Origin of the sequence: Plantibacter sp. MPB07 (assembly GCF_046619465.1) — a bacterium.
Taxonomy (GTDB): domain Bacteria; phylum Actinomycetota; class Actinomycetes; order Actinomycetales; family Microbacteriaceae; genus Plantibacter; species Plantibacter auratus.
On record NZ_CP177043.1, the window covers coordinates 1,478,649 to 1,706,753 of the forward strand.

Annotated in this window: 205 protein-coding genes, 1 tRNA gene and 2 pseudogenes (2 of these 208 running past the window's edge); 62 read left to right on the plus strand and 146 right to left on the minus strand. The window is 69.9% G+C overall.

The window, feature by feature from the left end; translation table 11 throughout:
- The 14 genes and pseudogenes from ACLIME_RS06955 to ACLIME_RS07020 all read right to left on the minus strand — a co-directional run.
- Positions 1–137, minus strand: partial view of a histidine phosphatase family protein gene (locus ACLIME_RS06955; protein ID WP_071262315.1) — the start only. It extends 466 nt beyond the left edge of the window; the window shows 137 of its 603 coding nt (coding positions 1–137); it begins with the start codon at positions 135–137; its stop codon lies beyond the left edge, outside the window.
- On the minus strand, positions 138–1,505 hold the full coding sequence (locus ACLIME_RS06960) for a M16 family metallopeptidase (RefSeq protein ID WP_124769523.1): 1,368 nt from the start codon (positions 1,503–1,505) through the stop codon (positions 138–140).
- Positions 1,506–1,575: 70 nt separating this feature from the next.
- Positions 1,576–2,655: an aldo/keto reductase gene (locus ACLIME_RS06965; RefSeq protein ID WP_079002693.1), complete on the minus strand. Its 1,080-nt coding sequence runs from the start codon at positions 2,653–2,655 to the stop codon at positions 1,576–1,578.
- Between the two features lie 194 nt (positions 2,656–2,849).
- On the minus strand, positions 2,850–3,890 hold the full coding sequence (locus tag ACLIME_RS06970) for a hypothetical protein (protein WP_124769524.1): 1,041 nt from the start codon (positions 3,888–3,890) through the stop codon (positions 2,850–2,852).
- 35 nt (positions 3,891–3,925) lie between these two features.
- Entirely contained in the window at positions 3,926–4,528 is a 603-nt protein-coding gene (locus ACLIME_RS06975) for an ATP-binding cassette domain-containing protein (RefSeq protein WP_079707104.1), read from the minus strand.
- Positions 4,519–5,067 carry a hypothetical protein gene (locus tag ACLIME_RS06980; RefSeq protein ID WP_411558503.1) on the minus strand — a complete coding sequence of 183 codons (549 nt, stop codon included), beginning with the start codon at positions 5,065–5,067 and terminating at the stop codon, positions 4,519–4,521. The genes ACLIME_RS06975 and ACLIME_RS06980 overlap by 10 nt, the downstream gene beginning before the upstream one ends.
- Before the next feature lie 57 nt (positions 5,068–5,124).
- Positions 5,125–5,343 (minus strand): annotated as a pseudogene (locus tag ACLIME_RS06985) (peptidoglycan-binding domain-containing protein); the annotation flags it as partial.
- Between the two features lie 225 nt (positions 5,344–5,568).
- Positions 5,569–6,159 (minus strand): hypothetical protein, encoded by a 591-nt coding sequence (locus ACLIME_RS06990; protein WP_411558504.1) that lies wholly within the window; start codon positions 6,157–6,159, stop codon positions 5,569–5,571.
- Positions 6,152–6,490, minus strand: a complete 339-nt coding sequence (locus ACLIME_RS06995; protein WP_411558505.1) for a hypothetical protein — start codon at positions 6,488–6,490, stop codon at positions 6,152–6,154. The genes ACLIME_RS06990 and ACLIME_RS06995 overlap by 8 nt, the downstream gene beginning before the upstream one ends.
- Positions 6,491–6,541: 51 nt before the next feature.
- Positions 6,542–7,384 carry an HpcH/HpaI aldolase/citrate lyase family protein gene (locus ACLIME_RS07000; RefSeq protein WP_411558506.1) on the minus strand — a complete coding sequence of 281 codons (843 nt, stop codon included), beginning with the start codon at positions 7,382–7,384 and terminating at the stop codon, positions 6,542–6,544.
- Positions 7,381–7,878: a MaoC family dehydratase gene (locus tag ACLIME_RS07005; protein ID WP_079707383.1), complete on the minus strand. Its 498-nt coding sequence runs from the start codon at positions 7,876–7,878 to the stop codon at positions 7,381–7,383. Before ACLIME_RS07005 ends, ACLIME_RS07000 begins: the two co-directional genes overlap by 4 nt.
- Positions 7,879–7,885: 7 nt before the next feature.
- Entirely contained in the window at positions 7,886–9,052 is a 1,167-nt protein-coding gene (locus ACLIME_RS07010; RefSeq protein WP_159879087.1) for an acyl-CoA dehydrogenase family protein, read from the minus strand.
- Positions 9,049–11,160, minus strand: a complete 2,112-nt coding sequence (locus ACLIME_RS07015) for an acetyl/propionyl/methylcrotonyl-CoA carboxylase subunit alpha (RefSeq protein WP_411558507.1) — start codon at positions 11,158–11,160, stop codon at positions 9,049–9,051. The genes ACLIME_RS07010 and ACLIME_RS07015 overlap by 4 nt, the downstream gene beginning before the upstream one ends.
- A 4-nt stretch (positions 11,161–11,164) precedes the next feature.
- Entirely contained in the window at positions 11,165–12,772 is a 1,608-nt protein-coding gene (locus ACLIME_RS07020; protein ID WP_411558508.1) for a carboxyl transferase domain-containing protein, read from the minus strand.
- A 105-nt stretch (positions 12,773–12,877) separates the two neighbouring features.
- On the opposite strand from ACLIME_RS07020, the gene ACLIME_RS07025 reads away from it, so the two are divergent.
- A complete protein-coding gene (locus tag ACLIME_RS07025) occupies positions 12,878–13,510 on the plus strand; it encodes a TetR/AcrR family transcriptional regulator (RefSeq protein WP_124769531.1) in 633 nt (210 codons plus the stop codon).
- A gap of 15 nt (positions 13,511–13,525) precedes the next feature.
- Here ACLIME_RS07025 and ACLIME_RS07030 read toward each other — a convergent pair whose 3' ends face one another.
- The 6 genes from ACLIME_RS07030 to ACLIME_RS07055 form a co-directional block, all read right to left on the minus strand.
- Positions 13,526–13,903, minus strand: coding sequence for a VOC family protein (locus ACLIME_RS07030; RefSeq protein ID WP_411558509.1), 378 nt, complete (start codon positions 13,901–13,903; stop codon positions 13,526–13,528).
- A 118-nt stretch (positions 13,904–14,021) separates the two neighbouring features.
- Entirely contained in the window at positions 14,022–15,365 is a 1,344-nt protein-coding gene (locus ACLIME_RS07035) for a dihydrolipoamide acetyltransferase family protein (RefSeq protein ID WP_411558510.1), read from the minus strand.
- Positions 15,362–16,408: an alpha-ketoacid dehydrogenase subunit beta gene (locus ACLIME_RS07040; RefSeq protein WP_124769533.1), complete on the minus strand. Its 1,047-nt coding sequence runs from the start codon at positions 16,406–16,408 to the stop codon at positions 15,362–15,364. Before ACLIME_RS07040 ends, ACLIME_RS07035 begins: the two co-directional genes overlap by 4 nt.
- Positions 16,405–17,553 carry a pyruvate dehydrogenase (acetyl-transferring) E1 component subunit alpha gene (gene pdhA / locus ACLIME_RS07045; RefSeq protein ID WP_411558511.1) on the minus strand — a complete coding sequence of 383 codons (1,149 nt, stop codon included), beginning with the start codon at positions 17,551–17,553 and terminating at the stop codon, positions 16,405–16,407. The genes ACLIME_RS07040 and pdhA overlap by 4 nt, the downstream gene beginning before the upstream one ends.
- A 194-nt stretch (positions 17,554–17,747) precedes the next feature.
- A complete protein-coding gene (locus ACLIME_RS07050; RefSeq protein ID WP_079707114.1) occupies positions 17,748–20,039 on the minus strand; it encodes a polyribonucleotide nucleotidyltransferase in 2,292 nt (763 codons plus the stop codon).
- A gap of 301 nt (positions 20,040–20,340) precedes the next feature.
- Positions 20,341–21,423, minus strand: a complete 1,083-nt coding sequence (locus ACLIME_RS07055) for an FUSC family protein (RefSeq protein WP_411558512.1) — start codon at positions 21,421–21,423, stop codon at positions 20,341–20,343.
- 117 nt (positions 21,424–21,540) lie between these two features.
- Between ACLIME_RS07055 and ACLIME_RS07060 the strand changes: the two genes are divergently transcribed.
- Positions 21,541–22,653: an acyltransferase family protein gene (locus ACLIME_RS07060; RefSeq protein WP_411558513.1), complete on the plus strand. Its 1,113-nt coding sequence runs from the start codon at positions 21,541–21,543 to the stop codon at positions 22,651–22,653.
- Here ACLIME_RS07060 and ACLIME_RS07065 read toward each other — a convergent pair.
- Positions 22,643–23,563, minus strand: a complete 921-nt coding sequence (locus ACLIME_RS07065; RefSeq protein WP_411558514.1) for an NADP-dependent oxidoreductase — start codon at positions 23,561–23,563, stop codon at positions 22,643–22,645. The genes ACLIME_RS07060 and ACLIME_RS07065 overlap by 11 nt on opposite strands.
- Positions 23,564–23,680: 117 nt before the next feature.
- Between ACLIME_RS07065 and ACLIME_RS07070 the strand changes: the two are divergent.
- Positions 23,681–24,118 (plus strand): annotated as a pseudogene (locus tag ACLIME_RS07070) (DedA family protein); the annotation flags it as partial.
- Positions 24,119–24,310: 192 nt separating this feature from the next.
- Here the strand turns inward: ACLIME_RS07070 and ACLIME_RS07075 are convergent.
- The 5 genes from ACLIME_RS07075 to ACLIME_RS07095 all read right to left on the minus strand — a co-directional run bounded on the left by ACLIME_RS07075 (position 24,311) and on the right by ACLIME_RS07095 (position 29,145).
- Positions 24,311–25,798: an amino acid permease gene (locus ACLIME_RS07075; RefSeq protein WP_071262327.1), complete on the minus strand. Its 1,488-nt coding sequence runs from the start codon at positions 25,796–25,798 to the stop codon at positions 24,311–24,313.
- A 248-nt stretch (positions 25,799–26,046) separates the two neighbouring features.
- Positions 26,047–26,316, minus strand: coding sequence for a 30S ribosomal protein S15 (rpsO, locus tag ACLIME_RS07080; protein WP_056012204.1), 270 nt, complete (start codon positions 26,314–26,316; stop codon positions 26,047–26,049).
- Positions 26,317–26,418: 102 nt separating this feature from the next.
- Positions 26,419–27,207 (minus strand): hypothetical protein, encoded by a 789-nt coding sequence (locus ACLIME_RS07085; RefSeq protein ID WP_411558515.1) that lies wholly within the window; start codon positions 27,205–27,207, stop codon positions 26,419–26,421.
- 148 nt (positions 27,208–27,355) lie between these two features.
- The gene (locus ACLIME_RS07090; protein WP_411558516.1) at positions 27,356–27,985 is read right to left on the minus strand and encodes an FMN reductase; all 630 of its coding nucleotides are present in this window, start codon (positions 27,983–27,985) and stop codon (positions 27,356–27,358) included.
- Positions 27,982–29,145: an LLM class flavin-dependent oxidoreductase gene (locus tag ACLIME_RS07095; RefSeq protein WP_079707385.1), complete on the minus strand. Its 1,164-nt coding sequence runs from the start codon at positions 29,143–29,145 to the stop codon at positions 27,982–27,984. Before ACLIME_RS07095 ends, ACLIME_RS07090 begins: the two co-directional genes overlap by 4 nt.
- 151 nt (positions 29,146–29,296) lie before the next feature.
- Here ACLIME_RS07095 and ACLIME_RS07100 point away from each other — a divergent pair, with 151 nt between their 5' ends.
- Together ACLIME_RS07100 and ACLIME_RS07105 are read left to right on the plus strand one after the other, a co-directional pair.
- Positions 29,297–30,406 (plus strand): M4 family metallopeptidase, encoded by a 1,110-nt coding sequence (locus ACLIME_RS07100; RefSeq protein WP_411558517.1) that lies wholly within the window; start codon positions 29,297–29,299, stop codon positions 30,404–30,406.
- Positions 30,407–30,447: 41 nt separating this feature from the next.
- Positions 30,448–30,720: a protealysin inhibitor emfourin gene (locus ACLIME_RS07105; protein ID WP_064294474.1), complete on the plus strand. Its 273-nt coding sequence runs from the start codon at positions 30,448–30,450 to the stop codon at positions 30,718–30,720.
- A 33-nt stretch (positions 30,721–30,753) separates the two neighbouring features.
- Here the strand turns inward: ACLIME_RS07105 and ACLIME_RS07110 are convergent, their stop codons facing one another.
- Positions 30,754–31,794, minus strand: a complete 1,041-nt coding sequence (locus tag ACLIME_RS07110) for an LLM class flavin-dependent oxidoreductase (RefSeq protein ID WP_411558518.1) — start codon at positions 31,792–31,794, stop codon at positions 30,754–30,756.
- A 168-nt stretch (positions 31,795–31,962) separates the two neighbouring features.
- Here ACLIME_RS07110 and ACLIME_RS07115 point away from each other — a divergent pair, with 168 nt between their 5' ends.
- Positions 31,963–32,595, plus strand: coding sequence for a hypothetical protein (locus ACLIME_RS07115; protein WP_411558519.1), 633 nt, complete (start codon positions 31,963–31,965; stop codon positions 32,593–32,595).
- 37 nt (positions 32,596–32,632) lie between these two features.
- Here the strand turns inward: ACLIME_RS07115 and ACLIME_RS07120 are convergent, their stop codons facing one another.
- Entirely contained in the window at positions 32,633–32,914 is a 282-nt protein-coding gene (locus tag ACLIME_RS07120) for a YdeI/OmpD-associated family protein (RefSeq protein WP_079707121.1), read from the minus strand.
- An 84-nt stretch (positions 32,915–32,998) separates the two neighbouring features.
- Complete coding sequence (locus tag ACLIME_RS07125) at positions 32,999–33,430, minus strand: pyrimidine dimer DNA glycosylase/endonuclease V (RefSeq protein ID WP_079707123.1); 432 nt, start codon at positions 33,428–33,430, stop codon at positions 32,999–33,001.
- Positions 33,431–33,562: 132 nt separating this feature from the next.
- Between ACLIME_RS07125 and ACLIME_RS07130 the strand changes: the two genes are divergently transcribed.
- A complete protein-coding gene (locus tag ACLIME_RS07130) occupies positions 33,563–34,879 on the plus strand; it encodes an MFS transporter (protein WP_411558520.1) in 1,317 nt (438 codons plus the stop codon).
- Between the two features lie 3 nt (positions 34,880–34,882).
- Here the strand turns inward: ACLIME_RS07130 and ACLIME_RS07135 are convergent, their stop codons facing one another.
- Positions 34,883–35,413 carry an adenine phosphoribosyltransferase gene (locus ACLIME_RS07135; RefSeq protein WP_124769542.1) on the minus strand — a complete coding sequence of 177 codons (531 nt, stop codon included), beginning with the start codon at positions 35,411–35,413 and terminating at the stop codon, positions 34,883–34,885.
- Positions 35,414–35,501: 88 nt separating this feature from the next.
- Positions 35,502–35,876, minus strand: a complete 375-nt coding sequence (locus ACLIME_RS07140; protein ID WP_064294480.1) for an FKBP-type peptidyl-prolyl cis-trans isomerase — start codon at positions 35,874–35,876, stop codon at positions 35,502–35,504.
- Between the two features lie 329 nt (positions 35,877–36,205).
- On the opposite strand from ACLIME_RS07140, the gene ACLIME_RS07145 reads away from it, so the two are divergent.
- Positions 36,206–37,108 (plus strand): fumarylacetoacetate hydrolase family protein, encoded by a 903-nt coding sequence (locus tag ACLIME_RS07145; protein WP_411558521.1) that lies wholly within the window; start codon positions 36,206–36,208, stop codon positions 37,106–37,108.
- A 74-nt stretch (positions 37,109–37,182) separates the two neighbouring features.
- Here ACLIME_RS07145 and ACLIME_RS07150 read toward each other — a convergent pair whose 3' ends face one another.
- The 3 genes from ACLIME_RS07150 to ACLIME_RS07160 all read right to left on the minus strand — a co-directional run bounded on the left by ACLIME_RS07150 (position 37,183) and on the right by ACLIME_RS07160 (position 41,294).
- Positions 37,183–38,661 carry an aspartate ammonia-lyase gene (locus ACLIME_RS07150; protein ID WP_159880323.1) on the minus strand — a complete coding sequence of 493 codons (1,479 nt, stop codon included), beginning with the start codon at positions 38,659–38,661 and terminating at the stop codon, positions 37,183–37,185.
- Between the two features lie 205 nt (positions 38,662–38,866).
- Entirely contained in the window at positions 38,867–39,769 is a 903-nt protein-coding gene (locus tag ACLIME_RS07155; protein WP_411558523.1) for a phosphodiesterase, read from the minus strand.
- 73 nt (positions 39,770–39,842) lie between these two features.
- Complete coding sequence (locus ACLIME_RS07160; RefSeq protein WP_137243259.1) at positions 39,843–41,294, minus strand: NCS2 family permease; 1,452 nt, start codon at positions 41,292–41,294, stop codon at positions 39,843–39,845.
- Positions 41,295–41,429: 135 nt separating this feature from the next.
- Here ACLIME_RS07160 and ACLIME_RS07165 point away from each other — a divergent pair, with 135 nt between their 5' ends.
- Positions 41,430–42,707, plus strand: coding sequence for a uracil-xanthine permease family protein (locus ACLIME_RS07165; protein ID WP_079707128.1), 1,278 nt, complete (start codon positions 41,430–41,432; stop codon positions 42,705–42,707).
- Positions 42,708–42,926: 219 nt separating this feature from the next.
- On the opposite strand, the gene ACLIME_RS07170 is transcribed toward ACLIME_RS07165, so the two are convergent.
- From ACLIME_RS07170 to ACLIME_RS07185, 4 genes are all read right to left on the minus strand, one after another.
- Positions 42,927–43,262: a peptidase gene (locus ACLIME_RS07170; RefSeq protein WP_079707129.1), complete on the minus strand. Its 336-nt coding sequence runs from the start codon at positions 43,260–43,262 to the stop codon at positions 42,927–42,929.
- Positions 43,259–44,437, minus strand: coding sequence for an inorganic phosphate transporter (locus ACLIME_RS07175; RefSeq protein WP_079707130.1), 1,179 nt, complete (start codon positions 44,435–44,437; stop codon positions 43,259–43,261). Before ACLIME_RS07175 ends, ACLIME_RS07170 begins: the two co-directional genes overlap by 4 nt.
- Positions 44,438–44,581: 144 nt before the next feature.
- Positions 44,582–46,426 (minus strand): DUF2207 domain-containing protein, encoded by a 1,845-nt coding sequence (locus tag ACLIME_RS07180; RefSeq protein WP_411558524.1) that lies wholly within the window; start codon positions 46,424–46,426, stop codon positions 44,582–44,584.
- 53 nt (positions 46,427–46,479) lie between these two features.
- The gene (locus tag ACLIME_RS07185; RefSeq protein WP_079707132.1) at positions 46,480–47,319 is read right to left on the minus strand and encodes an aldo/keto reductase; all 840 of its coding nucleotides are present in this window, start codon (positions 47,317–47,319) and stop codon (positions 46,480–46,482) included.
- 77 nt (positions 47,320–47,396) lie between these two features.
- Here ACLIME_RS07185 and ACLIME_RS07190 point away from each other — a divergent pair, with 77 nt between their 5' ends.
- Positions 47,397–49,499, plus strand: coding sequence for a S9 family peptidase (locus ACLIME_RS07190; RefSeq protein WP_411558525.1), 2,103 nt, complete (start codon positions 47,397–47,399; stop codon positions 49,497–49,499).
- Positions 49,500–49,559: 60 nt separating this feature from the next.
- On the opposite strand, the gene ACLIME_RS07195 is transcribed toward ACLIME_RS07190, so the two are convergent.
- Complete coding sequence (locus ACLIME_RS07195; RefSeq protein WP_064294489.1) at positions 49,560–50,588, minus strand: 6-phosphofructokinase; 1,029 nt, start codon at positions 50,586–50,588, stop codon at positions 49,560–49,562.
- A gap of 146 nt (positions 50,589–50,734) precedes the next feature.
- Between ACLIME_RS07195 and ACLIME_RS07200 the strand changes: the two genes are divergently transcribed.
- Positions 50,735–51,001 carry a mycoredoxin gene (locus ACLIME_RS07200; protein ID WP_064294490.1) on the plus strand — a complete coding sequence of 89 codons (267 nt, stop codon included), beginning with the start codon at positions 50,735–50,737 and terminating at the stop codon, positions 50,999–51,001.
- 57 nt (positions 51,002–51,058) lie between these two features.
- Here ACLIME_RS07200 and ACLIME_RS07205 read toward each other — a convergent pair whose 3' ends face one another.
- The 19 genes from ACLIME_RS07205 to ACLIME_RS07295 form a co-directional block, all read right to left on the minus strand.
- Positions 51,059–53,242, minus strand: a complete 2,184-nt coding sequence (locus ACLIME_RS07205; protein WP_079707134.1) for a DEAD/DEAH box helicase — start codon at positions 53,240–53,242, stop codon at positions 51,059–51,061.
- Positions 53,243–53,407: 165 nt separating this feature from the next.
- A complete protein-coding gene (locus ACLIME_RS07210; protein WP_079707135.1) occupies positions 53,408–53,800 on the minus strand; it encodes a DUF779 domain-containing protein in 393 nt (130 codons plus the stop codon).
- Between the two features lie 120 nt (positions 53,801–53,920).
- On the minus strand, positions 53,921–55,444 hold the full coding sequence (locus tag ACLIME_RS07215) for an aldehyde dehydrogenase family protein (protein ID WP_159879125.1): 1,524 nt from the start codon (positions 55,442–55,444) through the stop codon (positions 53,921–53,923).
- A 114-nt stretch (positions 55,445–55,558) separates the two neighbouring features.
- Positions 55,559–56,839 carry a GAF domain-containing protein gene (locus tag ACLIME_RS07220; RefSeq protein ID WP_411558526.1) on the minus strand — a complete coding sequence of 427 codons (1,281 nt, stop codon included), beginning with the start codon at positions 56,837–56,839 and terminating at the stop codon, positions 55,559–55,561.
- Between the two features lie 75 nt (positions 56,840–56,914).
- Positions 56,915–59,209, minus strand: a complete 2,295-nt coding sequence (locus tag ACLIME_RS07225; protein WP_411558527.1) for a heavy metal translocating P-type ATPase — start codon at positions 59,207–59,209, stop codon at positions 56,915–56,917.
- Complete coding sequence (locus ACLIME_RS07230) at positions 59,206–59,433, minus strand: heavy-metal-associated domain-containing protein (protein ID WP_411558528.1); 228 nt, start codon at positions 59,431–59,433, stop codon at positions 59,206–59,208. The genes ACLIME_RS07225 and ACLIME_RS07230 overlap by 4 nt, the downstream gene beginning before the upstream one ends.
- A gap of 153 nt (positions 59,434–59,586) precedes the next feature.
- A complete protein-coding gene (locus ACLIME_RS07235) occupies positions 59,587–60,180 on the minus strand; it encodes a DUF4232 domain-containing protein (RefSeq protein ID WP_411558529.1) in 594 nt (197 codons plus the stop codon).
- 79 nt (positions 60,181–60,259) lie between these two features.
- Positions 60,260–61,258 (minus strand): malate dehydrogenase, encoded by a 999-nt coding sequence (locus ACLIME_RS07240; protein WP_411558530.1) that lies wholly within the window; start codon positions 61,256–61,258, stop codon positions 60,260–60,262.
- A gap of 9 nt (positions 61,259–61,267) precedes the next feature.
- Entirely contained in the window at positions 61,268–62,866 is a 1,599-nt protein-coding gene (locus ACLIME_RS07245) for an SDR family oxidoreductase (RefSeq protein WP_079707143.1), read from the minus strand.
- Between the two features lie 90 nt (positions 62,867–62,956).
- Entirely contained in the window at positions 62,957–63,817 is an 861-nt protein-coding gene (locus ACLIME_RS07250; protein ID WP_411558531.1) for an aldehyde dehydrogenase family protein, read from the minus strand.
- Positions 63,814–65,310, minus strand: coding sequence for an aldehyde dehydrogenase family protein (locus ACLIME_RS07255; protein ID WP_411558532.1), 1,497 nt, complete (start codon positions 65,308–65,310; stop codon positions 63,814–63,816). Before ACLIME_RS07255 ends, ACLIME_RS07250 begins: the two co-directional genes overlap by 4 nt.
- A gap of 6 nt (positions 65,311–65,316) precedes the next feature.
- Entirely contained in the window at positions 65,317–66,339 is a 1,023-nt protein-coding gene (gene deoC, locus ACLIME_RS07260) for a deoxyribose-phosphate aldolase (protein ID WP_071262338.1), read from the minus strand.
- Positions 66,336–67,337: a sugar-binding transcriptional regulator gene (locus ACLIME_RS07265; protein WP_124769558.1), complete on the minus strand. Its 1,002-nt coding sequence runs from the start codon at positions 67,335–67,337 to the stop codon at positions 66,336–66,338. The genes deoC and ACLIME_RS07265 overlap by 4 nt, the downstream gene beginning before the upstream one ends.
- Positions 67,338–67,483: 146 nt before the next feature.
- The gene (locus ACLIME_RS07270) at positions 67,484–68,713 is read right to left on the minus strand and encodes an MFS transporter (RefSeq protein WP_411558533.1); all 1,230 of its coding nucleotides are present in this window, start codon (positions 68,711–68,713) and stop codon (positions 67,484–67,486) included.
- Complete coding sequence (locus tag ACLIME_RS07275) at positions 68,713–69,645, minus strand: bifunctional riboflavin kinase/FAD synthetase (protein ID WP_086473921.1); 933 nt, start codon at positions 69,643–69,645, stop codon at positions 68,713–68,715. Before ACLIME_RS07275 ends, ACLIME_RS07270 begins: the two co-directional genes overlap by 1 nt.
- Positions 69,642–70,061 carry a hypothetical protein gene (locus tag ACLIME_RS07280; protein WP_064294503.1) on the minus strand — a complete coding sequence of 140 codons (420 nt, stop codon included), beginning with the start codon at positions 70,059–70,061 and terminating at the stop codon, positions 69,642–69,644. The genes ACLIME_RS07275 and ACLIME_RS07280 overlap by 4 nt, the downstream gene beginning before the upstream one ends.
- A 91-nt stretch (positions 70,062–70,152) precedes the next feature.
- Positions 70,153–70,521: a hypothetical protein gene (locus tag ACLIME_RS07285; protein WP_064294504.1), complete on the minus strand. Its 369-nt coding sequence runs from the start codon at positions 70,519–70,521 to the stop codon at positions 70,153–70,155.
- Positions 70,518–71,453: a tRNA pseudouridine(55) synthase TruB gene (gene truB, locus ACLIME_RS07290; RefSeq protein ID WP_411558534.1), complete on the minus strand. Its 936-nt coding sequence runs from the start codon at positions 71,451–71,453 to the stop codon at positions 70,518–70,520. Before truB ends, ACLIME_RS07285 begins: the two co-directional genes overlap by 4 nt.
- A 65-nt stretch (positions 71,454–71,518) precedes the next feature.
- The gene (locus tag ACLIME_RS07295) at positions 71,519–72,193 is read right to left on the minus strand and encodes a uridine kinase (RefSeq protein ID WP_071262341.1); all 675 of its coding nucleotides are present in this window, start codon (positions 72,191–72,193) and stop codon (positions 71,519–71,521) included.
- Between the two features lie 38 nt (positions 72,194–72,231).
- Here ACLIME_RS07295 and ACLIME_RS07300 point away from each other — a divergent pair, with 38 nt between their 5' ends.
- A complete protein-coding gene (locus ACLIME_RS07300) occupies positions 72,232–73,116 on the plus strand; it encodes an A/G-specific adenine glycosylase (protein ID WP_307783492.1) in 885 nt (294 codons plus the stop codon).
- Between the two features lie 153 nt (positions 73,117–73,269).
- Here the strand turns inward: ACLIME_RS07300 and rbfA are convergent, their stop codons facing one another.
- The 4 genes from rbfA to nusA form a co-directional block, all read right to left on the minus strand.
- A complete protein-coding gene (gene rbfA, locus ACLIME_RS07305; RefSeq protein WP_079707157.1) occupies positions 73,270–73,707 on the minus strand; it encodes a 30S ribosome-binding factor RbfA in 438 nt (145 codons plus the stop codon).
- A 118-nt stretch (positions 73,708–73,825) separates the two neighbouring features.
- Positions 73,826–76,531 (minus strand): translation initiation factor IF-2, encoded by a 2,706-nt coding sequence (infB, locus tag ACLIME_RS07310; protein WP_240773690.1) that lies wholly within the window; start codon positions 76,529–76,531, stop codon positions 73,826–73,828.
- 350 nt (positions 76,532–76,881) lie between these two features.
- Entirely contained in the window at positions 76,882–77,151 is a 270-nt protein-coding gene (locus ACLIME_RS07315; protein WP_159879155.1) for a YlxR family protein, read from the minus strand.
- Between the two features lie 5 nt (positions 77,152–77,156).
- On the minus strand, positions 77,157–78,158 hold the full coding sequence (gene nusA, locus ACLIME_RS07320) for a transcription termination factor NusA (protein WP_411558535.1): 1,002 nt from the start codon (positions 78,156–78,158) through the stop codon (positions 77,157–77,159).
- A 249-nt stretch (positions 78,159–78,407) separates the two neighbouring features.
- Here nusA and ACLIME_RS07325 point away from each other — a divergent pair, with 249 nt between their 5' ends.
- The 3 genes from ACLIME_RS07325 to ACLIME_RS07335 all read left to right on the plus strand — a co-directional run bounded on the left by ACLIME_RS07325 (position 78,408) and on the right by ACLIME_RS07335 (position 81,778).
- Positions 78,408–80,075 (plus strand): ATP-binding protein, encoded by a 1,668-nt coding sequence (locus ACLIME_RS07325; protein WP_411558536.1) that lies wholly within the window; start codon positions 78,408–78,410, stop codon positions 80,073–80,075.
- Positions 80,072–80,752, plus strand: a complete 681-nt coding sequence (locus ACLIME_RS07330) for a response regulator transcription factor (protein ID WP_064295346.1) — start codon at positions 80,072–80,074, stop codon at positions 80,750–80,752. Before ACLIME_RS07325 ends, ACLIME_RS07330 begins: the two co-directional genes overlap by 4 nt.
- A 99-nt stretch (positions 80,753–80,851) precedes the next feature.
- Positions 80,852–81,778 carry a hypothetical protein gene (locus ACLIME_RS07335; protein WP_411558537.1) on the plus strand — a complete coding sequence of 309 codons (927 nt, stop codon included), beginning with the start codon at positions 80,852–80,854 and terminating at the stop codon, positions 81,776–81,778.
- Positions 81,779–81,825: 47 nt separating this feature from the next.
- On the opposite strand, the gene ACLIME_RS07340 is transcribed toward ACLIME_RS07335, so the two are convergent.
- Genes ACLIME_RS07340 through ACLIME_RS07370 form a run of 7 tightly spaced genes read right to left on the minus strand, consistent with a single transcriptional unit; the run spans position 81,826 to position 89,101 of the window.
- On the minus strand, positions 81,826–83,583 hold the full coding sequence (locus ACLIME_RS07340; protein ID WP_079707162.1) for a proline--tRNA ligase: 1,758 nt from the start codon (positions 83,581–83,583) through the stop codon (positions 81,826–81,828).
- A gap of 41 nt (positions 83,584–83,624) precedes the next feature.
- A complete protein-coding gene (locus tag ACLIME_RS07345) occupies positions 83,625–84,728 on the minus strand; it encodes a hypothetical protein (protein WP_411558539.1) in 1,104 nt (367 codons plus the stop codon).
- On the minus strand, positions 84,725–85,765 hold the full coding sequence (locus ACLIME_RS07350) for a VWA domain-containing protein (protein ID WP_411558540.1): 1,041 nt from the start codon (positions 85,763–85,765) through the stop codon (positions 84,725–84,727). Before ACLIME_RS07350 ends, ACLIME_RS07345 begins: the two co-directional genes overlap by 4 nt.
- Positions 85,762–86,760, minus strand: coding sequence for a vWA domain-containing protein (locus tag ACLIME_RS07355; RefSeq protein WP_137243278.1), 999 nt, complete (start codon positions 86,758–86,760; stop codon positions 85,762–85,764). The genes ACLIME_RS07350 and ACLIME_RS07355 overlap by 4 nt, the downstream gene beginning before the upstream one ends.
- Entirely contained in the window at positions 86,751–87,218 is a 468-nt protein-coding gene (locus ACLIME_RS07360) for a hypothetical protein (protein WP_079002737.1), read from the minus strand. Before ACLIME_RS07360 ends, ACLIME_RS07355 begins: the two co-directional genes overlap by 10 nt.
- The gene (locus ACLIME_RS07365; RefSeq protein ID WP_236555491.1) at positions 87,205–88,095 is read right to left on the minus strand and encodes a DUF58 domain-containing protein; all 891 of its coding nucleotides are present in this window, start codon (positions 88,093–88,095) and stop codon (positions 87,205–87,207) included. Before ACLIME_RS07365 ends, ACLIME_RS07360 begins: the two co-directional genes overlap by 14 nt.
- 4 nt (positions 88,096–88,099) lie before the next feature.
- Complete coding sequence (locus tag ACLIME_RS07370; protein WP_064295340.1) at positions 88,100–89,101, minus strand: AAA family ATPase; 1,002 nt, start codon at positions 89,099–89,101, stop codon at positions 88,100–88,102.
- 198 nt (positions 89,102–89,299) lie between these two features.
- On the opposite strand from ACLIME_RS07370, the gene ACLIME_RS07375 reads away from it, so the two are divergent.
- From ACLIME_RS07375 to ACLIME_RS07385, 3 genes are read left to right on the plus strand one after another with little or no spacing between them, the layout of a single operon-like run.
- Positions 89,300–90,568 (plus strand): acylneuraminate cytidylyltransferase, encoded by a 1,269-nt coding sequence (locus ACLIME_RS07375; protein WP_137243279.1) that lies wholly within the window; start codon positions 89,300–89,302, stop codon positions 90,566–90,568.
- A complete protein-coding gene (locus ACLIME_RS07380) occupies positions 90,565–91,494 on the plus strand; it encodes an N-acetylneuraminate synthase family protein (protein WP_124769572.1) in 930 nt (309 codons plus the stop codon). The genes ACLIME_RS07375 and ACLIME_RS07380 overlap by 4 nt, the downstream gene beginning before the upstream one ends.
- Before the next feature lie 28 nt (positions 91,495–91,522).
- Positions 91,523–92,833 carry a DUF6716 putative glycosyltransferase gene (locus ACLIME_RS07385; protein WP_411558541.1) on the plus strand — a complete coding sequence of 437 codons (1,311 nt, stop codon included), beginning with the start codon at positions 91,523–91,525 and terminating at the stop codon, positions 92,831–92,833.
- Between the two features lie 45 nt (positions 92,834–92,878).
- Here ACLIME_RS07385 and ispG read toward each other — a convergent pair whose 3' ends face one another.
- The 7 genes from ispG to ACLIME_RS07420 form a co-directional block, all read right to left on the minus strand.
- A complete protein-coding gene (gene ispG, locus ACLIME_RS07390) occupies positions 92,879–94,039 on the minus strand; it encodes a flavodoxin-dependent (E)-4-hydroxy-3-methylbut-2-enyl-diphosphate synthase (RefSeq protein ID WP_064295337.1) in 1,161 nt (386 codons plus the stop codon).
- Between the two features lie 76 nt (positions 94,040–94,115).
- Positions 94,116–94,454, minus strand: a complete 339-nt coding sequence (locus ACLIME_RS07395; protein WP_411558542.1) for an SHOCT domain-containing protein — start codon at positions 94,452–94,454, stop codon at positions 94,116–94,118.
- Between the two features lie 134 nt (positions 94,455–94,588).
- Positions 94,589–95,248, minus strand: a complete 660-nt coding sequence (locus ACLIME_RS07400; RefSeq protein WP_411558543.1) for a response regulator — start codon at positions 95,246–95,248, stop codon at positions 94,589–94,591.
- Positions 95,245–96,453 (minus strand): sensor histidine kinase, encoded by a 1,209-nt coding sequence (locus ACLIME_RS07405; protein ID WP_411558544.1) that lies wholly within the window; start codon positions 96,451–96,453, stop codon positions 95,245–95,247. The genes ACLIME_RS07400 and ACLIME_RS07405 overlap by 4 nt, the downstream gene beginning before the upstream one ends.
- Positions 96,454–96,573: 120 nt before the next feature.
- Positions 96,574–97,908 carry a M50 family metallopeptidase gene (locus ACLIME_RS07410; protein WP_079707172.1) on the minus strand — a complete coding sequence of 445 codons (1,335 nt, stop codon included), beginning with the start codon at positions 97,906–97,908 and terminating at the stop codon, positions 96,574–96,576.
- Positions 97,909–97,993: 85 nt separating this feature from the next.
- Complete coding sequence (locus ACLIME_RS07415) at positions 97,994–99,073, minus strand: 1-deoxy-D-xylulose-5-phosphate reductoisomerase (protein ID WP_411558545.1); 1,080 nt, start codon at positions 99,071–99,073, stop codon at positions 97,994–97,996.
- Between the two features lie 35 nt (positions 99,074–99,108).
- On the minus strand, positions 99,109–100,107 hold the full coding sequence (locus ACLIME_RS07420) for an FKBP-type peptidyl-prolyl cis-trans isomerase (RefSeq protein WP_079707174.1): 999 nt from the start codon (positions 100,105–100,107) through the stop codon (positions 99,109–99,111).
- A 146-nt stretch (positions 100,108–100,253) separates the two neighbouring features.
- Between ACLIME_RS07420 and ACLIME_RS07425 the strand changes: the two genes are divergently transcribed.
- Entirely contained in the window at positions 100,254–101,066 is an 813-nt protein-coding gene (locus ACLIME_RS07425) for a lysophospholipid acyltransferase family protein (RefSeq protein WP_159879177.1), read from the plus strand.
- Between the two features lie 21 nt (positions 101,067–101,087).
- On the opposite strand, the gene ACLIME_RS07430 is transcribed toward ACLIME_RS07425, so the two are convergent.
- The gene (locus ACLIME_RS07430) at positions 101,088–101,570 is read right to left on the minus strand and encodes an OsmC family protein (RefSeq protein ID WP_086473942.1); all 483 of its coding nucleotides are present in this window, start codon (positions 101,568–101,570) and stop codon (positions 101,088–101,090) included.
- An 82-nt stretch (positions 101,571–101,652) separates the two neighbouring features.
- Here ACLIME_RS07430 and gabT point away from each other — a divergent pair, with 82 nt between their 5' ends.
- Together gabT and ACLIME_RS07440 are read left to right on the plus strand one after the other, a co-directional pair.
- Positions 101,653–103,026 (plus strand): 4-aminobutyrate--2-oxoglutarate transaminase, encoded by a 1,374-nt coding sequence (gene gabT / locus ACLIME_RS07435; RefSeq protein WP_411558546.1) that lies wholly within the window; start codon positions 101,653–101,655, stop codon positions 103,024–103,026.
- The gene (locus tag ACLIME_RS07440; RefSeq protein ID WP_411558547.1) at positions 103,023–104,027 is read left to right on the plus strand and encodes an asparaginase; all 1,005 of its coding nucleotides are present in this window, start codon (positions 103,023–103,025) and stop codon (positions 104,025–104,027) included. The genes gabT and ACLIME_RS07440 overlap by 4 nt, the downstream gene beginning before the upstream one ends.
- Positions 104,028–104,058: 31 nt before the next feature.
- Here the strand turns inward: ACLIME_RS07440 and ACLIME_RS07445 are convergent, their stop codons facing one another.
- Together ACLIME_RS07445 and ACLIME_RS07450 are read right to left on the minus strand one after the other, a co-directional pair.
- Complete coding sequence (locus tag ACLIME_RS07445; RefSeq protein ID WP_411558548.1) at positions 104,059–107,109, minus strand: FtsK/SpoIIIE domain-containing protein; 3,051 nt, start codon at positions 107,107–107,109, stop codon at positions 104,059–104,061.
- A 91-nt stretch (positions 107,110–107,200) separates the two neighbouring features.
- A complete protein-coding gene (locus ACLIME_RS07450; protein ID WP_229939081.1) occupies positions 107,201–107,995 on the minus strand; it encodes a PP2C family protein-serine/threonine phosphatase in 795 nt (264 codons plus the stop codon).
- A 193-nt stretch (positions 107,996–108,188) separates the two neighbouring features.
- Between ACLIME_RS07450 and ACLIME_RS07455 the strand changes: the two genes are divergently transcribed.
- The 3 genes from ACLIME_RS07455 (at position 108,189) to ACLIME_RS07465 (ending at position 111,651) form a co-directional block, all read left to right on the plus strand.
- Positions 108,189–108,671, plus strand: coding sequence for an Lrp/AsnC family transcriptional regulator (locus ACLIME_RS07455; protein WP_064295326.1), 483 nt, complete (start codon positions 108,189–108,191; stop codon positions 108,669–108,671).
- Between the two features lie 74 nt (positions 108,672–108,745).
- Positions 108,746–110,482, plus strand: coding sequence for a sensor histidine kinase (locus tag ACLIME_RS07460; protein ID WP_159879183.1), 1,737 nt, complete (start codon positions 108,746–108,748; stop codon positions 110,480–110,482).
- Positions 110,479–111,651: a diguanylate cyclase domain-containing protein gene (locus ACLIME_RS07465; protein WP_079707181.1), complete on the plus strand. Its 1,173-nt coding sequence runs from the start codon at positions 110,479–110,481 to the stop codon at positions 111,649–111,651. The genes ACLIME_RS07460 and ACLIME_RS07465 overlap by 4 nt, the downstream gene beginning before the upstream one ends.
- 19 nt (positions 111,652–111,670) lie before the next feature.
- Here ACLIME_RS07465 and ACLIME_RS07470 read toward each other — a convergent pair whose 3' ends face one another.
- Entirely contained in the window at positions 111,671–112,309 is a 639-nt protein-coding gene (locus ACLIME_RS07470; protein ID WP_236555493.1) for a hypothetical protein, read from the minus strand.
- 199 nt (positions 112,310–112,508) lie between these two features.
- On the opposite strand from ACLIME_RS07470, the gene ACLIME_RS07475 reads away from it, so the two are divergent.
- A complete protein-coding gene (locus tag ACLIME_RS07475; protein WP_411558549.1) occupies positions 112,509–114,005 on the plus strand; it encodes a glycosyltransferase in 1,497 nt (498 codons plus the stop codon).
- Positions 114,002–114,379, plus strand: coding sequence for an Hpt domain-containing protein (locus tag ACLIME_RS07480; RefSeq protein WP_079707183.1), 378 nt, complete (start codon positions 114,002–114,004; stop codon positions 114,377–114,379). The genes ACLIME_RS07475 and ACLIME_RS07480 overlap by 4 nt, the downstream gene beginning before the upstream one ends.
- A 64-nt stretch (positions 114,380–114,443) precedes the next feature.
- Here the strand turns inward: ACLIME_RS07480 and ACLIME_RS07485 are convergent, their stop codons facing one another.
- A complete protein-coding gene (locus ACLIME_RS07485) occupies positions 114,444–115,382 on the minus strand; it encodes a response regulator transcription factor (RefSeq protein WP_411558550.1) in 939 nt (312 codons plus the stop codon).
- A 55-nt stretch (positions 115,383–115,437) separates the two neighbouring features.
- Positions 115,438–116,499, minus strand: a complete 1,062-nt coding sequence (locus tag ACLIME_RS07490) for a glycoside hydrolase family 6 protein (protein WP_161578601.1) — start codon at positions 116,497–116,499, stop codon at positions 115,438–115,440.
- A 215-nt stretch (positions 116,500–116,714) separates the two neighbouring features.
- Between ACLIME_RS07490 and ACLIME_RS07495 the strand changes: the two genes are divergently transcribed.
- Complete coding sequence (locus ACLIME_RS07495; protein ID WP_411558551.1) at positions 116,715–118,529, plus strand: BCCT family transporter; 1,815 nt, start codon at positions 116,715–116,717, stop codon at positions 118,527–118,529.
- Positions 118,530–118,538: 9 nt separating this feature from the next.
- On the opposite strand, the gene ACLIME_RS07500 is transcribed toward ACLIME_RS07495, so the two are convergent.
- Entirely contained in the window at positions 118,539–119,507 is a 969-nt protein-coding gene (locus ACLIME_RS07500) for an aldo/keto reductase (RefSeq protein ID WP_411558552.1), read from the minus strand.
- A gap of 108 nt (positions 119,508–119,615) precedes the next feature.
- Between ACLIME_RS07500 and ACLIME_RS07505 the strand changes: the two genes are divergently transcribed.
- Both ACLIME_RS07505 and ACLIME_RS07510 read left to right on the plus strand, forming a co-directional pair.
- Positions 119,616–120,164: a methylated-DNA--[protein]-cysteine S-methyltransferase gene (locus ACLIME_RS07505; RefSeq protein ID WP_411558553.1), complete on the plus strand. Its 549-nt coding sequence runs from the start codon at positions 119,616–119,618 to the stop codon at positions 120,162–120,164.
- Positions 120,161–120,748 carry a DNA-3-methyladenine glycosylase I gene (locus tag ACLIME_RS07510; protein ID WP_411558554.1) on the plus strand — a complete coding sequence of 196 codons (588 nt, stop codon included), beginning with the start codon at positions 120,161–120,163 and terminating at the stop codon, positions 120,746–120,748. Before ACLIME_RS07505 ends, ACLIME_RS07510 begins: the two co-directional genes overlap by 4 nt.
- A gap of 9 nt (positions 120,749–120,757) precedes the next feature.
- Here ACLIME_RS07510 and ACLIME_RS07515 read toward each other — a convergent pair whose 3' ends face one another.
- From ACLIME_RS07515 to ACLIME_RS07590, 16 genes are all read right to left on the minus strand, one after another.
- On the minus strand, positions 120,758–121,519 hold the full coding sequence (locus tag ACLIME_RS07515) for a YaaA family protein (protein ID WP_411558555.1): 762 nt from the start codon (positions 121,517–121,519) through the stop codon (positions 120,758–120,760).
- 4 nt (positions 121,520–121,523) lie between these two features.
- On the minus strand, positions 121,524–121,799 hold the full coding sequence (locus tag ACLIME_RS07520; RefSeq protein ID WP_064295316.1) for a F0F1 ATP synthase subunit epsilon: 276 nt from the start codon (positions 121,797–121,799) through the stop codon (positions 121,524–121,526).
- A gap of 2 nt (positions 121,800–121,801) precedes the next feature.
- The gene (gene atpD, locus ACLIME_RS07525) at positions 121,802–123,268 is read right to left on the minus strand and encodes a F0F1 ATP synthase subunit beta (protein WP_411558556.1); all 1,467 of its coding nucleotides are present in this window, start codon (positions 123,266–123,268) and stop codon (positions 121,802–121,804) included.
- 47 nt (positions 123,269–123,315) lie between these two features.
- Positions 123,316–124,209, minus strand: coding sequence for a F0F1 ATP synthase subunit gamma (locus ACLIME_RS07530; RefSeq protein ID WP_064295314.1), 894 nt, complete (start codon positions 124,207–124,209; stop codon positions 123,316–123,318).
- 3 nt (positions 124,210–124,212) lie between these two features.
- Positions 124,213–125,841, minus strand: a complete 1,629-nt coding sequence (gene atpA, locus ACLIME_RS07535; RefSeq protein WP_071262368.1) for a F0F1 ATP synthase subunit alpha — start codon at positions 125,839–125,841, stop codon at positions 124,213–124,215.
- A 109-nt stretch (positions 125,842–125,950) separates the two neighbouring features.
- Positions 125,951–126,748, minus strand: coding sequence for a F0F1 ATP synthase subunit delta (locus ACLIME_RS07540; RefSeq protein WP_071262369.1), 798 nt, complete (start codon positions 126,746–126,748; stop codon positions 125,951–125,953).
- Positions 126,748–127,296 (minus strand): F0F1 ATP synthase subunit B, encoded by a 549-nt coding sequence (locus ACLIME_RS07545; protein ID WP_411558557.1) that lies wholly within the window; start codon positions 127,294–127,296, stop codon positions 126,748–126,750. Before ACLIME_RS07545 ends, ACLIME_RS07540 begins: the two co-directional genes overlap by 1 nt.
- 30 nt (positions 127,297–127,326) lie before the next feature.
- The gene (gene atpE, locus ACLIME_RS07550) at positions 127,327–127,560 is read right to left on the minus strand and encodes an ATP synthase F0 subunit C (RefSeq protein ID WP_056012441.1); all 234 of its coding nucleotides are present in this window, start codon (positions 127,558–127,560) and stop codon (positions 127,327–127,329) included.
- 46 nt (positions 127,561–127,606) lie between these two features.
- Complete coding sequence (gene atpB, locus ACLIME_RS07555) at positions 127,607–128,386, minus strand: F0F1 ATP synthase subunit A (protein ID WP_194645808.1); 780 nt, start codon at positions 128,384–128,386, stop codon at positions 127,607–127,609.
- A 275-nt stretch (positions 128,387–128,661) separates the two neighbouring features.
- Positions 128,662–129,147 carry a hypothetical protein gene (locus ACLIME_RS07560; protein WP_411558558.1) on the minus strand — a complete coding sequence of 162 codons (486 nt, stop codon included), beginning with the start codon at positions 129,145–129,147 and terminating at the stop codon, positions 128,662–128,664.
- Positions 129,144–130,409: an MraY family glycosyltransferase gene (locus tag ACLIME_RS07565; RefSeq protein WP_079707192.1), complete on the minus strand. Its 1,266-nt coding sequence runs from the start codon at positions 130,407–130,409 to the stop codon at positions 129,144–129,146. Before ACLIME_RS07565 ends, ACLIME_RS07560 begins: the two co-directional genes overlap by 4 nt.
- Positions 130,406–131,074: an L-threonylcarbamoyladenylate synthase gene (locus tag ACLIME_RS07570; protein ID WP_079707193.1), complete on the minus strand. Its 669-nt coding sequence runs from the start codon at positions 131,072–131,074 to the stop codon at positions 130,406–130,408. Before ACLIME_RS07570 ends, ACLIME_RS07565 begins: the two co-directional genes overlap by 4 nt.
- Before the next feature lie 73 nt (positions 131,075–131,147).
- Positions 131,148–132,134 carry an MraY family glycosyltransferase gene (locus ACLIME_RS07575; protein WP_411558559.1) on the minus strand — a complete coding sequence of 329 codons (987 nt, stop codon included), beginning with the start codon at positions 132,132–132,134 and terminating at the stop codon, positions 131,148–131,150.
- On the minus strand, positions 132,131–133,951 hold the full coding sequence (locus tag ACLIME_RS07580) for a polysaccharide biosynthesis protein (protein ID WP_124769589.1): 1,821 nt from the start codon (positions 133,949–133,951) through the stop codon (positions 132,131–132,133). The genes ACLIME_RS07575 and ACLIME_RS07580 overlap by 4 nt, the downstream gene beginning before the upstream one ends.
- Before the next feature lie 12 nt (positions 133,952–133,963).
- A complete protein-coding gene (locus ACLIME_RS07585; protein ID WP_411558560.1) occupies positions 133,964–134,935 on the minus strand; it encodes an NAD-dependent epimerase/dehydratase family protein in 972 nt (323 codons plus the stop codon).
- On the minus strand, positions 134,932–135,729 hold the full coding sequence (locus tag ACLIME_RS07590) for a glycosyltransferase family 2 protein (protein WP_139382577.1): 798 nt from the start codon (positions 135,727–135,729) through the stop codon (positions 134,932–134,934). The genes ACLIME_RS07585 and ACLIME_RS07590 overlap by 4 nt, the downstream gene beginning before the upstream one ends.
- 125 nt (positions 135,730–135,854) lie before the next feature.
- Between ACLIME_RS07590 and ACLIME_RS07595 the strand changes: the two genes are divergently transcribed.
- A complete protein-coding gene (locus ACLIME_RS07595) occupies positions 135,855–136,493 on the plus strand; it encodes an HAD-IA family hydrolase (RefSeq protein ID WP_342450896.1) in 639 nt (212 codons plus the stop codon).
- A 169-nt stretch (positions 136,494–136,662) separates the two neighbouring features.
- Here the strand turns inward: ACLIME_RS07595 and prmC are convergent, their stop codons facing one another.
- Positions 136,663–137,571, minus strand: a complete 909-nt coding sequence (gene prmC / locus ACLIME_RS07600) for a peptide chain release factor N(5)-glutamine methyltransferase (RefSeq protein ID WP_241160911.1) — start codon at positions 137,569–137,571, stop codon at positions 136,663–136,665.
- A gap of 163 nt (positions 137,572–137,734) precedes the next feature.
- Between prmC and cysK the strand changes: the two genes are divergently transcribed.
- The 3 genes from cysK to ACLIME_RS07615 all read left to right on the plus strand — a co-directional run bounded on the left by cysK (position 137,735) and on the right by ACLIME_RS07615 (position 140,898).
- Entirely contained in the window at positions 137,735–138,673 is a 939-nt protein-coding gene (gene cysK, locus ACLIME_RS07605; protein WP_079707199.1) for a cysteine synthase A, read from the plus strand.
- A 9-nt stretch (positions 138,674–138,682) separates the two neighbouring features.
- Positions 138,683–139,249, plus strand: coding sequence for a serine O-acetyltransferase EpsC (epsC, locus tag ACLIME_RS07610; RefSeq protein WP_137243300.1), 567 nt, complete (start codon positions 138,683–138,685; stop codon positions 139,247–139,249).
- Between the two features lie 92 nt (positions 139,250–139,341).
- Positions 139,342–140,898: an ABC-F family ATP-binding cassette domain-containing protein gene (locus tag ACLIME_RS07615; RefSeq protein ID WP_411558561.1), complete on the plus strand. Its 1,557-nt coding sequence runs from the start codon at positions 139,342–139,344 to the stop codon at positions 140,896–140,898.
- Positions 140,899–140,963: 65 nt separating this feature from the next.
- On the opposite strand, the gene prfA is transcribed toward ACLIME_RS07615, so the two are convergent.
- The 8 genes from prfA to ACLIME_RS07655 form a co-directional block, all read right to left on the minus strand.
- The gene (gene prfA / locus ACLIME_RS07620) at positions 140,964–142,043 is read right to left on the minus strand and encodes a peptide chain release factor 1 (RefSeq protein ID WP_071262434.1); all 1,080 of its coding nucleotides are present in this window, start codon (positions 142,041–142,043) and stop codon (positions 140,964–140,966) included.
- 109 nt (positions 142,044–142,152) lie between these two features.
- Entirely contained in the window at positions 142,153–144,372 is a 2,220-nt protein-coding gene (gene rho, locus ACLIME_RS07625; protein WP_411558562.1) for a transcription termination factor Rho, read from the minus strand.
- A gap of 232 nt (positions 144,373–144,604) precedes the next feature.
- A complete protein-coding gene (thrB, locus tag ACLIME_RS07630) occupies positions 144,605–145,561 on the minus strand; it encodes a homoserine kinase (RefSeq protein WP_071262436.1) in 957 nt (318 codons plus the stop codon).
- A gap of 65 nt (positions 145,562–145,626) precedes the next feature.
- Positions 145,627–146,946 carry a homoserine dehydrogenase gene (locus ACLIME_RS07635; RefSeq protein ID WP_079002763.1) on the minus strand — a complete coding sequence of 440 codons (1,320 nt, stop codon included), beginning with the start codon at positions 146,944–146,946 and terminating at the stop codon, positions 145,627–145,629.
- Complete coding sequence (gene lysA, locus ACLIME_RS07640) at positions 146,943–148,349, minus strand: diaminopimelate decarboxylase (RefSeq protein ID WP_124769595.1); 1,407 nt, start codon at positions 148,347–148,349, stop codon at positions 146,943–146,945. The genes ACLIME_RS07635 and lysA overlap by 4 nt, the downstream gene beginning before the upstream one ends.
- A gap of 323 nt (positions 148,350–148,672) precedes the next feature.
- Positions 148,673–149,440 (minus strand): DUF2993 domain-containing protein, encoded by a 768-nt coding sequence (locus ACLIME_RS07645; protein WP_411558563.1) that lies wholly within the window; start codon positions 149,438–149,440, stop codon positions 148,673–148,675.
- 103 nt (positions 149,441–149,543) lie between these two features.
- Positions 149,544–151,214 carry an arginine--tRNA ligase gene (locus tag ACLIME_RS07650; protein ID WP_064295369.1) on the minus strand — a complete coding sequence of 557 codons (1,671 nt, stop codon included), beginning with the start codon at positions 151,212–151,214 and terminating at the stop codon, positions 149,544–149,546.
- Positions 151,215–151,272: 58 nt separating this feature from the next.
- Positions 151,273–152,106, minus strand: coding sequence for a transglutaminase-like domain-containing protein (locus ACLIME_RS07655; RefSeq protein WP_411558564.1), 834 nt, complete (start codon positions 152,104–152,106; stop codon positions 151,273–151,275).
- Positions 152,107–152,196: 90 nt separating this feature from the next.
- Between ACLIME_RS07655 and ACLIME_RS07660 the strand changes: the two genes are divergently transcribed.
- Positions 152,197–152,271: transfer RNA gene (locus tag ACLIME_RS07660), tRNA-Arg, on the plus strand.
- A gap of 55 nt (positions 152,272–152,326) precedes the next feature.
- On the plus strand, positions 152,327–152,995 hold the full coding sequence (locus ACLIME_RS07665) for a 4'-phosphopantetheinyl transferase family protein (protein ID WP_411558565.1): 669 nt from the start codon (positions 152,327–152,329) through the stop codon (positions 152,993–152,995).
- A gap of 6 nt (positions 152,996–153,001) precedes the next feature.
- Here the strand turns inward: ACLIME_RS07665 and ACLIME_RS07670 are convergent, their stop codons facing one another.
- On the minus strand, positions 153,002–154,336 hold the full coding sequence (locus ACLIME_RS07670; protein ID WP_411558566.1) for a M1 family metallopeptidase: 1,335 nt from the start codon (positions 154,334–154,336) through the stop codon (positions 153,002–153,004).
- On the minus strand, positions 154,336–158,340 hold the full coding sequence (locus ACLIME_RS07675; RefSeq protein WP_192006679.1) for a Pls/PosA family non-ribosomal peptide synthetase: 4,005 nt from the start codon (positions 158,338–158,340) through the stop codon (positions 154,336–154,338). The genes ACLIME_RS07670 and ACLIME_RS07675 overlap by 1 nt, the downstream gene beginning before the upstream one ends.
- A gap of 159 nt (positions 158,341–158,499) precedes the next feature.
- On the opposite strand from ACLIME_RS07675, the gene ACLIME_RS07680 reads away from it, so the two are divergent.
- Positions 158,500–159,834 (plus strand): aminotransferase class III-fold pyridoxal phosphate-dependent enzyme, encoded by a 1,335-nt coding sequence (locus tag ACLIME_RS07680; RefSeq protein WP_411558567.1) that lies wholly within the window; start codon positions 158,500–158,502, stop codon positions 159,832–159,834.
- A 22-nt stretch (positions 159,835–159,856) separates the two neighbouring features.
- On the opposite strand, the gene ACLIME_RS07685 is transcribed toward ACLIME_RS07680, so the two are convergent.
- Together ACLIME_RS07685 and ACLIME_RS07690 are read right to left on the minus strand one after the other, a co-directional pair.
- Complete coding sequence (locus ACLIME_RS07685) at positions 159,857–160,687, minus strand: DUF3097 domain-containing protein (RefSeq protein WP_071262446.1); 831 nt, start codon at positions 160,685–160,687, stop codon at positions 159,857–159,859.
- Positions 160,688–160,872: 185 nt separating this feature from the next.
- Positions 160,873–161,619, minus strand: a complete 747-nt coding sequence (locus tag ACLIME_RS07690; protein WP_411558568.1) for a gamma-glutamyl-gamma-aminobutyrate hydrolase family protein — start codon at positions 161,617–161,619, stop codon at positions 160,873–160,875.
- A gap of 316 nt (positions 161,620–161,935) precedes the next feature.
- Here ACLIME_RS07690 and ACLIME_RS07695 point away from each other — a divergent pair, with 316 nt between their 5' ends.
- The 5 genes from ACLIME_RS07695 (at position 161,936) to ACLIME_RS07715 (ending at position 167,576) form a co-directional block, all read left to right on the plus strand.
- Positions 161,936–163,969, plus strand: coding sequence for a TPM domain-containing protein (locus tag ACLIME_RS07695; RefSeq protein WP_411558569.1), 2,034 nt, complete (start codon positions 161,936–161,938; stop codon positions 163,967–163,969).
- Positions 163,970–164,043: 74 nt separating this feature from the next.
- On the plus strand, positions 164,044–164,817 hold the full coding sequence (locus ACLIME_RS07700; RefSeq protein WP_411558570.1) for a PspA/IM30 family protein: 774 nt from the start codon (positions 164,044–164,046) through the stop codon (positions 164,815–164,817).
- Between the two features lie 79 nt (positions 164,818–164,896).
- Positions 164,897–165,757 carry an arginase family protein gene (locus ACLIME_RS07705; RefSeq protein ID WP_064295283.1) on the plus strand — a complete coding sequence of 287 codons (861 nt, stop codon included), beginning with the start codon at positions 164,897–164,899 and terminating at the stop codon, positions 165,755–165,757.
- Positions 165,754–167,169, plus strand: coding sequence for a dihydrolipoyl dehydrogenase family protein (locus tag ACLIME_RS07710; RefSeq protein ID WP_411558571.1), 1,416 nt, complete (start codon positions 165,754–165,756; stop codon positions 167,167–167,169). Before ACLIME_RS07705 ends, ACLIME_RS07710 begins: the two co-directional genes overlap by 4 nt.
- Positions 167,166–167,576 (plus strand): Fe-S oxidoreductase, encoded by a 411-nt coding sequence (locus ACLIME_RS07715; RefSeq protein WP_411558572.1) that lies wholly within the window; start codon positions 167,166–167,168, stop codon positions 167,574–167,576. The genes ACLIME_RS07710 and ACLIME_RS07715 overlap by 4 nt, the downstream gene beginning before the upstream one ends.
- 39 nt (positions 167,577–167,615) lie before the next feature.
- On the opposite strand, the gene ACLIME_RS07720 is transcribed toward ACLIME_RS07715, so the two are convergent.
- A complete protein-coding gene (locus tag ACLIME_RS07720) occupies positions 167,616–168,071 on the minus strand; it encodes an SIP domain-containing protein (RefSeq protein WP_159453431.1) in 456 nt (151 codons plus the stop codon).
- 273 nt (positions 168,072–168,344) lie between these two features.
- On the opposite strand from ACLIME_RS07720, the gene ACLIME_RS07725 reads away from it, so the two are divergent.
- The 6 genes from ACLIME_RS07725 (at position 168,345) to ACLIME_RS07750 (ending at position 175,390) form a co-directional block, all read left to right on the plus strand.
- Positions 168,345–169,853 carry an ABC transporter substrate-binding protein gene (locus tag ACLIME_RS07725; RefSeq protein WP_411558573.1) on the plus strand — a complete coding sequence of 503 codons (1,509 nt, stop codon included), beginning with the start codon at positions 168,345–168,347 and terminating at the stop codon, positions 169,851–169,853.
- Positions 169,850–170,809, plus strand: coding sequence for an ABC transporter permease (locus ACLIME_RS07730; RefSeq protein WP_079707217.1), 960 nt, complete (start codon positions 169,850–169,852; stop codon positions 170,807–170,809). Before ACLIME_RS07725 ends, ACLIME_RS07730 begins: the two co-directional genes overlap by 4 nt.
- Positions 170,806–171,705, plus strand: coding sequence for an ABC transporter permease (locus tag ACLIME_RS07735; RefSeq protein ID WP_411558574.1), 900 nt, complete (start codon positions 170,806–170,808; stop codon positions 171,703–171,705). The genes ACLIME_RS07730 and ACLIME_RS07735 overlap by 4 nt, the downstream gene beginning before the upstream one ends.
- Positions 171,702–172,490, plus strand: a complete 789-nt coding sequence (locus ACLIME_RS07740; protein ID WP_274500799.1) for an ABC transporter ATP-binding protein — start codon at positions 171,702–171,704, stop codon at positions 172,488–172,490. Before ACLIME_RS07735 ends, ACLIME_RS07740 begins: the two co-directional genes overlap by 4 nt.
- On the plus strand, positions 172,483–173,268 hold the full coding sequence (locus ACLIME_RS07745; RefSeq protein ID WP_411558575.1) for an ABC transporter ATP-binding protein: 786 nt from the start codon (positions 172,483–172,485) through the stop codon (positions 173,266–173,268). The genes ACLIME_RS07740 and ACLIME_RS07745 overlap by 8 nt, the downstream gene beginning before the upstream one ends.
- Positions 173,269–173,431: 163 nt before the next feature.
- Complete coding sequence (locus ACLIME_RS07750; protein ID WP_411558576.1) at positions 173,432–175,390, plus strand: invasin domain 3-containing protein; 1,959 nt, start codon at positions 173,432–173,434, stop codon at positions 175,388–175,390.
- A 5-nt stretch (positions 175,391–175,395) separates the two neighbouring features.
- Here the strand turns inward: ACLIME_RS07750 and ACLIME_RS07755 are convergent, their stop codons facing one another.
- The 12 genes from ACLIME_RS07755 to ACLIME_RS07810 form a co-directional block, all read right to left on the minus strand.
- On the minus strand, positions 175,396–176,352 hold the full coding sequence (locus ACLIME_RS07755; protein WP_236555500.1) for an oxygenase MpaB family protein: 957 nt from the start codon (positions 176,350–176,352) through the stop codon (positions 175,396–175,398).
- Positions 176,353–176,476: 124 nt separating this feature from the next.
- Positions 176,477–177,241, minus strand: a complete 765-nt coding sequence (locus ACLIME_RS07760) for an SAM-dependent methyltransferase (protein WP_274500793.1) — start codon at positions 177,239–177,241, stop codon at positions 176,477–176,479.
- Between the two features lie 35 nt (positions 177,242–177,276).
- A complete protein-coding gene (locus ACLIME_RS07765; protein ID WP_411558577.1) occupies positions 177,277–178,995 on the minus strand; it encodes a dipeptide ABC transporter ATP-binding protein in 1,719 nt (572 codons plus the stop codon).
- Positions 178,992–179,864, minus strand: a complete 873-nt coding sequence (locus ACLIME_RS07770; protein WP_124769613.1) for an ABC transporter permease — start codon at positions 179,862–179,864, stop codon at positions 178,992–178,994. The genes ACLIME_RS07765 and ACLIME_RS07770 overlap by 4 nt, the downstream gene beginning before the upstream one ends.
- Positions 179,861–180,952 (minus strand): ABC transporter permease, encoded by a 1,092-nt coding sequence (locus ACLIME_RS07775; RefSeq protein WP_197977659.1) that lies wholly within the window; start codon positions 180,950–180,952, stop codon positions 179,861–179,863. The genes ACLIME_RS07770 and ACLIME_RS07775 overlap by 4 nt, the downstream gene beginning before the upstream one ends.
- 71 nt (positions 180,953–181,023) lie before the next feature.
- On the minus strand, positions 181,024–182,646 hold the full coding sequence (locus tag ACLIME_RS07780) for an ABC transporter substrate-binding protein (RefSeq protein WP_411558578.1): 1,623 nt from the start codon (positions 182,644–182,646) through the stop codon (positions 181,024–181,026).
- 90 nt (positions 182,647–182,736) lie between these two features.
- Positions 182,737–184,257 carry an NtaA/DmoA family FMN-dependent monooxygenase gene (locus tag ACLIME_RS07785; protein WP_411558579.1) on the minus strand — a complete coding sequence of 507 codons (1,521 nt, stop codon included), beginning with the start codon at positions 184,255–184,257 and terminating at the stop codon, positions 182,737–182,739.
- Between the two features lie 83 nt (positions 184,258–184,340).
- Positions 184,341–185,771 carry an amidase gene (locus tag ACLIME_RS07790; protein WP_191941428.1) on the minus strand — a complete coding sequence of 477 codons (1,431 nt, stop codon included), beginning with the start codon at positions 185,769–185,771 and terminating at the stop codon, positions 184,341–184,343.
- A gap of 109 nt (positions 185,772–185,880) precedes the next feature.
- A complete protein-coding gene (locus tag ACLIME_RS07795; RefSeq protein WP_079707223.1) occupies positions 185,881–186,462 on the minus strand; it encodes a GNAT family N-acetyltransferase in 582 nt (193 codons plus the stop codon).
- A gap of 65 nt (positions 186,463–186,527) precedes the next feature.
- Entirely contained in the window at positions 186,528–187,247 is a 720-nt protein-coding gene (locus tag ACLIME_RS07800) for a uracil-DNA glycosylase (protein ID WP_411558580.1), read from the minus strand.
- Positions 187,248–187,250: 3 nt separating this feature from the next.
- Entirely contained in the window at positions 187,251–187,988 is a 738-nt protein-coding gene (locus ACLIME_RS07805) for a Type 1 glutamine amidotransferase-like domain-containing protein (RefSeq protein WP_064295268.1), read from the minus strand.
- Between the two features lie 40 nt (positions 187,989–188,028).
- The gene (locus ACLIME_RS07810) at positions 188,029–188,526 is read right to left on the minus strand and encodes a phosphoribosyltransferase (RefSeq protein ID WP_071262460.1); all 498 of its coding nucleotides are present in this window, start codon (positions 188,524–188,526) and stop codon (positions 188,029–188,031) included.
- A gap of 45 nt (positions 188,527–188,571) precedes the next feature.
- Between ACLIME_RS07810 and ACLIME_RS07815 the strand changes: the two genes are divergently transcribed.
- The gene (locus tag ACLIME_RS07815; protein WP_411558581.1) at positions 188,572–190,110 is read left to right on the plus strand and encodes an MFS transporter; all 1,539 of its coding nucleotides are present in this window, start codon (positions 188,572–188,574) and stop codon (positions 190,108–190,110) included.
- A gap of 88 nt (positions 190,111–190,198) precedes the next feature.
- Here ACLIME_RS07815 and ACLIME_RS07820 read toward each other — a convergent pair whose 3' ends face one another.
- On the minus strand, positions 190,199–190,975 hold the full coding sequence (locus ACLIME_RS07820) for an SDR family oxidoreductase (protein ID WP_191941430.1): 777 nt from the start codon (positions 190,973–190,975) through the stop codon (positions 190,199–190,201).
- A gap of 204 nt (positions 190,976–191,179) precedes the next feature.
- Between ACLIME_RS07820 and ACLIME_RS07825 the strand changes: the two genes are divergently transcribed.
- From ACLIME_RS07825 to ACLIME_RS07845, 5 genes are all read left to right on the plus strand, one after another.
- Positions 191,180–192,505, plus strand: coding sequence for a bifunctional o-acetylhomoserine/o-acetylserine sulfhydrylase (locus ACLIME_RS07825; RefSeq protein ID WP_079707226.1), 1,326 nt, complete (start codon positions 191,180–191,182; stop codon positions 192,503–192,505).
- Between the two features lie 284 nt (positions 192,506–192,789).
- Positions 192,790–193,995, plus strand: a complete 1,206-nt coding sequence (metX, locus tag ACLIME_RS07830; protein ID WP_137243323.1) for a homoserine O-acetyltransferase MetX — start codon at positions 192,790–192,792, stop codon at positions 193,993–193,995.
- A gap of 80 nt (positions 193,996–194,075) precedes the next feature.
- Positions 194,076–195,242 (plus strand): sensor histidine kinase, encoded by a 1,167-nt coding sequence (locus tag ACLIME_RS07835; RefSeq protein ID WP_137243324.1) that lies wholly within the window; start codon positions 194,076–194,078, stop codon positions 195,240–195,242.
- On the plus strand, positions 195,239–196,471 hold the full coding sequence (locus ACLIME_RS07840) for a hypothetical protein (RefSeq protein WP_411558582.1): 1,233 nt from the start codon (positions 195,239–195,241) through the stop codon (positions 196,469–196,471). The genes ACLIME_RS07835 and ACLIME_RS07840 overlap by 4 nt, the downstream gene beginning before the upstream one ends.
- Positions 196,468–197,118: a response regulator transcription factor gene (locus ACLIME_RS07845; RefSeq protein ID WP_056012577.1), complete on the plus strand. Its 651-nt coding sequence runs from the start codon at positions 196,468–196,470 to the stop codon at positions 197,116–197,118. Before ACLIME_RS07840 ends, ACLIME_RS07845 begins: the two co-directional genes overlap by 4 nt.
- A 203-nt stretch (positions 197,119–197,321) precedes the next feature.
- Here the strand turns inward: ACLIME_RS07845 and ACLIME_RS07850 are convergent, their stop codons facing one another.
- From ACLIME_RS07850 to ACLIME_RS07880, 7 genes are all read right to left on the minus strand, one after another.
- Positions 197,322–198,623: an MFS transporter gene (locus tag ACLIME_RS07850; protein ID WP_411558583.1), complete on the minus strand. Its 1,302-nt coding sequence runs from the start codon at positions 198,621–198,623 to the stop codon at positions 197,322–197,324.
- 76 nt (positions 198,624–198,699) lie between these two features.
- Positions 198,700–199,008, minus strand: a complete 309-nt coding sequence (locus tag ACLIME_RS07855) for an MTH1187 family thiamine-binding protein (RefSeq protein ID WP_079707231.1) — start codon at positions 199,006–199,008, stop codon at positions 198,700–198,702.
- 2 nt (positions 199,009–199,010) lie between these two features.
- Positions 199,011–200,240 carry a glycosyltransferase 87 family protein gene (locus ACLIME_RS07860; protein WP_411558584.1) on the minus strand — a complete coding sequence of 410 codons (1,230 nt, stop codon included), beginning with the start codon at positions 200,238–200,240 and terminating at the stop codon, positions 199,011–199,013.
- Between the two features lie 89 nt (positions 200,241–200,329).
- The gene (locus tag ACLIME_RS07865) at positions 200,330–201,871 is read right to left on the minus strand and encodes an FAD-dependent oxidoreductase (RefSeq protein WP_411558585.1); all 1,542 of its coding nucleotides are present in this window, start codon (positions 201,869–201,871) and stop codon (positions 200,330–200,332) included.
- 58 nt (positions 201,872–201,929) lie between these two features.
- Positions 201,930–202,817 (minus strand): FAD:protein FMN transferase, encoded by an 888-nt coding sequence (locus tag ACLIME_RS07870; RefSeq protein ID WP_411558586.1) that lies wholly within the window; start codon positions 202,815–202,817, stop codon positions 201,930–201,932.
- A 20-nt stretch (positions 202,818–202,837) separates the two neighbouring features.
- Positions 202,838–203,362: an FMN-binding protein gene (locus ACLIME_RS07875; RefSeq protein WP_411558587.1), complete on the minus strand. Its 525-nt coding sequence runs from the start codon at positions 203,360–203,362 to the stop codon at positions 202,838–202,840.
- Between the two features lie 149 nt (positions 203,363–203,511).
- The gene (locus ACLIME_RS07880; RefSeq protein WP_124769625.1) at positions 203,512–204,375 is read right to left on the minus strand and encodes an NAD(P)H-hydrate dehydratase; all 864 of its coding nucleotides are present in this window, start codon (positions 204,373–204,375) and stop codon (positions 203,512–203,514) included.
- Between the two features lie 140 nt (positions 204,376–204,515).
- On the opposite strand from ACLIME_RS07880, the gene ACLIME_RS07885 reads away from it, so the two are divergent.
- Complete coding sequence (locus tag ACLIME_RS07885) at positions 204,516–205,592, plus strand: NADH:flavin oxidoreductase/NADH oxidase (protein WP_411558588.1); 1,077 nt, start codon at positions 204,516–204,518, stop codon at positions 205,590–205,592.
- A 75-nt stretch (positions 205,593–205,667) separates the two neighbouring features.
- Here ACLIME_RS07885 and ACLIME_RS07890 read toward each other — a convergent pair whose 3' ends face one another.
- From ACLIME_RS07890 to ACLIME_RS07900, 3 genes are all read right to left on the minus strand, one after another.
- On the minus strand, positions 205,668–206,717 hold the full coding sequence (locus tag ACLIME_RS07890; RefSeq protein ID WP_064295254.1) for a hemolysin family protein: 1,050 nt from the start codon (positions 206,715–206,717) through the stop codon (positions 205,668–205,670).
- A complete protein-coding gene (locus ACLIME_RS07895; RefSeq protein WP_411558589.1) occupies positions 206,714–208,033 on the minus strand; it encodes a hemolysin family protein in 1,320 nt (439 codons plus the stop codon). Before ACLIME_RS07895 ends, ACLIME_RS07890 begins: the two co-directional genes overlap by 4 nt.
- A 149-nt stretch (positions 208,034–208,182) precedes the next feature.
- Positions 208,183–209,496, minus strand: a complete 1,314-nt coding sequence (locus tag ACLIME_RS07900) for an MFS transporter (RefSeq protein ID WP_159880341.1) — start codon at positions 209,494–209,496, stop codon at positions 208,183–208,185.
- A 203-nt stretch (positions 209,497–209,699) separates the two neighbouring features.
- On the opposite strand from ACLIME_RS07900, the gene ACLIME_RS07905 reads away from it, so the two are divergent.
- Positions 209,700–210,545 (plus strand): LysR substrate-binding domain-containing protein, encoded by an 846-nt coding sequence (locus tag ACLIME_RS07905; protein ID WP_411558781.1) that lies wholly within the window; start codon positions 209,700–209,702, stop codon positions 210,543–210,545.
- A 15-nt stretch (positions 210,546–210,560) separates the two neighbouring features.
- On the opposite strand, the gene ACLIME_RS07910 is transcribed toward ACLIME_RS07905, so the two are convergent.
- Together ACLIME_RS07910 and ACLIME_RS07915 are read right to left on the minus strand one after the other, a co-directional pair.
- Entirely contained in the window at positions 210,561–210,860 is a 300-nt protein-coding gene (locus tag ACLIME_RS07910; RefSeq protein WP_411558590.1) for a hypothetical protein, read from the minus strand.
- Positions 210,861–210,908: 48 nt separating this feature from the next.
- Positions 210,909–212,348, minus strand: coding sequence for a GuaB1 family IMP dehydrogenase-related protein (locus ACLIME_RS07915; RefSeq protein ID WP_411558591.1), 1,440 nt, complete (start codon positions 212,346–212,348; stop codon positions 210,909–210,911).
- A 134-nt stretch (positions 212,349–212,482) separates the two neighbouring features.
- Here ACLIME_RS07915 and ACLIME_RS07920 point away from each other — a divergent pair, with 134 nt between their 5' ends.
- A complete protein-coding gene (locus ACLIME_RS07920) occupies positions 212,483–216,250 on the plus strand; it encodes a multifunctional oxoglutarate decarboxylase/oxoglutarate dehydrogenase thiamine pyrophosphate-binding subunit/dihydrolipoyllysine-residue succinyltransferase subunit (protein ID WP_411558592.1) in 3,768 nt (1,255 codons plus the stop codon).
- Between the two features lie 154 nt (positions 216,251–216,404).
- Complete coding sequence (locus ACLIME_RS07925) at positions 216,405–218,108, plus strand: cation:proton antiporter (protein WP_085513347.1); 1,704 nt, start codon at positions 216,405–216,407, stop codon at positions 218,106–218,108.
- A 16-nt stretch (positions 218,109–218,124) separates the two neighbouring features.
- On the opposite strand, the gene ACLIME_RS07930 is transcribed toward ACLIME_RS07925, so the two are convergent.
- Together ACLIME_RS07930 and ACLIME_RS07935 are read right to left on the minus strand one after the other, a co-directional pair.
- On the minus strand, positions 218,125–218,376 hold the full coding sequence (locus tag ACLIME_RS07930) for a zf-HC2 domain-containing protein (protein WP_079707242.1): 252 nt from the start codon (positions 218,374–218,376) through the stop codon (positions 218,125–218,127).
- A complete protein-coding gene (locus tag ACLIME_RS07935; protein ID WP_411558593.1) occupies positions 218,373–219,062 on the minus strand; it encodes a sigma-70 family RNA polymerase sigma factor in 690 nt (229 codons plus the stop codon). The genes ACLIME_RS07930 and ACLIME_RS07935 overlap by 4 nt, the downstream gene beginning before the upstream one ends.
- 43 nt (positions 219,063–219,105) lie before the next feature.
- Between ACLIME_RS07935 and aroA the strand changes: the two genes are divergently transcribed.
- The 3 genes from aroA to bcp are packed head-to-tail and all read left to right on the plus strand — an operon-like array spanning position 219,106 to position 222,014.
- A complete protein-coding gene (gene aroA / locus ACLIME_RS07940; protein ID WP_124769630.1) occupies positions 219,106–220,455 on the plus strand; it encodes a 3-phosphoshikimate 1-carboxyvinyltransferase in 1,350 nt (449 codons plus the stop codon).
- Between the two features lie 4 nt (positions 220,456–220,459).
- Positions 220,460–221,521, plus strand: a complete 1,062-nt coding sequence (gene rsgA / locus ACLIME_RS07945) for a ribosome small subunit-dependent GTPase A (RefSeq protein WP_124769631.1) — start codon at positions 220,460–220,462, stop codon at positions 221,519–221,521.
- 13 nt (positions 221,522–221,534) lie between these two features.
- Positions 221,535–222,014, plus strand: coding sequence for a thioredoxin-dependent thiol peroxidase (gene bcp, locus ACLIME_RS07950; RefSeq protein ID WP_411558594.1), 480 nt, complete (start codon positions 221,535–221,537; stop codon positions 222,012–222,014).
- A 38-nt stretch (positions 222,015–222,052) separates the two neighbouring features.
- On the opposite strand, the gene ACLIME_RS07955 is transcribed toward bcp, so the two are convergent.
- The gene (locus tag ACLIME_RS07955; RefSeq protein ID WP_124769633.1) at positions 222,053–222,478 is read right to left on the minus strand and encodes a hypothetical protein; all 426 of its coding nucleotides are present in this window, start codon (positions 222,476–222,478) and stop codon (positions 222,053–222,055) included.
- Between the two features lie 193 nt (positions 222,479–222,671).
- Here ACLIME_RS07955 and ACLIME_RS07960 point away from each other — a divergent pair, with 193 nt between their 5' ends.
- The gene (locus ACLIME_RS07960; RefSeq protein WP_056012627.1) at positions 222,672–222,920 is read left to right on the plus strand and encodes a WhiB family transcriptional regulator; all 249 of its coding nucleotides are present in this window, start codon (positions 222,672–222,674) and stop codon (positions 222,918–222,920) included.
- Between the two features lie 77 nt (positions 222,921–222,997).
- Here ACLIME_RS07960 and ACLIME_RS07965 read toward each other — a convergent pair whose 3' ends face one another.
- The 4 genes from ACLIME_RS07965 to ACLIME_RS07980 all read right to left on the minus strand — a co-directional run bounded on the left by ACLIME_RS07965 (position 222,998) and on the right by ACLIME_RS07980 (position 227,100).
- A complete protein-coding gene (locus ACLIME_RS07965) occupies positions 222,998–224,497 on the minus strand; it encodes a sensor histidine kinase (RefSeq protein WP_079002802.1) in 1,500 nt (499 codons plus the stop codon).
- Positions 224,498–224,633: 136 nt separating this feature from the next.
- Positions 224,634–224,969: a histone-like nucleoid-structuring protein Lsr2 gene (locus ACLIME_RS07970; protein ID WP_085513359.1), complete on the minus strand. Its 336-nt coding sequence runs from the start codon at positions 224,967–224,969 to the stop codon at positions 224,634–224,636.
- Positions 224,970–225,178: 209 nt separating this feature from the next.
- A complete protein-coding gene (locus ACLIME_RS07975; protein WP_411558595.1) occupies positions 225,179–226,444 on the minus strand; it encodes a CpaE family protein in 1,266 nt (421 codons plus the stop codon).
- Complete coding sequence (locus ACLIME_RS07980; protein WP_411558596.1) at positions 226,444–227,100, minus strand: hypothetical protein; 657 nt, start codon at positions 227,098–227,100, stop codon at positions 226,444–226,446. Before ACLIME_RS07980 ends, ACLIME_RS07975 begins: the two co-directional genes overlap by 1 nt.
- Positions 227,101–227,286: 186 nt before the next feature.
- Here ACLIME_RS07980 and ACLIME_RS07985 point away from each other — a divergent pair, with 186 nt between their 5' ends.
- The gene (locus ACLIME_RS07985; protein ID WP_079707250.1) at positions 227,287–227,583 is read left to right on the plus strand and encodes a helix-turn-helix domain-containing protein; all 297 of its coding nucleotides are present in this window, start codon (positions 227,287–227,289) and stop codon (positions 227,581–227,583) included.
- Between the two features lie 33 nt (positions 227,584–227,616).
- Here ACLIME_RS07985 and ACLIME_RS07990 read toward each other — a convergent pair whose 3' ends face one another.
- Positions 227,617–228,105: the 3' portion of a hypothetical protein gene (locus tag ACLIME_RS07990; RefSeq protein ID WP_411558597.1), read on the minus strand. 102 nt of this gene lie beyond the right edge of the window; 489 of the gene's 591 nt are visible here — the last part of the coding sequence; the start codon falls outside the window, past its right edge; it ends in the stop codon at positions 227,617–227,619.

The following is a 228,105-nucleotide window of genomic DNA, read 5'->3' on the forward strand; positions in this document are numbered from 1 at the left end:
GTCATCGGGACACCGCCGAGGCGCTCCGCGAGCAGCTGTGCCTGACGCCGACCGCGTGCCGACAGTGGTCCGTCGGGCAAGCCGTGCTCAGCGTGTTGCTGCTCGCCGTGTCTGACGAGATACAGGTAATGGGACATTCAACGCACCCCCGCGATGATCGGAGCGAAGGTGTCCTCGTCGACGGCTCCGACCGCCGACACCGTGATGGGCTGCGCGGCGAGGTGCTGCGCGAGCTGCTGGACGTCGTCCTGACCGACGGACTGCAGGCGACGGATGCTCTCGTCGAGGTCGATGAACTCGCCGAGGGTCAGCTCCGCTCGACCGAGGCGGCTCATCCGCGAGTCCGAATCCTCCAGCGCCAGCGCCGAGGCGCCGCTCAGCTGACCGAGCGCGCGCGACAACTCCTCGTCCGTCACACCGTGCTCGGCGAGCCGGTGGAGCTCGGCGAGCATGAGCTCGGCCACGGTCGCCGCCTTCGCCGTGGAGCAGGCGGCAGCGAGGCCGAAGACGCCGGCGTCCGAGTAGCTGCCGGCGAACGAGTACACGGAGTAGGCGAGCCCGCGCCGTTCTCGGATCTCCTGGAACAGGCGGCTGGACATGCCGCCGCCGAGGATGGAGTTGAGCATGCTCATGGCGAATCGTCGCTCGTCGCCCGCGATGAGGCCCGCTCCGCCGATCTGCAGGTGGACCTGCTCGGTGGGTCGGTGCACGACCGAGAGCGGCGATCCGCCGACGACGGCAGCAGGAGCGAGGGTCCGACGCGCGACCGGTGCGGCCACCGCGTCCGCCGGCCAGCCCGCTTGCACGAGCGCCCCCGACACCTGGGCGACGAGCGCGTCGTGGTCGACGGCGCCGGCCGCCGTCACGATGACGTCGTTCGCGCGGTAATTGGCTCGGTAGTGCGCCACGACGGCGTCCCGGCCGACCTCGATGATCGACTGCGGGTGACCGCCGATGGGACGCCCGAGCGGGTGCTCGCCGAGCACGCGCTCGAAGAACCGTTCGTTGGCGACGTCCCCTGGATCGTCGTCCATCATCGCGAGCTCTTCGAGGATGACGCCGCGTTCGTTCTCGAACTCCTCCGGGTCGAGTAGCGAGGAGGTGAGCATGTCGGTGATGACGTCCACCGCCATCGGCAGGTCGCGATCGCGCACCTTGGCGTAGTAGCAGGTGTGCTCCTTGGCCGTGAGCGCGTTGTGCTCGCCGCCAACGGCGTCGAAGGCGACCGCGATGTCGAGGGCGGAACGCGACGGCGTGCCCTTGAACAGGAGGTGCTCCAGGAAGTGCGTCGAGCCGAAGGTCGCCGGTCGATCGGCGGTCGCCGGTTGTTCGTCGCGGGAGCCGACGGCCACCCAGTAGCCGATCGTCGCGCTGCGGCTGCCCGGCATGTGTTCGCTCAGGATGCGCAGCCCGTTGGGCAGGACCGTCCGGCGGACGAGCGCGTCCCCGGATGCGGTGAACGCAAGCTCGGGACGAGTGAGCGGAAAGTCGACGGCGGCGTTCATCACCCCAACCATACGTCAGGTTCCCGGGCGTCGCGCGCGAGCGACCGTGCGCAGGCGACCGCCGGTCGACTCAGCGCAAGCGACCGGAGACGCGGTCGAGCTCGAGGATCTGCCCGCGGCTCAGCCGCACGTCGGCCGCCGCGATGAGCGAGTCGACGTGAGCCGGCTGGGACGCGCTCGCGATGGGCGCGACGACGCCGGGACGTGACATGGCCCAGGCGAGCGCCGCCGAGGCGACCGTGCAGCGGTTCTCCTCCGCGATCTCGTCGAGGACGTGCAGGACCCGCAGTCCACGGCGGTGGAGATGGGTCGCGGCGCGACTGCCGCGGGTGCTCGGGTCGAGGTCGGAGCGGGTGCGGTAGCGGCCCGTCAGGAAGCCGTTCGCGAGGGCGAAGTAGGGCAGGACACCGAGGTGCTGGGCCGTCGCGACGAGCGCGAGGGTACTCTCGTACGGCTCCCGGTGCATGAGGCTGTAGTGCGTCTCGAGCGCGACGAACTGGGTGAAGCCGCTCGCCGAGAGGATCCGTGCCTCCATCAGCCGTTCGGGGGTCGTGTTCGAGGTGCCGAGGTAGCGGACCTTGCCGGTCTCGATCAACCAGTCGACCGTCCCGAGGCTGTCGGCCAACGGGATGCTCGGGTCGTCGTCGTGGAAGGACAGCAGGTCGATGTGGTCGGTCTGCAACCGTTCGAGCGCCGCCTCGACCGCACGGATGATGCTCACCGAGCCGAGACCCGGGTAGTCGGGGTGCCGGCCGATCTTCGTCGCGACGACCATGTCGTCCCGGTTGCGGCGCTTCCGCATCCAATTGCCGATGAGGATCTCGCTGCGTCCGCCCGCGTAGCTGTCGGCGGTGTCCACCATGTTGCCGCCGGAGTCGTGGAACCGGTCGAGGATGTCCGACGTCGTGTCGGGGTCGACGGTCCACCCGAACACGCTGCCGCCGAGCACGACCGGGAAGACCGACAACTCGGAGTCGCCGATCGTGCGCCTCGGTGCCTCAGAAGGCTCGGGGTCCTGGACGGGCGTTGGGAAGGACGGGTGCGGGACGAGCTGCTCGGGACGCCGACTCGCGTCGTCGTCGACGCCGTCCGCTGCTCCGCCGACGAGAGAACTGCCACGGGTGCTCGACGAGCGCCAGAGGTGTGGCATCCCCTGCCCCTCTCTCGGTCCGCCGACCGGTGACGCGCTGCACCGTCGGGATCCGTGCGTGGAGCGACGGGCCGGTGCTTGCTCACCAGGCTAGAGGAGACCGGCGACTTCGGCTGGACGACATCACGACCGGGTGGCAACTGATTCGTAACGATTCCGCGTTCCACCCGGGGCGGCCTTTCGACGGGGCGACATCACCGTTCCTTGAAGTACCGGAAGAGCTGCTCCTCCTTCGTGAGCGCTACCCCGCCGATCACTCCACAAAGGACGGCGGGCACGGCGACCACGGCTGGTCGGATCGCGATCCCAGCGACCACTCCAAGGCCTTCCTGGGGCGCGATCTCCAGGAGCAGCAGGATGGCGGACACCGCCATCACTGCAGCGCCGACGGCCCAGCAGAGTGTTTCGCAGACGAGTTGCAGCACCTGCGACCCGACCGGCACCCCTGCATGACGCGCGGATGCCAATTCGATGCGGCGGGTTCGGGTCGCGACGAACCCGATTGCGGCGGCGATGACGATTCCGACGAGCGGCGCGAATCGAGAGAGACGCTCGGCGTACCGCGCGGCGCCGTCGAAGTGAGCGCCGAGCGTGCTGTTGAGCTGCGCGAGCCGTGGCGGCGATGCATCCGTTGCCCCAGCCCCTGGGAGGAGGACGGTGCGCAGCGCATCGGTCGACGATTGCGACTGCGGCCAGGTGTCGATCCAACATTCGTCGAACGGGCCGATCGCCGCTGTCGGAGCAATGAGCGCGTATCCGAGGCCAAGCCGGCGGCCGTCCTCCACGGAGGTAAAAACGGCTCCGACCTCGACCGTGCCGCTCATCAACGGGAGCTTGTCACTGGCATCGAGTTCGAGGGCATCTGCGAGCGCGGCCGAGACGAGCACGCCACGGTGGGGGCGCGGCGCATCGAGCGCAACGAAACCGGAGAAACCCGGACTGACCTCGAACGTCGGTACGGACGAACTCGGAAGCGCCAGCAGGCGTTCGTTCTCAGTCGACGGCCTCATGGCTCCCGCAGCGTCGATGCCTGGGATCGTCGTGAGCCGGTCGCAGGCTGGCCCGTCGATCTGTTGGGGGGCGATGTAGACCAGGGTCGCCCCACCCGCACGTCGGTAGACGTCGGCAGCAGTCAGGAGTTGGGACATCGTGCCGATCTCAGCCAAGCCCAGCACAAGGACGACGGCGAACAACACACAACCGAGCATCGTCGCCTTCGTCGTGCCGGACTGCACGTCGAGCGCTGCTTCTCGGAGGGTCGATGCCCACCTCATCGCGCTGCACCGAGTGCGATCTCGTCAGTGCATGCATCGCGCGTGCGCTCATCGTGCGTCGCGATGACGACGATGGTCCCGTCGGATGCGATCGACCCGATCGCCTCGTTCACTGAGACGGCCGTGCGCTGGTCCAGCTGAGCGGTCGGCTCGTCCACTAGCAACAGGTGGGGATGCGTCGCAAGTGCGCGGGCGAGCATCAGGCGCTGCGCTTCCCCGCCCGAGAGGTGTCGAAACTGACGCAGGCTGACTCCGGCGAGACCCACCGTCTCGAGGTCGGCGAACGCGCTCTGCCAAGCATGGTCGTGATCCGCGCCGCGCGCGAGGTAAGGGAGCGCGACGTGGTCGAGAGCAGTCCGTCTCGCAACTCCGTGCGGATTCTGGAACACCCAACTGGTCACCGCGACGTCCTCGCGCACGATCACACCCTTCGTCGGGTGCAGCCAGCCGGCGAGCAGACTGAGCAACGTGCTCTTGCCCGAACCGGATGGCCCGGTCACCGCGTACACGCGCCCCGGTACCAAGCGGAACGAGAGGTCTTCAAACAGCCAGTCGCCCTGTGGGAAGCGCAGGGACAGGCCCTCGGCCGTCAACCGCATGGTCGACCGGGAGGGAGCCGAACATCGACTACCACGACCTCGGCGTCTGCTGGCACAACGACGTAGCTCTGACCGAGACCTGATCCGACGACCTCGACGACGACGGTGTGACCGGCACTGGAGATACACCCCGTCGAACCGTCTAGTCCGAAGACCGCAGCGGGTGGCACGGTGGTCACCGTCACCGGCGATGCGAGCTCAAGGTCGACGATGAAGTCCGTGCCATCGTCCGCTGCAACCCAGGCTGCGAATTCAGACGACCGGCCGAGCTCGTGAAGTGCTGCAGGATCCGCGATGGCCCCCTGATCGTCCACCGCAACCCGGACTTCGCCGGCGACGATGACCCGTGGGCCAGGAGCGAGCGTGTCAGGTAGCGCGGCGACACGTGCACTGGCGATGACCGGCGGTGCAACGAACAGCGCGTCATCCGGCGCGACGGATGCACCGAGAACTGTCGGACAGCTCGTGATCGCCGTCGCAGGTGCGGGGATCCAGACGAACGCCGCCCGAGGTATGACGCTCCAGTCGCTGCTGTCCACGCCGTTGCGCTGCGCGAGGTCGCGAGCCGCGCGCAGGGTCAGAGGGCCGAACTCGCCGTCGGCATCCAGCGAGTAGCCCAGTCGATTCAGCTCGGTTTGGAGGCCTCTGACATCGCTTCCGACGGAGTCCGGTGCGAGGTCCCGCCACAGCGGCGCGCCCGACGCGAGGTAGACCAGCGACCGCCCGTTGATCGCTATGCCCGATTCACCGGACTGCGCCTCGCCGCCGACTGCGCAGCTCGTCCGCGTGATGAATCCGCCTACCGGCGTGACGATCTCACCTGCGACTGGGTCTCAAAAGCGAGCGTGACGCTGCGTACGTCGAGGTACTTCGTGCTGGTCACGGGTACCTCGCCTACCGGGACCGCCCCGCCGATCGCCGGCGGCGCAGCCTCGGGACGAGCGACCCCGACGACCGTCACCCCGAGGAGAGCTCCCAGCACGAGCAGCGAGGGGATCATGAGCCACACGGACGGCGGAAGCCGACGACGAGCGCGGTCGTCATTCAAGGAGACCCAATGGGTCGCGGATGCAGGACCCGAACACTGGGTCATCGTTGTCGAATGGGAGTGATTCCTGCTTCGCATCTGAGGCGAGGTCCTCGCCGGAGTACCCGGGTTCGACGAGCCCCGCATCGACCAGACATGCCGCGATAATGGCGTCTTCATCGCGCGCATCCGGATTGCGGGCAAGATCGCGGCGCAGACTGCTGACCGCGTAGAAGTCCGGCGTGCACGCGTCCAGCGCTGCGTCCGAAGCGGCGTCCGGCTTCGGCATGTCTGGGAGCGCGATCGCGCCGTACGCATCGTCGAGCGTCACCCTCACTCCCCTGTCCTGCATGCAGCCGATAAACGCGTCGCTGGTCTCCGCCCATTCGGCGTCGGAGATCGCACCATCCTCGAGGATCGCTCGGACAACGTCACTGCCAGCTCGATATGTGTCCGCGAACTCCGACGCCCACGGTCCCGTGAACTCCGGCACGCCTCCGGCACTCCCGGCAACGATGTCTGACGGTCCGAAGTCTGCGGCGCACCCGTTCGACGCAAACAACATGAGCGCTGCGAATACGGGGACGGTCCAGAGCCTACGCATTGCGGTAGGAGTAACCCGTCGCACCATCCCAACACAGCTGCTGTTTGGACCACTGCCCGGCGCGAGCGGGATTCCCGAGATGTGTACTCGACCCGAACGAAACGTGCACGATATTCAGGCACGTGGCGTTCTTCCCCTGCCACATGCTCAGATTGTCGACCCTGCAGGCAGCCTGCGCTGGAGCCGCGGCAGTCAGCGATACGCCCGTGACCAGAGCCGCCATCGCGACAAGACCGAACAGCTTCTTTTTCATCTCAACCGCCGTTGTTCCTGAAACGGCAGCCCATTGAGATAGGCCGCCGTCGGCCCGATTTCGAGCCAGGTCCAACATATCCAAAATCTAAGATATGAGCAGTCGGCATCTTGGGGGACGGGGCAAGGCTCAGCTCCCAGAAACCTCCCCGGCACGCGCGAGAAGTGCGCGTGCGTGCCTGAGGAGCGGCTCGTCGACCATGCGCCCGGCATGCCGGAAGGCGCCGATGCGGTCGGCGGCAGCCGCCAGTAGCTCCCTCGCCGCGCGCACTGCCTCGGGGTCCGGACGGTAAGCGGCCTGGATGATCGGGACCTGCGCGGGATGGATGCACGCCGTCGCAACGAAGCCGACCGCACTCGCATCCTCCGCCTCTACCGCAAGCGACGCTCGGTCATTGAGGTCGAGATGGACGGCATCGATCGCGGCGACACCGGCGGCCCCCGCTGCGAGCAGGACGTGCGATCGAGCGGCGCCCACGACGTCGCGGTAGCGTCCGTCAGAGCGCCTGCTGCTCGTGCCGCCGAGTGACGCCACCAGGTCCTCAGCGCCCCACATCACGGCGACGACCGAGTCGTGCGCGACGATCGATTCGGCGCGCACGACTCCGGCGGCCGTCTCGCATAGCGCGACGATCGCAACCCCCGGCAGGGCGCGGGCCAGGTCGTCGAGCTGCGCGACGCTCTCGGTCTTCGCGAGCATCACCGTTCGATAAGCCGTTGTCGCCACGGCGGCGACGTCGGCCGCGAAGTCCGGGCCATCCGCTGGATTCACCCGCACGATCGTCAGGAGCGGGTCCAACGGATGCTCCACCATCGCTCCGCGACCGATCGCCTTGCGCGCCGCATCGACGGCGTCCTCGAGATCGAGGATGACGGCATCCGCACGCTCGGCCGCTTTCGCGAAGCGATCCGGACGGTCTGCTGGGACGAAGAGGATCGCCGGCCCCAGGTCGAACGCCGCGGCGCCGGTCACGATGCACCCGAGCACTGGACGAGCGTGCTCCTGGTCGCGGTCGCGACGACGACGCCGTCCTGGTTCCGACCCGTGTGGAGCAGGGTGACGACACCCTCGCCCGGCCTCGACGACGACAACCGTTTGGCCGTCACGAGCGTCTCGGCGTACAGCGTGTCGCCGTGGTGCATCGGGTTCGGGAAGGCGATGTCGGTGAAGCCCAGGTTCGCGACGATCGTCTGCTCGGTGAGCTGTGCGACCGACAGCCCCACGAGCGTCGAGAGCGTCAGCATCGAGTTCACGAGCCGTTCCCCGAAGGGCCCGGTCGCAGACCACGCGGCATCCACGTGCAGCGACTGCCCGTTCATCGTGAGCGTCGAGAACAGGACGTTGTCAGCTTCCGTGAGGGTGCGCCCGGGGCGATGGCGGTAGGTCGCACCCACCACGAACTCCTCGAAGTACAGACCTCGCTGCTCGATCACGGGGCCGGACGACGTCTCGGACGAATCGGTCATCATGACCTCACGACGCGAAGCCGAGTTCGCGGGCGATGATCATGAGCTGCACCTCGGTGGTGCCCTCACCGATCTCGAGGATCTTCGAGTCCCGGTAGTGCCGCGCCACCGGGTTCTCGTTGAGGAACCCGTAGCCGCCGAAGATCTGGGTCGCGTCACGGGCGTTGTCCATCGCGGCCTCCCCGGCGACCATCTTCGCGATCGAGGCCTCCATCTTGTAGGGCGCTCCCCGGAGCATGCGCGACGCGGCGTCGTAGTAGGCCTGCCTGGCGGTGTGGACCCGCGCCTGCATCTTCGCGATCCGGAAGGCGATCCACTGGTTGTCACCGATCGCCCGACCGAACACGACCCGCTCCTTGGCGTAGCGGATCGCCTCCTCGAGGCACCCCTGGGCCGCTCCGACGGCGAGCGCGGCCACAGCGATCCGTCCACCGTCGAGCGCCGTGAGGAAGTTGGCGTACCCGCGCCCGCGCTCGCCGAGCAGGTTACCCTCCGGCACGCGGACGTCCTCGAACCGCAGCGGGTGGGTGTCGGAGGTGTGCCACCCGACCTTGTCGTAGGGCGGTAGCGCGGTGAAGCCCGGCGTCGGGACCGGCACGAGGATCGACGACAACTCCTTCGTCACCCGGCCGTCGGATCGGACCCGCTCCCCCGTGACGGCCGTGACCGTCACGAGACTGGTGATCTCGCTCCCGGAGTTGGTGATGAACTGCTTCGTGCCGTTGATCACCCACTCACCGTCGACGAGCTCGGCGGTGGTCTCCGTCGCGCCTGCATCACTGCCGGCACGCGCCTCGGTGAGGCCGAACGCGGCGAGCGCCTGCCCGCTCGCGAGCTGCGGGATCCATTCCTCGCGCTGGGCGTCGGTGCCGTACAGGTAGATCGGCATGGCTCCGAGGCCGACGCCGGCCTCGAGGGTGACGCCGATGCTCTGGTCGACGCGTCCGAGCTGCTCGACGGCGAGGCAGAGCGCGAAGTAGTCCATCCCCCCGCCGCCGAGTTCCTTCGGGAACGGCAGCCCGAAGAGTCCCAGCTCCCCCATCTGCGCGATGATGTCGTACGGCAGACGCCGTTCCGTGTCGTACTGATAGGCGGCGGGCGCGACGACCTCGTCGGCGAACGCCTTGACCGTGTCGACGATCCGCTGGTGCTCGGGGCTGAGCTCGGTGTTCATGCTGATGCTCCGTTCGTGGGTGCTGCATCGGTTGGGGCTGCGTTGAGGCGTGCTGCGACGGGGTCTGCGGCGATCGTCGCAACCGATTGACGGGTGGCGACCGTGCCACCCGTGGCGACGTGGAGGGTGACCGTGCCGTCGGTCGTGGCGGTGAGGAGGTGCTCCATCTTCATCGCTTCGACGGTGACCAGCGGCTGACCGGCGGTGACGGCGTCGCCGCTCGTGACGTGCACGGCCGTGACGGTGCCGGGCATCGGCGTCCGCACCTCCGGATCGACCGCACCGGCCGCAGTCGGATCCCCGCCGGCTGGGAGCGCCTCACGCGGGAGCACCTCGACCACACTGATGGCACCGTCGAGCGCGATCCATCGTTCGTTTCCCACGCGCACGGTCTCCAACGGGGTGCTGACACCGTCGTGCTCGAACCGCAGGGTGCCGTCCGACCGGCTGAGGACCGCGGCCCGGGTCGGTGCCGCGTCATCGACCGAGACGCTCGCGTCGTCGCTCGGCCCACGCACCTCGATGCGGACGATGCGTCCGTCCTCACGACGCAGGTGCTGTCGCGTCGGTGCTGCCGCGCCGAGGCGCCACCCACCCGGATCCGACCACGGCGTCCCGAGTCCGGCGGTCCGCGCTGCGGCCTCGAATCGTCGGTCGTCCGTTTCGGCGAGCGCCACTGCGGTCAGGACCCGCTCGGACGTCGCGGCGGACGGGATGTCGTCGAGCAGGTCGGCGATGAGACCGGTGTGCAGTCGTCCCGCGACGACGTCCTCGTCGGCGAGGAGCCGCCGGAGGAAGCCGAGGTTCGTGCGGACACCGAAGACCACCGTCGCCGCGAGCGCGGCGTCGAGTCGCCGGAGCACGGTCCCGCGATCCTCGGCCCAGCACACGATCTTCGCGAGCATGGGGTCGTACCACGGGCCGACGAACTGCCCGGCGGCGATGCCGCCGTCGACGCGGACGCCCGGCCCGTGCGGCAGACGCACCCGCTCGAGCACCCCGGTCTGGGGCAGGAAGCCGCTCGACGGGTCCTCCGCGTACAGCCGCGCCTCCACCGCGTGACCACGCAGGACGACGTCGTCCTGCGTCATCGCCAGCGGTTCACCGGCGGCGACGCGCACCTGCCACTCCACGAGGTCGAGCCCCGTGACGAGCTCGGTGACCGGATGCTCCACCTGCAACCGCGTGTTCATCTCGAGGAAGGCGAACTCGTCGGGTCGGTCGTCGGCGACGAGGAACTCGACGGTCCCCACCCCTCGGTAGCCGACGCTCCGGGCGACCGTGCAGGCCGCCTCGCCGAGTCGCGCCCGCTGCCGGTCGTCGATGAGCGGCGACGGGGACTCCTCCACCACCTTCTGGTGCCGACGCTGGAGCGAGCACTCACGCTCCCCGAGGTGCACGACCGCACCGTGGGCGTCCGCGAGCACCTGCACCTCGATGTGCCGGGGTCTCGTGACGAACCGCTCGAGGAGGAGCGTGGCGTCGCCGAAGGCCGCCTCGGCCACCCGGTGCGCGGAGGCGATGGCCGATGGGAGCTCCTCGGCGCACTCCACCACCTGCATCCCCTTGCCGCCGCCACCACCCGCCGGCTTGACGATGAGCGGGAAGCCGATGGCGACGCCGGCACGGACGAGTGCGTCGTCGTCGAGCGAGGCGTCGGCGACGCCCTCGATGATCGGGACGCCTCGAGCCGCGACGTGCTCCTTCGCCCGGATCTTGTCGCCCATGAGGACCAGGGCGCGCTCGTCCGGTCCGATGAAGACGATCCCGGCACCGGCGAGCGCCCTCGCGAGCGCGGGTTGTTCGGACAGGAAGCCGTAGCCCGGGTGCACCGCCTCGGCCCCGGTCGTGACGGCGGCCCGGACGACGGCGTCGACGTCGAGGTAGCTGTCCGCGGCGGGCGCGGGTCCCAGGCGGACGGCGCGGTCCGCGAGCCGGACGTGTGGGGCGTCGCGGTCAGCGTCGCTGAAGACCGCGATGCTCTCGATGTCCATCGCTGTGAGCGTGCGGATCACGCGACAGGCGATCTCGCCGCGGTTCGCGACGAGGACGGAGCGGAAGGGACGCGCGGATGCGTGGCCCGGCCGGTTCGGTGTCTGGATCGTCATGCCGTCACATCCTGAAGAGGCCGAAGCCGGGTTCTGGCAGGGGCGCGCGGGAGCACACCTCGAGCGCGAGTCCGAGGACCGTGCGGGTCCGGGCGGGGTCGATGATGCCGTCGTCCCAGAGCCGCGCGGTCGAGTAGTACGGGTTGCCCTGCTCCTCGAAGTCGGCGAGGATCGGCGCCCGGAAGTCCTCCTCCGCCTGGGCGGTCCACGCCTCACCGCGGGCCTCGAGTTGGTCGCGCTTGACGGTCGCGAGGACGCTCGCCGCCTGCTGTCCCCCCATGACGGAGATGCGCGCGCCCGGCCACATCCAGAGGAACCGGGGGTCGTAGGCCCGGCCGCACATGGAGTAGTTGCCGGCGCCGAACGAACCACCGATCACGACCGTCAGCTTCGGCACCCGGGTGGTCGCGACCGCGGTGACCATCTTCGCGCCGTGCTTGGCGATGCCTCCGGCCTCGGCGTCACTGCCGACCATGAAGCCCGAGATGTTCTGCAGGAACAGCAACGGGATGCCGCGCTGGTCGGCGAGCTCGATGAAATGGGCGCCCTTCAGGGCCGACTCGCTGAAGAGGACGCCGTTGTTCGCGATGATGCCGACGGGGTGCCCGTGCAGCCTCGCGAACCCGGTCACGAGGGTGTCGCCGTACTCACGCTTGAACTCCGAGAAGTCGCTGCCGTCGACGAGCCGCGCGATCACCTCACGGACGTCGTAGGCCGTCTGCAGCTCCGCCGGCACGACGCCGTACAGCTCTGCCTCCGGGACGACCGGCGGCACACTGGGACGCACCTCCCACGCGCGCGGGTGGGTCGCCGGCAGCGTCGCGACCGCATCCCGGAGGATGTCGAGCGCGTGCGCGTCGTCGTCGGCGAGGTGGTCCGTGACCCCCGACACCCGGGCGTGGAGGTCGCCGCCGCCGAGTTGCTCCGGCGTCACGACCTCGCCGATCGCGGCCTTCACGAGCGGTGGACCGCCTAGGAAGATCGTGCCCTGACCGCGGACGATCACGTTCTCGTCGCTCATGGCGGGGACGTACGCGCCTCCGGCGGTGCAGGACCCGAGTACGGCGGCGAGTTGCGGGATGCCGGCCGCCGACATCCTGGCCTGGTTGAAGAAGATCCGACCGAAGTGGTCCCGATCCGGGAAGACTTCGTCCTGCGTCGGGAGGTTCGCTCCCCCGGAGTCGACGAGGTACAGGCAGGGCAGCCGGTTCGCGGCCGCGATCTCCTGGGCCCGGAGGTGCTTCTTCACCGTCATCGGGAAGTACGAGCCTCCCTTCGCGGTCGCGTCGTTCGACACGACGAGCACGTGTCGTCCGTGGACGAGGCCGATCCCAGCGATGACCCCGGCGCCGGGAGTCGCGTCGTCGTACATGCCGTGCGCGGCCAAGGGCGCGATCTCGAGGAAGGGGCTCCCCTCGTCGAGCAGACGGTCGACCCGATCGCGCGGCAGCAGCTTCCCCCGGGCGACATGCCGCGCCCGCGACGCCTCCGGTCCGCCCAGGGCCGCGGTCGCCATCGTCTGCTCGAGCACCGTCACGAGCTCCCGCTGCGCCGCCTCCTGCTCGCGGAATCGGGCTGAGGTGGGATCAGCACCGCTCGTGAGGGTGGGCACTCGGGCTCCTGTCGTCGTCGACCGTGAGTGCATTCAGTTACTCACCACTCACTGAAAGAGAGGTTACAGTTCATTAACTGAAAAAGTCCACCCCGAGGAGATCCGATGACCGGTCGTGACACACCGTCCCCGAACCCGCCGCACCTCGGGCGCTCGGAGGCGAAAGCGGCACGTCGCTCCGCCCTCCTGCGGTCAGCGGCCGGGCTGTTCGCCGAGCGCGGCTTCGCCGGGGTGTCGATGGAGGACCTCGGAACGGCCGTCGGCATGAGCGGACCCGCCGTCTACCGCCACTTCCCGAGCAAGCAGGCCGTCCTCGCAGCACTCCTCGTCGGCGTCAGTCAGGATCTGCTGGACGGCGGGACCCGCGAGGTCGAGCAGGCTCCGGACAGCGATCGGGCACTGCGTTCGTTGGTCACCTTCCACGTGGCCTTCGCCCTCGACGACCCCGACGTGATCCGCATCCAGGACCACGACCTCGACAGCCTGGCACCGGACGACCGCCGAGCGGTCCGTACCCTCCAGCGGCGGTACGTCGAGCGGTGGGTGGACGTCCTCACGACGCTCCATCCCACGATCCCCGCGGCGGAACTGCGGGTCCGCGCGCTCGCGGGATTCGGACTGATCAACTCCACGTCCCACAGCACCTCCCTCGGCAGGAACGAGGCCGGGACACCCGACCGCGAGGCGGTGCGCTCGACGCTCGAGCGGATGGCACTGGCCGCCCTGCTCGCCGCGTGAGGACGCGGGACAGGTTCAGTCGACGAGCACGGACAGGACGTTCCCCGCTGGATCGGTGAACCAGGCGATGTCCGGGCCGTTCCCGCGCATGATCCCCTTCGCATCCGTCGGCAGGACGTCGTCGGGGTAGAGCTTCGTCACCACACCGCGGGCCTGCAGCTCGTCGACCGCCGTGTCGATGTCGTCGACCACGAGGTTCAGCACGGTGAACGAGGCTGGTGTGTGGTCAGGCTTCCCGTAGACGAGCACCGACCCGCCGGCGGGCAGCGCCACGTCCAGGAATCCCATGGCGTTGTCGGTGACCGTGAGACCGAGGACGTCCCGGTAGAACGCCCTCGCGGCGTCGATGTCGTCGACCGAGAACCCGCTGAAGACATCCGTGTACGAGACCATGAGCCGCTCCTTTGCTGATTCCCGATGCGTACACGATGCACGATGCCACGTCGCGGCCGTCGCGTCCAGGCCCGAACGGCCGCCGGGGCCGGCGAGCGCGAGGGCCTGGACTCGACGATCACACCATCGTCAGGACCATCGCCGGATCGGAGAGCATCGTCCCGAGGTCGACGAGGAAACGGGACCCCTGCGCTCCGTCGATGAGCCGATGGTCGAACGACAGCGACAGCGTCACGACGTGTCGCAGCGCGACCTGCCCCTCGAACTCCCACGGCTGGCGACGGACGGCACCGAGCGCGATGATCGCCGCCTCACCGGGGTTCAGGATGGGTGTCCCCGCGTCGACGCCGAAGACGCCGACGTTGGAGATCGTGATCGTCCCCCCTCGCAGTTCCGCCGGAGCGGTGCGTCCCTCGCGGGCGGTGCGGACGAGGTCCGACACGGCGTCCGCGAGCTCGAACAGGCTGAGCTCCTCGGCCCGAGCGATGTTCGGCACGAGGAGTCCTCGCGGCGTCGCTGCGGCGATCCCGAGTCCGACGTGGCCGTACTCGACGATCTCCCCGGCAGCCTCGTCCCAACTCGCGTTGACCGCGGGAGTGCGTCTCACGGCGATGCACACCGCTTTGGCGAGGACGGTCAGGATGTTGACCCGGTGGTCCCCGGTCCGAGGCGAGCGGGCGAGCGCGTCCAGCAGGGACATCGTCGGCGTCACGTCGACCGTCAGGAACTCCGTGACGTGGGGCGCCGTGAACGCACTGTTCACCATCGCCTCGGCGGTCCGGCGCCTGACCCCCGTGATCGGCCGACGCACCGACCCATCGGCCGCCGTGGCCGGCGCCTCTGGGGTCCCGGCCGGTGCCGCTCCCGCTCCGCGAGCACGCTCCGGCAGCTGCCCGCTCAGGCCGGTCGCAGCGCGCTCGACCTCCTCACGCGCGATCCGACCACCGACACCGGTGCCGACGAGCGTTCCGAGGTCGACGCCCAGATCGCGCGCGAGTCGCCGGACCGGCGGTGTCGCGCGGGGCCGGGAACGCTCCGGCACCGGGGCGGTGTGCGCCGGGGCAGGTGTGTCATCGCCGGCGGACCGGGCACGACGCCGTGGCCGTTCACCGCTCGCCGTGCGAGGGCCGTAGCCGACGAGGACCGGCTCGCGGTCCGCCGCCCCACTCGGACGGTCGACCTCCGCTCGGTCGGCCTCGGGGACCGACGGGGGCGGAGCGGTCTCACCATCGGGCGCGAAGTCGACGAGCGCTTCGCCGACGAGGACCGTCGTCCCCGGTTCGACGTGGAGCCTCGTGACCACGCCGGCGGTCGGCGCGGGCAGTTCGACGAGCGCCTTCGCGGTCTCGACCTCGGCGATCACCTGGTTGAGCTCGACGTGGTCGCCGACGGCGACGCGCCAGGACACGAGTTCGCTCTCGGTCAGACCTTCACCGAGATCGGGTAGGGAGAACCGCTTCATCGCCGTCCCTCCCCACCGGTCACAGGCCGGGCATCGGCCCTGCCCACAGCGGAGGCCGAGGACCGACGCCCCAGCGCGCGATCCACCCCGTCCAGGATCCGGTCGAGGTCCGGGAGGAAGTGGTCCTCGAGCGCCGACGCGGGGTAGGGGGTGTCGAACCCCGTCACCCGCACCGGGGCCTCTTCGAGGAGGTCGAAGCAGCGTTCGGTGATCGAGGCCGCCAGTTCGGCTCCGACCCCTCCCGAGCGTTGCGCCTCGTGCGTGATGACGAGTCGCCCGGTCTTCTCGACCGAGGCGGCGACCGCGTCGACGTCCAGGGGCGCGAGGGATCGGAGGTCGATCACCTCCAGGTCGACACCCTCGTCGGCCGCGGCCTCCGCAGCCTCGAGCGCCGTCTGGACGAGCGGACCGTAGGCGACCAGCGTCGCGTCCGTGCCGGCGCGAACGGTCCGCGCACGGGTGAACGCGAGCGGATCGGCGGGGAGGTCGTCGAGGACCTCACCCTTCGTCCAGTACCGCCGCTTCGGTTCGAAGAACAGCACCGGGTCGTCGCACGCGATCGCCTGACGGATCATGGTGTGCGCGTCCTGGGGGTCCGAGCACGTCACCACGCGCAGTCCCGCCGTGTGCGCGAAGTACGCCTCCGGGGACTCGGAATGGTGCTCGACGGCGCCGATTCCTCCGCCGTACGGCACCCGGATGGTGACCGGCATCCGCACGGCGCCCTTCGTCCGGTAGTGCAGCTTCGCCAACTGCGCGACGATCTGGTCGAAGCCCGGATAGATGAACCCGTCGAACTGGATCTCGCACACCGGGCGGAAGCCTCGGAACGCCAGACCGATCGCTGCTCCGATGATCGCGGACTCCGCCAGCGGCATGTCGACGACGCGATCGGCGCCGAACTCAGCCTGGAGGCCGTCGGTCACCCGGAACACCCCGCCGAGTCGGCCGATGTCCTCGCCGAGCAACAGGACCCGGTCGTCATCGGCGAGGGCGTGGTGCAGTCCGGTGTTGATCGCCTTGCTGAGGGTGAGCGTGGTCATCGGGCACCACCGTCGAACATCGCGAGGTAGGAGCGGTACTCCTCGCGTTGCCGTTCGAGCCCGGGGTGGGCGGTGGCGTAGACCTCGTCGAAGAGCGAGAGCGGGTGAGGGGCAGGCAAGGCGAGGCACCCCGCACGGACCCGGGCGGCCGCGGCGTCGGCGACGGACGCGACGTGGGCTCGGGCCGTCTCGTCGAGGACCCCTTCGGACTCCAGCAGACGCTCGAGACGGGTGATCGGATCCTTCGCACGCCACGACGCGACCTCGCTCTCGTCCCGGTACCGCGTCGGATCGTCCGAGGTGGTGTGCGGCCCCATGCGGTAGGTGACGGCCTCGATGAAGGTCGGCCCACCACCGGAACGTGCGCGGTCGACGGCGATCCGCATCGCCGCCGTCACGGCGAGCACGTCGTTGCCGTCGACCCGCATGCTCGGCACCCCGAAGCCCGGTGCCCGGTCCGCGATGGGGCGCTGGGCCTGCAGCCCGACGGGCTCGGAGATCGCGTACTGGTTGTTCTGGCAGAAGAAGACCACGGGTGCCTGGAAGCTCGCGGCCAGCACCAGCGCCTCGTTCACGTCGCCCTGGCTCGTCGCCCCGTCGCCGAAGTAGGCCACGGCCACCGCGTCGGACCCGTCGCGCTGACAGCCCATCGCGTAGCCCGTCGCATGGAGCGTCTGGGCCCCGATGATGACCGCCGGCGTCGCCATGCCGACCGCGAACGGGTCCCAGCCCGACAGCGCGGTCCCCCGCCACATCGCCATCAGTTGGTCGAGTTCGACGCCACGGCAGTAGGCGACGGCCTGTTCGCGGTAGCTCGTGAAGACGAAGTCCCCGCGCCGCAGGACCCGCGCCGACCCCACCTGGGCGGCCTCCTGCCCGAGCGACGGTGGCCACAGACCGATCTCGCCCTGCCGTTGCAGAGCCGTCGCCTCCGTGTCGATGCGACGCGTGACGACCATGTCCTCGTAGAGCGCGAGCAGCTCGGCGTGACCGAGGTCGGCGACGAAGAGGTCGTAGAGGGCGTCCTCCTGCCGGACGCCGTCCGGATCGAGGAGCTGGACGCACCCGTGGTCGCCCGGGACCGGTTCGCGTGCATCACCGCCCCGCTCGTCGGAATCCTGCGGGAATTGGGTGTGAGTCTCCATCGACACGATGCACGCCGCCTTGAGTTCGGTGACCTCACGGCGGTGCCTCGTGAGCGATGCCGTGCCCTCGCGTCATCGCGAGGTGGTCCGAGGCTACGCCGGATCCCCCTGGCGCTCAACCGTCGACACTCCGCGCAACGGCGAACGCCCGCCCCGCAGAGGCGGGACGGGCGTTCGGGTGCAGCTGGTGAGACCTAGCCTTCGGCCGGGGCCTCAGGACCCTCGCTGGCAGCGTCGCTGCCGTGCGTGTCGGCCTCATCGGCGACGACCGGAGCGAGCGAGAGCTTGCCGCGGTCGTCGATCTTCGTGATCTCGACGAGGATCTTCTGGCCGACGCCGAGCACGTCTTCGACGTTCTCCACACGCTTGCCACCGGCGAGCTTGCGGACCTCGGAGATGTGCAGCAGGCCGTCCTTGCCCGGGAGCAGCGAGACGAACGCGCCGAACGCGGCGATCTTGACGACGGTTCCGAGGAACTGCTCGCCGACCTCCGGGTTGGTGGGGTTCGCGATCGCGTTGACCTGGGCACGAGCGGCCTCGGCCGACGGACCGTCGACGGCGCCGATGTAGACGGTGCCGTCCTCCTCGATGGAGATGTCGGCGCCGGTCTCGTCCTGGATCGAGTTGATCGTCTTGCCCTTCGGGCCGATCAGCTCGCCGATCTTGTCGACGGGGATCTGGACGCTGATGACGCGAGGCGCGGTCGGCGCCATCTCGTCGGGAGCGTCGATCGCCGCGTTCAGCACGGAGAGGATCGTCGTGCGGGCGTCCTTGGCCTGCTGGAGCGCACCGGTCAGGACCGAGGTCGGGATGCCGTCGAGCTTCGTGTCGAGCTGGATGGCCGTGACGAACTCGGAGGTACCGGCGACCTTGAAGTCCATGTCGCCCAGGGCGTCTTCGGCGCCGAGGATGTCGGTGAGCGCCGCGTAGCGGGTCTCACCGTCGACGACGTCGGAGATGAGGCCCATGGCGATACCGGCGACGGGTGCGCGGAGGGGCACACCGGCGTTCAGCAGCGACAGGGTCGAGGCGCAGACGGAACCCATCGAGGTCGAACCGTTGGACCCGAGGGCCTCGGAGACCTGACGGATCGCGTAGGGGAACTCCTCGCGGCTCGGCAGCACCGGCACGAGTGCGCGCTCGGCGAGGAAGCCGTGCCCGATCTCGCGACGCTTCGGCGAACCGACCCGGCCGGTCTCACCGGTCGAGTAGGGCGGGAAGTTGTAGTGGTGCAGGTAACGCTTCTTCGTGACGGGCGACAGCGAGTCGATCTGCTGCTCCATCTTGAGCATGTTCAGCGTGGTGACACCCAGGATCTGGGTCTCGCCGCGCTGGAAGATCGCGGAACCGTGGACGCGCGGGATGACCTGCACCTCGGCGTCGAGCGGACGGATGTCGGTCAGGCCACGGCCGTCGATGCGGATGCCCTCGCGGAGGACACGGCCGCGCATGACGACCTTCGAGACGGACTTGTAGGCCGCCGAGAACTGGGTGAGCACCTCGGCGTCGAGCGAACCGGCCTCGACGCGCTCGGTGATCTCAGCCTTGACGCGGTCCTTGAGGGCGTCGTCGGCGTTCTGGCGCTCGATCTTGTCGGCGATCTGGTAGACGTTCACCAGTTCGTCGTGTGCGAGACCGGCGACCGCGTCGTAGCTCTCCTGCGTGTACGGGAGGAACACGGGGTAGGCCGCGATCTCCTTGGCCGCCTGAGCGGCGAGTTCGCTCTGCGCCTTGACGAGCTGCTTGAGGAACGGCTTGGAGGCCTCGAGGCCGGCAGCGACGACCGCCTCGTCGGGCTTCGTGGCGCCGCCCTTGATGAGGTTCCAGCTGTTCTCGGTGGCTTCCGCCTCGACCATCATGATCGCGACGTCTTCGTTGCCGTTGGCGTCGGTCACGATGCGACCGGCGACGATGATGTCGAAGACGGCCTCCTCGAGCTGGTCGACCTTCGGGAAGGCGACCCACTGGTCGGCCTCGCCGGCCTGGCCGGGGATCAGCGCGAGACGGACGGCGCCGATCGGACCGGAGAACGGCAGACCCGAGATCTGGGTGGACATCGACGCCGCGTTGATCGCGAGGGCGTCGTAGAACTCACCCGGAGCGATCGAGAGGACGGTGATGACGATCTGGACCTCGTTGCGGAGGCCGGTGACGAACGACGGGCGCAGCGGCCGGTCGATGAGGCGGCAGACGAGGATCGCCTCGGTCGAGGGGCGGCCCTCACGACGGAAGAACGAACCGGGGATCTTGCCGGCGGCGTAGGAGCGCTCCTCGACGTCCACCGTGAGGGGGAAGAAGTCGAAGTTGTCCTTGGGGTGCTTTCCGGCCGAGGTGGCCGAGAGGAGCATGGTCTCCTCGTCGAGGTACGCGGCGATCGCGCCCTGTGCCTGCTGCGCGAGGCGGCCGGCTTCGAACCGGACCGTGCGCTTGCCGAACTTGCCGTTGTCGAGAACGGCCTCGGCGAACTTGATTTCTGGACCTTCCACAGGTCTCTCCTTCGTACGTGTGCGCTCCCGTCGAGTGACGGGCCGCGCGTCCCGAATGGACGCGCCGTCGAGCGCGGTCGTGCATGATGCAGCGCGCAACACAGCCGCAGTACTTGCTCAAGCCGCCCGGTCTTCCGGGACTTGGCTGGCCACCAGTAGAACACCACCCGCGGATCGCGAGGGATACACCACCGAGGACCAGCTTCCTGTCGGCTGGCTGTGCGCGGAGCGGACCATCACGGTCCGCCGTCGGTCAGCCTAGCAGAGGGGGGTTCGGCGATCCCCGGAACGACACGGATCCTCAGGTGATGGGCGGGGTGCCAGGAGCGTCGGGAGACGCCGCGCGCCGACGGTCACGTCCCCACGACACGAGCAGGAGGACCATCGCGACGGCCGCTCCGAGGAGGGTGTCGAGCACGCGCTCTCCCACGATCGCGAGCACCGGTTGCGTCGACGAGGACGTGCTGATGATGAGCACGAGCGGCGTGATGAAGACGAGCGCCAACGCGTAGTGCCGGATGACGACGAGCTCGATCGTGAACTGCAGGGCGGCGAGCACGAGCGCGAGGATGTAGCCGTGCGGCTGGAGCGAGGCCACGGCGAGGAAGATCCCGGCGCCGACGACCGTCCCGAGCACGCGGTGCACGCCGCGTGTCGCGCTCAGGGTGCGCGAGTGCCCGACGCTGAGGATCGCGACGGCGGACCCCGCGATCCAGTACCCGTGACCGAGGCCGAGGACCGCTCCGAGGGTCGCACTGATCGCGAGCGCGACCGTGAGGCGGGTCGCGATCCGGCGGTCGGTCGCGCTCAGCCGGTACTCGGGGAACAGCACGCGCATCGGCGTCGGCTTCCCCGCGCCGCGGCGGACCGCCGGCACGAGCAACGGCGCGACGACCACCAGCGAGGCGAAGGCGGAACCGGCCGCCACGAGCAGGATGACCAGTCCGCCGTCGAGCCCGGCGCCGCCGATCGGGACGGGCGCGGTCAGGTGGCCGGCGATGCCGAACACGAGGATGAAGAACAGCGCGCCCGGAGGGCCGAGGACGATGCCCTGCACCAGCCAGATCACCACCGACCCGACGACGATGAGGCCGATCGCGGTCAGCGGCCGAGAACCCGACATCGCGACACCCAGCGCCGCGGCCGTGACGAGTCCTGCTCCGATGAGCGGCAGCACCCGCAGACGGTCCCGGCGGCTGAGGGGCGCGCAGTAGAGCGCGGTGAACGCCCCGAGGCCGGTGAGCAGGCCGAGCGGCGTGAGTCCGAAGAACGTCGCGACCGCGACCGGCACGGCCATCGCTATCGCGGCCGTGAGGGCGGCCGGCCAGCGCTTGGGCGATGGCGCGAAGCTGATCAGCGAGGTCTTCAGACCGCGTTCAGCCATCCGGTCCTCCGCTCTCGTGCAACCATCCAACGCTACGCCATCCTGAGCCCGGCGCCCGGGCCCCGTCGTCGCGCGGGTCGCCCCGGGCTACGCTGGTGCGGACCCCAGGAGGTGACGTTGACGCATCCCGCGCCGGCAGCCGCTCGCCCGAAGCAGCGCGTCCCGTTCTGGGACAACGCCCGTTTCGCGTGCATCACGCTCGTGGTCATGGGCCACGCGATCCAACGCCTGACCTCCGAGTCCGACACCGCGCTCGTCGTGTACCTGTTCCTCTACGCCTTCCACATGCCGGCGTTCGCGATCATCAGCGGGTACTTCTCGAAGTCGGCCCCTCCCGGACGACGACAGATGCGTCGGGTGATCACGGACATCCTCCTGCCCTACCTGATCATGGAGGGGATCTGGTCCCTCGTGCAGTTCCTCGTCGAGGGCAAGCGCGCGTTCAACCCGACCCAACCGTCGTGGACCCTCTGGTTCCTCCTCGCGCTCGGCATCTTCCGCCTCGTCCTGCCCTATCTCGCGCTCCTGCGCTGGCCATTGTTCTGGAGCGTCGTGATCTCGATCGGCGTCGGTTACCTCGACAACGTCGACAGCACGTTCTCACTCTCGCGCGCACTCGGGATCCTCCCGTTCTTCGTGCTCGGGTGGCAGATCAACCGCTGGCGGCTCGTGGACCGCTGGCGTCTCGTCCGCACGAGGGCCTGGTGGATCCGGATCGCCGCCGCCGCCGTCCTCATCGTGTGGGCGGTCGTCCTCGTCGTCGGGATCGACCTGTGGCGGCGCATCGACCTGCGCTACTGGTTCTTCTACGACCGGGGGTACACCGCGCTCGGCAACGAGGACGGGACGGGCGGCCTGGTGCGACTCGCGGCGATCCTGCTGGCCGTCGTCCTCACCGCGGCGTTCTTCGTGCTCGTCCCCCGCGGCCAGTCGTGGATCACCCGGTACGGACAGTCGACGATGTACGTCTACCTGCTGCACTCCTTCGTGCTCTACCCCCTGCGTGAGTCGGGCGTACTCACCGACACGGGCAGCCCCGAGCTCGTCCTCCTCGGCCTGCTGGTGCTGTCGGTCCTGATCGTCATCGTGCTCTCCAGCGGACCGGTGCGCCGCATCACGAGACCGCTCATCGAACCCCGCGCGGCGTTCATCTTCAGTCGCAAGCGGGCCTTCGACCCGGAGCCCCCTCGGAGCGACCCGACCGGGTCCCGCCGCGACGTCACGAGGTGACGAGGACGACCTTCCCGCGGACGTGACCGTCGATGAGGTGGCGGTAGGCGTCGACGACCCGCTCGATGGGCCACACGCTGTCGATGGGGAGGACGATCTCACCACGCGCGATCGACTCGCCGAGCGCGGCCAGCTCGTCGAGTGTCGCGTCCTGTCCGCCGACGCCCCGGAACCCGTGCTCGGCGGCGAACGGTCGGTCCGCGATCGTGTTGACCCGCTCCGGCGCGACGCCGAGGTCGCGCGCCAGCTCGAGGGTCGGCCGGCCGTGGGTGTCGATGACGGCGGTGATCCCGCCGGGGGCCGCCTCGAGGACACGCTCGCGCAGCCCGTCGCCGTACTGGACGGGGATGATGCCGAGACCGCGGAGGAACTCCTGATTGGCCGCGCCGGCGGTGCCGAGCACGACCGCGCCCGTCCGCCTGGCGAGCTGTGCCGCGAGCACGCCGACCCCGCCGGCCGCAGCACTCACGAGCACCGTGTCCGGCTGCTGGACGCCGACGGCGGCGACCGATGCGATCGCCGCGCGTCCCGCGATGTCGAGGGCGCCGGCCTGCTCGATGGTGAGCCCGTCCGGCACATGATGGAGGATGCCGGCCGGAGCGATGAGGAAGTCCGCCTGCGCGTGGAACCGGTGTCCGCCGTAGACGTGGTCGCCGGTCGCGAATCCCTGGACGCCGCTCCCCACGCCGTCCACCACCCCGGCGAAGTCGTTGCCGTTCCCGCTCGGGACGTCCCGGCCGAAGGAGGCGAGCGATTCGGGTGATGCCGCGAGCTTGTGGTCCACGGGGTTCAGGCCCGCGGCGAGGACGCGGACACGGACCTCGTTGTGTCCGGGCACCGGGATGTCGCCCTCGACGAGGTGGAACACCTCGGGGCCACCGAACCGGTCGAACCGCACGAACCTCGCCATGATGTCTCCTCCGTCGGCCGTCGCCGACCTCCATGCTCACACGCTTCCCGGACGAGGACCACCCGGGAGAGTGAGTACGTCACATGCCGTTCACCCGGCCGGGCGAGAATCGCGGGCATGGGATGGGTCGATGAGCTGCAGGCGGCGATCACGGCGTGGTTGCTCGCCATCGCGACGTCCGGCTGGGTGTTCGCGGCCCTGTACCTGCTGACGGTCGCCGACGCCTTCCTGGTCGTCCTGCCGAGCGAGACCGCGGTGACGGCGCTCGGCGCGATCTCGGCGTCGAGCGGCTCGCCGGACCTCGCTCTCCTCATCGGTGTGGCGTGGGCGGGTGCCGTGACCGGCGACGTGTCCTGCTACGTCCTCGGCCGCCGCATCGGGACCACGCGGTTCGCCTGGATGCGGCGACCCCGGGTCGCGCGGGCCATCGACCGCGCCGGCGCGGCGCTCGACCGACGTGCTGCGGCCGCCATCCTCACCGCCCGGTACATCCCGTTCGCGCGCATCGCGGTCAACCTCGTCGCAGGGGCGAGTGGGCTCCGCCCACGACGGTACCTCCCCATCACGCTCGTGGCAGGTCTCGCGTGGGCGCTCTGGAACGTCGGCGTCGGCGCCGTCGTCGGTCGTTTGCTCCCGGGCCAGCCGGTGCTCGCGACGGCGGTGTCCATCGTCGTCGCGGTCGGCGTCGGCGTGACCGTCGACCGGATCAGCGCGGCATTCGCCGCACGGCGACAGCGCTCTCGTGCCTCACTCGACGAGTTCGCCCCTGGCCTTCTTACCGACGATGGAGTGGCGGCGGCTGTAGGCGAAGTAGATGATGAAGCCGAGCGCCAGCCAGACGAGGAACCGCACCCAGGTGAGCGTCGTCAGGTTGAGCATGAGCCAGACGCAGAGCACCGCTGAGAGGATCGGGAGGAACGGCGACCACGGGACACGGAATGCGCGCGGCAGCTTTGGATACTTCTTCCGCAGCACGATCACGGCGATGCTGACGAGCACGAACGCGGAGAGCGTCCCGATGTTGATCATCTCCTCGAGGATGCCCACGTCGGTCAGGCCGGCGATCAGCGCGACGAGCGCGCCGACGATGAGCTGCACCCGCACGGGTGTCTTGCGCTTCTCGGAGGTGACGCTGAGCGAGCGCGGGAGCAGGCCGTCGCGGCTCATGGCGAAGACCACGCGGGCGAGGCCGAGCAGGAGCACCATGATGACGGTCGTCAGGCCGGCGAGGATGCCGATCGAGATCACCTGCGCCGCCCAGTCCGCGCCCACCGCGATGAACGCCGTCGCGAGTGAGGGGTCCTCAGCCTCGGCGAGCGTCGTGTACGGCACCATGCCGGTGAGGACGAGGCTCACCCCGACGTAGAGGACGGTCACGATGGCGAGGCCACCGAAGATGCCGCGCGGCAGGTTGCGCTGCGGGTTCTTGACCTCTTCCGCGCTCGTGGCGACGACGTCGAACCCGATGAAGGCGAAGAAGACGAGGGAGGCACCGGCGAGCAGACCGAAGACGCCGTACTGTGCGGGCGCTGCCCCCGTCATGAAGGAGAACAGCGACTGCGACCAGGCGTCGGACGCCCCGCCCTTCGTCGGGACCTCGTCGGGGATGAACGGCGTGTAGTTCGCGGCCTTGACGAAGAAGGCGCCGACGACGATGACGAAGATGACGATCGCGACCTTGATGATCGTGAAGACGCTCGCGACACGCGAGGACAGCTTCGTCCCGAGGACGAGCAGGGTGGTGAAGATCGCGACGATGACGAACGCGCCCCAGCTGACCTTGAGCCCGAAGACGTCGAGCTCGCTCGGCACGTCCCAGCCCCAGAGCAGGAAGACGTTGCTGAGGTAGATGCCCCAGTACTTGGCGATGACGGCGGCCGCCGTGAGCATCTCCAGGATGAGGTCCCATCCGATGATCCACGCGAGGAGCTCACCGAGGGTGGCGTAGGTGAAGGTGTAGGCGGAGCCGGCGACGGGCACCGTGGAGGCGAACTCCGCGTAGCACATGATGGCGAGGGCACAGGTGACGGCCGCGAGGATGAACGCGAGCGACACGGATGGGCCCGCGTAGTTGCCCGCGGCCTTGGCTCCGACGGAGAAGATGCCGGCGCCGACCGCGACCGCGACACCCATGATCATGAGGTCCCAGGTGCCGAGGGTGCGCTTCAGACTGCGCCCTTCGACGCTGGAATCCGCGAGGGAGTCCTCGATGCTCTTCGTCCGCCAGATGCTCATGGTGCTCCTTGCCGTGGTGCGGTACCTCGTGGCCTCGCTCGAAGCCGACTCTCGACCTTGCCAGATGAGCAGGCCGAGGTCGAGTCGCAGACGGGATGTTCTCCAGCTGCAGCGTTCCTGATCGAACACGAACGGGCCGCCATCCCGGAGGATGACGGCCCGTCACGAAGAAGCTCGCGGTGTCAGCGCCCTTCGACAGGCTCAGGGACCGTGGGTCTCGTGAGCTGGCGGAGGGTTCAGAGTGCTGCCTAGCGGCGGAGTCCGAGGCGCTCGATCAGCGAGCGGTAGCGCTCGATGTCGACGGCCTGGAGGTAGCCGAGGAGGCGGCGACGCTGTCCGACCAGGAGCAGCAGGCCACGACGCGAGTGGTGGTCGTGCTTGTGCTCCTTGAGGTGCTCGGTGAGGTCCTTGATGCGGCGGGTCATGACCGCCACCTGGACCTCGGGGGATCCGGTGTCACCTGGGTGGGTTGCGTACTCTTCGATGATCGCCTTCTTACGGTCTCCTTCAAGCGCCATAGTGGTGATCCCCTCTCTGTTCGTTGCGCGGTGCCCGTCGCCTGATGCGTGGGCTCTCTTGATCCGCGGCCGTTCGACGGCAACCTTGTGATTCTAGCAGGTTCAGAGCGTGGGAGGTTCGCGGTGCGTCGAGCGCCGCTTCGCGTTCGCCCGTTCCTCCGCTTCGCTGGCTGCAACCCGACGTCGGCGCCGCAGCACGAGGATGAGGGCGAGCGCGATGAGGTCCAGGATCAGGAAGGCGAGGAGCAGCCAGACCCAGAGCGGCGGTCCGGCACCGGCGTTCGGCGCGGGTTCAGCGGCCGCCTCCGCCGCCTCGGCGGTCGTCGTGGAGTCGTAGACGAGCCGGACCGGGTCGCCGAGCGTGGCCCCGCCGTCGGCGTTCGTCGACACGAGGGCGAGGGTGATGTCGTACTCCCCCGCGTCCGCGCCGCGCAGCCACTGGGTCATGTTGATCCTGGTGGACCATCGGCCGTCGCTCCCGATCTCGATCGGCTGCCCGTCGAAGCGGAACTCGGTCGCCCCCGTCCCGCCGGTGGACTGCAGGTCGCACGACGCATCATCGGCCGTAGAGCTGCTGAAGCAGGCCTTCGCCGAGTCGTACAGGTCGATCGAGCGCCAGTAGGACAGCACGACGTCGGCACCCGGGTCGGCGGTACCGGTGACGTCGAATCCGCTCACCTGCTCGCCGTCCAGGGTGTAGTCGACGCGGTAGACGGTGTCGCCGTCGGTCGGGCTCTCGATCGTGCCAGTGCCGGCGGCCGACGCGGGAGCTGACGCGGCGAGCGGCAGGACGACGGATCCGGCGCCGAGCGACACCGCCACCACGGCGAGCGCCGCGGCACGAGCGGCGCGCTGCAGCAGCGAACCGAGTCGACGCGCTCCGGGGATCACCTGGCCACCACTCCCTCCGGCGACGCCGGACGGCGACGCACGCCACCAGTATCCCAAAGACCGGGGCGCCGAGCCTGGGAACGACGGAGGCCGGGACCGCACCCGCCGATCCCCGCCCGCATCGGGGCGATCGGACGGAGACGTCCGATCAGGCCCCGAGACCGCCGAGCAGCTCGGAGAACGGGCGATCGAGCGCGAACGGGTCGTCCAGGCGCCCGGAACGGTCCGAGGCCGCCACGAGTGCGCTCAACTCGCCGGCCGCGCGGTCGATCCGCGCCGGCAGGGCGCCGACCTGCGCGTCGCCCGACCCCCAGTCCTCGGAGGCCGCGAACACGGCGGTCGGCACGGTCACCGCCCGCAGGTAGGCGAACAAGGGACGCACGGCGTATTCGAGGGCGAGCGAATGCCTGGCCGACCCACCCGTCGCACCGAGGGCGACGGGCACCCCGGTCAAGGCGGTCGGCTCCACCACGTCGAAGAACGACTTGAACAAACCGGAGTAGCTGGAGGAGAAGATCGGCGTCACCGCGATCACGCCGTCGGCGGCGGTCATGGCTTCGATCGCCTCGGACAACCGTGGACTGGGGAACCCGGTCAGCAGGTTGTTCGTGATGTCCTGCGCGAGGTCGCGCAGCTCGATCGACGTCGTCTCGACCTCGTACCCGTCCTGCTCGAGGCGCGCCACGGTGGCGTCGCGGAGGCGGTCGGCGAGGAGGCGTGTGGACGACGGTTGACTGAGGCCGGCCGACACGACGGCGAGCGTGCGCTTCGCGGTCATCGGGTCGCCCCGACCGCCGCCGCGCCGAACGCCGAACCGGATGCGACCCGGCTCGTCTCGACCGCACCGGAGCGCGAAGCGAGTTCCGCCTCAGCGGCCGCGACCATCGACGCGTGCGTCGGCGCCTCCGGCACGTCGGCCGGACGGTCCTTCGCGAACTCCTTGCGCAGCACCGGCACGACCTCGCCGCCGAGGATCTCGAGCTGGTCGAGCACCGTCGCGAGCGGGAGCCCGGCGTGATCCATGAGGAACAGCTGACGCTGGTAGTCGCCGAAGGTCTCGCGCATCCCGGCGTACCGGTCGATGACCTGCTGCGGGCTGCCGACGGTGAGCGGCGTCTGCTCGGTGAAGTCCTCGAGCGTCGGCCCGTGACCGTACACCGGGGCGTTGTCGAAGTACGGCCGGAACTGGGCGACGGCGTCCTGCGAGTTCTTCGCCATGAACGCCTGACCGCCGAGTCCGACGATCGCCTGCGCGGCCGTGCCGTGTCCGTAGTGCTCGAACCGCTGACGGTACAGCTGGATGAGGCGCATGTAGTGCTCCTTCGGCCAGAAGATGTTGTTCGCGAAGAAGCCGTCGCCGTAGTAGGCCGCCTGCTCGGCGATCTCGGGGCTCCGGATGGAGCCGTGCCACACGAAGGGCGGCACGCCGTCGAGCGGTCGCGGCGTGGACTGGAAGCCCTGCAGCGGGGTGCGGAACTGGCCCTGCCAGTCGACGTAGTCCTCTCGCCAGAGGCGGTGGAGCAACGCGTAGTTCTCGATCGCGAGGTTGATGCCCTCGCGGATGTCCTTGCCGAACCAGGGGTAGACGGGCCCCGTGTTGCCGCGGCCCATGATGAGGTCGACCCGGCCGCCGGCCAGGTGCTGCAGCATGGCGTAGTCCTCGGCGATCTTCACCGGGTCGTTCGTGGTGATGAGCGTCGTGCTCGTCGAGAGGATGAGGTCCGTGGTCTTCGCCGCGATGTAGCCGAGCATGGTCGTGGGGCTCGACGGGACGAAGGGCGGGTTGTGGTGCTCGCCGGTCGCGAAGACGTCGAGACCGACCTCCTCAGCCTTCACAGCGATCGCGACCATCGCCTCGATGCGCTCGTGCTCGGTGGGCGTGATCCCGGTGGTCGGGTCGGTGGTGACATCCCCCACCGTGAAGATTCCGAATTGCATCATGCGCTCCCACTCGTTCTTTCATGCGTTTGCATGGATATTCAGGACAACGGCGTTCACGCCCGCGCTATTCCCGGCCCGTTCGGCATCCTGTCCACAGCGCGCCGCGCGAGCCGTACGCCGTGTCGGCGGGCTATGGCAGGATCACCGCATGAACGGCTCACCGAACCCTTCGTCCAGCATGCCGACACCGGCCCCTCGGCACGTGTGCGGCATCGTCCCACCCTGGTTGCTCGAGCGCATCGCCGAACTCGACACTCCACAGCTGGCGCGTGCCGCCAGTGCCGCGCGGTACTCGCTGCTCGCCACGCGACCATACCGCTTCCCCGAGCCCGGGTCGGAGCGGACCACTGATCCCGTGCGCAGCGCCACGGCTGGCAAGCGTCCGGTCGGCACCCCGGAGCGCAGCATCCACGACGCCCGGCGGACCGAGACCCTCCCGGGCACGCTCGTCCGCTCGGAGGGTGAGCCCGCCACCAGCGACGCCGCGGTCTCCGCCGCCTACGACGGCCTCGGAGACACCCACGCCCTCTTCGCCGAGGCGTTCGCACGCGACTCCATCGACGGCCGCGGGCTGCCCTTGCTCGCCACGGTGCACTACGGCGACGACTACGACAACGCGTTCTGGAACGGCGAGCAGATGGTCTTCGGCGACGGCGACGGCGAGGTCTTCCGCAGCTTCACGAGCTCCTTGAGCGTCATCGGCCACGAGCTGGCCCACGGCGTGACGCAGTACACGGCGAACCTCGTCTACGAGGGGCAGCCCGGAGCGCTCAACGAACACGTGTCCGACGTCTTCGGCGCCCTCGTCGAACAGCACGCGCGCGGCGAGGACGCGGCATCGGCGTCCTGGCTCATCGGCGAAGGGCTCTTCACGGACGAGGTCGAGGGCAACGCACTGCGTTCCATGCTCGCCCCGGGTACGGCCTACGACGACGACGTCCTCGGCAAGGACCCGCAGCCGGCGCACTTCGACGACTACATCGAGACGACCGACGACAACGGAGGCGTCCACCTCAACTCCGGCATCCCCAACCGGGCGTTCGCGACGCTCGCCGTCGCCCTCGGCGGCAACGCCTGGGAGCGTGCGGGGCTCATCTGGTACGACACCCTCGTCGGCGGCCTGTCGGAGCGCGCCGACTTCGCGACCTTCGCCGCGGCGACGATCGCTGCGGCCGCCGCCAGGTTCGGTGTGGACTCGGAGGAGCACGCCGCGGTCGGGCAGGCGTGGGCGCTCGTCGGTATCGAGCCGTCCGCCTGAGCGTCGTGGCAGCGCCCGGGCTCGCGGAGTAGCATCGCGGCATGAAGGTCACGGTGACGAGGAGCGGCGGTGTGGCCGGTCTCACCCGACGCTGGGAGGTCGTCGTCGACGAGCAGCCCGACGTCGACCGGTGGATCGTCCTGCTCGACCGCCTCCCGTGGGACGACACCCCGCAAGGACCACCGGTCCCGGATCGGTACGTCTACCGCATCAGATGCGCGCCCAAGGAGGCCACCCTCGGCGAGCAGCAGCTCACCGGTCCCTGGCAGGAACTCGTCGAACGGGTGCGCGCCGTCCAGCCGCCACGCGACTGACGATTCCTCGCCAGTCGCGCGACGCCGACGGCGTCAGTGCTGCGGGAAGCGCTCCGCCAGCAGTTCGATCGTCCGCTCACGTGCGGGCGCCGAGTTCGACGGCGTGCCCTCCCGTGCCGACCCGACGGGCGACACCATGACCTCGTCGACACCGAAGCGGTCGGCGAGACCCTGCAGCTCCGCCGCAGCCTGGTCGGCGTCGCCGATGATCCAGGCAGCGCGCATCTGCTCGACGAAACCGAGCTCGAGATCGCTCTGCTCGGTCGCGGCGGCCTCTCCGACGGTCGCGATGGGTCCGAGCGGCTTGCCGGAACGCAGTCTCGCCATCTGCTGCAGGTTGGGGAGCGCCAACGCCTCCGCCTCGGCGGCCGTGTCGGCGACCACGGCGTTCGCGGTCAGGAAGGTGCGAGGCGCGTCGAGATGTGCGGACGGCTGGAAACTCGACCGGTAGAGCTCGAGGGCCCGAGCCGTCCCCTGGCCGGAGAAGTGATGCGCGAAGACGTAAGGCAGTCCGAGTGCTGCGGCGAGCGCCGCCGAGTAGTCGCTCGAACCGAGCAACCACACGTCCGGCACACTGCCGGCCTTCGGCGTTCCCCGCAGGGCGTACTCCTCGCCGGAGGTCATCCGCACGCTCGCGCCGTCGACGCCGAGGAGGGCGACGATGTCCTGCACGTTGTTCGGGAACCGGTCGACGTCGCTCGTGTTGCCGGACTGGCGGAGCACGGCGGAGATGACGGGGTCGCTGCCCGGTGCCCGGCCGAGGCCGAGGTCGATGCGACCGGGCGCGGAGGCCTCGAGGAGCGCGAACTGCTCGGCGACGACGAGCGGCGCGTGGTTCGGGAGCATCACGCCGCCGGAGCCGACCCGGATGCGCTGCGTGGCGGCGGCCAGGATGCCGATGACGACCGCGGGGTTCGTCGATGCGACGGACGGCATGTTGTGGTGCTCGGCCACCCAATACCGGTGGTACCCCAGCTCGTCGGCGCGCTTCGCCAGGGCGATCGTCGCTGCGAGGGCAGCCGCGGTGTCCTGGTCGGTGCGGACGGGGATGAGATCCAGTATCGAGAGTCGCATGGTCACCTTTCGTCGCGCTGCCGAACGGCGACAGACGCATCAGGGTGCAGCGCTCGGACGGCCTGACATATTCCGCCTCGGCGACCGCAGTGGATTCCCAGGGCGATCCAAGCCAGATGCCACACCTGACGCGTACGCTGGACGCCCGCGACCGTGAAGGAGCACAGCATGGGATTCCTCGATCGACTGCTCGGACGCCCCGAGTCCGATGGACCTGTCCAGGCGACGGCCGGCGGGAACCCGGCTCCGGCCCGCGCGCGGACGGAGGACGAGATCGCCGTGGAACGCTACCGCTACCTCCTGCGGACCGCGCCGCCGGAGACCATCGAACAGGTCCACGAAGAGGCCTTCACGAAGCTCACCCCCGAGCAGCGGGGCATCCTGTACCGACAGTTGTCGGAGGACGCCCCGACCGGTGAGGCACCGGCCGACGACTCCCCCAAGGCTCTCGCGCGTTCGGCCACCCGGGCCGAGGTGCGGCAGCCCGGGACCCTCGAGCGCAACCTCGGTCCGCAGGGCGGCGGGATGGGCTTCGGTGGCATGCTGGCCAGCTCCATGCTCGGCACCATCGCCGGTGTCGTGGTCGGTTCGGCCATCGCGCAGGCGTTCATCCCGGACACCGTCGGGACCGATGCCGGTGGCACCGATCAGAGCGGTGCCGAGGCAGGGGCGGGAGACGGCGCGGCGACAGACGCATCCGCAGCCGACAGCTCCGCCGACGGCGGTGGCTGGGGTGACGGTGGATTCGGCGACGTCGGTGGCGGCGGCGACTTCGGTGGCGGCGGCGACTTCGGGTTCTGAGCCCTACCGGCACCCTTGGAGCGCCGACGCGTGTCCGTCAGCGCCGCTGACCACCCGCGGTACGCGCAGGAGCGGCCGTCCGGAGTTCCACGGCCCGCTGGGCGAGCAACTCGATGACCGCTTCGATCCGTGCATCCCGGTGCGCGTCGTCGGACCGCTCCACCCACATCGCGAGTTCCCGCTGTGCACTGTTCGGCAGGCCGCGGAAGAACGACAATCGACCGGCGTCGTCGATCGCCTCCTCAAGGTCCGGCCGCAGCCGCACCACCGTGCCGGTCGCCGAGAGCGGCGCGGCTCCCACATCAGCGTGTCTGCCCATGCGGCAACGGTAGTGGGTCGGGCGGCAGCCGTCGAGCAGCTCGGTCCTGACCGACCTCGGCAGGGTCCTCGGGCCGTCAGGACCTCAGGCGAGTTCCCATGAGGCGACGCCACCACCGACGACGACGAACACCGGGTGCGGCTGCGGTCGCCAGACCTTCGCCCATCGGGACGCGACGTCCGGGCTGCGTCCGAGCAGATGTCGCCGCAGGTTGCCCCATTCGTAGTCGAGCTGGCCGTCGGTCACGACGAGGGGTTCCGGGAGGACGCCGGAGGCAACGACACGCGCACGGTCGAAGACGATGTCGCGCTCCTGCGCCTCGTCGGCGACACCGTTGAGGTAGGCCGCGATCGCCTCCAACGGTTCGTCGGCCTCGAGGAAGCGCTGGAGCTGCGGGTGTGCACGGAGGCTCGATCCGGGCTCCTGCAGGACCCGCTGGGCGATCAGCCCTTCACGCCAGGACGATGTCAGCGCCTGGGCGTCGAAGTACCGGGGATGGATCGACCAGAGACGCATGACTCCATCCTGCCCGAGGGCGCTGACAACCGACTCCGGGCAGCCCCTGCCCCTCGCCGCGGAGCCCTGCCGCGACGCGCGTAGGCTGAGGTGCATGTCTCCGCGCACCCCATCCCGTCACCCGATGCCCCGGTGAGCGCTGCACCCGCATCCGGGCGGCGCGGGCTCCTCGTCGATCTGAGTCCGCTCCGGGAGAGTCCCGCCTTCGCCCGGCTGTGGATCGGCGGCGCGATCACCGGGATCGGCGGTCAGATGACCATCGTCGCCGTCGGGCTCCAGGTCTACGACCTCACCGCGTCGACGTTCGCCGTCTCACTCGTGGGCGTCATCGCCCTCATCCCGATGATCGGCTTCGGGCTCTACGGGGGCATGCTCGCGGACGCGTTCGACCGACGCACGGTCGCCCTGACGGCCGCCGTGGTCACGTGGGTGTCGACGGCGATCATCGCGGTGCTCGCCTGGAGTGGCTCAGAGGTGGTCTGGCCCCTGTACCTCCTCACGACGATCAACGCCGTGTCGACGACCATCGTCGGGACGACGCGGCAGGCGATCCTCCCCCGGCTGCTGCCGGCCCGCCTCCTGCCGTCCGCCGCGGCGTTGTCCGGCATCGCCGCGGGGGTCATGGTGACGGTCGGTCCCGCACTCGCCGGCGTCCTCGTGGCCAGTGTCGGATTCCGCTGGACCTACACGATCGACGTCGTGCTGTTCGTCGCCGCCTTCCTCGGGATCGCGTCGCTGCCGAAGATCCTGCCCGAAGGCGGCGTCAGTCGACTTCCGGGCCTCGCGAGCCTGGTCGACGGCTGGACCTTCCTCCGGACGGCCCCCAACGTCCGGATGACGTTCATCGTCGACATCGTCGCGATGACGTTCGGCAACCCACGGGTGCTCTACCCCGCCGTCGGCACCCTGTTGCTCGGTGGCGGCGCGATCACCGTCGGGGTCTTGACCGCAGCCGGCGCGGTCGGCACCCTGCTGTCGAGCCTCGTCTCCGGACGACTCGGCCGGATCGACCGCCAGGGCCGCGCCATCGAGCGGGCCATCATCGTCTACGGGCTCGCCATCGCCTGCTTCGGCGCGGTCCTCGCGTGGGTCACGTTCTCCGGAACGGCGACCCCCGATGCGGCAGACGCGAACCTGCCCGCCATCGTGATCGCGGCGATCGCACTCGCCGTCGCCGGAGCGGCCGACAACATCAGTTCGATCTTCCGGATGACGATCCTCCAGGCGGCCGTGCCCGATGCCGTCCGAGGCCGGCTGCAGGGCGTCTTCACCGTCGTCGTGACCGGCGGACCCCGCGTCGGCGACCTCTACATCGGCCTCGCCGCGTCTGCCTTCGCGCTCTGGGTACCGGCGCTCGCCGGCGGACTCCTGGTCGTCGTGCTCGTCTGGACGCTCGTCCGCGTCCAGGGGGCCTTCCGACGCTACGACGCCAGGACGCCGACCCCGTAGCGCCTAGGCGGGGGCCGTGGCGATCGAGAAGACGTCGCGACCGCTGAGCGAGGCCCGGCCGGGCAGTCCCTCGAGCTCGAGCACCAGCCCGAGCCCTGCCACCTCGTATCCGGCGCGCTCGATGAGGTTGACCGCCGCGCCGCAGCTGCCGCCCGTCGCGAGCACGTCGTCGAGGATGAGCACACGCGTCCCGGCCGGCAACTGCTCGGTGCGCAACTCCAGGGCGGCGGCACCGTACTCGAGTCCGTAGTCCTCGCGGAGCACCTCACCCGGCAGCTTGCCCGCCTTGCGGATGGGGACCAGCCGCGTGTGCGTCGCGTACGCGACCGCCGCGGCGAGCAGGAACCCGCGGGCCTCGACACCGGCGACCGCGTCGAAGCGACCCTCGAAGCGCGCCGCCAGCTCGTCGATGATCGCGCGGAAGGCGTCGGCGTCGGCGAAGACCGGGGTCAGGTCGCGGAACAGGATGCCGGGCGTCGGGAAGTCCGGAATGGTCGCCGTCAGGCGGTCGACGTACTGGGTTGCGGTGGTCATGTGGTCCTCGTTCGGTCTGGGAGACATGCGACACCCCTCGCCTCAGCGACGCGTCGGTCGAGAGAGACGAGGGGTGACCTGCGGATGGTTACTTGACGCCCAGGAGGTCGATCACGAAGACGAGCGTCTGGCCGGAGAGCTGGTGGCCGCTGCCGGCCGGGCCGTAGGCGAGCTCCGGCGGGACCGTGAGCTTGCGACGGCCGCCGACCTTCATGCCGGGGATGCCGTGCTGCCAGCCCTGGATGAGGTTGCGCAGCGGGAAGTTGATGGACTGCCCGCGGCTCCAGGAGGAGTCGAACTCCTCGCCGGAGTCGTAGCCGACGCCGAGGTAGTGGACGTCGACGGTCGAGGAGGCCTGGGCCTCGTCGCCCTCGCCGAGGAAGATGTCCTCGATGACGAGTTCGGTGGGGGCCGGGCCCGTGGGGGCGTCGACCTCGGGCTTGGTGCGTGCTGAATCGGTCATGACTCCATCCAAGCAGTTCCGCCTGATCGGTTCACGCGGATTTCGCTGAGCGCGTGACGCCCCGGGCCGACGCCGGGTGGGGTGGTCGTGGCGCTGCGCCCGGTACTTGGGGGTTGCGGGCCGTGGCACCCGGGTGCATGCTGGAGGCACAGACCAACTCATCGCCCGGGCGACTCGCAGGCATTGCCGCAGCACCGGGCGATGAGTCTGTCCGGGGCCGTCGCCCGGGGATCCGCCTCGCATCCCGTTCCGTCGTGTCCGGGCATCCGCAGCTCGGACCGGTATGTCCACAACGCCCGCGCCCGACGCGCCTGCGATACCGTAGACGGGTGAAGTTCGCCCATTTCGTCGCCACAGACCACCAGCCGAGTACCCCCGCAGAGCCGCGGGTCCGACTCGCCGTCATCAGCGACACCGGGGCGGTGTTCCTCGACGAGATCCTCGAGGACGCCCCGCGCGACCTCCAGGAGCTCATCGAGCGCGGCCCCGCCGAGCTGGACCGCGTGCGGAGTTTCGTCGAGACGTCGCTCGCCCACGGTGTCAGCGGAGAACCCCTCGACGGGCTCGTCCACGCGTCCGCGGTCCTCCGTCCGCCGACGATCCTCGCGGTCGGGCTCAACTACTCGGCGCACTCGCAGGAGCTCAATCTCAAGACCGACAACGCCCCCACCATCTTCGGCCTGTGGGCGAACTCGCTCACCGGTCACGGAGGCACCACGAGCTGGCCGGCGGCGATCAGCGAGCAGGTGGACTACGAGGCGGAGCTCGGTGTCGTCATCGGCCGGGCCGCTCGCGACGTCGATGCGGCCGATGCGCTCGGGTACGTGTTCGGGTACACCGTCGTCAACGACATCACCGCCCGCAACATCCAGTACTCCGAGGCACAGTGGTCGCGCTGCAAGTCGTTCGACGGGTTCACCCCGACCGGCCCGGTCGTCGTGACCGCGGACGAGATCCCCGACCCGCAGGACCTCCACATCTCGACCGTCCTCGATGGCGTGACGCTCCAGGACTCCTCGACCAGTCACATGGTCCGCAGCGTCGCGACGCTCATCGAACACCTGTCGGGCTCCGCGACCCTCCTGCCCGGAACGCTCATCTCGACGGGCAGCCCGGGCGGCGCGGGATACTCGCGCGACCCGCAGGTCTTCCTGACCGACGGCGCGACGGTGACCGTGTCCGTCGAAGGCGTCGGATCGCTCACGACGCACTGCACGGTCACCGCCGGGTAGCGACTCCCCCACAGCACACGACGAAGCCGTCCGGACCCTGGTCCGGACGGCTTCGTCGTGTACAGCCGCGTCGGTCAGCGGCTCGGGTCGGAGTCCGCTCCCGGGATCGGCAGGTCGATGATCGGGATGGCCGAGGTGATGGCCTCGATCCCCGAGAGCCGCGCGGGCGAGAGCTGCTTCGTCACCTCGTCGCGCGTCATGAGGTTGGCCTCGACCACGAGGTCCGCGACGTTGCGGCCCGTGAGCAGCGCGGTCTTCGCGAGCGCCGCAGCCGACTGGTACCCGATGAACGGGGTCAGGGCGGTGATGACGCCGACGGACGCACCGACCATCACCTCGAGCCGTTCCTCGTTCGCCGTGATGCCGTCGATGCAGTTCACCCGCAGCGTCCTGCACGCCTGTGCCATCCAGACGATGCTCTGCAGCAGCGAGTGGGCGATGACCGGTTCGAAGGCGTTGAGCTGCAACTGCCCGGCCTCGGCCGCCATCGTGACCGTCATGTCGGCGCCGACGACGCTGAACGCCACCTGGTTCACGACCTCCGGGATGACCGGGTTGACCTTGCCCGGCATGATGCTCGATCCGGCCTGTCGGGGCGGCAGGTTGATCTCGCCGAGGCCGGCCTGCGGACCGCTCGACAGCAGACGCAGGTCGTTGCAGATCTTGGAGAGCTTGATGGCACTCCGCTTCAGGGTGCCGCTGAACGACATGAACCCGCCGGCGTCGCTCGTCGACTCGATGAGGTCGGGTGCCGTGGTGAGCGCGAGGCCCGTGATCTGGTTGAGGTGGCGGACGACGGCCTCCGCGTAGCGCGGGTCGGCGGTGATCCCCGTCCCGATCGCGGTGGCGCCGAGGTTGACCTCGGCGAGCAGCCAGAGGGTCTCGTGGAGGCGGTCGTAGTCCTCGTTCAGCGTCGTGGCGAAGCCGTGGAACTCCTGCCCGAGGGTCATCGGGACGGCGTCCTGGAGCTGCGTGCGCCCGACTTTGAGGACGTGGGAGAACTCGACGGACTTCGCGCTGCACGAGTCGCGCAGCAGGCCGAGCTCCGTCAGGAGGAACTGCAGCGAGAACGCGAGCGCGATCTTGATCGAGGTCGGGTAGACGTCGTTGGTGGACTGCGACCGGTTGGTGTCGTCGAGCGGGTGCAGGAACTGGTACTCACCCTTGGCATGACCGGCGAGCTCGAGGGCGATGTTCGTGATCACCTCGTTCGCGTTCATGTTCGTCGACGTACCCGCCCCGCCCTGGATCACGCCCACGATGAACTCCTCGTGGAAGTCACCGTCGATGATGATCTGGCACGCGCGGTCGATGAGGTTCGCCTTCGCCGGGTCGAGGACCCCGATCTCGGCGTTCGCGCGGGCGGCGGCCTGCTTGACGCTCGCGATGGCGACGACGAGGTCGGGGTAGACGGAGATCGGACGCTTCGTGATGGGGAAGTTCTCGAGCGCGCGTGCCGTGTGGATGCCCCAGTACGCGTCGGCCGGGATCTCCATCGAACCGAGTGAATCCGACTCCGTCCGAGTCTCGTCGCTGTTCGTCCTGTCCGCCATGTCGTCGTCTGCTCCAAGGGTGGTGGGGATGCTGCTGCTGGTGGTGCTGATCGTCACTCGTGGCTCCGTTGCCTGGTGGGTGGATGTCCCTTCCAGCGTAGCCGGGTGCGATCCGCGATGCCTCTGCGGTGTCTTGGACCCGAGACGGTTCCGTGCCTGCGGTTCCGTGCCTGCGGTTCCGTGCCTGCGGTTCAGCGCCCGTGGGTCACCGCTTGCGCGAGAACGCCTCCAGCCGCTCGGCAGGGCTCAGGGCGGCCATGCGGTCGATGAACGCCGCACTGAAGGTGTCGGCGGTGGTGTAGTCACCGAGCGGGACCGTGGAGTGGGTGATGCGGTCGTCGTAGACGTGCACGAGGTTGAAGGACTGACCACCGAACATCCCGTTCACCTCCACGGACGGGAGCGAGAGGTTCATCGAGTAACAGCTCGCGCTGGCGACCTGGACGGGGATGCCGGCGAAGGTGCTCGAGGTGGAGTAGTGCAGATGGCCGCCCAGGATGGCCCGGACGTCGCTCCCGCGCAGCACGGCCTCGAGCCGGTGCTGGTCGCGGAGCTCGAGGATGTCGAAGAACGGGATGCTCGACGGCACCGGCGGGTGGTGCATGGCGAGGATGCTGCCGAGCGGCGCCGGCGTGGCCAGCACCGACTCCAGCCACTGCAGCTGGCTGTCCTCGAGCTCGCCGTGGTGCCACCCCGGGACGGTCGAGTCGAGGCCGATGACGCGCAAGCCGCCGAAGTCCCAGACGGCGTCGAGCGGCTGCTCCCCTGCCGGGAGGTCGAGGAGCGCCGTCCGCATGACCGAGCGTTCGTCGTGGTTGCCCATGAGCCAGACGATGGTGGTGCCGAGTCGCTCGGCGACGGGCTCGACCCGCTCCCGGAGCCGACGGTACGCGTCGGCCTCCCCGAGATCCGCGAGGTCACCCGTGAACACCATCGCGTCGGGCCGGAGCTGCATCCGCTCGATCTGACGGAGGGCCTGTTCCAGGTTGGCCTGCACGTCGACCGCGTCGTAGAGGCGTCGGCCGTCGGCCAAGAGGTGCGGGTCGCTCAGATGGACGATGACCCTGTCGGGAGCCGGGTACTGACCGAAACGGACGTCGGAAGTCATGGTCCGAGTCTAGGAGCCACCACCGACGTGCTCCGCCGCGGTCGACCACCCGAGGGCGGCCGACCGCGGACGGTCAGGACGCGACGCCGAGGAGCTGCTCGATGGGTCCGCGGGCGAAGAAGACGAGGAACCCGGCTGCGACGACCCACAGCAGCGGGCTGATCTCGCGCGCCTTCCCGGACAGGGAGCGGAGCACGACCCAGGCGATGAAGCCGGCGCCGATGCCGTTGGCGATCGAATACGTCAGGGGCATGACGACGACCGTCAGGAACACCGGGAGCGCGACCGAGAACTCGGTCCAGACGATGTCCTTGATCTGCGACATCATCAGCGTCCCGACGATGACGAGCGCGGCGGCGGCGACCTCGGAGGGCACGATCTGCGTGAGCGGCGTGAAGAACATGGCGAGCAGGAACAGCGCACCGGTCACGAGGTTCGCGAGGCCGGTCCGTGCCCCTTCGCCGATGCCCGCACCGGATTCGATGAAGACGGTCGAGGAGGAGGACGAGGTCGCGCCACCGGCGACCGCACCGACACCCTCGACGATGAGCGCCGAGCGGAGTCGCGGGAAGTCGCCCTTGGCGTCCGCCACACCGGCCTCCTTCGAGAGCCCGGTCATCGTGCCCATGGCGTCGAAGAAGTTCGTGAACACGAGGGTGAAGACGAGCATGAGCGCGGCGAGGACGCCGATGCGCTCGAAGCCGCCGAAGCTCACCTGCCCGAGCAGGCTGAGGTCGGGGACCCCGACGACCTGGGTGGGCAGGGTCGGGACGCTGAGGTTCCAGCCACCGGGGTTCTCGCCGCCGTTGGAGGCGCCGACCTTGAAGACGGCCTCGGCGATGATGGCGATGATCGTGGAGGCGACGATGCCGATGAGCAGGGCACCCTTGATCTTGCGCGCGACGAGCACGCCCGTGAGCAGCAGGGAGATGACGAACACGGCGGTCGGCACGGTGGCGACCGAGCCCTCGATCCCGAGGCCGACGGGCGGCGAACCGGCGCCCGTCGAGCGGACGAAGCCGGCGTCGACGAAGCCGATGAAGGCGATGAAGAGGCCGATGCCGACCGTGATCGCGATCTTCAACTGGATGGGCACCGCGTTGAAGATCATGGCGCGGAGTCCGGTCGCCGCGAGGAGGACGATGATCAGCCCGTTGATGACGACGAGGCCCATCGCCTCGGCCCAGGTGACCTGACCGACGACGCTGACCGCGAGGAACGAGTTGATGCCGAGGCCGGCCGCGAAGGCGAACGGCAGCCGCGCCACGAGACCGAAGAGGATCGTCATGACGCCGGCGGTCAGGGCCGTCACGGCGGCGACCTGGGCGAAGCCGAGCTCGCCACCGGTGACGTCGGCCGAGCCGCTCAGGATGATCGGGTTGAGGATGACGATGTAGGCCATCGCGACGAAGGTCACGAGGCCGCCGCGCACCTCGCCTCCGACGGTCGAGCCGCGCTTGCTGATCTCGAAGAAACCGTCGAGACGCTCTCGGAACGAGCGCGGAGCGGTGGGCGTCGTGGTCACTGGACCTCCTGGGTCTGCATCGAAGCAACCAGCGTACCGGCACGGCGGACCGCCCCGCGACGACCGGGATGCGAGGGTGCCGCTACGATCGGCTGGACCCCTTTCCCAGCACCCTCCTCACGGAATCGAGCTCACATGGCGCTGCCCTGGACTCTGCACGGCGACGGCAAGCACGTCCCGACCCACGCGATCGTCGGCCCCGGAGAACGGCTCACCTGGCCGCGGACCATCGGCCTCGGCATGCAGCACGTCGTCGCGATGTTCGGCGCCACGTTCCTCGTCCCCGTGCTGACCGGGTTCCCGCCCACCACGACGCTGTTCTTCTCGGGTGTGGGCACCATCCTGTTCCTCGTCATCACCAAGAACCGCGTGCCGAGCTACCTCGGCTCGTCGTTCGCCTTCATCGCCCCCATCTCCGCCGCGGTCGCGAGCCAGGGCATGGGCAGCGCCCTCTTCGGCATCCTCGCGGTGGGCCTCCTCCTGGCGCTCGTCGGCGTCATCGTGCAGGTCACGGGCACCGGGTGGATCGATGCGCTCATGCCTCCGGTCGTCGCTGGTGCCATCGTCGCCCTCATCGGGTTCAACCTCGCCCCCGCCGCGAAGAACAACTTCGTGGCGGCTCCGATCACCGCCCTCGTGACGCTCGCGGCCGTCATCCTGTCGACCGTCGTCTTCCGCGGGATCCTCGGCCGACTGTCGATCGTCATCGGTGTCGTGGTCGGGTACATCGTCGCGGCGATCCGTCAGGAGATCGACTTCTCGAAGATCGCGGACGCCGCGTGGGTCGGCCTCCCCGAGTTCCACCTCGCGGACAACCCGATCTCGAACCCGGCGGTCTGGGCGGTCCTCCCGGCGTTCCTCCCCGTCGTGCTCGTCCTCATCGCCGAGAACGTCGGGCACATCCGGGGCGTCGCGCAGATGACCGACGCCTCGGTGAACAAGCAGACCGGTCGCGCGCTCCTGTCCGACGGTCTGGCGACGATGCTGGCCGGCTTCGGCGGCGGTTCGGGCACGACGACCTACGGCGAGAACATCGGCGTCATGGCGGCGACTCGGGTCTACTCCACGGCGGCCTACTGGGTCGCCGGTCTGTTCGCGGTCCTCCTCGGCCTCTCCCCCAAGGTCGGTGCGGTCATCAACACCATCCCGGCGGGCGTCCTCGGCGGCGTCACGACGGCCCTGTACGGACTCATCGGGATCATCGGCGTGAAGATCTGGCTCGACAACAAGGTCGACTTCTCGAAGCCCGTCAACCAGTTCACCGCGGCGACGGCGCTCATCATCGGCATCGCGGACTTCACCTGGGTGGCGGGTGGCGACGTCAGCTTCAACGGGATCGCGCTCGGCACGATCGCCGCGATCGTCATCTACCACGTGATGACGACCATCGGTCGCTGGCGGAAGACCGCCTGACCCGTCCGGTGCGGGTGCGTCAGCGCGGTGCGCTGGCGTCAGCGCGGGTCGCACGCGCGAGCGCGGGTCTCTGGAGCCCCGCGCCCACGCGTGTGACCCGCGCTCACGCCGGGTAGGTGCGGTTCGCGTCAGCGCACCGCGCTGGCGCCCCCACACGGATCGGTCCCGTACCGGAGGCCCGCGCTCGCTTCAGCGCACCGCGCTGGCGAACCCCAGGGGTCAGCCCTGGTGGAAGAACGGCACGATCAGGTAGATGCCGAAGAGGACCGCCGCCGCACACAGGGCGAAGCAGGCGTAGGCACCGGCGCGGGCCAGGTTCTGCTGCGCCGGAGTCAACGGGTTCTTCCGAGCGGCCTTCGCGGCCCGCTTCGCCGCCTTCGCGGCCTCCTCCGGCGTGATGACCGTGATCGCATCGGTGAACTCGGCCGGCGCCACCACGGGCACGCGCCCGGCGGTGGTCAGGAGCCGGAGCCCGAGGGAGTACAGACTGACGATCGCGGTCGCACCGATGAGCGACGTCGCGAAGACGATCAGGAATGCTGCCCAGTCGATCACTTCTTCACCTTCTTGGGCTTGGGGTTGCGCTTGATCTTGACCGCACGACCGGAGTCGGCGACCTCACTGACGACGTTGCTGTGGTCGACCTGGTTCCGGCGCGAGATGAGGAAGATGGTGAGGATGACACCGACCCCCACCACGGCGTCGATGATGATGCCGACGAGGCCGAGGTGGGCGACGGCGGCGGCGAGTGCCCCGACGATGCCGGCTGCGGGCAGGGTCATCAACCAGCCGAGGGCGATGCGCCCGGCGGTCCCCCAGCGCACCTTCGATCCGCGTCGCCCGAGGCCGGAGCCGATGACGGAGCCGGAGGCGACCTGCGTGGTGGAGAGGGCGAAGCCGAGGTGGCTCGACGCGAGGATCGTGGCGGCGGTGCTCGTCTCGGCCGCGAAGCCCTGCGCCGGCTTGACGTCGGTGAGCCCTGTGCCGATGGTCTTGATGATCCGCCAGCCGCCCATGTAGGTGCCGAGCGCGATGGCGAGGGCGCAGACGACGATGACCCAGAGCTCGGGACCGGTGCCGACCGCCTGCACCCCGACCGCGATGAAGGTGAGCGTGATGACACCCATGGTCTTCTGTGCGTCGTTCGTACCGTGCGCGAGGGCGACGAGGGACGAAGAGAAGATCTGCGCGTACCGGAACCCGTCGCGACCGTCGGGCTTGCCGTCATAGCGGCGCGTGATCCGATAGGCGAGCTTCGTCGCCGAGTAGGCGACCAGACCCGCCGTGACGGGGGCGATCAACGCCGGGAGGATGACCTTGGAGAGGACGACACCGAAGTCGATCGAGCCGAAGCCGGCGCCGACGATCGCCGCGCCGATGAGCCCGCCGAACAACGCGTGGCTGGAGGACGACGGCAGGCCGAGGAGCCAGGTCAGCATGTTCCAGACGATCGCGCCGATGAGTCCGGCGAAGATCAGCTCCGGTCCGATCCGGATGCCGCCCTCGCCCTCTCGGATGAGCCCGCCCGAGATGGTCTTCGCGACCTCCGTGGACAGGAACGCACCGACGAGATTGAGGATCGCGGCGAGCAGGACGGCGGTCTTCGGTTTGAGGGCGCCCGTGGCGATCGGGGTCGCCATGGCGTTCGCCGTGTCGTGGAACCCGTTCGTGAAGTCGAAGAACAGTGCCAGTGCGATGACCAGCACGACAGTCAGGGTAACGAGTTCCACTGGTGTCTTTCTCGAGGCGGAGCGAATACGGACACAGTGCTCCCCGACGAGATGTTTGGGGGGAATTCACGTGCTGGATACGGGCGGTTCACCCGCCGTACACGATCCTTACACCCTGCCCGGTCGAGGTCAACTCGACGCCGATCAGCGCCCGCCGCCGCCTCCGCCGCCTCCGCCGCCGCCCGCGAAGCCGCCACCCGTCGAGCCGCCGGACGAGCTCGCTCCCCCACTGGTCGACCAGGACGCCGACGTACTCGACGCCGATCCGGAGAAGCCGGAGAACGCGTTCGCGAACATCGCCGCCTGGAACGGGGTGTTCGAGGCGTACCACGACGGCGCACTCCCGGCCTGCTCGTAGCGGATACCGAGTTCCTTGGCCCACTCGCGCTCCACGCCCCAGAGTACGGCGAAGGGCAGGAGCCGTTCGGTGACCCGGACGAGCTGGCCGGGGTCGCCGAGGTCCACCCGTTCGGCACCGTCGGGGCTCTGTAACATGCGGAAGCGGTCCTGCTCCGCCAGCGCCAGGTAGTCGCGGAGGCCGAGCAACTCGTCCCGCGCATCGGCACCTGTGGCGGTGAGCGGTTTCGGTGCGATGGCCAACACGATCCCCGCGAGCAGCGCGATCCCGGTCACGAAGAGCGCGGCGACCGACCAGCCGTTGTCCGCTCGCTGGGAGTAGGCGACCCCGAAGAAGACGATCCCGGCGACGCCCAGGACGGCGAGCGCCCCCACGATGATCCACGCCCGCGCGGAGGAGACCGAGCGTCGGAGGCCGAGGTCGAGGGCGTTCCGCTTGGCGGCCGCGAGTTCCGCGGTGACCGCCTTGCCGAGCGCCGGGTCGACCTCCTTCATCTCCCGCGGTCGGTTCCGGTCGGGGAAGAGCGCGGCGAGCACGCGCCGTTCCTGCTCATCCGTCGCGCTGTCGTCGAGGTACTGCAGGGAGTAGTCCTTCTTGCCCGGTCCGTCCACGATCCGGAGCTTGCCGCGGACGGCGAGGCTGACGATCTCGGCGGCCATCGACGAGGCGGCGCGACCGGCGAGGTCGCCCGCCAGCAGGAGGTTCATCTGCTTCGGGGCGGAGTACTGCGGCACGATGACGCCACGACCGGGGTGGTCCCTCCAGAAGCGCAGTCGGATCCACAGGAGTGCTCCGAGCCCCGCGGCCGACAGCGCGCCGAGGACGATCGGGACGATGGAGAAGACCGGCGCCTCGCCGGGGCGGGCCGGTTGGACGAACGTGCCCGGTTCGAACCCGATCGCGACCGTCAGCGTCTGCCGGGCCTGCAGCGGGACGGAGGAGGTCGTGAAGACGTCTCCGTCGGCGTCCTCCGCCTGGGAGAGGTCGCACGGCGAGCTGTCGTCGGGATCCCCGCGGTAGCAGGCGCCGTCACCGGTGAGCGCGTCGGCGATGTCGGGCGCGACCCGCACCGTCATACTGGCGTCGGCGAACGGCTGGTCCCAGCCGGTCCCGGGCGCGTCCCAGTAGAACTCGTCGGAGCGTGTGTCGCGATAGGCACCGACGACGCCGCGCTGCGTGTAGGTGATGACGTAGCTCTGCGTGCCGCGCACGTAGTCGTCCGTCCCGAGCGACAACTCGAGGAAATCACCGTCGCGGTCGGTCTCCCACTCCACGGGCGCACCGTCGGCGTCGGTCACCGAGACGATCTCCGTGTGCAGTGGTGCCCGGTCGAACTCGTCGGGGATCGCTCGGACAATGCCCTTGTTCTGGTCGGAGTCGGGGAACTCCGCGACGAAGGTCTCGACCGCGCGCAGCTCGGCTTGACCGTCGCCGCCACGGCTCAGGGTGTAGTCGCCGTCGAAGGACGCGAAGGTGAAGTCGGACACGTCGGTCCGAGCGTCGGCCGCGGCGGGCGGCGCGCTCGCCAGGGTCGCGACGAGTGGTGCACCCACCGCCAGGGCCAGGGCGACGAGGAGCACCCGCGAGGAGCGGGCACGGACCGGGGACAGGCGACGACGTCTGGGCTTCACCCGGCCAAGTCTAGGAGGGGTGCCGGCGGGCGCGCGGACGCGCCCGCCGGGACTCACATCTCCTCGTGGGTGTTGGGGTCTCCGTCGAAGAGCCTGCCGTCGGTCCGCCCGAGTGCGGTGATCGCCTGCACCTCGGTGTCGCTGAGCTCGAAGCCGAACACGTCGATGTTCGTGCGCTGGCGTTCCGGGGACGCGGACTTCGGGATCGGGAGCACGCCGCGCTGGTGGTGCCAGCGGAGGACGACCTGCGCCGGTGAGACGTCGTGCGCCGCGGCGGCCGCTGCGACGGGTTCCTCGGCGAACGGCGCCTGTGCCTTGCCGAGCGGGCTCCACGCCTCGGTGACGATGCCGTGCTCGCGGTGGAAGGCGAGGAGCTCCTCCTGCGGGAAGTACGGGTGCAGCTCGACCTGGTTGACGGCCGGCAGCACACCCGTCTCGTCGGCGAGGCGGGTCAGGAACTCCTCGGTGAAGTTCGAGACGCCGATGCTGCGGACGAGGCCCTCGCGCTGCAGCTGGATCATGGCCTTCCACGACTCGACGAAGCGGCCGACGGAGGGGTTCGGCCAGTGGATGAGGTACAGGTCGATGTGGTCGAGGCCGAGCGAGGCCAGGGATCCGCGGCACGAGGTGATGGTCTCCTCGAAGCCGTGGTCGCGGCCGGGCAGCTTCGTCGCGACGACGAGTTCGTCACGGGGGACGTCGGTCTCGCGGACCGCGGCGCCGACGGCGTCCTCGTTGCGGTAGTTCACGGCGGTGTCGATCAGTCGGTAGCCTGCGTCGATGGCGGACAGCGTGGCGTCGGTGCCCTCGCGGCCTCGCAGGGGGTATGTGCCGAAACCGATCGCGGGGACGCTCGAACCGTCGTTGAGCGCGAATGTTGGGATGGTCGTCATCACCCCACGCTAGACCCGGCGGCCCTCGGATGGCTCCGAGCGGGCTGGGAGGGCGGCGCCTCGACTAGCGTTGGACCATGGCGAAGCTCTCTGCCCCCCGTGCCCAGACCCGACCGACCGAACGCACCCACCACGGCGACACCGTGGTGGACCCGTACGAGTGGCTCCGTGAGAAGGAGTCACCGGAGGTGATCGCGCACCTGGAGGCGGAGAACGCCTACACCGAGCAGGAGACGGCCCATCTGGCCGGACTGCGCGAGCGCATCTTCCAGGAGATCAAGAGTCGCACGCTCGAGACCGACCTCTCGGTCCCGACCCGTTCCGGTGCGTGGTGGTACTACGGCCGCAGTGTCGAAGGCCGCCAGTACGGCATCCAGTGCCGCATCCCGGTCGCCGATCCGGACGACTGGACGCCGCCGACCCTGCCCGAGGGCGGCGCGGCCCCCGGCGAGCAGATCATCCTCGACGCCAACGTCGAGGCGGAGGGCCACGACTTCTTCTCCCTCGGCAGCTTCGACGTGTCGGACGACGGCACGCGACTGCTCTACGGCGTCGACGTCGAAGGCGACGAGCGGTACACCGTCCGTGTCCGGGACCTCGCGAGTGGCGTCGACCTCGACGACGAGCTCCTCGGGACCGCGGGCGGGGCGGAGTTCTCCCCCGACGGCACCGCCATCGTCTACACGACGGTCGACGAGAGCTGGCGCCCCGACACCGTGCACCTGCACCGGGTGGGGACGCCCCAGGACGACGACACGGTCCTCTTCCACGAGCCCGACGAGCGGTTCTGGGTCGGCGCCGGATTCACTCGCAGCCGGGCGCTGCTCCTGATCGAAGCCGGCTCCTCGGTCACGAGCGAGACCCGACTCGTCCCCGCCGACGCACTGTCCGAGGAGGCGCGGATCGTCTGGCCGCGGACCGACGGCGTCGAGTACAGCGTCGAACACCGGGTGGCCGACGGCGCAGACCGGTTGCTCATCCTGCACAACCGGGACGCGCCGGACTTCGAGCTCGTCGAGGTGCCACTCTCGGATCCGCTCGGCACGGCGCGGGTCGTCGTCGCGCACAGCAGCGAGCGCCGACTCGAGGACGTCGAGGCGTTCGAGGCCGTGACCACCGTCTCCTACCGGCGCGACGGCCTCACGCGTATCGGCCTGCTCGACCCGACGAGTGGCGACATCGACGAGATCGCCTTCGACGAACCGCTGTCCACCGTGGGCTGGCACGGCAACAACGAGTGGGCTCAACCGATGCTCCGGTTCGGATACGGGTCCCTCGTGACGCCGTCCACGGTGCTCGAACTCGACGTCCGGTCCGGCGAACGCTTCGCGCGCAAGCAGCAGCCGGTCCTCGGCGACTACGACCCGGCGGACTACGAGCAGTTCCGGGAGTGGGCGACTGCCGTGGACGGGACCCGCGTGCCGATCTCCATCGTGCGCCGGGTCGGTGTCCAGGGGCCAGGGCCGCTCCACCTCTACGGGTACGGCTCGTACGAGGCCAGCATGGACCCGTCCTTCTCGATCGCGAGGCTGTCGATGCTCGACCGCGGCGTGACCTTCGCGATCGCCCATGTGCGCGGCGGCGGCGAACTCGGGCGTCACTGGTACGAGGACGGCAAGAAGCTCCACAAGCAGAACAGCTTCAGCGACTTCGTCGACGTGGCCGACCACCTCATCCGCGAGGGCTGGACGACGCCTGCCCGGCTCGTCGCCGAGGGCGGCAGCGCCGGCGGCCTCCTCATGGGCGCCGTGGCGAACCGTGCTCCCGACCGCTTCGCCGGCATCCTCGCCGGCGTCCCGTTCGTCGACGCGCTGACGAGCATCCTCGACCCGTCGCTCCCCCTGACGGTCATCGAATGGGACGAATGGGGCGATCCGCTCCACGACCCCGAGGTCTACGCGTACATGAAGGCGTACAGCCCCTACGAGAACGTCGACCCGGCGAAGCGCTACCCTCGCATCCTCGCGACGACGAGCCTCAACGACACCCGCGTGCTGTACGTGGAACCCGCGAAGTGGGTGGCCCGCCTGCGGGACGCCGGTGCACCGGCGCTGATGAAGATCGAGATGAGCGCCGGGCACGGCGGGGTGAGCGGCCGCTACAACGCGTGGCGTGAGCGCGCCGAGGAACTCGCCTGGCTGCTCGATGTGCTCGAACTCACGGACACCGATCCGGCCTGATCCGAAGCGACGACGCCCCTGCTCCGTCCGGAGCAGGGGCGTCGTCGGTGCGGCGGGTGTCTAGCCGAAGAGGATCGCCGCTTCGTCGTAGCGCTCCTGCGGCACGGTCTTCAGCTTGCCGAGCGCCTCTTCGAAGCGGCAGTTGACGAGTTCGGTGCCGCGGAGTGCGATCATCGTGCCCCAGTCGCCGGCCATGACGGAGTCGATGGCGGCCATACCGAGGCGGGTGGCGAGCACGCGGTCGTAGGCGCTCGGGACGCCACCGCGCTGCAGGTGGCCGAGCACGGTCGCGCGGGACTCGATGCCCGTGCGGCGCTCGATCTCGGGTGCGAGCACGTCGGCGATGCCGCCGAGACGGGGACGGTTGAACGCGTCGAGTCCCTTCTCGGAGTGCGCGGTCTCCATGGTGTCGAGCGTGAAGCCCTCGGACACGACGATGATCGGGGCGCGACCGCGCTGGTAGACGCTGTCCGCCCACTCGCAGATCTGCTCGATCGACTGCGGCTGTTCCGGGATGAGGATGGCGTGGGCACCCGCCGCCATACCGGCGTGCAGGGCGATCCAGCCGACGTGCCGGCCCATGACCTCGATGACCATGCACCGCTTGTGGGACTCGCCCGTCGTCCGGAGACGGTCGATGGCCTCGGTCGCGATCTCGACGGCGGTGTCGAAGCCGAAGGAGTAGTCGGTGGCGTCGAGATCGTTGTCGATCGTCTTCGGGACGCCGACGATCTTGAGGCCGGCGTCGGTCAGCCGCTTCGCCGCGGCGAGCGTGCCCTCTCCGCCGATGGCGATGAGCGCGTCGATGCCGAGCCGGTCCATGGTGTGCTGGACGTTCTCCGGGCCGCCGTGCGGTCCTTCGAACGGGTTGGTGCGGCTCGTGCCGAGGATGGTGCCACCCTGCTTGGCGAGACCACGCACGCTGTGGCGGTCGAGCGGCATCGTCAGGCCCTCGACGACTCCTCGCCAGCCGTCGCGGATGCCGATGAACTCCTGGTTGTGGATCTTCGTCCCTTTGAGGACCGCTCCTCGGATGACCGCGTTCAGGCCGGGGCAGTCGCCGCCGCTCGTGAGCACACCAATTCTCATATCAACAGTCCTCATGGGGATCGGGGCACCTCAGGTGCCGGGAGTCATCCCCGACAATACCGTCTCGCCGACGGTGCTTCATCCGGCGCGGACGGTCCTCCGGCCCAGAGGGTCGGTGCCTCGTCCACCGGGGTTAGGCTGCTGGGATGAGTGCCGACGACTACCTGCCCGCCGATGGCGGCATCACGATGTTCTCCACGACCTGGTGCGGGTACTGCGCCCGACTGAAGCATCAGCTGTCCGCAGCCGGCATCCCGTTCACCGAGGTCGACATCGAGCAGGTCCCGGGGACCGCCGACCTCGTCGCCTCGCTGAACGGCGGCAACCAGACGGTCCCGACGGTGATCTTCCCCGACCGCTCGACCGCGACGAACCCGTCGCTCGCTCAGGTGAAGGCGGCACTCGGCGTCTGACCAGCCGACGACGTCCGGCCGGGCGACCTGTGGTCACCCGGTCGGACGAACCGGACGTCAGGCGCCCAGTGCCTCGCGGAGCAGGTGGACGAGGGCGTTCAGCTGCACCGAGTCGACCGACGCGACGTCCTGGTCGCTTCCGTCGAGCGCGCGAGCGGCCAGGCCCTGCTTGCTGTCGATGAGTTCCGCGACCTTCGCGTCGATCGTGTGCGCGGCGATGATGCGCCAGGCGGTGACCGGCTCCTCCTGACCGATGCGGTGCACGCGGTCGATCGCCTGGGTCTGCTCGGCGGCTGTCCAGGACAACTCGGCGAGCACGACGTTGGACGCGGCCTGCAGGTTGACGCCGACGCCGGCGGCGGTGAGCGAACAGACCGCGACCGCGACCTCCGGATCGGTGTTGAACGCGTCGATCGCGGCCTGACGCGCCTGCGCGGTCTGGTCGCCGCGGAGCGACACCGTCTTCAAGCCGCGACCCGCGAACAACTGCTCGGCCGCGTTCATGACGTCGATGTGCTTCGCGAAGAACACGACCTTGCCCACGGACCTCGCGAGCTGCGCCGTGTAATCGGCGGCGAGGACGGCCTTGGCCTGACCGATCTTGCGGATCATGGTGAACACGTTCTCCGTGCCACCGGCGGCCTTGGACTCGTCGAGCTCGGCCTGGGCGACCATGCGCATGAGGTCGGTGTTCGGCTCGTGCAGCGCGTCGACGCGCTCACCACGCGACTCCAGGACCCGCACGTAGCGGGACTTGAGCCGTTGCCCGAGCTCGGCCTCCGCGTCGCGGATGGACCGGATCGCCTCGTCGTCGAGCTCGACCGGGAGGTCGGCGACGCGCTTGGCGGGCAGGTCCTTGGCGACGTCAAGCTTCTTGCGGCGCACGATGCCCATGTCGATGACGGCGGACCGCGCGGCGGCGTAGAAGGCGTGCTCGGCCGGGGTCAGGCCGGTGTCCTCGAGCCGCTCCATGAGTTCGGCGGTCGGCTTGCCGTCCTTGATCCAGCCGAGGAACTGCCAGATGGCATTGAAGTCCTCGACGTCGTTGATCAGCGGCGTACCCGTCAGCGCGAGCAGCAGCGGGTCCTGGCCGGGCGTCGCCTTCCGGATCCGGTTCGCGAGTGACAGCACGTGCTGCGAGCGCTGGGAGTGGAGGTTCTTGATGAAGTGCGCCTCGTCGACCACCATGCCGCGGAAGCCGAGCGTCCCGAGCCAGGCGAGGTGGCGGTCGAGGACCTCGTAGTTCACGATGATGACGTCGGCGAAGGCGTCGAGCGCCTGGCCGTCGCCGTGGATGACCGTGGCGCGTCGGTGCGGCGTCCAGCGCTCGACCTCGCGCGCCCAGTTCATCTTGACGACGTTCGGCACGATGACGAGGAGCGGGTACGCCTCGGCGACCGAGGCGGCGAGGACCGACTGCGCGGTCTTGCCGAGGCCCGGCTCGTCGGCGAGTAGGAAGGAACGGTGTCCTTCACGGACGCTCTCGACGAAGCGCGCCTGGTGCTTCATGACTTCGAGGCCGCGCGGCGAGAGCCGGTCGAGCTTCGGGGCGTCGGGCAGGTCCATCGAGGCCGCTCCCCCGCCGGAACCGAGCTCGAACGCCTTGTACAGGGGGCCCATGAGCTCCCAGCTGTCGAGTCGTCGACGCACGGTCGGCTGCGGTGCCGCCTGGCTGAAATCCGGGGCGAGGAACGGATTGGCCAACTGACGTGCCTTGACCGACTGCGGGATGACCTGCTTCTCGGCGAGCTCGGCCGGGACGACGGACTCCACGACGGGCTTCTCGACGGTGATGATGAGTTCGTCGGCGCTGAGTTCGGCGCCCGACTCGAGGAGCCAGTCGCGCCGGAGCCGCTGCGCGACGGGGCTCGTCGCGGCGTCGGCCTCGAGGAGCTGGATGAGCGAGGTGTCGCGCGCCGCCGTCTTGGCGAGGATGGTCGCCACACCGTCGAGGCGCTTCAGGAGCTCGGCCCGCGTGGCGTCGCTGTAGCTCGTGTCGGCCTTGACCCTGGCGCGTTCCTCGCGGACGAGGAAGGCGATGACCTGGTACTTGGTCCGGTTGGTTGGCCCGACCTTGCCCTTCTGCGCCTTCGCCTCGACCTCGCGCACCTTGCGGGCGAGGATGGGGATGATCGGCGCGTCGTCGTCGTGACGCGACGAGGACCCTCTGGGGTTCGAGCGGCCAGATGAACGGGTGCTGGAACGCCCCTGGGAACGGCGTTGCTGGCCGGTGTGCGGCATGCTCCTCCTGAGCAGTCGAAGAGCCTCATCGGCCGAGGGGCCGGAAGAGACGGGCGTCGGGCCCGACTGGTCGTCGTGGAGCAACAGAGCGTTGCACGAGACCGACACGGGCGCCCGACGGGCGTGTGCCCAGTCTACGCCATCGGCCGCATCGGTCGCGAGCGCTCAGTCCGGCGCGCTGTCGACGAGTCCGAACCGCTCCAGTTCGGCGTCGTCGAGCATGCGGGAACGGATGAGGAACCGCTGCCCCGTCGGGGCCTCGACGCTGAACCCGCTGCCGCGCCCCTGCACCACGTCGATCGTCAGGTGCGTATACTTCCAGTACTCGAACTGGGAACGCGACATGTAGACCTCGACGGGCGCGTCGAGCCCGGGCACGTCGAGCGTGTCGAGCAGGACGTCGACCGCGCCCGTGCGGAACATCCCGACGGGGTAGCACATGGGCGAACTCCCGTCGCAGCATCCGCCGGACTGATGGAACATGAGCGGTCCGTGCAGCGCGGTCATCTCCCGCACCAGTGCGGCCGCAGCGTCGGTGACGTCGACCCGTCCGGTCATGGTGTCCTCCTTCGTCGTGTCGTGCATCCGGCCCTGCCCCTCCGCCGGTCCCTGAGCCTGTCGAAGGGCGCCCTTCGACAAGCTCAGGGACCGGGTGGGGCTCAGGGACCGGGATGTGGATCAGAAGAAGCCCATCGGCCCCTCCGCGTAGCTCACGAGCAGGTTCTTCGTCTGCTGGTAGTGGTCGAGCATCATCTTGTGGTTCTCCCGGCCGATCCCCGACTGCTTGTACCCGCCGAACGCCGCGTGCGCCGGGTACTGGTGGTAGGTGTTCGACCAGACGCGTCCCGCCTCGATCGCCCGCCCGGCCCGGTACAGCGTCGTCGCTTCACGGCTCCACACACCGGCGCCGAGGCCGTAGAGGGTGTCGTTCGCGATGGAGATCGCCTCGTCGTAGTCAGCGAAGCTCGTGAGTGCGAGCACGGGCCCGAAGATCTCCTCCTGGAAGATCCGCATGTCGTTCGTCCCCTCGAAGACGGTCGGCTGGACGTAGAACCCGCCGCTCAACTCACCGCCGAGGTCGGCTCGCTCGCCGCCGATGAGCAGCTTCGCGCCGCCCTGCTTGCCGATGTCCATGTAGGAGAGGATCTTCTCGAGCTGGTCGTTCGACGCCTGGGCACCGATCATCGTGTCCGTGTCGAGCGGGTTGCCCTGCTTGATCGTGCCGATGCGGGTCAGCGCGTCGCCCACGAAGCCGTCGTAGATGGAACGCTGGACGAGCGCCCGACTCGGGCAGGTGCAGACCTCGCCCTGGTTCAGGGCGAACATGCTGAAGCCCTCCTGCGCCTTCTCGTAGTACTGGTCGTGCTCGCGCGCCACGTCCTCGAAGAACACGTTCGGGCTCTTGCCGCCGAGCTCCAGCGTCACCGGGATGAGGTTCTCGCTCGCGTACTGCATGATCAGGCGACCGGTCGTGGTCTCACCGGTGAACGCGATCTTCCGGATCCGCGGGTGGGACGCCAGCGGGGCGCCGGCCTCGATGCCGAAACCGTTGACGACGTTGAGCACGCCGGCCGGCAGCAGGTCCTTCACGAGGTCGACGATGAGGTGGATCGACGCCGGGGTCTGCTCGGCCGGCTTCAGCACGACGCAGTTGCCTGCGGCGAGCGCCGGTGCGAGTTTCCACACCGCCATGAGGATCGGGAAGTTCCAGGGGATGATCTGCCCGACGACGCCGAGCGGTTCGTGGAAGTGGTAGGCGACCGTGTCGTGGTCGAGTTCCGAGATGCCGCCCTCCTGAGCGCGGATCGCCCCCGCGAAATAGCGGAAGTGGTCGATCGCCAAGGGGATGTCGGCGGCCAGGGTCTCGCGGACCGGCTTGCCGTTCTCCCAGCTCTCGGCGACGGCGATCTCCTCGAGGTGCTCCTCCATGCGGTCGGCGATGCGGTTGAGGATCACCGCGCGCTCGGCGACGCTCGTCTTCGACCAGGCGGGGAACGCCTTCCATCCCGCCTCGACCGCTCGGTCCACGTCGGCCGCGGTGCCTCGGGCGATCTCGGTGAACACGGCTCCGGTGACCGGGGTCTGGTTCTCGAAGTACTGCCCGTTCGCGGGCGGGACGTACTCGCCCCCGATGAAGTGGTCGTAGCGGGGGGCGTAGCTGAACACGGCACCTTCGGTACCCGGGTTGGCGTAGACGGTCATGTCACTCCTTGTCGACGACGTTGTCGGTGGCGCACCGCTCAGGTGCGTGCCGTCGACGCTAGTCGGCCCGAGGTTGCAGGAGGTTGCGCCGAGGACCGCGGACCGGATCGGCCGTCAGGACGCCGAGAGCTCGGCGTCGATCGCCTCGATGCGGGCGACGAGGCCGGCGCGCTTCGGTGACCGCGGCGGCAGCAGTCGGAGGCAGGCGTGCAGGACCTCGACGTCGTCGGGCGCGGCCGCGGTCCGGATGTAGTCGTGCAGCAGGTCCGCCGAGGCGTCGGTCAGCATCGCCTCGCGGAGGCGCGTCGCGACCCGGTCGCGGAGGTCGACGACACCGGGGGCGGTGGAGTCCGGCAGGAGCGGGCCCGGGTACGCGGCGAGCGCGGCGCGGTGGGCGCCGCGGTCGAGGAGGGACAGCACCTGGTGGGCGTCGAGCTGGAGCGGGGTGGTGAGCCGGTACGGCCGCGAGGCCGGCACGAGTGTCGGCGCGGTCCCGCCGAGCACCTTCCGCAGCCGGACGAGCTCCGCCCGGAGGGTGACCGACGCCTCGTCCGCGTCGTAGAGCAGCCCGGCGAGCGCGTCGGCGCTCAGGCCCTGGTGGTGCCAGGCCAGCAGGGTCAGGATCTCGGCGTGCCGTCGGCTGAGCTCGGTCGGGCGACTCGCCCCGTGTCCGACCAGCAGGCCGGTGTCACGGCCGAGCACCTGCAGGCCGGGCCGCACCGTGGTCGTCCGGCGGGCTGTGTCCGTGCGTGGGCGACCGGCGAACCGGCGGTCGGCGACCGCGCGCAGCCGCTGCACCATGATCTCGGACTCGACGGCGGCGGCGGTCGCCTCCATGAGCGGCAGCGCATGCGAGGCGACCGCCTGCGGGCCACCGGTGATGTCGATCACGCCGATGATCTGCCGGGTCTCGGGATCGTGCACCGGGACCGCCGTGCAGCTCCACGGGTGCACGAGGCGGTTGAAGTGCTCGGCCGCGTGGATCTGGATGCCGTGGTCGAGTTCGAGCGCGGTGCCCGGGGCGCTCGTCCCCACCTCCCGCTCCGACCACCCGGCACCCTCGACGAAGAGCATGCCCTCCGCCCGTCGCCGCAGATGACGGTCGCCGTCCACCCAGAGCAGTCTGCCCATGGCGTCGCCCACCGCGACGAGCATGCCGGAGTCGTCGTCCGCGTCGTTGACCAGCAGCTTGGTGATCACCGGGAGGACGCCGGCGAGCGGGTGTCCGAGCCGGTGGTCGCGCAACTCGTCCTCGTCGAAGGCGAGCTCCGGCATGAGGTTGTCCGGGTCGAGGTGACGGCCCATCGACCGTTCCCACGACTCGCGGACGAGCCGTCGGACGAGTCCGCGCTGCGCTTCGGCACGCGCCGGGGCCGCCAGCCACGGACTGGACACCTCACCACCACCCATCCACGTCGACCGGTTCTGCGGACAGTGTATCCGCCGCAGCCCACCGGTCGACGGGTAACCTCAGGCGGCCGGACGGAACCGGCGGAGGCGCAGGCTGTTGAGCACGACGAACACGCTGGAGAACGCCATCGCCGCACCCGCGATCATCGGGTTGAGGAGGCCGAGCGCAGCGAGCGGGATCGCCGCCACGTTGTAGGCGAACGCCCAGAACAGGTTGCCGCGGATGATCCCGAGCGTCCGCCGGGAGAGCCGGACGGCGTCGATCGCCGTGGCGAGGGAACCGGAGACGATGCTGAGGTCGGCTGCGCCCTTGGCCGCATCCGTACCCGTCCCCATGGCGATGCCGAGATCGGCCGTGGCGATCGCCGCGGCGTCGTTCACCCCGTCGCCGATCATCGCGACGCGGTGACCGGCCGCCTGGAGCCGTTCGACGGCGGCGACCTTGTCGGAGGGGCTCGCGTCGGCGATCACCTCGCTGATCCCGACCTCGCCCGCGACCCGCGCTGCGACGGCCGCGTTGTCGCCGGTGAGGAGCACCGGCGTCATCCCCAGGGACACGGCGCGTCCGATGGCGGCGCGGGCCTCCGGCTTCACGGTGTCGGCGACCTCGACGACGCCGCGGACCTCACCGTCCCAGGCGACGACCACCACGGTGCTCGCACGCTCCGCGGCGGAGGCCAGGGCGCTCGCCGCGTCCGGTCCGATGCGGAAGCCCTGGTCCTCCGCGAAGGCGGGACGTCCGGCCAACACGGTTCCTCCGGTGATCGTGCCGGTGACGCCGAGCCCCTCGAGGCTCGCGAAGTCCGAGACCACCGGACGAGCTGCATCGCGGCGGGTCGCTTCGGCGACGATCGCCTCGGCGATGGGGTGCTCGGAGGCGGCTTCGAGCGCCGCGCCGAGGGCGAGCACCTCATCCGTCGCACCGGACGCCCAGACCTCCGTGACACTCATCCGCCCGGACGTGACGGTCCCCGTCTTGTCGAGCACGATGCGGTCGATGCCGCTCGCCCGCTCGAGCGCCTCCGGACCGGCGATGAGGATGCCGAGCTGCGCGCCACGCCCCGTCCCGACGAGGAGGGCCACCGGTGTCGCGAGCCCCAGCGCACACGGGCAGGCGATGATGAGGACGGCGACCGCGGCGGTGAACGCCGCCTCCATGGTCGAGCCGGTGAGCGCCCACACGATGGCGGTGGCGAGGGCGATCGCCAGGACGACCGGGACGAACACGCTCGAGACGCGGTCGGCGAGCCGTTGGACCCGGCTCTTCCCGAGCTGCGCCGCCTCGACCGCTTGCGCCATGCGCGCCAGCTGCGTCTCGGCGCCGACGGCCGTCGCCCGCACGACGAGACTGCCGCCGCGCGCGATCGTGCCCCCGATGACCCGCGAGCCGGCTACGAGCTCGACCGGGACGGACTCCCCCGTCACGAGACTCTCGTCGACACTCGCCGCCCCCTCGACGACGACCCCGTCGGTGGCGACGGACTCACCGGGACGCACGAGGAAGTGGTCCCCGACGAGCAACTGCTCGATCGGGATCCGTTCCTCGGTGCGGGTGGGCGCCATGAGGTCGGTGGGGTCCGGCGCACGGTGCCGGAGCACGGAGACCTCCGAGGCGCCCAGCGTCATGAGGTCGCGGAGTGCCTCGCCTGCCGCACGCTTCGAGCGCTGCTCGATGAGACGGCCGGCGAGCAGGAAGACGGTCACGCCGGCGGCCACCTCGAGGTAGAGCGCGCTCGACGGGTCGGCGTCGGGTGCGAAGAAGGTGAACTCGTGCCGCATGCCCGTCATCCCGGCCATGCCGAAGAAGAGCGCCCAGACGGACCACAGGTAGGCAGCCCCCGTCCCGAGCGTGATGAGGGTGTCCATCGTCACCGAGCCGTGCCGCAGCGTCGCGAACGTCGCCCGGTGGAACGGGTACCCACCCCAGAAGACGACCGGCGTCGCGAGGGTCAGCGAGAGCCACTGCCAGTGGTCGAACTGCCAGGCGGGGATCATCGCGAGCAGCACGACGGGCACTGCCAGCACCGCACTGACGACGAGGCGGGTGCGGAGCGTCGTCACGGTCGCCGAGGGGTCGGACGTCGGTCCCGACGTCGGAGTCTGCTCCCGGTCCGCCGCGGCGCGTTCGTCAGCGGGCGGACGCACCGTCGCCGTGTAGCCGGCCTTCGCGACGGCTGCGACCAGCTCGTCAGCGGTGACGGTGGAGGGCGCGGTCACCGTCGCCCGTTCGGTCGCGAGGTTGACCTGCGCCTCGACACCGTCGAGCGCGGTCAGCCGCTTCTCGACGCGTGCCACGCAGCTCGCGCAGGTCATGCCCTCGATGTCGAGGTCGAGCTGGATGAGTGGCGCGCTCATGAGCGACGACCCACGAGGGTGTAGCCGGCCTCCTGGACGCCGGCACCGATGGCCGCCTCGTCGGCCGACGAGGCGCCCGAGACGGTGACCGTCCCCGCGTCGAGATCCACGGCGACCCCGTCGACGCCGGAGAGCGCGGAGAGCTCGGTCGTGACGGCGGACACGCAGTGCGCGCAGGTCATGCCGTCGACCCGGTAGGTGATGGTTGCGGTGGTTTCGGACATGCGTCCTCCTCAGTGGATCGGAGCCTTCACTATACCCCCCGGGGGTACCTGTTGCAACCGACCCGGCGCGACATGACGGCGAACTGATGAGGCATCGACACCGGGACGGCCGTCGCTCGACCGCGTGCATCCCGGCGCCGAGCGCGGACGAGCTCAGTCGGCCCGCACCGGGCCGATCGTCATCCAGGCGACCGCCGTGTTCGAGCAGGCCGGGACGGCTGACGAGGCCACGAAGACCGCCGTGAACGAGTGCGGCGGGTAGACCCGATAGCCGTCGCCGGTCACCGCCTCGCAGTCATCGAGCGGCCCGCCGTCGGATCCGATGTTGACCGAGGTGAGGGTCGCCGACGCCGAACCTCCCGCTGGAAGCGTCACGTCGGCCGGCGCCGCGTCCTCCTGCTGGACCGCTGCGGCGCCCAACTGGGTGCCGTCGCCGTCTCCGACGACCGAGACCCCCGGAGCCCCGCGGAGGACACACGATTCCCGACCGGTGTTCGTGAACACGACGTTGGAGAAGATGCTGCCCGCACCTGCATCGGCCCCCGAGACGGTGACCTGGAGGACGCTGTCCGCGCACTGGCCCGCCGGCGCGTTCGGATCGACCGCAGCCGTTGACGTCGTGCTGCTCGTCGGTGACGGAGCCGCCGACGTCGCGATCGCCGAGGGGGACGGAGCGGGAGACCCCGCGCAACCTGCCAGGAGCAGGACGACGGCGAGCGGTGTGATGGTGAGGAGGGATCGGCGCATGCGCTCACGCTAGCGACCGGGCGAGTCCGACGCCAGGGACCGACGTCCCCTGTCGACGTCCGGAGACCCTCCGCGGCGTTCAGCCGAGGAGACCGAGCTCACCCACCGCAGCACGCTCCTCCTCGAGTTCCGCCACGGAGGCGTCGATACGCCGCTGCCAGACGGGCGCGATGTCGAGCCCCTCGACGACCTCCCAGCGTCCGTCGACCGAGCGGGCCGGGAACGAACTCACGAGCCCCTCCGGCACGCCGTACCAGCCCTCCGAGGGGAGCGCCACGGACGTCCAGCGCTCCGGCCGGCCCGGGGTCGACGTGCCGTTCACCCAGTCATGCACGTGATCGATGGCGGCGGCAGCGGCCGAGGCGGCGGACGACGAGCCCCGGACCGCGATGATCTCCGCACCGCGCTTCGCCACCCGTGGGATGAACTCGTCGGCGATCCACTCCTCGTCGACGAGTTCGAGGGCCGGACGACCACCGACCGTCGCGTGGGAGAGGTCCGGCACCTGGGTCGCCGAGTGATTGCCCCAGATCACGACGCCGTCGATCTCGGACACGGCTGCGCCGGTCTTGGCGGCCAACTGCGCGACGGCGCGGTTGTGGTCGAGTCGGGTCAGGGCGGTGAACCGTTCGGCCGACACCCCGGCGGCGGCCGACTGCGCGATGAGTGCGTTCGTGTTGGCCGGGTTGCCGACCACCAGGACGCGCACGTCGTCGGCCGCACCGGCTCCGATCGCCGCGCCCTGCGGTGCGAAGATCCCGCCGTTGGCCGCGAGGAGGTCGGCTCGTTCCATGCCCGGACCACGTGGACGGGCACCGACGAGCAGGGCGACGTCCACCCCGTCGAAGGCGCGCGACATCTCGGTCGTCGCCTCCACCCCGGCCAGGAGCGGGAACGCGCAGTCCTGCAGTTCTAATGCCGTCCCCTCGGCCGCTCCGAGACCCTGCGGGATCTCGAGCAGGCGCAGGACGACGGGCCGGTCCGGCCCCAGCAGCTGACCTGACGCGATGCGGAAGAGCAGGGAGTAGCCGATCTGGCCTCCGGCTCCGGTGACGGTGACGACGGTGGGTTCGCTCATACGCCCACGCTACTCCGCGGCCTCCGGGGTGGGTCGTGAGGCCTGCAGGTCCGCCTCGGCGGAGTCGACCGCCTCGTGCTCCTCCGGGGACACCGGCCCCACCCGGCTCTTCCGTTGGGCCGAGGACTCGGACGGCAGCGCGACGGCCGCCTCCGTGATGCGGTTCGCCATCCCGTTGAAGATGATCCCGTGGAACGGCAGGATCGCGAACCAGTAGAGGCGTCCGCCGAGCCCCTTCGGGAAGAAGACGGCGCGCTGCCGGTAGACCGAGCCGTCGCCGACCGGGGTCGCGCTCATCTCCAGCCACGCGAGACCGGGCACGCGCATCTCGGCGCGCAGGCGCAGCATACGACCACGTTCGAGGTACTCCACGCGCCAGAAGTCGAGGGCGTCCCCGACGCTCAGGTGCTGCGGATCGTCGCGACCACGTCGCAACCCGACACCACCGACGAGCTTGTCCATCCAGCCACGGATCGCCCACGCCAACGGGAAGGAGTACCACCCGTTCTCGCCGCCGATGGACTCGATCACCGAGAAGAGCCGGTCGGCACCCGCGGAGGTCTTCCGTTCCTTGAGATCGATGTAGACGGTGTGTCCGGCCCAGTCGGGGTCGCTCGGCAGCGGGTCGCTCGGCGCGCCGTCCACGGTCGCGTTCCGCCAGGAGGTCTCGACCTCACCGTCGCGCATGCGCTGCAGCGCGAGGCGCACCGCGCGTCGGTACCCCGTCAGACCGCCCTCCGGCGGCGGGATGACCGCGTCGATGTCGTGGTCGCCCATGACGCAGTCGACGAGCAGCGACTCGATGATCGGCGACGCGAGCCGGCGCGGGATCGGGGTCACGAGGTTCACCCACTGCGAGGCCAACCACGGGGTGAGGACCGGGAGCGGCGCGATCGGGCGCTGCGGGAGGCCGGCCTCGACCGCATAGCCGTTCATCATCTGTCCGTACCGGAGGACGTCGGGGCCGCCGATGTCGAAGGCCCGGTTCACGTCGCGGTCGACCTCGGCGCTCGCCAGCAGGTAGTGCAGGACGTCACGGACCGCGATCGGCTGGATGAAGTTCCGGACCCAGCGCGGCGCCGGCATGTACGGCAGGATGTCCGTCAGATGGCGGATCATCTCGAAGGAGGTCGATCCCGAACCGATGACCACGCCGGCCTGCAGGACGATCGTCGGAACGCCCGAGGCGAGCAGGATCCGCCCGACCTCGGTGCGGGACCGCAGGTGCTTCGACAGCTCGACGCCCTCGGGGTGCAGGCCACCGAGGTAGACGATGCGCGACACCCCTGCCGCGGCAGCGCCGGCGGCCACGTGCTCCGCGGCGTCGAGCTCCGTCTGCTCGAAGTCGCCCTTGCCACCCATGGAGTGCACGAGGTAGTAGACGACGTCGACGTCCACGCAGGCCGATGCGACCTGAGCCGCGTCACCGAGATCACCCTCGACGACCTCCACCTGATCGCGCCAGGGCACGTCAGTGAGCTTCTGCGGCGAGCGCACGAGCACCCGGACCGTGTATCCGGCCTCCAGCAGCCGCGGCACGAGCCGCCCGCCGATGTAGCCGGTGGCACCCGTGACGAGCACGCGCTTCGAAGTCGATGATTCGGTCATGGGTGCAACGTTACGACCCGTCGACGACAGCGGCGCCCGGCTGTACAGCCGGGCGCCGCTGTGCAAGCACCACGCGGGTGCCACGAGTCGCTACAGGAGCGCCTTCGTGTGCCAGACGGTCTTCACCTCGGTGAACGCGGTGATCCGGTCGAGACTCGCGGGGACCGAGCCCCGGGAACCGTTCGGGCGGACCACCCGCTTGAGCGTCTCGGCCGCGAGGACCTCGAGCTCGATCCAGTCGAGCTCGCCGGCGCCGGCGAGGTCGATCGCGTTGACGTCGGCGTGCGATGCGAGCCACGGAGCCATCTCAGCCGGCGATCCGGTCAGCACGTTCACGACACCGCCGGGGACGTCACTCGTGGCGAGCACCTCGGCGAGGCTGATCGACGAGAGCGGCAGGCGCTCGCTCGCGATCACGACGATCGTGTTCCCCGCGACCAGCGCTGGAGCGACGACGCTCACGAATCCGAGGAGCGACGAGTCCTGCGGCGCGATGAGCGCGACGACGCCCGTCGGCTCCGGAACCGAGAGGTTGAAGTACGGACCCGAGACGGGGTTCGCTCCCCCGACCACCTGGACGTACTTGTCCGCCCAGCCCGCGTACCAGACCCAGAGGTCGATGGCCTCGTCGACCTGTGCTGCGGCCTTCGCCTGCGAGACGCCTTCAGCCTGGACGATCTCCTCGATGAACTGCGCCCGCCGACCCTCGAGCAGCTCGGCGATACGGTACAGCACCTGCCCGCGGTTGTAGGCGGTGGCACCCGACCAGCCGGCCAGCGCCGATCGTGCGGCGACCACCGCGTCGCGGGCGTCCTTCCGCGAGGCGAGCGATGCGTTCGCGAGGAACTCCCCCTTGGCGTTCGTCACCTCGTACGTCCTTCCGGATTCGCTGCGTGGGAACTTGCCGCCGATGGCGAGCTTGTAGGTCTTCGGGATGGTGAGCCGGCTCATCGCTGGGCTCCCTTCTTGGCAGCCTTGGGAGCTGCGGTGGGGGCGGACACTGCGGAACCGGCCGGCGCGAGGTAGGCACCGAGCCCGTGGCGACCACCCTCGCGGCCGTACCCCGACTCCTGGTACCCGCCGAACGGGCTGGCTGGATCGAACCGGTTGAAGGTGTTCGCCCAGATGACGCCGGCGCGGAGCTTGTCCGCGACCGCGAGGATCCGGCTGCCCTTGTCGCTCCAGATCCCGGCCGACAGTCCGTACGGGGTGTTGTTCGCCTTCGCGATGGCCTCCGCGGGCGTCCGGAAGGACATGACCGAGAGGACCGGCCCGAAGATCTCCTCGCGGGCGATCCGGTGACTGGTGGACACGTTCGTGAAGATCGTCGGCGCGAACCAGAACCCGTTCTCGGGCAGCTCGCAGTCCGGGCTCCACCGTTCGGCGCCTTCGAGCTCGCCGATGTCCGAGAGCTCGCGGATGCGGGCCAACTGCTCGGCCGAGTTGATCGCGCCGACATCCGTGTTCTTGTCGAGCGGGTCGCCGACGCGCAGCGTCTGCAGACGGCTCTTCAAGCGGTCGACGACCTCGTCGTGGATGCTCTCCTGGACGAGGAGCCGTGATCCGGCGCAGCAGACGTGACCCTGGTTGAAGAAGATGCCGTTGACGATGCCTTCGATGGCCTGGTCGATCGGTGCGTCGTCGAACACGATGTTCGCGGCCTTGCCACCGAGCTCGAGCGTCAGGCGCTTGTCGCTGCCGGCGATGGTCTTCGCGATCTCGCGCCCGACGGCGGTCGACCCGGTGAAGGCGACCTTGTTGACGTCGGAGTGGCGCACGATCGCCGCGCCGGTCGCTCCGGCACCCGTGACGATGTTCACGACACCGGCCGGCAGCTCGGCCTGCTGGAGGATCTCAGCGAAGATGAGTGCCGTGAGCGGCGTGGTCTCGGCCGGCTTGATGACGACCGTGTTGCCGGCGGCGAGCGCCGGTGCGACCTTCCACGCGAGCATGAGGAGCGGGAAGTTCCACGGGATGACCTGCCCGGCCACGCCGAGGGCACGGGGGTTCGCGCCGAGGCCCGCGTAGTCGAGCTTGTCGGCCCAACCGGCGTAGTAGAAGAACCAGGCGGCGACGAGCGGGACGTCGACGTCGCGGGACTCCTTGATCGGCTTGCCGTTGTCGAGGCTCTCCGCCACGGCGAGCTCGCGGGCGCGCTCCTGGACGAGGCGCGCGATCCGGAAGAGGTACTTGCCGCGGTCGGCGCCCGACAGCTTCGACCACACGCGGTCGTAGGCACGCCGCGCGGCGGTGACGGCGCGATCGACGTCGGCGTCACTCGCCGCGGAGATCGTCGCGATCGACTGCTCGGTGCTCGGGGAGATCGTCTGGAAGGTCCCGCCCGTGCCCTCGGTGAACTCGCCGTCGATGAAGAGGCCGTACTCGGAACGGAGGTGGAGGACGGAGGTGGACTCCGGGGCTGGTGCGTATTCGAGGAAGCTCATGATGTCCTAGTCGATGGTGACGTAGTCGGGGCCGGAGTAGTGGCCGGTGGTGAGTTTCTGACGCTGCAGGAGCACGTCGTTGAGGAGGCTCGAGGCACCGAAGCGGAACAGGTGCGGCTGGAGCCACTCCTCGCCGACCGTCTCGGCGACGGTCACGAGGTACTTGATCGCGTCCTTCGAGGAGCGGATGCCGCCGGCGGGCTTCACACCGATCTGCTCACCGGTGAGGCGGTGCCAGTCGCGGACGACCTCGAGCATGAGGAGGGTCACCGGGAGGGTCGCGGCGGGCGCGACCTTGCCGGTGGACGTCTTGATGAAGTCGCCGCCCGCGAGGATGGCGAGCCAGGAGGCGCGCTTCACGTTGTCGTAGGTGTTCAGCTCGCCGGTCTCGAGGATGACCTTGAGGTGCGCCGAGGTGCCGTCGCTCCGACGGCAGGCCTCCTTGACCGCGACGATCTCGTCGAAGACCTGGCCGTACCGGCCGGAGAGGAACGCACCCCGATCGATCACCATGTCGATCTCGTCCGCTCCGGCGTCGACGGCGTCGGCCGTGTCCGCCAGCTTGACCGCGAGGGAGGCGCGTCCGCTCGGGAAGGCCGTCGCGACCGCCGCGACGTTGATCCCGCCGGCGTCGTGTGCCGCACCAGGCTGCGTGTGCGCCGCGCCGAGCGCCTCGACGGCGTACGGCACCATGTCGCCGTAGACGCAGACCGCGGCGACGCGCGGTGTGGACGGATCGCCGGCGTCCGGGGTGATGGCCTTGGCCACGAGGGAGCGCACCTTCCCGGGGGTGTCGGCACCCTCGAGGGTGGTGAGGTCGATGAGTTCGATGATGCGGTCGAGGGCCCAGGCCTTCGACGTCGTCTTGATCGAGCGAGTGCCGAGGTCCGCTGCGCGCTGTTCGAGCCCGACGGCGTCGACGCCCGCGAGGCCGTCGAGGTAGCGTCTGAGGCTGGCGTCGGTGACGGGGCCGTCGACGAGTTCGAGCGCCGTCGGCTTCGCCACGAGGTCGCCTGGTGGAGTGGTCATGGTGCGTTCCTTCCGAGCAGATCCTGCTCCGGGGTGTGCTGCTTGGCGGATGATGGTTCGTGGTCGGCGAGCAGTGCGGTCGCGGTCGCCTCGTCGGTGACGAGCACGGTGCAGAGGCCGCTGCTGACGACGGCTCTCGCGACGGCGTGCTTCTGCGCTCCGGCGATGACCGCGATGCTGCGACCGGCGCGTCGGAGCGCTTCGAGTCCGAGCCCGACCGTGCGCTCATCGAGTGTGGGGTCGACGATCATGCCCTCGGCGTCGATGTAGCGCCCCACGACGTCCCCGACGGCACCGCGTGCGACCAGGACGTCGACGTCCGCGGCCGTGAGGTACCCGCTGTGGACGAGGGCGGAGTCGGGCCCGGCCACGCCGGCACCGTAGAGGTAGGTGTCGGCCGCTGCGGCCGTGCGGAGCACCTCCGCGACGGTGCGGTCAGACTCGATGCTCAGCTTCGTCTCCAGGCGCTCGAAGATCGCCGGGCTCGGGAGCAGGGTGACGTCGCCACGGCCCTTCTCGGCGATCCGTGCAGCCGTGGCGGCCGCGGTGCCGACGCGCTGGTTGAGGCTCACGCCGCCGTTGATCTGCACGACGGAGAGTCCCGTCGCCCAGCCGTCGGACAGGTGGTCGGCGATGTCGCGCAGCGTCCTCCCCCAGCTCACGCCGAGCGTCCGCGGCACCGGTCGCATGGCACCGAGGTAGTCGGCCGCCGCGCGAGCGACGCGTTCGTGGAGGTCGGCACTGTCGCTCGGGCTCGGCACGACGACCGCGTCCACGAGTCCGAAGCGCTCGCGGAGCGCCCGTTCGAGTGGGAGGCGGCGTGCGCGCGGGTGCACGATCTCGATGCGGATGTAGCCGAGTTCGCGGGCCTGGGCGAGGAGCCGACCGACCTTCCACCGCGTGATGCCGAGCAGCGCGCCGATCTCGTCCTGGGTCTTCGTCTCGTCGTAGTAGAGCTCCGCGGCGCGCACCGCGAGCAGCTCGTCGCTTTCGATCACCTCGGGCCTCCTCCGGATCGTCTCCAGCCTAGGACGCCACCACCACCCGGACAACGTCCGTTGGTACCCATGCTCAGATGAGCAGTGGCCGGTGCGCGGATGCGCATCGTCGCCGGGGATCCGTCAGGAGGTCTGGACCAGACCGGTCACCGACCGCGTGCTGCGAGGTCCGCTTCGATCGTCGTCGGCCGGCCGGTGATTCGGCCGGCGATGGCGCACAGCGCGCCCGTGGCCAGCAGGAGCAGCAGCGGGACGGTCCACGATCCGGTCACGGCGTGCAGCAGGCTCACGACCAGGGGGCCGAGTGCGCCGAGGGTGTAGCCGACGCTCTGCACGAAGCCGCTCAGGGCGACCGCGCCCTCGTGGGTCGCCGTCCGCAGGTTGATGAGCACGAGGGCGAGCGGGAACAGCAGCGGGCCGAGCCCGGCGAGCAGCACCCACAGCCACGTGAGCGTCGCCGGCCACAGGAGCAGCCCGAGGTAGCCGAGCACGAAGCACGCGCTCGCGACGTAGACGAGGACGGCGACGTTCCGCAGCCTCGCGACGAGCATCGGGACGATCAGGCTCGCCGGGACCCCCATCGCGGAGAAGAGCGAGAGCAGCAGGCCGCCCTGGGCCGCGGTGACGCCGGCGACGTCACCGACGATGGTGGGGAGCCAGGTGAACATCGCGTAGGCGTTCAGCGAGGAGGTGGCGAACACCGCCGCGATGGCCCACGCGATCGGCGAGCGGTGGACGAGGACGCGCCCGGCGCGAGGCACCTCCTCGATCTCGGGGTCCGTCGCGGCGGCGGCCCGGGCATCCCGACGCTCCCGGACGATGAGCGTGATCCAGGGCAGCACGGCGAGCATGGCGACGATGGACCACACCCCGAGCGACACCTGCCACCCCGCGGCATCGGCGACCGGTACGGCGATCAGCGGCGGGATGAACGTGCTGACCGACAGGACCGTCGCGTAGAGGGAGGTGACGAGGCCGACGCGGTCGGGGAAGTACTTCTTGACCAGCGGCGGGAGCACGACGTTGCCGATGCCGATCCCGGCGAAGCAGAGCGCACTCCCGATCGCGAGGACGGCGAAGTCGGGGGCGAGCGAGCGCATCAGGTGCCCGGCGACGATCGAGCCGAGTGCGATGAGCAGCACCGGCTCGAGGTGCAGTCGACGCACGAGTCGCGGGGTGAAGACGCCGAAGAGGGCGAAGCACAGTGGCGGCAGCATCCCGAGGAGCCCCAGCCCGACCGACCCCACGCCGATGTCGCCGTCGATCTCGGCGAAGATCGGCGACAGCGAGGTGACGGCCGTGCGGAGGTTCGCCGCGACCAGCACGATACCGACGAGCGCGAGGGCCCTCCCCCGCCACAGGGGACGCGGACCCACTAGGACAGCATCCGGCGCGCGCGCTCGACGTCGTCGGTCATCTGCACGATGAGCGGCTCGATCCCGGTGAACGCGACCATGCCGCGGATGCGCTCGACGAACTGCACCTCGACCTCGTCGTCGTAGAGGTCGAGATCGGTCTCGTCGAGGACGTAGGCCTCGACCTGCTTCTGCGGGACGCCGTCGAAGGTCGGGTTGTTCCCGACCGAGATCGCCGCCGGATACCGACGTCCTCGCCAGAACAACCAACCCGCGTACACGCCGTCCGCGGGGATGAGACCCTGCGAATCGGGAGACAGGTTGGCGGTCGGGAAGCCGAGTTCCCGGCCACGCTTGGCACCGTGGACGACGACGCCCCGCACACCGGGCGGACGACCGAGGAGCCGCGACGCCTCGCGGACGTCACCCTCCTCGAGGAGTTCGCGGATCCAGGTGGACGACACCCGACGCCCGCCGCCGGGACGGACGTCGTCGACGACGCGCACGGAGAAGCCGTAGACCTCACCGAACGACTCGAGCGTGGCGACCGTGCCGAGGCCGCGATGGCCGAAACGGAAGTCTTCGCCGACGAGCACCGTCCTGGCGTGCAACGCTCCGACGAGGATCGAGGTGACGAACTCCTCCGGCGTGAGCTGGGCCAGTGTCTGGTCGAAGCGCAGCAGCAGGGCCGCGTCGACACCGGCGGCCGCCAGGAGACCAAGCTTCTGCTCGTTGCTCACGAGCGACGCCGGGCAGCGGTCCGGGTTGATGAGACTCAGCGGGTTGCGGTCGAAGGTGACGGCGACGGAGCTGAGACCGGCGGCCGAGGCCTCCTCGAGGAGCGCGGCGACGACCGCGCGGTGACCCGTGTGGACGCCGTCGAACTTGCCGATGGTGACGGCCGACGGTCCGAACGCGTCGGGGACCTGGTCGAGCTCGGTGAACGTGATCATTTGCCGGTACGCCGATGTCCGGCCAACCACCACAGTCCGAGGACCGGGAGGACGAGCGGGATGTAGACATAACCGCGGCCGAAGCCGGACCAGACCGTGTCGTGGGGGAACAGCTCGGGATCGAGCAGGCTCAGCAAGCCGACGATCAGGACCCCGGCGAGCTCGAAGGAGATCGTGGCCCAGGCGATCCGCCGCCAGACGGCGCCTGGAGCGACGAGCGAGACGGTCGCCAGGATGTACACCACCGCGGCGACGGCCGAGAGCAGATAGGCCAGTGGCGCCTCGTCGAACTTGGTCGTGATCTGCACCACGGACCGGCCGGTGGCGGCGAGCGCCAGGATGCCGTAGACGGCGACGAGCACGACCCCGACACCACGGACGCGTGGGCGGGCTGGAGCGGTGGTGGGGAGAGGCATGACCCGACGATTCTATGCGAAGCAGGCCCTCGCCCAGACACTTCGCGACGGTCACGCGAGCTGCGGTGCCGTCGTCCTCCGCCGCCGTCGGTCAGCCGAGCTGGACGGTCCAGATCTGCTCCATGCGGTAGAGCATCACCGCGATCGCGAGACAAACGACGCCGAGGACGACCGTCGACCATCGGGTGCGCTCGACGAGCGCCCAGAACCCGCCGGCGATCGGCAGGATCATCGCGGAGACGAGGTAGGTGTAGAACTCGGGCACACTCCCCGTGGCGGTGTTCCCGAACGCGGGCGCGGCGATCGCCACCACCAGTTGCGCGATGAGGAGGACCTCGACAAGTGCCGTCGCCCCCATCGTCAGGTCGTTCGGCGCGCGCCCGGCGAACCCGAGCACGATGCAGAGGAGCCCGGCCACGACCGCGACCGCGATCTGGGCGAGGGTGAACCACTCGATCATGCCGATTCCTCCGCCGGGAAGTTCACGACCGACTTGAGCGACCCGCCACGGCGCTCGACGAGCCCCACCAGTCGGCCGTCCGGCGCGACGGCGGCGATCGGACCGGTGTGGCCGGCCGGCAGCTCGCGTTCGAGCCGCTTCCCGTGGCCGAGGTCGACCGCCTCCTGCTCCGTGAGCTCGAGGGCACCGAACAGGCGCTTCGCGACGTCGGCCGGGTGCAACAGCGCCGTCTCAACGTCGAGGTCGTCGATCGTCGACGCGTCCGTGACGTCGAAGGGTCCGATCCGGGTCCGGCGAAGCGCGGTGAGATGGCCGCCGACGCCGAGGGAAGCCCCCAGGTCGCGGGCGAGGGCGCGGATGTAGGTGCCGGAGGAGCAGACGACCCGGACGTCGACGTCGACGGCCGCACCATCCCGACGGATGGCCAGCACGTCGAACGCGCTGACGGTGACCGCACGGGACTTCAGCTCCACCTCGATCCCCTCGCGGGCCAGGGCGTAGGCGCGCTTCCCGCCCACCTTGATGGCGCTCACCGTGCTCGGCACCTGCTCGATGTCGCCCGTCAGCGGACGGATCGCGGCGATGATCGCGTCGTCGTCCACCGCTGCCACCGCGGCCTGGTCGGCACGCTCGGTGACCTCACCTTCGGCGTCGTCGGTGGAGGTCGCCTCGCCGAGGCGGATGGTCGCCGTGTACTCCTTGTCGAGACCGACGATGAACGTCAGCAGTCGGGTCGACGAGCGCGTGCCCAACACGAGCAGCCCGGTGGCCATGGGGTCGAGCGTTCCCGCATGCCCCACCTTGCGCGTGCCGGCGAGCCGTCGCACCCGGGCGACCGCGTCGTGGGAGGTGTACCCCTGCGGCTTGTCGATGAGGAGGATACCGGGACGGGCGGACGCCGACCCGGGTGCTGCTGTGCTGTTCTCGACCACCCTGCAACGGTACCAGCGGCGGTCGGCGCCGCCGGGCGCCCGGAGCACCCCCTGGGCGGCGGCGCTCAGCAGAAGTCGGCGAAGATCCGCCGTGGGTGCCGCTCGTCCGTGTTGTCCACGAGGGCGGTCGCCCGCGCCGTCGGGTCGTCGTCCTTGCGGTAAAGCGCCTGCCCGCCCACGTAGCGTGCGTTGGACGGCGCCGTCGGGTCCGCGTCGACGCCGAGGCGCTCGTGCAGCCGCTCGTAGGCCGTCGCCATCGGGACGTCGAGCCAGACCGACGCATGCCAGAGGCCGCGGAGCTCGGGACGGTTCAGGAAGACGCCGTCGACGATGAGGACGGCGTCCTGCGGGCCGGTCGTCCAACGCAAGGGAGCGCCGACGTCGCGCTGCTCGTCGAACCCGACGAGTTGGAAGCCGGCGCTGCCCGCCAGGCGGAAGGGTTCGACGAGCACCCGGCGGAACAGCGAATAGTCGAACGAGTCGAGCCAGTAGCCCTCGGCCGAGTCCCGCCCCCGCGCGTACCGTTCCTCGCGAGGACGGTGGAAGTCGTCGATCGAGGCACGGAACACCGCGCGTCCGGCCTCGTCGAACACCTCGGCCAGTCCGTCGGCGAACGCCGCCGTGCCGGAGCCGCTGACGCCGTCCACCGCGATGAGGGTGCGGCCTCGTGGGTAGTCCCGCTGGAACTGGTCTCGCAGCTGCCGGAGCAACTCGATCCGTGGTGTCGTGACGAGCTTCATGGCGCCGAGCCTACCCGCGCGGATCGTAGGCTGGTGCGGTGCCGCCCGAACCCTCCGACCTCGCCCCGCTCGTGACGGGATGGTTCCGCACCAACGCGCGCGACCTCCCGTGGCGACGCCCGGGGTTCCCCGCCTGGGGCACGCTCGTGTCGGAGTTCATGCTCCAGCAGACGCAGGTCAGCCGGGTGATCCCGCGGCTCGAGGAGTGGCTCGGGCGCTGGCCGACGCCCGCCGACCTGGCGGCCGAACCACCGGCCGAAGCCGTCCGCGCCTGGGGCCGACTCGGCTATCCGCGCCGAGCGCTCTGGCTCCATGCGGCGGCCACCCAGATCGCCGAACGGCACGACGGCATCGTCCCGTCGGACGTGGACCAGCTCCTGGCGCTCACCGGCATCGGCGACTACACCGCCCGCGCCGTCGCCGTCTTCGCCTACGGGGACCGGCACCCGGTGGTGGACACGAACACCCGACGGGTCATCGCCCGCGCCGTCCGCGGCCAAGGCGAGCCCGGCCCACCGAACGCCAAGGCGGACCTCCCCGCCATGGAGGCGCTCCTGCCGGAGTCCCGCTCGGAGGCAGCCGTCTTCAACGCAGGGCTGATGGAGATCGGCGCGGTGGTCTGCACGGCTCGAGCACCGCGGTGCGAGGAGTGTCCGCTCCGCGAGGTGTGCGCGTGGCGCGCGGCGGGATACCCGGCCTACGACGGACCGGTCAAGACGAAGCAGAAGCAGTTCGCGGGCAGCGACCGACAGGTCCGGGGCATCATCATGGCCGAGCTCCGCTCGACCCACCGCTCACTGACGGACGAGGAGCTCCGGGCGCTCTGGCCCGACGGCGAGCAGTTCGACCGCGCACTCGCCGGACTGGTCGCCGACCGCCTCGCGGTGCGCGTCGACGGCGGGTACGCCCTCCCCCACGACTGACCGGTCCCTCAGCCCCACCCGGTCCCTCGGCCCCACCCGGTCCCTGAGCCCCACCTGGTCCCTGAGCTTGTCGAAGGGCGCACGTCGACAGGCTCAGAGACCGGATGAAGGAATCCCGGTCCCTGAGCCTGTCGAAGGGCTGGTGCGAGGTGTCTAGTCCTCGGCGTCCACGTCGCGCGGCTTGACGTAGGGGTCCTCGTCGCCGGCGTAGGCGGCACCGGCGGCAAGCCCGGCCACCTCGGTGTCGCGGTTCTTCGCCTCGCGCAGCAGGTCTTCGATGTGCTGCGCGTTCTCCGGGATCGCGTCCAGGAAGAAGTCGAGGCTCGGGGTCAGCCGGGTGTTGATGTTGCGGCCGATCTCGGCACGCAGCAGGCCCTTGGCGGACTCGAGCGCGGCCGAGGTGTCGGCGCGTTCCTCGTCGGAGCCGTACACCGTGTAGAACACGTTCGCGTGCTGGAGGTCGCCGGTCACCTGTACGTCGGTGATCGTCACGAAGCCGAGCCGCGGGTCGCGGATGCCCTTGTCGAGCCGTTTGGCGATGACTTCCTTGATGCGGTCCGCCAACTTGCGGGCCCTGGGGTTCTCTGCCATCTCGTCCTCCTCTGATGACCGTCGGGCGGAGGGCCGCCCGACGGATGCTGCACACACAATACAAGCAGGAATCCCCGCCGCCCTCCCGGAGGAGGACGACGGGGACCGGCCGAGCGGACTAGCCGCGCGGCTTCTCCTTCATTTCGATCGTCTCGATCTCGTCACCGATCTGGATGTCGTTGAACTTGCCGAGACCGATACCGGCCTCGAAGTCCGTACGCACCTCGGTGACGTCGTCCTTGAACCGACGCAGCGATTCGATCGCCAGGCTGTCGCCGACCACGACGCCGTCGCGGATGACCCGCGCCTTGGCGTTCCTCGTGATCGTGCCCGAGCGGACGATGACACCCGCGATGTTGCCGAACTTGGAGGAACGGAACACCTCGCGGATCTCTGCGACACCGGACTGGACCTCTTCGTACTCGGGCTTGAGCATGCCGGTGAGGCTCTGCTCGACGTCCTCGAGTGCGTTGTAGATGACCGAGTAGAACCGGACGTCCACACCCTCACGGGCCGCACGCTCGCGGGCCTTCGGGTCGGGGCGCACGTTGAACCCGATGATGATCGCGTTGTCGATCGTGGCGAGGTTGACGTCGGACTCGGTGACCGCACCGACACCGCGGTGGATGATCCGCAGCTGGACGCTGTCGTCGACGTCGATCTTGAGCAGCGACTCCTCGAGTGCCTCGACGGCACCGGAGACGTCACCCTTGATGATGAGGTTGAGCGACTCGACCTTGCCCTCTTCGAGTGCACGGGTGAAGTCCTCGAGCGAGATGCGCTTGCGAGCCTTGGCCAGAGCGGCGTTGCGCTCCGCGGCTTCACGCTTCTCGGCGATCTGACGCGCGGTGCGGTCCTCCTCGGTGACGAGGAAGGTGTCGCCGGCCCGAGGAACACTCGAGAGGCCCTGCACCTGGACGGGACGCGAGGGACCCGCCTCGGCGACGGTGTCGCCGTTCTCGTCGACCATCGCACGGACGCGGCCGTACGCCGTACCGGCGACGATCGCGTCACCGACGCGGAGCGTACCCGACTGGATGAGGACGGTCGCGACGGAACCGCGGCCCTTGTCGAGCTTGGCCTCGATGGCCACACCGCGTGCATCCTTGTTCGGGTTGGCGCGCAGGTCGAGACCGGCGTCCGCGGTGAGCAGCACGGCGTCGAGGAGGTCCTTGATGCCGGTGCCGGCACGAGCCGAGACGTCGACGAACATGACGTCTCCGCCGTACTCCTCGGCGACGAGGCCGTATTCGGTCAGCTGCTGGCGCACCTTGGCCGGGTTGGCGTCGGGCTTGTCCACCTTGTTGACCGCGACGACGATCGGCACGTTGGCCGCCTGCGCGTGGTTCAAGGCCTCCACCGTCTGCGGCATGATGCCGTCGTCGGCCGCGACCACGAGGATCGCGATGTCGGTGACCTGCGCACCACGAGCACGCATGGCGGTGAACGCCTCGTGACCCGGGGTGTCGATGAAGGTGATCGGACGCTCGATGCCCTCGTGCTCCGCGACGACCTGGTACGCACCGATGTGCTGCGTGATGCCACCGGCCTCGCCGGCGACGACGTTCGCGTTGCGGATGGCGTCGAGGAGGCGCGTCTTACCGTGGTCGACGTGACCCATGACGGTGACCACGGGAGGACGGATGGCGAGGTCCTCGTCGGACTCGTCCTCCAGCTCCTGGTCGAGGTCGATGTCGAAGCCCTCGAGGAGCTCCCGGTCCTCGTCCTCGGGCGAGACCATCTGGATCTTGTAGCCGAGCTCGGAACCGAGCACGTCGAAGGTCGCCTCGTCGAGGGACTCCGTCGCCGTCGCCATCTCACCGAGGTGGAACAGCACGGTGACGAGGTTGCCGGGGCTGGCGTCGATCTTGTCGGCGAAGTCCGAGATGGACGCGCCACGACGCAGACGGATAATGGTGTTGCCGTCGCCGCGGGGGACGCTCACACCGCCGAGCGACGGGGCTTCCCGCAGCTCGAATTCGGCCCTCTTCGTCCGCTTCGACTTCCGTGCCTTGCTCTTGCCGCCACCGCGACCGAAGGCACCTGCGGTACCACCGCCGGGTCCGCGACCACGACCGCCGCCGCCACCAGGGCGACCCGCGAATCCACCCGCGGGTGCACCACCGGGGGCACCACCGGGACGGAAACCGCCACCGGCGCCACCGGGACGGAAGCCGCCGCCACCGGCGGGACGACCTGCGCCACCCGGACGACCGGGACCACCGGGACGCTGACCCTGGCCGACGCCCGGACGGGGCGAGCCGGGGCGCGGAGCCTGCGGACGCGGGATGTTGCTGGGGTTCGGACGCTGACCCATGCCCTGAGCCGCTGCGAACGGGTTGTTCCCCGGACGCGGCGTGCCGGTCGGGCGCTGGCCCATGCCCTGCGAGGACGCGAACGGGTTGTTCCCCGGACGCGGAGCACCGGGACGGGGGCCGCCCGGCTTCGCGGCGTCGCCGGAGGGCGAGTCGCCGGCGGCCGGAGCAGCGGGTGCGGACGGTGCCGCCGGGGCAGCGGCCGCGGGTGCCTCCGCCGCAGGGGCGGGGGCGGCCGGAGCCTTCGGGCCTGGGGCGGCCTGCTTCGGCGCAGGCGCAGCGGGCGCCTCGGCCTTGGGGGCGGGTGCCGCGGGGGCCGGAGCCTTGGGTGCGGCGGGACCCGGGGTCGGAGCGCCGGGCGTGGCCGGACGCTTCGCCGGGGCGGCGGGGGCGGCTGACGCCTTCGCGCCCTCGGCCTCGAGGGCGGCGCGCAGCTTGCGGGCCACCGGTGGTTCGATACTGGAAGACGGTCCCTTGACGAACTCGCCCAATTCCTTGAGCTTCGCCATGGCGATCTTGCTGTCTACTCCGAGTTCGGATGCGATCTCGTGTACACGTGGTTTTGCAGCCACAATTCTCCTGTCTGAGCTTGCACCCAGGCAGGGGCAAGCGTTAGTGGTGGACGGTGCTCATTTCGAGCCGCTCATGAGTTGTCCATTAGCCGTTCAGCCTGTTCTCTCGGAATGCCGCACCCGGGTGGGGCGGCAGCAGGATGGAGGCCCGGGATCCGGGCCTGATACCTGCGGTGGGAAGCACGGTGTGCGCCGGAGCGCTCTCGCGTGCACTCACCATCGTACACCCCGACCCTGGGTGCGGGCTCACCACCGGATCGTGAGCGGGTCGTTCCAGCCCGACGACGTCATTCAGCCGTCGGCGCGGCCGGTTCCGTCGACACGAAGGCCCGGACCGCCGACGCGTCGGGTCCCGCACTCAGTCTGAGCGCCCTCGTGAACGCCCGACGCTGCACCGCCTGGTCGACGCACGCCGACGTCGGGTGCACCCAGGATCCGCGACCCGGCAGGCGCGCCGCGGCGTCGGGGACGAGCGCCCCCTCGACCGCGACGACGCGCAGCAGTGCCGAGCGCGGCTCGCGACGGCGACAGCCGACGCAGGTCCGCACCGGTTCCATCCGGCTCAGTCCGATTCGAGGATCGAGTCCGGCTGGATGTCGATCTTGGCGCCGGTGAGCTTGGCGGCGAGACGGGCGTTCTGCCCCTCCTTGCCGATCGCGAGCGACAGCTGGTAGTCCGGCACGAGCGCCCGGACGGCCTTCAGTGACTGGTCGATGACGTACGAGCTCGTGACCTTGGCCGGCGAGAGCGCGTTCGCGACGAACGTCGGCAGGTCGGGCGAGTAGTCGACGATGTCGATCTTCTCGGCGCCCAGCTCGTCGGTGACCGCGCGGACACGACGCCCGAGCTCACCGATGCAGGCGCCCTTGGCGTTGATGCTCGGGTCGTTCGCCTTCACCGCGATCTTGGTCCGGTGTCCGGCCTCGCGAGCAAGCGAGACGATCTCGACGATGCCGGAGGCGATCTCCGGGACCTCCAAGGCGAACAGCTTCCGTACGAGTCCGGGGTGGGTGCGCGAGACGGTGATCTGCGGACCCTTGAGGCCCTTCGTCACGCTCGTCACGTACACGCGGATGCGCGCACCGTGCGGATACTCCTCACCGGCCACCTGCTCCTCGGGCGGGAGGATCGCCTCGATGGTGCCGAGGTCGACGTGGATCATGCGCGGGTTCGGGCCCTGCTGGATGACGCCCGCGATGATGTCGCCCTCGCGACCCTTGAACTCACCGAGGACGGCGTCGTCCTGGATGTCGCGGAGCCGCTGGAAGATGACCTGCTTCGCGGCGAAGGCGGCGATGCGGCCGAAGTCGTCCGGCGTGCTCTCGGCCTCACCGATCAGGACACCCTGGTCGTCGAACTCGGGCACGAACACCCCGACGTGGCCGGTCTTGCGGTCGAGCTGGACCCGCGCTGCCGGGACGTCGCCGCGCGCCGTGGTGTCGGTACCCTCGGTGCTCTTCAGGTACGCACTCAGGATGGCCTGCTCGATGATCACGACGAGCTCCTCGAACGGGATCTCCTTCTCGCGTTCGATCGACTTCAACAAACCGAGATCGATGTCCATCGATGGCCTCCTCTATTCAACTGGTGGTGCCGCGGCAAGACGTGCAGCGGCACGACGGGCATGCTGCTGCCGTGCTGCCGAACCCGTCTGTCTACGGTACCGGATGCCGAGGGGTACGTCATCCACCCAGCTGGGAAGCCCCCGCGCGTCCTCGAGGGTCCCGCTCCCGGCTCGACCGCGTCTCGGGGCGGGTGACATGATTGCCCAATGGTCTTGGGCGAGCTGCGGAACGTCATGCGGAGCACGAGGGTGAGGATCCTCGTCGCGATCCTGCTCGCGACGACGCTCGCGATGACGCTCGTGGGCGTCTCCACCTACACGCTCGGCCGGCAGCAGACACTCGCGACCATCGACGCCCGCCTGGAGCACAGCGCCGAGCTCATCGCCTTCATGGTGGTCGGTTCAGGGGACTCCGCCGAGGCCCCGGCGACGAGCGACGCGGCCGTCGACGCGGTGATGCGACGATGGATCTTCGCCGAGGACGAGACCGCCATCGGTGTGCGCGCCGACGGCTCGACGGTCGCGCCCAGCGCCCCGTCCGCCTTCCGCCTGGACGACGACCCGCAGTTGCTCGACACCATCACGGCCCGGTCGTCCCGCGGCGTCGTCACGGGCGAGGCCACCGGTGACCGCACCGTGCGGTACGCGATCATCCCGGTGCAGGTCGTCGGCGACCCGAACGTCGCCCACGTCGTCATCGCCACCGACGTGCACGCGGCACTCGCGGAGTCCCGAGGCATCCTCGCCGTCGAGATCGTCGTCGCCGTGGTGTGCCTGCTCCTGCTCGGCCTCGTCGGCTGGCAGCTCGCGGGTGGACTGCTCCACCCCATCCGACTGCTGCGGGACGCCGCCGCCCGCATCACCGAGTCGGACCTCGACGAGCGGATCCCGGTCGTCGGTCGCGACGACGTCTCGGAGCTCACCACGACCGTGAACAGCATGCTGGACCGGCTCGACGAGGCCTTCACCAGTCAACGCCAGCTGCTCGACGACGTCGGCCACGAGCTGAAGACGCCGCTGACCATCGTGCGCGGACACCTCGAGCTCCTCGATCCGTCCGACCCCGCGGAGGTGGCCGCCACCCGGGACCTCGCCCTCGACGAACTCGACCGGATGAGCTCCCTCGTCGCCGACATCACGGAGCTCTCGACGGCCGGACTCGCGTCGACCCTCGACCGGGAACCGGTCGACATCGAGGCGTTCACCGCCTCGGTCCATGAGAAGGCCACGGCGATCTCGCCCGAGCACGAGTGGACCCTGGGCGAGCAGGCCGCACTCACCGCGGATGTCGACGCCGGGCGCTTGGCCCAGGCCTGGCTGCAGCTCGCGGACAACGCCGCGAAGTACTCCCCGGCCGGGTCGACGATCGTGATCTCGAGCCGGTTCGACGAGTCGGACGACCCGGCGCTCGTGCTCTCCGTCGCCGACGACGGGCCCGGGGTGCCGGAGGCGCTCCGCGAACGCATCTTCGACCGGTTCACCCGGGTGAGCGGTGGACGGGGTGTCGCAGGCTCCGGCCTCGGCCTGTCGATCGTGCAGGCGATCGCCGCGGCACACGGCGGGTGGGCCGAGGTCGAGGACACCCGACGGGCCGGCTCCCTCTTCAGCATCCGACTGCCGCTCGCGGTGGCGGACGACGACGAGGGGTCCGACGCTGACCTCGACCTCGACCCGGACGAGACCGCGGCGATCCCCCGCAGCGCGATGGCCCAGGCGATCGCGCTGCGAGAGGCGCAAGCTGCTCAGGACGCCGCTGCGGCGCAGACGACCGCGGCGATGCAGGCCGGGCCGACACCCGGCGATGCACGCCCCGCGAACGACGCACCACCGCGCTCGCGAGCACCGTCCCCTGAGGACGACTTCCCGGACCTCGTCGACACCTCGGCTCGGCGGAGTGCGCCTGAGGACCACGCATGAGCCGGATCCTGGTCGCCGAGGACGAGACGCGGATCTCCGCGTTCGTGAGCAAGGGCCTGCGTGCCGCCGGCCACACGGCGGACGTGACGGTCGACGGATCACAGGTCGTCGAGCTGGCGGAGAGCGGCGACTTCGACCTGCTCGTCCTCGACATCGGACTCCCCGGCGTCGACGGCTTCGAGGTGCTCAGGCGGCTGCGCGACGACGGCAGCGAACTCCCCGTCATCATCCTGACCGCCCGCGATTCCGCGCGAGACCTCGTGGCGGGCCTCGACGGCGGGGCGAACGACTACATGTCGAAGCCCTTCCGGTTCGAGGAGCTCCTGGCCAGGATCCGCCGACGCCTGGCGGAGCGGGCACCGGCGTCGACCACCGCCGTCCAGGAACGGCTGTCGGTCGGTCATCTGGAGCTCGAGCTGCGCGAACGGCGCGTCCTCGTCGACGGTGTGCCGGTCGAGCTGTCCACCCGCGAGTTCGCCCTGGCCGAGGAGTTCTTCCGCCACCCGGACCAGATCCTCAGCCGGGAGGAACTCCTCAGCCGGGTCTGGGGCTACGACTTCGATCCCGGTTCGAACGTCGTCGACGTCTACGTGCGGTATCTCCGGAACAAGATCGGCAAGGACGCCATCGCGACGGTCCGCGGAGCCGGCTACCGCCTCAGCACGAGAGCGCAGTAGCGGCCGTCATTCCCCGCGGATGGCGACGGTTACTGCGCTCTCGCGCGCGGCTGTGGACAACGCTGGGGCAGGATTTCGCCGGCTTGCGAAGGTATGGGGATGCGACCCCCTCGACCGTTGCCCGCGCATCTCGTCGGCCGCGCGTTCACGACCGACGACGTCGGACTGCACGGCCAGTCGATCGGACGTCTGCGGGGGCGGGATCTCTCGGCCCCGCATCGAGGCGTGCGGACGGTCGGCGTCGATCTCGACACCGTGCGCGGACGGTGCCGTGCGTACGAACCGCTCCTGGGACGCTCGCGGGTCTTCAGCCACGTCACCGCCGCACTGCTCCTCGACCTGCCCCTCCCACCGCGGGTCGCCTCCGCGCCGGAGCTCCATGTCGGTGCACGTGACGGGACGACACCGCCCCGAGCGCGCGGCATCGTCGGACATCGCCTGGCCGCCGAGACCGCCGTCGCCTTCGCCCATGGACACCCGGTGACCGCCGCACTCGACACCTGGCGTTCGCTCGCGGATGTCCTGCCACAGGAAGAGCTCGTCGCCGTCGGGGACCGCATCGTGTCCGGGGTGCGGTCAGGGACGGATCGGACCGGCGTGCTCGCCTCCGTCGCCGATCTCCGGCAGGCGGCCCTCGAGCATCGGGGACGACGCGGGGCAGCTGCCCTCAGATGGGCCGCGGCGCTGGTCAGGACCGGCGTCGACTCCCGTCCCGAATCACTCCTCCGCCTCGCCGTCGTCGAAGCGGGGCTTCCCGAACCGCTCGTCGGACACCCCGTCGTCGTCGATCACGGGGGCTTGACGCTTCACCCGGACCTCGCGGACATCCCCGCGCGACTCTTGTACGAATACGAGGGCGACTACCACCGGACCGAGCGCCACCGGTTCCGGAACGACATCCATCGGCGGGAACTGCTTGAAGATGCAGGGTGGCGGGTGATCCGCGTCACCGCCGACGACCTCTTCGTCCGCCGGCAACAGTTCATCCGGCGGATCCGGCACCTCCACGCAGCGAGAGCGCAGTAACGGTCGTCATCCCGACAGGAAGACGACCGTTACTGCGCTCTCGCGGCTCAGAGGGCGAGGTCGGCGATCGCGACCCGGTCCTTCGTGCCGGCGGCCCGGTCCCAGAGCTCGACGAAGCCCTCGGTGGCCTCGCGACCGACGACCACCACGACGGGCACGCCGATCAGCTCGGCGTCGCCGAACTTGACACCCGGGGACACCTTGCCGGTGCGGTCGTCGTAGAGGACGTCCTTCCCGCTCGCCTCGAGCGAGGCCACGAGTTCCTCCGCCACCTCGAAGATCGCCGCGTCGCGTCCTGCTGCGACGACGTGCACGTCGAACGGGGCGACGGCCTTCGGCCAGATGAGACCGCGCTCGTCGTTGTTGCCCTCGGCGATGATCGCGAGGATGCGCGTGATCCCGATGCCGTAGGAGCCCATGGTCACCGTGACGAGCTTGCCGTTCTCGTCGAGCACCTTCAGTCCGAGCGCCTCGGCGTACTTGCGCCCGAGCTGGAAGACGTGTCCGATCTCCATGCCTCGAGCGAGCTCGACCGGTCCGGAGCCGTCGGGCGCGGGGTCGCCGGCGCGGACCTCCGCCGCCTCGACGAAGCCGTCGGCGGTGAAGTCGCGCCCGGCGACGAGGCCGAAGACGTGCTGCTGATCGACGTTCGCGCCGGTGATCCACTCGGTGCCGTCGACGACCCGCGGGTCGAGGAAGTACCGGATCTCCGTTGCCGACTCCTCACCGAGGACGGGCCCCTGCGGGGACCACGGTCCGATGTAGCCCTTGACGAGCCCGGCGTTCGCGGCGAAGTCCGCTTCGGTCGCGGCCTCCACCTCCGCGGGGCTGAAGGCCACCTCGACACGCTTGAGGTCGACGTCGCGGTCGCCCGGCAGGCCGATGACGACCAGCTCGCGCGTGCCGTCGAGGTGCCGCAGTGCCAGCACGACGTTCTTGAGCGTGTCGGCGGCCGTCCAGGCCCGTCCGTCGTCGCGCGGGTGTCGCTCGTTGGCGAGGTCGACGAGCGTCGAGATCGTCGGGGTGTTCGGCGAATCAAAGACCGTCGCGGGTGCCAGACCCTCGATGGGGCGGGCCTCCGGGACCTCGGTCGTGTAGGCCTCGACGTTGGCGGCGTATCCGCCGGCCGAACGCACGAAGGTGTCCTCACCGACCGCGGTGGGGTGCAGGAACTCCTCGCTCCGCGAACCGCCCATGGCTCCGGCGTCGGCCTGCACGATCTCATACTCCAAGCCGAGCCGCGTGAAGATGCGCTCGTAGGCGTCGCGCTGCGCCTGGTAACTCGCGTCGAGCCCGGCGTCGGACACGTCGAACGAGTAGGCGTCCTTCATCGTGAACTCACGACCGCGCAGGAGGCCTGCCCGGGGACGGGCCTCGTCGCGGTACTTGTCCTGGATCTGGTAGATCGACAGGGGCAGGTCCTTGTAGGAGGAGTACAGGTCTTTCACGAGCAGGGTGAAGACCTCCTCGTGCGTCGGCGCCAGCAGGTAGTCGGCACCCTTGCGGTCGTGCAGGCGGAAGAGGGCGTCGCCGTACTCCTCCCACCGGCCGGTGACCTCGTAGGGCTCGCGCGGCAGGAGCGCGGGGAAGTGCACCTCGAACGCGCCGGCGTTCGCCATCTCCTCGCGGACGATGGCCTCGATCTTGTTCTTCACCCGCAACCCGAGCGGCAACCAGGCGAAGACACCCGGCGCCTGGCGTCGGATGTACCCCGCCCGCACCAGCAGGCGGTGACTCGTCACCTCCGCGTCGGAAGGGTCTTCACGGAGCGTACGGAGGAAGTAATTCGAAAGGCGCGTAACCACCTGTCCATGCTAGTCCGTCACACGCAGGCAGCCCGGAACCGCTACCAGGGGCGATCGGCGAAGTTCCCGTTGTCGTTGTTCCGACCGCGGTTCTTGGCGTCCTCGGTCGACTTGTCCTGCTGGGCGTCCTGGCCGGCGTCCTTCAACTTGTCGACCTTCCCGTCGACCTCGCTGTCACCGGTACCGCTCGAGCCGCTCGAGTCGCCGTCGCCTTGTCCCCCGTTCGAAGGATCCTGCTGGCCCTGCCCGCCGGACCGGTCGCGCTGGTCGGTCGCATCCTGACGTTTGCGGTCGATGCGATCGCCGGTGTCCTGCAGGTTCTCACCGGGCGTGCCCTTCGGATCGATCACGTCGGGCTGCTGCCCGGTTCCGCCCTGATCGCTCTGGTCACCCTCGTCACCCTGATCGCCCTGGTCACCCTCGTCACCCTGATCGCCCTGGTCCCCCTGGTCACCTTGACCGCCCTGGTCGTCCTGACCTCCTTGACCACCTTGATCACCCTGGTCCTGCGGGTCCTGCGGGTCCTGCGGGTCCTGGGGGTCCTGCGGGTCCTGAGAGTCTTGCGGGTCCTCGTTCTGATCCTGGGACTCCCCCTCGAAGCAGCCCTCGCCCTCGTCGACGATGCGCTTCGCGGTGTCGTAGAGGTTGATGGCGCCCTGGAAGAACTGGCCCTTCACGTACTCGTCTGCCTGGGTCTCGTACGCGCGCGCCAGGTTGACCCGGACGATGCAGGCGGTCTCCTCCGTCGGCGCGAGCTCGAGCGCCTTGCCGAGGTCGTCGGCCCCCTGCACCCAGTCCTGTCCGGCCGCGGCCGCGGTGCCCCGGTCGAACCAGGCGATCCACGGCTCGACGACGTTCGCCGTGAAGAGGTGGCCCGCGCTCAACTGCGCCCCGGAGTAGTCCTCGGCGCGGTACTCGGCGATCGCCGACTGCGCGACGACCGGCAGACTCACGAACTTGACCCCGACGACGAGGGCGACGAGGACCAGCGGAAGGGACCACCAGAACAGCCGACGGCGCAACCGGGCGACCTCGGCCGGGGCCAGCGGCGGACGCCGCGGTTCCTCGAGTCGTGGCCGTGGCTCAGGGCTGCGCGGCGCATCGTCGGACCGGTCGGTGCGGGTCCGATCATCGAAGAGGGTCATGCCTGCCCACCCTTCGTCCGTCGGAGCTCGCCCAGCGCGCCGACCAGGCCGGGGAGCTCGGTGAGGAGCAGCACACCGAACCCGAGCGCGAACACCCAGTACAGCTCATCGGTGCGCCGGATGTCCACCTCGTCCTCGACGGTGACGCCGCCGACGGCGAGGCCGTCGAGTGCGTCGTCGAGCGACGCACCCGGTGTCCTGATCTCCGACTCGACGCCGAGCTGCGACGCGATCGTCTCGAGTGCGCCCGGATCCAGCCGGGACACGGCGGGCTCACCGGTCGAGTAGTCCTGGATGTAGCGGACGCTGCCGTCCTGGTATCCGGAGAACTCGCGCATGGTCCCACCGGCCTCGGTCCCATAGCCGAGCACGCCACCGCCGCCGATGAGCGGTGCGATGCTCTCGAACGACCCGGGGGCCGCGCCACTCGTCTGCTCGCCGTCACCGAGGTAGAACATGATCCGGTTCCGACCCGGCTCCTGCTCCTCGGCCTGGGTCAGCAGCGTGGTCATGAACTCCACCGGTGCGTCGATGCTGCTGCCGCGGGAGTAGGTGGTGATCTCCTGCGTCATCGCCTCCGCAGCCGACCGGAGCGCCGTCGCGTCCGTCGTGAGGGGCATGCGCTGGACGGCCACGGCGTCGAACGTCACGAGGGCGTATCGGGCACCGGCCAGCCGGTCGGCGATACCGGTGATGTCGGCCTTCGCACCGTCGAGTCGGGTCGGCGGCTTCGGGGCGCCGTTCTCGTCCGTCCCCGACGCGGTCTCGTCCGGCCAGTCCTCGGCAGCCATCGAGCTCGTCGTGTCCACGACGAAGTAGACGTCGAGGTCGCCCATCGCGGACGGTGGGCGATGGTTGCCGGGGATGGTCGGTCGGAGGGCGATGATCACGAGCACGACGACCATGGCCAGTCGGGCGATCCAATGCCAGGCTCCTGGCCGCCGCACCCCGGCGAGGAACTGCCAGACGGCGAAGGCCGCGAGGACGGTGCCGAGCACGGCGACGGCCCAGATCGGCAGAACGGGGGTGATGGTCATCGGCGCAACCTCCAGGCGAGCAGCATGAGCGCCGCGAGGCCGCCGAACGCCGCCAGCACGAACACGAACGGCTCGTCGACCTGCACGAGCTGTTTGGCGCCCTTCAGCGTCTTCGTCTGCTCCGCCGTGATCTGCTGGACGATGCCGCCGACCGCGCCGGGGTCGGCGAGCGCGTAGTAGTCCCCGCCGGTGGACGTCACGACCTCGTCCATCTCCGCGGCGAGGTCGTCGAGGTAGTCCTTGCTGGAGACGTCGCCGGGGTTGATCCCGTACACCGTCACGTCCTGCGCCTTCGCGTAGGCGCCGGCCTCCTTGAGCGTGAGGATCGGCTCGCCCGCGACGTAGTTGTCGGTCGCGAGCACGATCGAGCGCGACCGTTCCTCGCCGACCTGGTCGAACCGCATGACGCAGGACCCGAGACCGTCGCCGATGAGGGACGAGCCGTTCCCGAGATCGGTGCCGTTCCAGTACTCGTAGTCGCTCTCCGGCGAGGTGAGGTCCTCGACGAGGTGGTCGAGCTGCGCTGCCACGTAGTCGTAGTCACTCGTCAGCGGGAAGTACGTGGTCGCGGACGCGTTGAACAGGACGAGCGCGATCCGCTCACCGTCGAACCGCTGCACGAGCTTCTCGAACACCCCGACCAGCGCGGCGTCGTACTCCGTCATCGACCCGGACACGTCGAGGCAGAGCACGATGTCGCGGTTGCGCAGTTCGGGCTGGAACACCGTCGTGCTCACCACGCGTGACCCGAGGGCCGTGCCGGCGAGCAGCAGCACCCCGAGCGCGGCGATCGTCGCGATGATGAGGCGCCGGTACCGCGACAGCGCGCGACGGTAACCGGGGAGCGCGGTGAGCCGTTCGGAGTGCGCGACCCACAGGGGCTCGGCGTTCGCCTTCCGGCGCCGCCCGGTGCGGGCCACGAGGACGACGACGGCGACCACCGCGGCCACGGCGAGGAGCCAGACGAGCGGCATCCACCAGTAGATCAGCTCCACGTCGTCACCACCTGGCGGGCGAGCGTGGCGGCCTCGGCGACGCTGCCCGTCTCGGCCTCGCGGAACTCGACCGGGTAGTAGGCCGACACGGCACGACTGAGTGGCGCGAGTCCGGCGCGATCGAGGTCTGCGAGGGTCATGACCTGGGCGCGGACGCCGCTGGACTCGTGCGCGTACATCCGGAGGATCGCGCCGAGCCGTTGGTGGGCGCGCCGCGTACTCAGGGCGCCGTCCCCGTGCTCGCGCTCGATCTCGCCGATGAGTGCGAGGTAGCGGTCGCGCAGGACGGTCGGCGACGGCTGCGGCGCCGGGCGCGGCGCGCTCCCGCGCGCGCGACGGCGCACGTGGGCGAGCATCCAGACGTACCACCCGATCACGAGCGCGATGAGCACGAGTCCGAGCACCGGCCAGAGCAGCGTGTACTGGACCGGTGCGTAGTAGCCGTTATCGCCGGGCATGTCGGTGGGCCTCGAGGAGGTGGAAGAGGACGGGGACGACGTCGTCGGCTCCGGTCACGCGCTGACCGCTGATGCCGAGTTCCTCGAGCTGGTCGAGGTGTCGGGCGGTGGCGCTGGTGACGGCCTCGGTGAACTCACGACGGAGCGCGTCGTCCGACCGGATGAAGGCAGGCAGGGACCGCTCGTCGGCGACGTCGACCATCGCTCGACCGGTGTACTCCGCCCGCATGAGGTCGGCGTCGCCGACCGAGATCCAGAGCACCTCGTGCTGGACGTGCAGGCGGCGGAGGATCTCCGACCGCTTCGGCGTGATCTCCTCGTCGTCCGAGACGATCACGAGCAGACAGCGCTGCTTGACCGACCGTGCCGCGTAGCCGAGCAACTCGTCGAGATCGCTCTGGGGTGCCGCGAGCGACGCACGCCGGTCGATGTGCTGCAGCAGGCGCTCGAGTGCCGATTCGGTGCCGGCGGGTCGGACGAGTTCCGGTGCGGCGGCATCGCCGGCGACGAGACCGACGAGGTCGCCGTGCCGGATCGCGAGGTATCCCAGGATGCCGACCGCGAGGATGGCGACCTCGCGTTTGGTGCTCCCACCCTCGGCGAGCGCCGCGAGATCACGACCCGTGTCGACGACGAACAGCACCTGGTGTTTCCGCGTGGCGATGTAGCGCTTCACGAGTGGAGCGCCGTGTCTGGCCGTCGCCTTCCAGTCGATGTCCTTGATCTCGTCGCCCGGGGTGTACTCGCGGAGGTCGTCGAAGTCGAGGCTCCTGCCCTGGAACACGGAACGGTACTCGCCGTCGAGCATCCCCCGCACGCGGCGGTGGGCGTGGATGAAGAGTTTGGACTTCACCCGGTGGAGCAGCGGGGCTGACACGGGCCTACGGCGCCTGGACCGCTCCGAAGACGGCGTCGATGATCGTCTCGGGCGAGACGTCGTCGGCCGCGGCTTCGAAGTTCAGGATGATGCGGTGCCGCAGCACCTGGTGGCGGTAGCCCTTGACGTCCTCGGGGATGACGTGGTCGCGGCCGGCGAGGATCGCGAGCGCCCGCGCGACGGTGCTGAACGCGATGCTGGCGCGCGGGCTCGCCCCGTACTCGATGTAGCTCGCGAGCTTCGGCGGCAGGTAGTCGCTCGCGTGGCGGGTGACGTAGACCGTCTGGACGATGTAGTTGAGGATCGATGCGTCGAGGTAGACCCGCTTGGCGAGGGACTGCAGGAACAGGACGTCCTCGAGGCTCACCCCCGGGCGGTCCTGGTCGGTCTCGTAGAGCCCGGAGTTCACCCGACGGACGATCTCGGCCTCCTCGCCGATCGTCGGGTAGTCGAGCACCTCCTTGAGGAGGAAGCGGTCGAGCTGCGCCTCGGGCAGGTGGTACGTGCCCTCCTGCTCGATGGGGTTCTGCGTGGCGAGGACGAAGAACGGCTTCGGCAGCGGATAGTGCGTGCCGCCGATGGAGGTCTGGCGTTCCTGCATCGCCTCGAGCATCGCGCTCTGGGTCTTCGCGCTCGACCGGTTGACCTCGTCGAGGAGCACGAAGTTCGCGTGTACGGGCCCGAGCTGGGTCTGGAACGCGCCCGTGCGGGCGTCGTAGATCTGGGTGCCGATGATGTCGCTCGGCAACAGGTCGGGGGTGCACTGGATGCGTTTGAACGAGGCGTTCACCGCTTGGGCGATCGATTCCGCCGCGGTCGTCTTCGCGAGTCCTGGGACGCTCTCGAGCAGGACGTGTCCGCCCGAGACGAGCGCCGCGAGCAGGGTGGTGCGCAGGCCCTGCTGGCCGACCACCTTCGCATCGTAGGCACCGACGATCTCGGAGAGGATGCTGCGGGCCCGCTGCAGCTCGGCTGGCGCGATGGGGGTGCTCGGCGTCACGGTCACTGGTCTCCCTGGCGAGGCTGGCGGTCCGGACGGATGACCGTCGAACGCGGATCCGCCTGGTGGAACCCGGCGGTCCGAACAGTCTACGTGTGAAGATCCGGAGCTCGGACGCGTCGGCCACCGGATGGCCACCAGGGCGTCGGCCGCCGTTCGCCCACCGTCCCCCTCGCGTCCACCGCCGCTTCCTACCGTGGATCGATGACATCTGCAGCGCACGGGAGGCACCCGGAGACCGACGGCGCGACGGCGATCGTCCCGGTCAGGGGCGGTTCGAAGGGGATCCACCGCAAGAACCTCAGGACGGTCCGCGGGAGCACCCTCATCGCGCGATCGGTCGAAGGGCTGCTGCGGTCGGGTGGCGTCTCGCGCGTGGTCGTCACGACCGATCACCCGGACCTCGCCGCCGCCGCCGTCGCCGCCGGTGCCGAGGTCATCGACCGGCCGGCCGAACTCGCCGAGGACAGCACCTCCTCCGAGGCCGCGCTCCTCCACGCGCTCGGCGTCCTCGCGGAGCGCGGAGAGCTGACCCCCGTGACGGTGTTCGCGCAGGCGACGTCGCCCTTCCTCGACGTTGAAGCACTCGACGACGCCGTCGCCCTGGTCTCCTCCGGGCGGGCGGACTCCGTCTTCGCCGCGGTGCTCGACCACGGATTCCTCTGGACGGAGAAGACGAAGGGTGCCCGAGGGATCGGTCACGACCACCGCGAGCGGCCCCGGCGACAGGACCGCGCCCCGCAGTACCGCGAGACCGGCTCGTTCTACGTCTTCGACACGGACGGCTTCCTCGAGGCCCGGCACCGCTTCTTCGGCCGGATCGCGCCGGCTGTCACCAGGTCCTTCGCCGCGCTCGACATCGACGAACCGGAGGATCTGCTCGTCGCCGAGGCGATCGCCGGACTCGCCGAACGTCAGCTGGGCATCCCGTCGGGCTCCGAGCGTTCGGAGCACCACCTCGACGTCGACGCCGTCGTCACCGACTTCGACGGGGTCCACACCGACGACCGCGCCAGCATCGACGCCGACGGGGTCGAACGGGTGAGCGTCCATCGCGGTGACGGCCTCGGCGTCCGTCTGCTGCGCGAGGCCGGGCTGCCGTTCCTGATCCTGTCGACCGAGCGGGTCCCGATCGTCGCCGCACGCGCGGCCAAGCTCGGCGTCGACGTCGTGTACGGCTCGGCCGACAAGGCGACCGCGCTCCGCGACTGGGCGACGGCGAAGGGCGTCCCACTCGACCGCATCGCGTACCTCGGCAACGACGTCAACGACATCCCGGCCCTCGAGATCGTCGGCTGGCCGGTCGTCGTCGCCGATGCGCACCCGGAGGCCCGTGCCGTCTCCCGGCTCGTCCTGGAACGCCGAGGCGGCGACGGGGCCGTCCGCGAACTCGCCGACCTCGTCCTCGCCGCACGCGCGACCCTCGACCCCCTGAAGCTGTCCACGCTGCAATCGAACGGAGCACGACCATGAGCATCCACCAGGACGCGAACGACACCACCGACCTCGACGGCCGGACGCAGCCGTCTCCCGTGCGCATCGACGGCATCCCCGTCGGCGGCGGCGCCCCCGCGTACGTCATCGGGGAGATCGGTCTCAACCACAACGGCGACGTGGAGCTCGCGAAGCGACTCATCGACGTGGCCGCCGACGCCGGCGCACAGGCCGTCAAGTTCCAGAAGCGCACGCCGGAGATCTCGACGCCGGCGCACATGCGCGACGTCCCGCGGCAGACGCCGTGGGGTGAGATGAGCTACCTCGACTACCGCTACCGGGTCGAGTTCGACCGTGAGCAGTACATCGAGATCGGCGATCACGCCACCCTGCGAGGCCTCAGCTGGTTCGCCTCCCCGTGGGACGAACCGTCGGTCGACTTCCTCGAGGACCTGGGCGTCAGCGCGCACAAGGTCGCGTCCGCCTCCGTGACCGACTCGGGCCTCCTGACCCGTCTCGCCGCGACCGGGAAGCCGATCATCCTCTCGACCGGCATGTCGACGCTCGAGCAGATCGACCGCGCAGTCGAGATCCTCCGGGGCTCGCCGCTGGTCATCCTGCACGCGACCTCCACGTACCCCTTGCCCGCCGAAGAGGCGAACCTCCGGATGATCGACAGCCTCGCCGCCCGGTACCCCGGTGTGCCGATCGGGTACTCCGGCCACGAGACCGGTCTGCAGATCTCCCTCGCCGCGGTCGCCCTCGGGGCCACGATGGTGGAACGCCACATCACGCTCGACCGTGCCATGTGGGGCTCGGACCACGCCGCATCGCTCGAACCGCACGGCTTCTCGAACCTCGTCCGCGACATCCGGGTCATCGAGACCGCCATGGGCGACGGCGTCAAGCGCATCTTCCCCGGCGAACTCGCCCCGCTCGCGAAGCTGCGCAGGGTCGATGCCTGATCATCGGCCCCGCCGTCGGGTGATCGGGGTGGTGGACTCCGACTCCTTCGTGAAGTGGGGCGCCGCCACCCTGTCCCGCGCGACCGGCTGGGACGTCGACCTCGTCCTCATCGAGAGCGACGTGTCCGCCACGGACCGGCAGGTGGACATCGCCCTGCTCCACACGGCGTTCGAGGGGCGGACCGTTCGTCGCCTGTCGCTCCGACGACTCGTCGACCTCATCCGGACCGAGCAGCCGGACGGCGTGTTCGTCTCCACACGTGGCCCGGTCGCCGAGGTCGTCATCTCGGAACTCCTCGCGCTCGGGCGCGCCACCCGCCCGGTGCTGCTCACCGGTCTGCCCGGCATCTCGATCCCGGCGAAGTGGAAGGGGATCTTCCTCCGCGCGCAGGCGGACGTCTTCGTCCTGCACAGCCATCGCGAGGTCGCCGCCTACCGTGAACTCGCGCTGACGCACGGGGTCGAACCGGCGTTCGCGCTCGCGACCCTGCCGTTCCTGACGGACACGGCGACCGAGTCACCGGCCGAGCCCGCCCCGCGTACCCGGGTCGTCTTCGCCGCCCAGGCCACCGTCCCGGCCGATCGCGGCGACCGGCTCCGGATCCTGTCCTGGCTGCGGACCCTCGCGAACCGGCACCGCGACCTCGACGTCGTGATCAAGGTGCGCGGCCTCGCCGGCGACCCGCAGACCCATCACGAGCACTACCCCTTCGACACCCTCCTGACCGGTCCGACACCCGACAACCTGCGGGTCGCCACCGGGTCGATGGCGGTCCACCTCGGCCACGCGGCCGGGCTCGTCACCGTGAGTTCCACCGCCGCGATCGAGGCCATCGCGGCCGGGGTCCCGGTCATCCTGCTCGACGACTTCGGTGTGGACCCGGCACTCATCAACACCGTCTTCGAGGGCAGCGGGCTGTTGGCTTCCAAGGACGACCTCATGGCCGCCCGGTTCCGGCACCCGAACCCGGACTGGCTGCAGCAGAACTACTTCCACCCCGCCCTGGAGGACGACTGGATCCAGCGGTCGGAGGAGGCGTTCGCCGCGCGCGACCTCGGGACCCTGCCGATCCGTCCTCGGGCACGACAGAGTCGCGGCGGCATGCTCCGCACCGGTTGGGAGCGGCGTCGGGCGTTCGGGCGGGCCGACACGAGCGCGCTGGGCACGGTCGCCTTCGTCATCGGTCGGCCACTGCAGATCGCTCGCCGTCTGGTCCGTCGCGCTCGTGGCGTCCAGCCGGCCGAGCGCCAACCGATCCCCTCCCGTCGGCTCGCGCCGATCGAGACGGAGACGCCGGTGCGCGCTCCGCACGGGGCTCGTCACCGCACGGCCCGCTGACGGGAGCGCCGCTCGACCGGAGACTGGTCGGGCGGCGCTCCAGGCTCAGTTGGAGCCGACCGTCACCACCGGAGCACCCGTGGAGGTGTCGTCGGCGGGCATCTCGGCGGCCAGACGGTTGGCCTCCTGGATGAGCGTCGCGACGATCTCCGATTCCGGCACCGTCTTGATGACCTCGCCCTTGACGAAGATCTGGCCCTTGCCGTTGCCGCTCGCGACGCCGAGGTCGGCTTCGCGTGCCTCTCCGGGGCCGTTCACGACGCAGCCCATGACCGCGACGCGCAGTGGGACGCTCATCCCCTCGAGGCCGTCGGTCACGTCGTTCGCGAGCTTGTAGACGTCGACCTGCGCGCGCCCGCAGCTCGGGCAGGAGACGATCTCGAGCTTGCGCTCGCGGAGGTTCAGCGACTGCAGGATCTGCAGCCCGACCTTGATCTCCTCCGCCGGCGGCGCGGAGAGCGAGACACGGATGGTGTCGCCGATGCCCTCGGAGAGCAGGATGCCGAAGGCGGTCGCGCTCTTGATCGTGCCCTGGAAGGAGGGACCGGCCTCCGTCACGCCGAGGTGCAGCGGCCAGTCACCGCGCTCGGCGAGCAGCCGGTAGGCCTTCACCATGACGACCGGGTCGTTGTGCTTGACGGAGATCTTGAAGTCGTGGAAGTCGTGCTCCTCGAAGAGGCTCGCCTCCCAGACGGCGCTCTCGACGAGCGCTTCTGGGGTCGCCTTGCCGTACTTCTGCAGCAGACGCGGGTCGAGGGAACCGGCGTTGACACCGATGCGGAGGGAGACGCCGGCGGCCTTCGCGCGCCGGGCGATCTCGCCGACCTGGTCGTCGAACTTCCGGATGTTGCCGGGATTGACCCGGACGGCCGCGCACCCTGCGTCGATCGCGGCGTAGACGTAGGCGGGCTGGAAGTGGATGTCGGCGATCACCGGGATCTGACTCTTCTTCGCGATGATCGGCAGCACCTCGGCGTCGTCGCGGGTCGGGACGGCCACGCGGACGATGTCGCAACCCGAGGCCGTGAGCTCGGCGATCTGTTGGAGGGTCGCGTTGATGTTGGTCGTCTGGGTCGTCGTCATCGACTGGACGCTCACCGGGGCGTCGCCGCCGACGAGCACCTTGCCGACCTTGATCTGTCGCGACTTGCGCCGCGGGCTGAGCGTCTCGGGAACCGACGGAAGACCCAGATTGATAGCTACCACGAGCCTCAGCTTACGCGCGCGACGCCCCGCAGGCTCCCCGTGAGCTGAATGCCTGCTGGGACGTCGCGATCCACGGTCAGCGCGCGGGCGGCGCCTCGCGATTCGCACGCAGGACGCCGAGCCGCTCCCGGTACTCGACCTCGTCGATGTCGCCCTGGGCGAAGCGCTCGGCGAGCGTCTGCTCGGCGCTCCGGGCCCCGTCCTGACGCCAGGCCCACGGCGGGCCCTGGTGGCCGTCCGGGGACGCCCCGGACCAGGCTCGGCGACGCCACCGCCGACCGACGAGCGCGACGATGAGGACGATCACGGCGATCCAGAACGCGGGGATGAGCAGCAGCCAGAGGAGGTGGAAGCCCGGCCCGGGACCGCCGGGATGCATGGCGGTCGCGGCGAGCACGATCAGGGAGGTGGACATGGAGGACTCCGTTCGTCGGGCGGACGACGACCGTCGTCCGCATCACGACCCCGAGCCTCCTCCGGATGACGGCCGAGGGCATCCGACGACGGGACGGATCACCGCACTCCCCCGGGAGTACGACCACCCGGCGCTCAGACGCCGGGACTGACGAGCCCGGTCTCGTAGGCGATGACGACGAGCCGGACCCGGTCGCGCGCGGCGAGCTTCGACATGATGCGCGACACGTGGGTCTTCGCCGTGAGCGCGCTGAGGAACAGCGCCCCTCCGATCTCCTCGTTGGTGAGTCCGCGTCCGACGAGACCCAGCACCTCGCGTTCGCGCTCCGTGAGCCCGGCGATCGCGGCGTCGTCGAGCGGCGCGGCGATCGCTCCGGCGACCTGGGTGAGCAGCCGCCTCGTGACCCCGGGCGACAGCAGGGCGTCACCCGACGCGACCACTCGGACGGCCCGGATGAGCTCGGCCGGCTCGGTGTCCTTCACGAGGAAGCCGCTCGCGCCTGCCCGGATCGCCTGCGCGACGTACTCGTCGAGCTCGAAGGTGGTGACGACGATGATGCGGGTGGCCCCGAGCGCCGGATCCGCGACGATGGCCTCGGTGGCGGCCAGGCCGTCGCCTCCGGGCATCCTGATGTCCATGAGCACCACGTCCGGTCGTTCCCGACGCACGACGATGAGCGCCTCGTCCCCACCGGCCGCCTCACCGACGACCGCGATGTCGGGCTCCGCATCGAGGAGGGCGCGGAATCCGCCGCGGATGAGGGCCTGATCGTCGGCGACGACCACGCGGATCATGCGACGCCTCGGACCGGCACCCGGGCCGTGACACGGAAGCCGCCGAGCGGACGCCGCCCGGTCTCGAGGGTGCCGCCGAGGAGCTCGGCGCGCTCGGTCATGCCGAGGAGGCCGTTGCCGTGCTCCGCGGGGCCGGGTGGGGCACCGACCCCGTCGTCCTCCACGAGCAACCGGTAGGACCCGTCGACCTCGACGAGCTCGACGGACACCCGTCCGGCCCGCGCATGCCGGAGGACGTTCGTGACGCTCTCCTGCGCGATCCGGTACAGCGCCTGCTGCACGGCCGCGCCGGGCGTGGAGACGAGGCGCAGCTCGAGTACCGCGTCGACGCCCTGGTCCCGGAGGGACTGGACGAGGACTGGTAGTGCCTCGAGATCCGGCCCCGGTCGCCTCGGCGCGCCGGTCGTGGGATCCTGGGCCGCATCGGCACCACGGAGGACGTCGAGGAGGCCACGGACCTCGTCGAGCGACGCCTTGCTCGACCCCTTGATGTTCGTCAGAGCCTCCCTGGCACGTTCGGGCTGGGTGTCCATGAGATGCAGGCCCATGCCGGCCTGGACGGTGATCTGCGCGAGCGAGTGGGCGACCACGTCGTGCAGCTCACGGGCGATGCGCACGCGCTCCTCCTGCGCGGCTGACGCCCGGCGTTCACCTTGACGCCGGCGATCCGCGTCGAGCTGTTCGCGCCGGGTGCGGAGTCCCTCGGCGAGGAGGACGGCGACGATGACGAGGGCGGTCGTGGCCCCGACACGGAAGCCCGACACCTTCCAACCGACGGCGAGCGCGACGGTCAGGGCGAGCGCCCACCCGAGTCCCAGCGACGGATAGGTCCAGCCGCGCGCTCCACGGACGATGCCGGAACCCGCGGCGAACGCCAGCGCCACGGCGGGAGGACCCCAGGTGGGACCCGTCAGCATCGAGGCGCTCGACAGCACGGCGACCGCCGCGACCGTCGGCCCGGGCGACCGCCTGGCAGCGAGCAGGCAGAGCACGCCGGCGAGTGCCAGGAGGACGGCCGAGGAACGGGACCACCCCGAGGCACCGGCACCCGGGCCGAAGGAACCGTGGAGGGCGAGCACCGCTGTCGCGGGCACCTGGACGAGGAAGGACACCACCACCGGCGCCCAGAGGCGCCAGACGGGGCGTCCGGGTCGGCGATCGCTCGGCGTCGTCCAGGGTGCCGAACCCGTCTCGACCGATGCCATCCCTGCATGCTACTCGCGGGTCGGAGCCGCCGCGTCGCCCGCACGGAGCCTGCACCGTACTCCCCGGGGAGTACGGCCGTACCGGGATGGGACGGTCCCGCGGGCTCCGGTCGCGTCGGCCTAGCCGAAGAGGTTGACCGGCTTGACGATGTCGGCGTACACGAGGAGCGCGCTCATGCCGCCGAGGACGATCACCACGCCGAAGGTGAGCGGGATGAGCTTCGCCGCGTCCACCGGTCCCGGGTCGCGACGTCGGAAGACCTTCGCGAAGCGGCGACGGATCGCCTCCCAGAGCGCTGCTGCGACGTGCCCGCCGTCGAGGGGCAGCAAGGGGATGAGGTTGAAGACGAAGAGCGCGACGTTGAGCGACCCGAGGATGCCGAACACGGTCGCCGCCTTCGACGCGACGGGGATCTCGTCGAGGCTGACCACCTCGCCCACGACCCGTCCGACGCCCACGACGCTCATCGGCCCGTTGGGGTCGCGCTCGCCGGATCCGAACGCGGCCTGCCCGACGTCGATGAGTCGCTGGGGCAGGTTCAGGATGATGTTGGCGGTCCGGGCGATCGTGTCGCCGACCGTCGGCAGGATCGTGGTGACGGGCTGCGCCACCATCTGCTGCTGCGGGGTGATGCCGACGAAGCCGACCTCATGGGTCTTCGCCGAGCCGTCGGCGTTCGTGACGATCTTGCCGGTCTCGGCGTCGACGACGTCCCGCTCGAGCAGCAGCGGCGTCAGGGTGAGGTCGAGTCGCTGCTCTCCGCGGGCGACCTCGAGGGCCAACGGCTTGCCCGGCGAATCCTGCACGGCCGCGGAGATCTCGGCGAAGGTGGAGATCGGGGTGCCGTCGATCGAGAGGATCGTGTCGCCCGGCTTCAAACCCGCGGCGGCCGCCGGACCCTGCGGATCCCCAGCTGCACAGCTCTGGCGGTCGCTGGTGGACGGCAACACGCACTCGTACACCGAGGTCAGCGTGCTGCTCTGCTGCGGGACGCCGAACCCCGACACGGCGATACCGATGAACAGGACGGCGAGGACGAGGTTCATGAACGGCCCGCCGAGCATGACGACGATCCGCTTCCAGACGGGCAACCGGTAGAAGGTGCGCTCCTCGTCGCCGGCGCCGATCGTGTCGGCACTCGCCTCCCGCGCGTCCTGGACCAGCGTGTCGAAGAAGCCGGTGCTGGCGTTCCGGGCGGCACCGCCGGGCTGCTTGGGCGGGAACATGCCGATCATCGAGATGTAGCCGCCGAGCGGGATCATCTTGACGCCGTACTCGGTCTCGCCCTTGCGGCGCGACCAGATGGTGCGACCGAAGCCGATCATGTACTGGGTGACCCGCACGCCGAACAGCTTCGCGGGCACGAGGTGACCGACCTCGTGCAGCCCGATGGACACGATGAGGCCCACGAGCACGATCACGATGCCGAGGAGGTAGAGGAGGACGGATTCCACGGCGTAACCCTACTCGCGCGGTCGGGTCGCCGGCTGCACGCCGGCTGTACGGCCGCTCGGAAGCTTCCGACGATGGACGGGCAGGTCAGCCGATGCGCTGCTGCGCGCGAGCCCTCGCCCAGCGCTCGGCCTCCGCGAGCGCCTCCCGGGTGAGCTCGCCCTCGGGCGCCTCGTGGTCGTCGACGACCGCGCGGACGGTGTCGAGGATGCCGAGGTAGCCCAGCCGACCCGCGTGGAAGGCCGCAACGGCCTCCTCGTTCGCCGCGTTGAACACGGCCGGATAGGTGCGGCCCTGTCCGCCCACGAGCTTTGCCAGCCGCACCGCCGGGAAGGCCTCGTGGTCGAGGGGCTCGAACGTCCACTGCTGGGGCGAGGTCCAATCGAGCGGGACGCCCACGCCTGGGACCCGGTTGGGCCAGTCGAGCCCGAGGGAGATGGGGAGCCGCATGTCGGGCGGTGAAGCCTGGGCGATGGTGGAACCGTCGATGAACTCGACCATCGAGTGGACGATCGACTGCGGGTGGACCGTCACCTCGATGCGGTCGTACGGGACGTCGAACAGCAGGTGCGCCTCGATCACCTCGAGACCCTTGTTGACGAGGGTCGCCGAGTTCGTCGTGACGACGAGACCCATGTCCCAGGTGGGGTGGGCGAGCGCCTCGGCCGGCGTGACGCCGGCGAGCGACGCGCGGTCCCGTCCGCGGAACGGTCCTCCCGATGCGGTCAGGACGAGCCGCCGCACCTCGGTGGCGGTGCCGGAACGGAGCGCCTGGGCGATCGCGGAGTGCTCGGAGTCCACGGGCACGATCTGGCCGGGTGTCGCGATCCGCCGCACGAGGTCACCACCGACGATGAGCGACTCCTTGTTCGCGAGCGCGAGCGTCCTGCCCGTCTCGAGGGCCGCGAGGGTCGGGCCGAGCCCGATGGAGCCCGTGATGCCGTTCAGCACCACGTCGGCGTCGACGCTGCGGATGAGCCGCTCGGCGTCGGCCGCGCCCAAGGCCGTGTCGTCGACGTGGAAGGCGGCGGCCTGCTCGGCGAGGAGCTCGGCGTTCGAACCGGCCGTCAGGCCGACGACCTCGAAGCGGTCGCGGTCACCCCGGATGACGTCGAGTGCCTGCGTGCCGATCGAGCCGGTTGATCCGAGGATGATGACGCGTCTCACGGCGGTCAGTCTACGTCGGCGGCGGTGCGGGCCGCTCAGCCCGCGGCGGGAGCCGTGGTGCTGCTCGCGTCGAGGATGTCGATGACGAACACGATGGTGTCGTCGGCCTCGATGCCCGCCTGGCTGTTGCCGCCGCTCGGCCCGTACCCGAGGTCGGGTGGGATGACGGCGATGACCTGCGATCCGATGTGCTGGCCGGCGATGGCGCTCGAGAAGCCCTTCACCACGGCGGACAGCTGGAAGTTGGTCGGTCCGTTGCCCCAGCTCTCGTCGAAGACCTCGCCGGTCCGCCAGTTCACACCCTGGTAGTTGATGATGACCTCGGCGTCGGGCTGCACCACCGCTCCGTCGCCCTGCTTGAGGACCGCGACCTGGAGATCGGCCGGAGCGGGCTCCTCGGGGATGGTGACCGTGGGTCGTCCGGCGGTGTCGAGCTCGACCGCGGGCATCCCGGCGACGGGCTCCTGCGGGACGCCGTCCGCCTTGGCGTCGCTGTGCACCGTGCTGAGGACGTCGGCCACGACGACCAGCGGCTGGTCGGCCTGGACCGTGCCGTCGCTCGACCCTGCGGAACCGAACCCGTCGCCCGCCGTGACGAACGCCGCGACGCGGGATCCGACGTTCGTGCACTCGACGGCGCGGACGAGGCCCTTCAGGTACTTCTGGTCGTTGACCACGATCGCCGTCGCCGGGCTCGCACCGTAGGCGGTCTGCGCGACGATCGACCCGGTCACGGCGTTGTAGATCGACATCTCGACGAACGTCGTGTCGCCGGGATCGACCCGCTCTCCGTCGCCCTTGGCCACGATCGTGCGTTCGGTCGTGTCTGCGGCGAGGGTGCCCTTCGCGAAGGTGACCTCGGGGATCGAGCCGAAGTCGCCACTGACGCTGATCGCCTTGGACGCCTTGCCTGCGCTCGTGTCGGCGCACTCCCCCGGACTGGGAAGCGCTTGCGACTGCGACGTCGCCGAACTGCACGCGGTCAGCGACACGAGGGACGCGATGACGGCCAGAAGGCAGAGGCTCTTGCGCACAGGGGAACTTTCGGTCGTTGCTGAGGGGTCGGTCCAGTTTCACCCACCAGGCTCCATGCTGGCTGACAGCGCGCCGAACATCCGCGGTGGGTGGTCACACGTGAGTATGCCGGGTCGCGCATGCGTCGCCGGGTACAGTCGTGCGCATGGCCGATGAGGAGCAGACGCAGCGACGCGCCCAGGAACCCTCCGACCAGACCACGGTCGAACCGTCGACGGACGACACGGTGTCCACGCCCTCGAAACCCGGTGTCGTCTACTACTTCGGACGAGCCGTCCTGAACACGACGGCGAAGCTGCTCTACCGCCCCAAGATCATCGGCCGGAAGAACGTCCCGAAGCGTGGGCCGGTCATCCTGGCGAGCAACCACCTCTCGTTCATCGACAGCATCGCGATCCCGATCAGCGCGCCACGACGGGTGCAGTTCCTGGCGAAGTCCGATTACTTCACCGGACGCGGTCTGAAGGGCTGGGTCTCGCGCACCTTCTTCACCTCGATCGGCGCGGTCGGGGTCGAACGTGGCGTCGGGCAGGCGGCGCAGGAGGCGCTCGACCAGGGACGCCGGATCCTCGAGAGCGGCGAGGCCTTCGCCATCTACCCCGAGGGCACCCGGTCGCTCGACGGACGGTTGTACCGCGGCAGGACCGGTGTCGCCTGGCTGGCACTCACCACGGGCGCGACGGTCGTCCCGGTGGGCCTCATCGGCACCGACGACCTCATGCCGGTGGGCACCACGATCCCGAAGTTCAAACCGGTCACGGTGATCTTCGGTGAACCCATCGACGTGAGCCACCATGGCCCGGCGACCTCAGGACGCGCCAGACGTAAGGCGACGGACGAGATCATGGCGGCGATCCACGCCCTCACTGGCCAGGAGCTCGCGAACGCCTACAACGAGTCGCCGCCCGCCGACACCGTCGAGCGCATCAAGCGCGCCTTCCGCCCGGAACGGCTCTGAGCCGCGGCGTCGGTCCACTCCTCAGGTGGTCGTCGCGACCACGATCGTCGGCTCATGACGGACCGGGAAGTTCACCGAGTTGGCGATGAAGCACAGCTCGTTCGCGCGGGCGTGCCCGGCTCGCGCCGCCTCGACCATCGACGCATCGGCGACCGTGACCTGCGGACGCAGGACCACCTCCGTGAACGCACCGCTGCCCGCGCCGTCCTCGACCATGGTCCCGACAGCGTCGTCCGTGTAGGCCGTCACCACGACACCGAGGGTCACGGCGACGTGCAGGTAGGACAGGAGATGGCACTGGGCGAGGGCCGCGAGGAGCAGCTCCTCGGGGTTCCATCGACCCGGGTCGCCGCGGAACGGTTTGTCGGCCGAGCCCTCGAGGTCGTGCTTCCCGGCGGCCGTCACCGTGAGCTCCCGGGAGTAGTCCCGGTACCCGCTCGTGCCCGTCCCGAGGTCTCCGTCCCAGCGGACGCCGATGGTGTAGTCGTGGTGGCCCGTGATCATGCCACCAGTATCCCACTGGCCTCTCCGCCGCGGCCCGCGTTCGCGGCCCCGCTGTCGGGAGGTCGCGCTACGCTGGAGGACTATGACTGACACGCTCGACACCACGGACCAGACGACCGCCTCCGCCCCCAGCGTGACGCAGGAGCGTCGCATCGTGACGGGCGTCCCGGGCCCGCGCTCGCAGGCGCTGCACGCCCGCCGGACCGCCGTCGTGTCCGATGGCGTGTCGAGTGTCCTCCCGGTGTACATCGAGCGCGCGCACGGCGCGATCGTCGTCGACGTCGACGGCAACCAGTTCATCGACCTCGGTGCCGGTATCGGTGTCACCACCATCGGCCACACGGAGTCCTCCGTGGTCGGCGCCGTCCAGGACCAGGCGGCCGACGTCCTGCACACCCTGTTCACGATCACCCCCTACGAGGAGTACGTGCGCGTCGCGGAGCTGCTCGCCGAGCACACCCCGGGCGACTTCGCGAAGAAGTCGGTGCTCGTGAACTCGGGCGCCGAGGCGGTCGAGAACGGCGTGAAGATCGCTCGCAAGTACACCGGTCGGCGGGCTGTCGCGGTGCTCGACCACGGCTACCACGGTCGCACCAACCTGACCATGGCGATGAACTACAAGGCCGCCCCCTACGCGACCGGCTACGGTCCGTTCGCCGGCGACGTCTACCACGCCCCCAACTCCTACCCCTACCACGACGGCCTGTCCGGAGCTGCGGCTGCGGCCCGCACCATCGCCTACCTCGAGAAGCGCATCGGTGCCCCCGACCTCGCATGCCTCGTCGTCGAGCCGATCCAGGGCGAGGGCGGCTTCGTCGTCCCCGCGGAGGGCTACCTCCCCGCGCTCCAGGAGTGGTGCACGGCCAACGGCGTCGTGTTCATCGCCGACGAGATCCAGAGCGGCATGGCGCGCACGGGCGAGTACTTCGCGAGCTCGCACTTCGGCCTCGTCCCCGACCTCGTGCTGAGCGCGAAGGGCATCGCCGGCGGCCTGCCGCTCGCAGCGGTCACGGGGCGCGCCGAGATCATGGACGCCAGCCAGCCCGGCGGGCTCGGCGGCACCTTCGGCGGTAACCCCGTCGCGTGTGCCGCGTCGGTCGCGGTCTTCGAGTCGATCGAGTCCCGTGGACTCCTGGCCGAAGCGGATCGCATCGGTGCCACCCTGACGGCGGCGCTGCTCGAGCTCCAGGGCAAGTACGACATCATCGGCGACGTCCGCGGCATCGGCGCCATGATCGCGATGGAACTCGTCCAGCCGGGTACCGCCTCGACGACGAAGGAGCCCAACCCGGCCGCCGTCAGCGCCATCGCCGCAGCCGCCGCGCAGCAGGGCGTGCTCGTCCTCACCGCCGGCACCTACGGCAACGTCCTCCGCTTCCTCCCGAGCCTCGCCGTCTCCGACGAGCTCATCGCGGACGCGATGACGGTCATCGATCAGGCGCTCGCAGCACTGTGAGCACGACGGTCCCCCAGACCTTCCACGTCGCGGACGCGGTGGAGTTGGCCGTCGTCGAGCGCAGCGGCTTCATCGAGTCACGACACGCGGGATCGGCGATCGTCCTCGGGCCCGAGGGCGAGGTCCTCGCGAGCCTCGGAGCACCGGACGCACCGGTCTTCCCCCGCTCGTGCCTCAAGCCCTTCCAGGCGATCACGATCATGAACGCCGGGGTGTCCCTCGAGGGCGCTCAGGCCGTGCTCGCGACCGCGAGCCATGCGGGCACCCGGAAGCATGTCCAGGTCGTGCGCAGTATGCTCGGCCGGGCTCGGATCGAAGACTCGGCGTTGCAGTGCCCGGCCGATTGGCCCGGTGATCGCGCGTCCCGCGACGAGCTGGTCCGGGACGGCCTCGGCACGAGCCCCCTGTACATGAACTGCTCCGGGAAGCACGCGGCCATGCTGCTCGCCTGCGCTCAGAACGGGTGGGACCAGGCGACGTACCTCGAGCCCGACCATCCGTTGCAGCTCGCCGTCCGCGACACCGTCGAGCGCTTCACCGGCGAGAAGCCCGCCGCGAGCGGGGTCGACGGCTGCGGGGCTCCGGTGTACGCGATCTCCCTGACCGGACTCGCACGTGGCATCGGACGCGTCGTCAACTCCTCCCCCACCTCGCCGTTCGCCCTGTACCGGAACGCCGGGCTGCTCACGGCGGCGGTGCTCGCCAACGGCTGGGCACTCGACGGACCCGGCCGGGCGAACACGCTCGTCATCGAACGCCTCGGCCTGTTCGCGAAGCTCGGTGCGGAAGGCGTGATGGTGATGTCGGCACCCGGCGGCGCGACCGTCGCGCTCAAGGTCCTCGACGGCTCGCTCCGGGCGTCGACGATCGTCGCCCTCCGACTGCTCGTCTCGGTCGGGGCGCTCGATGCGGCCGCCGTCGACGCCCTCGAACCGGAACTCGACCTGGCCATCCACGGCGGAGCCGCCGTCGTCGGCCGGATCGCCGTCACCGCGGTCTGACCGCCCGGCCGACAGCCTCGGCCGCTTCGGGTCAGGAGCCGAGCAGGTCCACACGCATCGCCTCCTGTCCGGCCCGCCACCACCAGGCACGGCCGCTCGCATAGCCGAGGAGCGGGGGGAGTTCACGGCTCCTGGTCACCTGCCGGAAGTCGGCGGCGGAGCAGCCGTGGACCACCAGGTCGGCACCGGCTGTGCTCGGCGGAAGGTCTCGCCCGACGACCAACCGGCCCGACAGCCACGTCTCGGGGTCGACGAGGACGACGATCGCGGCGTCGTCCTCCAGGACGTCGCTCTCGACGCCCGCGACGCCCGCGAGCGGTGCGGACGGGAACAGCTGCGCTGCCGGTTCGATGAGCCGCACGCGTCGCTCCGTCCCGGTCGAGCGCTGCAGCATCGCCCGGACCGCTCCGGTCGCGCGCGTGACGATGACGGTCGCGCGTTGCGGGCTCGGTCGCCAGCGGTGGACCCCGGGCGCAGAGGACGGTGACGCCTGCGACGGTGGAGCGAGCGCGATCTGCACTTCCGAGTCCTGCCAGTGCGCGCGGCCGGCGGGTCGGCGTGGATCGAAGCAGGAGGCGGGTGCGCCGGCGACGAGATGATCCTGCCGATCGGCGAGGCGGAGGACGAGCGTGCTGCTCAGCTGAGCCGAGAACCGGTGGACCACACCACCGAGCCGGGAGGCGACGAGGACGACGCTGATCCCGCGGCGTCCCCCGTCTCGAAGCAGGCCGAGCAGCGCATCGCGGAGGGCGGCGCCGTGCTCGTCCCCGGCGGTCGCGAGGAGCGACTCCACGTCGTCGACCAGCAGGAGGGTGCGCTCGGTCGGGCGGAGCGGATCCGACAGCGCCATGACGGTGTCCCAGGCCTGCTCGGCATCCTGGCCGACGCGCTCCACGCGGAAGCGATCGCGCGCGCCGACCTCGAGCGTGTCCAGCAGGGTCGTTCGACCGGAACGTCCGGTGCCGAGCACCAGCAGCGAGCCGTCGTGCTCCGGACACCACACCGCGGGGCGTTGTGCCTGCTCCTCGGGGAGGTCCGCGAGGCCGAACACGATACCCTCCCCGGGAAGACAGTCGACACCGGTGCTCTCCGAGCCTCCGGCACGTCCCGCCTCGATCGCCGAGACAGCGCTCAAGGCCAGGCGTGCCGGCAGGGGGTCCAGCCATGGTCGCCGAGGTGCAGGCGCGTCGCGCCAGCGCTCACGGACCGCGAGGATGTCGTCGGACGTGGTGACCGCGGACTGGAACACGAGTCGTCGGTCTCCGTTCCAGACGATGCAGCGGCCCGGTGTTCCGGCCGGGATCGCGGCCGCATCGGGCACACCGAGGATCGCGGCGCTGTCGGGGCGCGAGGTGACCCGGAGCGAGAGGCGGAGCGTGCAGTTCGCGAGGATGGCGTCGGCGGCGACCGCCGCAGGACGCTGACTGCAGAGGATCAGATGCAGGCCGAGTGATCGCCCGCGGGCCGCGAGGTCGGCGAACACCTGATGGAGGTGCGGGCTCGCGTCGAGCAGTGCCTGGAACTCGTCGACGACGACGACGAGCCGTGCCGGGCGATGCTCCGGCAGGAGCACGGGGTCGAGCAGGTGCCGCGCCCCGTGTCCGGCGAGCACACGCTCGCGGTGGCGCAGCTCGGCACGCAGACTCGACACGACGCGGTCCGCCGCTCCCGGTTCGAGGTCGGTCACCATCCCGACCACGTGCGGCAGAGTCTCCACCGCTTGGAAGGAGGCGCCGCCCTTGCAGTCGACGAGGAGCAGGGAGAGCTCCTGCGGCGAGCACTGCGCGGCGAGAGCCGTGATCCAGGTGATGAGCAGCTCGCTCTTGCCGCTCCCGGTCGTGCCGCCGACCAGTGCATGGGGTCCGTCCGCTCCGAGGTCCAGCAGCTGCACGCCCTCGACGCCGGTGCCGACGGCGACCCGGAGCGCATCGGGCCGCCAGTCGGATCCCACCGACGGGCGACGGCCCCGCACCGGATGCACCTGCGCGAAGGCGACGTCGGTCGGCAGACTCGAGAGGGTCGGGGACTCCCCCGTCGTGAGTGCGGCGGCGGTGAGCGCCTCGACGACGTGTTCCGCTTCGGCCTCCGCGAGCAGGGTTGGCGACACCGGCACGGACGTGGAGGCGCCGGTACCGTCGGCGAGGACGGTCTGGCCGTCGGTATCGAGGACGAGCAGGTGTCGGCAGCGGGTGGGGATGAGCTCGACAGTGTCGGACAGGGCGACGAGTACACCGCCGGTCGGCGGGCGTCCTCCCGATCGCCCCGCGGCGGACCCGACCGCTTCCCAGCGTTCGACGACCGAGACGAGGGTCGGCTCCGCCGGTCGCCCACCGGGCATCGGGTCGGCGGGGTCCGAGACCGCACGGTGCGGGAGGTCCTCGAGGAACGCCCAGGTGCGGTCGTCGGGAGCCGCGGGCTCACCGGAGAACTGCGCTGCCTGCGGCGGGAGCTGTCGGGCGAGCTGCAGGAGGATGCTGCGGGCCACCGCGCGCGCGAACACCTTCCCACCGACGATGCCGATCCCCTCGACCGCCTCGACCACGACCGGCGCCTCGGACAGCCGTGCCGCCCACTCCCATCGGTCGTCGTCCGCCCCCGCGTCCACTCGGACGGCACTCCTCGTCTCCCCTCGCCCGACGCAGACGAGCGTGCGGCGGGCCTCCGGTACCCGCCACCTGGCACGATCGGGTCCGTCGATGACCCCGAGGAGCCGACCGGCAGGGTGGAGTGCTCGCAGTTCCTCGCGTTCCTCGACGTGTGCTCGCGCGATGTCCTGCTCCAGCTCCTGCGCCGCAGCGTCATACGCCGCGCGCGCCCGCCGTCCGCGCCGACGTCTGGTCCAGCGTGCGTCGATGTAGCCGGCGACGGCGATGAGGGGCCCGAGCGCGGCGAAGACGAGGGTCACGGGTGAGCCGGTGATCGCGAACAGGGCGACCGACCCGACGACCGGGGCGAGACTTGCGAGGATCGGGAGCGACCCGGTGGGCGGCTCTGCCGGCGGGCTGGGGGCACGGAGGCGGGCCGGCGTCGTCGCGGGCCGGTGCGAGGTGGTCGCGGAGGGCGTCACGTCCGAAGGGCTCATGGCTCCAGTGGAGCACCCTGCGGCCCTGACCGGCTGACGGGACGGTCCGACCGGGCGCGAAGCCCGCGCGAGCAGCGGCTGTGGAGCGGGCTCAGGAGGCGGGCTGCTCGACGCTCTCGTCGACCGCCGCGATGTCGAGCACGATGACCGAGACGTTGTCGCGTCCGCCGTTGTCGAGGGCGGCACGCAGGAGGAGTTCGGCCGCGTCGACCGGCGTGGCCCCCTCGGTCAGGAAGTACCAGATCCCGTGGTCGGTGAGTTCCTTCGTGAGCCCGTCCGAGCAGACGAGCCATCGGGCACCGGTCTCGATCGGGAAGAGCTCGACGTCAGGTACGGGGTCGTCCGACGGTCCGACGGCCCGGGTGATCATGTTGCTGTTCGGGTGGAACTCCGCCTCCTCCGGGCTGATCGCTCCCGCGCGGATCAGCTCCTGGACGATCGAGTGGTCTTCGGTGACCTGGACCAGCTCGCCGTCCTGCAGCCGGTACACCCTGGAGTCGCCGATGTTGAAGACCGCGACGCGACCCTCGCCCTCGTCGGCCGTCAGCACGACACCGGTGACGGTGGTGCCCATGCCGAGTTCGCCCTCCTCCGCGGTGTCGATCATGTCCGCGACGGCCATGCGCAGCGCGTCGACGAGGCCGTCGACGGTGAGGATCTCGGCTCCCTCGGTGGCCTTGGTCAGGCGGTGCGCGACCGCGGCACTCGCGACCTCGCCGGCGGAGTGCCCACCCATGCCGTCGGCCACGGCGAACACGGGAGGGAGCGCCACGAAGGCGTCCTCGTTCAACTCGCGTCGCTTGCCGACATCGGTCATGCCGGCCCACGCGAGTGAGACTCGACGCCCGCCGGGCAGCGTGACGATCCGTTGCCCGTGCTCGGTCACGTCTGCTCCTCTAATACGGCTGGCGGTGGCTGATGCACCCTCGACGATAGTACGGTACCGGCCGACCGCAGGACCGCCCCACCCGGCTCGGCGGATTCCGTCCGGGGATCGGCGACGACGGATCCGGACGCCGGGGTCGGTCGGTCCTGCGGATCCGCTTGCCGCGACCCGTCCACGCTGTCATGATCGACGCATGACACGAGCGAGCTCCGATGCACCGGCGAAGGCGGCGCCGCCCGACGACACCTCGAAGGCGATCATCGAGCAGCTCCAGACCGACGGACGCCGCTCCTACGCCGAGATCGGGAAGGCCGTCGGACTCAGCGAGGCCGCGGTGCGGCAACGGGTGCAGAAACTCACGGAGTCCGGCGTCATCCAGATCGTCGCGGTGACCGACCCGATGCAGCTCGGTTTCACCCGACAGGCGATGATCGGCGTCCGGGTGACCGGTGACACCCGCGTGGTCGCGGACCGCCTGTCCGCGTTGTCGGCCGTCGACTATGTCGTCCTGACCGCCGGCTCCTTCGACCTGCTGGTCGAAGTGGTCTGCGAGGACGACGAGGAACTGATCGCGCTGCTGAACGACGAGATCCGCACCGTCGACGGTGTCTCCGGAACGGAGACCTTCGTCTACCTGCGCCTGCACAAGCAGCTCTACGACTGGGGCACCCGCTAGAGGGGATCCCCGCACCGGCGCAAGCCGTCCCCAGTATCACGTTCCGCCACCCCCGACAGAGGTACGCTCAACCCATGCCCGCGAAACCGATCGGAGAACGGACTCCCCCGTCCGGCCCGTCGGCGTCGGGTGACACCGCCTCGGCACCCGGTCTCGCGGACACCGGGCCCACGAGAACGGGCCCGCACGCGGTCGAGGTCCCACGACGCGTCGGCCGGATGACCGGCTACAGCGCCTTCCCACAGCTGCTCTTCGGCCTCGCGGTCGTCGCCATCCTCTTCGCCACGCTCCTGTTCCAGGGCGTCGACGACAACTCCGTCCTCTTCTACATCGGGGTGATCCTGGCGTTCATCGCGACGGCGCTCGCGCCGATCGTGCCGTGGCACCAGGTGCCGCGGCTCCTCATCGCGCTCCCGATCCTCGACATCATCGCCATCGCGCTCATCCGGCAAGGCGAACCCCTGATCGGCGCGGGACTCCTCTGGGTCTTCCCGACCATCTGGATGGCGACGGCCTTCGGCCTCGCAGGTGCCGTGACCGCCATCGTGCTCGTCTGCACGTCGAGCTGGTCATCACTCGCGATGACCCCGGGGGACATCACCATCGCCAACCTGCCGGCGCTCGTCATCCTGCCCACGGTCCTCGCGTTCGTCGCCGTCTCCACCGCGATGACCGCGAAGCGGACGGAGGCACAGCGCGTGCTGCTGAACAAGCAGGCCGGACAGCTCGAGACCGCCCTGGGGCGTGCACAGGACCAGGAGAGCCGCCTCGCGGAGATCCTGAACGCCGTGAACTTCGGCGTCGTCCGCTTCGACCGCATCGGAGCCCGGGCGATGGTCAACCGGTTCCAGACGCGGCTGCAGGACGAGGTCGGCGAGCTGTCCGACGTCAATCCCGCACTCCCGGTGTGGGCCGAGGACGGACTGACCCTCCTCCAGCCGCAGGACAAGCCGTACATCCGTGCACGCCGTGGTGAGGAGTTCGAGAACCTCACGGTGTGGCTCGGCGCCCCCGGTACCGAGCGGATCGCCCTCGCCCTCACCTCCCGCCGCCTCTACGACCACGAGGGCGGCTACGACGGCACGGTGCTCGTCTCACGCAACGTCACGAGCGAGATCAACGCGATCCGCGCCAGGGACGACCTCGTGGCCTCCGTGTCGCACGAGCTCCGGACGCCGCTGACGTCGATCCTCGGGTACCTCGACCTCGCGCTCGACGACCCGGGGCTCCCACCGCGGGTCGCGAAGCAGCTCACGATCGCCCAGACGAACGGCGATCGACTCCTCGAACTCATCGCGGACATCCTCGCAGCCTCCCGCGACGTGAACCGGACCATGGTGCTCGAACGCTCCGAGTGCGAGCTGCGGGAGATCGTCGACCGCTCGGTCGAGTCGTTGGCGCACGTGGCCGCCGAACGGAGCATCACCATCGTGCGCCACGACGAGGAGGCCGTGCCGTTGTTCGCCGACCCGTTCCGTCTCCGGCAGGTCGTCGACAACCTGCTCTCGAACGGCATCAAGTACAACCGGGACGGCGGCGAGCTGAGCGTCGGTGTCACCGCGGAGGGCGACACCGCCTGGGTCATCGTGCGGGACACCGGCATCGGCATCTCCGAGGAGGACCAACCGAAGCTCTTCGAGCGGTTCTTCCGCTCCGACCTCGTCCGCAACTCCACGGTGCACGGCAGCGGTCTCGGCCTCGCGATCAGTCGGGACATCGTCCGTTTGCACGGCGGCGACCTCACCGTCCACAGCGTGCTCGGTGAGGGCACGACCGCGGTCGTCCGTATTCCGAGAGGCGGGACCGAATGACCTTCGACAGCCAGACCGTCGCGGTGATCAACGCGCTCGTCATCTTCGTCTGCGGCGCGACGTTCATCGTCAACACCTTCATGCGGAAGGACGACGCGAGCGGGAGGGTGTGGTCCGTGTCTTACATGGCCGGGATGTTCACCAGCTTCTCCTACGTCGTCAGCGCCCTGAGCCAGGAGGCCTGGTGGGCGATCGCCGCCGGGAACGGTGGATACGTGCTGAGCATCGCCGCCCTGTGGTCCGGCGCGCGGCTCTTCAACGGCAAATCGAGTCTGCTCTGGGTCTCACTCATCGGGACGGCGGTCACGATCGTCGCCGCGCTCGCCGCCGGCCCCTCGGGAGGCCCCTGGGCGGGCGCGCCTGCGACGTTCCTCTGCATCGCCCTCTTCGCGGGCCTCGGCGCGGCTGAGACGCTCGTCGGCGCGATGCGGGACAACCCGACCACCCGTGGCTTCACCATCGTGCTCGGCATCGCGTCGGCGTTCTTCGCGGCTCGGCTGGTCGCACTCCTCGTGGAGGGGCCGGACGGTTCGTTGTTCACGACGCTCTTCGGGACCGTGGCCGCCTCGCTGCTGCTCATCGCGCTCCTCATCGTCGCGACCGTGGTGCTCTCGGTCCTGCGGGCCGAGCGCGCCGCACCCGCCAGCCGACGGCACGGGAGCATCGTCGCGTACACGGGCGACGACGTCCTCCTCCAGGAGTCCTTCGTCCGGATCGTCGACGACTGGCTGGAACGGGCGAACTTCCATGACGAGCAGCTCGCGATCCTCCACGTCCGGCTCGACGACCTCGATGAGATGAAGACGGCGTTCGGAGCGGCGTTCAGCAGTGAGGTCGCCGAAGGGTTCATCTCCTCGGTCCGTCGGTACGGCCCGACGCTCTCCGACATCGGCGAGGACGGCGCGGGGTGTCTCCTGATCGCGACCCCCGCAACGGACGCCGACGTCGCGCTCCAGGCGGCCAAGGGCATCCAGGACGGCCTGCTCGACCACCCCGTCGAGACCACGCCGCGCCTGCGCCCGACGGCCAGCATCGGGATCGCTCTGACCGACTACCTCGGGTACGACGTCGCCGTCCTCACGCGTGCCGCCAGCGACGCCAGCCTGCGTGCTGCAGCGTCCGGCGGGAACCGCACGGTCCTCGCCTCGTCGTCGCCGACGGGCCGCTGACGGATCGGTTCGAGCTCGGTCAGGCGGGCGGGGCGATCGCGATGGTGAGGGTGTCCACCGCAGTCTGCTTCGCATATTCGGCGGACGTCGGCGTCGCCTGCACCAGCAGCTCGTAGGTGATCGTCAAGGTGACGCCGGTCGCGGCACTGTCCACCTCGGGGAGGACGAACGTCTGGCTGTAGCTGTACGGTGCCTTGATGAGGTACCCCGGTGCCACCGTCGACTGGTCGGTGAACGGGGCAGGCGACTCCAGCTGCCCCTTCGGTCCGTGGACGGTCGTGGTGAGCGTCACCCGCGAGAGATAGAGCGCCTGGAGGTCGTCGGGGTTGAGCACGCCGCTGAGCGAGAAGCTCACCGGTTTGTTGACGTCCGCGGTCCACGCGTCCATCGACAGTGTGGACCAGTAGTCGACCGTGAGGGTGGCGGAGCCCGCCGTGAGCGTGTGCTTGGCACTCCCGCTCGCGAGTTCGTTGGTGATCGCACTCACCGTCGGCCTCGGCGTCTTCGACACGCGCGGCGAGCTGGTCGGCTGCGCGCCCGGCTCCTCCCACGGAGGCGTCCCGCAGGCGCTCAGCCCGAGGACGAGCGCGGCGGCGGTCGCGGCCTGGAGGGCGTGCCTGACGTGCCGGTTCCGGACCGGGCTTGGGTGGTTCGACATGAGGCTCCTGGCGGGTGTCGGAGGGATGATCGAGTGACCCTGGAGGGTCCGTATGACCCACGAACTGGGGCCAGCGCGAATCTTGAGGAAATCCTGAGCCGACGCTATCGCATTCACGCGCGAAAGCCGCGCCCAACGCGGCAGAGTTGCAACTGCAGCGCGAACCGTTGCACTCGACCCACTCGGAACAGGACCCCTGATGTCAGAACTCGAAGCGCGACCGGACAGCTCTCGGCCCAACGCCCCGCAGCCTGACCCTCGGTACATTCAGACGCAGCCGCTTCTCGCGCCCGAACTTGAAGCGTATGCCAACGAATTCATCGACTCGGTCAACTCGCTCCCCGAGTACCGCGCGACCATCGGGTGCATCATCCCCGCCTACAACGAGGAGGAGTCGCTGCCGGCAGTGCTCGCGTCCCTCCTCGAGCAGACGCGGATGCCCGATGTGATCCACGTGGTCATCAACAACACCACGGACCGGTCGGTCGACGTCGCCGCGCCCTACGCCGGCCCGCACTCCCGGGTCGACGAGGACGGCTACGAGCAGTTCACCGAGGTGTTCATCCACGACATCGGGAAGAACCCCGACAAGAAGGTGGGCGCGCTCAACTACGGCTTCACGCTCGTCGAAGGCTACGACTACCTGCTCGGTGTCGACGGTGACACGGTCGCCGACCCGACCGCGATCGAGTCGCTCGAAGCCGAGATCGTCTCGGACAGTCGCATCGGCGGCATCTCCGCGATCTTCTCGATCGACGACGAGCCGTTCAAGAAGCAGCTCGTCCCGGCGTTCCTCATCGCCGGCCAGCGCACGCAGTTCGCCGCGTTCAACATGCAGAACATGCTCCGAGGCCGCAACATGGCCGTGCTCGGCGGGCAGTACTCGATCTTCTCCGTCCAGGCCCTGCGCGACGCCATGGAGCAGAACCACCAGTCCACCCCGTGGGTCAAGGACTCCGAGGTGGAGGACTCGCTCCTGTCGCTGCAGATCAAGAGCGCCGGCTACCTCACGAAGATCAGCGCCCGCGCCCGTGCCGACGTCGGTGGGATGACCACGGTCCGCTCCCTCGACGCCCAGCAGGTGAAGTGGAACTACGGCGCGATCGAGCTCATGTGGCCCGGCCAGCGCGGCGACACCAAGGGGCAGCCGTTCCACCCGAACTTGCGACTGCGGTGGCTCGAGAACGCGGAGATGCTCCTCAACATCGTCACGCGCATCCTCTTCGTCGTGCTGCTCGCCGGTTCGCTGTCGATCCACGCGTTCGTGTTCAGCCCCGTGTGGCTCATCCCGCCGCTGGTCGCCATCTTCCTCAACCTGCGCATCGCGCTGTCGATGAAGAAGCGGAACGCCCGCGACATCCTCTTCGCGGTCCTCATCTTCCCGGCCGAGTTCTACATGTGGATCCGAATGGGCCACTTCATCCGTGCCTGGTCGAAGTTCGCGTCGAACAAGAAGGTCGACAACTGGGCTGAGCAGGCGAAGGCAGAACGCGGCTCGGGCAACGCGCACCTCGCGCCGCTCCTGTTCGTCCTCGCCGCCATCATCGCGATCGTCGCCGCCTGGACCCAGCTCTCTCCCGTCGTCCAGTCTACGATCCTCTGGGCGGGCTGGCCGGTCCTCGGCGTCATCACCGTGCTGCAGACGCTCAGCATGTTCGGCAAGCTCATCCGTCGTCAGCGCGGCTACCGCGTGTGACGTCCCCCGACCCGGGCACGGTCGACGCCGACGAACTGCGCAGGTTGCTCCGAGAACTCTCGGGCGACCTGCGCAGTCGTCGTCGGTTCGTCCAGACCTATGTCGAGATGTGGCCCACCCGTCTGGCGCGCCTGGGAGCGGCACTCGACGCCGACGACACCGACGAGTCCAAGGTCGTCCTCCTCAGCATCCGATCCTCCAGCGTCATGCTCGGCGTGATCGGGGTGGCCGGACTCGCGAGTGCCGGTCTCCAGGCGATCGAGCTGGGGCGACTCGAACGCGCGCGCGAGATCCACACCGCCCTCCAGGAGGTCGGCCGTCGCAGCTGCGAACGGCTGCTCGAACTCGACGCGGCAGACGCAGCGGAATCCTGAGCTCCGTCCACCAGGCGTCGTTGGTCGCCGGCGAGGCTCCGTCGCGGTCGGGACCGCGGTGGTCTCAGTCGTCGGAGGTCATGCGGTAGCCGACACCGCGCACCGTCTCGATGAACCGCGGGGCCACGGTGCTGTCCGCGAGCTTCCGTCGCAGGTTGGCGAGATGCACCTCGATCGCACGCTTGTCGGCTTCGCTGACGTAGTAGGCCGTGATGTAGCTCTCGCCACGGAGCATGAGCGCGAGGTCCGCCTTGCTGCGCACTCGACGGCGGGACTCCATCAGTGCCTGCAACAGGTCGAACTCGCTCCGCGTGAGGTCGACCTCGGCGCCGTCAACCTCGACGATGCGGGTGGCCGAGCTGAGCTTCAGACCGCGGTGGACGAGCCACCCCTCGCCGTCGTCGGGCGCTGCGGCGGCCGGTTGCATGATGATCGGGACGACCGACTGACCGACGGGAGCGGCATGACGCGCGACGGTCTCGTGGACGATCGTGGGGTCGGGCGACGACACCTGCTGCTGCAGCGGCGGAGTCGCGACCTGAGCGACGGGAGCCGGCGCGACCACGGTCGGAGCCGGTTGCGCCGGTGCCGCCGCGGCGACGGCCGGAGCATCACCGTTCGCGCGAGGCCGACGAAGCATCGCCTCGATGCGGGCACGGAGCTCGCGCGGACGGAAGGGCTTGGTCATGTAGTCGTCGGCGCCGGAGTCGAGGCCCTGCAGGGTGTCGATCTCGTCACCTCGGGCGGTCAGCATGACGATGTAGGTGGAGCTGATGGCGCGGATGCGCTTGGCAGCCTCGAAGCCGTCGATACCCGGCATGCTGACGTCGAGGGTCGTGACGAGGGGGTTGTGCCTCCGCACCGCCTCGACGCCGTCCAGACCGTTCGCGGCGGACACGGTCTCGAAGCCGGCCTGCTCGAGGACGGTCTCGAGCAGTTGGCGGATGTCCGCGTCGTCTTCGATGACGACCGCGGTCCGACGTTCGCTCAGCTCTTCGGTCACGATGCCCCTACCCGTTCCACCCGTCAGCGACGTGCCGGATGTAGCCGTTGCCGACTCACCACGCGCTGAATCCCTTGGCCAGTTGCACGGCCTGCTCCGGCCACCATACCCCAGCAAGGGGGCCACCGTTGCACGCTCCGTCGCTCTCGCCGGGGGCTTTCACCCAGAGGTTCGCGTCGAGGTGTTCGGCCTGCGCGGTGAGGGGCTGCTGCCCCACCGTCCGGCCGGACGGGTTGCACCATTCGCCGTTCGAGCCGCTGCCGTTCCGAGAGGTGTCGATCACGTAATGGGCGCCGTCGAGGAGGCCGCTCAGTTCCTCCGCATAGGCGATCTCGTCCTCGGTCGTGTTGTAGTTGGAGACGTTGGTGGCGAAGCCCGTTGCGTCGGCGACACCGGCCTCCCGGAGGAGCTCGGCCATCTCGGCGGGCGGTCGCCAGTCGGAGTGGCCGCCGTCGAGGTACACGGGGACCGATGCGTCCGCGAACTGCTCGGTCGCGGCTGCAAGTTGCCGCATCCGCGCGGTGCGGTCACCGCAGTCCGGCGCGAGCGCGACGGCATCCGGTTCGAGGATGACGGCGACGCGGTGATCCGCGACGGCGGCGACGATCTCGGCGACCCAGTCCTGGTACTCGTCGCTCGACAACCCACCGGCGGACTGGTTGCCGCAGTCCCGCTCCGGCACGCCGTAGACCGTGAAGACCGGCATGGACCCGGAGCGCTCGGCGGACCGGACGACCTCGGAGACGGTGTCCCGGACGGTTCCGATCGGGTAGCGCTCCGGCACGAGCCAGATCGCGGTCGGCTCCGCCGCGAGCCGCTCCGCCGCCGCGAGCTGTTGGGCGACGTCGCTCGGGTCGCCGTTCGAACCGCCGCTCGTCCCGGCCGTGGCGGAACTCGTCGGTTCCTCGGTCGCGGCCGCCGGATCGGCTGCGGCGGCTCGGGCGGCAAGCGAGGACGGATCGACGTACAACTGCGCTCCGTCGAACGGGCCGGCAGCGGCGTTCGGGACGCGGCTCACGAGCGACACCGCGAGCGCACCGCCGGCGAGGAGGACGGCGACGACGCCGAGGGCGACGGCCGTCCGGGTACGTCGTCGGTCGCGGGGCGTTCTCGGCACGGATCCTCCTGCATGGTCATCCGCAATTGTGCCCGACAAAGCCTCGCCACGGTGCCGATTCGCTCGAATCCGTGCCCCGAGTGGGGGTGGGCGCGATGTCCGAGAGGCACCGACGCGTCCGGGACCGCCCAGCCGGTCGACGAGCGCGCACGCCGGACTGCACACCAGGGCCCGCTGCGCAACGTTGTCCGGATCGCCGCGGCTCCCTACCCTTGATGATCGTGGCGACGCAGGGTCGCCCGCACGGCCCGAGGAGCGCACACGTGAGCACGAAGACCATCCCCACCTCCGACGCGGCGGCTGGTGACGCCCCCGCGAAGGTCATCCCCTGGGTGCTCGGGCCGGCCCTCGTGGTCATCCTCGGTGTCGCGCTGTTCTCGATCCTGCTCCCGAAACAGGCCGAGTCCGTCTTCAACGCCATCCAGTCCGGGATCATCGGAGGCCTCGGGTGGTACTACGTCCTGCTCGTCGCCGGGTTCGTCATCGTGGCGATCGTCTTCGCCGTCTCGAAGTTCGGCGACATCAAGCTCGGCAAGGACGACGACGAACCGGAGTTCTCGCTCCTGTCCTGGTTCTCCATGCTGTTCGCCGCCGGGATGGGGATCGGCCTGGTCTTCTACGGTGTCGGTGAGCCGCTCACACACTTCCTCGAGCCGCGCCCCGGGGTCACGGGCTCCCAGCAGTCCCTGGCCCAGCAGGCCATGAGTCAGACCTATCTCCACTGGGGACTCCACGCCTGGTCGATCTACGCGGTCGTGGGTGTGGCGCTGGCGTACGCCGTGCATCGCAAGGGGCGCCCGATGTCGATCCGGTGGTCGATCGAGCCGTTGCTCGGCAAGCGCGTGCAGGGCGGCTGGGGCAATGCGATCGACGCGATCGCCGTCATCGGTACCGTGTTCGGCGTCGCGACCTCGCTCGGCCTCGGTGTGCTGCAGATCTCCGCGGGGCTCGGGTACACGGGCATCGCCGAACCGAACATCGTCACGCAGGTCATCCTCATCCTCGTGATCACCGGCGTCACGATCTTCTCCCTCGTCTCCGGCGTGCACAAGGGCATGAAGTGGATCTCGAACACCAACCTCGTCCTCGCGGCGCTGCTGCTGTTCTTCGTCCTGTTCGCCGGCCCGACGCTGTTCCTCCTCCGCGAATGGGTGCAGGCTATGGGCGCCTACCTCCAGAACGTGGTCGGGCTCACCTTCAACGTCTCCGCGTACCAGGGTGCTGCGGGCGAGGCCTGGCAGTCCTCGTGGACGACCTTCTACTGGGGCTGGTGGATGTCGTGGGCGCCCTTCGTCGGCGTCTTCATCGCCCGCATCTCGAAGGGACGCACCGTGCGGCAGTTCGTGCTCGGCGTCCTGCTCGTCCCGACCCTCGTCACCTTCCTCTGGTTCGCCGTGCTCGGCGGCACCGCCATCATGCAGTCGCTGGAGGGCCGTGACTTCAGCGGCGCCGACGGCCCGGTGGATCTCAACACCGCCCTGTTCAACATGCTCGCCGGGCTCCCCGGCGGATCGATCGCGACCGTCGGTGCCCTGCTGCTCATCCTCCTGTTCTTCGTGACCTCGGCCGACTCGGGATCGCTCGTGATGGGCATGCTCACCACCGGCGGCACGGAACCGCGGAACCGAGTGCGGATCGCTTGGGCGCTCGTGACGAGCCTCCTGGCCATCTCGCTGCTGATTGCCGGCGGTCTCGCATCGATGCAGACGGCGGCCATCATCACCGCGCTGCCCTTCAGCGTCGTGATCATCCTCATGTGCATCTCGTCGTTCAAGGCCTTCGGGATCGAGGTGCGACGGGAGCAGCGGGCGAAGCGCCGTCTGTTCGCCGCAGAGCTCACCGAGAGTGTCTCAGCCGACGTGAGCGAACAGCTGTCCGATCAGGTCTCGGAGCAGGTCACGGAGCACTTCGGCACGATGACCGCCCAGCTCGACCTCCGACAGCTCGCGTCCCCGGACACCCCGGGATCATCGGCGGTGTCCACTGACCCGCAGCAGCAGGACGCGAAGCAGCGCCGCTCGAAGGACTGACCGGGCGGCTCAACCGACGGGGAAGCGGTCCGAGATCCAGGCCGCTTCCTCGGCGGTCGGCGACCACGCCGAACCGGCCGCGGCGTTCGCGCGGATCTGTTCCGGAGTGGTCGCACCGGCGATGACACTCGTGAGCCCGTCTTGGGCGAGCAACCAGCCGAAGGTCGCCTCGAGCATGGAGATGCCGCGCTCGTCGCAGAAGGCCTGGTAGGCCTCGATCACGTCCCAGGGCGCCGTGTCGAGCAGGTGTTTGCGCTGGCGCATGATGCGGCTGTCGGCCGGCCCGCCGTCGCGGGAGAACTTCCCCGTGAACAGACCGTTGTAGAGCGGGAAGTACGGGAGGAAGCCGATACCGGCGGCGCGCATGGCCGGGAACAGCTCGCGCTCCGCGCCCCGGACGAGCAGGCTGTACTCGTTCTGGGCCGAGACGAAGGCGGGGTGGCCGGCGGTGCGAGCCGCCCAGTCCGCCTCGGTCAGCTGCCAACCGGCGAAGTTCGAGTGGCCGGCATAGCGGATCTTCCCCTCGTGGACGAGCTCGTCCAGGGCCGCAATCGTCTCCTCGATGGGCGTGAACGGGTCTGGCGTGTGCAGCTGGTACAGGTCGATCCAGTCGGTGCCCAGGCGGCGGAGCGAACCTTCGACCGCGAGCCGGATGTAGCGACGGGAGCCCTTGGCACCCCAGTTCGGGATCGGGCTCTCGTAGTCCACATGGCCAAACTTGGTCGCGAGCACGATCTCATCCCGCCGCCCGGCGATCGCCTGCCCGAGGAGTTCTTCGCTCAGCCCGTACTCCCGGCCGTAGATGTCGGCGGTGTCGAAGAGGGTGACCCCCGCGTCGATGGCCGCGTCGACGACGGCTCGCGTGCCGTCCAGGCTCTCGGTGACCGTGCCCTCGCGTCCGAAGTTGTTGCAACCGATGCCGACCGCTGAGACGAGGAGGCCACTGCGACCGAGTGGGCGATAGCTGAGATCAGACATGCATCCAGGCTAACCCGACCGTCCTCCACAGGCACCCGTCGGCCCCTGACGTCGCGGCCACGGCCGTGTGACGCATCGCGCCGATCACGGGCTTCCTACGCTCGGTGCATGACCACACACCTCACCGTCACCGATCCCGTACTCCCCTGCTCTGCCATCGTCGACCCGGCCGCCGAGGGCTTCCTCCGGATGCCGACGCCGGTGGGACGGATCGAGCTCCGCTCCGTCGACGACGCGGTCTCAGCCGTGCGCTTCGAGCACCACGGGCGACTCCCCCTCGACGGCGTGGCCGAACGCCCCACCGCGGTCCTCCTCAACGCCGCGGAGCAGATCGACGAGTACTTCCGCGGACGACGCACCGTGTTCGACCTCCCGCTCGTCACGACCGGCACGCCGTTCCAGCAGGCGGTCTGGTCGGCGCTCGGCGAGGTGCCGTTCGGCGACTCCATCGGGTACGGCGCCCTTGCGGCCACGGCCGGTGCCCCGCAGGGCGGCCGGGCGGCCGGCCAGGCGGTTCGGGCGAACGCCATCGCGCTCCTCATCCCCTGTCATCGCGTCCTCGGAACCGGGCGGATCGTGACGGGCTATTCTGGCGGAGACGGACCGGCCACCAAACGCTGGCTCCTCGACCACGAAGGGATCCCGTACCGCCGATGAGTCCAGCCTCCCCGACCATCGTCGGCACCGACGGCCTGACCCGCTGCGCCTGGGCGGGGACTGACGCGGAGTACCAGCGCTATCACGACGAGGAGTGGGGCGTGCCGCTCCACGGACAGCGGCAGGTCTTCGAGAAGATCAGTCTCGAAGGGTTCCAGGCCGGGCTCTCCTGGATCACGATCCTCCGGAAGCGGCCGGCCTTCCGGGAACGGTTCCACGGATTCGACCTCGACTCCGTCGCAGCCATGACGGAGGCGGATGTCGAGAGCCTGCTCGACGACGCCCGGATCATCCGGCACCGCGGGAAGATCAACGCGGTCATCGGCAATGCCCGCACCGCCCTCGAGCTGGGCGACGACCTGGACGAGCTCCTCTGGAGCTTCGCTCCCCCGCCACGGCCCGCACGGTTCGCCCAGTGGACGGAGGTCCCCGCGGTGACCCCCGAGTCCACCGCGCTCAGCGCCCACCTGCGGAAGCGCGGCTACCGGTTCGTCGGCCCGACGACGATGTACGCCCTCATGCAGTCCGGAGGCCTCGTCGACGACCACCTCGTCGGCTGCTGGCGCTCCGAGAGCACTCCCTGATCCGGAGGATCAGACGACGAGGGCGAGCTCGGTCACCCGACCGTCGTCGGCACGGGCGTGGACGTCGAGCACCCATCCGGTCGATCGCGCCCAGTCGAGCAACGAGTCGACATCAGGGTGGTCGACACCGGCCTCCAACAGCGCGCGGGTGAACCGGCCCTTGCCCTGCTTATTGAAGTGGTTGAGCGCGCGACGGCGACCATCGTCGCCGACCGTGAGCACACGCAGGTAGACGGCACCGACGCGATCCGGCAACGGCCCGAGCACCGCGTAGCCTTCCGAGCGCAGGTCCAGCAAGACACCCGGGACGGCATCCAGCTCGCGCGCGACCGGCACCGCCCAGTGACGTTTCAGGACGAACCCGGGGAGCCTGGAGTCGTGGGAGAGCCGATACGCCGGAATGGGATCGAGCGCGCCGACCGGGCCGAGCAACGCCGAGTGCACGACCAGGTGCTCAGCGGCGAAGCGTCGCGCGTCCGCTGAGAGCGTGCCCGCATCGAGCGCGTCGTACAGCACCCCCGTGTACCGGTCGATCGCCGGCATCGTCGCTGACGTCGCCGCCACGCGGTTGCGCTGGACCTCACCGAGCTGCTTGGGGCCGAGCTTCAGGGCCTTCACCGTCGCGGCCTCATCGGCAGCAAGCGACACCAGGGCGCCGAGGCAATCATTCCGGGACGAGGAGAGCCCTGGAAACCGCAGCAGGGCGGTGTCCAGGGCTCGTCCGTCGCCGCCGTCCCGCTTCGTCTCCGAAGGGGGAAGGAGGATCAGCACTGAATCAGGAGCTGGTCACGAGCGTGGCGTTGCCGGCCACGACGGTGACGGTGTTGTTCTCGACCGACAGGAAGCCGTCTTCAGCGTTCGCGACGATCTTCGAGCCGTCTTCGAGCGTGACACGGACCTCACCGGCGGCGAGGATGGCCAGCATCGGCTCGTGGCCGGGCAGGATACCGATCTCGCCGTCGACGGTCTTCGCGATCAGCTGGCGTGCCGGGCCGGACCACACTTCGTGGTCGGCCGCGACGACGCTCACGGTCAGAGGAGCGGAAGCCATGCTTAGCCGTTGTCCTTCTGGATCTGCGCCCACTTCTCTTCGACGTCGGTGATGGAACCGACGTTGAAGAAGGCCTGCTCGGCGACGTGGTCGAACTCACCCTTGGCGATGGCGTCGAACGACTCGATGGTGTCCTTCAGCGGGACGGTCGAGCCCTCGACACCGGTGAACTTCTTCGCCATGTAGGTGTTCTGCGAGAGGAACTGCTGGATCCGGCGCGCACGCGACACCGTGATCTTGTCTTCCTCGGAGAGCTCGTCGACACCGAGGATGGCGATGATCTCCTGCAGTTCCTTGTTCTTCTGGAGGATCTGCTTGACCGTGGTGGCGACGCGGTAGTGGTCGGCACCCAGGTAGCGGGGGTCGAGGATACGGCTCGTCGAGGTCAGCGGGTCGACGGCCGGGTACAGACCCTTCGACGCGATCTCACGGGAGAGCTCGGTCGTCGCGTCGAGGTGCGCGAAGGTGGTCGCCGGTGCCGGGTCGGTGTAGTCGTCGGCGGGGACGTAGATCGCCTGCAGCGAGGTGATGGAGTGACCACGCGTCGAGGTGATGCGCTCCTGGAGGAGACCCATCTCGTCGGCGAGGTTCGGCTGGTACCCCACGGCGGACGGCATGCGACCGAGCAGGGTCGACACCTCGGAACCGGCCTGGGTGAAGCGGAAGATGTTGTCGATGAAGAGCAGCACGTCCTGCTTCTGAACGTCGCGGAAGTACTCCGCCATCGTCAGCGCGGAGAGGGCGACGCGCAGACGCGTTCCCGGCGGCTCGTCCATCTGGCCGAACACGAGGGCCGTCTTCTCGAAGACTCCCGCCTCTTCCATCTCGTGGATGAGGTCGTTGCCCTCACGGGTGCGCTCACCGACACCGGCGAACACCGACACACCACCGTGGTCCTGCGCCACGCGCTGGATCATCTCCTGGATGAGGACGGTCTTACCGACACCGGCACCACCGAAGAGACCGATCTTGCCACCGAGGACGTACGGCGTCAGGAGGTCGATGACCTTGATGCCGGTCTCGAACAGCTGCGTCTTCGATTCGAGCTGGTCGAACGACGGCGGCTGGCGGTGGATCGGCCAGCGCTCGGTGATCTCGATCTGCTCGCCGGGCTCGGCGTTGAGCACCTCGCCGATGACGTTGAAGACCTTGCCCTTGGTGACGTCGCCGACGGGCACCGAGATGGGCGAACCCGTGTCGGTGACCTCCTGGCCGCGGACGAGGCCGTCCGTCGGGTTCAGTGCGATGGCGCGGACGAGGTCGTCGCCGAGGTGCTGTGCGACCTCGAGCGTGAGGACCATCGTCTGCTCGCCGATCACGACGCTGGTCTTCAGGGCGTTGTAGATGCCCGGGATCGCGTCGTGCGGGAACTCGATGTCGACGACCGGGCCGGTGACGCGCGAGATGCGGCCGACGGCGCCGGCCTTCACCTCTGCAGCGCCCTGCTCGGCAGTTGCGGTGGGAGTCATGTTCTTCTCTTCTCTGTCTCTACAGATACGTGTGCGTGTTGCGATGACTAGGACGAGAGCGCGTCTGCGCCGCCAACGATTTCGGAAATCTGCTGGGTGATCTCGGCCTGCCTCGCGTTGTTGCGGAGGCGGGTGTAGTCGGTGATGAGCTTGTCGGCGTTGTCGCTGGCCGACTTCATCGCCTTCTGCGTCGCGGCGTGCTTCGCGGCGGAGGACTGCAACAGCGCGTTGAAGATCCGGCTCTCGATGTAGTTCGGGAGCAGTGCATCGAGCACGCTCTCCGCATCCGGCTCGAACTCGTACAGCGGCAGCACAGCGGTGTCGGTGGGCTCCTCGACGCCTTCGACGACCTCGAGCGGCAGGAGACGGACGACCTCGGGGGTCTGCGTCATCATGCTCACGAGGCGGTTATAGACGATGTGGATCTCGTCGACGCCACCCTCGGAGGCGTCCGTGAGGAACGCCTTGAGGATGGACTCGCTGATCTCCTGCGCCGTGGCGAAGTCAGGGTTCTCCGTGTTGCCGACCCACTCCCCTGCAGCCTGCATCCGTCGGAACGTGAAGTAGGCGACGGCCTTGCGGCCCACGAGGTAGTGCGTGACGTCCTTGCCCTGGCTGCGCAGGAGCTCGGTCAGCTCGGCGGCCTCACGGAGGACCTGCGAGTTGAAGGCGCCGGCGAGGCCTCGGTCGGATGCGAACACGACGACCGCAGCCCGCTCAACCTTCTCCGGCTCGGTCGTGAGCACGTGGTCGACGTTGGAGTACGTCGCGACGGCGGACACGGCACGAGTGATCGCACGAGAATAGGGTCCGGATGCCGCCACCCGCGCCTGCGCCTTCTGGATGCGCGACGCGGCGATGAGCTCCATCGCCTTCGTGATCTTCTTGGTCGTCTGCGCAGACTTGATCTTCTGCGTGTAGACCCGGAGTTGAGCGCCCATGGACTAGCGGCGACCCTTCACGATCTTCTCCTGGTTGACGTCTTCAACCGGGAGCTCCTCGACCTGCTCCGAACCGAGGGCAGCGCCCTCGCCCGTCTGGAACTCGAGCTTGAACTGGTCGACAGCGGCATCGAGCTTCGAGACGGTGTCGTCGTCGAGCACGTTCGTGTCGCGCAGCGTGGTGAGGACCTCGGTGTTCCGACCCAGGTAGTCGAGCAGTTCGCGCTCGAAGCGGAGGACGTCCTCGACCGGGACGTCGTCCAGCTTGCCCTTGGTTCCGGCCCAGATCGAGACGACCTGCTCCTCGACGGGGTACGGCGAGTACTGCGGCTGCTTGAGCAGCTCGGTGAGGCGGGCGCCACGGGCGAGCTGACGGCGGCTGGCCGCGTCGAGGTCGGATGCGAACATCGCGAACGCCTCGAGCGAGCGGTACTGCGCGAGCTCGAGCTTCAGCGTTCCGGAGACCTTCTTGATGCTCTTCACCTGAGCGTCGCCACCGACGCGCGAGACGGAGATACCGACGTCGACCGCGGGGCGCTGGTTGGAGTTGAAGAGGTCTGACTGCAGGAAGATCTGGCCGTCGGTGATCGAGATCACGTTGGTCGGGATGTACGCGGAGACGTCGTTCGCCTTGGTCTCGATGATGGGCAGACCCGTCATCGAACCGGCGCCGAGCTCGTCGGACAGCTTCGCGCAACGCTCCAGCAGACGGGAGTGCAGGTAGAAGACATCACCCGGGTAGGCCTCGCGTCCCGGCGGACGACGGAGGAGGAGGGAGACGGCACGGTAGGCCTCGGCCTGCTTCGACAGGTCGTCGAAGATGATCAGGACGTGCTTGCCCTCGTACATCCAGTGCTGGCCGATGGCCGAACCGGTGTACGGAGCGAGGTACTTAAAGCCGGCCGGGTCGGACGCAGGCGAGGCGACGATCGTCGTGTACTCGAGCGCGCCGGCTTCCTCCAGCGCACCCTTGACGGAGGCGATGGTCGAGCCCTTCTGGCCGATGGCGACGTAGATGCAGCGGACCTGCTTGTTGACGTCGCCCGACTCCCAGTTGGCCTTCTGGTTGATGATGGTGTCGATCGCGATCGCGGTCTTGCCGGTCTGGCGGTCGCCGATGATGAGCTGGCGCTGGCCACGGCCGACGGGGATCATGGCGTCGATCGCCTTGATGCCGGTCTGGAGCGGCTCGTGCACCGACTTGCGCTGCATGACGCCGGGAGCCTGGAGCTCCAGCGCGCGGCGGCCGGTGCTGGCGATCTCGCCGAGGCCGTCGATCGGGTTGCCGAGCGTGTCGACGACACGGCCGAGGTAGCCGTCGCCGACGGGGACCGAGAGGACCTCACCCGTGCGGGTGACGTCCATGCCTTCGACGATCTCGTCGAACTCACCGAGGACGACGACGCCGATCTCGTGCTCGTCGAGGTTGAGCGCGAGGCCGAGGGTGCCGTTGGCGAAGCGGAGGAGCTCGTTCGCCATGGCGCCCGGGAGGCCCTCGACGTGGGCGATGCCGTCAGCGGCATCGATCACGCGTCCGACCTCGGTGGCCGCGGCGGTGCCGGGCTCGTAGGCCTTGACGAAGTCCTTGAGAGCATCCCGGATCTCGTCTGGGCTGATCGTGAGTTCTGCCATCATGTTCCTTTTGGTTGTGGAACCCGGGGGTTCCGAGAGGTGCGATCCGTCAGGATCAACGTCTTGAGTTGTGGAGACCGTCGGGCCGGTCCCCGCGCTGCACGGGCCGTTATCCGGCCAGTTGCAGACGGAGGTCGTTCAGTCGGGCAGCGAGGCTGCCGTCGATGACGTCGTCCCCGAGCTGCACGCGCAGTCCACCGACGACGGCGGGGTCGATCACCTGGTTGATCTTCACCTGACGGCCGTAGGCCGTGGCGAGGTGGCGCTCGAGGCGCTGGAGCTGCGACGCCTCGATCGGTGCGGCTGCCGTGACCGTGGCGACCGCGAGGCCCTGCTGGTCGGCGACGATGCCTGATGCGTACCGGAGCAGTTCTCCGATCCGACGGTCACGGGGCTGCTGCACGAGCTGACCGACGATGCTGACGGTCTGCGGGCTCGCCTTGCCCGCGAGGAGGGACGCCGCGAGGGCGCCCTTCGCAGCGGACGAGCCGAGCTTGCTGCTGAGGGCGAGTTCGAGCTCGTGGTTGCTCGACACGAGCTTCCCGAACTCGAACAGCTCGGCCTCGATGTCGCCCTGAGCGCCGGCGGAGATCGAGGCGGCCCGGAGGCCGAGCTCCTCGATGCCCGCGAGTAGGTCGGCCTCGCTGGACCAGCGGCCGGAGACGACGGTCTGCAGCAGGCCGAGCGCCTGAGCGCTCAGCTGGGTGCCGAAGATCCGCTCGACGACGGTGCGCTTGGCACCGGCGTCGGCTGCGGGGTCGCTGAGCGCTGCGCTCAGGTGGCTCGAGCCGCCGATGGCCCGGCCCGCTGCGAACAGTCCGTCCGCGGTGGCCAGATCGGCCCCGGCGCCGAGGGCGGCGAGGGCCTCCTTCGACGAGGCGAGTGCTTCTCTGGTCGCGCTTCCCATTACTTGGCTGCCTTCTCCGACGCTTCGAGGTCCGCGAGGAACCGGTCGACGACCGCCGTGGCCTTCGCGTCGTCGTTCAGCGTCTCGCCGATGACGCCACTGGCGAGGTCGAGCGCGAGCGTGCCGACCTCGGCACGCAGCGACACGACGGCCGCCTGACGCTCGGCTTCGATCTGTGCCTGAGCGCTCGCGGTGACGCGAGCGGCTTCGACCGTGGCCTGCTCCTTGAGCTCGGCGAGGATCGTCTGACCCTCGACACGAGCCTGCTCGCGGATGCGGCCGGCTTCCTGACGGGCCTCGGCGAGCTGAGCGTTGTACTGCTCGAGCGCCGCTTCGGCCTGCTTCTGCGCTTCATCGGCCTTGGCGATGTTGCCCTCGATGGCCGCTGCGCGGTCGTCGAGGAGCTTCTGCACCTTGGGCAGGATCAGCTTCCAGAAGAAACCGAGGATGATGATGAAGACGACCGCAGACCAGATGATGTCGTACCACTCTGGAATCAGCGGGTTCTTGGCCGCCTCTTCAGCAGCGGTGATCACTGCGTGAGACATCTTGCCTCCTTCGGAGATGTGAAAGGGGGCTTACTGGAAGATGAAGTAGGTCGCGATGCCGATGAAGGCGAGCGCCTCGGTGAAGGCGATACCGATCCACATGAGGACCTGGAGACGACCACCCAGTTCGGGCTGACGCGCGGTGCCTTCGATCGTCTTGCCGACGACGATACCCACACCGATGGCGGGGCCGATGGCTGCGAGACCGTAACCGACCGTCGCGATGTTTCCTTCAAGGGCGGCGAGAACGGTAGTTGCGTCCACGTTTGTTTCCTTCCGTTGGGTGAGACCTGGCGGGCGCCGGGCTCGGTTAGTGCTCTTCTGCGACCGCGAGCTGGATGTAGACCGCGGTGAGGAGGGTGAAGACGTACGCCTGGAGGACGGCCACCAGGAGCTCGAAGAGAGTGAAGGCGAGGCCGAAAGCCAGGGTGCCGACGCCCATGAGGGCGAACCATCCGCCGGCCGTGAAGAGGAAGAACTGCGTCGCCGCGAAGAACAGGACGAGCAGCAGGTGCCCGACGATCATGTTCATGAGGAGTCGGAGCGTCAGCGTGAGGGGCCGGATGACGAAGGTCGAGATGAGCTCGATCGGCGTGACGATGATGTACACCGGCCACGGCACCCCGGAGGGGAAGAGGGAGTTCTTGAAGAACTTGCCCGGGCTCTTCTTGACGCCCGCGTAGATGAAGGTGACGTAGGACACCAGGGCGAGCACGAGCGGGACGCCGATGACCGAGCTGCCGGCGAGGTTCAGGAAGGGAATGATGCCCGTCAGGTTCATCGCGAGGACCATGAAGAAGATGGTCGTCAGGATCGGGAGGAACCGCAGGCCGTCCTTCTTACCGAGCAGGTCTTCCGCGATGTTGACGCGGACGAAGCCGAGCCCCATCTCGGCGAGGCTCTGAGCGCGGCCGGGGACGAGGCGCATCTTGCGCGTCGACAGCCAGAAGAACAGGAGGAGGGCGATGACCGCGATGAACCGGATCAGGATGACCCGGTTGATCTCGAACGGCGTCCCCTCGAAGAAGATGGCGTCTGGGAAGAACTCATTGATCGTTGGACCATGGAACCCACCATCATCGGTGGCCATCGGTGCGATCAGGTGCACGGCGTTAGCGAACAGCACGTATCTCCAGTTTCGGGGGCGTGGAGCAGAGCTCTCGCGGCGACGAACAGGGGGGATGTCTCCTCGCCGCACGCCGAAGCGGTGCTAGTGGGAGGATTCGTTGACCAGTCTAGCAAGGAAACCGGGCCCCGACGAACCCAGGGGTGGTATTCCACGGCTATATTCCGAGCCGCGACCTCGGCTGCGCCTCGGATACCGCTTCCGGCATGCTCCCGCGCGACCACGTTGCGTCCGCGGCGTCAGCTCGGGTCGGAGTCCTGCGGCGACGCCTTCGGGAGGATGTCGTCCGAGACGTAGGGCACCCGCACCTTCGCAGCCACGACGGCGTCGATCACGAGCGATCCGACGACACCCACGATGACGCTCCCGAACAGGATCGGTGCGTTGACCCACGGCTGGTCCTTCAGGATGAAGCCGAGCACGAGGAAGATGACGAACTTCACCAGCCAGCTGCCCATCACCACCCCGAACAGGATGCCGACGAAGAACTCCTGGCCGGACCAGCGGTTGGCGAAGAGGATGCTCACCGAGGTGATGCCGAGGAACACGAGCGCCATCGCGGTGCCGATGAGCGCACTCGTCAGTCCGCGGGAACCGTCGACGCTCCAGCCGACCGCTCCCCCGACGACGGCGATCACGAGCGCGAGGAGCGCGCTGTACCGGAGTGCCGTGCGGAAGACCCGGTTGGCGCTCACATGCGAGCCGGCCTGGGCGGGAGGAGTCATGGGTGCTGGTCCTTCTTGGCGAGAGAGTCGAGGGTGTCGAGGGTGTCGCCGCTCACGGGCGCCTCGGGGTCGCGCTGCCCGGAGGCCTCGTCGAGCCGATCGTACAGCGCGGACCCGGGAGCGCCCTCCGTGCCGGTGGCAACGCGCTGCGCGAGCCGGTCGGCCCGCCTGCGGCGACCGATCGGCAGGAGGGTGAACGCCGTGCAGGTGACGACCCCCACGGAGACGAAGAGGACGGCCAGCCACGTCGGGGCAGCGAAGAACGCCAGGCATCCGACGGAGATGACGACCGTCCAGCCGTAGAAGATGAGGACGGCGTGCACCTGGCTGTGACCGAGGTCGAGCAGCCGGTGGTGGAGGTGCATCCGGTCGGCGCTGAACGGTGACTTTCCGGCGCGGAGACGACGGAGGACGGCCAGGACGAAGTCGGCGAGCGGCACGACGAGGATGGCGAACGGCAGCAGGATCGGGATGAACGCGGGCAACAGTTGCGTGCGGCCGAGGGCGGCCGGGTCGACCTGGCCGGTCACGGCGGCTGCGGAGGTCGCCATGAGCAACCCGACGAGCAGGGCGCCGGCGTCGCCCATGAACAATCGGGCGGGGTGCCAGTTGAGCGGGAGGAAGCCGAGGCAGGCTCCGACGAGGATCGCGGCGATCAGCGAGGCCAGGTTGAAGTAGTCGCTCGCCCCGGTGGAGGTCACGAGCAGCTGGGTGTAGACGAAGAACACGGTGTTCGCGATGACGGCGACACCGGCGACGAGCCCGTCGAGTCCGTCGACGAAGTTGATCGCGTTCATCACGAGCACGATGGCGAAGACCGTCATCGAGAACGACACCCATGACGAGCCGACCGTCAGGCCACCGATGGGCAAGGAGTAGATCTGCACACCGAGCCAGGCGACGAGCCCTGCCGCCATGAACTGCGCGGCGAGCTTGATCATCCAGTCGAGGTCCCACAGGTCGTCGGCGACGCCGATCCCGACGATGAACAGGGCGGCACCGAGGATCGCCAGCACCGGTTCCGGATCGGCGAACACGAGGTCGAAGAACGGCAGCTGCCAGGCCACGCCGAACGCGACCAGGATGCCGATGAACATCGCGACCCCGCCGAGCCGCGGCGTCGGCGTCTGGTGGACGTCGCGTTCGCGGATCGGCGGGTGGAGACCGTACTTCACGCCGACCCGCCGCGCGAGGTGGGCGAAGCCGAAGGTGATGCCCGCGCTCACGACGAGCACGATGAGGTACCCGGAGAACTGGCTCATGGTTCGCGCGGCTCGGGGAGCAGATCGCCCACCACGCCGCGGATCGCCTCGCGGGAGACGGCTCCGTCGCGCAGGACGACGATCCGTTCGTCGGCTGTGCCGAGTCGGGTCGCGTCGATGATCGTCGACGACTGCTCGCCGCTCTCGCCGCCGTCGAGGTAGACCGAGACCGAGTCGCCCAGCATCTCGAGCGCGGCAGCGGCTGAGGTGGCGGCCGGTCGGCCGGTGAGGTTCGCGGAAGAGACCGCCAGCGGGCCGGTGTCCTGCAGGAGTTCGAGGGTCACCGGGTTCGACGGCATCCGGAGCGCGACCGTGCCCGCGGTCTCGCCGAGGTCCCAGGCGAGCGACGGCTGGGCCTCGAGCACGATGGTCAGGCCGCCGGGCCAGAACGCCTCGACGAGCCGGTGCACGGCATCCGGGACGGACGCCGCCAAGGCCTCGAGCGTGTTCACACCTGACACGAGGACGGGCGGCGGTGACTGCCGGGTCCGACCCTTCGCGTCGAGCAGGCGCTGCACCGCGGCCGGCGAGAACGCGTCGGCGGCCACCCCGTAGACCGTGTCGGTCGGGAGCACGACCAGCTCACCCCTCGCCAGGGCCGTCCGTGCCAAGCGCATCCCGGCGAGCAGCTGCGCGTGATCCTGGCAATCGAAGGTCTGCGGCATGTGATGGGTCCTGGCTGAACGGGGCCGCCGATCGGTGATCAGTCGGCCGGATGATCGGGGTGACGACGCTCAATCATAGCCTCGGGCGTCTTCCGAGCAGTCTGGGCAGGCACAGGTAGACGACGAGGACGAGCAGGATGCCGAGGACGGCGAGGACCTGGAAGGGCCAGGCGCCCGTCGCGACGACCACCCCGAGGAGCCCGGTGGAGAGGGTCGCGACGCTGACGACGGCGGTGGACCCGAGGTGACCGAGTCCGCCGGCGGCGAGACGCTGGTACACGTGGCTGCGATGCGCCTCGTGCAGCGGCTCCCCCCGCCGCCAGCGCGCGATGATCGTCGTGCCGGTGTCGGCGACGTACACGAGGACCGGGCCGATCAGCGCGACGAAGGAGATGCCGCTGAAGGCAGCGTAGATGGCGACCGCGACGAGGGAGCCGCCGAGCAGGTAGCTGCCGACGTCGCCCAGGAACATCCGGCGCCGAGCGAGGTTCCACGGCAGGAACCCGAGGAACGCGGCCGCCACGACGAGGCCGGCTGCCGTGACGCCAGGGAGACCGGCCACGGCGCCGAGACCGGCGTAGAACCCGCCGACGACCGTGCCGTGCATCGAGGAGATGCCGTTGACGCCGTCCATGAAGTTCGCGATGTTCGTGTAGGCGACGAGCGCCACGATCCCGAGCGGGATCCACCAGGAACTCGCGGCCATCGAGACGACGAGCACCCAGGTCGCCACGAGTCCGAGTACGACCTGCAAGCCGAAGCGCACCCGGACGGGGAGTCCGCGGACGTCCTCCACGGCTCCGATGGCCGCGTTCACGATCGACACGGCGGCGACGATCCAGAGCGGCAGACTGTGGAGCAGGACCGCGGCCGTGCCGAGACCGACGGCGACCGCGAGCGCGACGCCGATCCCTCCCCCGCGGATCGTCGGCGTGACGTGCATGGATCGGTGGTTCGGGGTGTCGACGACCGCCCGACGGAGGAGGATCGGGCGGATGGCGAGCTGGGACAGCAGGCTCACGACGAGCGCGAGCACCCCCGCCAGGATGGCAACCGTCATTGCACCAGGTGGTGGGTGCCGGCGCCCTCGTCGGCGATCGTCTCCCGCCAGACGGCGATGTCGAGGAGTGCCGGGTCGAGCGGTTGGATCCGCGTGTGCGAGACCTTCGGGTGCTTCGAGCGGTCGGCGATCTCGTCGGTGTCGATGAGGACCTCGTGCAGCTTCTCGCCGTGCCGGAGACCGGTGTACACGATCTCGACGTCCTTGCCGGACGCGGCGATCATGCGCTTGGCGACGTCGAGGATGCGGACCGGACGGCCCATGTCGAGGATGAGGACCTCGCCCGGGTCGCCGATCGCGCCGGCCTGGATGACGAGCTTCGACGCTTCGGGGATCGTCATGAAGAAGCGGGTGACGTCGGGGTGCGTGACCGTGACCGGACCGCCGGCTTCGATCTGGGCGGTGAACGCCGGGATGGCGGAACCGCGGCTGCCGATGACGTTGCCGAACCGGACCGAGAGGTACCGCGCGTCGGTCTCCTGGGCGCTCATCCATGCGGTGAGCTTCTCGGCGATGCGCTTGCTGTACCCGAGGACGGTCGTCGGGTTCGCCGCCTTGTCGGTCGAGATGTTGACGAAGGTGCCGACGCCGACCGCCCGCGCCGCGTTGAGGACGTTCAGGGTGCCGAGGACGTTGTTCTTCCAGGCCTCGTCGGGGTACTGCTCGAGCATCGGAGCGTGCTTCAGTGCTGCCGCGTGGAAGACGACGTCGGGACGGCGGTCCTCGAAGATCTCCATGAGCGACGGGAGGTCGCGGATGTCGGCGAGCACGACCTCCTTGGTGTCGAGCAGACCGTGTCCGGAGATCGAGAGCTGCGTGGTGTGGAGCCCCGTCTCGTCGCGGTCGAGCAGGACGAGCTCCGCCGGACCGAACTGGTTGACCTGCCGGGCGATCTCGGAGCCGATGGATCCGCCGGCACCGGTGACGAGCACGCGCTTACCGGTGAGGTACCCCGCGATGCTCTCGACCTGCAGGTCGACGGTGTTGCGGCCGATGAAGTCCTCGACGTTGAGGTCGCGCAGGCTCGGCGCGCTCTCGCCCGTCCCGGGAGCCAGCATCGTGTCGATGGGCGGCACGACGAGCACCCGGAGCTTCGCCTCGTCGGCTCGCTCACTGACCTGGCGGATGAAGTCGTTGTCGACGTCCGCGATGCTGATGATGAGCGCCTGCGCCCCGGTGCGCTTGACGGCCGCCACCAGGTCGGCTCCCGTGCCGACCACGGCGACCGAGGCGATGCGGAAGTTGCGCTTCGACGGGTCGTCGTCGATGACGCCCACCGGGAGGTAGGGCGACTGCGGGTCACGCATGAGCCGAGGGATGATCGACATCCCCAGCGCACCGGCTCCGTAGACGAGGACGCGCTGCGCCTCGATCGGCCGACTGCGACTGTCGACGAAGAGGCGCTTGATGTACCGCGTGATGCCCATGAAGACGATCGCGAACGGGAACGCGATCACCGTCGTGGACCGTGGAACCCCCCACGCGACGCCGAACACCGCGTTGACCGCGATGAGGATCGCGGTGACGATCAGCGCGACGACGATGAGCTGTTTCGCCTCGTAGAAGCTGCCGAAGCTGTGCAGGCCGTGGTAGTAGCTCCACAGGTAGGCCACGATGAGCTGGGCGACCACGGCGATGACGCACAGGAGGACCGTCCCCACGAGGGCCACGCGCTCGTACTCGAGCTCGAACCGGACGAGCTGGGCGACCACGATGGCGAGCACCCAGCACAGTGCGTCGAGGGCGGTCTTCGCGGCGAAACGAGGACCGGGCGCCTGCGTCCATCTACGGGGGGCGTCGGGGAGCGTGGAGGTCATAACGTGTCGATCCTACCGATCGCCGGCTTCGCGTTGGCTGCGCACGGACTGCGCGTCGGGGCCGGGCGCACCGCGCTCCGCGGCGAGGGCTGCGATCGAGGACCGGAGACCGTCGTCCGTCGCCGTCGGCATGCGCTCGTGCCCGAGTGCGCCGAGCAGTCGGGCACCGGAGACGCGGTAGTCCTCGGTGAGCTTCGCGAGACGCCCGGAGTTGAGCGGCACGGCGGGGACGCGATCGCCGACGACGGCCGCCAACCGCACGAGGGCCGGTGGGAGCGCCAGGCGACGGACCCGGCGACCGGTGACCTCGGCGATGAGCGTGACGAGGTGCCCCGTCGACACGGGCTCGTCGTCGGCGACGAGGTAGACACCCGACGTGACGGCGGGCGTGTCGATGATGCTCGTGATCGCCCACGTGAGGTTCTGGATCGACACGAAGCTGCGCTCGTTGCGGAAGGCGTCGAGCGGGTACGGGATGCCGCGGGACAGCAGACCGAACAGGAGGCGCAGGTTGCCCTTGTCCCCCGGCCCGTGCACCATCGTCGGACGGAGGACGATCGTCCGGCGACCGGCGGGCGGTTCGACGGCGAGCAGGAGCCGCTCGGCTGCGAGCTTCGACTTCCCGTACGGGGTCACCGGGTGGGGCTCGGCGGACTCGTCGAGCACGCCGTCGACCGTCGCCTCGTTCACCGCGGCGACGCTGCTCAGCTGGATGAAGGTGGTGGCGTCCGACGCCAGGAAGGCGACGTACGCGCGTTCGGCGAGGTCGGTGTTGATCCGGCGGTACACCTCGGGAGAGGCGGTGCCGTCGAGGTCGTGCGCCTTCCCGGCGAGGTTCACCACGACGTCGACGTCCGCCGGGAAGGGCTCCCCCGTCCACCCGCGCAACGAGAACGGCACGACCTCGTGGCCGGCCGCCTCGAGGACGGGGACGAGGTTCGTCCCGATGAAGCCGGTCGCACCGGTCACGAGCACCCGGCTCATCGTCCGAACCATCCCCACGTGCGGAAGTACACGAAGGCCCCCTGGATCGAGTACCACATCAGCTTCCGGTTGTGATGCGAGCCCTTCGCGAAGTGGTGGTGGATCGTCGCGCCGGGGTAATACGCGGTCCGGGACACCTGGAGGAAGCGTCGGGTGAGGTCGGCGTCCTCGATGTACATGAAGATCCGCTCGTCGAAGAAGCCGACGCGGTGCAGGGTCGAGGTCCGGAGGAACATGAAGCACCCCGAGAGGTAGGGCACGTCGAACATCGTCTTGCTGTAGTCGTGCGCCGGGTTCTCGTCGATGTCGCGGTACTCGTAGCGGGCCATGCGCTTCGCGACGAGCGGCTTCAGCGGACCGGGCAGGAATCGGCGGGCGAACAGGTCGAAGACGGAGGGGTTCCGCTTCACCAGGTACTGGAGGGATCCGTCGGGGTACAGCACCTTCGGCATGACGTGCCCGACCTCGGGGTGCTCGAGCATGAACTCGTGGAGCTGCTCGATCGCCTCCGGCTCGAAGTACACGTCCGGGTTGACCACCATGTGGAACTTCGAGCGCCCGAGGACCTTCGCGATCGCGAGGTTGTGGGCGGCGCCGAAGCCGGGGTTCGAGGGGTTGTGCAGGTACTCGACCCGCGGGTCGACCACGAGGTCGCGGAGCTCGTCCGTCGGCGAGTTGTCGACGAGGTAGAGCGTCTCGACGAGCGGGCTGCCGAGGGTCGAGTCGATGGCCGCACGCAGCTTGTCGCGATCGTTCCGGTACATGACGATGCAGGCGGTCACAGGACGGTCCACGGTTCACCCTCTCCGGCGGCGGGGACGGCACCGCCGAGGCACGACGGACGTGGGCCCGACGCGCCTGGTCAGTCTACGTGCTGCCCGCGTCCGGTCCTGGGAGCCCGTGGCCGCATACTGGAGTGGTGCCAGAGCGTGTGTTCTTCTTCGACTGCGACAAGACCCTGTACGACTACGACTTCCGGAAACGCCTCCCGGCGCTCTCCCGGTTGACGGGCGTGAGCCAGTACCGGCTCGCGAAGCAGTGGTGGGTCGGCGGCCACGAGGCCGCGGCCAACATCGGCGAGTACCCGACGAGCGACGACTATCTGGCGGTGTTCGCCGAGGTCACCGGATACCCGCTGTCCCTCGAGGAGTGGCGCGAAGCCCGTGCGGCGGCGATGACCCCGGTTCCCGGCGTCCTGGCCACCCTCGCCCGTGCCGCGACCCTCGGCACGGTCTCCCTGCTGTCGAACAACCCGATCCCGTTCCGGGACTCCTTCGCGCAGCTGGCTCCCGAGGCCGCAGCCCTCCTCGGCGAGAACGACCTCGTGTCCGCCGTCCTGGGAGCGGAGAAACCCGAGCCCCGTGTCTACACCCGCGCGCTCAGCCGGTACGGCGTCGCGCCCGACCGCACCATGCTCATCGACGACTCCGCGGCGAACTGCGCGGGCGCCGAGGCCGTGGGGATGCACGCGTTCCAACTGACGAAGGACGCCTCAGGCGCATTCGACGTCGCGGGACTCGACGCCGCGGTCGACGCCTTCGTGGCGGCCACACCCTGACTCGACCCACCGGGCGATGCGTCCCACCGGTCCCTGAACCGAACCACGACTCCCTGGACCGAACCATCGGTCCCTGAGCTTGTCGAAGGGCGGCTCGGACTCGCCCTTCGACAGGCTCAGGGACCGGAAGAGGGGCCTACGGAGCGGAGAATCGCGGGCTCGCGACGCGTCAGCGGATCGCGATGGTGGTGCGGTCTCGGGTGGTGAGGTCGCGGTGCGTCGCCGCAGCGTGCCAACCGTCGGCCGTGAGCAGCTCGCGGATGGCCTGCCCCTGGAGTTCACCGTGCTCGATGATGAGCGTGCCGCCCCGGTGGAGCAGTCGCTGCGCGGTGGCGGACACCTGGCGCACCACGTCGAGTCCGTCCGGTCCGCCGTAGAGCGCGGCCGAGGGGTCGTGGAGACGCACTTCGGGATCGCGCGGGATCGCGTCGTCCGGGACGTATGGAGGGTTCGAGATCACGACGTCCACCGAGCCGTCGAGCTCGTGAAAGGCGTCGGCGAGGTGCTCGAAGACCACGGTGGCGTTGTCTGCACCGGATTCGGCGAAGTTCCGTCTCGCCCAGATGAACGCCTCGACCGAGTTCTCGGTCGCGTAGATCGCCGCGTTCGGGACCTCGGTCGCCATCGCCAGCGCGATCGCTCCACTGCCGGTGCCGAGGTCGACGCCGATGGGCCGAGGGATCGGCACGGCTCGGAGCGCGTCGATCGCGAACTGCACGACCGACTCGGTCTCGGGGCGCGGGACGAAGACGCCTGGTCCGACCGCGAGTTCCATCGAACGGAACGCGGCACGACCCGTGATGTGCTGCAGCGGTTCACGCGCGGCCCGACGCTCGACCAGCTCGGCGAACACGGTGCGTTCTTCGGCGTCCAACACGCGACCGGTGATCGCCGCGGCTTGTACAGCCCCGCGACCGAGTCCGAGCACGTGTCCGAGGAGGAGCTCCGCGTCGACGTCGGGTGACGGCACGGCTGCACGGGTGAGGATCTCGACGGCGTGTCGGCGCGCGAGTTCGACGGTCGCAGGGTGGCCGGCGGACGGGGTGTCTGCGGCGGCGGCGGAAGGGGTGCTGGGCATGAGCGAGGTCATCATCTGGGGCGGCCTGGTCGGGTGGGCCGCACCGAGCCTACCCCACCGCCTCGGTGCGGCCGCGGGCCGGCGACCCTCGTCGTCACACGGGACACCCCCGATCGGCCAGGTCGTAGGCTGGACCGAGCCCCGTTCGAGGAAGAGGAACACCGTGACCGGCACCGTCTACACCGACATCACCCAGGCCTACGGCCGTACCCCGCTCGTCCGTCTGAACCGCATCGCCGAGGGTGTCGGCGCGACCGTCCTGGCGAAGCTGGAGTTCTACAACCCCGGATCGAGTGTCAAGGACCGTCTGGGTATCGCGCTCGTCGATGCGGCGGAGGCCTCGGGCCAGCTCCAGCCAGGAGGGACCATCGTCGAGTCGACGAGCGGGAACACCGGCATCGCGCTCGCCCTCGTGGGAGCCGCGCGGGGCTACCGGGTCATCCTCACGATGCCCGCCTCGATGAGCAAGGAACGCCGGACCCTCCTCCGCGCCTACGGCGCCGAGCTCGTCCTCACCGATCCGACCAAGGGGATGGCGAACGCCGTGCAGGAGGCGCAGCGCATCGTCGCCGAGCACCCCGGCGCCGTCTGGGTCAGGCAGTTCGAGAACGAGGCGAACCCCGCCATCCACCGGCGGACGACCGCACCCGAGATCTGGGAGGACACCGCCGGCACGGTCGACGCGTTCGTCGCGGGCATCGGGACGGGCGGGACGATCACCGGCGTCGGCGGCTGGCTCCGCGAACACAACCCCGATGTGCAGATCATCGCCGTGGAACCCGCGGACTCCCCGCTGCTCAGCGAGGGTCGCGCCGGTGGACACAAGATCCAGGGCATCGGCCCGAACTTCGTGCCCGACATCCTCGACACCTCCTTGTTCAGCGAGATCATCCCGGTCGAGACCGACACGGCCTACGCGACCGCACGACGCCTCGCGACCGACGACGGCATCATCGGCGGCATGTCCTCCGGCGCCGCGGTGTGGGCAGCCCTCGAGGTCGGACGCCGTCCGGAGATGGCCGGCAAGACCATCGTCGTCATCATCCCCGACGCGGGCGAGCGCTACCTGTCGACGACGATGTACGACGACCTGCGCGACTAGGCTCGACGCATGGGAATGCTGTCGCGGGTCCGCGAGGACATCGGTGCCGCACGCGCACACGATCCGGCGGCCCGCGGCACCATCGAGATCGCGCTCAGCTACTCCGGCCTGCACGCCGTCTGGGCGTACCGGCTGCACCACCGCCTGTGGCGGCGCGGCTTCCGCACCCTCGCCCGGTTCGGCTCCCAGTTCACCCGGTTCCTCACCGGGATCGAGATCCACCCGGGCGCCCGGATCGGCAGGCGGTTCTTCATCGACCACGGCATGGGCGTCGTCATCGGCGAGACGGCCGAGGTGGGCGACGACGTCATGATCTTCCACGGCGTGACCCTCGGCGGGAAGAGCCGCGGCGTCGGCAAGCGCCACCCGACCATCGGTGACGGCGTCGCCGTCGGCGCCGGGGCGAAGATCCTCGGGCCCATCCTGATCGGGGCGGGGACCATCGTCGGCGCGAACGCCGTCGTCACCAAGGCATGCCCACCCCGCAGCCTGCTGCTCGGTGTCCCGGCGGTCGAGCGTCCGCGCGGGAGCGGCACGCACGGTCTCGCGTTGCTCGATCCCGAATACCACATCTGATCCGCGCGAGGTGAGGTGATCCGTCACCCGTGCCTCCCCCGGACGACGATCCCCCGCATCCCACCTGCATCCCCGCTCCTCGAGAGGTCCCCATGAGTCTCATCCGCCTGCACGACGTCACCGTCCGGTTCGAGGAGCGCCCGGTGCTCCGCGACGTCTTCTTCCGGCTCGAGCCAGGCGACCGGGTCGGGCTCATCGGCCGGAACGGCTCCGGCAAGTCCACCCTCCTGAAGCTCGCGCTCGACCAGCTCCAGCCGGACTCGGGCACCGTGACCATCGAGGACGGGACGCGGATCGGGTACTTCTCGCAGTTCTCGGAGCTCGACGGCAGCGCCACCATCACCGAGGTCCTCGAAGGACTCTTCGGTCACATCCACGCCATCGAGGCGGAACTCGCATCCATCGACGCCGCGATCGCCGCCGACCCGAACGACCTCGACGGGATGACGAAGCTCATCGAACGGCAGGCCGAACTCTTCGAGGAGATGGAGCGCCAGGACGGCTGGGACTACCAGCGCCACATCGACACCGCCCTCACCACGCTCGGCTTCGACGCCGCGCGCCGCGTGCTCCCCATCGACTCGCTCTCCGGTGGTTGGCGCAACCGCGCGGCGCTCGCGAAGATCCTCCTCGAGCGGCCGGACGTCCTGCTCCTCGACGAGCCGACGAACTTCCTCGACGTCGCGGGGGTCGAGTGGCTCGAATCCTGGTTCGGCTCGTTCCGCGGCGCGGCGATCGTCGTCTCGCACGACCGGACCTTCCTCGACGCCGTGGTCACACGCATCGTCGAGGTCGAGAACTTCCACCTCCACGAGTACCCCGGGAGCTTCGACGAGTACGTCGTCCAGAAGCAGTTCCGGCTCAAGAGCCTCGAGGCGCAGTTCGTCCACGAGTCCGAACTGCTCGCCTTCGAGGCCGAGGGCATCTCGGACCGTCGCGAGGCGGCCAAGGCCGCCGGGAAGAAGGACCTCTCCTCGCAGCTGGCGAAGATCAAGAAGGCCAGGCCGCCGCGTCCGGTCGACGACATCATCACCGACATCTACGGCGGCCTGCACATCAAGGACACGCTCTGCCGGATCCAGGGGCTCACGAAGGCCTACGGCGAGCACACGCTGTTCGACGGACTCGACCTCGAGATCGGCCGCCGCGAACGCATCGTCGTCCACGGACCGAACGGCGCGGGCAAGTCCACGTTCCTCCGGATCCTCGAGGGCGACGAACGCGCCGACGCCGGTCACGTCACCTGGACCGGTGGGGTCCGATACGCGTCCTACAACCAGATGGTCGACGAGCTGGACCTCACCGACACGGTGGCGCACGCCGTCGGCGCCATGCCCGACAGCCTCGCCTTCGCAGCGACGAAGAAGTCAGTGAACCGCTTCCTCGGTATGTTCCAGTTCTCCGACGCCGACCTCAAACAGAAGATCGGCATGCTCTCGGGTGGGCAGCGCGCCCGCGTCGCCATGGCCCAGTGCCTGCTCTCCGGAGCTTCGGTGCTCCTCCTCGACGAGCCGACGAACCACCTGGACCTCGCGAGCACGCAGGTGATGGAGCGCGCACTCGTGCACTTCCCCGGCGCCATCGTCGTGGTCAGCCACGACCGGTTCTTCGCCGACAAGGTCGCGACGAAGCGACTGCGCATCGGCTGAACGACGAAAGCGCAGTCGTGGTCGTCATCCGAGCGGGATGACGACCACGACTGCGCTCTCGAGTGCTAGTCCTGGTCGCCGATGTCGGCCAGGCGCGCTTCCTCATCGGCGGTGATCGCCGATTCGATGATCGGCCCGAGCGCGCCGTTCATGACGCCGTCGAGGTTGTACGCCTTGTACCCGGTCCGGTGGTCGGCGATGCGGTTCTCCGGGAAGTTGTAGGTGCGGATGCGCTCGGAGCGGTCCATCGTGCGGATCTGCGTCTTGCGGGCAGCGCTGTCGAGTGCCGCCTGCTCCTCCTGCTGACGCGCGAGGATGCGAGCGCGGAGCACACGCATGCCGGCCTCACGGTTCTGCAGCTGGCTCTTCTCGTTCTGCATCGACACCACGATGCCGGTCGGCAGGTGGGTGATGCGCACCGCGGAGTCCGTGGTGTTGACCGACTGACCGCCGGGGCCGCTCGACCGGTAGACGTCGATCTTCAGGTCGTTCTGGCTGATCTCGACCTCCTCCGGCTCATCGACCTCGGGGAAGACGAGGACACCCGTGGTGGAGGTGTGGATGCGGCCTTGGGACTCGGTGGCCGGGACGCGCTGCACGCGGTGCACGCCGCCCTCGTACTTGAGGTGCGCCCAGACCCCCTGCGACGGGTCGGTCGCGTTCGACTTGATCGCCACCTGGACGTCCTTGTATCCACCGAGGTCGCTCTCGGTGCGTTCGAGGAGCTCGGTCTTCCACCCCTTGGACTCCGCGTAGTGCAGGTACATCCGGAGCAGGTCGGCGGCGAAGAGCGCGCTCTCGGCGCCGCCCTCGCCACCCTTGATCTCCATGATGACGTCGCGGCCGTCGTCGGGGTCGCGCGGGATGAGCAGACGGCGGAGCTTCTCCTGGTTGGTCACCAGCAGCTCTTCGAGCACCGGCACCTCCTCGGCGAACGCCTCGTCCTCCTTGGCGAGTTCCCGGGCGGCGTCGAGGTCCTCCTGCGTCGCCTGCCAGGTGTGGTAGGCCGCGATGATCTTCGACAGCTCGGCGTAGCGGCGGTTGATCTTCTTCGACCGTGCGGGGTCGGCGTGGACCGCCGGGTCGGCGAGCTGATCCTGGAGATCTTTGTGCTCGGCGACGAGCGTCTCAACTGATTCGAACATCGTTCTCTTCCTTCATCACCATCATGCGGCACCGGGGGCGAAACGGGACCGACCCCACCCGTTCCCGATGCCGGTGCGGCGCGGGTACGGATGGGGTCGGTCGGGACCGCTAGCGGTGGTTGTTCTCGTGTCCGTGGCTGTGCGAGGTCGGTGCGGGCATCGACTTCTGCATCTGAACGAGGAACTCCACGTTGGACGTGGTCTCCTTCAGCTTGCCGAGGACGACCTCGAGGGCCTGCTGCTGGTCGAGGCCGGCGAGGGCACGACGCAGCTTCCAGGTGACCTTGACCTCGTCGGGGGCGAGCAGCATCTCCTCGCGGCGGGTCGAGGACGCGTTGACGTCCACGGCCGGGAAGATCCGCTTGTCGGCGAGCTGGCGCGAGAGCCGGAGCTCCGAGTTGCCGGTGCCCTTGAACTCCTCGAAGATGACCTCGTCCATCTTGGAACCGGTCTCGACGAGCGCGGTCGCGAGGATCGTGAGGGATCCGCCGTTCTCGATGTTGCGAGCGGCACCGAAGAAACGCTTCGGCGGGTACAGCGCCGCGGCGTCGACACCGCCGGAGAGGATCCGACCCGAGGCGGGTGCGGCCAGGTTGTAGGCACGACCGAGACGCGTGATCGAGTCGAGCAGCACGACGACGTCGTGGCCGAGCTCGACGAGACGCTTGGCGCGCTCGATCGCGAGTTCGGCGACCGTCGTGTGGTCCTCGGCCGGACGGTCGAAGGTGGAGGCGATGACCTCACCCTTCACCGTGCGCTGCATGTCGGTGACCTCTTCGGGACGCTCGTCGACCAGCACGACCATGAGGTGGACCTCAGGGTTGTTGATCGAGATCGCGTTGGCGATCTGCTGGAGGACGATGGTCTTCCCGGCCTTCGGCGGGGCGACGATCAGGCCGCGCTGGCCCTTGCCGATCGGTGCGACGAGGTCGATGATGCGCTGCGTGAGCTTCGTCTGCTCCGTCTCGAGACGGAGGCGCTCCTGCGGGTACAGCGGGGTCAGCTTGCCGAACTCGACGCGGGCGCCGGCCTCGTCGACGGACAGGCCGTTGACGGAGTCGACCTTGACGATCGCGTTGTACTTCTGGCGGCTGCTGCTGTCGTTGTCGCGCGGCTGACGGATGGCCCCGACGACGGCGTCACCCTTGCGCAGGTGGTACTTCTTCACCTGGCCGAGGGAGACGTAGACGTCGTTGGTGCCCGGGAGGTAGCCGGAGGTGCGCACGAAGGCGTAGTTGTCGAGGACGTCGAGGATGCCGGCGACCGGGATGAGGACGTCGTCCTCGGCGATCTCAGGCTCGACGTCGTCGTTCTGCACGGATCCGCGACGCTTGCGGTCGCGGTAGCGGCTGCGGCCGCCACGACCCTCGGAGTCGTCGCCCGGTGCGCCCTGGTTGCCCTGACCGCCCTGGTTGCCGCGGTTCTGCCCCTGCTGCTCCTGCTTGGCATCGGCCTTCTGGCCGCCGTCGGCGTTCTGGCCACCGTTGTTCTGGTTGCCGTTGTTCTGGCCACCGTTGTTCTGGTTGCGGCCTCGGCCACGACCGCGGCGCCCGCCGGACGACTGGCCGTCCTGCTGCTCGCCGTCCTGGGTGTCGTCGGCGTCCGTGTTCGCGGCGTCGTCGTTCGAGTCCTGCTCGGAGGCGTTCTGTGCGGCGCGGTTCTGCTCGCCGCCGGCCTGCTCGCCGGTGACCTGCTCAGCCGTGTTCTGCTCGGCGTCGTCGGCGTTGCGGTCGCGATCGCGTCCGCGACCACGGCGGTTGCCGCGCGAACGCCTCGGCGTCTGCTCGGGGGTCGTCTCGTCGGCGCTCGGCGACTCGGCGGTCGCGGCAGTGTCATCGGACTGCTCGGCGGGAGCCGCGTCGGCCGGAGCGGACGGTGCCTCGGCCTCGACCGGGGCGGGCGCTGCAGCCGGCGCAGCCGGTGCCTCGACGACGGGGGCGCCGACGATCGGGGTCGCGTTCGGGGCGACGGTGGCCGTCGTGGCCCGGCGGGACTTGCGTCGCGCCGGCGGGGCCGCCTTCTCGGCACCGAAGGCCTGGTCGAGCGCGAGGTCGAGCTCGGGCAGCTTGGACTGCACCGGTGCCTCCGGCGCGACTTCGAGCGCGGAGACCGACTCGATGACGTCGGCGGTCTCCGTGGCCACGGCGTCGGTGTCGGTGTCGGTGCTGTTCTGGATGTTCTGGATGGCTTCGACCAGCTCGCCCTTGCGGAGCTTCGAGGCTCCGGCCACTCCGAGAGCGGCGGCGAGACGCTGCAGGTCGGCGACCTTGAGCGTCTTCGGGTCGGCATCCAGCGAGACGCCTGAGGCGCCTTCGTTGACGTCTGTCACGTGTGTCTTCCTTCCCTTGCGTCGAGACAGAGCTGTCTCGCGCAGGCGGCGATCGCACCGGAATCCTGTGCGGCGGGTGGGTGATGTTCACACGACGCAGAGCCTGTGCGGATAGCCCGGTGCGACGACCCGGCGGAGCGCTGCTCAGCAGGATGGAAACACGGTGGGACCCGAACAGACGCGATCAATTGGTGCGAAAGCGATGATTGTGCGGAACTGCCCCGGAAGCCGGTTACGCCGAAGAGGCGGGGTGGGCCGGGTGCCCTCCCACTGTAGCACCCTTGAAGTCGACCGCGAGCATGAGCGACTGCCACGGGGTGGTGGCGTGCTCGGCGACCAGCGCAGTGGCTTCGAGGCGTCGTCCGGGATCGTCCGCGAGGACGAGGATCGACGGACCGGCGCCGGACACGACGGCGGCGAAGCCGTGCTCGCGCAGCAGCGTGATGAGGGTGTTCGTCTCGGGCATCGCTGCGGCGCGGTAGCTCTGGTGGAGCCGGTCCTCGGTGGCCGCGAGCAGGAGCTCGGGGCTCTGTGTGAGCGCGGCGACGAGGAGCGCCGAACGCGAGACGTTGAACGCCGCGTCGGCGTGCGGCACGTTGGCGGGCTGCAGGCTGCGGGCGAGTTCCGTGGACATCGTGTGCTCGGGGACGAGCACGAGCGGCGAGACCCCGCGGTGCACGATGAGCTTCTTGTGCTGCGGCCCGTCGTCAGTCGTCCACGCGATCGTCAGGCCGCCGAACAGCGCCGGAGCGACGTTGTCGGGGTGACCCTCCATCTCCGTCGCGAGCCGGAGGAGGTCGTCCGGACCGAGCTCGACCCGACCCTCGAGGAGCCCCTTCGCCGCCATGATGCCGGAGACGATCGCGGCGCCCGAGGAACCGAGGCCGCGGCCGTGCGGGATGACGTTCCGCGCGACGACGTCGAGACCGGGGAGGTCGTGGCCGTAGGCACGAAGAGCGTGTGCGATCGCGGTGATCACGAGGTTGGACGCGTCGGTCGGCACCTCGCCGGCGCCGACACCGATGACCTCCACGAACACGCCCGGCTCCTCGCGGACCGTGACGGTCAGCTCGTCGTACAGGGCGAGCGCCAGACCGAGCGTGTCGAAGCCGGGGCCGAGGTTGGCGGTGGTCGCCGGCACCTTCACGGTGACGGTGCGTCCGATCGCAAGCGGTTCGGTGTGACTCATAGGGATGCCTGCAATCTGGTGAGAGGTCGGCGAGCGACGCGGTCGGTGGTCCTGCGGTTCGGCACCTACTCGGCTCCTTCGACCCGGAGCACGGACACGACCCGCTCGACGTGGGCGTTCGAGGCGAGCTGCTCGACCGTGGCCGCGAGGGCCGATTCGAGCGCCCGGTGGGTGCCGATGACCAGGGTAGCGGTCGACAGCGTCCCGTCCGAGGAGGCCACGGACTGCTGGAAGGTCTCGACCGAGACGCCGCCGTCGCTGAGGATCCCCGCGACCGCGGCGAGCACGCCGGGTTCGTCGGCCACCTCGAGGGTGACCTGGTATCGCGTCGTGACACGGCCGATCTCGAGGACCGGCAGGTCGGCGTGCGTGGACTCGCCGACACCGGGGCCGCCGGCGACGTGACGACGGGCCGCCGAGACGAGATCGCCGAGCACCGCGGAGGCGGTCTCCTTGCCACCGGCGCCGGCGCCGTAGAACATCAGGCTCCCGGCGTTCTCGGCCTCCACGAACACGGCGTTGTTGCCGCCGTGCACGGCGGCGAGCGGGTGCTCCCGACCGATGAGCGCCGGGTAGACGCGGGCGGACAGGCCCTCCTCGCCGGTCGTCTCGTCGACGATCCGCTCCGCGATCGCGAGCAGCTTGATGACGTAGCCCTCGCTGCGGGCGAGGTCGACCTGCGCCTTCGTGATCCCGGTGATGCCTTCACGGTGGACGGCCTCGACGGGGACGGTGGTGTGGAAGGCGAGACTCGCCAGGATGGTCGCCTTCTGCGCCGCGTCGTAGCCCTCGACGTCGAGGGTCGGGTCGGCTTCGAGGTACCCGAGCTCGCTCGCGACGGCTGCCGCATCCTCCATCGTGTCGCCGAAGCGGTCCATCCGGTCGAGCATGTAGTTCGTGCTGCCGTTGACGATGCCGAGCACCCGGTTGATGCGGTCGCCCGCAAGGCTCTCCCGCAGGGGTCGGATGATCGGGATCGCCGCGGCGACGGCCGCCTCGTAGTACAGCTGGGCGCCGACCTGCTCAGCGGCGTCGAACAGTTCAGGGCCGTGCGTCGCGAGCAGCGCCTTGTTGGCGGTGACGATGTCGGCGCCGGCGTTGATGGCCTGCAGGATGTGGCTGCGCGCCGGCTCGATGCCGCCGATGAGCTCGATCACGATGTCGGCGCTCAGGATGAGCTGCTCGGCATCGGTCGTGTACAGCTCCTTCGGCAGGTCGACGTCGCGAGGTGCGTCGACGTCGCGCACGGCGATGCCGATGAGCTCGAGGCTCGCTCCGGCTCGGGACGCCAGTTCGTCGGCGTGCTCGAGCAGCAGACGCGCCACCTGCGAGCCCACCGATCCGGCGCCCAGCAGGGCGACCTTCAGTCCGCGGTATTCGATCATTCCGTGTCCAATCCCGCATCGCGGCTGAGGAGGTCGTGCTCGGTCTCGCCCCGCACGATGACGCGGGCCGCGCCACCCGACACGGCGACGACGGCCGGGCGACCGAGGTAGTTGTAGTTGCTCGCGAGGGACCAGCAGTAGGCCCCGGTCGCGGGGACGGCCAGGAGGTCGCCGTCGCGGACGTCCGCCGGCAGGTAGTCGGCGTTCACGACGATGTCGCCCGACTCACAGTGCTTGCCGGCGATCCGGACGAGCGCGGGGGACGCGTCGCTCACGCGATCGGCGATCCGGACCGTGTAGTCCGCGCCGTACAACGACGGCCGGGCGTTGTCGCTCATCCCACCGTCGACGCTGACGTAGCGGCGGACGGCCGTCTCGCCCTCGTCGTTCCAGGCGACCACGACGTCCTTGATCGTGCCGACCTCGTAGAGCGTGATGCCGGCGCCGCCGATGATCGCGCGTCCCGGTTCGAAGGCAAGCTTCGGGATCCGGACGCCGTGGAGGTCGGCCGCAGCCTGGACACCGGCGAGGATGTCCGCCGCGAGCTGCTCGATCGGCGTCGGGTCGTCGGCGCTGGTGTAGGCGATGCCGAAGCCACCACCGAGGTTGAGCTCGGGCACGGGGCCGCCCTCGAGCAGGCGCGCGTGCACGGCGAGCAGGCGTGCGGCGGATTCGGCGAACCCGTCGGACCCGAAGATCTGCGAGCCGATGTGGCAGTGGAGTCCGAGGAAGTCGAGCGAGGCGTGGGACCGGATGCGCGCGACGGCGTCGGCGGCGTCCTCGAGCGGCAGGCCGAACTTCTGGTCCTCGTGGGCGGTCGCGAGGTACTCGTGCGTGTGGGCGTGGACGCCGCTGTTCACGCGCAGGCGCACCGACTGGACCCGGCCGGCGCGCTCTGCCGCCGCGGCGACGCGGTCGATCTCGGTGAGGCTGTCGAGCACGATGGCGCCGATCCCGACGCCCACGGCTCGCTCGATCTCCGCGACCGACTTGTTGTTGCCGTGGAAGCCCAGCTGGGCCGGATCGGTTCCGGCGGCGAGTGCGACGGCGAGTTCTCCGCCGCTGCAGATGTCGATGCGGAGGCCCTCCGCCGTCATCCACCGCGCGACCTCGGTCGAGAGGAACGCCTTCCCCGCGTAGTAGACGGCGACACTCGTGCCGCGGGCGGCCGCCTCACGCTCGAACGCCTCTCGCAGCGTGCGGGCGCGGGCCCGCGCGTCGTCCTCGTCGACGACGTAGAGCGGCGTGCCGAAGCGCTCCTGGAGCGCGCGGACGTCGACGCCGCCGAGCTGCAGGAGGCCGTCAGCGTCACGGGCGGCCGACGCCGGCCACACGGCCGGATCGAGCGCGTTCGGATCGACGGGCTCGGCGAGCCAGTCGGGGGCGAGGGGGTTTCTGGCCACGGGGGTGTCCTGAGTCCTGTTGAGCGGAAAAGGAGGTTCTCGTTGGGCGAGCGGACCCGGTTTGGCCCCTGAAGCACCGATTTGTAGAGCACCGAAGAAGGTGGATGCGCACGACCGGGTGGTTGGTGATCCCGGTCGTCCGCACCCATCGTCGCTCGGTTGGAACGACTGAGGTGGAACACGGGCCTGGAGGCCCGGCGGCACACCTCACCGCCCGGTCGGAGCAGTGGGTGTGTGGAAAGTCTAGCGAGACGCGCGTGCCCGTGCAGCATCGTGACGTCGGGTGGCCCGCTCCCCTCCGCCGCCGGGTGGCGGGGCGAGGTTCAGTCGCAGCTGCCGAGCGTCTGCAGCGACGCCTCGTCGAGGCGGAGCGTCGTCGAGGTCAGGGTGGCGGTCGCCGCCTCCGGCGTCACCGCGAGTCCATCGAGGTCGACCCCCTCCGGCAGGTATTGGGCGACGCAGATGCTGGGCGGGTCGCCCTGCAGGAAGCCGGTCACGAGCGCCCGGAGGTCGATGACGCCGAGGAGGCCGGTGTCGACGTTCACGGACGTCGGCATCAGGTTCACGCGGTCGGCCGTGGTGGTCGGTGCCACGGAGAAGTCGTACGGGATCGTGAACCCGAGGACGGTCGCCTCGCCTGCGTACCCGATCTCGTCGTCGCCGAGGGTGAGCGTGCCCGGGAGCCCGGCCGTCTTGGCGAGGTCCGCCGCTCCGGCGGCATCGATCCTGATGGTCGCCACCACCCGACCGATGGTCTGCTCCGGGTCGAGCGGGACCCGGTCCGCACTGACGCGGAGGTCCAGCGGCACGCCGTCGACGCTCGCATCCGGTGCACGCAGGTCGACGTGCTCGAACGTTCCGGTGAGGTACTGGGCGATGACCGAGGCACCGCCGATCGACACGGCGACGTCCGCGTCGACGTTGTCCGGCAGACTCTGCTCGATCCGCGTCGCGACGCGCTCCTCGGCGACGCCGCGCACGATCGTGTCGGCGATCAGGAACGCGCCGACGAGGACGACGAGCACCCCGACGACGATGACGATCGGAAGCCAGGGACGCCTGCGCTTACCCGACGGTTGCTGCTCACTCATGTTCCGAGGGTAGCGAACCGTCGTCGGCAGGAGGACGCCGCGAGCGCAGGACCGTTCCCGAGGAACCGTCCTGCGCTCGCGCGGATCTCCCGCTGCGGGGAAGCTACATGCGCTCCGGCGCGGAGACGCCGAGGAGCGCCAGCCCGTTGCGGATGACGGTGCCGGTCGCGTCGTTCAGCCAGAGGCGCGTGCGGTGCAGGTCGGTGACCGGCTCCTCCCCCATCGGGACGACCCGGCAGCTGTCGTACCACTTGTGGTACAGGCTCGCGGTCTCCTCCAGGTGCCGGGCGACGCGGTGCGGCTCGCGCAGCTGTGCGGCCTGCGCGACGATCCGCGGGAACTCCTGGAGGACGCCGAGGAGCGCCGACTCCGTCTCGTGGACGAGCAGCTCCGGAGCGAAGGCGCTGCGGTCGACCCCGGCCGAGGCGGCGTTGCGCGCCACCGAGTTCGTGCGGGCGTGGGCGTACTGGACGTAGAAGACGGGGTTGTCGTTCGTCCGGCTGCGGAGCTGCTCCGGGTCGAGGGCCAACGGCGAATCGGCCGGGTAGCGACCGAGCGAGTACCGCAGGGCGTCCGTACCGATCCAGGCCTGCAGGTCGTCCAGCTCGATGATGTTGCCGGCCCGCTTGGAGAGTCGGGCGCCGTTCACACTCACGAGCTGCCCGATGAGCACCTCGATGTCGCGGTCCGGGTCGTCTCCGGCCGCGCCAGCGAGCGCCTTCAACCGGTGGACGTACCCGTGGTGATCGGCACCGAGCAGGTAGATCTTGTGCTGGAAGCCGCGGTCGCCCTTGTTCAGGTAGTACGCGGCGTCGGCGGCGAAGTAGGTGTAGACGCCGTTGGAGCGACGGATGACGCGGTTCTTGTCGTCGCCGAAGTCCGTCGTGCGCACCCAGACGGCGCCCTCCTCGTCGAACACGTGCCCCTGCTCGCGCAAGCGGTCCACGGCCTGGTCGATGAGGCTCGTGCCGTCCTCGCCCGTCGCGTGCAGCGTGCGCTCGCTGAACCAGACGTCGAAGTGGACGTTGAAGCGCTCGAGGGACGCGCGGATCTCACCGAGCTGCAGGGCGTAGGCGCGTTCCCGCGCGACCTCACGGGCGTCCGGACGCTCGAGGAGGTCGGGGATCTCGGCCAGCACGGTCTTCGCGAGGTCGCCGATGTACGCCCCGGGATAGCCGCCCTCGGGGGTCGGCTCGCCCTTGGCCGCGGCGAGGATCGAGTCCGCGAAGGTGTCCATCTGGTTGCCGGCGTCGTTGATGTAGTACTCGCTGACGAGCGTCGCACCGGACGCGCTCAAGACGCGGGCCAGGGAGTCGCCGAGCGCGGCCCAGCGCGTGTGGCCGATGTGGAGCGGGCCGGTCGGGTTGGCCGAGACGAACTCGATGTTGATGGTCTGACCGGCGAGGCTGTCGTTGCGACCGAACGCGTCACCGGCGTCGACGATCACCTTCGCGAGCGCACCCGCGGCAGCGGCGTCGAGGCGCACGTTGATGAACCCGGGACCGGCGACCTCGACCGAGGCGACGCCGTCGACCTGCACGAGCGCGTCGGCGAACTCCTGCGCGAGCTCGCGCGGGTTCGCCCCCACGCGCTTCGCGAGCTTCATCGCGATGTTGCAGGCCCAGTCGCCGTGATCGCGGTTCTTCGGACGCTCCAGCACCACGTCGTCGACCGACACCGCGACCTCGTCGGTGATGCCCGCCGCCTCGCGTCGTCGTTCGACGATCGGAACGACGATGGCGTGCAGGGCGGAGGCGAGGTCTTCAGGAGTCACGAGGAGCGATTCTACCCGGGCGCGTCGCACCGGTGACACGGCGGCCTCGGGGCGACCGTCAGGCGAGCACGACCGCCTGCGCCGGGTCGTCGGCGGGCAGGACGTCGATCAGGGCGTCGATCCGCATGTCCTCGACGGTCACGTTGCCGTGGTGGTTGCTCAACCAGGCCACGTCCGCGGCGTCGCGTCCGGTGGCGATGCGGACGAGCGACTGCCGGGGAGCCAGGCCCGTCGCGTCGACCACGTGCCAGGCGCCGTCGACGAAGCCCTCGGCCACCGCGTGGAAGTCCATGGGGACGAGACCCGGGGCGTAGACCGCGGCGTACCGGGCCGGGATGTCGAGCGCCCGCAGCATCGCTATGGTCAGGTGCGCGAAGTCCCGGCACACGCCACGCCCCGCGGCGAGGGTCGACACCGCACTGTCCGACACGGTCGTGGAGCCGGAGACGTAGGAGAGGTGGCGTCCGACCCAGGCAGCCACCCATGGCAGCACCTGCAGACCGCCGGACACCGTACCGTCCTCGTGCAGGCGACGGTGCTCGAGGAGGTAGCCGAGCTCGGAACGCGCGAGCGAGAACAGCGCGTCCGACTCGCAGTACCGGCTGGGACGGAGGTAGGTCACGGTCTCCAAGGCGTCCACGGGACGCGGCACGGCCTGCCCGACGACCACCGCCTCGTAGTCGACCTGCAACCGGCCGGGCTCGGCGATGACCCGGTGGAGTCGCGTGTCGTCCGGACCCATGATCTCGGTGACCGCGCACGGGCCGTCCGAGGAGTGCACCTGCAGTCGCTCGCTCGCCAGCGGGGTGCCGCCGGCTGCAGCGATGGAGAAGATGAGGTCAGCTCGATCGTGCACCCGCAGATCGAGCGACGCGGTCAGGGTGCGCTGCATGACCTCATTGTCCCACGCGACCGGGGACGCTGATCCCGCACGCCTCCGGTACCGGCGTGGGTCCCGACTCTGGTAGCTTGGACACGTTCCGCCTTCGTAGCTCAGCGGAAGAGCGCTTCCCTCCGGAGGAAGAAGTCGCTGGTTCGAATCCAGTCGAGGGCACCATCACCATCTCGCGAGGTCCTGCTTCGCATCGCTCCGACTCCGGGACGCGGGGGCCATGCACCGAGCCGATCCCCTCCCGCAGCCGACGGTCCGCTTCCTGCGCTGGGCCAGCGCGGCTGAGCTCGACCTCGCCGGCACGGCGGCCCGGCTGGACGCGTCCGCCCGTGACCGCCTCGACACCTCGTCCGCGACCGCGGCCCGTCGGTTCCTGTTCGGTCGCGCACTGCTCGTGCGCACCGTCGCGGAGACGATCGGCACCGACCCCGAGCAGATCGGGGTCACGGCGGTCTGCCCGGACTGCGGTCTCGCGCACGGACGACCACGGGTGCGCTTCGGAGACCGGACCGTCCACGTGAGCGTCTCCCACACCGCCGACGCCTCCGCGGTAGCGGTGTCGATCGAGCACCCCGTCGGTGTCGACGTCGAACGGCTCGACGCGGCCCGGTTCGCCGGCGTCGAGGACGTCGCCCTCACCCCCGCGGAACGGGAGCAGTGGCAGCGGCTGCCGGACCGACGACGCCTCCGGGCGCTCGCCGAGCGTTGGACGGCGAAGGAGGCCGTGACGAAGGCCCTCGGTACGGGCCTCACGACCGATCCCGCGACGATCGACCTCGGGCGGGATGCCGCACCACACGTCACCGAGACCGCGGGCCACCGCTTCGTCATCGACCACCCGGAGCCCGTGCCGGGATTCGTCGTCGCGACGGCCCTCCTGCTCCCCTGACCCGGTTCAGCCGACGGGGAACGGCGGGAGCGCCTCCTGGAAGAGCCACGCGTCGAGGAGCGGCTCGACCGGTGCCGGTGTATGTCGATCGGCCGTCCGGATGAAGTCGTCCGTCGACACGCTCGAGTGCCGGAAGGACGCCACCCAGTCACGCAGGAGGTCGAAGAACGCCTCGTCGCCGAGCAGTCGGCGCACGGCGTGCAGGGCGATCGCGCCCCGCTTGTAGACCCGGTCGTCGAACATGTCCGCGGGTCCCGGGTCGCCGACGACGAGGTCCTGCGGTGCCCGTCGGAGCGCTGCGTAGTGCGCCCGGGCACAGGCGTCGGCGCTCTCGGCCCCGGACTCCTCCGACCACAGCCACTCGGCGTAGCAGGCGAAGCCCTCGTGCAACCAGATGTCCCGCCAGGTGGCGATCGTCAGACTGTTCCCGAACCACTGGTGGGCGAGCTCGTGCGCGATCAACCGTTCCGAACCGCTGACGCCGTCGACGTGGTTGCGGCCGAACACGCTCATCCCCTGCGCCTCGAGTGGGATCTCCAGCACGTCGTCCGTGACCACGACGCCGTAGCTGCCGAAGGGGTAGGGTCCGAAGGCGCGCTCGAAGCACGCCAGCATGTCGACCTGCTCGGCGAAGTCGTGTCGGAACCGCGCCGTGAGGTCACGCGGCAGGTGTGCGACGACCGGCACCGTGCTCGTCGCGACCCGAGCGCTGACGGCGAGCCGCTGGTACCGGCCGATCTGCACCGTCGCGAGGTAGGCGGCCATCGGTTCGGGCTGCTCGTAGACCCATGTGGTCCGGCTCGCGCGGGCAACGCGCGACACCAGCTCTCCCGGGGCGACGACCGTGTACGCCGACGACGCCGTGACACTGATCCGATAGGACGACTTGTCCGAGGGGTGGTCGTTGCAGGGGAACCAACTCGATGCGCCGCACGGCTGGGACGCCACGATGACGCCGTCCTCGAGTTCCTCCCAGCCGATCTCGCCCCAGGGGCTGCGCACGGGACGGGGCGCACCCGAGTACCGGACGAGCACGGAGAACTCGGCGCCGTCCGCGATGGTGTTCCGGGGCGTCAGCGTGAGCTTGCCCGAGCTGTGCGTCCGCTTCGCCTCGACCCCGTCGACCTGGACACGGGTGACGCGTAGCGCGGCGAGGTCGAGCGAGAACCGCGTGAGCTCCTCCGTCGCGACGGCGGTGAGCCGAGCCGTCCCGGACAGGGCGTTGCGGTCGACGTCGTAGTCGAGCTCCAGCTCGTACCGTATGACGCGGTAGCCACGATTCCCGCTGGAGGGCGTGTAGGGGTCGCCTGCGCTCCGCAGACGGGCGAGAGCCTCCCCCATCAGGACGCGACCTGGGGCTCCCGGTACTCCGCCGTCGTCACCTCGCGCCACGGGCCGATCGGGTTGCCGCTCCACCGGGTGCCCGCCGGGACGCGTTCTCCGCGCATGACGAGCGAGGCCGGTCCGACCGTCGCGTCGTCGTCGATCCGCGCTCCGGGGAGGATGACGCTGTGCGGCCCGAGCGTGGCGCCCGATGCGAGTTCGACCTGATCCATACTCATGATTCGATCATGGAACAGGTGCGTTTGCACAACGCAGCCCCGGTTGACCGTCGCGCCGTCGCCGAGTCGGACGAGGTCCGCCTCCGGCAGCCAGTAGCTCTCGCACCAGACCCCACGACCGATGCGGGCACCGAGCGAGCGCAACCACCAGGTGAGGGCTGGGGTGCCGGTGGCGGGTGCCGCGAACCAGGGTGCCGCGACCATCTCGACGAAGGTGTCGGACACCTCGTTGCGCCAGATGAACGAGGACCAGAGCGGGTGCTCCCCCGTGCGGATCGGGCCGACGATGACCCACTTGGCGACGGTCGTGATCCCGGCCGCGACCGCGCCGGCGGCCAGAAGCACGGCACCGCTGACGGCGATCGCGACACCGAGACCCCAGGTGTCGGCGAACCAGGCGAGGGCGAGGAGCACCAGGAGCGCGATGCCGGTCGTCACCATGACGGGGACGATGCGGCAGAGTTCCCACAGTGCGCGGGCGATCCGAAGCCGGAGCGGCGGGTCGTAGGTCCGGTCGAGATCGGCGTCGGAGACCTGCCGCCGGAGCCGCATCGGTGGGCTCCCGAGCCAGGACGAGCCGGACTTGGCCTTCCGCGGTGCGGCCGACAGCACGGCGACGAGGCCGTTCTTGGGGACGTGCATGCCGGGGCCCGCCATGCCGGAGTTGCCGAGGAAGGCGCGCTTGCCGACGGACGCACCGGCGATCCGCATCCACCCGCCACCGAGCTCGTAGGAGGCCACCATCGTGTCGTCCGCGAGGAACGCACCGTCGCCGACGGTCGTCATCCGCGGGAGGAGGAGCACCGTCGACGCCTCCACGTTGCGCCCGACCTTCGCCCCGAGCAGGCGGAGCCAGACGGGCGTGAAGAGGCTCGCGTACAGGGGGAAGAGGAGGGTGCGCGCGGCGTCCAGGAGCCGCTCCGTGGCCCACACCTGCCAACCGACCCGACTGCGCACCGGGAAGTAGCCCTCGCTGAGACCGAGGCCGAGCAGCCGGACCAGGCCGATCGTGCTGATCGCCAGGACGACGAACCACACGAGGGTGGCGACGGGCACCCAGAGGAGCGCGCGCCAGGAGAACTCGAGCAGACTGGTCGCGCCCGACGCCCCGGCCGCCACGACCGCCGCCGCCAGCACGAAGGCGAGGAACGGCAGCACCGACAGCAGCGCCGATCCCGCGCCGTACGCGAACAGCCAGCGTCGGCGACGCGGGGGTCGTTCGGTCGGCCACACCGGCTTCGCCTTGCCGACGCGGACGGCGGGCGACCCTGACCACAGGTGTCCGGAGGGGACGCGGCCGAAGACGGACGATCCTGGAGCGATCTCCGCACGCTTGCCGATCCGGGTGCCGGCGAGCAGGGTACTGCGAGCGCCGACCGTGCTCTCGGCGCCGATGTGGACGTGGCCCAGTCGGAGCGTGTCGCCGTCGACCCAGTAGCCGCGGAGGTCGACCTCGGGCTCGATCGACGCGCGCGCCCCGACGGTGAGGAACCCGGTGACCGGCGGCACGCTGTGGAGGTCCGCGTCGGCACCGATCTTCGCGCCGAGCGCCCTGGCGTAGCTCGAGATCCAGGGGGCTCCGGCGAGACTCACCGCGCCGACCGTGTCGGCGACGCGTTCGGCGAGCCAGAGTCGCACATGGACCGAGCCGCCGCGCGGGTAGTCGCCCGGGCGGACGCCGACGAGGAGGAGCTTCGCCGCGATCACGGAGATCGCCATGCGTCCGATCGGGGTGATGACCACGAGGAAGCCGAGGGCGATCCACCACCACGAGACCATGGGGAGGTACGGGACATCCGCGACGAGGCCGAGGACCCGACTGCCGGCGAGCAGGTACACGAGCCACCGGAGTCCGACGAGGATGAGGAGCGGGACACCCAGGAGGGTCTGTGCCCACTGGGTCGCGAGCGGCGTCGGGAGCACGGGGTCCGCGACGGCCGCTCGGCTGCGACGCTCGGGGCGTCGGCCGTCGAGTTCGGCGGCCATCGCGCCGAGTCGGGGGTGGCCGTAGATGTCGGCGACCGTGAACTCGGCATCGCGGGTGCGGATGAGCGAGACGAGCTGCGCGGCCGCCAGGCTCCCGCCGCCCAGGCTGAAGAAATTGTCGCTCTCGGCCGTGACCCGGACCCCGAGGACGGCCGTCCACTGCTCGGCGAGCCACGCGGCGGTGCCCGACAGGGTCGAGGCGTCCTCCCCGTCGGCGGCGTCGAGCGGCCACGGCAGCGCGGCCCGGTCGACCTTGCCGGAGGTGCGGGTGGGCAGCTCGCCGACGACCGCGAGGAGCGGGACGAGCGGTGCCGGGAGCTGCTCACGGAGGGTGTCGAGCGCCCGCTCGACGGAGAACCCGTCGCGGTCGGGCACCGCGAGGTACCCCACGAGGACGGCGTTCCCGGCGGCGGTGCGCTGGACGGCTGCTGCCGCACCCGAGACACCCGGCAGCGCCTGCAGGGCGGCCTCGATCTCTCCGAGTTCCACGCGCCGACCGCCGATCTTCACCTGGTCGTCCGCGCGCCCCTGGAACACGAGTCCTGCGGCCTCGTAGCGGACGAGGTCGCCGCTCCGGTACGCCCGCGACCACCCGATGCTCGGCATGGGCGCATACCGTTCGGCGTCCTTGGCGGGGTCGAGATACCGGGCGAGTCCGACGCCGCCGATGATGAGCTCGCCGACGCCGCCCTCCTCGACCGGGACGCCCTCGGCGTCGACCACGGCGAGATCCCAGCCGTCGAGCGGCAGTCCGATGCGCACGGGCTGCTCGCCGGTCAACAGCGCGGCGCAGGCGACGACGGTGGCCTCGGTGGGTCCGTAGGTGTTCCAGACCTCGCGACCGTCCACGGCCAGCCGGGCGGCGAGCTCCGGCGGGCAGGCCTCGCCGCCGAAGATGAGCATGCGGATGTTCTCGAGGGATTCGGCGGGCCACATCGCCGCCAGCGTCGGAACCGTCGACACCACGGTGATGCCCTTCGCGGTGAGCCAGGGTCCGAGGTCCATACCGCTGCGGACGAGCGAGCGCGGCGCCGGGACCAGGCATGCGCCGTGTCCCCAGGCGAGCCACATCTCCTCGCAGGACGCGTCGAAGGCGACGGACAGGCCGGCCAACACACGATCACCGGGGCCGAGGGGCTCCGCCTGGAGGAAGATCCGCGCCTCGGCGTCGACGAACGCGGCGGCAGAGCGGTGCGAGACGGCGACGCCCTTCGGCGTGCCCGTCGAGCCGGAGGTGAAGATGATCCAGGAGTCGTCGTCGAGTCGCGGTGGTTCGAGGACCGGGATCGCCCGGGTGCCCGGGTGGGGTGCCGCGCCCGTCGCGAGTTGCACCCGTTCGGGATCGACGCCGTCATCGGCCGGGTCCTCCGTTCCGCGGCGCGAACGCTCGAAGACGCCGCCGTCGACCAGGACGCCGACGACGGCCGCCTCACCGAACACGAGTCGTGCCCGCTCCTCCGGGTCGTCGGCGTCGACGGGCACGTAGGCCGCTCCGGTGAACAGGATCCCGAGGATCCCGAGGTAGAGGTCGCGGGTGCCCGAGGCGATCCGGACACCGACCCGGTCACCGCGCCGGACCCCGGCGGCGAACAGCCCCGCCGCGACCCGCTCCGCGCTGAGGACGAGCTCGCGGTAGCTGAGCGCTCCCTCCGCGTCCTCGATCGCCGAGGCCTCGGGGTGCGACGCGGCGACGTCACGGAGGACGTCGAGGAGGGTGCGCTCGGCCGGTGCGCGCACGCCACCGAGCAGCGCGGGCTGCCGCTCGATGAGGAGGGCGGTGCTGGTGTCGGCGTCCATACGCGATCCCCTGTCGTCCGGCTGTTCAGCGCCGCCAACGGTAGGCAGCGCGCATGGACGGTTGGTGAACACCAGTCAACCGCCAGATGTCGTGGAATCGTCGGCGACGCTCCGTCGGCCCCAGGCATCCTCGGAGGACGCGCGCCTACCATGGCCTGCATGACCATCGACTACTCCGTGCCCCAGGAACGCCAGCTCGTGACCGCCATCCCCGGCCCCCGATCGCTCGCCCTCACGGAACGGCGCCGCCGGGCGGTTTCGCGCGGTGCCGGCAACCTCGCGCCGGTGTGGATGGACCACGGCTCCGGCGGCATCCTCGTGGACGTCGACGGCAACCACATCATCGACCTCGGAACGGGCATCGGCGTGACGACCATCGGACACGCCAACCCCGACGTCACCGCGGCCGCAGCCGAGCAGGCGAAGAAGCTCACGCACACGCTCTTCACCGTCACGCCGTACGAGAACTACCTGCGCGTCGCGGAGAAGCTGTCCGAGATCACGCCGGGCGACTTCGAGAAGCGCTCGATCCTCCTGAACTCCGGCGCCGAAGCCGTCGAGAACGCGGTGAAGATCGCGAAGAAGTACACCGGACGTCGCGCGATCGTCGCCCTCGACCACGCCTTCCACGGACGCACGAACCTGACGATGGCGATGACCTACCGGCCGGCGCCCGAGCGTCTCGGGTTCGGCCCGTTCCCGGGCGAGATCTACAGCGTCCCGCTCTCCTATCCCTTCCGCGACGGACTCGACGGACCGGCGGCCGCCGAGGTGACGATCGACTACATCGAGCGGCACATCGGTGCGAGCGAGGTCGCCGCGTTCTTCGCCGAACCGGTCCTCGGCGACGGCGGCATCGTCATCCCCGCGCCCGGCTACTTCGCGCGCATCAGCGAGTGGTGCACCGAGAACGGGATCGTGTTCGTCGCCGACGAGATCCAGGCCGGCATCGGCCGCACCGGCGCCTGGTACTCGATCGAGCACCACGGCGTCGTGCCCGATCTCATCACGAGCGCCAAGGGCATCGCCGGCGGCTTCCCGCTGTCGGCCGTGACCGGGCGCGCCGAGATCATGGACGCCGTCCAGCCCGGTGGCATCGGCGGCACCTTCGGGGGCAACCCGGTGTCCACGGCGGCCGCGCTCGCGACGTTCGAGGTCATCGAGCGCGAGGACCTGCTGGGCGAGGCCCGTCGGGTGGAGGCGACCCTGCGATCGCTCATGGGCGACTGGGCCGAGCGGTTCGACATCGTCGGCGAAGTCCGGATCATCGGTGCGATGGCCGGCGTCGAGTTGGTCGTCCCCGGCACGAAGCAGCCGCACCCCACGGCACTGCAGACCGTCATCGACGCGGCGATCGCCCAGGGCGTGCTCGTGCTCGACGCCGGCTCATGGGACTCGGTGCTGCGACTCCTCCCGAGCGCGGTCATGTCCGACGAGCTCCTCCGCGACGCGGTGTCCGTCCTCGAGGACGCCCTGGGGCAGGTCTCCTCCTAGCCGCGGCGGTCGCGCGGGCGGGTCAGTCGACGGTGACGAAGTCGATGAGCTGTTCGACGCGACCGAGGAGTTCCGGCTCGAGGTCGTTGAAGGTCCGGACCTGACCGAGGATGCGCTTCCAGGCCCGGGCGATGTCGGCCTGCGAGTCGTGCGGCCAGCCGAACGCCTGGCAGATGCCCTTCTTCCACTCGATGGAGCGAGGGATGGTCGGCCACTCGCGCAGGCCGACCCTGGCGGGCTTCACGGCCTGCCAGACGTCGACGTACGGGTGCCCGACGATGAGGACGTTCCGGCCGTTCGGTCCGGCCATGACGGCGTCGGCGATCCGCTGCTCCTTCGAGCCGGGGACCAGATGGTCGACGAGGACGCCGACGCGACGGTCGGGGCCCGGCCGGAACTCGGCGAGCGCGGCGTCGAGGTGGTCGACGCCCGCGAGGTACTCGACGACGACGCCCTCCACGCGGAGGTCGTCGCCCCAGACCCGCTCGACGAGTTCCGCGTCGTGGCGACCCTCGACGAAGATCCGGCTCGCGCGAGCCACCCGAGCGGTCGTCTCCACCGCGAAGGAGCCGGAGGCGGTGCGCGCCCGCCCCGTCGGTGCGCGCTTCGGCACGACGAGGACGACGGGTTCACCCTCGAGGAGGAACCCCGCCCCCATGGGGAACACGCGTCGCTTGCCGCGGTAGTCCTCGAGCTCGACCGTCTTCGCCTCGACGCGCGTGATCGCGCCGCAGAAGCCGCCGAGTTCCTCGACCACGAGGTCGGTCACCGCCTCGACCTCTCGGGCCACCACGCGGTTCTTCTTGCGCCAGTCCCCCGCGAGGACGTCCTGACCGTACCTGTCTTCGAACACCCGTCAACGCTAACCAACCCTCCGACCTTTCTCAGGACGGCCTCGGCGTGGCGCGGCCGATACGCCGCAATCCAGGCTCGACACGCCGACGCCGTCCTGAGTCGGGGACAGGTCGAGCGGTGGGTCGCCTGCAGCGGGAGGGCCTCCTGGCATGCGAAGCCGCCCGGTGCGGAGACACGCCCCGACTAGGCTGCGGCGCGCTCAGCCTCGCGGGCGAGACCGCCGAGCAGGAGCCCGAGCTGGTCGTCCACGGTGCCGGGGTCCTCCGGGTGCCATTGCACGCCGGTGATCGGCAGGGTGCGGTGCTCGATCGCCTCGACGGTGCCGTCGGAGGCCCAGGCGACGGCACGCAGGCCCTCGCCGAGTTCGCCGACCGACTGGTGGTGGGCGCTCTGCACCTGGAGGTGACGGGCACCGAGTCGGAACGCGAGGGCACTCGATGGGTCGAGCTCGACCTCGTGCGGGGTCATGCTCTCATCGACCGGGACACCCTCGTTGCGGTGGGCGCTGTGCTCTCCGAGGTCCTGCACGAGTGTCCCGCCGAGGGCGACGTTGATGATCTGGTGACCGCGGCAGATCCCGAGCAGCGGTGTGCCCCGCTCGGCGGCGCGACGGGCGACCGCGAGCTGGGCGCGGTCGGCCTCGGGGAAGTGCTGGCCTTCGGCGCGGTAGCCGGCGGTGCCGCCGTACTGGGCGGGATCGATGTCGGCTCCACCCATGATGACGACGGCGGAGGCCCCGTCGGTCGAGGCGAGGAGTGCTTCGGTGCCGAGGTCGTGCGCGGCCAACCTGGTCACGCGCCAGCCGGCCCGTTCGGCGGCGGCGATGGTCCGTCCGACGAGGATCTGCACGTACTCGTGGTACGCCTGGTCGTCCTCACGGAACCTGGTGACCTCGACGAGCGCCAGCATGGGTGAGACGTGTCCTTGCATGATGCTCCTTCCAGGGGTTCCGTGAGGTGACTCGACCAGTCTCGCCGGGCAGATGCCCTCGCGCGAGTGGCCGCGTCATGGTCGGTAACAGAGTCCGTCACGGTCGGTGACAGCGTCACGGTCGGTGTCGGCGAAGCCCCGCCACCGCCGTACAGCACAGCTCTGGTTCGGTGCGCTCGCTGGGAGCCCGCTGTAGAGATGTCGAGGGCCCGGACCTAGACTCGGAACCGAGCCGCGGGGTGGGGCTCCAGGGTCCGAACGAGTGACGAGGTGGCCGATGCGGGTTCGCTGGGCGGTATCGATCTGGGCGTTCTGCGTGGCTGTGCTCCTCGGAGCGGGAGCCACCGCCGCCTGGGCGGAGAGCCCGGTGCAGCTCGGGGCCGGGCGCGTGAGCGACAGCGCGGGTGCCCTCAGCAGCGGTGAGGTCACCGAGATCACGACGGCCGTCGACGACCTGGCCGCGGATCACGGCGTCGACCTCTGGGTGGTCTACGTACCGACCTTCACCGACCCGAGTGACGCCGAGTCCTGGGCGAACCAGACCGCGAAGGACAACAACCTCGGACCGAACCAGTACCTGCTGGCCGTGGCGACCGAGGACCGCGCCTACTACCTCTCCGGCGACTCCAGCGGACCGGTGAGCGGCGATCAGCTGACCGAGATCGAGCAGCAGCGCATCCTGCCGCAGCTGCGTGACGAGAACTGGGCCGGGGCCGGCGTCGCTGCCGCCGAAGGCTTGGGTGCCGCCGTCGGCGGCGGGTCGATCGGAGGCACCGGTGGCGGCTCAGGGGGCTCGGCCGGGTGGCTGACCATCCTGCTGATCGTGGTCGTCGCCGTCGTGGCCGTCGTCCTCCTGGTCGTCTTCCTCCGCCGGCGCCGCGCTGCGAACGGCGACGGCGCCGTGACCGCGGGCCGGCAGGGGGCACCGGTCGACCCGCTGACCACCGCCCCGATCCCCGAGCTCGAACGACTCGCCGGCAGTGCGCTCGTCCAGACCGACGACGCCGTCCGGACGAGCGAGGAGGAGCTCGGCTTCGCGACCGCCTCCTACGGCGAACCGGCCACGGCCGCGTTCACCGCCGCGCTCGCCGGAGCGAAGGACGACCTTTCGCAGGCCTTCGCACTCAAGCAGCGGCTCGACGACGCCGAGCCGGACGCGGAGCAGCAACAGCGCGACTGGAACCTCCAGATCATCCGGCTCTGCGAGCACGCGAACCACGTGCTCGATGAACAAGCAGCCTCCTTCGACGAGCTCCGCGCGCTCCAGAAGAACGCACCCGCCGCGGTCGAGGAGCTGCGAGCCAGGGCGGCCGCGGCCGGACCGACGGTGACGGCCGCGCAAGACGCGGTGCGCGCCCTGCAGACGCGCTACAGCCCCGACGCCCTCATCACCGTGATCGACAACCCGGCGCAGGCGACGGAGCGTCTCGCCTTCGCCACCGCGGCGATCTCGGACGCAGCTGCACGGCTCGCCGCCGGAGACTCGGGCGAGGCCGCCGTCGGCATCCGAGCCGCCGAGGAAGCGCTCGACCAGGCCACCCAGCTCACCGGGGCCGTGAAGCGGCTGCAGGCCGACCTGACGACCGCCGAGCAGCACCTCGCCGCCCGACTGGCCGAATTGGACGGAGACGTCGCCGCGGCTGGCGGCCAACCGGACCCGACCGGCACCCTCGCCGCGGCGGTCGCGAGCACCACCGCGACGGTCTCCCAGGTTCGCGGCGCGCTCGGCGCACCGAACAACCCGATCGCCCTCCTCGCCCGCCTGGATGCGGCGAACACGCAGATCGACGGTGCTCTCCAAGGGGTGCGCACCGCGGCGGAGCAGCGACAGCGCGCCGCAGCCGCCCTCGGACAGACCCTGCAGACGGCGGGCGCGCAGGTGTCGGCTGCAGAGGACTTCATCGTCTCGCGGCGCGGAGCCGTCGGCCCGGAGGCCCGGACGCGCCTCGCCGAAGCCGGCCGCACCCTCGTGCAGGCCCAGGGCCTCGCCGCCAACGACCCGACGCAGGCGCTCTCCCTCGCCCAGCGCTCCAACTCGCTCGCGAGTCAAGCGGTGCAGCTCGCCCAGGCCGACCTCGGGCAGTTCCAGAGCCAGTCGGCGGGCGGACTCGACGGCATGTTCGGCGGCGGCCAGGGGCAGCAGGGCGGCAACGGGATGCTCGGTGCCGTCCTCGGCGGCATCCTGATCAACTCCGTCCTCGGCGGCGGCGGGTCCCGTTCCGGCGGCGGCATGTTCGGCGGCGGAGGATCGAGCGGCGGCATGTTCGGCGGTGGCTCCGGTCGCTCACGCAGCGCCGGCAGCTTCGGTGGCGGCGGCACCCGTTCCCGACGCGGCGGCGGTCGCTTCTGATCCGCGGCACCACCCACCTCATCACCAGACACCGACCGACACGACCCAGCAGGACACGAGAGAGGAACCACACCATGGCAGAGAAGCAGTCCATCTTCGGACGCATCGCCCAGCTGACCAAGGCCAACATCAACGCGCTGCTCGACTCCGCCGAGGACCCGCAGAAGATGCTCGACCAGATGGTCCGGGACTACACGAACTCGATCGCCGACGCCGAGAGCGCGATCGCCGAGACGATCGGCAACCTCCGGCTCCTCGAGCAGGACCACCAGCAGGACGTCGAGGCGGCCTCCGAGTGGGGCACCAAGGCGCTGGCCGCGAGTCACAAGGCCGACGAATACCGTCAGGCGGGCAACGCCGCGGACGCCGACAAGTTCGACAACCTCGCGAAGATCGCGCTCCAGCGCCAGATCGGCGCCGAGAACGAGGCCAAGCAGGCCGAGCCGCAGCTGGCCTCGCAGACGAAGGTCGTCGAGCAGCTGAAGAACGGCCTCAACGGCATGAAGACGAAGCTCGAGCAGCTGAAGACGAAGCGCAGCGAGCTCGTCGCCCGGGCCAAGACCGCCGAGGCCCAGCGCAAGGTCGCGGATGCGGTCGGCAGCATCGACATCATGGACCCGACGAGCGACCTGAGCCGCTACGAGGACAAGATCCGCCGCGAGGAGGCGAAGGTGCTCGGCCAGCAGGAGCTCGCCGCGTCGAGTCTCGACGCGCAGTTCAACGACCTCGAGGACCTCGGCGAGCTGACCGAGGTCGAGGCCCGCCTCGCCGCGCTGAAGGGCGGCGGTTCCGCGTCTCCCGCGATCGAGTCCTCCGGCCCCGAGTACACGCCGAACGCCGGCCAGTAGTGCCGATCCGACGGGCCCTCGGGACCTCCCGAGGGCCCGTCGCCCTCGCCCCCTCGCACCACCTCCAGGAAGGCACCGCATGACGAAGTTCGTCGTCGTCCCCCAGTGGCAGGGCTCCGGTTCGTCCAGGGCCATGCAGTTGATCGATGGAGCCGAGGCGATCCGTGGCGACCTGCCCACGGCGGCCACGACACTCGTCCACGTGCCGACGGAGGCCGGCGAGGCCCTCGACACCGACATCCGGCGCGCCAGTTCCCTCGTGACGACCGCGGAACTCCAACGTCAGGCGCTCGTCGGGATCGACGAGCCCGTCATCACCATCGGTGGGGACTGCGGCGTCGAACTCGCGTCAGTCGGTGAGGCCCTCCGACGCGACCCCGGCATCGCCGTCGTCTGGTTCGACGCCCACGGCGACCTCAACACCCCGCTCAGCTCGCCGTCCGGGTCGTTCAGCGGAATGGTCGCCCGGGCACTGACCGGCGAAGGCGCCGCGATGCTCCTGCCCGAGGCCCCACTCGATCCCGCCCGGCTCGTCCTCGTGGGGGTGCGCGACCTCGACGACGGTGAACTCGCCCACATCGAGGAGCGTGGCATCCCCATGGTCTCCTCGGTGATGACGAGCGCCGCCGAGGTGGTCGCCGCCGTCGAGGCGACGGGCGCCGACCGCGTCTACCTGCACGTGGACGTCGACGTCCTCGACCCCGCCGTCATCGCCGGCGTCAGCTCGGCCGTCCCCTTCGGTCTCGAACTCGGCACCCTGCTGGACTGCATCACCGCGCTCCGCGCGCGGTTCGGCTTCGCCGGGGCCGGCGTCACGGGCTTCTCCCCCGGTTCCCCCGACGCCGCAGCCGACGACCTCGGCACCATCCTCCGCATCATCGGCGCGATCAGTCGCGAACCGAAGCCCGACAGCACCAACCCGACAGGAGTCACCCCATGAGCCGTACCGTCGATCTCGTCGTCATCGGAGCCGGACCCGTCGGCGAGAACGTCGCCGACTACGCCCACCAGAGCGGTCTGAGCGTCGTCATCGTCGAGAGCGAACTCGTCGGCGGTGAGTGCTCCTACTGGGCCTGCATGCCGTCCAAGGCCCTCATCCGGTCGGGCGCCGCCCTGCGTGCCGCCAAGCGCACGGGTGGAGCCATCCCCGAGGACACCGCGCTCGACCCGCTCAAGGTCCTCGCGCGACGGGACTCGTTCACGAGCGACTGGTCGGACGACGGCCAGGTCGAATGGCTCCAGGGCGCCGGCATCGAGCTGGTGCGTGGGCACGGTCGACTGACCGGCGAGCGCGAGGTCACCGTGACGGCCGCCGACGGTTCGACCACCGTGCTCACGGCGACGCACGCCGTCGCGGTCTGCACCGGATCCGCCGCGCTCCTGCCCGACATCGCGGGGCTGGCGGCAGTGGAGCCATGGACGAGCCGCGAGGCCACGAGCGTCCAGACCCTGCCAGCGTCCGTCGCCTTCCTCGGTGGCGGCGTCGTCGCCGTCGAGCTCGCGACGGCCTACCGCTCGCTCGGGGTCGACGTCACGCTCGTCGCCCGCAGTGGCCTGCTCGGCAACACCGAACCCTTCGCCGGCGAACTCGTCGAGTCCTCCCTGCGTGAGCTCGGCGTGACGATCGTGCACGCCTCGCCCACCGCCGTCTCCCGGGCCGCCGACGGTGCCGTCACGCTCGAGTTCGACGATCGGGACGCGGTGACGACGGCGGAACTCGTCGTGGCCACCGGCCGGACGCCACGGACGGACGACCTCGGGCTCGAGACCGTCGGCCTGGAACCGGGTGCCTGGATCGAGGTCGACGATCAGCTCCTCGCCCACGGCAGCGACTGGCTGTACGCCGTCGGCGACGTCAACCACCGGGCACTCCTGACGCACCAGGGCAAGTACCAGGCACGCGCCGCGGGCGCGGTCATCGCGGCACGGGCGAACGGCGAGGATGTCGACACCAGCCCGTGGAGCGACCACGCGGCGACCGCCGACCACCGTGCCGTGCCGCAGGTCGTCTTCTCCGAACCGGAGGTCGCCGCCGTCGGACTCACGGCCGCGCAGGCCGAGGCGGCTGGGATCGACCACCGGGTGGTCGACTACGACCTCGGTGGCATCGCGGGCTCGAGCCTCCACGCCGACGGCTACACCGGGCAGGCGAGGATGGTCGTCGACGAGGAGCGCGGCGTGATCATCGGGATGACCTTCGTCGGTCAGGACGTCGCCGAACTCGTCCACGCGGCGACGATCGCCGTCGTGGGTGAGGTGCCGCTGCACCGCCTCTGGCACGCGGTGCCGTCCTACCCGACGATGAGCGAGATCTGGCTGCGGCTCCTTGAGACCTACCGGAGCGGTGCGTGACCCGTCCCGGCGAGGTCGATCAGCCGCGGAGCCGTCGTTCCGGCGGCCCGTGGCTCGACTCACCGCTCAGCCGGATCGGGTACTGGTACGCCACGCTCACCGGGCTCGTCTGGGGCGCACTCTGGAGCACCGGGCCGGTCGAACGGCGGGGCGGGATGATCGTCTTCCGCGGGATGCCGTCGTGGACGTTCGGCCGAGGTGGTTCATGCGTCGGCGGGGTGTACCTCACCGATCGGAACGTGTCGACCCGGGTGCTCGAACACGAGGCGGTGCACAAGCGGCAGTGGCAGCGGTACGGCATGCTCTTCCCGCTGATGTACGCGATCGCCGGTCGTGATCCGCTCCGGAACCGGTTCGAGATCGAAGCCGGTCTCGAAGCGGGAGGCTACCTGCCGAGACGCCGCTGACGAGCGTCGCGGTGCGGTGCGGCCCGGTGCGAGGTCGTGTCAGTGCGATGCGCGCTCGACCGAGCTCGAGCGCTGACGTGCGCCGATGCTCGCCAGGGTCATCCTGAGGTCGTTCCGGAGACCCGTGAGGTGCTCCGTCTCGCCGCCGATCCACACGTGGTAGTCGGCCGCGTCGTGTCCGTCGACGTCGAGCATCTCGCTCGCCCAGGCCCGGGTCGCTCGCGCGACGGCCTGACCGCGTGCGCACCGGCTGCCCGTTCCGGGTTCCCCCGAACGCGCTGCGCGGACGAGCCACGTCACGACGACGCGTCCCGGCGAGTCGAGGGTGGTGATCGACGCGGCGTCGTCGACCTCGACGAAGACCTGGCCGCGGGCGCAGATGGGGAGCAGCGCGAGGACCTCGGCCAGCTCGCCGACCGACGACTCGTCGCCCGCGAGCAGCACGTGGCGTGCGTCCGCGACGGCGAACTCCGCCGGATCCTCGAAATAGCTCACGCGATCAGTATAGGCGAGCCTAAGCTCACTTCGATCCCCTGCGCCGGGTCTTCCAAGGCGGCGGAGCACATCACGATCCGATCACTCTGTGACGCCCCCTGACACCGTGGCTGGCACCACACACGTCGACTGGGTACGCTCGCTGGAGCCCCAGCGATGCGGCTTTCCGGACGCGGTCCAGTATTCACGCGGCCCAGGCGGGAATGCCCGCTGCCCGGAACCGGTTGTGCGTCTCCAGATGCCGGCCACTCCAGCATCCCCGAAAGGACCTCCATGCGTCATCGTCAGCTGCGTCGTCAGCTCCTCACCGCCGCGATCGCGGTCACCGGCGCCGCCCTCGTCCTCACCGGCTGCGCAGGCCCGGCCGCGACCCCGACGCCCGACGCCGACGCGACCCTGCGGGTCGGTCTCGTCCTGGAGCCCTCCGACCTCAACATCCGCACCACCTCGGGCGCCGCGCTCGATCAGATCCTCATCGACAACGTCTACCAGGGCCTCGTGTCCCGCACCGAGGACAACCAGATCGTCGACACGCTCGCGAAGAGCCACGACATCAGCGCCGACGGTCTCACCTACACCTTCGTCCTCCGCGACGGCGTGACCTTCCACGACGGCGCCGCCCTGACCGCGGCCGACGTCGTCGACTCCATCACCCAGGTGCAGCAGGACCCGACGTTCGTCGACAACGTGGCGCTCCAGAAGGTCACCTCAATCACGGCCGTCGACGACTCGACCGTGCAGTTGCAGCTCACCTCGCCCGACTCCAACCTGTTGTGGACCCTGACCGGACGCGCAGGACTCGTGCTGGAGTCGGGCGCCACCAACGACCTGTCGACGACCGCCAACGGCACCGGGCCGTTCACCCTGAAGACCTGGAAGCAGGGCGACAGCATCACCTTCGACCGGAACGCGAAGTACTGGGGCGACGCTCCGAAGGTCAAGGAGGTCGTCTTCAGCTACATCCCCGACGCCTCCTCCGCCGTCAACGCCACCCTCGCCGGCGAACTCGACGTGCAGACGGCGCTCGACGCGAACCTCAAGGACCAGATCACCCGCGCCGACGGGTTCAGCATCACCGAAGGCAAGACGACCGACAAGTACACCCTCGCCTTCAACAACCAGCGCGCTCCCCTGAACGACCCCCTCGTCCGGCAGGCGCTCCGCTCCGCCATCGACCACGCCGCGATCGTCGAGGCCGTCGGCGGCGCCGCGGTCGAGCAGTACGGACCGATCCCCGAGCTCGACCCGGGCTACGAGAACCTCAGCGAGCTCGTGAAGTACGACCCGGAACAGGCGAAGGCGCTCCTCGCCCAGGCCGGCCAGGAGAACCTGTCCCTGACGCTCACGATCCCGAGCTTCTACGGCACCTCGGTGGCCAACGTCCTGGTGTCCGAGTTCAAAGCCATCGGCGTCACCCTCACCGTCAAGAGCGTCGAGTTCCCGACCTGGCTGAACGACGTCTACACGAACAAGGACTACGACCTCAGCTACGTGAACCACGTCGAGGCACGCGACTTCCAGAACTGGGCGAACCCGAACTACTACTTCGGCTACGACAACGCGCAGGTCCAGTCGCTCTATGCTGAATCCGTAGCGGCGACCGATCCGGCCGTCGCAGCCCAGAAGCTCAAGGAGGCGGCGTACCTCGTGTCGAAGGACAACGCCGCCGACTGGCTCTACACCGCGATCACCCTCACGGTGGTGCGCGACGGCGTGACCGGCTTCCCCGTGGACTCGGTCAACTCGCGCATCAACCTGGCGAAGGTCGCCGTGACCGGGTGACCCGGTTCATCCTGACGAGGCTGGTACTCCTCCTCGTCGGGCTCCTCGCCGCGAGCGCCCTGATCTTCTTCACCATCAGGGTGCTCCCGGGCGACGTCGCCCAGGTCATCGCAGGAACGGACGCGACGCCCGAAGCGGTCGCCGCGATCCGTGAACAATTGGGACTCGGCCAGCCCGTCCTCCTGCAGTACCTCGACTGGATCGGCGGGTTGCTCCGCGGCGATCTCGGGAACTCGCTCATCACGGGCACCCCCGTCGCCAGCGAACTCGCCCAGAAGGCGCAGGTGACCGTCCCGCTCGGCATCATGGCCCTCGTGATCGCCCTCGCGTTCAGTGTGCCGCTCGGGGTGCTCGCGGCCGTCCGGCGCACCCGCGCGACGGGCGTCGTCATCTCCTTCGCGTCGCAGGGGCTCGCCGCCGTCCCGGTCGTCTGGGCCGGCATGATGCTCGTGCTCCTCTTCGCCGTCGTACTCGGTTGGCTCCCGGCGCAGGGCTTCCCGCGCGCGGGCTGGAACGATCCGCTGGCGGCGATCCGCGCCCTCCTCCTCCCGGCACTCACGATCGGCGTCGTCGAGGGCGCGGTCCTGCTGCGCTTCGTCCGTTCCGCCGCCCTCGACGCGATCGGCCAGGACTACGTCCGGACGGCGGCGGCGAAGGGGCTGACCCGTTCGCAGGCACTCATCCGCCACGGGCTGCCGAACGTGGCCCTCTCGGTCGTCACCGTACTCGGGCTCCAGATCGCCGGGCTCATCGTCGGCAGTGTCATCATCGAACAGCTCTTCACCCTGCCAGGCATCGGGCGCATGCTCGTCGCCGACGTCGGCAACCGCGACCTCGTGAAGGTGCAGGGCGAGCTCCTCGTCCTCACCGGGGTGGTCCTCGTGATCGGTGCCGTCGTGGACGTCGTCCACCGTCTCGCAGACCCGCGACTCCGAGAACGGGAGCGGACCACATGACCGCCCGTCAGGATCACCCGCGTCGGCGCGCGGCATCAGGCGGACTCCGCACCCCGGCCGGCGTGTTCGGGCTCGTCGTGGTCGCCCTGCTCCTCCTGAACGCCGGCGTCTCCTTTCTCTGGACGCCGTACGACCCCCAGCTCACCGATCCGTTCGCGAAGTGGCTGGCTCCGTCGCCGGCCCATCTGCTCGGCACGGACGAGGTCGGACGCGACATCTTCAGCCTGCTGCTCGTCGGTGCGCGGGTGACCGTGGCCGTCGCGATCGGTTCCGCAGTCGTCTCGACGGTCATCGGGGTCGCCCTCGCCGCCCTCGGTTCGCTCACGCGGCGCTGGGTCCGGGAGACGGTCGCGGTGCTGATCGACATCCTCATCGCGTTCCCGACCCTCCTCATCGCCATGATGATCGCCTCCGTCTTCGGCGGCTCGCTGTGGGTCGTCATCTGGGCGGTGGGCATCAGCTTCGGCGTGAACATCGCCCGGGTGACCCGACCCGAGATCCGCCGGGTCTCGCACAGCGAGTACGTGCTCGCCGGCAAGGCCGCCGGTCTCGGACCGGTGAGGAACCTGACGCGGCATCTGCTGCCGAACGTCGCACCGGTGTTCATCGTCCAGCTGTCGTGGTCGATGGCGGTCGCGGTGCTCGCCGAGGCGGGCCTGTCGTACCTCGGCTACGGCGCCCCCTCCAGTGTCCCGTCCTGGGGTCGGATGCTCAGTGAACTGCAGACCTACCTCGCCGTGCACCCGCTGTCTGTGCTGTGGCCGGGGCTCGCCATCACCATCACCGTCCTCGCCCTGAACCTGCTGGGCGACGCCCTCCGGGACGCGACCGATCCGACCCTCGGTCGCCGGGGACCCACCTCGACCCCCACCTCGCCCCAGGGGGTGACCGCATGAGTCTCGACGTCCAGGACCTCGTCGTCACGCTCGGTGGCCGCCGGGTCGTCGACGGCGTGAGCTTCAGCGTGCCGGCGGGCGCACGGTTCGGCCTCATCGGCGAGTCCGGATCCGGGAAGTCGCTGACGGCGCTGGCGATCCTCGGACTGCTCCCCGACGGCGCCTCGGTGAGCGGCAGCATCCGCTGGCAGGGCGAGGAGCTCCTCGGCCGCGGCGACCGCGAACTCGCGCGCATCCGCGGGCGTGAGATCGGGATCGTGTTCCAGGAGCCTCGGACGGCGCTCAACCCGATCCGCACCATCGGACGCCAGATCGGCGAGCCGCTGCGCATCCACGAGGGGCTGTCGAAACGGGAAGCGCTCGACCGGGCCGTCGAACTCGCCGCGCGAGTCCGTCTGCCCGACCCCGAGCGCATCGTCCGGCGGTACCCGCACCAGCTGTCGGGCGGACAACGCCAGCGGGTCGCGGCCGCCATCGCCCTCGCCTGCGGACCCTCCCTGCTCATCGCGGACGAGCCGACCACAGCGCTCGACGTCACCATCCAGTCGGAGATCCTCGGCCTCTTCGAGCGTCTCGTGAGCGAGACCGGGGCGTCCCTCGTCTTCATCACCCACGACCTCGCGGTCCTCTCCCGGATCGCCAGCGACGCCGTGGTGCTCGCGCAGGGGAAGGTCGTCGAGGCCGGGCCGGTGGCCCAACTGCTGTCGATGCCGGTGTCGCCCGTGACGCAGCGGCTGTTGGCCGCCGCGAAGACCATGAGCTGGAAGGGCGAGGACGATGACTGAGCCGCTGCTCCACGCCCAGGGGCTCGGTCGGGTCTACACCAACCAGCGGGAGTCGCTCTTCCAGCGCCCGAGCCGCACCGTCGCGCTCCACCCGAGCGACCTCGTCGTCGCCCCCGGTGAGGCCGTCGGCATCATCGGTGAGTCGGGGTCGGGCAAGTCGACGCTCGTCCGCCTCCTCCTCGCGCTCGACACCCCGAGCTCCGGGTCCGTGGCGTTCGACGGCCGTCCCGTCAGCGCCACCGCGAGCGCCAGGAGTCTGCACTGGTTCCGTCGACAGACGGGTGTCGTGTTCCAGGACCCGTACGCGTCGCTCGACCCGCGCATGAGCGTCGGGCGGATCGTCGCCGAGCCGCTCTCGGCGCTCGGGATCGAGGGCGACCACCGTTCCAAGGTCCGCGCGGTGCTCCGGCTCGTCGGGCTCGAGGCCGACGCGGCCGACCGCTTCCCGCACGAGTTCTCGGGTGGTCAGCGGCAGCGCATCGCCCTCTCGCGCGCCATCGTGCACCGCCCGCGCCTCCTCGTCGGTGACGAACCGCTCAGCGCGCTCGACGTCACCGTCCGCGCGCAGATCCTCGAGTTGCTCGGCGGGCTGCGGCAGGAGCTCGGGCTGGCGATCGTGCTCGTCTCACACGACATCGGGGTGGTGCAGCATCTCTGCGACCGGGTCGTCGTCATGCGCGACGGAGCGATCGTCGAGGAGGGCCCGGTCGCCAAGGTCCTCAGTCGTCCGTCGCACCCCTACACGACGCAGCTCCTCGCCTCCGTCCCCCGCCTCTGACGCGCGAGCGGGCGGCGGAGCCGCCGCGACCTGAGGGACGGGTCCGTGTCGACCGCTGCCGTCCAGCTTGGCAATCTTGTAGAGTACTTCAGCGTAATATATATCTGTGGTTTACTAGAGGTATCCGAAGCGGTAGATCGCTCACCTCCCCCGATAGGAACACATGCGCACCCCCACTCTCCCCCGTCAGCGCTTCGCCGGTCGTGCTGCTGCCGCAGCGGCCGTCGCCACCGTGACCGCGGCCCTCCTGACCCCCATTGCCGCGCAGGCGGTCACGCCGGCGAGCGGACCCGACACGGGAGGCACACGGATCGAGACCCCGGCACCAGGAGTCTCCTCGACCGTGACCTCCATCGCATCCGGGCTCTACTTCACCCTCGAGTTGGACTCCGATGGATCGGTGTGGTCCCTCGGCGACGGAACGCTCGGCGAACTCGGCGATGGCACGACGACGAGGGCGCAGCTCACGCCCGTCCGGGTCGAGGGCCTCCCGCCGATCGCCGAGGTCGAAGCCGGCGACCGGTTCGCCATCGTCCGCGGCGTCGACGGCTCCGTCTGGACCTGGGGGCTCGGCTCATCGGGCCAATTGGGAATCGACGACACGGCGAATCAGACCCGTCCGGTCGAGGTGACCGCCCTCGCCGACCGGGACATCATCGACGTCGGAGCCGGGTCCGTCCACTCAATGGCCGTCGCGTCCGACGGCACGGTGTGGGCTTGGGGCTCCGGACTCGGCGATCAATTGGGGACCGGCGACCGGCAGCAACAGAACCTCCCGGTCCAGGTCCCCCTGCCGGTGCCGGCGTCCCGCGTGGCATCGAAGTACCTCACCTCCTTCGCCGTCGGGGTCGACGGGAGTCTGTGGGGATGGGGCGACAATTCCTACGGCGAGGTCGGTGAGGGTACCGCGATGCGGCAGCCCACCCCGACGAACGTCACGGCACTCGCGGGCGTCCCGGTCAAGGATGTCGATCCCAGTTTCCAGGCCACCACCGTCCTCACCGAGGCCGGTGCAGTCTGGACCTGGGGCCGCGGGTCGAACCTCGGCGACGGGAACACTGTGCGACGGCAACCGACGCCGGTGCCCGCATTGGACGGCGTCGTCGTCGACGAGATCGCGACCGGTGAAGCACACTCCCTGGCTCGGACGATCGACGGCCGGGTGTTCACGTGGGGCTACAACAGCAATGGACAGATCGGCGACGGTACAACCGCGATGCGACCCCTGCCCACCGACATCACCGGCTTCTCCTCTGCTCCGGTCATCGCTGTCGCGGCCGGACGGTCGCACTCCTTCGCGCTGACCACGGACGGCGAGCTCTTCGGCTTCGGGAACAACCAGTCGGGCCAGCTCGGTATTGGTGTGAACGGGAACACCGAGCGGACACCGACACGGTCTGACACGGTCCCGCTCAGCCCGGTCGGCGTCTCATTCGACGGGATCGCAGGAACCGACATCGCCGTGCCGTCCCCCGGCGTGGTCGCCGCCACGACCCCGCCCCACGCTGCCGGTCTCGTCGACGTGATCGTGACGACCGCCTGGTCGAGCGGCGTCCAGAGCGGGGCACCCGTTTACACGACGCCTCAGGCGTTCGAGTACATCCGCACCGCCGCAGCGGCCTCGTCGACCATCGAGGCGACGCCCGTCGAAATACCCGCCGACGGGACCTCCGAGTCCTCGGTCATCGTCTCCCTGCTGGGGTCCGACGGCATCCCCCTGGAGGTCGGCGGCGACACCGTCGTGCTGAGCACCTCCCTCGGCGCACTGTCCGAGGTCATCGACAACGGCGACGGCACCTACGGCGCGACGCTCACTGCGGGCTCCACCCCGGGTGAAGCCACGGTCGCGTTCTCCGTCAACGGTGTGGCGGGTGACACGACGGCCGTCGTGACCTTCACGGTCGTCGACCAGGGTCCCGGCGACGACGACGGCGGACCTGGCTCGGGCGACACGGGGTCTGGCTCAGGCGGAAGCGGAATCGGAACGTCCGCAGCATCGAACGGACTCGCCGACACCGGCACCGGCTGGACCATCGGCGCCATCATGGCGGCCCTGCTCGCCCTTCTCGGCGGCGGAGCGCTCCTCATCATCCGTCGACTACGAACCGCCCATCGGTCCTGACCGTCTCAGCCGGCATCGCGCGTGACCCGTCGGTGCCGGCGCAGGGCGGCCCGCTGACTCGGGGACTCACCGTGCAGGACGAGCCCGATGACCCAGAGGACGACGCGCGTCGCCGGCACGACCGGCAGCGGGATCGGCCCGAGGTGGGCGGTGCGGAGCCCGAGGATGCGGCGGTACTCGGGCGGGATCGTCGCGACCGCCCCGGCGAACAGGACCGAGTAGGCCGGGAGGAGCGACCGCTCGAGCGGCGGTCGGCGGAGGAAGGCGAGGGTCTCGGTCACCCGGGGACCACCGGTGAGCTCGCCCCGATCGAGGTAGCCCCGGAGCTGTTCCGCCAGTTCGTCGGCGGACCGCGGTGGGTCGACGACCCCCATGAGGTCCCCGGCGAGCGCCCAGTCGGAGACGTAGGCGTCCGGTCCGCCGGGGATCGGACCACCCCAGGTCCGCCGGACGCTCAGGAAGGCGTCGGTGAAGGCCAGGTGGACCCAGCGCAGGAGGTCGGGATCGTTGGCGGCGTAGGGCCGGGCGACTCCGTGCGCGTCAAGATACTCGCCCACCACGCGCTCGTGGAGTTTCAGGACGTAGTCGCTCGTCCGCCGCGCCGTCTCGCGATCGCCGTAGGTCACGGTGAAGATCCAACGAATGGTGCCGTCGAGCCGACCGAGGGGGTCCTCCCGGTATCGGGACCAGTCGTGGACACCGGCCAGGGCGCCCGGGTGGGCGGCCTGCAGCAGGAGCGCCCGGATACCGGCGACCATCGTCTCGACCCCGCCGTGGACGACCCAGGCCGCAGACTCGGGCGCGAAGTGGCCGGTGTCGGTTCCGTCCTCGAGATCGAGCGTCCACTGCGGCGGACGGTCCTGCTCGACGGCGAAGACGGAGAGGATGCGCGCCCGGAGGCCGGCGAGCAGCCGTGTGCGCAGACGGGAGACAGGACGTCGCCCGGTACCGCTGTCCGTCACTCGATCGTCCTCCGCCCGCTGTCACGACGAGCCTACGTCGGGATCGCGCGTCACCCGCCCGTAGGGGGATCGTCTCCCGTCTTCCGGTCCCTGAGCCTGTCGAAGGGCGCTTCGGCAGGGCTGCTCACCGGGCGGGCTTGCGGGCCTCGATGAGGGTTCGGGAGGAGTGCGCGACGAACGGGCCGTCCTCCTGCAGGGAACGGTGCAGCTCCTGCAGGCGGTCGAGGTACCGCGCGGAGGTGAATCCGGGCACCATCCAGATCACCTTGCGCAGGAACCAGACGATCGCACCGACGTCGTGGAACTCGATCCGCAGCCGTTCGGTCCGCAGCTCCACGATCTCGAGTCCGGCGGCGCGGGCGCCGTCGGCCTCGTCATCAGGGTGACGTGCTCGACGGACGGCTTCGGGCTGCGGGCCGAGGAAGGCCTCGACGAGTTCGAACACGCTCGCCGGTCCGACGTGCTGGGCGAGGTAGCCTCCTCCCGGCGCGATCACCCGCGCCACGTCGGCCCAGTCCACAGCTACGGGATGCCGGCTCGACACGAGCGCGAACGAGTCGTCCGCGAACGGCAGTGGAGCACCCTCCTCCGTGCGAACGACGACGACCCCGCGCGGGTGCAGGCGGGCGGCGGCTCGGGCGAGGTTCGGTGGCCAGGACTCGGTGGCGGCCGCGAGCGGTGGAAGCACCGGCGCCGTGTCGAGCACCTCTCCCCCGCCGGTCTCGAGGTCGAGCGAGGACGGGACGTCGGCCAGACGTCTCCCGAGCAGCTCCGAGAACCGCCAGGAGGGGCGCGCCTCACTGGCTCGGCCGTCGAGCCACGAGAAGTCCCATCCGTCGACCGAGGCGGCGTCGGCCTCGGCGACGAGGTCGTCGAACGATCGTGACATGGTCTCCTCCGTGCATGGCTCCGTGGTCGGTGCGCTCATCCGACGGCCTCGAACCGGCTCGGATCGAGCCGCTCGACGTCGAACCGCGGCACCGCGTCGAGCAGCTCCCGAGTGTACGCGTGCTGCGGATGCCCGAGGACGGCCGAGGCCGGACCCGACTCGACGACGCGCCCGGTCGACAGCACCGTCACCTCGTCGGCGATCTGCCGGACGAGACCGAGGTCGTGCGAGATGAACAGGTAGCTGAGCGCGTGCTCGTCCCGGAGGTCGAGGAGCAGTTCGACGATCTGCGCCTGCACCGAGACGTCGAGCGCCGAGGTGGGCTCGTCGAGGACGAGCACCGTCGGCGCGAGGACCAGCGTCCTCGCGAGTGCGACCCGCTGGCGCTGACCGCCCGACACCTCCCGTGCACGACGCCCCAGCGCACTCGTGGGGAGGGCCACCTGATCGAGGATGGTCGCGACGCGGCGCCGGCGTTCGGCGGCGCTCCGCACCCCGTGGATCCGCAGGGGCTCCTCGATGATCTGTCCGACGGTGTACCGCGGATCGACCGCCGAGAGCGGGTTCTGGTAGACCAGCTGGAGGTCGCGCGCGAAGGGGTTGGCGACGGCGTTGTCCCGTGACAGCTCCCGGCCGGCCACCCGCACCGACCCGTCGTCGAAGGACGTGAGCCCGGCGACGATGCGGGCGAGTGTCGATTTGCCCGACCCGGACTCGCCCACGAGCGCGTGGATCGAGCGCGGGCGGAGCATGAGCGAAGCCTCGTCGAGTGCGGGCGGCGTCTGAGGATCGCGCCCGTACCGTTTCGACACGTGCGACACCTCGACCACGGCGGGTGGCACGATCGTCCCGCCGCGCTGCTCCACCTGCACCTGCTCGGCCGCAGCGCGGATGCGTTCCCGGTAGCGCAGCGGCGACGACGCGGGCGAGTCGGAGAGCAGCGCGACCGTGTAGGGGTGCTGCGGTGCAAGCAGCACCTCCTCGGCCGGGCCCGATTCACGGACGTTCCCGTCCTGCAGGACCACGATCGCGTCGCTGCGCTCCTGCGCCAGCGCCAGGTCGTGGGTGATGAAGAGGATCCCGAGCCCGAGCTCCTGCCGGAGGCCGTCGAGGAGGTCGAGGATGCGCCGCTGGACGGTCACGTCGAGCGCGGACGTCGGTTCGTCGGCGATGAGCAGCTTGGGCCTCGCCGCGATGGCGATCGCGATGAGCACCCGCTGCAACTGCCCGCCGGAGAGCTCGTGCGGGTAGGACCGCACGCGGGCCGAGGCCTGACGGATGCCCACGTGCTCGAGCAACTCGATCACGCGCGCGGGGACCTCCGAGCGCGGGGTGTCGCCCGCCACCTGGACCGCCTGGGCGATCTGCACGCCGATCCGCTGCAGCGGGTCGAGTGAACTGAGCGGATCCTGCGGGATGAAACCCAGCGTCGAGCCGCGCAGGGGGCGCCACTGCTTCCGGGAGAAGTCGGCGACCTCGTGTCCGGCGACCGCGACCCGACCGGCGGTGACCGAGCCGTTGCCCGGGAGGAGTCCCGCGACCGCCCGGGCGATCGTGCTCTTCCCCGAACCGGACTGGCCCACGAGCGACACCGTCTCGCCGCGGCCGACCTGGAACGACACGTCGCGCACCGTGTCGGTCGGCCCCCTCGAGCCACGTGTCCGGTACCCGACGGCGAGTCCGTCGACGAGCAACGGCACCGGAGCCGCGTCGACGACATGGAGTGCGCTGTGCTGCGGGGCTGCCTGGTTCATGCGGTGGTCCTCTCGCGGGTGAGTTGGCTGAGACGGCTGATGGCGAGCACGGTGACGGCGATCACGAGGCCCGGGACGACGACGAGCCACGGCGAGGACACGACGTACTGACGACCCTCGGAGACGAGCAGGCCCCACTCCGGGTCGGGCGGCGGAGCTCCGTACCCGAGGAAGCTGAGCGAGGAGATCCAGATGATCGCGAGGCCGAACTGGAGGGCCGTGAGCGACAGCACCGCGGAGTACGAGTTCGGGAAGACGTGCTTCGCGAGGACGTACGCCCGCGACCCGCCGAGATGGTGACTCGCCTCGACGAACGGCAGGTCCTTCACCGTCAGCACCTCGGAGCGCATGATCCTCGTGAACGCCGCGATGGAGGATATCCCCACGGCGACGGCCGCGTTCAGGGTGCCGAAGCCGAGCGCCACGACGACGACCATCGCGAGGAGCAGCCCGGGGATCGAGAGCAGCACGTCGACGATCCGGCTGATGACGGCGTCGACGAGACCGCCGAACGAGGCGGCGACGAGCCCGAGGACCGTGCCGGCGCCGAGTCCGATGAGGACGGCGACCGCCGAGCCGAGCAGGGTCCGACCGGTGCCGTGGATCACCCGCGACAGCAGGTCGCGACCGAGGGAGTCGGTTCCGAACCAGTGCGCGACCGATGGAGCGGCGAGCGCGTTGGCGTCGTCGGGCTCGAGCGGGTCGTAAGGCGTGAGGAGGCCGGGTGCGATCACGGACACGAGGACGAGACCGACGACGATGATCGCCAGGACGTCCGCGACCCCGAGGCGGCCGAGGAGTCGACGGAACGCGTCCGGTCCGTCGTCGGCCGCGGTGACGTCGCGGTCCGCTTGGAGTCGGAGGCTCATGCGTCCACGCTCGCTTTCGTCGGGATACCGCCGGGTACCGCCGTCCCCGTCGCCGCCGCTGTCGCGACAGCAGGCCTGGCGAGGCGGGAGCGTCGTGACCTCCCATGCCCGGGCCTGACGATGCGCGGGTCGAGGACGGGGTAGACGAGGTCGGTCACGAGGTTGATGCCGACGTAGATGGAGGAGATGAGGATGACGACGGCCAGGATCACCGGGGTGTCCTGATCGCGCACGCTCTCGAAGGTGATGAATCCGAGGCCGGTGCGGGTGAACACGGCCTCCACGACGACGGCGCCGGCCAGCAACTCTCCGACGACGAGGGCGAGCATCGTGATCGACGGGATCGCACCGTTCTTCAGGACGTGGCCGAGGGCGATCCGGACCTCGCTCGTCCCCTTCGCGCGGAGCACGGTGACGAAGGGTTCGTCCGCAGCCTTCCGGAGTCCCTGGATCAACACCTGCGTCAACGGACCGTTGACGGCGAGCGCCAGGGTCAGCGCCGGGAGCACGTAGGACACGAAGCCCTGATCGCGCACCGACGACACCCAGCCGAGCTGGAAGGAGAAGATCGCGAGGAGCACGAAGCCGATGAGGAAGCTCGGCGCGGAGATGGAGGCGATGGGCGCCGATGCCGCGATGCTCCTGATCGCCCTGACGGGGGCGTACACGGCGGTGAGCGCGATCGCGAGCGACAGCACGATCGTCATGACGAACGCCACGCCCGCGAGCACGATCGTGTCCGAGAAGCCCTGCGCGACGAGGTCCGACACGGCACGACCGCTCACGAGCGAGTAGCCGAGGTCCCCGTGGAGGAGCCGCCCGACCGTCAGCGTGAACTGCTCGAGCGGCGACAGGTCGAAGTGGTAGTACGCCCGCAGTGCTTCGCCGGCGGACGGGGGCAGTGGGTTGAGCGGACTCGTCAGCTTGTTCTCGATGGGGTCGCCGGGCAGGACGAAGAGGGTGAAGAAGACGAGCGTGTAGACGAGCGCGATGACGAGGAGCGCCTGGGCGACGCGCCTGATCACGTACTCGCGGTACTGCCGGTGTCGCGTGTCCGCCGCGCTGGCGTTCGGATGCTGGTTGGACATGTGGGGCCTCCTCTCGGAAGGGACGGGACCGGACACGGGAGGGCGGACCGATCGACCGCCCTCCCGCTCGCTCAGTCCTCGATCGAGGTGTTGTAGAACTCCGGCAGGGCGCCGTCGGTGAGGGAGAAGCCCTTCACCCGCTGCTGGGTGACGAACACCTGGCTGTCGTTGAGGATCGGGACGACGTAGGCCTGGTCGATCAGGTGGTCCTGGATCTGTCCGAGGATCGCCGCACGGGTGTCGTCGTCGGTCGCGGCGTTCTGCGCGTCGAGCAGCGACTGCAGGGTCGTGTCGGAGCCGGCGAGACCGAGGAGGTCTGAGCCGTCCTTGCTGTAGTACTCGCTGAGGCCCTTCGAGGGGTCCGGGTGCGGCCAACCGACCCGAAGCGCCCCGACCTCCGGGTCCGCGAACGCGGTCGCCCAGTAGGTGGAGTAGTCGAGCTCGTTGAGCGACAGCTCGATCCCGACGTCCTTGAACTGGTTCTGGATCTGCTGGAAGAGGCTCTTCGCCGTGTTGTCGTAGACGTCGATGTAGGTCTTCACCGTGAGCCGCTCGCCGTCCTTCGTGCGGTAGCCGTCCGCGTCGCGCTCGGTCCAGCCGGCGCCGTCGAGGAGGCGGTTCGCCGCATCCGGGTCGTAGGCGAACTTCGCCGATTCGTCGACGTAGCCGAAGGTGCCCGGCGACAGGACCGACGTCGCGGGCGTCCAGCTGTCGGTGTACTGCGTCTCGATGATCTGCTCACGGTCGATCGCGTGCAGCAGCGCCTTGCGGACGTCGACGTCGTCGAGGAACGGCGCCTGGCTGCGGAGGAACCACTGGTTGCTGAGACCGACACCCGTCTTGGACACGATCTCGTAGCCGGCGTCGACGAGCCCTTGCTCCTCGCTCGGCTGGACGTAGCGGATGACGTCGGCCTCGCCCGACTTCAGGGTGCCGAGCCGGACGCTGTCTTCCTGCACGGGGATGACCGTGACCGAGGCGAGGTGCGCCTCGCCCTGGTTCGGGGAGGACGGCGGGGCCCAGGCGTACCCCTCACGACGGTCGAGCACGATCTCCTTGCCATAGGTCTCGGAGGCGACGACGAAGGGGCCCGAGCCGATGAGGTTCACGAACTTCGACTGCTCCTCCTTGCTCGCGTCGATCGTGGCGTCGGCGACGAGCCCGGATCCCCACCCGGTGAGCACGTTGAGGAAGGGCGCGTAGGGTGCGGCGAGGACGACGGTGACGGTGCTGGTCGCCTCGTCCGGCGTCGCGACGAGTCCGGGCGGGAACTGCGCGTTCGGGGTCGTGCCCTTCGCCTCGTCGCCGGTCGACTGCCAGTTCAGGTTCTTCGCGACGCTCGTGGCGTCGACGGCGGTGCCGTCGCTGTAGGTGACGCCGTCACGGATCACGAAGGTGTACGTGAGACCGTCGGGGCTGACGGTCCAGGAGTCGGCGATCCACGGTTCGAGTTCGCCCGTCTCCGCGTTGCGGTAGAGCAGTCGGTCGGTGATGTTCTGCTGGAGCGCACGGGTCTGCCATGTGCCCGCCTCCTGCACCTGCGCCGAGGTGGGGATCTCCGCGTCGAGGTAGGTGAGGCTGCCACCGTCCGCGTCGGACGAGGCCGACGCCGCAGAGCAGCCGGTCAGCGCGATGCTCACGGCGACGAGGGCTGCGGCGGCGAGTCGTGCTCGCCGTCTGGTGGTTCGGGTCATGACGGGTACTCCTGTGGGTCGGGGTGGTCCGGTGCTGTGCCGGTGTGGTTGCCCATCCTGGTCGGCGCACCGGGCCACCCCGCCGCTCTGTTACGACAGGTTTCCCGCGGGTTCCCTCGATGACGCCGTGTGACCGTCGAGCGCCCTCTCGTGCTGGTCGCCGAGGTTCCGTCCTCCGCGATATCGTGCGGCCGGGTGGTCGTCGGGGAGCCGGGCCGCCCCACCCGTCAGGCGCTCGCGGAGCGTCTCCCCCGGTCGATACGCGTCGCGCAGCCGCCCTCGGCGACGCAGCTCCGGCACGACGAGTTCGACGAAATCGGTGAGCGTGTCGAGGCTGTGGTACTGCCGCAGGTTGATCCCGTCGATACCGACCTCGTCCAACCATCGCTCGATCTCGTCGGCGACGACCTCGGGGGTGCCGACGGCGAAGAATTCCCGTTCGAGGTCGCTGCCGACCCGCACGATGAACTCGCCGACGGTGCCGGCCGTCACCTGCGGCGGCAGGGCGTCCGCCGGGACCCCCTCTGCGGCGAGCGCCTCGGCGACGGTCCAGTCCTCCGGGTGGGCCAGCGGGTCGAACGGCAGCCCGGCGTGCACGAACCGGCCGACGATACTCGCATGCTCGCGGTACTGCGCGGCCTTGGCCTCGGCCTCCTCCTGCGTCCGCCCGACGATGACGGCGGCCTGGACGACGATCTTCAGCGCGGCCCCGTCGCGTCCGTTGTCGGCCGCTGCCGCACGGAACCGCTCGAGGAGGGGTCCTGCACCACCTGGACCCCGCACGCCCGTGAACACGGCTTCGGCGTGCCGGCCGGCGAACGCGATGCCGGCAGGCGATGCGGTCGCGGTGTAGAGCAGCGGTGTCCGCTGCGCGCTCGGCTCGGACAGGTGCGGTCCGGCGACCTGGAAGTAGCGTCCGACGTGATCGATGTACCGCACCTTGTCGGGGTCGGAGTAGACGCCGGTCTCCCGGTCGCGGATGACGGCGTCGTCGTCCCAGGAGCCCTCCCAGAGCTTGTAGAGGACGTCCAGGTACTCCTCGGCGATCGCGAACCGTTCGTCGTGCGGGATCTCCTCGGCGAGGCCGAAGTTCCGTGCGGCGTTGGGCAGGTAGGAGGTGACGATGTTCCACGCGACGCGGCCGTTCGTCAGGTGGTCGAGGGTGCTCATGCGACGCGCGAAGGCGAACGGCGGCTCGTAGCTCGTCGAGAAGGTGATGCCGAAGCCGAGGTGCTCGGTCACGGCGGCCATCGCGGGGACGACGAGCAGCGGGTCGTTGTTGGGGATCTGCAGGCCCTCGCGCAGGGCGTCGGCCGGGCCGCCGCGGAAGACGTCGTAGGCGCCGACCACGTCCGCGATGAAGATCGCGTCGAACCCGCCCGCCTCCGCTGTCCGGGCAAGTGTCGTCCAGTACCGGATGTCGGTGTACTGGTCGCGTCGGTTGTCCGGCAGGCGCCAGAGGCCGTGGGTGATGTGGCTCACGCAGTTCATCTCGAACAGGTTGAGGATGAGCTGCTTGGGGCTGGACCGCGTCGGGCTGGACTGTTCGCTGATGATCGACTCCTCCGGTGAAGCGGCGATCGGTCCGTCCGGACCGGGCCGCCTCAGCACCCTAGGCGCAGCGGGAGGGACGAGGTCCGGCCGCGATGTCACATCCCGTCATACGCCACCGGGCGACGCGGGGCGACGATCGGTCAGCGGGCGACGGACGGGACGCGGTCCTGCCAGCGCAGTCGCCGTTCCAGTTGCGCACCGAGGGCGAGCAGGGTGGCCTCGCCACCGGGACGCCCGATCAGCTGGACGCCCATCGGCAGCCCCTCGGACGTCTCGTGCACCGGGAGCGTGATGGCCGGAAGGCCGGTCGCGTTCACGAAGGAGGTGTGCGGCGCGTAGCGCACCTGCTGCTCGAAGTTCAGCTCGGGCGAGTCCTGGTCGTACCACCCGATCGGCCGTGGTGTCTGGGCGAGCGCCGGCGTGATGATCGCGTCGAACGGCGCGAACTGCGCGAGAACGCTGCGTTCGAACCGGTGGAGACTGGCGAGCGTCTCCATGAGCCGGGTCGCCGGCAGCGCCCGACCGCGCTCGACGAGGGACCTCGTGACGGGTTCGAGGAGCGCCAGCTCCGCCTCCGAGGACGCCGGGACACCGGCCGCTGAGGCCTGCCAGATCGTCGTGAAGTCTGCCGGGTACCGTTCGGCGTCGCGGAGGGTGAGCTCCTCCAGGCCGTGCCCCATCGCGGTGAACGCCCGGGTGGCGACGTCGACGGCGGCGCGGGCCTCCGGGTCCACCGCCAGCTCGAAGGCGCTGTCCCAGGGTGAGCCGTCGAGGACCGCCAACTGGAACCGGCCTTCGCCGCGGACGGCGTGCCCGAGCAGTGGTCCGTCGTCGGCGTCGGGTGCGCGCAGCGTGAAGTGGTGGTCGATGCGTCCGTGCACGCGCTCGATCATCGCGTCGAGCAGGAGCGCCGCGTCGGCGACGGTCCGGGCGATCGGCCCGGGGACGACGAGGCCGGCGAGTCGGTCGACACCGGAGCCCGCGGGGACGAGCCCCCTCGTGGGCTTCAGGCCGACGAGCCCGCAGGCGGCCGCCGGGATGCGGACGGAGCCGCCACCGTCGGAGCCGGGGGCGAACGGGAGGAGCCGCGCGGCGACGGCGGCTGCGGCCCCGCCACTCGACCCCGCCGCTCCGCGGTCGAGGGCCCACGGGTTCCGCGTCGGCACCCCGTCGAGCGGCTCCGTGTAGCCGTAGAGCCCGAACTCCGGGGTCGCGGTCTTCCCGAGGCTCACCGCTCCGGCCCGGTCGAGGACGCCGACCAGCTCGTCGTCGGTCGTCGCCACGACCTCCGCGGTGAGCCGTGACCCGAAGCGGACGGGCTGACCGGCACGGGACACGAGGTCCTTGTCGCCGATCGGGAGTCCCCAGAGCGGTGCGGTCCGAGGAAGTGCCTCGACCGCCTCCACGCGTTCGGCGAGCGATCCGGCGGCGACCGAGGTGAAGGCGCCGATCGCGTCGTCGAGGCGCTCGATGCGGTCGAGGTAGTGCCGGGCGAGCTCCGTCGGTGAGACCTCGTCCCGCTGCAACGCCTGCCACTGCTCGAGCGCCGTCAGCTCGTGGAGTTCCGCCATGCGACCAGCCTAGAGGCGGCGCTCTCCTGTGGTCCCCGTTCCCCGGCCGTTCCGGTCCCTGGTCCCTGTCCGTTCCGGTCCCTGAGCCTGTCGAAGGGCGTCGACCGGTTCAGCGCTTCAAGGACTTCTGGAGGAGGACCGTGCCGATCCAGCGGCCGAACTTGAACCCGACACGGCCCATGCGGCCCACCTCGGTGAACCCGAACTTCTCGTGCAGGGCGATCGACGACTCGGCGCCCTTGTCGGCGATGACGGCCAGCATCTCCTTGAGCCCGGCGGCCTTCGAGCGCTCGATGAGCTCACCGAGCAGATCGGTGCCGAGGCCCTTGCCGGTCGCCGCCGCTCCGAGGTAGATCGAGCTCTCCACGGTGAATCGGTAGGCGCGCTTCTGCTTCCACGGCGCGCACAGCGCGTACCCGAGGATCTGTCCGGTCGGGTTGACGGCGACGATGAACGGGAGCTGGAGCCGCTGCAGGTAGGCGAACTTGGAGCGCCACTCGGCGAGGGTCATCGCGTCCTCGTCGAAGGTGACCATGCTGTTGGCGACGTAGTGGTTGTAGATCGCCCGGATGTCGGGCAGGTCGGCCGCAGTGGCGTCGCGCATCGTGAAGGCGAACGGCGTCTCGGGGGTCGGCGGCTTGCGCAGGTGCGGCGGCAGCCGGCGCCTCGGCTCGTACTCCTCTTCCAGCATCCCCCAAGCCTAACGAGGGGGTGGGTCGGCGGACAGCCCTTGCGGCCGATGCCACGACCCGATCGTCAGTCGAGCGACCAGTCGATCGGGTCCACGCCGCGGGAGACGAGGAAGTCGTTCGTGCGGCTGAACGGCTTCGAGCCGAAGAAGCCCCGCGAGGCGGAGAGCGGACTCGGGTGCGCCGAGACGATGACGTGGCGGTCGGGGTCGCCCGATGATTCGAGCAGCGGTGCCAGTCGTTCGGCGTCCTTGCCCCAGAGGATCGACACGAGCGGTGCGGGGCGTGCGGCGAGCGCGCGGATCGCCTGTTCGGTGACCGCCTCCCAGCCGTGTCGGCGGTGCGACCCGGCGGAACCCGCCTCGACCGTGAGGACGCGGTTGAGGAGCAGCACGCCCTGTCCGGTCCACGAACTGAGATCGCCGTGTTCCGGCGTCGGGACACCGAGGTCCTCGCGGAGTTCCCGATGGATGTTCGCGAGGCTGCGCGGCACCGGGCGGACCTCCCGGTCCGCGGCGAACGACAGGCCGATCGGATGACCCGGCGTCGGGTACGGGTCCTGCCCGACGATGAGGACCCGGACCGCGCTGAACGGCGTGCGGAAGGCCCGCAGGACGAGCTCGGGTGCCGGCAACCATCGGGCACCGGCCGCTGTCTGCGCCGCGAGCCAGTGGTCGATCGTCGCGAGGTCGTCCGCGACGGGTGCGAGCGCGTCGGCCCACCCCTCGTCCATCGACCCCACCGCGGCGAGCTGTGCCGGGGTGCCGCCGAGGATCCCGTTCGTCATGGACTACTGCTGCTGCGGCTGCTCGGCACCGATCGTGCGGACGACGACCCCGTGCTCGGCGGTGAAGACCTGCCAGACACTGCCGCCACCGAGGACGGAGAGCGCCCCCTGCCCGACGACGAGCGCCGTGTTCTCGTCGATCGCGACCCCGCCGTCGACGACCCCGGCCTCCGTCGCGGCGACGAGCCGCCCGAGGGTGCCCCACTGTGCGGCATGCGCCTCGACCGCGATGTCGACGAGCCCGAGACCGTCGCCGATCGTGACCTCGTCGAGTTCCTCGGACGCCGCCTCGGGGCTCACGGGGACCTCGCCGACACGCCATCCGCCGATGATCGCGTGCTCGGCGGCGATCATCGCGCCCGCCGAGATGCCGAGGTAGGGCAGACCGGACGCGACGAGGCGTCGGATGTCGGTGGCGACCGGCGCGACCGCCTCCGCGTAGGCCGAGGGCAGTCCGCCGCCGACGACGATCCCGTCGACCTCGGCCAGCTGAGCCTGCGCGACCACGCCGCCCTCGCGGACGACCACGCGGATCGCCTCGATCTCACCGGAGCGTGCGACGGCACGTTCCAGGGCGGCGGACTGCTCGAGCCCGTCACCGTCGTGCACGACGACGATCGCGATGCGCGGGGCCAACCGACCGGCGACGACCGCGAGCGCGGCCGCCTCGGCGATGAACGCTGCGTAGACGGTCGACTCGGTCTCTGGGGCGGCCGGACCGCCGAGGAGGAAAACACTCACCCTGAGACCCTACCCGGCACCCCGGATCAGGCGGGGACGATCAGGCCGTGATCGTCGGCAGCGTCGACCAGGGGAAGGAGATCCAGCGGTCGACACGCTTCCACACGTAGTCGGGGCGGAGCACCGTCTGCGGCTTCTCGTACAGCGTCACCGTGCGGACCTCCGCACCGCTCGCCTGCATGAGTTCCAGCACCATCGCGAGCGTGCGACCCGAGTCGGACACGTCGTCGACGAGCAGCACCCGGCTCCCCGGCAACCCGGCCACGTCGAGCAGCGGCGGGAGCACGACGGGCTCGGGGAGACGCGCGTCGACCCCGGTGTAGAACTCGACGTTCAGCGCGCCGCACGCCTTCACGTCGAGGGCGTAGGCGATGGCACCGGCGAGCAGGAGCCCACCGCGCGCGATCGCGACGACGGAGTCGGGCCGGAACCCGCTCGCGACGATCGCACTGGACAGTTCGCGGGCCGCGTCACCGAACGTGGGCCAGTCGAGGACCTCTCGCTCCGGGGACGCTGCGCTGGGGTTCTCGGTCGACATCCTCCAACGCTATCCTGCCGGCCGGGCCGCCTGTACCATCCCCACATGGCGCGAGACAGCACGACGACCGGCGGAGCCTCGGCGACCGGATGGCGGACGTCGATCCGTGGGTCGGCAGCCGGCATCACCGCAGGACTCATCGGCTGGTTGTTCCTCGTCGAGATCACGAGCGGCGTCCTGCAGGGCTACTACGTCCCGCTCATCCCGGACCTTGTCGAGCACCTGGGCATCCACGACGCGGACTTCAACTGGTTCGAGGCCGCGCAACTGCTGTTGTCGGCGCTCGTCGTCCCCATCCTCGCGAAGCTCGGCGACATGTTCGGGCACAAGCGGGTCCTCCTCGTCTCCACCGTGTTGACGGCCGGCGCCAGCTGGTGGCTCGTCCTCGCCGGGGACTTCTGGTCGTTCCTCGCGGCCTGGGCACTGCAGGGCTTCTACGTCGTGTGGCTGCCACTCGAGATCGCACTCATCTTCGAGCGGGGCCGTCGCTCCGGAACCGGGGCCTCGCAGACCCGCCGGGCCGCCGGCCTGCTCGTCGTGGCGCTCGAGGCCGGCGCCATCATCGGTGCGCTGTCGAGCGGACGCATCCTCACCGCCCTCGGCGGCGACATCCCACTCACGATGATGCTGCCGGCCGTCGCGGTGACCCTCGTCTTCTTCGCCATCCTGTTCGGCGTCCCCGAGTCCGAACCCCTGCCGGGCAGGACTTTGGACCTCGCGGGCTTCGTACTCCTCAGCCTCGCGCTCCTGCTCATCACCTCTGGGCTCACCTTCCTGCGACTCAACGGTCCGCAGACGTGGTGGGTGTGGGGGCTCATCGCGATCGGCGTGCTCGCGTTCCTGCCGTTCGGGCGACATGAACTGCGGCAGCCCGACCCGGCGATCGACCTCCGGGTGCTCCGGCAACCCAACATGTGGCCGGTGCAACTGACCGCCGGGCTCATCGGGATCAGCCTGCTCGGCGCCCAGGCCCCGCTCAGCACCTATGCGGGGACACCCCGGGAGAACGGATACGGACTCGGGCTCGACGCCGGCGACATCTCCACGCTCATCGGCGCCTACCTGATCTCGATGATCGTCGGTGCGCTCCTGTTCCCACTCGTGTCGCGCTGGGCGACGCCTCGGATCGCGCTCATCATCGCCGCCTCACTCGTCGCGGTCGGGTATCTGCTGTTCCTCCCGTTCCACCTCGAGACGTGGCAGGTCTTCCTGAACATGGCGATCGCGGGGCTCGGCTCCGGTGCCCTCGTCGGAGCCATGCCGGCCGCGGCCGCGGCCGCGGCACCTCGCGGGCAGACGGGCGTCGCGTCGGCACTGACCAACACGACGAAGACGATCGGTGGCTCCTTCGCCTCGGCCGTCTTCGGCGTGGTGCTGTTCGCCGGCGCCGCGCAGGCCGTCACGGCCGGGGCGTCGAGCCTGTCCGGCTACCTCACGGTCTGGGCGATCTGCGGGGCGGGTGCGCTCGTCGCCGCCGTCCTGCTCTGCTTCGTCCCGAAACTCGCCTTCGCGGACGCGGCCCCGGTCGACGCGGAACCCGGGCCACGCGTCGATCCCGCTGACGAGCACCCGACCGGTCACTGACCTCCCGCCCGGTCGCTGACTGCAACCGGTCCCTGAACTCCCGACCGGTCCCTGAACTCCCGACCGGTCTCTGAGCCTGTCGAAGGGTCTACTCCGCGACGCGCAACGGCCCCTTCGCCAGGCGGTACGGGGCGGCCTGGGCGACCGGCTTGATCGTGATGAGGTCGAGGTTGACGTGGGGCGGCAGGGAGGTCGCGTGGACGATCGCCTCGGCGACGTCGTCGGCCGAGAGCGGATCCGGCACGTCCTCGTAGACGGCGTCGGCGCGGTCCTGGTCGCCACCGAAGCGCACGAGCGAGAACTCCTCGGTGTGGACCATGCCCGGCGCCACCTCGATCACCCGGATCGGTTCGCCGTTGAGCTCGAGCCGGAGCACCTCGAAGAGCGCCCGCTCGGCGAACTTCGCCGCGTTGTACCCGCCGCCACCCACGTAGGCGACGTGGCCCGCGATCGAGGTGACACCGACGATGGTGGCGGCACCACCCTCCGGGATGCTCCGGCGGAGGATCGGCAGGAGCGCCTGGACCACGCGCTTCGTGCCGAGGACGTTGATGTCGAACATGCGGCGCCAGTCCTCCGCGTCGCCGTCCTCGACGGACGCGAGGCCGAAGGCACCGCCCGCGTTGTTGACGAGCGCCTGGGCGCCACCGAGTACCTCCACCCGGGCGGCGAGCGCGTCGACGTCCGCCTGCACGGTCAGATCCGCGACGACCGCCGTACCGCCGATGTCCGCGACGAGCGCTTCGAGCCGCTCTGCTCGGCGGGCCACCGCCACGACGTCCCAGCCGTCGGCGGCGAATCGCCTCGCGGTCGCCTCCCCGATCCCTGAACTCGCACCGGTCACCACCACACGTCTCGTCGTCATGCCTCCAGGGTAGCCACCGGTCCGAGGCGTTACGCCGTGTTTCCGCGTGGTTGGCGCGTGCAGGTGGGGCCGGTAGCCTCGGGGTCACGACGGAGCACCACCCGGAGCCACTCCCGGCGACATCGCTGTCGGACCGAGCGGCCACACCGGCGGCACCCATCACCCGAGCAGCACCGACCACCCGAGCAGAGGGGACCATCCACCATGAGCGATGCCACGAACGACTGGAAGTTCGAGACGAAGCAGATCCACTCCGGAGCTGCGCCCGACCCGGTCACGAAGGCTCGGGCCACGCCGATCTACCAGACGACGAGCTACGTGTTCGACAACGCCGACCACGCGAAGAACCTCTTCGCCCTCGCGGAGTTCGGCAACATCTACACGCGCATCCAGAACCCGACGCAGGCCGTCGTCGAGGAGCGCCTGACCGCGCTCGAGGGTGGCAGCGGTGCCCTCCTCCTCGCCTCGGGGCAGGCGGCGGAGGCCTCGGCGGTCCTCAACATCGCGCAGGCGGGCGACCACATCGTGTCGTCCTCGTCGATCTACGGCGGCACGTACAACCTCTTCAAGTACACACTCGCGAAGCTCGGCATCGAGACCACCTTCGTGGAGAACCAGGACGACGCCGAGGAGTGGCGGCGTGCGGTTCGCCCGAACACGAAGCTGTTCTTCGCGGAGACGATCGGCAACCCGAAGATCAACATCCTCGACATCCGCCTCGTCGCCGACGTCGCGCACGAGGCCGGCGTCCCGCTGATCGTCGACAACACGATCGCCACGCCGTACCTCATCCGTCCCTTCGAGCACGGAGCGGACATCATCGTGCACTCGGCGACGAAGTTCCTCGGCGGTCACGGCACGGTCATCGGCGGTGTCATCGTCGACGGCGGCACCTTCTCCTGGACCGGGCACGCGGACAAGTTCCCGGGCCTCACGACGCCGGACCCCTCGTACCACGGCGCGGTCTACACCGACGCCGTGGGCGACTCGCTCGCCTACATCATCAAGGCGCGCGTGCAGCTCCTGCGCGACCTGGGTGCGGCCATCGCCCCGGCGAGCGCCTGGCAGCTCATCCAGGGCATCGAGACGCTCAGCCTCCGCATCGAGCGCCACGTGCAGAACGCCCAGCAGGTCGCCGAGTGGCTCGACGCCCACCCAGACATCGCGAGCGTCAACTACTCGGGTCTGCCGTCGAGCCCCTGGTACGCGGCGGCCAACCAGTACGCCCCGAAGGGTGTCGGAGCAGTTCTGTCCTTCGAGCTGAAGGGCGGGGTCGACGCCGGCCGCGCCTTCGTGAACTCGCTGCAGTTGTTCTCGCACCTCGCGAACATCGGCGACGTCCGTTCGCTCGTCATCCACCCGGCGTCGACGACGCACTCGCAGCTCACCCCGGAGCAGCAGCTCACGGCCGGCGTCACGCCCGGGCTCGTGCGGCTCTCGGTGGGACTCGAGAACATCGACGACATCACGGCCGACCTCCAGGCCGGTCTGACCGCCGCGAAGCAGGTCGTCGAGGCCGCCCGGGTCTGAGTCCGTCCCGAGGCGTCCCCTCCTGGGTTGCGCCAGCGCGGTGCGCTGACGCGAGCGCACCCCACAACCGCGAGCGCGGGTCTCCAGAGACCCGCGCTCGCGTCGTTCGTTGCGCACTCGGGCCGGTTCCTCGTCGCTCGGGCCCGTTCCCCGTCACTCGAGCCCGTTCCGGTGCGCCGGAGCCGACGGGAGTGCACTCGCGCCAGCGCACCGCGCCGACCTCGACCGATCGGTTGACGTAACACGGCCGGTCGACGCCCCAGGGCACGCCACAATGGAGACCTATGGACTGGCAGACCCCGGAAGACAGCGTGCCCTCCCGCTTCGTGACCGAAGCCGAGGTCGGCGCCCTGCTCGCGAACCCGCCCTCGAGCGGCGCCTGGCGCGACGGCGACCGGCCGGGCGACCGGCTCTTCGCCCCGCTCGGCCGCCTCGACTTCGAGCACGGCGGGAGCATCCCGCACGCCAGACTCGCCTACGAGACCTGGGGCACGCTCGACGACGACGGCGGCAACGCTGTCCTCATCCTCCACGCGCTCACCGGAGACAGCCACGTCCTCGGAGGCGCCGGCAACGGGCATGCGACCGCCGGGTGGTGGGCCGGCATCGTCGGTCCGGGACTCGCCGTCGACACGGACCGCTGGTTCGTCGTCGCGCCGAACATGATCGGCGGCTGCCAGGGCAGCACCGGCCCCTCCTCCTTCGCGCCCGACGGCGTCGAGTGGGGTTCGCGGTTCCCGTACACCTCGATCCGCGACCAGGTCGAGGCCCAGCACCGACTGCTCGGACACCTCGGACTCGACCGCTGGGCCGCGGTGATCGGTGGCTCGATGGGCGGCATGCACGCCCTCGAGTGGGCCGCCACCCACCCCGAGCTCGTCGACCGACTGGCCGTGATCGCCGCGCCCCCGGTCACGACGGCTGACCAGATCTCGCTGAACTTCGTGCAACTCGAAGCGGTCCGCACGGACCCGCACTTCCAGGGCGGCGACTACTACGACGCCCCGGACGGCGAGGGCCCGCACCGAGGCCTCGCGCTCGCCCGCCGGATGGCCCTGCTCAACTACCGCAGCCCGGGTGAGCTGAACGCCCGGTTCGAGCGCAGCTGGCAGTCGAGCGTGAGCCCGCTCGGGCACGGCGGACGCTTCGCCGTCGAGTCCTACCTCGACTTCCACGGCAACAAGTTCACGCGACGCTTCGACGCCGGGAGCTACGTGACCCTCGTCGAGGCGATGAACTCGCACGACGTCGGACGCGATCGCGGCGGCGTCGGCGCGGCGCTGCGGGCCTACACCGGTCCATCGCTCGTGCTCGGGATCGACAGCGACCGGCTCTTCCCGGTCAGTGGGCAGGAGGAGATCGCGCTCCACCTCCCCGGCAACCTCGACGGCACACGACCGTCGGTCCTCCGGTCCGACTTCGGACACGACGGCTTCCTCATCGAGAACGCGTTGGTCGCCCCGCATCTCAGCCGGCTCCTCGCCGTCTGACAGCTGCGCCCCGTCTGTCCGACACCCGTTCCGCGGCGGTCGTGTCACCCGATAGGGTGACTCCTCAGAGGAGCGTGAGCATGGATCGGGTGGCGAGGACCCAGCGACGGCTGCTGCTGCGTACGACGCGTCTCTTCGGACTCGCGGGGTGCGTCACGGCCGCGATGATCCTCAGCGTCCCGGGCGTCGTCTCGGGAGGTCGGTACACCGTCCTCCTCGTCCTCGTCGCCGCCCTCGCGCTCACCCACGTGGCCGCCGAGCAGTACGACGGCCGTCGGTGGGTGGTGCTGGTGTTCCTGGTCGGTGTCGGGGTCGTGATCGTGATCGGTCTGTCCGACGGGAACACCGGCCAGGTCGGCTCCGCGAGCGCGATCGCCGCGATCACCTCCCTCGGCATGGGCGCCGTCGCGGCACGACTCGTGCCGCTCCGGCGCACCTGGCCGTTGCTCCTGACCGCGTTCGTCGTGACGGCGGTCACCATCATCGTCGTCACCGGGCCCACCGCGCTCACGGTCCCGACCATCGGCCTGACCGCGGTCGTGTGGGTCGCGATCGGTGCCTTCGGCGGGTGGCTCGACACGAGCATCCCGCGGCTCATCCGCCGGGTCGACACCATCGGCAACGCCTACAACGCCGAGCGGCTCGCGAGCCAGGCCGAATCACAGCGACGCCAGGACGCACGACTGCTGCACGACACCGCGCTCGCGACCCTCACGATGCTCGCCCACTCCGGACGCGGCGTCGACGCCGCAGCCCTCCGTTCGCAGGCCGGGAACGACGCGCATCTGCTCCGCAGCCTCCGCCTCGGCGAGGAGCTCAGCCCCGTCTCCTCCGGCTCGTACATCCTCCAGCGAGGTGCCGACTTCACCCTCGACGAGGGCATCGAGGCCGTGACGGACCGGTTCGCCGGGCTCGGCCTCACGGTCAACGTCTACGGCGGTGGACAGGCGAACCTCGACCCACGTGTGCGGGAGGCGTTCCTCCTCGCGCTCGGGGAGTGCCTGGAGAACGTCCGGCGTCACTCCGGGGTCGACTCGGCCGACGTCACGGTCTCGATCGACGAGCTGACCGCCCGACTCCTCATCACCGACACCGGCACCGGGTTCGATCCGTCGGCCGTGCCGGACGGCCACCTCGGCGTCGCGGAATCGGTCGTCGCGCGCATCCAGGAGGTCGGTGGGCAGGCGCGTGTCTTCTCCGCCCCGGGGGCCGGGACGACCGTCATCCTGGAGGTCCCGCAAGCATGAGTGTCGACGCCCTCGTTGAGGCCACCGGGCCGACCCGGCGCTACCGCCATCGGCGCGCCATCGACCGGCAGCGCTCGTCACTCGGAACGACACAGCTCGGCATCGGGCTGTCGGTGTCCGGCCTCATCCTCGTCGTCTACGCCGCGATCCGCTTCGTCGGCTCGGTCCACCACTACCCGCGACCACTGCTCAGCGTCGTCGCCTGGCTGCTGCTCACCGCGGCGATCGCGTCGACCTTCCTCCTGCTCCGCCGTTCCGCGTTCCACCTCTCGGACCGGCTGTTCGTCGCGCTCCTGATCCAGCTGGTGGTGGTCGCCGCGCTCGACCTGGCGAGCGTCTGGAGTCGCGACGCCGTTGGCGTCTATCCGACGGCGGCCGCGGCGGTCGGCGGCGTCCTGCTCGCGGTCGTCGCCCTCCGCCCGGTCCGCGACATCGCCGCCGCGACCGTGGTGCTCGGGCTGATGCTCGTGGGGTCGATCCTCACGATCACGCGGACCCAGACCGCGACGCTCGGGGCGGAGTTGCTCTTCGCCGCGGTCGCCGTCGTCCCCCCGCTCATCGCCTGCGCGATCGTCTCCCAGTACCGCCGGATCGTCCGCCTCGAACTCGACCGGGTCATGGTCGCCTCCACGGTCGCGAGCGTCCGGGACGCACTCGGGTTCTTCGACTCGGAGGAACTCGTCACCCTCGACCTCGAAGCGGAGGAGCTGTTCGTCGGTGTCGCCGACGGTTCGGTCGACCTCCCGCTCAGCCCCGAGCTCGCGGCGCGCGCCTCACGCCTCGCGACCGAGCTCCGGCGTCATCTGATGTCCGAGGGCAAGGAGTCCTGGCTCGAGCACGCGTTCCAGGAGTCGTCCGTGTTGTCGGACCGCGCGACCCTGCGCGACCCCGAGCGACTTGCGACGTATCTCGCAACGGATCAGCGGGATGGACTGCTCTCTGCAGTATGGTTGCTCCTCGGGGAAGCAGATGCGCAGAGTGCCAGAGCTGTGCTGACGCTCGGACCGGTCGACCGCTCCGAACGACCGGGCCGATCTGGTGCGCTCGTCATCCCGATCGTCCTCGAAGCGGTCGGAGTGCAACGCGCCAAGGTGGATCCCGCGGTGTGGGAAGCGCTCGGACGAGTGGGCAGCTCCACGGACACGTACCAGAAATCCCGGATCAGGATCGAGATCGACAGCACCGTCGACAATCCTGCTGCGGGCCAGCGGAAAGGGGAACGTCAATGACGTCACAGGAGTCTCGCATCAGGGTCGGCATCGTCGATGACCACCGGATGCTGCTCGGTGCGCTCACCGAATGGATCAGGAGCGTCGCCGACGACATCGAACTCGTCGTCGTGACCCCGTCCTGGCCGGAGCTGCTGACGCACCCCGCCTTCCCCGTCGACGTCCTGCTGCTCGACGTCGACCTCAAGGACAACGTCCCGGTCGCCGTGAAGCTCGCGACGCTGAAGACCACGGGCGTCACGACCGTCCTCATGAGCACCTACAGCGACCCGGCGGTCGTCCGCGAGGCATTGGCCGCCGGCGCCCTGGGCTACCTCGCGAAGAGCGAGGACGCCGAGACCATCGTGCACGCCCTCCGTGCGGCGTCACGCGGTGAGTCCTACATCTCCCCCGAGCTCGACCTCGCCCTCGCGAGCGGCGCCTCCGGGACCGGCCCCCGCCTCAGCGCGCAGGAGCGTCGCGTCATGGCGCTGTACGCCGCCGGTGAGCCCGTGAAGATGGTTGCCGAGAGCCTCGGCATCTCCGACGAGACCGCGAAGAGCTACCTCAAGCGCATCCGCGAGAAGTACCGCAACGCCGGCATCGACGTCGGCACGAAGGTCGCCCTGCGCAAGCGGGCGATCCTCGACGGCATCATCGTCGACTAGCAGCGCGGTGCGCCGACGCGAGCGCGCGGGTATCGGTTCCAGCGCGGTGCGCTGACGCGAGACCGCATTGTTCGGCGTGAGCGCTACCCGGAGACGTCGGCGCGGGTCTCCGGAGACCCGCGCTCACGCGTGCGGGGTGCGCTCGTGCGAGCGCACCGCGCTGGCACCCCACCCCACGGGCCGGGACGGGCGCCGGGTGTCGGTCAGACGGGGATCGGTGCCGTCGGCGGGTTGCGGTCCGCGATCCGACGATCCTCGGCGTCGTTCGCCCGCAGGAGTTCGCGCCGGAGCTGCCGGCGTTCGACGGAGAAGCTCGTGATGACGATCCCGAGGCCGATCACGGTCAGCACCACACCGGTCCAGACCGGGGCGAGGTAGCCGAGGCCACCGGCGATGACCACACCGCCGAGGAAGGCGCCGAGCGCGTTGCCGATGTTGAGCGCCGAGTGGTTGAGCGCTGCGGCGAGCGACTGGCTGTCGCCGGCGACGTCCATGAGCCTCGTCTGGATGGCCGGACCGAGGCCCTGCGACGCGAAGCCGACCGCGAAGACGAAGAGGAACATGGTCGGGGTCCATGTCGCGGTGAGCGCGAGGGCGGTCAGGACCACGATCATGAGCGCGAAGAAGACGATCAGGGCTCGCTTCACCCCACGGTCCGCGAGATGCCCACCGACCAGGTTGCCGATCGTCATGCCGACCCCCATGGTCGCGAGCGCCCACGGGACGAGCGTCGCCGACTCCCCCGCGACCTCGGTCACCAGGGGCGCGAGATAGCTGTAGACGGCGAAGAGCCCGCCGAACCCGATGGACCCGAACCCAAGCACGAACCACACCTGGCCGCGTCGGAAGACACGGAGTTCCCGACGCATCGTCTGCTGCGGGTTGCCCGCCTGCACCGGCACGGCGAACCAGATGGTCACGGTCGCGAGCGCGAAGATGCCGGTGACGATGAGGTAGGCGGAGCGCCACCCGAACTCCTGGCCCACCCAGGTCGCGAACGGCACGCCCACGACGTTGGCGATCGTCAGCCCGGTCATGACGAGCGCGACGCCCTTGCCGCGCTTCCCGGGCCCCATGAGACTCGCGGCGACGAGGGCCGCCATGCCGAAGTACGCGCCGTGCGGCAGGGCCGCTACGAACCGTGCGAGGAGGACGAGGCCGAAGCTCGGCAGGAGCGCAGACGCGAGCGTGCCGACGGTGAACGCGACGCCGAGCCAGAGCAGGACGGTCTTGCGCCGGTATCGCGCGACGAGCGCGGCGATCGTCGGCGCACCGACCACGACGCCGAGCGCGTACGCCGTGATCAACCAGGCGGCTTGCGCGTTCGCCTGCTCCTGGCTGCGAGCGGCCAGCTCGGGCAGGAGGTCGGTCGCGATGTTCGGCAGCAGACCCATCGCCACGAACTCGGTCGTACCGATGCCGAAGGCCCCGACGGCGAGCGCGAGGATGGCAAGACGAACACGGGTCGGCGACAGCTGCGTCGACCCGTCCAGGATGGTGGGCATGGATCGAGTGTACGGGAATCCTCGAATCGATTCGAGTCCCCGACCGGCGAAACCGGACGACCGCCTCCCGGTGGGCTCAGCCGTCGTTCTCGAGTGCGGCGTCGAGGCGGTCGAGCTTGGCGGTCAGCTCACCCGTGTAGCCGGGACGGATGTCGGCCTTGAGGACGAGCGAGACCCGGCTGCCGTAGGCGCCGACCGCCTCGGTGGCGTCCTTGATGACCGCGAACACCTCGTCCCACTCCCCCTCGATGGTCGTGAACATGGAGTCGGTCCGGTTGGGCAGGCCGGACTCGCGGACGATCCGCACGGCCGCGGCGACCGCGTCGTGGACGGAACCGTCCGAGTTGCCGGAGCCGCTGGGGGCGACGGAGAAGGCGACGAGCATGGTCACTCCTTGTGGGTTCGAGCGGGGACGGGGATGGACACCGACGAGACGTCCTCATCGTGGTGGGACGGGGTGAACAGTGCGTGGACGGCCCAGCCGGCGAGGACCAGGTAGGCGAGGTTGCGGACCGTCAGCACGGTCACGAGGACCGGGTCGACGTTGAGCAACCACAGGTACAGGTAGGGGTAGACGAGCTGCGTGAGCGCGGCGATCATCAGCGCGAGCACGGCCGGCGCGACGAAGCGCCGACGCTGCAGGACGATCCCGAGGATCACCGGTGCAGCCAACCACATCGCGAACTGCGGTGACCCGACCTTGTTGAAGATGATGAGCGTGAGGACGAAGAGGAGCGACAACGGCGCGAGCACCTGCACGAGGGGGCGTCCGGACCGCACCGCGAGCACCCCGAGGAGCACCGCCCCGGCGACGGCGAGGCCGAGCAGCGGCGTCATGACGGCGATCGCCGTGTCGACACCCGGGCCGGTGACCTGGAAGGTCAGGATGTCGCGGTCGTAGTAGACGAAGCTCTGCGGGACACCCAGGACGGCGAGCCACAGGTAGGCGTTGCCGATGGGCGACTCGATCTGAAGACCACGTCCGGTCTGCTCCGTCACGAAGCTGACGGCGTTCGCACCGCCGAGCACGAGGCCGACCCCGAGGACCACGACCGACGTCGCCGCCGCCGCGACCAGGACCTGTCCGCGATGGCGGTGCGCCAGGACGATCGCGCCGATCACGGCCGCCGGCCAGATCTTCATCCAGGCGGCGAGCGTCAGGAGGACGGCGGCGACCCGCGGGCGGCCGGCGACCCAGAGGAGCCCGACGATCGCGATGGGGACGGTCACGGAGTCGATCCGGGCGAGCGCGATCGGTCCGAGCAGGAGGAGGAACGCGAGCCACCACCATGCCGCGATCAGCCGTGGGCGCGAGTGGCCGTTGCCGAGGAGGACCGCGAACGCCCCGGCGTTCATCGCGGTCACCAGCAGGAGCCAGCCGACGCCGTACCCGGCGCTGCCGAGCAGCAGGGGGATCAGCATCGGCACGATCGCGAGGATCGGATAGACCCAGGGCTCGTCGATGGCGGGGATCGGGCCGCCGGACGTCGCCTGTTCGACCCACGGCCGGTACACGAGGACCACGTCGCCGAGCGGGAGGCCCTCCGCCACGAGGCACAGCCAGCCGACGAGGAGGTGCACGAGGCCGAACCCGCACCAGAGGAGCCAACGCCGCATCACGTGGACCATCCTAGGCTCGTGCCGCCGGTGGAACCGGTCCGCCACTCGCTCGACGCCCGAGCGGGTCGGGTCCGCGAGCCTGCTGATCAGTACCCGCTGAAGGCGTCGCTGCGGACGTGTCCGACGCCGATCCCGCGCAGGGCGGGCTTCAGGGCCTCGATCATCGCGGGCGGACCGGAGATGAAGACCTCCCGCTCGGCAAGGTCGGGGACGGCCTCGGCGAGGCGCTCGTGGTCGAGGCGCCCGGGTCCGAGGCCACGCCAGCCGTCCGGCAATCGGACGTCGTCCGTCGGTCCCAGGACGAGCACCGGTGTCCCCCAGGTCTCGAGCTCGGCCGCGTAGGCGAGCTCCTGCGGGTCGGACACGACGTAGACGAGGACGAGGTCGCGCTGGTCGGCACGGAGGTGCAGCCGGGAGAGCTGGCTGACGAACGGGGTGATCCCGATCCCGGCGGCGAGGAGCAGGATCGGCTTGCTCGTGTCCTTCGGCAGGACGAAGTCGCCCCACACGCCGGTCGCCGAGAGGCTCGCGCCGACCGGCAGCACGTTCAGCGCCCGCTTGAAGCTACTGGCCCGCTCGGGTACACGCATGGCCACGCGGATCGTACGGTCGTCGTCGGGTGGCGAGGAGATGCTGAAGACGCGCCTCGAGCCGCGGACGTCGGCTCCGCGGTGCGGCAGCGACAGCTCGAGGTACTGGCCGGCCGCGAACGGGATCGACCGCTTCGAGCTGAACCGGTACTCGACCGCCGTCGGGGTGAGCGCGCGGGTGCCTTCGAGCGTCAGTCGCATCCCCCGACGACGGGCGACGATGAACGCCAGCACGTTGCCCACGATGAGCGCGAGCTCGGGGGTCGACGCCACCTGGCCGAGCGTGAAAGGGATGGAGAACAGCGCCGCGACGATCGCCGCCTCGGCGAGCTGCTGCCAGCGCCGCGGTGGAAGCGTGAGCGGCTCGGTGAGCATGAACGCGGCGAGGAAGAGGATCGGGTAGGACGTGAGCGGAGCCAGCAGTGCCGGTCCCAGCTCTTGACCACCGGTGACGAGCCGGACGGTGACGAGTGCCCAGGACAGCACGATGAAGACGAGCGCCATCGTGAGCCGCTTCGTCCGGACGAGGACGAGGCCGCCGAGGATGACGACACCGGGCAGCAGCCACGGGTTGGCGACCCACCAGACCGACGGTGACACGCCGGGGAGGGTGACGTAGCTCGCCAGCACACTCATCACGAGTGCGGCGATGGCCGCCGGGTTGAGGACGTGTCGGCCCCGGATCGCGAGCAGGTACTTCGACGCCGAGGCGACCGTGGCGGCGAGGGCGATCCAGGCCAGCGCGGTGGGCTCGCTCGTCGGCCACAGGATGAAGAACAGCAGGAGTGAGGTGATGACGGACGACTCGCTGTGCGGCTGCACCTGGAACAACGCGCCGAACAGGCGGTTCGTCAGGTAGCCGACGACGAGCAGCGTGGCCAGGGTGGCGAGGAGCTCGAGCGGCTTGTAGAACACCTGCCCGAACAGCGACAGCACGAAGGCGTAGATCGCGAGGGTGCCGAGTGACAGCGTCACGAGGCGGTACATGGTGACCCGCCCGAGGACGGTGCCGAAGAAGGAGCCGGTGCGGCCGTTCATGTGCGGTCTGCTTTCTGGGAGATGGTGCCGTCCGGGCTCGAGCCCTGTGGCGCGTGACTCAGGTGAAGAGTTCGCCGGGGAATCCGACGGACCGGTCGGTGAGACCGGTCGTGAACATACGGACGCTCTCGAAGGTGAACGCCTCCGCCAGGGTCTCGTGATCGTTGAAGAACAGTGCGGTGGCCAGTCCGTCGGCGACCATCGCGTCCGGGGCGGTGACCCAGGTCGCCGCGACGGTCCTCGTCGGTTCGCCGGTCCGGCCGTCGATGACATGGTGGAGTCCGTCGCCCCAGGCACGACGATTGGTCGCGGAGGCGCACAGGGCGCCGGCGTCGATCGTCGCGACTCCGATGGCCTTGCTGGGATCGTACGGATGCTCGAGCGCGATACGGAGCGGGTCCGCCGGGCGGGACCCGTGCTCGTGACGCAGGTCGCCCGAGGCGTCGACCGTGAAGGACTCGTGACCGTGGCTGCGGAGGAGGTCCGCGACGAGGTCGACGAGCCGCCCCTTGCCGGCCGCACCGATGTCGATCACGAGCGGGAGGCTCGTCTCGAGCACCTCGCCGTCCCACCGGGCCACGTCGTCCCAGTGCGGGGCGGCGACCGCCGGGCCCTGGGGGACGAGCGAGTAGGAGGCGTCGTAGCCGAGCCGTTCGAGCGAGGTGCCGATGAACGGCGTCACGGCCCCGGCGGTGGCATCGTGCAGACGCCGGTACGTGTCGAGCAGTGCGACCGCATCCTCGCGCGCGTCATCGGGGAAGGCGGTCGAGACCGGGCCGGCGGCGAACCGCGCGATGAACGCGTCGTCCCGGAACCTCGACCACGTCCGGTCGAACCGGTCGATACACGCGGCGACGGCCTCAGCGGTCTCAGGCGCGAGCGGGAGAGCCGTATCGAGCTCCCATCCGGTGCCGATCGCCTCGAAGCGCAGTGTCGTCTCGCTCATCGTCGGTCCGGCCCCGCGGCTCAGCCCTTCGCTTCGGTCTTGATCGTGTCGATGGCCGCGTTGAAGCCGCCGCTCGTGAGCGAGGAACCGGCGACCTTGGAGACCTTGAGGCTGTCGATGTCCTTGCCGACCACCTCGGCTGCGATCCCGGAGATGAACTCCGCCTGGTAGCGCTTGCTGTTCGCGCTCTCGGCGTGCGAGACGACGTCGACCGCCGTGACCTTGTCCTCGGCGAGCGTGACGGTCACCGTGATCGACTCGGTGCCGTTCGGCGACTGGTAGCTGCCGTCCGCGGTGTAGGAGCCGTCCTGGTAGTCGGTGGAGCCGGAGCCCGCTGCAGCGTCGGTGGAGGTGGTCGCCTCCGGCGCCGCCGTGCTCTTCGTCTCGGGGGACGTGGTCGTGGTCGAGCTGCCGGCGTCGGCCGCCGAGCAACCGGCCAGGCTGCCGACGAGGGTGAGGCCGGTCAGGGCTGCGAAAGTCGTCTTCTTCGCCGCCACGGACAGGCGTGGCGTGCGGACGGGAGGCTGGGTGGTGGGGTTGCGCATCGTTCAATCTCCTCGGGCGATGTGTGGGCCGCGGTGCGGCGGCCGCCGTGGCGAGGTCTCTGCCGCGGTGGCACCAGTGTCCTGAGCTTCCCTATGGGCGAGCTATGAGCGTTCTGGGAGTTGTCCTTCGTCCACCGATGAACGATCGTTCAGCGCAGGAGACCACCGACGACACCGCGCACCGCTTCGGCCACGTCGAGCGCGGCCAGCGGGCCCTCGGCTGCCGCGGCATCCCCGGCAGCCGCGTGCAGCAGCACCCCGCTGGCGGCGACGCTCGCCAGGCAGCCGGGGTCGGCGAGCACGCGCTCGGCGTTCGTGGCGACGAGCGCACCGATGATGCCGGCCAGGGCGTCGCCGGTGCCGGCGGTCGCGAGCCACGGCGATCCGCCGGAGACCGTGATGGCGTCACCGTCCGGCGCGACCACGTGGGTCGTGCCGCCCTTCAGCACCACGACGATGCCGAGGCGGGCGGCGACGTCGGCCGCGTACGACACCGGGTCGGCACGGATGGCCTCGACCTCGGCCGGGCTCCCCAGGCCGCTCAACATGGTCGCCAGTTCACCGACGTGGGGCGTGGCCACGATGCGCCACGACTCGTCGACACCGAACGCCCGCTGGTGGGCACCTGCGGCGACGCGACGGAGTGAACCGGCATCGGCGACGACCGGCTCGCCCCCGTGCAGGGCGGCGTCGAGCAGGGAGCTCTCCTCTCGGGTCAGCTTGCCGGGGTCCATGCCGGAGCCGATGAGCCACGCCTGCACGCGCCCCTCCGCCGTCACGATCTCGGGGCGGCGCTGCAGCACGAGGTTCGCCGGTCGGTCCGCACCGAGGTACCGGACCATGCCGACGCCGGTGCGGATCGCCGCCTCGACGCCGATCACGGCGGCACCCGGGTAGCGTTCCGATCCGGTCACGACGCCGAGGACGCCCCGGGAGTACTTGTCCGATTCGGCGTCGGGCACGGCGATCCAGTCGCGTGCGTCGGCAGGGGTCCAGAGTCGCGGTTCGGCCATGCCATCACCCTAGGCCAGTCGTCGCGGCGGACTGACGCTGAGCCGTCGATCGTCGGTCATCCTGCAGGCGGGAATCCGAACGCATTCCGGAACGTTGGGCCGGGTGGCGACTCCCGTCGCCCCGAGACCCGAGGAGTTCCGTGCCCCAGCTGTTCGATCCGATCACCATCCGCGACCTCACCATCCCCAACCGCCTGTGGATCGCCCCGATGTGCCAGTACAGCGTCGCCGCCCAGGACGGCGTCCCGACCGACTGGCACCTCGTGCACCTCGGCCAGTTCGCGGCGGGCGGCTTCGGCCTCGTCATCTCGGAGGCGGCGGCGATCAGCCCCGAGGGCCGGATCTCGCCCCAGGACGCAGGCATCTGGAACGACGGACAGCGCGACGCCTGGCGACGGATCACCGCGTTCATCACCGAGCAGGGTTCCGTCCCCGGCATCCAGCTCGCGCACGCCGGCCGGAAGGCCTCAACGTTCGCCCCCTGGGGCACCGACGGTCAGGGCAGCGTCCCGATCGAGGACGGCGGCTGGTCGACCGTCGCCCCGTCGCCCGAGGCCTTCCCGGGCTACGCGGTGCCGGAAGCCCTCGACGATGAGGGCATCGACCGCGTCGTCGACGACTTCCGGGCGGCGGCCGTCCGGTCGGTCGACGCCGGCTTCCAGGTGATCGAACTCCACGCCGCGCACGGCTACCTGCTGCACCAGTTCCTCTCCCCGCTCGTCAACCACCGCGAGGACGGCTACGGCGGCTCGCTCGAGAACCGGGCCAAGCTCCTCCTGCGGGTCGTCGATGCGGTGCGTGAGGTCCTCCCGTCCGGTCTGCCGTTGTTCGTCCGGTTCTCGGCCACGGACTGGGTGGACGACGGATGGGACGAACACCAGACCGCGACCGTCGCCGCCTGGTGCGCCGAGCGCGGGGCCGACTTCTTCGACATCTCCACCGGCGGAGCCGTCGGCGGCGTCCGCATCCCGCTGTCCCCCGGCTACCAGGTCCCGTTCGCGGCGCACATCGGGTCGACGGGTGTCGACACGAGCGCCGTCGGACTCATCACCGACGCCCAGCAGGCCGCGGCCATCGTCGCCGACGGGCAGGCGGAGGCGGTCATGGTCGCCCGCGAGGCGCTCCGTGATCCGCACTTCGCGTTGCGCGCCGCCACCGAGCTCGGTGTGGAGGTGGCCTGGCCGGGCCAGTACGAGCGGGCCAAGCCGCGCGCCTGAGCGCGACCCCGACACGACGACGGCCCGCACGCGATCGCGTGCGGGCCGTCGTCGTGTCCGTGCTCCGGCGTCCGATCAGCGACGCCGGGTGGCGTCCTGGACCTCGCCGACGAGCTCCTCGATGATGTCCTCGAGGAAGAGGACCCCGGTGGTGGCGCCCGCTTCGTCGAACACCCGGGCGACATGTGCCCCCGAGCGGCGCATCGTGGTCAGCGCGTCCTCGACGTCCGAGTCCTCGAACACCGACACCAGCTGCCTGATGTGCTTCGCGGGCACCGGGCGCTCCTCGTCGCCACTGCCGTCGAGGTCGTCGTACCGCAGGACGTCCTTCAGGTGCAGGTAGCCGATCGGCACCGACTCGTCGTCGACGATCACGTAGCGGGAGTAGCCGTACTTGGCGACGGCGCGCTCCACGTCCGAGGGGGTGGCCTCCTCCGTCAGCGTGATGAGGCTCCCGAGCGGCAGGGCCACGTCGTGGACCTTCTTCTCGGTGAACTCGAACGCCGCCACGAGCGCACCCGTCGAGTCGGTGAGCACACCCTCGCGGGTGGACTGGTCGACGATGGTCGCCACCTCGTCGAGCGTGAAGGCACTGGCAGCCTCGTTCTTCGGCTCCACCCGGAACAGACGGAGGACGGCGTTCGCGGTCGCGTTGAGGGACACGATGATCGGACGGAAGACGCGCGCCACGAAGACGAGCGGCGGAGCGAGCAGCAGGACCGCACGATCCGGGATCGAGAAGGAGAGGTTCTTCGGGACCATCTCGCCGAAGACCACGTGGAGGTAGGAGACGAGCAGCAGCGCGATGATGAACGCCACCGTGCCGATGGTCTCCTCGGGCCAGCCGGTGAGCGCCAACGGCACCTCCAGCAGGTGGTGGATCGCCGGCTCGGAGACGTTCAGGATGAGCAGCGAGCAGACGGTGATGCCCAACTGACTCGTCGCCAACATGAGCGTGGCGTGTTCCATGGCCCACAGCGCGGTCTTGGCGCTCCGGCTCCCCTGCTCGGCGAGGGGTTCGATCTGCGACCGACGCGCGGAGATGACCGCGAACTCGGCACCGACGAAGAAGGCGTTCGCGAGCAGCAGCACCACGAGCCAGGCGATTCCTGCCCAGTCGCTCATACGTCACCACCGTCCTCCGACACGACGGGTCTCGGGGTGAATCGGATCCGATCGATCCGTCGGCCGTCGAGTCGCTCGACGCGGAGCGTGCCGTCCTCGAGCTCGAGCTCGTCGCCCGAGACCGCGAGTCGTCCGAGCTCGCTCATGACGTAGCCCGCGACCGTCTCGTACGGACCGTCTTCGGGGACACGCACGCCGGCGCGCTCGAGGAGCTCGTCGGGACGGAGGCTGCCCGGGAAGGTCGTGGAGTCGCGTCCGCGGACCACCCCGGCACGCGAACGGTCGTGCTCGTCGGCGACCTCGCCCACGAGTTCCTCGACGAGGTCCTCGAGGGTGGTCACGCCGGCGGTGCCGCCGTACTCGTCGACCACGACGGCCATCTGGTAGCCGCGTCCGCGCAGCTGCGAGAGCAGTACGTCCAGCTTCATCGTCTCGGGGACACGCAGGGCCGGCGATTGCAGGGCCGAGACGGGCACCTCGCCGCGTCGGTCGCGCGGGACCGCGATGGCCTGCTTCACATGCACGACGCCGGTGATGTCGTCGACGTCGGCATCGGTGACCGGGAAGCGCGAGTGGCCGGTCGACCTCGCGAGGGCGAGCACCGCCTGGGCGGGTTCGCCGCGCTGGATCGACGCGATGCGCGGCCTGGGCGTCATGACGTCCGACGCATCGTGGCTCGAGAAGCGGAGGGTGCGGTTGAGCAGGGTCGCGGTGTCGGCCTCGAGTGTGCCCTCGAGCGCCGATCGACGCACGAGGGACGACAGCTCCTCGGCCGTCCGGGCTCCCGACAGCTCCTCCTTGGGCTCGATGCCCATCGACCGCAGCAAGCCGTTGGCGCTGCCGTTGAGGACGACGATGGCGGGCTTGAACACCCAGGTGAAGGCCGTCTGGAACGGGACGACGAACTTGGCCGTCTGTCGGGGCAGCGCGAGCGCGAAGTTCTTCGGGACGAGCTCGCCGATGATCATGCTGAGCAGCGTGGCGAGGGTGATCGCGACGATCGTCGCTACGATGGCGACGACGCCCTCGGGGATCCCGATGGAGCCGAGTGGACCGGCGAGCATCGACGACAGCGCCGGCTCCATGGTGTACCCGGTGAGGAGCGTGGTCAGGGTGATCCCGAGCTGCGCGCTCGACAGGTGCGTCGAGGTGATCTTGAGCGCTGCGATCGTCATCGTCAGGCGGGTCTCGCCACGGTCGCGGCGGGCCTCGAGGTCGGCGCGGTCGAGGTTCACGAGCGCGAACTCGGAGGCGACGAAGAAGCCCGTCCCGATGGTCAGTACGAGGCCGACGCCGAGCATGATCCACTCAGACATGACGATCCCGTCCGTGCTGAGCGGTCGATGCCGGAGTGGGGGTTCCGTCGCCCGGGTGGGCGGTCGTCGCCCGTGATCGGGTCAGCACGGGGCTGGGATGGTGGCCGGGGGATCTGTCTGAAGGAGGGTCGTCCATTGTGCGGACGAGTCTATCGGACATCCGCGGCTGTGGACCCCGGATTTCCGGGGTTCTTCTCAGCCTCCGCGAGACGCCGGCGCTCCTCGGCCGCGCGACGCTTCCGACGCCGCAGGAGGAGGAACCGCACGCCGATGCACGCCGCGGCGAGCGCCGGGACCCCACCCGAAACGATCATGCCCACGTGTGCCCCGGCGACCTCGACGAGCCACCCCATGAGCGGACCGCCGATCGACTGTCCGCCGAGCAGCACCAGGATGTACAGCGACATCACCCGGCCACGGATCGCCATGTTGGACGACAGCTGGACGAGTGAGTTCGCCGCCGTGATGAAGAGGAGGTTCGCGACCCCGCCCGCGACGAGCAGGAGGGCGAAGGGGAGGAGCACGGGCATCGCCCCGGCGGCCGCCTGCAGGACGCCGACCGCCGCCGCCGCGACGATCACGATGCGCAGGTCCACACCCCCGCGCCGCGTCGACGCGAGTGCACCGGTCAGCGCGCCGACGGCGACGAGGGCGTTGAGGAACCCGTAGCCGCTCGCGCCGATGTCGAAGACGTCCGAGGCGTAGGCGGCGAGCAGGACCGGCAGGTTGAACGCGAACACCGACATGAACGCGACCATGATGACCGTCCACCGGATGGCCGGCTTCCGCATGGCGTACCCGAGTCCCTCCTTGAGCTGGCCCTTCGCCTTCGCGACGACCGGCGTCGGGACGAGTTCCGAGACACGCATGAGCGCCAGGGTGAGCACGACGCCGGAGCAGGCGAGGGCGTTGATCGCGAAGGACCACCCGGAACCGACGGCGGTGATGAGGACACCACCGACGGCCGGACCGACGAGCTGGCCGAGCTGGAAGACGGCGGAGTTGAGGCTGATGGCGTTCCGCAGTCTCGCCGGGCCCACGAGCTCGTTCACGAACACCTGCCTCGCCGGGTTGTCGACGACGGTGACGAGACCGAGCATGAAGGCGATGACGTAGATGTGCCACACCTCGACCGCGCCGCTGAGCGTCAGGATCGACAGCGCGACCGCGAGGACGGCGGCGAGCGACTGCGTGATCATGAGCAGCACGCGCTTGGAGTAGCGGTCCGCGATCACGCCGCCGAGCAGCCCGAACAGCAGCATGGGCGCGAACTGCATGGCGACTGTGATCCCGACGGCGGCGACGCTGCCGGAGAGCTCGAGGACGAGCCAGTCCTGCGCGATGCGCTGCATCCCGATCGCGGTCGTCGCGACGATGTGCCCGATCGTGAAGAGTCGGAAGTTCGGGACGCGGAGCGAGGAGAAGGTGTCCCGCCAGGCGGGACGCTCCCCCACGATCGGCATGGGGGCGGTGGGCGGTGGTGGAGCGACGGCGGTGTCGGATGGAGGGGTCACGGAGAGGGCCAGCGTTTCGTATGTCGAGTGCGTGTCGTATGGGTGGAGCCGCGGAGGCCGTCGGCTCCCTTCCACGCTATTGCCGACGCGACCATTTCCGAGCAGGATGATCCCTATCAGTCCTATTCGATTCCCGAATGATCGGCTCACGCATGTTCGACCCCGCCCTGCTGCGCACCTTCCTGGCCGTCGCCGAGACGAAGAACTTCACGCGCGCCGCCGCGCAGCTCGGGTTGAGCCAGCCGACGGTCAGTCAGCAGATCCGACGGCTCGAGGAGGCTGCCGGCCGGTGGCTCGTCGTCCGGGACACGAGAGCGGTCCGCCTGACCGACAACGGTGACGCGATGGCCGGGTTCGCGCGCACCATCCTCGCTGCACACGCCTCGGCGGAGAGCTACTTCACCGGCTCGGCGATGAGCGGTCGCCTCCGCTTCGGGGCCGCCGACGACCTCGCGATGACCCAGCTCCCCCGGATCCTGCGCCACTTCCGCCAGGGTCACCCGCAGCTGAACCTCGAACTCACCGTGAACCAGAGCGGGCCGCTCTACCGTCGGCTGAAGGCGGGCGCCCTCGACCTCATCTTCATCAAGATGCGCCCCGGCCAGAACGAGGGCAAGCTCGTGCGGACCGACTCGATGGTCTGGGTCGGTCTCGAGAAGACCACGATCGAGCCGGGCCAGCCCGTCCCCCTCATCGCCTATCAGGACCCGAGTCTCTCCCGGCAGCTGGCGATCGACGCCCTGGAGGACGCCGGGCGCACCTGGCGGATCACCTGCAGCACCCGTGAGGTGAACGGCGTGCTCGCGGCGGTGCGGGCCGGGCTCGGTGTCGCGGTTTTCCCGCGCAGCCTGATCCCGAGCGACCTCGTCATGCTCAGCAACCGGCTGGAACTCCCGACCCTGGGCGGCGTCGACTTCACCCTGCTCGCGAACCCGTTGGCGGCGGCCGGCCCGGTGGAGGCTCTCTCCTCGGCCATCATGGACCGGTCGCTCGCCTGAACGAGCACGCGGCGGTCAGGCGTCGACGGACTCCGACGCCTCGGCGAAGGGTGCGGGGATGAGATAGGTCTCGCGGACCTCGGCCGATTCGTGCGGGCCGCTGCCGTCGGGCGGCGTGAAGGGTTCGTCGAACTCGACGATCCAGGTCGTCAGCTGTTCGGTCCACACCGAGACGAACGCCGCGGCACGCTGGCGGCCGGGCGCGACGATGACCCCGGAGGCACGCTCCCCCGTCGAGGGATCGGATCCCGGGTCCACGAGCACGAGGACCTGCATGCCGACACCGAACCCGTGCGTCCCACCGTTCACCACCATGGGCCCATCATCCCACCGCGGTCGTGCGAGCCGCACCAGCACCGCGGCTCACCAGGAGACGGGCAGCGCCTTGCCCTCCTCGTACCCGGCGGCCGACTGGACGCCGACGATGGCGCGCTCGTGGAAGCCGGGGACCGAGTCGGCACCCGCGTAGGTGAACGACGAGCGCACCCCGGCGGTGATCATGTCGAGGAGGTCCTCGACCGAGGGCCGGAGCGGATCGATCGTGATGCGGGAGGACGAGATACCCTCGGCGAAGAGCGTCTTCCGCGCGAGTTCGAACGGGTCGAGTCGGCCGAAGCGCTCGTGCACGGCCTTGGTCGACGCCATGCCCCAGCTCTCCTTGTAGAGCGACCCGTCGGCGGCGCGCTGCAGTTCACCGGGGGCTTCGATCGTGCCGGCGAACCAGGAACCGATCATGACCGAGGACGCGCCGGCCGCGAGGGCGAGGGCGACGTCGCGGGGGTAGCGGACACCACCGTCCGCCCAGACCTTCGCGCCGAGCGCGCGGGCGGTCGCGGCCGTCTCGAGCACGGCCGAGAACTGCGGACGCCCGACCGCCGTCATCATCCGCGTGGTGCACATCGCACCGGGTCCGACACCGACCTTGAGGATGTCCGCACCGGCGTCGACGAGGTCCTGCACCGCGACGGCGGACACGACGTTGCCGGCGACGATCGGGAGGCCGAGACCGAGGGCACGGACGGCCGCGATCGCCCGGAGCATGCCCTCCTGGTGCCCGTGGGCGGTGTCGATCACGAGGACGTCCACCCCGGCGGCGGCGAGCGCCCGCGCCTTCACGGCGACATCGCCGTTGATGCCGATCGCCGCGGCGACCCGCAGTCGGCCCGACGCGTCGAGCGCCGGCGGGTAGATGGTCGACCGGAGCGCGCTCGTCCGGCTGAGGGTGCCGACGACGGCGCCGTGGTGCAGCACGGGCGCGAACTCGAGGTCGGCGGCGACCATGAGGTCGAACGCGGCCCGGCCACCGGTCACGTCGTCGGCGTCGATCGAGGCGAGCGACCCGCGAGCGAGGTCGCCGAGCCGTGCGTCGGGCAGCGCCGTGGCGAGACGTGCGGCCGGGATGCAGCCGGCGAAGGCGTCGCGCTCGTCGTGGAGCACGATGCCGTGACCGGCGACCGCGGGGATGAGGCGCAGTGCGTCGGCCGCGGTCTGATCGGCGCGCATGATCAGCGGGGTGTCGAAGGCGACCGGCTGCTCCTTGACCCAGCGGATCGCCGCGTCGAGCTCTTGGAGCGGCATGTCCTGCGGCAGGACGCCGAGTCCGCCGCGCCGCGCCAGTGCCGCCGCGAGGCGTGGCCCGGTGACGGAGTTCATGTTGGCGGAGACGATCGGGATCGTGGCGCCGGTGCCGTCGTCCGGAGCCAGGTCGACGTCGAGTCGACTCGTGATCCCGGAGCGGCTGGGGACGAGGAACACGTCCGAGTACGTCAGGTCGTGGCTGGGAATCTCACCGATGAACCGCATGAGAACACCGTATCCCGACCGGCGTCCGAGCCGCACCGACGACGGAATGGGTTTAGGCTTGATGACTGGATCGTGCGGGCATGTTCCCTGCCTGCAAACAGTGAGAATTCAACGGAGAGAGTGGGCGATCGACGGTGTCGAGCCAGATGACCGGAGTGGGCGCCGATGACGGCGCAACGAACGAATTCGGAGCCAATGAATGGCTCGTCGACGAGATGTACGAGCAGTACCTCGTCGACAAGGATTCCGTGGACCGCTCCTGGTGGCCGATCCTCGAGCACTACCGGCCGGTGAACGGCGCAGCCCAGGGAACGACGGGCGGCCAGTCGGACGACGGTGCGGCGTCCGCCGGCACCACGGCGTCGGCCCCCGCCCCCGCGTCGGCGGACGAGGCGGCCCGGGTCAACCCGCCGACGGCCCCGATCCAGGTCATCGGCGCGCAGCCGGTCGCCCGCACCACCTCGGTCCAGGCGAAGCCGGCCCCGATTCCGGCCGACGCCCCGATGACGAGCCCGAACCAGGTCCAGCAGCCGAAGAGCGACCAGACCGAACCCGCTCCGGAGGACGTCGACAAGGTCACCGTGCTGAAGGGCATGGCCAAGTCGCTCGCCACCAACATGGACGCGAGCCTGACGGTCCCGACCGCGACGAGCGTGCGCACCATCCCGGCGAAGCTGATGATCGACAACCGCATCGTCATCAACAACCACCTGAAGCGCGCAAGAGGCGGCAAGGTCAGCTTCACCCACCTCATCGGCTGGGCCCTCATCCAGGCGTTGAAGGACTTCCCGAGCCAGAACGTCTACTACGAGGAGACCGACGGCAAGCCCACGGTCGTCGCCCCGGCGCACATCAACCTCGGCATCGCCATCGACCTCCCGAAGCCCGACGGCTCCCGCGCCCTCATGGTGCCGGGCATCAAGCGCGCCGACACCCTCACCTTCAACGAGTACCTCTCGGCCTACGAGGACCTCGTGACCCGTGCCCGCAAGGGCAAGCTCACCGGAGCCGACTTCCAGGGCGTCACGATCTCGCTCACGAACCCCGGTGGCATCGGGACCGTGCACTCGGTCCCCCGTCTCATGAAGGGCCAGGGCTGCATCATCGGCGCCGGCGCCCTCGAGTACCCGGCCGAGTTCCAGGGCGCCTCCGAGCGCACGCTCAACGAGCTGGCGATCGGCAAGACGATCACGCTCACGAGCACCTACGACCACCGCGTCATCCAGGGTGCCGGCTCGGGCGAGTTCCTCAAGGTCGTCCACGAGCTGCTCATCGGCAGCCGCAGCTTCTACCAGGACATCTTCGCCGCGCTCCGCATCCCGTACGACCCGATCCACTGGTCGCCCGACATCAGCGTCGACCTCGCCGACGCCGTCGACAAGACCGCCCGCGTCCAGGAGCTCATCAACGCGTTCCGCGTCCGCGGCCACCTCATGGCCGACATCGACCCGCTGGAGTACGTGCAGCGCTCGCACCCCGACCTCGAGATCGAGACCCACGGCCTGACCTTCTGGGACCTCGACCGCGAGTTCGTCACTGGCGCGTTCGGCTCGGCCCGCACGGCCAAGCTGCGCGACATCCTCGGCGTCCTCCGCGACTCGTACTGCCGCACCACGGGCATCGAGTACATGCACATCCAGGACCCCGCGCAGCGCAAGTGGATCCAGAGCAAGGTCGAGCGCAAGTACGAGAAGCCGACGCACGACGAGCAGATGCGCATCCTCGGGAAGCTCAACGAGGCCGAGGCCTTCGAGACCTTCCTGCAGACGAAGTACGTCGGCCAGAAGCGCTTCAGCCTCGAAGGCGGCGAGTCCACCATCGCCCTCCTCGACACCATCCTCCAGGGTGCGTCGCAGGCCCAGCTCGACGAGGTCGCGATCGGTATGGCCCACCGCGGCCGTCTCAACGTCCTCACGAACATCGCCGGCAAGACGTACGGTCAGATCTTCCGCGAGTTCGAGGGAACGCAGGACCCTGCGAGCCACGGTTCCGGCGACGTGAAGTACCACCTCGGCACCGAGGGCACCTTCAAGGCCGAGGACGGCCGCGAGATCCCGGTCTACCTGGCAGCGAACCCCTCGCACCTCGAGGCCGTCAACGGCGTGCTCGAGGGCATCGTCCGCGCGAAGCAGGACCGCGGGCCGATCGGCGCGTTCGGCACCCTCCCGATCCTCATCCACGGCGACGCGGCGATGGCGGGGCAGGGCGTCGTCCTCGAGACGATGCAGCTGTCGCAGCTCCGCGGCTACCGCACGGGCGGTACGGTCCACGTGGTCATCAACAACCAGGTCGGCTTCACCACGCCTCCTGGCGAGGGCCGCTCCTCCATCTACAACACCGACGTCGCGAAGACCATCCAGGCGCCGATCTTCCACGTGAACGGCGACGACCCCGAGGCCGTCGTGCGGGTCGCGGAGCTGGCCTTCGAATACCGCCAGGAGTTCAAGCGCGACGTCGTCATCGACCTCGTGTGCTACCGCCGACGCGGCCACAACGAGGGCGACGACCCGTCGATGACGCAGCCGCTCATGTACAGCCTCATCGAGGCCAAGCGCTCCGTGCGCAAGCTGTACACCGAGGCGCTCGTCGGCCGCGGCGACATCACCGAGGAGGAGTACGAGGCCGCGCACCGCGACTTCCAGGACCGCCTCGAACGCGCCTTCATGGAGACGCACGCCGAGCAGACCTCGCCGACGCCGATCCCGACCGAGGTCCTCGACGAGGACGGCTACTCCGGCGAACTCGAGACGACCGGCGTCTCCGAGGGCGTCGTGCAGCTCATCGGCGACGCGTTCAACAACAAGCCCGCCGGGTTCACCGTGCACCCGAAGGTGCAGCAGCTCCTCGAGAAGCGTCTCGACATGAGCCGCAACGGCAACATCGACTGGGGCTTCGGAGAACTGCTCGCACTCGGATCGGTACTCATCGAGGGCACCCCGGTGCGGATGTCCGGACAGGACTCCCGCCGCGGCACCTTCGTGCAGCGTCACGCCGTCCTCCACGACCGGGTCAACGGCCAGGAGTGGCTGCCGCTCGCGAACCTCAGCGACAACCAGGCCCGCTTCTGGATCTACGACTCGCTCCTCAGCGAGTACGCGGTCATGGGCTTCGAGTACGGCTACTCGGTCGAACGTGCCGACGCGCTCGTGCTGTGGGAGGCGCAGTTCGGCGACTTCACCAACGGCGCGCAGACGATCATCGACGAGTTCATCTCCTCCGCCGAGCAGAAGTGGTCGCAGCGGTCGAGTGTCACGCTCCTCCTCCCCCACGGCTACGAAGGCCAGGGCCCCGACCACTCGTCCGCGCGGATCGAGCGGTTCCTGCAGCTCTGCGCCGAGGACAACATGACCGTCGCCCGGCCGTCGACCCCCGCGTCGTACTTCCACCTCCTGCGTCGCCAGGCGTACGCCCGCCCGCGTCGGCCGCTCGTCGTCTTCACCCCGAAGGCGATGCTGCGTCTGCGTGGCGCGACCAGCCCGGTGGCGGACTTCACCTCCGGCCGCTTCGAGCCGGTGATCGACGATGCACGGATCACCGACAAGGCCGCGGTCAAGCGGGTGCTCCTGCACTCCGGGAAGATCCACTACGACCTCCTCAGCGAGCTGCAGAAGCAGCCGAACGACGAGATCGCCCTCGTCCGCGTCGAGCAGTTCTACCCGGTCCCGGTGGCCGAGCTGAACACCGTGGTCGCGCAGTACCCGAACGCCGAACTGGTGTGGGTACAGGACGAGCCGGAGAACCAGGGCGCGTGGCCGTTCATCTGCCTGGAGGCCGCCAAGCACCTCGAGGGTCGGACGATCCGCAACGTGTCGCGCGCCGCGTCCGCCTCCCCCGCCACGGGTTCGGCGAAGCGTCACGCCGCCGAGCAGGCGGAGCTCCTCCGCACCGCGCTGGCGCTCTGACCTCAGCCGCACGACCGACGACCGCCTGTTCCGACAGGCGGTCGTCGTCATCTGCGTCGTCGGCTGCGTCGTCGGCTGCGTCGTGGTCCGGGTGGTCAGCACGGCGACAGCGATCCGTGAGTGGGCGGTGAGCCACCGCCAATAGGCTGACGCCATGGACTTCGCATTCCTCGCCGTCGTCGCGGTGGTGACCATCGTCGCGGTGGCCCGCTTCGCGAACAAGCTTCGCGTGGCGGCCCCGCTCATCCTCGTCCTGGTCGGCCTGGCCCTCAGCTATCTGCCGTTCGTGCCGGACGTCGAGGTCAAGCCGGAGTGGATCCTCGCCGGGGTGCTGCCGCCGCTCCTCTATTCGGCTGCCGTCAACGTCCCGCTGGTCGACTTCCGCCGCAACCTCAAAGCGATCTCCGGGCTCTCGGTCGTCCTCGTCGTGGTGTCGTCGGTCCTCATCGGCTGGATCCTGTCGACGATCCTCCCCGACCTGAGCCTGGCCGCCGGCATCGCCCTCGGTGCCGTCGTCAGCCCGACCGACGCGGTCGCCGCGACCTCCATCGGTAAGCGATTGGGCATGCCGTCGCGACTCGTGAGCGTCCTCGAAGGCGAGAGCCTCGTGAACGACGCCTCGGCCCTCGTCCTCCTGCGCTCCGCCATCGCCGCGACCGCCGGCACGGTCTCGTTGTGGGGTGTCCTGGGCGACTTCGCCTATGCCGTGGCGCTCGCGATCGCGATCGGGATCGTCGTCGGGTTCATCACGGTCCGGATCCGATCCCGCCTGGGCGACCCGGTCCTCACGACGGTCATCTCCTTCGCCGTGCCGTTCATCGCGTATCTCCCCGCCGAGCACTTCCATGCCTCAGGCGTCCTGTCGGTCGTGGTCGCCGGGCTCTACACCGGGCATCAGAGCGCGAAGTACTTCACCGCCCAGGACCGCATCAGCGAGCGCATCAACTGGCGGACGACGCAGTTCCTCCTCGAGAACGGGGTGTTCCTGCTCATGGGGCTCGAGCTCGAGGCCATCGTCTCGCAGGTGGAGCAGGACGACCTCGGCATCTGGTCGTCGATCGGCCTCGGGTTGCTGACCGCCATCACCCTCATCGTCGTCCGCATCGTGTTCGTCGGCGTCCTCGTCTGGTCGTTGCGACGCGATGAACGGGAGGCCCTCGCCCGGCGGCCGAGACTGGAGCAGGTCTCCGCACGCCTCGAGGAGCATCCGACGGAGAACGCGCGATCGGCCAAGCGCAAGGCCGCCTTCTCGAGGTCGATCGCCCGGCGGAGCGCCGACCTGGACTTCCTGCAACGTGAAGGACTCGGCTGGCGGGGCGGCGCGGTGCTCGCCTGGGCGGGGATGCGTGGTGTCGTCACGATCGCCGCCGCACAGTCGCTGCCACTCGACACCCCGTATCGGGCGGAGCTGGTGCTCATCGCGTTCACGGTCGCGATCGTCACCCTCCTGCTCCAGGGCGGATCCCTCCCGCTCGTCATCCGGCTGACCCGGGTCGGCGGGACGGACGAGCAGGCGGCGATGGCGGAGCTGGCCGGACTCGTCGAGGAGATCTCGACCGTCGGTGTGGCCGCCCTCGACGACCCGCAGCTGCGCACGGACGGCGGGGAGCCGTTCGACTCCGCGGTCGTCGACCGGGTGCGCACGAGCAGCCTCATCCGCGTCGAGTCGGCGGCGGAACGCACCGATGCCGGCGTGGGCCCGCACGAGCAGTTCCGACAACTGCGACGCCGAGTGCTCGACGCCGAACGCGATGCGCTCCTCGATGCGCGGGCGACCGGCAGTTACTCCTCCGAGGTGCTGGCGAAAGCGCAGCGGATGCTGGACGTCGAGGAGTCACGCCTCGACGGCGCAGGCTGATGCGGTCGGTCCGTCGTCAGGCGCTCTCGTGGGTGGCCTGGGTGGCCCGCAGCGACGCCAGGACCTGGTTCTTCAGGTCTTCGGGTGCCGTCTCCTTGCACGCCCGCTGGACGGCCTCGGTGAGGGTCTGCGCGACGAGCGCCTCGTTCTGACACTCCGGGCAGTTCGCGAGGTGCTCGCGGATGTCGGCCGCTTCGGTCGTGCACACCTCGTGACGGAGGTACTCCTCGAGGTCCTTCTTGGCCTTGTCGCAGCCGCAGTCGCTCATTTCTTGCTCCCCTGCTTCGTCACGGTGAACCCCCGGGACTCGGCGTAGTCGGCCAACAGGTCGCGGAGGAGTCGTCGGCCACGGTGCAGACGACTCATCACGGTCCCGATGGGCGTTTTCATGATGTCGGCGATCTCCTGGTAGGCGAAGCCCTCCACGTCGGCGAGGTACACCGCCAGGCGGAAGTCCTCCGGGATGGCCTGCAACGCGTTCTTCACGTCGCTGTCCGGCAGGTGATCGATCGCTTCGGCCTCGGCGGACCGGCTGGAGGTCGCGCTGATCGACTCGGCGCCGCCCAACTGCCAGTCCTCGAGGTCGTCGATGGTGCCCTGGTAGGGCTCGCGCTGCTTCTTCCGATACGTGTTGATGTACGTGTTCGTGAGGATGCGGTAAAGCCATGCCTTCAGGTTGGTGCCCTGTTCGAACTGCGCGAACGCGGCGAAGGCCTTGACGAACGTCTCCTGGACGAGGTCCTGAGCATCCGACGGGTTCTTCGTCATGCGCATGGCAGCGCCGTACAGCTGATCGATGAACGGCAGTGCCTGTGCTTCGAACAGTGATCGGGGGTCCGGCTCGGCCGGAAGGGCTTCTGGGTCGACGGAGGTCATCACCGGCCAGTCTACGGCCAGCGCCAGACGACCGTGATCGGCCCCCGTCACCGGTCGTTCCAGTACCGCTGTGGACATCCGTTCCTCCTTCTGCTCGTGACCCCGACTACTGTTGGAACCAATGTTGACCAATCCGTATTCCGCACCCGATTTCGACGTGTACGGCGATGCCGAACCCGAGCACGACGACGCCGCCTGGCCGGCGCCCGTCGCGGACGGGCCGGTCGATGCGACCGTGTCCCTCCCGGGCTCGAAATCCCTCACGAACCGCGAGCTCGTCCTGGCCGCCCTGGCCGACGGACCGTCGCTGCTCCGTGCTCCGCTCCACTCGATGGACAGCACCAACATGGTGGAGGCGCTCCGCGCACTCGGGACGACCATCGTCGAGCGCCCGGCCTCGGGCGCGTTCGGCAAGGACTGGCTCGTGACGCCGGGCGAGCTGTTCGGCAGCACGACCGTCGAGTGCGGGCTCGCCGGCACCGTCATGCGGTTCGTCCCGCCGCTGGCAGCGCTCGCCCTCGGACCGACCGTGTTCGACGCCGACCCCTCCGCCAGGAACCGCCCCATGGCGACCATGATCGCCTCGCTGCAGGCGCTCGGTGTCGACATCAGCGACGACGGCCGGAAGGCGCTCCCCTTCACGGTGCACGGCACAGGCGCGGTCGCGGGTGGCAAGCTCACGATCGACGCGTCATCGTCGAGCCAGTTCGTGTCCGGCCTCCTGCTGGCCGCGGCCCGCTTCGAGCAGGGTCTCCACCTCGTCCACGAGGGCGAGCGCCTGCCGAGCCTGCCGCACATCGAGATGACCATCGCGGCCCTCGCGGCCCGCGGGGTCACCGTGGAACAACCGGCCGTCGGTGAGTGGGTCGTCGCCCCCGGCACGATCGCCGCGCTCGACGTCGACCTCGAGCCCGACCTCTCCAACGCCGCACCGTTCCTCGCCGCGGCGCTCGTCACCGGCGGAAGCGTCACGCTCCGCGGCTGGCCCACCTCCACCACCCAGGTCGGTGCCGACCTGGCGGACCTCCTGCCTCGCTTCGGCGCGACGGTCGCCCTGGACGGCGACCGCCTCACCGTCACCGGCGGCGAGCGGATCACCGCTGTCGACCTCGACCTGACCACCGGCGGCGAGCTCGCGCCCGCCCTCACCGCGCTCGCGGCACTCGCCGACGGACCGTCGACCATCACGGGCATCGGGCACATCCGTCACCACGAGACCGACCGCCTCGCGGCCCTCGCGACGGAGATCAACAAGCTCGGGGGCGCCGTCACGGAGTTGCCGGACGGCCTCCGCATCGAGCCGCGCCCCCTCCACGGCGGCGAGTGGTCGAGCTACCACGACCACCGCATGGCGACCACAGGAGCGATCCTCGGTCTCGTCGTGCCCGGGGTCACCATCGAGAACGTCGCCACGACCGCGAAGACGCTCCCACAGTTCACCGAACTGTGGCACGCGATGCTCGGGGGCTGAGCCGATGAGCTGGTGGGACGACGGCGTCGACGACGACGAGCCGGAACTCGACGAGTCGAGCATCAGGATGCGGCCGAACCCGAAGGCGAACCGCCCTCGGACGAAGACGCGGCCCGAGCACCTCGATGCACTGACCGCACGCGTCCTCGCGGTCGACCGCGGTCGCTACACCGTGCTCCTCGACGAGGGCACGCCCGAGGAGCGCGTCCTGACGTCCACACGCGCTCGTGAACTCCGCAAGCAGGCCATCGTGACCGGCGACCGGGTCGATGTCGTCGGCGACACCTCGGGTGCCGAGGGCACGCTGTCGCGCATCGTGCGGATCGTGCCGCGCACGACGCTGCTCCGCCGCAGTGGCGACGACACCGACGCCATGGAGCGCGTCGTGGTCGCCAACGCCGACCAGATGCTCATCGTCGTCGCCGCCGCGAACCCCGAGCCTCGGGCCCGACTCGTCGACCGCTACCTCGTCGCCGCCTACGACGCGGGGATCACCCCGATCCTCTGCATCACGAAGACGGACCTCCAGGACCCCGACGAGTTCCTCGCGAACTTCGCCGGGCTCGGCCTGCGCGTGTTCCGCAGCCGGGAGGACGACGTCCCGCTGGCCGAGATCACCGAGGCCCTCATCGGCCACGACACGGTCTTCGTCGGCCACTCGGGCGTCGGCAAGTCCACCCTGGTCAACGCCCTCGTCCCGACCGCTGAGCGCGCCACAGGGCATGTGAACGTCGTCACCGGGCGCGGGCGCCACACCTCCTCCTCGACCGTCTCGCTGCGCATCGAGGCGCCCGCAGGGTCCGGGTGGGTCATCGACACCCCGGGCGTCCGCTCGTTCGGTCTCGGACACGTCGACACCGCCAACATCCTGAAGTCGTTCACCGACCTCGCGGAGATCGCCCTCGAGTGCCCGCGTGGCTGCACCCATCTGCCCGACGCGCCCGACTGCGCGATCATCGAGGCCGTCGCCGAGGGACGACTCGGGGAGAACGGCCCGGCACGCCTCGACTCGCTCCAGCGGCTGCTGGGCACCTTCGCGACGATCAAAGCCGACCAGTACTCCTGACTAGGCTTGGGGTATGCCTGAAGCACTCCGTCTCTCCGCCGGCGACCCGGCCCCCGCGTTCACCCTCACCGACCAGGACGGCACCAGCGTGTCCCTGTCCGACTTCGCCGGACGACGGGTGATCCTCTACTTCTACCCCGCCGCGATGACGCCCGGCTGCACCACCCAGGCGTGCGACTTCCGCGACAACCTCGCATCGCTCGGCGGTGCGGGGTACGTGGTGCTCGGCGTCTCGAAGGACTCCGTCGAGAAGCTCAAAGCCTTCCAGGAGGAGGACGGGCTCACGTTCCCGCTCCTCAGCGACCCGGAGCTGACGGTCCATCAGGCGTACGGAGCCTACGGTGAGAAGAACTCGTACGGACGCATCGTCACGGGCGTCCTCCGCTCGACGTTCGTCATCGACGAGACGGGCACCCTCACCCTCGCCCGGTACAACGTCAAGGCCACCGGCCATGTGAAGAGCCTCCGCAAGGCCCTCGGCCTCGACGCCTGACGCGTCGCTGCTGGACCATCACGACCGACCCGTCGCGCTCAGATCTCGCGTCGGGTCACGGCGGCGACCGCGGGCGTGAACAGGAGCCCGAGGACGGCCAGCGACGGCAGCAGCAGGAACCACCCGATCGCGGGTTGCGCGAAGACCCCCTGGAACGCGCCGACGGCGACGGCGATCTGCACGAGCTGCCAGGTGACCGCTCCCCCGCGGATCCAGCTCCGTCCGCGGATCGCGCCGAGGGCGAGCGCCGTGACGAACGCCGTGGCGATGAGCAGGATCACGAAGATCGCCAGTGCGCTCGTGAACGAGGCCGGCGTCGCCGCGACCAGCTCGAAGAGGAACCAGGCCGAGAGCCCGATCATGAGCAACGCCTCGGCGACGAGCAGGACGATGAAGGCCAGCACCGCGGGCTCACGACGCCTCCCCGGGTTCGGAGCGGAGGCGGCGTTTCGATCGGTACTCACAGGGTTCACCCAAACTTGACTATTGATTTGCTCTTACCGATATGAAACCATGTTTGAGGCCGACATGAGGTCCACGAGGGTGTGGACAGATCCCGATTCCCGGACGATCATCCCCCTCGCATTTCGGCTTTCGCTTCCCGAGACCCCTCACTCGGTTGAAGAAATCTCACCATGCAATAAAAGGAGCTCCCCTATGGATTGGCGCGATAAAGCTGCCTGCCTGACCGTCGACCCGGAATTGTTCTTCCCGGTCGGGAACACCGGTCCGGCGGTCGATCAGATCGACAAGGCGAAGGCCGTGTGCGCCACCTGCAGTGTCACGGAGCTCTGCCTCCAGTACGCGCTCGAGACCGGCCAGGACTCCGGCGTGTGGGGCGGCCTCAGCGAAGACGAGCGTCGCGCCCTCAAGCGTCGCGCTGCTCGCGCTCGCCGCGCCTCCTAATCGCAGACGAGAACCCCGGGTGCCGAACGGCCCCGGGGTTCTCGCACGTCTGCGGCCGTTCGTGACGGACCAGGACCTCAGCTCTTGGCGACCCAGCGCATCGGGATCGCGATCGTGACCTCGGTTCCGCTCCCCATGAGCGTGTGCCAGTCGATGGTCCCGCCCAGTTCACCCTGGATGAGCGTCCGCACGATCTGGGTGCCGAGACCGGACCCGACCTTCCCCTCCGGGAGCCCCACGCCGTTGTCGCGGACCTGCACGCTCAGCAGCTCGTCCGTGCGATCGGCCGTGATCTCCACGTCGCCGTCGCGGCCGTTGAGTCCGTGCTCCACCGCATTGGTCACGAGTTCGGTGAGCGCGAGGGCGAGTGGCGTCGCGTACTCGCTCGGGAGCACGCCGAACGAGCCGGAGGACTTCGGGCGGACCGTCGTGTTGTGCGAGCTCGCCACTTCGGCGATGAGCAGGAGCACGCGCTCGAAGACCTCGTCGAAGTCGACGTTCTGATTGAGCCCCTCGGACAGCGTGTCGTGCACGACCGCGATGGCGGCCACGCGCCGCATGGCCTGCGTGAGGGCGTCGTGGGCGTCCTCCGAGTGCGTCCGCCTGGCCTGGATCCGCAGGAGCGATGCGACGGTCTGGAGGTTGTTCTTCACCCGGTGGTGGATCTCGCGGATCGTCGCGTCCTTGGTGATGAGTTCCTGCTCCTGGTGACGCAGTTCGCTGACGTCGCGGCAGAGCACGATCGCGCCGACCCGCTCGCCGCGGCTCCGCAACGGGATCGCCCGGAGGGAGACCGTCACGCCCTTGTCCTCGATGTCGGTCCGCCACGGCGCCCGACCGGTGACGACGAGTGGCAGGGACTCGTCGACGGTGACGGTCCCCGTCCCGGAGAGCAGATGGGTCGTGACGTCCGCGAGCGACTCGCCCTCGAGTTCCTCGGCGAATCCGATCCGGTTGAAGGCCGAGAGCGCGTTGGGGCTCGCGAAGGTGACGGTGCCGTCGACATCGAGACGGATCAGGCCGTCGCTCGCGCGCGGCGCGCCCCGGCGCGGTCCGGTCGGCGCTCCGAGATCCGGGAAGTCGCCGACCGCGATCATCTCGAACAGGTCGCTCGCGCAGTCGTTGAACGTGAGTTCCTGGCGGCTGGGCGTCCGAGCCTCACCGAGATTGGTGTGGCGGGTGATGACCGCGATCGGTCCGTCGGCATTGGTCGTCTCGGTCGGAGATATCCGCCGGGCGACGGGTACGGCACGAACCCTGGTCGGGGTCTCCTCGTACCAGTCCGGTGCGGACGACTCGATGATCCGTCCACTCTCGAAACAGTCGGTGACCTGCTTGCGCCATTCCTGCTTGATGGATTGCCCGACGAAGTCGCGATAGAAGAGTGTCGCGGCACTCGACGGACGCGAATGCGCGACCGCTATGAAACTGCCGGAATCGGTCGGTACCCAGATGACGATATCGGCGAACGCCAGATCCGCGAGGAGTTGGCTGTCCGCGAGCAGCATGTGCAGCCACTCCACGTCGGCCGCACTGGAGCGGCCCTGGGCGAGAACGAGATCACTGAGCGTCGACACGATTCCAGTCTAGGCTCGGCCGGCCGACACCGAGTGCGCCGAGCGTGCCCTGACGACCACTGTCAGGCAGGCGTGGAACGGCGACGGCGCTCAGCGGCGCGTGGGGGGCCGCTGAGCGCCGTCGCCGGACGTGATGTCAGTTGGCTGCGCGGTAGGCGTCCTGGACCGCCTGAGGGATGCGTCCGCGCGACGACACGGCGTGCCCGTTCTTCGCGGCCCACTCGCGGATCGCGGCGAGGTTCTCGGCGCTGTTGCGGGTGCTGGTGCTCGAGGTGCGGCGCCCACGCTTGACCGGGCGTCCGGCTCCGATATAAGGCTTCAGCGACTCGCGGAGGTTCTTCGCATTGTCTGCCCCGAGATCGATCTCGTATTCGGTTCCGTCGATCGCGAACCGGACGGTCTCTCCTGCACCGGAAGCGAGTTCGCTGCCGTCGAGATCGTCGATGTATGTGGTGATGACTTTCTGAGCCATGGGGGGTCCTCCTGAAGATATCCGTGGTGGGTCCGACGGTTATCCGATCATATCGAACACCATCAAGCGAATTTGAATACCGACACGATACCGAAGTAATTCATCACCCAACGGATAGCGATGCTTCGGAGAAGAATGCAGATGCATATATCGGCGAGCCAATGCATATTCGGTTGATCACCCAATTGTATTGAGTGAATCTGTCGAGACTATTCCGCTCGGCGTGACCGACTCCGCGCACGACGCCCGCGTGCTCCACCCGCCGAGCGCCGCGAGCGGTCGCGCACCGGCGCCGGCTCCTGGTCGAGGAGGGTGGACACGAACCGCCGCAACGCGACGGGCAGCGCCCCGCGCGGGGCCTGGTCGCGGAAGCTCCTCCCCGCGATCACCGCGGCGTCCACCACCCGCTGGTCCTCCGGCAGGAGCGCGGCCGCCTCGATCCCGCCGAAGCGGGAGAGCGTGGACGCCAATTGACCGGCCGGGCCGGTACCGAGCGCGACGCCACGCAGCCGGTTCACCACCACCGAGATGCGCGACGGGTCGACGAGTTCGACGAGTTCCGCGTGGCCGCGGAGCAACCTCGTGACCCCGACCGGGTCTGCCGCACCGACCTCGACCACCCGGTCTGCGGACCCGAGGACGGCGAACGCCGCGCCGTTCCGTCTGGGCGCGAACAGGTCGCTCGAGATCTCCTCGTCCGCCTCCAGGCAGAACGCCGTGTCGATCACGATGTCGTCCATCCACGCCCGGCACCGTTCGATGGTCGTCGCGACGCGTTCCGTCGACAGTTCCGTCCAGCGTGCCGCGCGCGAGATGCCGGTCAGGACCCGGAACGCGCCGGACGGCGACGGATGGACGACCGCGATCCGCTCGAGCTGCTCGATGTCGAGCGCCCCACTTCCGGCCAGTCGGCAGGCCGCGGCGAACCCGGGTGCCTCGTCGAGGAGGCCGAGCATGGCCGCGACGGATGACCCGTAGGTGTCCGCATCGATGAGGACGACCCGGCGGCCGCGCGCAGCGAGCTCACTGGCGATGCCTGCGGCGACGGTGGTCGTGCCGGGCGACCCGGCCGCACCCCACACGGCGATGACCCGCCCTGCGGCCTGGGCGACCGGACGAGGGCCGTCGCCGGCGAGGTCGAGCGGCGCGATGCTCCGATCGAGCTCCTCGGGATCGACCGGCAGGAGGACGATGTCGACGAGACCGAGCCCAGCCGCATGGCGCCGTTCGGACTCGCCGGACGCGAGCGCCACGACCCTCGTGCCCACGCGGTCCGCGAGGTCGATGAGTTCGGCGCGCAGGCGGTCGGTCCCGGGTGACACGAGCAGCACGTCGACGGGCGTACCGGCGCCGACGCGCTCCTCGAGTTCGGCGCCGTCGTGACAGCGCCAGGCGACGCGGTGTCCGAGGTCGAGCATCGTCGCGAGGATCTCACCCTCGACCCGTGGATCGAGGGCGAGTCCGACGCGCAGCATCAGCGTTCGCCGGGCTCGGTGGGGACCACGGACAGCAGGTGCGCCGCCGCCGTCGCCGAGAGCACCGTCGCGACGGCGGAGCGCGGGACCGCGAGCTCGAGGGCGACCGAACCACCGCCCGACAGGAGCCCTTCGTCCTCGCCGACCCGGACGACGGTCGCGGCCGAGACCAGCACCTCCGGGACACCGTACCCGTCGCCGTCCGGCGCGGCCGCCCAGAGGTCGACGACGGTCCCCGGCACGATGTCGGCGCCGAGCCGTCCGGCCGGTTCGACGACGAGCGTGGTCACGCCGACGGCGCTCGCCTCGCCGAGCGCGTCGAGCGGCACGAGCTCCCCCGCTGCGATCGTCCGCGTGACGACGATCCCCGGCGGCGGTGCCGCTCCAGCTCCGAGGTACCCGCCCTCGACCGACCCCAGACGCGCGTCGATCACCTGGAGTGAGGAGCGGTCGAGCCGCGTTCCGGGCGTCAGCGTCTCGGACGCCGCATACACCGGGGTCGTCCGACTCGAGGTCGTGACGAGCCACCACACTCCCAGGATCGACGCGACCACCAGCATGAGGCCCACCAGGAAGCGTGGGTCCACCCAGATGCGCGACCGGGACACCTGCCGTCCGCCGACACCATGACGCAGTCCGGCGAGACGGTCGGTCATCCGCTCCCCGTCGATTCGCGCTCCTCCCGACTCCGATCCGTGTCCCCGCTCGCTTCCCCGCACCGTCTCCTCCTTCATGGGCACCCCGTGCGCCGCCTCCGGTCCCATGCTGCCCGGGCTCCGGACATCGCGCCGAAGTTATCCACAGCCCGGCGGACGCCGCCCGCGCGAGAGGATAATCGAGGAATGGAATCGCAGCGCGATGCGGCCCCGCTCGGTCGCTTCCTCACCGTCGCCGATACGGCCGAGGTCTTGAACGTCTCGGCCCAGCACGTGGCCGAGCTCATCTCGAGCGGTGAACTGCCCGCCATCCGGATCGGGCGCAGCGGACCGTGGCGCATCGAGTTCCCGGCACTCGAAGCCTTCATCAGCGGTCAGTACGAGGAGGCACGTCGTGCAGGCCTCTGGCACCAGGCCCAGCTCACCGAACTCGCCGAGTTCACCGGCGCCCCGATGCTCCGGCCCGTGCCGCCCCTCGGCTGAGCCCCGGTTCCGGCAAGCGTCCGACGCGCCGCCTCAGGCGGCACGCTCGACGACGACGACCTCAGCGAGCACGATGACGCGGATCTGCTCGATGCTCCGGCTGCGGCGCGGCGACCCTGGCTCGTGGACTGCCAGATCCAGATGGTCGCGGCCCACCCGGTCGACCGTGCCCGTCCAGCTCCCCGACCGGGTCCGCACGATCACTGCTGCACGGCGTCGGCACAGATCACGGAGCAGGAACGAGACGGTGAGGCGGTCGAGCAGTCGCGGTTCGCGGACCGCGACGTCGTCGAGACTCCAATCGATCTGCGTCTGCGTCATGGCGATCGCCGCGATCGCATCGAGCGGGACGACCACCTCTCGGCCGCCCGGGGTACCGGAATCGGCCTGCAACCAGTCCTTCCCGATGCTCCGGACCCGCAGCCGCCAGGTCGTCCCGTCGACGAGTTCGACGACGAGCGGGCCTGGTGCGTCGGCGTCGCCGCAGAGGGCGACCAGCCGCTCGCGGAGCATGAGACGCCC

Excerpts from the sequence above, each read along its gene's own strand:
- ACLIME_RS06960 (WP_124769523.1), bottom strand. The coding sequence starts at position 1,505 with ATGAACGCCGCCGTCGACTTTCCGCTCACTCGTCCCGAGCTTGCGTTC.
- ACLIME_RS06965 (WP_079002693.1), bottom strand. The coding sequence starts at position 2,655 with ATGCCACACCTCTGGCGCTCGTCGAGCACCCGTGGCAGTTCTCTCGTC.
- ACLIME_RS06975 (WP_079707104.1), bottom strand. The coding sequence starts at position 4,528 with ATGCGGTTGACGGCCGAGGGCCTGTCCCTGCGCTTCCCACAGGGCGAC.
- ACLIME_RS06990 (WP_411558504.1), bottom strand. The coding sequence starts at position 6,159 with ATGCGTAGGCTCTGGACCGTCCCCGTATTCGCAGCGCTCATGTTGTTT.
- ACLIME_RS06995 (WP_411558505.1), bottom strand. The coding sequence starts at position 6,490 with ATGTTGGACCTGGCTCGAAATCGGGCCGACGGCGGCCTATCTCAATGG.
- ACLIME_RS07005 (WP_079707383.1), bottom strand. The coding sequence starts at position 7,878 with ATGACCGATTCGTCCGAGACGTCGTCCGGCCCCGTGATCGAGCAGCGA.
- ACLIME_RS07010 (WP_159879087.1), bottom strand. The coding sequence starts at position 9,052 with ATGAACACCGAGCTCAGCCCCGAGCACCAGCGGATCGTCGACACGGTC.
- ACLIME_RS07015 (WP_411558507.1), bottom strand. The coding sequence starts at position 11,160 with ATGACGATCCAGACACCGAACCGGCCGGGCCACGCATCCGCGCGTCCC.
- ACLIME_RS07025 (WP_124769531.1), top strand. The coding sequence starts at position 12,878 with ATGACCGGTCGTGACACACCGTCCCCGAACCCGCCGCACCTCGGGCGC.
- ACLIME_RS07030 (WP_411558509.1), bottom strand. The coding sequence starts at position 13,903 with ATGGTCTCGTACACGGATGTCTTCAGCGGGTTCTCGGTCGACGACATC.
- ACLIME_RS07035 (WP_411558510.1), bottom strand. The coding sequence starts at position 15,365 with ATGAAGCGGTTCTCCCTACCCGATCTCGGTGAAGGTCTGACCGAGAGC.
- ACLIME_RS07040 (WP_124769533.1), bottom strand. The coding sequence starts at position 16,408 with ATGACCACGCTCACCCTCAGCAAGGCGATCAACACCGGACTGCACCAC.
- pdhA (WP_411558511.1), bottom strand. The coding sequence starts at position 17,553 with ATGGAGACTCACACCCAATTCCCGCAGGATTCCGACGAGCGGGGCGGT.
- ACLIME_RS07055 (WP_411558512.1), bottom strand. The coding sequence starts at position 21,423 with ATGGCTGAACGCGGTCTGAAGACCTCGCTGATCAGCTTCGCGCCATCG.
- ACLIME_RS07065 (WP_411558514.1), bottom strand. The coding sequence starts at position 23,563 with ATGGCGAGGTTCGTGCGGTTCGACCGGTTCGGTGGCCCCGAGGTGTTC.
- ACLIME_RS07075 (WP_071262327.1), bottom strand. The coding sequence starts at position 25,798 with ATGAGCATCTGGCGGACGAAGAGCATCGAGGACTCCCTCGCGGATTCC.
- rpsO (WP_056012204.1), bottom strand. The coding sequence starts at position 26,316 with ATGGCGCTTGAAGGAGACCGTAAGAAGGCGATCATCGAAGAGTACGCA.
- ACLIME_RS07090 (WP_411558516.1), bottom strand. The coding sequence starts at position 27,985 with ATGACCGCGAAGCGCACGCTCGCCGTCGTGTCGGCCGGCCTCAGTCAA.
- ACLIME_RS07095 (WP_079707385.1), bottom strand. The coding sequence starts at position 29,145 with ATGCAATTCGGAATCTTCACGGTGGGGGATGTCACCACCGACCCGACC.
- ACLIME_RS07100 (WP_411558517.1), top strand. The coding sequence starts at position 29,297 with ATGAACGGCTCACCGAACCCTTCGTCCAGCATGCCGACACCGGCCCCT.
- ACLIME_RS07105 (WP_064294474.1), top strand. The coding sequence starts at position 30,448 with ATGAAGGTCACGGTGACGAGGAGCGGCGGTGTGGCCGGTCTCACCCGA.
- ACLIME_RS07110 (WP_411558518.1), bottom strand. The coding sequence starts at position 31,794 with ATGCGACTCTCGATACTGGATCTCATCCCCGTCCGCACCGACCAGGAC.
- ACLIME_RS07115 (WP_411558519.1), top strand. The coding sequence starts at position 31,963 with ATGGGATTCCTCGATCGACTGCTCGGACGCCCCGAGTCCGATGGACCT.
- ACLIME_RS07120 (WP_079707121.1), bottom strand. The coding sequence starts at position 32,914 with ATGGGCAGACACGCTGATGTGGGAGCCGCGCCGCTCTCGGCGACCGGC.
- ACLIME_RS07125 (WP_079707123.1), bottom strand. The coding sequence starts at position 33,430 with ATGCGTCTCTGGTCGATCCATCCCCGGTACTTCGACGCCCAGGCGCTG.
- ACLIME_RS07135 (WP_124769542.1), bottom strand. The coding sequence starts at position 35,413 with ATGACCACCGCAACCCAGTACGTCGACCGCCTGACGGCGACCATTCCG.
- ACLIME_RS07140 (WP_064294480.1), bottom strand. The coding sequence starts at position 35,876 with ATGACCGATTCAGCACGCACCAAGCCCGAGGTCGACGCCCCCACGGGC.
- ACLIME_RS07150 (WP_159880323.1), bottom strand. The coding sequence starts at position 38,661 with ATGGCGGACAGGACGAACAGCGACGAGACTCGGACGGAGTCGGATTCA.
- ACLIME_RS07155 (WP_411558523.1), bottom strand. The coding sequence starts at position 39,769 with ATGACTTCCGACGTCCGTTTCGGTCAGTACCCGGCTCCCGACAGGGTC.
- ACLIME_RS07165 (WP_079707128.1), top strand. The coding sequence starts at position 41,430 with ATGGCGCTGCCCTGGACTCTGCACGGCGACGGCAAGCACGTCCCGACC.
- ACLIME_RS07185 (WP_079707132.1), bottom strand. The coding sequence starts at position 47,319 with ATGACGACCATCCCAACATTCGCGCTCAACGACGGTTCGAGCGTCCCC.
- ACLIME_RS07190 (WP_411558525.1), top strand. The coding sequence starts at position 47,397 with ATGGCGAAGCTCTCTGCCCCCCGTGCCCAGACCCGACCGACCGAACGC.
- ACLIME_RS07195 (WP_064294489.1), bottom strand. The coding sequence starts at position 50,588 with ATGAGAATTGGTGTGCTCACGAGCGGCGGCGACTGCCCCGGCCTGAAC.
- ACLIME_RS07200 (WP_064294490.1), top strand. The coding sequence starts at position 50,735 with ATGAGTGCCGACGACTACCTGCCCGCCGATGGCGGCATCACGATGTTC.
- ACLIME_RS07205 (WP_079707134.1), bottom strand. The coding sequence starts at position 53,242 with ATGCCGCACACCGGCCAGCAACGCCGTTCCCAGGGGCGTTCCAGCACC.
- ACLIME_RS07210 (WP_079707135.1), bottom strand. The coding sequence starts at position 53,800 with ATGACCGGACGGGTCGACGTCACCGACGCTGCGGCCGCACTGGTGCGG.
- ACLIME_RS07215 (WP_159879125.1), bottom strand. The coding sequence starts at position 55,444 with ATGACCGTCTACGCCAACCCGGGTACCGAAGGTGCCGTGTTCAGCTAC.
- ACLIME_RS07225 (WP_411558527.1), bottom strand. The coding sequence starts at position 59,209 with ATGAGCGCGCCACTCATCCAGCTCGACCTCGACATCGAGGGCATGACC.
- ACLIME_RS07230 (WP_411558528.1), bottom strand. The coding sequence starts at position 59,433 with ATGTCCGAAACCACCGCAACCATCACCTACCGGGTCGACGGCATGACC.
- ACLIME_RS07235 (WP_411558529.1), bottom strand. The coding sequence starts at position 60,180 with ATGCGCCGATCCCTCCTCACCATCACACCGCTCGCCGTCGTCCTGCTC.
- ACLIME_RS07240 (WP_411558530.1), bottom strand. The coding sequence starts at position 61,258 with ATGAGCGAACCCACCGTCGTCACCGTCACCGGAGCCGGAGGCCAGATC.
- ACLIME_RS07245 (WP_079707143.1), bottom strand. The coding sequence starts at position 62,866 with ATGACCGAATCATCGACTTCGAAGCGCGTGCTCGTCACGGGTGCCACC.
- ACLIME_RS07250 (WP_411558531.1), bottom strand. The coding sequence starts at position 63,817 with ATGAGCCGGCTCACCATCCCGAAGACCTACAAGCTCGCCATCGGCGGC.
- ACLIME_RS07255 (WP_411558532.1), bottom strand. The coding sequence starts at position 65,310 with ATGAGCTTCCTCGAATACGCACCAGCCCCGGAGTCCACCTCCGTCCTC.
- deoC (WP_071262338.1), bottom strand. The coding sequence starts at position 66,339 with ATGACCACTCCACCAGGCGACCTCGTGGCGAAGCCGACGGCGCTCGAA.
- ACLIME_RS07275 (WP_086473921.1), bottom strand. The coding sequence starts at position 69,645 with ATGATCACGTTCACCGAGCTCGACCAGGTCCCCGACGCGTTCGGACCG.
- ACLIME_RS07280 (WP_064294503.1), bottom strand. The coding sequence starts at position 70,061 with ATGCCTCTCCCCACCACCGCTCCAGCCCGCCCACGCGTCCGTGGTGTC.
- ACLIME_RS07285 (WP_064294504.1), bottom strand. The coding sequence starts at position 70,521 with ATGATCGAGTGGTTCACCCTCGCCCAGATCGCGGTCGCGGTCGTGGCC.
- ACLIME_RS07295 (WP_071262341.1), bottom strand. The coding sequence starts at position 72,193 with ATGAAGCTCGTCACGACACCACGGATCGAGTTGCTCCGGCAGCTGCGA.
- rbfA (WP_079707157.1), bottom strand. The coding sequence starts at position 73,707 with ATGGCAGAGAACCCCAGGGCCCGCAAGTTGGCGGACCGCATCAAGGAA.
- infB (WP_240773690.1), bottom strand. The coding sequence starts at position 76,531 with ATGGCGAAGCTCAAGGAATTGGGCGAGTTCGTCAAGGGACCGTCTTCC.
- ACLIME_RS07315 (WP_159879155.1), bottom strand. The coding sequence starts at position 77,151 with ATGGAACCGGTGCGGACCTGCGTCGGCTGTCGCCGTCGCGAGCCGCGC.
- nusA (WP_411558535.1), bottom strand. The coding sequence starts at position 78,158 with ATGGACATCGATCTCGGTTTGTTGAAGTCGATCGAACGCGAGAAGGAG.
- ACLIME_RS07330 (WP_064295346.1), top strand. The coding sequence starts at position 80,072 with ATGAGCCGGATCCTGGTCGCCGAGGACGAGACGCGGATCTCCGCGTTC.
- ACLIME_RS07335 (WP_411558537.1), top strand. The coding sequence starts at position 80,852 with ATGCGACCCCCTCGACCGTTGCCCGCGCATCTCGTCGGCCGCGCGTTC.
- ACLIME_RS07345 (WP_411558539.1), bottom strand. The coding sequence starts at position 84,728 with ATGACCCTCTTCGATGATCGGACCCGCACCGACCGGTCCGACGATGCG.
- ACLIME_RS07350 (WP_411558540.1), bottom strand. The coding sequence starts at position 85,765 with ATGACCATCACCCCCGTTCTGCCGATCTGGGCCGTCGCCGTGCTCGGC.
- ACLIME_RS07360 (WP_079002737.1), bottom strand. The coding sequence starts at position 87,218 with ATGCCCGGCGATAACGGCTACTACGCACCGGTCCAGTACACGCTGCTC.
- ACLIME_RS07375 (WP_137243279.1), top strand. The coding sequence starts at position 89,300 with ATGACATCTGCAGCGCACGGGAGGCACCCGGAGACCGACGGCGCGACG.
- ACLIME_RS07380 (WP_124769572.1), top strand. The coding sequence starts at position 90,565 with ATGAGCATCCACCAGGACGCGAACGACACCACCGACCTCGACGGCCGG.
- ACLIME_RS07395 (WP_411558542.1), bottom strand. The coding sequence starts at position 94,454 with ATGTCCACCTCCCTGATCGTGCTCGCCGCGACCGCCATGCATCCCGGC.
- ACLIME_RS07400 (WP_411558543.1), bottom strand. The coding sequence starts at position 95,248 with ATGATCCGCGTGGTCGTCGCCGACGATCAGGCCCTCATCCGCGGCGGA.
- ACLIME_RS07405 (WP_411558544.1), bottom strand. The coding sequence starts at position 96,453 with ATGGCATCGGTCGAGACGGGTTCGGCACCCTGGACGACGCCGAGCGAT.
- ACLIME_RS07425 (WP_159879177.1), top strand. The coding sequence starts at position 100,254 with ATGGCCGATGAGGAGCAGACGCAGCGACGCGCCCAGGAACCCTCCGAC.
- ACLIME_RS07430 (WP_086473942.1), bottom strand. The coding sequence starts at position 101,570 with ATGATCACGGGCCACCACGACTACACCATCGGCGTCCGCTGGGACGGA.
- gabT (WP_411558546.1), top strand. The coding sequence starts at position 101,653 with ATGACTGACACGCTCGACACCACGGACCAGACGACCGCCTCCGCCCCC.
- ACLIME_RS07445 (WP_411558548.1), bottom strand. The coding sequence starts at position 107,109 with ATGAGCCCTTCGGACGTGACGCCCTCCGCGACCACCTCGCACCGGCCC.
- ACLIME_RS07455 (WP_064295326.1), top strand. The coding sequence starts at position 108,189 with ATGACACGAGCGAGCTCCGATGCACCGGCGAAGGCGGCGCCGCCCGAC.
- ACLIME_RS07460 (WP_159879183.1), top strand. The coding sequence starts at position 108,746 with ATGCCCGCGAAACCGATCGGAGAACGGACTCCCCCGTCCGGCCCGTCG.
- ACLIME_RS07465 (WP_079707181.1), top strand. The coding sequence starts at position 110,479 with ATGACCTTCGACAGCCAGACCGTCGCGGTGATCAACGCGCTCGTCATC.
- ACLIME_RS07470 (WP_236555493.1), bottom strand. The coding sequence starts at position 112,309 with ATGTCGAACCACCCAAGCCCGGTCCGGAACCGGCACGTCAGGCACGCC.
- ACLIME_RS07475 (WP_411558549.1), top strand. The coding sequence starts at position 112,509 with ATGTCAGAACTCGAAGCGCGACCGGACAGCTCTCGGCCCAACGCCCCG.
- ACLIME_RS07495 (WP_411558551.1), top strand. The coding sequence starts at position 116,715 with ATGATCGTGGCGACGCAGGGTCGCCCGCACGGCCCGAGGAGCGCACAC.
- ACLIME_RS07500 (WP_411558552.1), bottom strand. The coding sequence starts at position 119,507 with ATGTCTGATCTCAGCTATCGCCCACTCGGTCGCAGTGGCCTCCTCGTC.
- ACLIME_RS07505 (WP_411558553.1), top strand. The coding sequence starts at position 119,616 with ATGACCACACACCTCACCGTCACCGATCCCGTACTCCCCTGCTCTGCC.
- ACLIME_RS07510 (WP_411558554.1), top strand. The coding sequence starts at position 120,161 with ATGAGTCCAGCCTCCCCGACCATCGTCGGCACCGACGGCCTGACCCGC.
- ACLIME_RS07520 (WP_064295316.1), bottom strand. The coding sequence starts at position 121,799 with ATGGCTTCCGCTCCTCTGACCGTGAGCGTCGTCGCGGCCGACCACGAA.
- atpD (WP_411558556.1), bottom strand. The coding sequence starts at position 123,268 with ATGACTCCCACCGCAACTGCCGAGCAGGGCGCTGCAGAGGTGAAGGCC.
- ACLIME_RS07530 (WP_064295314.1), bottom strand. The coding sequence starts at position 124,209 with ATGGGCGCTCAACTCCGGGTCTACACGCAGAAGATCAAGTCTGCGCAG.
- atpA (WP_071262368.1), bottom strand. The coding sequence starts at position 125,841 with ATGGCAGAACTCACGATCAGCCCAGACGAGATCCGGGATGCTCTCAAG.
- ACLIME_RS07540 (WP_071262369.1), bottom strand. The coding sequence starts at position 126,748 with ATGGGAAGCGCGACCAGAGAAGCACTCGCCTCGTCGAAGGAGGCCCTC.
- ACLIME_RS07545 (WP_411558557.1), bottom strand. The coding sequence starts at position 127,296 with ATGTCTCACGCAGTGATCACCGCTGCTGAAGAGGCGGCCAAGAACCCG.
- atpB (WP_194645808.1), bottom strand. The coding sequence starts at position 128,386 with ATGGCCACCGATGATGGTGGGTTCCATGGTCCAACGATCAATGAGTTC.
- ACLIME_RS07560 (WP_411558558.1), bottom strand. The coding sequence starts at position 129,147 with ATGACTCCTCCCGCCCAGGCCGGCTCGCATGTGAGCGCCAACCGGGTC.
- ACLIME_RS07565 (WP_079707192.1), bottom strand. The coding sequence starts at position 130,409 with ATGAGCCAGTTCTCCGGGTACCTCATCGTGCTCGTCGTGAGCGCGGGC.
- ACLIME_RS07570 (WP_079707193.1), bottom strand. The coding sequence starts at position 131,074 with ATGCCGCAGACCTTCGATTGCCAGGATCACGCGCAGCTGCTCGCCGGG.
- ACLIME_RS07575 (WP_411558559.1), bottom strand. The coding sequence starts at position 132,134 with ATGACGGTTGCCATCCTGGCGGGGGTGCTCGCGCTCGTCGTGAGCCTG.
- ACLIME_RS07580 (WP_124769589.1), bottom strand. The coding sequence starts at position 133,951 with ATGACCTCCACGCTCCCCGACGCCCCCCGTAGATGGACGCAGGCGCCC.
- ACLIME_RS07585 (WP_411558560.1), bottom strand. The coding sequence starts at position 134,935 with ATGAGCCGGGTGCTCGTGACCGGTGCGACCGGCTTCATCGGGACGAAC.
- prmC (WP_241160911.1), bottom strand. The coding sequence starts at position 137,571 with ATGCCCAGCACCCCTTCCGCCGCCGCCGCAGACACCCCGTCCGCCGGC.
- epsC (WP_137243300.1), top strand. The coding sequence starts at position 138,683 with ATGGGAATGCTGTCGCGGGTCCGCGAGGACATCGGTGCCGCACGCGCA.
- ACLIME_RS07615 (WP_411558561.1), top strand. The coding sequence starts at position 139,342 with ATGAGTCTCATCCGCCTGCACGACGTCACCGTCCGGTTCGAGGAGCGC.
- prfA (WP_071262434.1), bottom strand. The coding sequence starts at position 142,043 with ATGTTCGAATCAGTTGAGACGCTCGTCGCCGAGCACAAAGATCTCCAG.
- thrB (WP_071262436.1), bottom strand. The coding sequence starts at position 145,561 with ATGAGTCACACCGAACCGCTTGCGATCGGACGCACCGTCACCGTGAAG.
- ACLIME_RS07635 (WP_079002763.1), bottom strand. The coding sequence starts at position 146,946 with ATGATCGAATACCGCGGACTGAAGGTCGCCCTGCTGGGCGCCGGATCG.
- ACLIME_RS07645 (WP_411558563.1), bottom strand. The coding sequence starts at position 149,440 with ATGAGTGAGCAGCAACCGTCGGGTAAGCGCAGGCGTCCCTGGCTTCCG.
- ACLIME_RS07655 (WP_411558564.1), bottom strand. The coding sequence starts at position 152,106 with ATGCAGCGCACCCTGACCGCGTCGCTCGATCTGCGGGTGCACGATCGA.
- ACLIME_RS07665 (WP_411558565.1), top strand. The coding sequence starts at position 152,327 with ATGCACCGAGCCGATCCCCTCCCGCAGCCGACGGTCCGCTTCCTGCGC.
- ACLIME_RS07670 (WP_411558566.1), bottom strand. The coding sequence starts at position 154,336 with ATGGGGGAGGCTCTCGCCCGTCTGCGGAGCGCAGGCGACCCCTACACG.
- ACLIME_RS07675 (WP_192006679.1), bottom strand. The coding sequence starts at position 158,340 with ATGGACGCCGACACCAGCACCGCCCTCCTCATCGAGCGGCAGCCCGCG.
- ACLIME_RS07680 (WP_411558567.1), top strand. The coding sequence starts at position 158,500 with ATGACCATCGACTACTCCGTGCCCCAGGAACGCCAGCTCGTGACCGCC.
- ACLIME_RS07690 (WP_411558568.1), bottom strand. The coding sequence starts at position 161,619 with ATGCAAGGACACGTCTCACCCATGCTGGCGCTCGTCGAGGTCACCAGG.
- ACLIME_RS07700 (WP_411558570.1), top strand. The coding sequence starts at position 164,044 with ATGGCAGAGAAGCAGTCCATCTTCGGACGCATCGCCCAGCTGACCAAG.
- ACLIME_RS07705 (WP_064295283.1), top strand. The coding sequence starts at position 164,897 with ATGACGAAGTTCGTCGTCGTCCCCCAGTGGCAGGGCTCCGGTTCGTCC.
- ACLIME_RS07710 (WP_411558571.1), top strand. The coding sequence starts at position 165,754 with ATGAGCCGTACCGTCGATCTCGTCGTCATCGGAGCCGGACCCGTCGGC.
- ACLIME_RS07725 (WP_411558573.1), top strand. The coding sequence starts at position 168,345 with ATGCGTCATCGTCAGCTGCGTCGTCAGCTCCTCACCGCCGCGATCGCG.
- ACLIME_RS07735 (WP_411558574.1), top strand. The coding sequence starts at position 170,806 with ATGACCGCCCGTCAGGATCACCCGCGTCGGCGCGCGGCATCAGGCGGA.
- ACLIME_RS07740 (WP_274500799.1), top strand. The coding sequence starts at position 171,702 with ATGAGTCTCGACGTCCAGGACCTCGTCGTCACGCTCGGTGGCCGCCGG.
- ACLIME_RS07745 (WP_411558575.1), top strand. The coding sequence starts at position 172,483 with ATGACTGAGCCGCTGCTCCACGCCCAGGGGCTCGGTCGGGTCTACACC.
- ACLIME_RS07750 (WP_411558576.1), top strand. The coding sequence starts at position 173,432 with ATGCGCACCCCCACTCTCCCCCGTCAGCGCTTCGCCGGTCGTGCTGCT.
- ACLIME_RS07760 (WP_274500793.1), bottom strand. The coding sequence starts at position 177,241 with ATGTCACGATCGTTCGACGACCTCGTCGCCGAGGCCGACGCCGCCTCG.
- ACLIME_RS07765 (WP_411558577.1), bottom strand. The coding sequence starts at position 178,995 with ATGAACCAGGCAGCCCCGCAGCACAGCGCACTCCATGTCGTCGACGCG.
- ACLIME_RS07770 (WP_124769613.1), bottom strand. The coding sequence starts at position 179,864 with ATGAGCCTCCGACTCCAAGCGGACCGCGACGTCACCGCGGCCGACGAC.
- ACLIME_RS07775 (WP_197977659.1), bottom strand. The coding sequence starts at position 180,952 with ATGTCCAACCAGCATCCGAACGCCAGCGCGGCGGACACGCGACACCGG.
- ACLIME_RS07780 (WP_411558578.1), bottom strand. The coding sequence starts at position 182,646 with ATGACCCGAACCACCAGACGGCGAGCACGACTCGCCGCCGCAGCCCTC.
- ACLIME_RS07790 (WP_191941428.1), bottom strand. The coding sequence starts at position 185,771 with ATGGCGGAACTCCACGAGCTGACGGCGCTCGAGCAGTGGCAGGCGTTG.
- ACLIME_RS07795 (WP_079707223.1), bottom strand. The coding sequence starts at position 186,462 with ATGCTGGAAGAGGAGTACGAGCCGAGGCGCCGGCTGCCGCCGCACCTG.
- ACLIME_RS07800 (WP_411558580.1), bottom strand. The coding sequence starts at position 187,247 with ATGACGAACGGGATCCTCGGCGGCACCCCGGCACAGCTCGCCGCGGTG.
- ACLIME_RS07810 (WP_071262460.1), bottom strand. The coding sequence starts at position 188,526 with ATGTCGACCGAGAACCCCAGCGCAGCGTCCCCGGAGCGAGAGGTCCTC.
- ACLIME_RS07815 (WP_411558581.1), top strand. The coding sequence starts at position 188,572 with ATGGCGCGAGACAGCACGACGACCGGCGGAGCCTCGGCGACCGGATGG.
- ACLIME_RS07820 (WP_191941430.1), bottom strand. The coding sequence starts at position 190,975 with ATGACGACGAGACGTGTGGTGGTGACCGGTGCGAGTTCAGGGATCGGG.
- ACLIME_RS07825 (WP_079707226.1), top strand. The coding sequence starts at position 191,180 with ATGAGCGATGCCACGAACGACTGGAAGTTCGAGACGAAGCAGATCCAC.
- metX (WP_137243323.1), top strand. The coding sequence starts at position 192,790 with ATGGACTGGCAGACCCCGGAAGACAGCGTGCCCTCCCGCTTCGTGACC.
- ACLIME_RS07835 (WP_137243324.1), top strand. The coding sequence starts at position 194,076 with ATGGATCGGGTGGCGAGGACCCAGCGACGGCTGCTGCTGCGTACGACG.
- ACLIME_RS07840 (WP_411558582.1), top strand. The coding sequence starts at position 195,239 with ATGAGTGTCGACGCCCTCGTTGAGGCCACCGGGCCGACCCGGCGCTAC.
- ACLIME_RS07845 (WP_056012577.1), top strand. The coding sequence starts at position 196,468 with ATGACGTCACAGGAGTCTCGCATCAGGGTCGGCATCGTCGATGACCAC.
- ACLIME_RS07850 (WP_411558583.1), bottom strand. The coding sequence starts at position 198,623 with ATGCCCACCATCCTGGACGGGTCGACGCAGCTGTCGCCGACCCGTGTT.
- ACLIME_RS07855 (WP_079707231.1), bottom strand. The coding sequence starts at position 199,008 with ATGCTCGTCGCCTTCTCCGTCGCCCCCAGCGGCTCCGGCAACTCGGAC.
- ACLIME_RS07860 (WP_411558584.1), bottom strand. The coding sequence starts at position 200,240 with ATGCGGCGTTGGCTCCTCTGGTGCGGGTTCGGCCTCGTGCACCTCCTC.
- ACLIME_RS07865 (WP_411558585.1), bottom strand. The coding sequence starts at position 201,871 with ATGAACGGCCGCACCGGCTCCTTCTTCGGCACCGTCCTCGGGCGGGTC.
- ACLIME_RS07870 (WP_411558586.1), bottom strand. The coding sequence starts at position 202,817 with ATGAGCGAGACGACACTGCGCTTCGAGGCGATCGGCACCGGATGGGAG.
- ACLIME_RS07875 (WP_411558587.1), bottom strand. The coding sequence starts at position 203,362 with ATGCGCAACCCCACCACCCAGCCTCCCGTCCGCACGCCACGCCTGTCC.
- ACLIME_RS07880 (WP_124769625.1), bottom strand. The coding sequence starts at position 204,375 with ATGGCCGAACCGCGACTCTGGACCCCTGCCGACGCACGCGACTGGATC.
- ACLIME_RS07890 (WP_064295254.1), bottom strand. The coding sequence starts at position 206,717 with ATGAGCGACTGGGCAGGAATCGCCTGGCTCGTGGTGCTGCTGCTCGCG.
- ACLIME_RS07895 (WP_411558589.1), bottom strand. The coding sequence starts at position 208,033 with ATGTCTGAGTGGATCATGCTCGGCGTCGGCCTCGTACTGACCATCGGG.
- ACLIME_RS07900 (WP_159880341.1), bottom strand. The coding sequence starts at position 209,496 with ATGCCGATCGTGGGGGAGCGTCCCGCCTGGCGGGACACCTTCTCCTCG.
- ACLIME_RS07905 (WP_411558781.1), top strand. The coding sequence starts at position 209,700 with ATGTTCGACCCCGCCCTGCTGCGCACCTTCCTGGCCGTCGCCGAGACG.
- ACLIME_RS07910 (WP_411558590.1), bottom strand. The coding sequence starts at position 210,860 with ATGGTGGTGAACGGTGGGACGCACGGGTTCGGTGTCGGCATGCAGGTC.
- ACLIME_RS07915 (WP_411558591.1), bottom strand. The coding sequence starts at position 212,348 with ATGCGGTTCATCGGTGAGATTCCCAGCCACGACCTGACGTACTCGGAC.
- ACLIME_RS07925 (WP_085513347.1), top strand. The coding sequence starts at position 216,405 with ATGGACTTCGCATTCCTCGCCGTCGTCGCGGTGGTGACCATCGTCGCG.
- ACLIME_RS07930 (WP_079707242.1), bottom strand. The coding sequence starts at position 218,376 with ATGAGCGACTGCGGCTGCGACAAGGCCAAGAAGGACCTCGAGGAGTAC.
- ACLIME_RS07935 (WP_411558593.1), bottom strand. The coding sequence starts at position 219,062 with ATGTCCACAGCGGTACTGGAACGACCGGTGACGGGGGCCGATCACGGT.
- aroA (WP_124769630.1), top strand. The coding sequence starts at position 219,106 with ATGTTGACCAATCCGTATTCCGCACCCGATTTCGACGTGTACGGCGAT.
- rsgA (WP_124769631.1), top strand. The coding sequence starts at position 220,460 with ATGAGCTGGTGGGACGACGGCGTCGACGACGACGAGCCGGAACTCGAC.
- bcp (WP_411558594.1), top strand. The coding sequence starts at position 221,535 with ATGCCTGAAGCACTCCGTCTCTCCGCCGGCGACCCGGCCCCCGCGTTC.
- ACLIME_RS07960 (WP_056012627.1), top strand. The coding sequence starts at position 222,672 with ATGGATTGGCGCGATAAAGCTGCCTGCCTGACCGTCGACCCGGAATTG.
- ACLIME_RS07970 (WP_085513359.1), bottom strand. The coding sequence starts at position 224,969 with ATGGCTCAGAAAGTCATCACCACATACATCGACGATCTCGACGGCAGC.
- ACLIME_RS07975 (WP_411558595.1), bottom strand. The coding sequence starts at position 226,444 with ATGCTGCGCGTCGGACTCGCCCTCGATCCACGGGTCGAGGGTGAGATC.
- ACLIME_RS07980 (WP_411558596.1), bottom strand. The coding sequence starts at position 227,100 with ATGACCGACCGTCTCGCCGGACTGCGTCATGGTGTCGGCGGACGGCAG.
- ACLIME_RS07985 (WP_079707250.1), top strand. The coding sequence starts at position 227,287 with ATGGAATCGCAGCGCGATGCGGCCCCGCTCGGTCGCTTCCTCACCGTC.